201 protein-coding genes, 3 rRNA genes, 14 pseudogenes and 2 riboswitches (2 of these 220 only partly in view) are annotated in these 230,686 nt (G+C 70.3%); of the genes and pseudogenes, 123 read left to right on the forward strand and 95 right to left on the reverse strand.

Going from position 1 to position 230,686, the window contains the following annotated elements; translation table 11 throughout:
* The 8 genes from OG293_RS30500 to OG293_RS30535 form a co-directional block, all read left to right on the forward strand.
* On the forward strand, window positions 1-74 hold the end of the coding sequence (locus OG293_RS30500; RefSeq protein ID WP_406001986.1) for a quinone-dependent dihydroorotate dehydrogenase. The gene continues 1,030 nt to the left of window position 1, outside the view; the window shows 74 of its 1,104 coding nt (coding positions 1,031-1,104); its start codon lies off the left edge, out of view; it ends in the stop codon at window positions 72-74.
* A gap of 1 nt (window position 75) precedes the next feature.
* Window positions 76-918, forward strand: coding sequence for an orotidine-5'-phosphate decarboxylase (gene pyrF, locus OG293_RS30505; protein ID WP_406001987.1), 843 nt, complete (start codon window positions 76-78; stop codon window positions 916-918).
* A gap of 281 nt (window positions 919-1,199) precedes the next feature.
* Window positions 1,200-1,523, forward strand: a complete 324-nt coding sequence (locus OG293_RS30510) for an integration host factor (protein WP_003956414.1) — start codon at window positions 1,200-1,202, stop codon at window positions 1,521-1,523.
* 38 nt (window positions 1,524-1,561) lie between these two features.
* Entirely contained in the window at window positions 1,562-2,125 is a 564-nt protein-coding gene (gmk, locus tag OG293_RS30515) for a guanylate kinase (RefSeq protein WP_406001988.1), read from the forward strand.
* Window positions 2,126-2,167: 42 nt separating this feature from the next.
* Window positions 2,168-2,440, forward strand: coding sequence for a DNA-directed RNA polymerase subunit omega (gene rpoZ, locus OG293_RS30520; RefSeq protein WP_005319902.1), 273 nt, complete (start codon window positions 2,168-2,170; stop codon window positions 2,438-2,440).
* Between the two features lie 91 nt (window positions 2,441-2,531).
* On the forward strand, window positions 2,532-3,734 hold the full coding sequence (gene coaBC, locus OG293_RS30525) for a bifunctional phosphopantothenoylcysteine decarboxylase/phosphopantothenate--cysteine ligase CoaBC (RefSeq protein WP_406001989.1): 1,203 nt from the start codon (window positions 2,532-2,534) through the stop codon (window positions 3,732-3,734).
* Window positions 3,735-3,976: 242 nt separating this feature from the next.
* A complete protein-coding gene (gene metK, locus OG293_RS30530; protein ID WP_406001990.1) occupies window positions 3,977-5,185 on the forward strand; it encodes a methionine adenosyltransferase in 1,209 nt (402 codons plus the stop codon).
* A gap of 122 nt (window positions 5,186-5,307) precedes the next feature.
* Window positions 5,308-7,452 (forward strand): primosomal protein N', encoded by a 2,145-nt coding sequence (locus OG293_RS30535; RefSeq protein ID WP_406001991.1) that lies wholly within the window; start codon window positions 5,308-5,310, stop codon window positions 7,450-7,452.
* A gap of 185 nt (window positions 7,453-7,637) precedes the next feature.
* On the opposite strand, the gene OG293_RS30540 is transcribed toward OG293_RS30535, so the two are convergent.
* Window positions 7,638-8,174, reverse strand: a complete 537-nt coding sequence (locus tag OG293_RS30540; protein ID WP_406001992.1) for a hypothetical protein — start codon at window positions 8,172-8,174, stop codon at window positions 7,638-7,640.
* 249 nt (window positions 8,175-8,423) lie between these two features.
* Here OG293_RS30540 and fmt point away from each other — a divergent pair, with 249 nt between their 5' ends.
* Together fmt and OG293_RS30550 are read left to right on the forward strand one after the other, a co-directional pair.
* Window positions 8,424-9,368 carry a methionyl-tRNA formyltransferase gene (gene fmt, locus OG293_RS30545; RefSeq protein WP_406001993.1) on the forward strand — a complete coding sequence of 315 codons (945 nt, stop codon included), beginning with the start codon at window positions 8,424-8,426 and terminating at the stop codon, window positions 9,366-9,368.
* Between the two features lie 32 nt (window positions 9,369-9,400).
* On the forward strand, window positions 9,401-10,834 hold the full coding sequence (locus OG293_RS30550) for an RsmB/NOP family class I SAM-dependent RNA methyltransferase (RefSeq protein WP_406001994.1): 1,434 nt from the start codon (window positions 9,401-9,403) through the stop codon (window positions 10,832-10,834).
* Window positions 10,835-10,873: 39 nt separating this feature from the next.
* Here the strand turns inward: OG293_RS30550 and OG293_RS30555 are convergent, their stop codons facing one another.
* A complete protein-coding gene (locus OG293_RS30555) occupies window positions 10,874-13,048 on the reverse strand; it encodes an MMPL family transporter (protein ID WP_406001995.1) in 2,175 nt (724 codons plus the stop codon).
* A 135-nt stretch (window positions 13,049-13,183) separates the two neighbouring features.
* Between OG293_RS30555 and rpe the strand changes: the two genes are divergently transcribed.
* The 4 genes from rpe to OG293_RS30575 all read left to right on the forward strand — a co-directional run bounded on the left by rpe (window position 13,184) and on the right by OG293_RS30575 (window position 17,906).
* The gene (gene rpe, locus OG293_RS30560) at window positions 13,184-13,870 is read left to right on the forward strand and encodes a ribulose-phosphate 3-epimerase (RefSeq protein ID WP_406001996.1); all 687 of its coding nucleotides are present in this window, start codon (window positions 13,184-13,186) and stop codon (window positions 13,868-13,870) included.
* Between the two features lie 75 nt (window positions 13,871-13,945).
* On the forward strand, window positions 13,946-14,980 hold the full coding sequence (locus tag OG293_RS30565) for a sugar-binding transcriptional regulator (RefSeq protein WP_406001997.1): 1,035 nt from the start codon (window positions 13,946-13,948) through the stop codon (window positions 14,978-14,980).
* Window positions 14,981-15,381: 401 nt separating this feature from the next.
* On the forward strand, window positions 15,382-16,845 hold the full coding sequence (locus tag OG293_RS30570) for a GuaB1 family IMP dehydrogenase-related protein (RefSeq protein WP_406003762.1): 1,464 nt from the start codon (window positions 15,382-15,384) through the stop codon (window positions 16,843-16,845).
* Between the two features lie 185 nt (window positions 16,846-17,030).
* On the forward strand, window positions 17,031-17,906 hold the full coding sequence (locus OG293_RS30575) for an RNA polymerase sigma factor SigF (protein ID WP_406001998.1): 876 nt from the start codon (window positions 17,031-17,033) through the stop codon (window positions 17,904-17,906).
* 176 nt (window positions 17,907-18,082) lie between these two features.
* Here OG293_RS30575 and OG293_RS30580 read toward each other — a convergent pair whose 3' ends face one another.
* Together OG293_RS30580 and OG293_RS30585 are read right to left on the reverse strand one after the other, a co-directional pair.
* Window positions 18,083-18,487, reverse strand: a complete 405-nt coding sequence (locus OG293_RS30580; RefSeq protein WP_406001999.1) for an ATP-binding protein — start codon at window positions 18,485-18,487, stop codon at window positions 18,083-18,085.
* 34 nt (window positions 18,488-18,521) lie between these two features.
* Window positions 18,522-19,532, reverse strand: coding sequence for a GDSL-type esterase/lipase family protein (locus tag OG293_RS30585; protein WP_406002000.1), 1,011 nt, complete (start codon window positions 19,530-19,532; stop codon window positions 18,522-18,524).
* 173 nt (window positions 19,533-19,705) lie between these two features.
* On the opposite strand from OG293_RS30585, the gene OG293_RS30590 reads away from it, so the two are divergent.
* The 7 genes and pseudogenes from OG293_RS30590 (at window position 19,706) to OG293_RS30620 (ending at window position 26,635) form a co-directional block, all read left to right on the forward strand.
* A complete protein-coding gene (locus OG293_RS30590) occupies window positions 19,706-22,063 on the forward strand; it encodes a nitrate- and nitrite sensing domain-containing protein (RefSeq protein WP_406002001.1) in 2,358 nt (785 codons plus the stop codon).
* Window positions 22,056-22,478, forward strand: coding sequence for a roadblock/LC7 domain-containing protein (locus OG293_RS30595; RefSeq protein ID WP_406002002.1), 423 nt, complete (start codon window positions 22,056-22,058; stop codon window positions 22,476-22,478). Before OG293_RS30590 ends, OG293_RS30595 begins: the two co-directional genes overlap by 8 nt.
* Window positions 22,479-22,481: 3 nt before the next feature.
* Window positions 22,482-22,850: a DUF742 domain-containing protein gene (locus OG293_RS30600; protein ID WP_406002003.1), complete on the forward strand. Its 369-nt coding sequence runs from the start codon at window positions 22,482-22,484 to the stop codon at window positions 22,848-22,850.
* A 126-nt stretch (window positions 22,851-22,976) separates the two neighbouring features.
* A pseudogene (locus tag OG293_RS30605) lies at window positions 22,977-23,186 on the forward strand (amino acid permease C-terminal domain-containing protein); the annotation flags it as partial.
* 10 nt (window positions 23,187-23,196) lie between these two features.
* The gene (locus OG293_RS30610; protein WP_406002004.1) at window positions 23,197-23,652 is read left to right on the forward strand and encodes an Lrp/AsnC family transcriptional regulator; all 456 of its coding nucleotides are present in this window, start codon (window positions 23,197-23,199) and stop codon (window positions 23,650-23,652) included.
* A 401-nt stretch (window positions 23,653-24,053) separates the two neighbouring features.
* Window positions 24,054-24,845 (forward strand): carbon-nitrogen hydrolase family protein, encoded by a 792-nt coding sequence (locus OG293_RS30615; protein ID WP_406002005.1) that lies wholly within the window; start codon window positions 24,054-24,056, stop codon window positions 24,843-24,845.
* Between the two features lie 80 nt (window positions 24,846-24,925).
* On the forward strand, window positions 24,926-26,635 hold the full coding sequence (locus tag OG293_RS30620) for a flavin monoamine oxidase family protein (protein WP_406002006.1): 1,710 nt from the start codon (window positions 24,926-24,928) through the stop codon (window positions 26,633-26,635).
* A gap of 151 nt (window positions 26,636-26,786) precedes the next feature.
* Here the strand turns inward: OG293_RS30620 and OG293_RS30625 are convergent, their stop codons facing one another.
* Window positions 26,787-27,491: a DUF5995 family protein gene (locus OG293_RS30625; RefSeq protein ID WP_406002007.1), complete on the reverse strand. Its 705-nt coding sequence runs from the start codon at window positions 27,489-27,491 to the stop codon at window positions 26,787-26,789.
* A gap of 121 nt (window positions 27,492-27,612) precedes the next feature.
* The gene (locus OG293_RS30630; RefSeq protein WP_406003865.1) at window positions 27,613-28,101 is read right to left on the reverse strand and encodes a hypothetical protein; all 489 of its coding nucleotides are present in this window, start codon (window positions 28,099-28,101) and stop codon (window positions 27,613-27,615) included.
* Between OG293_RS30630 and OG293_RS30635 the strand changes: the two genes are divergently transcribed.
* The gene (locus OG293_RS30635; RefSeq protein WP_406003763.1) at window positions 27,983-28,765 is read left to right on the forward strand and encodes a glycoside hydrolase family 6 protein; all 783 of its coding nucleotides are present in this window, start codon (window positions 27,983-27,985) and stop codon (window positions 28,763-28,765) included. The two genes, OG293_RS30630 and OG293_RS30635, sit on opposite strands and share 119 nt — an antisense overlap.
* A gap of 162 nt (window positions 28,766-28,927) precedes the next feature.
* Here OG293_RS30635 and OG293_RS30640 read toward each other — a convergent pair whose 3' ends face one another.
* Window positions 28,928-30,163, reverse strand: a complete 1,236-nt coding sequence (locus tag OG293_RS30640) for an MFS transporter (protein WP_406002008.1) — start codon at window positions 30,161-30,163, stop codon at window positions 28,928-28,930.
* An 89-nt stretch (window positions 30,164-30,252) separates the two neighbouring features.
* Between OG293_RS30640 and OG293_RS30645 the strand changes: the two genes are divergently transcribed.
* Window positions 30,253-31,422, forward strand: coding sequence for an ROK family transcriptional regulator (locus OG293_RS30645; RefSeq protein ID WP_406002009.1), 1,170 nt, complete (start codon window positions 30,253-30,255; stop codon window positions 31,420-31,422).
* A gap of 216 nt (window positions 31,423-31,638) precedes the next feature.
* On the opposite strand, the gene OG293_RS30650 is transcribed toward OG293_RS30645, so the two are convergent.
* A complete protein-coding gene (locus OG293_RS30650) occupies window positions 31,639-32,385 on the reverse strand; it encodes an SDR family oxidoreductase (RefSeq protein ID WP_406002010.1) in 747 nt (248 codons plus the stop codon).
* A gap of 374 nt (window positions 32,386-32,759) precedes the next feature.
* Window positions 32,760-32,890, forward strand: a riboswitch (FMN riboswitch).
* 152 nt (window positions 32,891-33,042) lie between these two features.
* Between OG293_RS30650 and ribD the strand changes: the two genes are divergently transcribed.
* The 10 genes from ribD (at window position 33,043) to OG293_RS30700 (ending at window position 41,584) form a co-directional block, all read left to right on the forward strand.
* Window positions 33,043-34,116 carry a bifunctional diaminohydroxyphosphoribosylaminopyrimidine deaminase/5-amino-6-(5-phosphoribosylamino)uracil reductase RibD gene (gene ribD / locus OG293_RS30655; protein ID WP_406002011.1) on the forward strand — a complete coding sequence of 358 codons (1,074 nt, stop codon included), beginning with the start codon at window positions 33,043-33,045 and terminating at the stop codon, window positions 34,114-34,116.
* Window positions 34,117-34,725: a riboflavin synthase gene (locus OG293_RS30660; RefSeq protein ID WP_406002012.1), complete on the forward strand. Its 609-nt coding sequence runs from the start codon at window positions 34,117-34,119 to the stop codon at window positions 34,723-34,725.
* Between the two features lie 5 nt (window positions 34,726-34,730).
* Window positions 34,731-35,375, forward strand: coding sequence for a nicotinamide riboside transporter PnuC (locus OG293_RS30665; protein WP_406003764.1), 645 nt, complete (start codon window positions 34,731-34,733; stop codon window positions 35,373-35,375).
* Window positions 35,372-36,709, forward strand: coding sequence for a bifunctional 3,4-dihydroxy-2-butanone-4-phosphate synthase/GTP cyclohydrolase II (locus OG293_RS30670; RefSeq protein ID WP_406002013.1), 1,338 nt, complete (start codon window positions 35,372-35,374; stop codon window positions 36,707-36,709). The genes OG293_RS30665 and OG293_RS30670 overlap by 4 nt, the downstream gene beginning before the upstream one ends.
* Before the next feature lie 24 nt (window positions 36,710-36,733).
* Complete coding sequence (gene ribH / locus OG293_RS30675; protein WP_406002014.1) at window positions 36,734-37,219, forward strand: 6,7-dimethyl-8-ribityllumazine synthase; 486 nt, start codon at window positions 36,734-36,736, stop codon at window positions 37,217-37,219.
* A 34-nt stretch (window positions 37,220-37,253) separates the two neighbouring features.
* The gene (locus tag OG293_RS30680; protein ID WP_142215995.1) at window positions 37,254-37,526 is read left to right on the forward strand and encodes a phosphoribosyl-ATP diphosphatase; all 273 of its coding nucleotides are present in this window, start codon (window positions 37,254-37,256) and stop codon (window positions 37,524-37,526) included.
* Between the two features lie 45 nt (window positions 37,527-37,571).
* Window positions 37,572-38,420: an ATP phosphoribosyltransferase gene (gene hisG, locus OG293_RS30685; protein WP_406002015.1), complete on the forward strand. Its 849-nt coding sequence runs from the start codon at window positions 37,572-37,574 to the stop codon at window positions 38,418-38,420.
* A gap of 3 nt (window positions 38,421-38,423) precedes the next feature.
* A complete protein-coding gene (locus tag OG293_RS30690; RefSeq protein WP_406002016.1) occupies window positions 38,424-38,897 on the forward strand; it encodes a PH domain-containing protein in 474 nt (157 codons plus the stop codon).
* Window positions 38,898-39,164: 267 nt separating this feature from the next.
* Window positions 39,165-40,505, forward strand: a complete 1,341-nt coding sequence (locus OG293_RS30695; RefSeq protein ID WP_406002017.1) for a hemolysin family protein — start codon at window positions 39,165-39,167, stop codon at window positions 40,503-40,505.
* Window positions 40,502-41,584, forward strand: coding sequence for a hemolysin family protein (locus OG293_RS30700; RefSeq protein WP_406002018.1), 1,083 nt, complete (start codon window positions 40,502-40,504; stop codon window positions 41,582-41,584). The genes OG293_RS30695 and OG293_RS30700 overlap by 4 nt, the downstream gene beginning before the upstream one ends.
* A gap of 14 nt (window positions 41,585-41,598) precedes the next feature.
* Here the strand turns inward: OG293_RS30700 and OG293_RS30705 are convergent, their stop codons facing one another.
* Together OG293_RS30705 and OG293_RS30710 are read right to left on the reverse strand one after the other, a co-directional pair.
* Window positions 41,599-43,494 (reverse strand): AAA family ATPase, encoded by a 1,896-nt coding sequence (locus tag OG293_RS30705; RefSeq protein WP_406002019.1) that lies wholly within the window; start codon window positions 43,492-43,494, stop codon window positions 41,599-41,601.
* A gap of 387 nt (window positions 43,495-43,881) precedes the next feature.
* On the reverse strand, window positions 43,882-44,520 hold the full coding sequence (locus OG293_RS30710) for a uridine kinase (protein WP_406002020.1): 639 nt from the start codon (window positions 44,518-44,520) through the stop codon (window positions 43,882-43,884).
* 152 nt (window positions 44,521-44,672) lie between these two features.
* Here OG293_RS30710 and OG293_RS30715 point away from each other — a divergent pair, with 152 nt between their 5' ends.
* Both OG293_RS30715 and OG293_RS30720 read left to right on the forward strand, forming a co-directional pair.
* The gene (locus OG293_RS30715) at window positions 44,673-46,049 is read left to right on the forward strand and encodes a peptidase C39 family protein (protein ID WP_406002021.1); all 1,377 of its coding nucleotides are present in this window, start codon (window positions 44,673-44,675) and stop codon (window positions 46,047-46,049) included.
* A gap of 159 nt (window positions 46,050-46,208) precedes the next feature.
* Window positions 46,209-46,940 carry a TetR family transcriptional regulator gene (locus tag OG293_RS30720; protein ID WP_406002022.1) on the forward strand — a complete coding sequence of 244 codons (732 nt, stop codon included), beginning with the start codon at window positions 46,209-46,211 and terminating at the stop codon, window positions 46,938-46,940.
* 63 nt (window positions 46,941-47,003) lie between these two features.
* Here OG293_RS30720 and OG293_RS30725 read toward each other — a convergent pair whose 3' ends face one another.
* Window positions 47,004-48,269 carry a glycoside hydrolase family 18 protein gene (locus tag OG293_RS30725; RefSeq protein ID WP_406002023.1) on the reverse strand — a complete coding sequence of 422 codons (1,266 nt, stop codon included), beginning with the start codon at window positions 48,267-48,269 and terminating at the stop codon, window positions 47,004-47,006.
* A 343-nt stretch (window positions 48,270-48,612) separates the two neighbouring features.
* Between OG293_RS30725 and OG293_RS30730 the strand changes: the two genes are divergently transcribed.
* Entirely contained in the window at window positions 48,613-49,785 is a 1,173-nt protein-coding gene (locus OG293_RS30730) for an acyl-CoA dehydrogenase family protein (RefSeq protein ID WP_406002024.1), read from the forward strand.
* A 424-nt stretch (window positions 49,786-50,209) separates the two neighbouring features.
* Window positions 50,210-50,366, forward strand: a pseudogene (locus OG293_RS30735) (phosphotransferase family protein); the annotation flags it as partial.
* Between the two features lie 8 nt (window positions 50,367-50,374).
* Here OG293_RS30735 and OG293_RS30740 read toward each other — a convergent pair.
* A complete protein-coding gene (locus OG293_RS30740) occupies window positions 50,375-50,782 on the reverse strand; it encodes a hypothetical protein (protein ID WP_406002025.1) in 408 nt (135 codons plus the stop codon).
* Window positions 50,783-50,986: 204 nt separating this feature from the next.
* Here OG293_RS30740 and OG293_RS30745 point away from each other — a divergent pair, with 204 nt between their 5' ends.
* The 4 genes from OG293_RS30745 to fxsA all read left to right on the forward strand — a co-directional run bounded on the left by OG293_RS30745 (window position 50,987) and on the right by fxsA (window position 55,104).
* Window positions 50,987-51,427, forward strand: a complete 441-nt coding sequence (locus tag OG293_RS30745; RefSeq protein WP_406002026.1) for an Lrp/AsnC family transcriptional regulator — start codon at window positions 50,987-50,989, stop codon at window positions 51,425-51,427.
* Between the two features lie 9 nt (window positions 51,428-51,436).
* Entirely contained in the window at window positions 51,437-53,077 is a 1,641-nt protein-coding gene (locus tag OG293_RS30750) for an amidohydrolase (RefSeq protein ID WP_406002027.1), read from the forward strand.
* Between the two features lie 550 nt (window positions 53,078-53,627).
* Complete coding sequence (locus OG293_RS30755) at window positions 53,628-54,419, forward strand: polyprenol monophosphomannose synthase (protein ID WP_406002028.1); 792 nt, start codon at window positions 53,628-53,630, stop codon at window positions 54,417-54,419.
* A 94-nt stretch (window positions 54,420-54,513) separates the two neighbouring features.
* Window positions 54,514-55,104 (forward strand): FxsA family membrane protein, encoded by a 591-nt coding sequence (gene fxsA, locus OG293_RS30760; RefSeq protein WP_406002029.1) that lies wholly within the window; start codon window positions 54,514-54,516, stop codon window positions 55,102-55,104.
* 195 nt (window positions 55,105-55,299) lie between these two features.
* On the opposite strand, the gene OG293_RS30765 is transcribed toward fxsA, so the two are convergent.
* The 4 genes from OG293_RS30765 to OG293_RS30780 all read right to left on the reverse strand — a co-directional run bounded on the left by OG293_RS30765 (window position 55,300) and on the right by OG293_RS30780 (window position 58,782).
* Window positions 55,300-55,674, reverse strand: a complete 375-nt coding sequence (locus OG293_RS30765) for an RNA polymerase-binding protein RbpA (RefSeq protein ID WP_003959706.1) — start codon at window positions 55,672-55,674, stop codon at window positions 55,300-55,302.
* A gap of 265 nt (window positions 55,675-55,939) precedes the next feature.
* Window positions 55,940-57,286: an MFS transporter gene (locus OG293_RS30770; RefSeq protein ID WP_406002030.1), complete on the reverse strand. Its 1,347-nt coding sequence runs from the start codon at window positions 57,284-57,286 to the stop codon at window positions 55,940-55,942.
* A 42-nt stretch (window positions 57,287-57,328) separates the two neighbouring features.
* The gene (locus OG293_RS30775; protein ID WP_406002031.1) at window positions 57,329-58,093 is read right to left on the reverse strand and encodes a glycerophosphodiester phosphodiesterase; all 765 of its coding nucleotides are present in this window, start codon (window positions 58,091-58,093) and stop codon (window positions 57,329-57,331) included.
* Window positions 58,090-58,782: a YitT family protein gene (locus OG293_RS30780; protein WP_406002032.1), complete on the reverse strand. Its 693-nt coding sequence runs from the start codon at window positions 58,780-58,782 to the stop codon at window positions 58,090-58,092. The genes OG293_RS30775 and OG293_RS30780 overlap by 4 nt, the downstream gene beginning before the upstream one ends.
* 64 nt (window positions 58,783-58,846) lie before the next feature.
* On the opposite strand from OG293_RS30780, the gene OG293_RS30785 reads away from it, so the two are divergent.
* Window positions 58,847-60,343: a PLP-dependent aminotransferase family protein gene (locus OG293_RS30785; protein WP_406002033.1), complete on the forward strand. Its 1,497-nt coding sequence runs from the start codon at window positions 58,847-58,849 to the stop codon at window positions 60,341-60,343.
* 66 nt (window positions 60,344-60,409) lie between these two features.
* Here OG293_RS30785 and OG293_RS30790 read toward each other — a convergent pair whose 3' ends face one another.
* Both OG293_RS30790 and OG293_RS30795 read right to left on the reverse strand, forming a co-directional pair.
* Window positions 60,410-61,972, reverse strand: coding sequence for a hypothetical protein (locus OG293_RS30790; RefSeq protein ID WP_406002034.1), 1,563 nt, complete (start codon window positions 61,970-61,972; stop codon window positions 60,410-60,412).
* A 46-nt stretch (window positions 61,973-62,018) separates the two neighbouring features.
* Window positions 62,019-62,213: a hypothetical protein gene (locus OG293_RS30795; RefSeq protein ID WP_406002035.1), complete on the reverse strand. Its 195-nt coding sequence runs from the start codon at window positions 62,211-62,213 to the stop codon at window positions 62,019-62,021.
* 299 nt (window positions 62,214-62,512) lie between these two features.
* On the opposite strand from OG293_RS30795, the gene OG293_RS30800 reads away from it, so the two are divergent.
* From OG293_RS30800 to OG293_RS30825, 6 genes are all read left to right on the forward strand, one after another.
* On the forward strand, window positions 62,513-62,905 hold the full coding sequence (locus OG293_RS30800; protein WP_406002036.1) for an ankyrin repeat domain-containing protein: 393 nt from the start codon (window positions 62,513-62,515) through the stop codon (window positions 62,903-62,905).
* A 245-nt stretch (window positions 62,906-63,150) separates the two neighbouring features.
* Window positions 63,151-64,569: a HEAT repeat domain-containing protein gene (locus OG293_RS30805; protein WP_406002037.1), complete on the forward strand. Its 1,419-nt coding sequence runs from the start codon at window positions 63,151-63,153 to the stop codon at window positions 64,567-64,569.
* Between the two features lie 105 nt (window positions 64,570-64,674).
* Entirely contained in the window at window positions 64,675-65,799 is a 1,125-nt protein-coding gene (locus OG293_RS30810; RefSeq protein WP_406002038.1) for a glycosyltransferase family 4 protein, read from the forward strand.
* Window positions 65,796-66,956 carry a glycosyltransferase gene (locus OG293_RS30815; RefSeq protein ID WP_406002039.1) on the forward strand — a complete coding sequence of 387 codons (1,161 nt, stop codon included), beginning with the start codon at window positions 65,796-65,798 and terminating at the stop codon, window positions 66,954-66,956. The genes OG293_RS30810 and OG293_RS30815 overlap by 4 nt, the downstream gene beginning before the upstream one ends.
* Window positions 66,953-67,945, forward strand: a complete 993-nt coding sequence (locus OG293_RS30820) for an SGNH/GDSL hydrolase family protein (protein WP_406002040.1) — start codon at window positions 66,953-66,955, stop codon at window positions 67,943-67,945. The genes OG293_RS30815 and OG293_RS30820 overlap by 4 nt, the downstream gene beginning before the upstream one ends.
* Window positions 67,942-71,592, forward strand: coding sequence for a hydantoinase B/oxoprolinase family protein (locus tag OG293_RS30825; RefSeq protein WP_406002041.1), 3,651 nt, complete (start codon window positions 67,942-67,944; stop codon window positions 71,590-71,592). The genes OG293_RS30820 and OG293_RS30825 overlap by 4 nt, the downstream gene beginning before the upstream one ends.
* A 7-nt stretch (window positions 71,593-71,599) precedes the next feature.
* Here OG293_RS30825 and OG293_RS30830 read toward each other — a convergent pair whose 3' ends face one another.
* The 5 genes from OG293_RS30830 to OG293_RS30850 all read right to left on the reverse strand — a co-directional run bounded on the left by OG293_RS30830 (window position 71,600) and on the right by OG293_RS30850 (window position 76,223).
* Window positions 71,600-72,478, reverse strand: a complete 879-nt coding sequence (locus tag OG293_RS30830; RefSeq protein WP_406002042.1) for a biotin-dependent carboxyltransferase family protein — start codon at window positions 72,476-72,478, stop codon at window positions 71,600-71,602.
* Entirely contained in the window at window positions 72,475-73,092 is a 618-nt protein-coding gene (pxpB, locus tag OG293_RS30835) for a 5-oxoprolinase subunit PxpB (protein WP_406002043.1), read from the reverse strand. Before pxpB ends, OG293_RS30830 begins: the two co-directional genes overlap by 4 nt.
* Complete coding sequence (locus OG293_RS30840; RefSeq protein WP_406002044.1) at window positions 73,089-73,853, reverse strand: LamB/YcsF family protein; 765 nt, start codon at window positions 73,851-73,853, stop codon at window positions 73,089-73,091. Before OG293_RS30840 ends, pxpB begins: the two co-directional genes overlap by 4 nt.
* A 22-nt stretch (window positions 73,854-73,875) precedes the next feature.
* Window positions 73,876-74,679: a putative hydro-lyase gene (locus tag OG293_RS30845; protein WP_406003765.1), complete on the reverse strand. Its 804-nt coding sequence runs from the start codon at window positions 74,677-74,679 to the stop codon at window positions 73,876-73,878.
* A gap of 266 nt (window positions 74,680-74,945) precedes the next feature.
* Window positions 74,946-76,223, reverse strand: coding sequence for an MFS transporter (locus OG293_RS30850; RefSeq protein ID WP_406002045.1), 1,278 nt, complete (start codon window positions 76,221-76,223; stop codon window positions 74,946-74,948).
* Window positions 76,224-76,382: 159 nt separating this feature from the next.
* On the opposite strand from OG293_RS30850, the gene OG293_RS30855 reads away from it, so the two are divergent.
* The 4 genes from OG293_RS30855 to OG293_RS30870 all read left to right on the forward strand — a co-directional run bounded on the left by OG293_RS30855 (window position 76,383) and on the right by OG293_RS30870 (window position 84,803).
* The gene (locus tag OG293_RS30855; RefSeq protein WP_406002046.1) at window positions 76,383-77,099 is read left to right on the forward strand and encodes a GntR family transcriptional regulator; all 717 of its coding nucleotides are present in this window, start codon (window positions 76,383-76,385) and stop codon (window positions 77,097-77,099) included.
* Between the two features lie 110 nt (window positions 77,100-77,209).
* Window positions 77,210-78,745: a hypothetical protein gene (locus OG293_RS30860; RefSeq protein WP_406002047.1), complete on the forward strand. Its 1,536-nt coding sequence runs from the start codon at window positions 77,210-77,212 to the stop codon at window positions 78,743-78,745.
* 178 nt (window positions 78,746-78,923) lie between these two features.
* Entirely contained in the window at window positions 78,924-79,832 is a 909-nt protein-coding gene (locus OG293_RS30865; protein WP_406002048.1) for a hypothetical protein, read from the forward strand.
* A 33-nt stretch (window positions 79,833-79,865) separates the two neighbouring features.
* Window positions 79,866-84,803, forward strand: coding sequence for a hypothetical protein (locus tag OG293_RS30870; protein ID WP_406002049.1), 4,938 nt, complete (start codon window positions 79,866-79,868; stop codon window positions 84,801-84,803).
* Window positions 84,804-85,013: 210 nt separating this feature from the next.
* Here the strand turns inward: OG293_RS30870 and OG293_RS30875 are convergent, their stop codons facing one another.
* On the reverse strand, window positions 85,014-85,457 hold the full coding sequence (locus OG293_RS30875) for a hypothetical protein (RefSeq protein WP_406002050.1): 444 nt from the start codon (window positions 85,455-85,457) through the stop codon (window positions 85,014-85,016).
* A gap of 429 nt (window positions 85,458-85,886) precedes the next feature.
* On the opposite strand from OG293_RS30875, the gene OG293_RS30880 reads away from it, so the two are divergent.
* Genes OG293_RS30880 through OG293_RS30895 form a run of 4 tightly spaced genes read left to right on the forward strand, consistent with a single transcriptional unit; the run spans window position 85,887 to window position 90,113 of the window.
* Window positions 85,887-88,661: a nitrate- and nitrite sensing domain-containing protein gene (locus OG293_RS30880; protein WP_406002051.1), complete on the forward strand. Its 2,775-nt coding sequence runs from the start codon at window positions 85,887-85,889 to the stop codon at window positions 88,659-88,661.
* Window positions 88,658-89,113 (forward strand): roadblock/LC7 domain-containing protein, encoded by a 456-nt coding sequence (locus OG293_RS30885; protein ID WP_406002052.1) that lies wholly within the window; start codon window positions 88,658-88,660, stop codon window positions 89,111-89,113. The genes OG293_RS30880 and OG293_RS30885 overlap by 4 nt, the downstream gene beginning before the upstream one ends.
* 9 nt (window positions 89,114-89,122) lie before the next feature.
* Complete coding sequence (locus OG293_RS30890) at window positions 89,123-89,527, forward strand: DUF742 domain-containing protein (protein WP_406002053.1); 405 nt, start codon at window positions 89,123-89,125, stop codon at window positions 89,525-89,527.
* Window positions 89,508-90,113, forward strand: a complete 606-nt coding sequence (locus OG293_RS30895; protein ID WP_406002054.1) for a GTP-binding protein — start codon at window positions 89,508-89,510, stop codon at window positions 90,111-90,113. Before OG293_RS30890 ends, OG293_RS30895 begins: the two co-directional genes overlap by 20 nt.
* A gap of 87 nt (window positions 90,114-90,200) precedes the next feature.
* On the opposite strand, the gene glpK is transcribed toward OG293_RS30895, so the two are convergent.
* The 5 genes from glpK to OG293_RS30920 form a co-directional block, all read right to left on the reverse strand.
* A complete protein-coding gene (gene glpK / locus OG293_RS30900; protein ID WP_406002055.1) occupies window positions 90,201-91,715 on the reverse strand; it encodes a glycerol kinase GlpK in 1,515 nt (504 codons plus the stop codon).
* A gap of 31 nt (window positions 91,716-91,746) precedes the next feature.
* The gene (locus tag OG293_RS30905) at window positions 91,747-92,508 is read right to left on the reverse strand and encodes an MIP/aquaporin family protein (protein WP_406002056.1); all 762 of its coding nucleotides are present in this window, start codon (window positions 92,506-92,508) and stop codon (window positions 91,747-91,749) included.
* Window positions 92,509-92,784: 276 nt separating this feature from the next.
* Window positions 92,785-93,975 (reverse strand): lipid-transfer protein, encoded by a 1,191-nt coding sequence (locus OG293_RS30910; RefSeq protein ID WP_406002057.1) that lies wholly within the window; start codon window positions 93,973-93,975, stop codon window positions 92,785-92,787.
* On the reverse strand, window positions 93,972-94,403 hold the full coding sequence (locus tag OG293_RS30915) for a Zn-ribbon domain-containing OB-fold protein (RefSeq protein ID WP_406003766.1): 432 nt from the start codon (window positions 94,401-94,403) through the stop codon (window positions 93,972-93,974). The genes OG293_RS30910 and OG293_RS30915 overlap by 4 nt, the downstream gene beginning before the upstream one ends.
* Before the next feature lie 174 nt (window positions 94,404-94,577).
* Window positions 94,578-95,387 (reverse strand): M15 family metallopeptidase, encoded by an 810-nt coding sequence (locus tag OG293_RS30920; RefSeq protein WP_406002058.1) that lies wholly within the window; start codon window positions 95,385-95,387, stop codon window positions 94,578-94,580.
* A gap of 60 nt (window positions 95,388-95,447) precedes the next feature.
* Between OG293_RS30920 and OG293_RS30925 the strand changes: the two genes are divergently transcribed.
* Entirely contained in the window at window positions 95,448-95,951 is a 504-nt protein-coding gene (locus OG293_RS30925; RefSeq protein ID WP_406002059.1) for an NUDIX domain-containing protein, read from the forward strand.
* A gap of 138 nt (window positions 95,952-96,089) precedes the next feature.
* Here the strand turns inward: OG293_RS30925 and OG293_RS30930 are convergent, their stop codons facing one another.
* Window positions 96,090-98,453, reverse strand: coding sequence for a glycoside hydrolase family 31 protein (locus OG293_RS30930; RefSeq protein ID WP_406002060.1), 2,364 nt, complete (start codon window positions 98,451-98,453; stop codon window positions 96,090-96,092).
* A gap of 219 nt (window positions 98,454-98,672) precedes the next feature.
* On the opposite strand from OG293_RS30930, the gene OG293_RS30935 reads away from it, so the two are divergent.
* Entirely contained in the window at window positions 98,673-100,652 is a 1,980-nt protein-coding gene (locus OG293_RS30935) for an acetoacetate--CoA ligase (protein WP_406002061.1), read from the forward strand.
* On the opposite strand, the gene OG293_RS30940 is transcribed toward OG293_RS30935, so the two are convergent.
* Window positions 100,641-100,868, reverse strand: a complete 228-nt coding sequence (locus OG293_RS30940) for a hypothetical protein (RefSeq protein ID WP_406002062.1) — start codon at window positions 100,866-100,868, stop codon at window positions 100,641-100,643. The genes OG293_RS30935 and OG293_RS30940 overlap by 12 nt on opposite strands.
* Window positions 100,869-101,236: 368 nt before the next feature.
* Between OG293_RS30940 and OG293_RS30945 the strand changes: the two genes are divergently transcribed.
* Complete coding sequence (locus OG293_RS30945; protein ID WP_406002063.1) at window positions 101,237-102,181, forward strand: hypothetical protein; 945 nt, start codon at window positions 101,237-101,239, stop codon at window positions 102,179-102,181.
* An 83-nt stretch (window positions 102,182-102,264) separates the two neighbouring features.
* Here the strand turns inward: OG293_RS30945 and ptsP are convergent, their stop codons facing one another.
* Window positions 102,265-103,935 carry a phosphoenolpyruvate--protein phosphotransferase gene (gene ptsP, locus OG293_RS30950; RefSeq protein ID WP_406002064.1) on the reverse strand — a complete coding sequence of 557 codons (1,671 nt, stop codon included), beginning with the start codon at window positions 103,933-103,935 and terminating at the stop codon, window positions 102,265-102,267.
* 77 nt (window positions 103,936-104,012) lie between these two features.
* A complete protein-coding gene (locus tag OG293_RS30955) occupies window positions 104,013-104,462 on the reverse strand; it encodes a PTS glucose transporter subunit IIA (protein ID WP_406002065.1) in 450 nt (149 codons plus the stop codon).
* 578 nt (window positions 104,463-105,040) lie between these two features.
* Between OG293_RS30955 and OG293_RS30960 the strand changes: the two genes are divergently transcribed.
* The 13 genes from OG293_RS30960 to OG293_RS31020 all read left to right on the forward strand — a co-directional run bounded on the left by OG293_RS30960 (window position 105,041) and on the right by OG293_RS31020 (window position 120,725).
* A 16S ribosomal RNA gene (locus OG293_RS30960) occupies window positions 105,041-106,566 on the forward strand.
* A gap of 301 nt (window positions 106,567-106,867) precedes the next feature.
* Window positions 106,868-109,992 (forward strand): 23S ribosomal RNA (locus tag OG293_RS30965).
* Window positions 109,993-110,078: 86 nt separating this feature from the next.
* Window positions 110,079-110,195, forward strand: a 5S ribosomal RNA gene (gene rrf / locus OG293_RS30970).
* Together the 16S, 23S and 5S rRNA genes form the textbook arrangement of a ribosomal RNA operon.
* Before the next feature lie 155 nt (window positions 110,196-110,350).
* Window positions 110,351-110,959 (forward strand): CDP-alcohol phosphatidyltransferase family protein, encoded by a 609-nt coding sequence (locus OG293_RS30975; RefSeq protein WP_406002066.1) that lies wholly within the window; start codon window positions 110,351-110,353, stop codon window positions 110,957-110,959.
* 112 nt (window positions 110,960-111,071) lie between these two features.
* On the forward strand, window positions 111,072-113,567 hold the full coding sequence (locus tag OG293_RS30980; RefSeq protein WP_406002067.1) for a sugar phosphate nucleotidyltransferase: 2,496 nt from the start codon (window positions 111,072-111,074) through the stop codon (window positions 113,565-113,567).
* 97 nt (window positions 113,568-113,664) lie between these two features.
* The gene (locus tag OG293_RS30985) at window positions 113,665-114,594 is read left to right on the forward strand and encodes a DUF881 domain-containing protein (RefSeq protein ID WP_406002068.1); all 930 of its coding nucleotides are present in this window, start codon (window positions 113,665-113,667) and stop codon (window positions 114,592-114,594) included.
* Window positions 114,591-114,923 (forward strand): small basic family protein, encoded by a 333-nt coding sequence (locus OG293_RS30990; protein ID WP_003970459.1) that lies wholly within the window; start codon window positions 114,591-114,593, stop codon window positions 114,921-114,923. Before OG293_RS30985 ends, OG293_RS30990 begins: the two co-directional genes overlap by 4 nt.
* 5 nt (window positions 114,924-114,928) lie before the next feature.
* Window positions 114,929-115,978: a DUF881 domain-containing protein gene (locus OG293_RS30995; RefSeq protein WP_406002069.1), complete on the forward strand. Its 1,050-nt coding sequence runs from the start codon at window positions 114,929-114,931 to the stop codon at window positions 115,976-115,978.
* 148 nt (window positions 115,979-116,126) lie between these two features.
* Entirely contained in the window at window positions 116,127-117,008 is an 882-nt protein-coding gene (locus OG293_RS31000; RefSeq protein ID WP_406003767.1) for an FHA domain-containing protein, read from the forward strand.
* A gap of 42 nt (window positions 117,009-117,050) precedes the next feature.
* Complete coding sequence (locus tag OG293_RS31005) at window positions 117,051-117,797, forward strand: MerR family transcriptional regulator (protein WP_406002070.1); 747 nt, start codon at window positions 117,051-117,053, stop codon at window positions 117,795-117,797.
* Between the two features lie 53 nt (window positions 117,798-117,850).
* Window positions 117,851-118,324, forward strand: a complete 474-nt coding sequence (locus OG293_RS31010; RefSeq protein WP_005475662.1) for a bifunctional nuclease family protein — start codon at window positions 117,851-117,853, stop codon at window positions 118,322-118,324.
* Window positions 118,325-118,509: 185 nt separating this feature from the next.
* Entirely contained in the window at window positions 118,510-119,106 is a 597-nt protein-coding gene (locus OG293_RS31015; RefSeq protein ID WP_406002071.1) for a MerR family transcriptional regulator, read from the forward strand.
* Window positions 119,107-119,195: 89 nt separating this feature from the next.
* Window positions 119,196-120,725: a DNA polymerase IV gene (locus tag OG293_RS31020; protein ID WP_406002072.1), complete on the forward strand. Its 1,530-nt coding sequence runs from the start codon at window positions 119,196-119,198 to the stop codon at window positions 120,723-120,725.
* On the opposite strand, the gene OG293_RS31025 is transcribed toward OG293_RS31020, so the two are convergent.
* Entirely contained in the window at window positions 120,638-121,030 is a 393-nt protein-coding gene (locus OG293_RS31025; protein ID WP_406003768.1) for a PRC-barrel domain-containing protein, read from the reverse strand. The two genes, OG293_RS31020 and OG293_RS31025, sit on opposite strands and share 88 nt — an antisense overlap.
* Before the next feature lie 160 nt (window positions 121,031-121,190).
* A riboswitch (glycine riboswitch) is annotated at window positions 121,191-121,288 on the forward strand.
* Window positions 121,289-121,467: 179 nt separating this feature from the next.
* Between OG293_RS31025 and gcvP the strand changes: the two genes are divergently transcribed.
* Entirely contained in the window at window positions 121,468-124,353 is a 2,886-nt protein-coding gene (gene gcvP, locus OG293_RS31030; RefSeq protein ID WP_406002073.1) for an aminomethyl-transferring glycine dehydrogenase, read from the forward strand.
* A 96-nt stretch (window positions 124,354-124,449) separates the two neighbouring features.
* On the opposite strand, the gene OG293_RS31035 is transcribed toward gcvP, so the two are convergent.
* Together OG293_RS31035 and OG293_RS31040 are read right to left on the reverse strand one after the other, a co-directional pair.
* Window positions 124,450-124,647: a DUF5999 family protein gene (locus tag OG293_RS31035; protein WP_406002074.1), complete on the reverse strand. Its 198-nt coding sequence runs from the start codon at window positions 124,645-124,647 to the stop codon at window positions 124,450-124,452.
* A gap of 327 nt (window positions 124,648-124,974) precedes the next feature.
* On the reverse strand, window positions 124,975-125,562 hold the full coding sequence (locus tag OG293_RS31040; protein WP_406002075.1) for a hypothetical protein: 588 nt from the start codon (window positions 125,560-125,562) through the stop codon (window positions 124,975-124,977).
* A gap of 484 nt (window positions 125,563-126,046) precedes the next feature.
* Here OG293_RS31040 and OG293_RS31045 point away from each other — a divergent pair, with 484 nt between their 5' ends.
* Window positions 126,047-127,561 (forward strand): glutamate-cysteine ligase family protein, encoded by a 1,515-nt coding sequence (locus OG293_RS31045; RefSeq protein WP_406002076.1) that lies wholly within the window; start codon window positions 126,047-126,049, stop codon window positions 127,559-127,561.
* Window positions 127,562-127,917: 356 nt separating this feature from the next.
* Complete coding sequence (locus tag OG293_RS31050) at window positions 127,918-128,718, forward strand: CPBP family intramembrane glutamic endopeptidase (protein WP_406002077.1); 801 nt, start codon at window positions 127,918-127,920, stop codon at window positions 128,716-128,718.
* 62 nt (window positions 128,719-128,780) lie between these two features.
* On the opposite strand, the gene OG293_RS31055 is transcribed toward OG293_RS31050, so the two are convergent.
* Entirely contained in the window at window positions 128,781-129,602 is an 822-nt protein-coding gene (locus tag OG293_RS31055; protein ID WP_406002078.1) for a PhzF family phenazine biosynthesis protein, read from the reverse strand.
* Between the two features lie 138 nt (window positions 129,603-129,740).
* On the opposite strand from OG293_RS31055, the gene OG293_RS31060 reads away from it, so the two are divergent.
* Complete coding sequence (locus OG293_RS31060) at window positions 129,741-130,349, forward strand: PadR family transcriptional regulator (RefSeq protein ID WP_406002079.1); 609 nt, start codon at window positions 129,741-129,743, stop codon at window positions 130,347-130,349.
* Between the two features lie 86 nt (window positions 130,350-130,435).
* On the opposite strand, the gene OG293_RS31065 is transcribed toward OG293_RS31060, so the two are convergent.
* Complete coding sequence (locus OG293_RS31065; RefSeq protein ID WP_406002080.1) at window positions 130,436-130,864, reverse strand: SRPBCC family protein; 429 nt, start codon at window positions 130,862-130,864, stop codon at window positions 130,436-130,438.
* 468 nt (window positions 130,865-131,332) lie between these two features.
* Between OG293_RS31065 and OG293_RS31070 the strand changes: the two genes are divergently transcribed.
* From OG293_RS31070 to OG293_RS31080, 3 genes and pseudogenes are all read left to right on the forward strand, one after another.
* Complete coding sequence (locus OG293_RS31070) at window positions 131,333-131,857, forward strand: Clp protease N-terminal domain-containing protein (RefSeq protein WP_406002081.1); 525 nt, start codon at window positions 131,333-131,335, stop codon at window positions 131,855-131,857.
* Between the two features lie 120 nt (window positions 131,858-131,977).
* A complete protein-coding gene (locus OG293_RS31075; protein ID WP_406002082.1) occupies window positions 131,978-133,015 on the forward strand; it encodes an EamA family transporter in 1,038 nt (345 codons plus the stop codon).
* 107 nt (window positions 133,016-133,122) lie between these two features.
* Window positions 133,123-133,578, forward strand: a pseudogene (locus tag OG293_RS31080) (EamA family transporter); the annotation flags it as partial.
* Between the two features lie 173 nt (window positions 133,579-133,751).
* Here OG293_RS31080 and OG293_RS31085 read toward each other — a convergent pair.
* Window positions 133,752-134,423 (reverse strand): pyridoxamine 5'-phosphate oxidase family protein, encoded by a 672-nt coding sequence (locus OG293_RS31085; protein ID WP_406002083.1) that lies wholly within the window; start codon window positions 134,421-134,423, stop codon window positions 133,752-133,754.
* A 23-nt stretch (window positions 134,424-134,446) separates the two neighbouring features.
* Here OG293_RS31085 and OG293_RS31090 point away from each other — a divergent pair, with 23 nt between their 5' ends.
* On the forward strand, window positions 134,447-135,778 hold the full coding sequence (locus OG293_RS31090) for an aminotransferase class I/II-fold pyridoxal phosphate-dependent enzyme (protein WP_406002084.1): 1,332 nt from the start codon (window positions 134,447-134,449) through the stop codon (window positions 135,776-135,778).
* Here the strand turns inward: OG293_RS31090 and OG293_RS31095 are convergent.
* Window positions 135,769-136,752 carry a DMT family transporter gene (locus OG293_RS31095; protein WP_406002085.1) on the reverse strand — a complete coding sequence of 328 codons (984 nt, stop codon included), beginning with the start codon at window positions 136,750-136,752 and terminating at the stop codon, window positions 135,769-135,771. The two genes, OG293_RS31090 and OG293_RS31095, sit on opposite strands and share 10 nt — an antisense overlap.
* 74 nt (window positions 136,753-136,826) lie before the next feature.
* On the opposite strand from OG293_RS31095, the gene OG293_RS31100 reads away from it, so the two are divergent.
* Window positions 136,827-137,747, forward strand: coding sequence for a LysR family transcriptional regulator (locus OG293_RS31100; RefSeq protein WP_406002086.1), 921 nt, complete (start codon window positions 136,827-136,829; stop codon window positions 137,745-137,747).
* Here the strand turns inward: OG293_RS31100 and OG293_RS31105 are convergent.
* Complete coding sequence (locus tag OG293_RS31105) at window positions 137,736-138,203, reverse strand: pyridoxamine 5'-phosphate oxidase family protein (RefSeq protein ID WP_406002087.1); 468 nt, start codon at window positions 138,201-138,203, stop codon at window positions 137,736-137,738. The two genes, OG293_RS31100 and OG293_RS31105, sit on opposite strands and share 12 nt — an antisense overlap.
* A gap of 107 nt (window positions 138,204-138,310) precedes the next feature.
* On the opposite strand from OG293_RS31105, the gene OG293_RS31110 reads away from it, so the two are divergent.
* Window positions 138,311-138,979 (forward strand): cysteine hydrolase, encoded by a 669-nt coding sequence (locus OG293_RS31110; protein ID WP_406002088.1) that lies wholly within the window; start codon window positions 138,311-138,313, stop codon window positions 138,977-138,979.
* Here OG293_RS31110 and OG293_RS31115 read toward each other — a convergent pair.
* Window positions 138,966-139,430 (reverse strand): Rieske (2Fe-2S) protein, encoded by a 465-nt coding sequence (locus tag OG293_RS31115; RefSeq protein ID WP_406002089.1) that lies wholly within the window; start codon window positions 139,428-139,430, stop codon window positions 138,966-138,968. The genes OG293_RS31110 and OG293_RS31115 overlap by 14 nt on opposite strands.
* Window positions 139,431-139,586: 156 nt before the next feature.
* Between OG293_RS31115 and OG293_RS31120 the strand changes: the two genes are divergently transcribed.
* From OG293_RS31120 to OG293_RS31150, 7 genes are all read left to right on the forward strand, one after another.
* Entirely contained in the window at window positions 139,587-140,438 is an 852-nt protein-coding gene (locus OG293_RS31120; RefSeq protein ID WP_406002090.1) for a HipA family kinase, read from the forward strand.
* Entirely contained in the window at window positions 140,435-140,818 is a 384-nt protein-coding gene (locus OG293_RS31125) for a DUF3037 domain-containing protein (RefSeq protein ID WP_406002091.1), read from the forward strand. Before OG293_RS31120 ends, OG293_RS31125 begins: the two co-directional genes overlap by 4 nt.
* A 153-nt stretch (window positions 140,819-140,971) precedes the next feature.
* Window positions 140,972-141,733, forward strand: coding sequence for a 3-oxoacyl-ACP reductase FabG (gene fabG / locus OG293_RS31130; protein WP_406002092.1), 762 nt, complete (start codon window positions 140,972-140,974; stop codon window positions 141,731-141,733).
* 17 nt (window positions 141,734-141,750) lie between these two features.
* Window positions 141,751-142,512 carry an SDR family oxidoreductase gene (locus tag OG293_RS31135; protein ID WP_406002093.1) on the forward strand — a complete coding sequence of 254 codons (762 nt, stop codon included), beginning with the start codon at window positions 141,751-141,753 and terminating at the stop codon, window positions 142,510-142,512.
* A 115-nt stretch (window positions 142,513-142,627) separates the two neighbouring features.
* The gene (locus OG293_RS31140) at window positions 142,628-144,208 is read left to right on the forward strand and encodes an ABC transporter substrate-binding protein (RefSeq protein WP_406002094.1); all 1,581 of its coding nucleotides are present in this window, start codon (window positions 142,628-142,630) and stop codon (window positions 144,206-144,208) included.
* Window positions 144,209-144,292: 84 nt separating this feature from the next.
* Window positions 144,293-144,976, forward strand: a complete 684-nt coding sequence (locus OG293_RS31145) for a uracil-DNA glycosylase (RefSeq protein ID WP_406002095.1) — start codon at window positions 144,293-144,295, stop codon at window positions 144,974-144,976.
* A 135-nt stretch (window positions 144,977-145,111) separates the two neighbouring features.
* Window positions 145,112-145,585 carry a hypothetical protein gene (locus OG293_RS31150; RefSeq protein ID WP_406003769.1) on the forward strand — a complete coding sequence of 158 codons (474 nt, stop codon included), beginning with the start codon at window positions 145,112-145,114 and terminating at the stop codon, window positions 145,583-145,585.
* Window positions 145,586-145,611: 26 nt separating this feature from the next.
* Here OG293_RS31150 and OG293_RS31155 read toward each other — a convergent pair whose 3' ends face one another.
* Window positions 145,612-146,034, reverse strand: coding sequence for a hypothetical protein (locus OG293_RS31155; protein WP_406002096.1), 423 nt, complete (start codon window positions 146,032-146,034; stop codon window positions 145,612-145,614).
* 288 nt (window positions 146,035-146,322) lie between these two features.
* Entirely contained in the window at window positions 146,323-146,847 is a 525-nt protein-coding gene (locus OG293_RS31160; RefSeq protein WP_406002097.1) for a DinB family protein, read from the reverse strand.
* Between the two features lie 300 nt (window positions 146,848-147,147).
* Here OG293_RS31160 and OG293_RS31165 point away from each other — a divergent pair, with 300 nt between their 5' ends.
* A complete protein-coding gene (locus OG293_RS31165; protein WP_406002098.1) occupies window positions 147,148-148,053 on the forward strand; it encodes a Gfo/Idh/MocA family protein in 906 nt (301 codons plus the stop codon).
* Here OG293_RS31165 and lnt read toward each other — a convergent pair.
* The 4 genes and pseudogenes from lnt to OG293_RS31185 all read right to left on the reverse strand — a co-directional run.
* Window positions 147,977-149,593: an apolipoprotein N-acyltransferase gene (gene lnt / locus OG293_RS31170; RefSeq protein ID WP_406002099.1), complete on the reverse strand. Its 1,617-nt coding sequence runs from the start codon at window positions 149,591-149,593 to the stop codon at window positions 147,977-147,979. The two genes, OG293_RS31165 and lnt, sit on opposite strands and share 77 nt — an antisense overlap.
* Before the next feature lie 106 nt (window positions 149,594-149,699).
* Entirely contained in the window at window positions 149,700-150,140 is a 441-nt protein-coding gene (locus tag OG293_RS31175) for a nuclear transport factor 2 family protein (protein WP_406002100.1), read from the reverse strand.
* A 62-nt stretch (window positions 150,141-150,202) separates the two neighbouring features.
* Window positions 150,203-150,424 carry an aldo/keto reductase gene (locus OG293_RS31180; RefSeq protein WP_406003770.1) on the reverse strand — a complete coding sequence of 74 codons (222 nt, stop codon included), beginning with the start codon at window positions 150,422-150,424 and terminating at the stop codon, window positions 150,203-150,205.
* A 32-nt stretch (window positions 150,425-150,456) separates the two neighbouring features.
* Window positions 150,457-150,715 (reverse strand): annotated as a pseudogene (locus OG293_RS31185) (aldo/keto reductase); the annotation flags it as partial.
* A gap of 114 nt (window positions 150,716-150,829) precedes the next feature.
* Here OG293_RS31185 and OG293_RS31190 point away from each other — a divergent pair.
* Window positions 150,830-151,453 carry a flavin reductase family protein gene (locus tag OG293_RS31190; RefSeq protein WP_406003771.1) on the forward strand — a complete coding sequence of 208 codons (624 nt, stop codon included), beginning with the start codon at window positions 150,830-150,832 and terminating at the stop codon, window positions 151,451-151,453.
* Between the two features lie 54 nt (window positions 151,454-151,507).
* Here OG293_RS31190 and OG293_RS31195 read toward each other — a convergent pair whose 3' ends face one another.
* From OG293_RS31195 to OG293_RS31215, 5 genes are all read right to left on the reverse strand, one after another.
* Window positions 151,508-152,665: a methyltransferase gene (locus tag OG293_RS31195; protein WP_406002101.1), complete on the reverse strand. Its 1,158-nt coding sequence runs from the start codon at window positions 152,663-152,665 to the stop codon at window positions 151,508-151,510.
* A 62-nt stretch (window positions 152,666-152,727) separates the two neighbouring features.
* A complete protein-coding gene (locus OG293_RS31200; RefSeq protein WP_406002102.1) occupies window positions 152,728-152,901 on the reverse strand; it encodes a hypothetical protein in 174 nt (57 codons plus the stop codon).
* Between the two features lie 53 nt (window positions 152,902-152,954).
* On the reverse strand, window positions 152,955-153,830 hold the full coding sequence (locus OG293_RS31205; RefSeq protein WP_406002103.1) for an undecaprenyl-diphosphate phosphatase: 876 nt from the start codon (window positions 153,828-153,830) through the stop codon (window positions 152,955-152,957).
* 273 nt (window positions 153,831-154,103) lie between these two features.
* The gene (locus OG293_RS31210; RefSeq protein WP_406003772.1) at window positions 154,104-155,996 is read right to left on the reverse strand and encodes an ABC transporter ATP-binding protein; all 1,893 of its coding nucleotides are present in this window, start codon (window positions 155,994-155,996) and stop codon (window positions 154,104-154,106) included.
* Between the two features lie 447 nt (window positions 155,997-156,443).
* Complete coding sequence (locus tag OG293_RS31215) at window positions 156,444-157,148, reverse strand: TVP38/TMEM64 family protein (protein WP_406002104.1); 705 nt, start codon at window positions 157,146-157,148, stop codon at window positions 156,444-156,446.
* 49 nt (window positions 157,149-157,197) lie between these two features.
* On the opposite strand from OG293_RS31215, the pseudogene OG293_RS31220 reads away from it, so the two are divergent.
* Window positions 157,198-157,839: pseudogene (locus tag OG293_RS31220) on the forward strand (DNA alkylation repair protein); the annotation flags it as partial.
* Between the two features lie 33 nt (window positions 157,840-157,872).
* On the opposite strand, the gene OG293_RS31225 reads toward OG293_RS31220, so the two are convergent.
* On the reverse strand, window positions 157,873-159,024 hold the full coding sequence (locus OG293_RS31225) for an ISAs1 family transposase (RefSeq protein ID WP_331752099.1): 1,152 nt from the start codon (window positions 159,022-159,024) through the stop codon (window positions 157,873-157,875).
* Window positions 159,025-159,140: 116 nt separating this feature from the next.
* On the opposite strand from OG293_RS31225, the pseudogene OG293_RS31230 reads away from it, so the two are divergent.
* Together OG293_RS31230 and OG293_RS31235 are read left to right on the forward strand one after the other, a co-directional pair.
* Window positions 159,141-159,254: pseudogene (locus tag OG293_RS31230) on the forward strand (DNA alkylation repair protein); the annotation flags it as partial.
* A gap of 279 nt (window positions 159,255-159,533) precedes the next feature.
* Window positions 159,534-159,728 (forward strand): annotated as a pseudogene (locus OG293_RS31235) (GTP-binding protein); the annotation flags it as partial.
* Window positions 159,729-160,279: 551 nt separating this feature from the next.
* Here the strand turns inward: OG293_RS31235 and OG293_RS31240 are convergent.
* The 6 genes and pseudogenes from OG293_RS31240 to OG293_RS31265 all read right to left on the reverse strand — a co-directional run.
* Window positions 160,280-160,735 (reverse strand): NUDIX domain-containing protein, encoded by a 456-nt coding sequence (locus OG293_RS31240; RefSeq protein WP_406002105.1) that lies wholly within the window; start codon window positions 160,733-160,735, stop codon window positions 160,280-160,282.
* A gap of 809 nt (window positions 160,736-161,544) precedes the next feature.
* On the reverse strand, window positions 161,545-162,717 hold the full coding sequence (locus OG293_RS31245; RefSeq protein WP_406002106.1) for a helix-turn-helix domain-containing protein: 1,173 nt from the start codon (window positions 162,715-162,717) through the stop codon (window positions 161,545-161,547).
* 163 nt (window positions 162,718-162,880) lie between these two features.
* Window positions 162,881-164,458, reverse strand: coding sequence for an IS1182 family transposase (locus OG293_RS31250; RefSeq protein WP_406003773.1), 1,578 nt, complete (start codon window positions 164,456-164,458; stop codon window positions 162,881-162,883).
* An 88-nt stretch (window positions 164,459-164,546) separates the two neighbouring features.
* Window positions 164,547-164,837: pseudogene (locus OG293_RS31255) on the reverse strand (IS5/IS1182 family transposase); the annotation flags it as partial.
* A gap of 54 nt (window positions 164,838-164,891) precedes the next feature.
* Window positions 164,892-165,869 carry a transposase family protein gene (locus OG293_RS31260; RefSeq protein WP_331752170.1) on the reverse strand — a complete coding sequence of 326 codons (978 nt, stop codon included), beginning with the start codon at window positions 165,867-165,869 and terminating at the stop codon, window positions 164,892-164,894.
* 47 nt (window positions 165,870-165,916) lie between these two features.
* Window positions 165,917-166,590, reverse strand: a pseudogene (locus OG293_RS31265) (IS5 family transposase); the annotation flags it as partial.
* Window positions 166,591-166,839: 249 nt separating this feature from the next.
* Here OG293_RS31265 and OG293_RS31270 point away from each other — a divergent pair.
* Entirely contained in the window at window positions 166,840-167,871 is a 1,032-nt protein-coding gene (locus OG293_RS31270) for an FUSC family protein (RefSeq protein ID WP_406002107.1), read from the forward strand.
* A 431-nt stretch (window positions 167,872-168,302) separates the two neighbouring features.
* Here the strand turns inward: OG293_RS31270 and OG293_RS31275 are convergent, their stop codons facing one another.
* Both OG293_RS31275 and OG293_RS31280 read right to left on the reverse strand, forming a co-directional pair.
* Window positions 168,303-168,887 carry a recombinase family protein gene (locus OG293_RS31275; RefSeq protein ID WP_406002108.1) on the reverse strand — a complete coding sequence of 195 codons (585 nt, stop codon included), beginning with the start codon at window positions 168,885-168,887 and terminating at the stop codon, window positions 168,303-168,305.
* Between the two features lie 302 nt (window positions 168,888-169,189).
* Window positions 169,190-170,149, reverse strand: a complete 960-nt coding sequence (locus OG293_RS31280) for a hypothetical protein (protein ID WP_406002109.1) — start codon at window positions 170,147-170,149, stop codon at window positions 169,190-169,192.
* 111 nt (window positions 170,150-170,260) lie between these two features.
* On the opposite strand from OG293_RS31280, the gene OG293_RS31285 reads away from it, so the two are divergent.
* On the forward strand, window positions 170,261-171,718 hold the full coding sequence (locus OG293_RS31285; protein ID WP_331752271.1) for an IS4 family transposase: 1,458 nt from the start codon (window positions 170,261-170,263) through the stop codon (window positions 171,716-171,718).
* A 79-nt stretch (window positions 171,719-171,797) separates the two neighbouring features.
* Window positions 171,798-173,173: pseudogene (locus OG293_RS31290) on the forward strand (IS1380 family transposase).
* Window positions 173,174-173,647: 474 nt separating this feature from the next.
* Here the strand turns inward: OG293_RS31290 and OG293_RS31295 are convergent.
* Window positions 173,648-175,144 (reverse strand): recombinase family protein, encoded by a 1,497-nt coding sequence (locus OG293_RS31295; protein ID WP_406002110.1) that lies wholly within the window; start codon window positions 175,142-175,144, stop codon window positions 173,648-173,650.
* A 59-nt stretch (window positions 175,145-175,203) separates the two neighbouring features.
* Between OG293_RS31295 and OG293_RS31300 the strand changes: the two are divergent.
* Both OG293_RS31300 and OG293_RS31305 read left to right on the forward strand, forming a co-directional pair.
* A pseudogene (locus OG293_RS31300) lies at window positions 175,204-176,127 on the forward strand (elongation factor Tu); the annotation flags it as partial.
* A gap of 91 nt (window positions 176,128-176,218) precedes the next feature.
* Window positions 176,219-177,064 carry a spermidine synthase gene (locus OG293_RS31305; RefSeq protein WP_406002111.1) on the forward strand — a complete coding sequence of 282 codons (846 nt, stop codon included), beginning with the start codon at window positions 176,219-176,221 and terminating at the stop codon, window positions 177,062-177,064.
* On the opposite strand, the gene OG293_RS31310 is transcribed toward OG293_RS31305, so the two are convergent.
* Both OG293_RS31310 and OG293_RS31315 read right to left on the reverse strand, forming a co-directional pair.
* Window positions 177,026-178,324, reverse strand: a complete 1,299-nt coding sequence (locus tag OG293_RS31310; RefSeq protein WP_406002112.1) for an MFS transporter — start codon at window positions 178,322-178,324, stop codon at window positions 177,026-177,028. The two genes, OG293_RS31305 and OG293_RS31310, sit on opposite strands and share 39 nt — an antisense overlap.
* A gap of 139 nt (window positions 178,325-178,463) precedes the next feature.
* Complete coding sequence (locus OG293_RS31315) at window positions 178,464-179,489, reverse strand: hypothetical protein (RefSeq protein ID WP_406002113.1); 1,026 nt, start codon at window positions 179,487-179,489, stop codon at window positions 178,464-178,466.
* 109 nt (window positions 179,490-179,598) lie between these two features.
* Between OG293_RS31315 and OG293_RS31320 the strand changes: the two genes are divergently transcribed.
* The 3 genes from OG293_RS31320 (at window position 179,599) to OG293_RS31330 (ending at window position 181,475) form a co-directional block, all read left to right on the forward strand.
* Entirely contained in the window at window positions 179,599-180,036 is a 438-nt protein-coding gene (locus OG293_RS31320; RefSeq protein WP_406003774.1) for a DUF4442 domain-containing protein, read from the forward strand.
* Between the two features lie 163 nt (window positions 180,037-180,199).
* A complete protein-coding gene (locus tag OG293_RS31325) occupies window positions 180,200-180,856 on the forward strand; it encodes a DedA family protein (protein WP_406002114.1) in 657 nt (218 codons plus the stop codon).
* An 85-nt stretch (window positions 180,857-180,941) separates the two neighbouring features.
* Complete coding sequence (locus OG293_RS31330; RefSeq protein WP_406002115.1) at window positions 180,942-181,475, forward strand: gamma carbonic anhydrase family protein; 534 nt, start codon at window positions 180,942-180,944, stop codon at window positions 181,473-181,475.
* 49 nt (window positions 181,476-181,524) lie between these two features.
* On the opposite strand, the gene OG293_RS31335 is transcribed toward OG293_RS31330, so the two are convergent.
* Entirely contained in the window at window positions 181,525-182,019 is a 495-nt protein-coding gene (locus OG293_RS31335; RefSeq protein WP_406002116.1) for an ATP-binding protein, read from the reverse strand.
* Window positions 182,020-182,127: 108 nt separating this feature from the next.
* On the opposite strand from OG293_RS31335, the gene OG293_RS31340 reads away from it, so the two are divergent.
* Window positions 182,128-184,962 carry a LuxR C-terminal-related transcriptional regulator gene (locus tag OG293_RS31340; RefSeq protein WP_406002117.1) on the forward strand — a complete coding sequence of 945 codons (2,835 nt, stop codon included), beginning with the start codon at window positions 182,128-182,130 and terminating at the stop codon, window positions 184,960-184,962.
* A 462-nt stretch (window positions 184,963-185,424) separates the two neighbouring features.
* The gene (locus OG293_RS31345) at window positions 185,425-186,186 is read left to right on the forward strand and encodes an acyltransferase (protein WP_406002118.1); all 762 of its coding nucleotides are present in this window, start codon (window positions 185,425-185,427) and stop codon (window positions 186,184-186,186) included.
* Window positions 186,187-186,274: 88 nt separating this feature from the next.
* On the opposite strand, the gene OG293_RS31350 is transcribed toward OG293_RS31345, so the two are convergent.
* Window positions 186,275-187,141: an EamA family transporter gene (locus OG293_RS31350; RefSeq protein ID WP_406002119.1), complete on the reverse strand. Its 867-nt coding sequence runs from the start codon at window positions 187,139-187,141 to the stop codon at window positions 186,275-186,277.
* 93 nt (window positions 187,142-187,234) lie between these two features.
* Between OG293_RS31350 and OG293_RS31355 the strand changes: the two genes are divergently transcribed.
* Window positions 187,235-187,807, forward strand: coding sequence for a helix-turn-helix domain-containing protein (locus OG293_RS31355; RefSeq protein ID WP_406002120.1), 573 nt, complete (start codon window positions 187,235-187,237; stop codon window positions 187,805-187,807).
* Window positions 187,808-187,848: 41 nt separating this feature from the next.
* Window positions 187,849-188,403 carry a YbaK/EbsC family protein gene (locus tag OG293_RS31360; RefSeq protein WP_406002121.1) on the forward strand — a complete coding sequence of 185 codons (555 nt, stop codon included), beginning with the start codon at window positions 187,849-187,851 and terminating at the stop codon, window positions 188,401-188,403.
* 54 nt (window positions 188,404-188,457) lie between these two features.
* Here OG293_RS31360 and OG293_RS31365 read toward each other — a convergent pair whose 3' ends face one another.
* Window positions 188,458-188,865 (reverse strand): CoA-binding protein, encoded by a 408-nt coding sequence (locus OG293_RS31365; RefSeq protein ID WP_406002122.1) that lies wholly within the window; start codon window positions 188,863-188,865, stop codon window positions 188,458-188,460.
* 62 nt (window positions 188,866-188,927) lie between these two features.
* Between OG293_RS31365 and OG293_RS31370 the strand changes: the two genes are divergently transcribed.
* Genes OG293_RS31370 through OG293_RS31380 form a run of 3 tightly spaced genes read left to right on the forward strand, consistent with a single transcriptional unit; the run spans window position 188,928 to window position 193,966 of the window.
* On the forward strand, window positions 188,928-189,554 hold the full coding sequence (locus OG293_RS31370; protein ID WP_406002123.1) for a YigZ family protein: 627 nt from the start codon (window positions 188,928-188,930) through the stop codon (window positions 189,552-189,554).
* A gap of 42 nt (window positions 189,555-189,596) precedes the next feature.
* On the forward strand, window positions 189,597-190,763 hold the full coding sequence (locus tag OG293_RS31375) for an exonuclease SbcCD subunit D (protein WP_406002124.1): 1,167 nt from the start codon (window positions 189,597-189,599) through the stop codon (window positions 190,761-190,763).
* Window positions 190,760-193,966 (forward strand): AAA family ATPase, encoded by a 3,207-nt coding sequence (locus OG293_RS31380; protein WP_406002125.1) that lies wholly within the window; start codon window positions 190,760-190,762, stop codon window positions 193,964-193,966. The genes OG293_RS31375 and OG293_RS31380 overlap by 4 nt, the downstream gene beginning before the upstream one ends.
* On the opposite strand, the gene OG293_RS31385 is transcribed toward OG293_RS31380, so the two are convergent.
* Window positions 193,956-194,198 carry an Lrp/AsnC family transcriptional regulator gene (locus OG293_RS31385; RefSeq protein WP_406002126.1) on the reverse strand — a complete coding sequence of 81 codons (243 nt, stop codon included), beginning with the start codon at window positions 194,196-194,198 and terminating at the stop codon, window positions 193,956-193,958. The genes OG293_RS31380 and OG293_RS31385 overlap by 11 nt on opposite strands.
* A 94-nt stretch (window positions 194,199-194,292) precedes the next feature.
* Between OG293_RS31385 and OG293_RS31390 the strand changes: the two genes are divergently transcribed.
* On the forward strand, window positions 194,293-194,775 hold the full coding sequence (locus OG293_RS31390) for a rhodanese-like domain-containing protein (protein ID WP_406002127.1): 483 nt from the start codon (window positions 194,293-194,295) through the stop codon (window positions 194,773-194,775).
* A gap of 179 nt (window positions 194,776-194,954) precedes the next feature.
* Here the strand turns inward: OG293_RS31390 and OG293_RS31395 are convergent, their stop codons facing one another.
* Entirely contained in the window at window positions 194,955-196,637 is a 1,683-nt protein-coding gene (locus OG293_RS31395) for a DUF885 domain-containing protein (protein ID WP_406002128.1), read from the reverse strand.
* A gap of 59 nt (window positions 196,638-196,696) precedes the next feature.
* Complete coding sequence (locus OG293_RS31400; protein WP_406002129.1) at window positions 196,697-197,179, reverse strand: Lrp/AsnC family transcriptional regulator; 483 nt, start codon at window positions 197,177-197,179, stop codon at window positions 196,697-196,699.
* A 60-nt stretch (window positions 197,180-197,239) separates the two neighbouring features.
* Between OG293_RS31400 and OG293_RS31405 the strand changes: the two genes are divergently transcribed.
* Window positions 197,240-198,442, forward strand: a complete 1,203-nt coding sequence (locus OG293_RS31405; RefSeq protein WP_406002130.1) for a trans-sulfuration enzyme family protein — start codon at window positions 197,240-197,242, stop codon at window positions 198,440-198,442.
* Here OG293_RS31405 and OG293_RS31410 read toward each other — a convergent pair.
* The 7 genes from OG293_RS31410 to OG293_RS31440 form a co-directional block, all read right to left on the reverse strand.
* The gene (locus OG293_RS31410; RefSeq protein WP_406002131.1) at window positions 198,375-199,793 is read right to left on the reverse strand and encodes a GNAT family N-acetyltransferase; all 1,419 of its coding nucleotides are present in this window, start codon (window positions 199,791-199,793) and stop codon (window positions 198,375-198,377) included. The genes OG293_RS31405 and OG293_RS31410 overlap by 68 nt on opposite strands.
* A gap of 76 nt (window positions 199,794-199,869) precedes the next feature.
* Window positions 199,870-202,590: a DUF6493 family protein gene (locus tag OG293_RS31415; protein ID WP_406002132.1), complete on the reverse strand. Its 2,721-nt coding sequence runs from the start codon at window positions 202,588-202,590 to the stop codon at window positions 199,870-199,872.
* Window positions 202,587-204,035: an SWIM zinc finger family protein gene (locus tag OG293_RS31420; protein ID WP_406002133.1), complete on the reverse strand. Its 1,449-nt coding sequence runs from the start codon at window positions 204,033-204,035 to the stop codon at window positions 202,587-202,589. The genes OG293_RS31415 and OG293_RS31420 overlap by 4 nt, the downstream gene beginning before the upstream one ends.
* Before the next feature lie 126 nt (window positions 204,036-204,161).
* Window positions 204,162-205,739 (reverse strand): alkaline phosphatase D family protein, encoded by a 1,578-nt coding sequence (locus OG293_RS31425; protein ID WP_406002134.1) that lies wholly within the window; start codon window positions 205,737-205,739, stop codon window positions 204,162-204,164.
* A 182-nt stretch (window positions 205,740-205,921) separates the two neighbouring features.
* Entirely contained in the window at window positions 205,922-206,158 is a 237-nt protein-coding gene (locus tag OG293_RS31430) for a hypothetical protein (protein ID WP_406002135.1), read from the reverse strand.
* 40 nt (window positions 206,159-206,198) lie between these two features.
* Window positions 206,199-206,891 carry a transglycosylase SLT domain-containing protein gene (locus tag OG293_RS31435; RefSeq protein WP_406002136.1) on the reverse strand — a complete coding sequence of 231 codons (693 nt, stop codon included), beginning with the start codon at window positions 206,889-206,891 and terminating at the stop codon, window positions 206,199-206,201.
* Between the two features lie 387 nt (window positions 206,892-207,278).
* Complete coding sequence (locus tag OG293_RS31440; protein ID WP_406002137.1) at window positions 207,279-208,109, reverse strand: alpha/beta fold hydrolase; 831 nt, start codon at window positions 208,107-208,109, stop codon at window positions 207,279-207,281.
* Between the two features lie 172 nt (window positions 208,110-208,281).
* Between OG293_RS31440 and OG293_RS31445 the strand changes: the two genes are divergently transcribed.
* The gene (locus tag OG293_RS31445) at window positions 208,282-209,166 is read left to right on the forward strand and encodes an RNA polymerase sigma-70 factor (RefSeq protein ID WP_406002138.1); all 885 of its coding nucleotides are present in this window, start codon (window positions 208,282-208,284) and stop codon (window positions 209,164-209,166) included.
* 248 nt (window positions 209,167-209,414) lie between these two features.
* Window positions 209,415-210,182 (forward strand): GntR family transcriptional regulator, encoded by a 768-nt coding sequence (locus OG293_RS31450; protein WP_406002139.1) that lies wholly within the window; start codon window positions 209,415-209,417, stop codon window positions 210,180-210,182.
* Window positions 210,183-210,232: 50 nt separating this feature from the next.
* Here the strand turns inward: OG293_RS31450 and OG293_RS31455 are convergent, their stop codons facing one another.
* Entirely contained in the window at window positions 210,233-211,390 is a 1,158-nt protein-coding gene (locus tag OG293_RS31455; protein ID WP_406002140.1) for an ROK family transcriptional regulator, read from the reverse strand.
* 152 nt (window positions 211,391-211,542) lie between these two features.
* Between OG293_RS31455 and OG293_RS31460 the strand changes: the two genes are divergently transcribed.
* On the forward strand, window positions 211,543-211,968 hold the full coding sequence (locus OG293_RS31460; protein ID WP_406002141.1) for a hypothetical protein: 426 nt from the start codon (window positions 211,543-211,545) through the stop codon (window positions 211,966-211,968).
* Between the two features lie 53 nt (window positions 211,969-212,021).
* Here the strand turns inward: OG293_RS31460 and mug are convergent, their stop codons facing one another.
* The 5 genes from mug to OG293_RS31485 form a co-directional block, all read right to left on the reverse strand.
* Window positions 212,022-212,564: a G/U mismatch-specific DNA glycosylase gene (gene mug / locus OG293_RS31465; protein WP_406003775.1), complete on the reverse strand. Its 543-nt coding sequence runs from the start codon at window positions 212,562-212,564 to the stop codon at window positions 212,022-212,024.
* Window positions 212,561-213,994 carry an adenylosuccinate lyase gene (gene purB / locus OG293_RS31470; protein WP_406002142.1) on the reverse strand — a complete coding sequence of 478 codons (1,434 nt, stop codon included), beginning with the start codon at window positions 213,992-213,994 and terminating at the stop codon, window positions 212,561-212,563. The genes mug and purB overlap by 4 nt, the downstream gene beginning before the upstream one ends.
* Window positions 213,995-214,191: 197 nt before the next feature.
* Window positions 214,192-214,632, reverse strand: coding sequence for a tyrosine-type recombinase/integrase (locus OG293_RS31475; protein ID WP_406002143.1), 441 nt, complete (start codon window positions 214,630-214,632; stop codon window positions 214,192-214,194).
* A gap of 44 nt (window positions 214,633-214,676) precedes the next feature.
* Complete coding sequence (locus OG293_RS31480) at window positions 214,677-215,357, reverse strand: hypothetical protein (RefSeq protein ID WP_406002144.1); 681 nt, start codon at window positions 215,355-215,357, stop codon at window positions 214,677-214,679.
* Between the two features lie 238 nt (window positions 215,358-215,595).
* Window positions 215,596-215,739, reverse strand: a complete 144-nt coding sequence (locus OG293_RS31485; protein ID WP_406002145.1) for a hypothetical protein — start codon at window positions 215,737-215,739, stop codon at window positions 215,596-215,598.
* 643 nt (window positions 215,740-216,382) lie between these two features.
* Here OG293_RS31485 and OG293_RS31490 point away from each other — a divergent pair.
* Window positions 216,383-216,646, forward strand: a complete 264-nt coding sequence (locus OG293_RS31490; RefSeq protein WP_406002146.1) for a hypothetical protein — start codon at window positions 216,383-216,385, stop codon at window positions 216,644-216,646.
* A 123-nt stretch (window positions 216,647-216,769) separates the two neighbouring features.
* Here OG293_RS31490 and ssb read toward each other — a convergent pair.
* Window positions 216,770-217,006, reverse strand: a pseudogene (gene ssb, locus OG293_RS31495) (single-stranded DNA-binding protein); the annotation flags it as partial.
* Window positions 216,973-218,016, reverse strand: coding sequence for a peptidoglycan-binding protein (locus OG293_RS31500; RefSeq protein ID WP_406002147.1), 1,044 nt, complete (start codon window positions 218,014-218,016; stop codon window positions 216,973-216,975). The gene OG293_RS31500 and the pseudogene ssb, both read right to left, overlap by 34 nt.
* A gap of 59 nt (window positions 218,017-218,075) precedes the next feature.
* On the opposite strand from OG293_RS31500, the gene OG293_RS31505 reads away from it, so the two are divergent.
* Together OG293_RS31505 and OG293_RS31510 are read left to right on the forward strand one after the other, a co-directional pair.
* Window positions 218,076-218,366: a hypothetical protein gene (locus tag OG293_RS31505; RefSeq protein ID WP_406002148.1), complete on the forward strand. Its 291-nt coding sequence runs from the start codon at window positions 218,076-218,078 to the stop codon at window positions 218,364-218,366.
* A gap of 236 nt (window positions 218,367-218,602) precedes the next feature.
* On the forward strand, window positions 218,603-218,779 hold the full coding sequence (locus OG293_RS31510) for a hypothetical protein (protein ID WP_406002149.1): 177 nt from the start codon (window positions 218,603-218,605) through the stop codon (window positions 218,777-218,779).
* Here the strand turns inward: OG293_RS31510 and OG293_RS31515 are convergent.
* The 3 genes from OG293_RS31515 to OG293_RS31525 form a co-directional block, all read right to left on the reverse strand.
* Entirely contained in the window at window positions 218,763-219,032 is a 270-nt protein-coding gene (locus OG293_RS31515) for a hypothetical protein (RefSeq protein WP_406002150.1), read from the reverse strand. The two genes, OG293_RS31510 and OG293_RS31515, sit on opposite strands and share 17 nt — an antisense overlap.
* Before the next feature lie 228 nt (window positions 219,033-219,260).
* Window positions 219,261-220,319, reverse strand: coding sequence for a hypothetical protein (locus OG293_RS31520; RefSeq protein WP_406002151.1), 1,059 nt, complete (start codon window positions 220,317-220,319; stop codon window positions 219,261-219,263).
* A gap of 92 nt (window positions 220,320-220,411) precedes the next feature.
* A complete protein-coding gene (locus OG293_RS31525) occupies window positions 220,412-221,236 on the reverse strand; it encodes a hypothetical protein (RefSeq protein ID WP_406002152.1) in 825 nt (274 codons plus the stop codon).
* Window positions 221,237-221,778: 542 nt separating this feature from the next.
* Here OG293_RS31525 and OG293_RS31530 point away from each other — a divergent pair.
* Window positions 221,779-222,360, forward strand: a complete 582-nt coding sequence (locus OG293_RS31530) for a hypothetical protein (RefSeq protein ID WP_406002153.1) — start codon at window positions 221,779-221,781, stop codon at window positions 222,358-222,360.
* On the opposite strand, the gene OG293_RS31535 is transcribed toward OG293_RS31530, so the two are convergent.
* Together OG293_RS31535 and OG293_RS31540 are read right to left on the reverse strand one after the other, a co-directional pair.
* Window positions 222,252-222,644, reverse strand: coding sequence for a nuclear transport factor 2 family protein (locus OG293_RS31535; protein ID WP_406002154.1), 393 nt, complete (start codon window positions 222,642-222,644; stop codon window positions 222,252-222,254). The two genes, OG293_RS31530 and OG293_RS31535, sit on opposite strands and share 109 nt — an antisense overlap.
* Window positions 222,645-222,730: 86 nt before the next feature.
* Complete coding sequence (locus tag OG293_RS31540) at window positions 222,731-223,951, reverse strand: alpha/beta hydrolase family protein (RefSeq protein WP_406002155.1); 1,221 nt, start codon at window positions 223,949-223,951, stop codon at window positions 222,731-222,733.
* Between the two features lie 91 nt (window positions 223,952-224,042).
* On the opposite strand from OG293_RS31540, the gene OG293_RS31545 reads away from it, so the two are divergent.
* Window positions 224,043-224,636 (forward strand): TetR/AcrR family transcriptional regulator, encoded by a 594-nt coding sequence (locus OG293_RS31545; protein ID WP_406002156.1) that lies wholly within the window; start codon window positions 224,043-224,045, stop codon window positions 224,634-224,636.
* Window positions 224,637-224,960: 324 nt separating this feature from the next.
* On the opposite strand, the gene OG293_RS31550 is transcribed toward OG293_RS31545, so the two are convergent.
* Window positions 224,961-225,464: an NTF2-like N-terminal transpeptidase domain-containing protein gene (locus OG293_RS31550; protein WP_406002157.1), complete on the reverse strand. Its 504-nt coding sequence runs from the start codon at window positions 225,462-225,464 to the stop codon at window positions 224,961-224,963.
* Window positions 225,465-225,754: 290 nt separating this feature from the next.
* Here OG293_RS31550 and OG293_RS31555 point away from each other — a divergent pair, with 290 nt between their 5' ends.
* The 3 genes from OG293_RS31555 to OG293_RS31565 all read left to right on the forward strand — a co-directional run bounded on the left by OG293_RS31555 (window position 225,755) and on the right by OG293_RS31565 (window position 228,290).
* Window positions 225,755-226,675, forward strand: a complete 921-nt coding sequence (locus OG293_RS31555; RefSeq protein WP_406002158.1) for a LysR family transcriptional regulator — start codon at window positions 225,755-225,757, stop codon at window positions 226,673-226,675.
* A 182-nt stretch (window positions 226,676-226,857) separates the two neighbouring features.
* Window positions 226,858-227,346: an ATP-binding protein gene (locus OG293_RS31560; protein ID WP_406002159.1), complete on the forward strand. Its 489-nt coding sequence runs from the start codon at window positions 226,858-226,860 to the stop codon at window positions 227,344-227,346.
* Window positions 227,229-228,290: an ROK family protein gene (locus tag OG293_RS31565; protein ID WP_406002160.1), complete on the forward strand. Its 1,062-nt coding sequence runs from the start codon at window positions 227,229-227,231 to the stop codon at window positions 228,288-228,290. The genes OG293_RS31560 and OG293_RS31565 overlap by 118 nt, the downstream gene beginning before the upstream one ends.
* Window positions 228,291-228,451: 161 nt before the next feature.
* Here the strand turns inward: OG293_RS31565 and OG293_RS31570 are convergent.
* From OG293_RS31570 to OG293_RS31580, 3 genes and pseudogenes are all read right to left on the reverse strand, one after another.
* A pseudogene (locus OG293_RS31570) lies at window positions 228,452-228,706 on the reverse strand (aldehyde dehydrogenase family protein); the annotation flags it as partial.
* A 45-nt stretch (window positions 228,707-228,751) separates the two neighbouring features.
* Window positions 228,752-229,185 (reverse strand): annotated as a pseudogene (locus tag OG293_RS31575) (aldehyde dehydrogenase family protein); the annotation flags it as partial.
* Entirely contained in the window at window positions 229,103-229,552 is a 450-nt protein-coding gene (locus tag OG293_RS31580; RefSeq protein ID WP_406002161.1) for an aldehyde dehydrogenase family protein, read from the reverse strand. The gene OG293_RS31580 and the pseudogene OG293_RS31575, both read right to left, overlap by 83 nt.
* Window positions 229,553-230,055: 503 nt before the next feature.
* On the opposite strand from OG293_RS31580, the gene phnA reads away from it, so the two are divergent.
* Window positions 230,056-230,686, forward strand: the beginning of a protein-coding gene (gene phnA, locus OG293_RS31585) for a phosphonoacetate hydrolase (protein WP_406002162.1). The gene runs 713 nt beyond the window's last position; only the first 631 of its 1,344 coding nucleotides appear in the window; its start codon is at window positions 230,056-230,058; the stop codon falls past the right edge of the window.

Consider the following 230,686-nt stretch of genomic DNA (forward strand, 5'->3'; position numbering starts at 1 on the left):
TCGCGGCCCGGCTCTCCGCCTCCCCCTACGCGACTCTCGCCGAAGCCGTCGGCGCCGACACCCGAAAGGCCTGAAGTGACTCTCGCACCCTTCGGCGCACGCCTGCGCCACGCCATGGACACCCGAGGCCCGCTCTGCGTGGGCATCGACCCGCACGCCTCCCTGCTGACCGCCTGGGGCCTGAACGACGACATCGCGGGTCTGGAACGCTTCACGCGCACGGTGGTGGAGTCCCTGGCCGATCAGGTCGCGGTCTTCAAGCCGCAGAGCGCCTTCTTCGAGCGGTTCGGCTCCCGCGGCATCGCCGTCCTGGAGCAGGCCGTCGCCGACCTGCGGGAGGCGGGCGGCCTGGTCGTCATGGACGCCAAGCGCGGCGACATCGGATCGACGATGACCGCGTACGCCGAGACCTTCCTGCGCAAGGACTCGCCGTTGTTCTCGGACGCGCTGACGGTCTCGCCGTACCTCGGATACGGCTCGCTCGGGCCGGCCGTCGAGATGGCGCGGGAGAGCGGCGCGGGGCTGTTCGTGCTCGCGCTGACCTCCAACCCCGAGGGCGCCGAGGTCCAGCGTGCGGTGCGGGAGGACGGCCGCAGCGTCGCCGCGACGATGCTCGGGCATCTCGCCGAGGAGAACGCGGGCGAGAAGCCCATGGGGTCCTTCGGAGCGGTCGTGGGCGCCACCCTCGGCGATCTCTCGTCGTTCGACCTGGACATCAACGGCCCGCTGCTCGCGCCCGGCATCGGAGCGCAGGGCGCGACCCCGGCGGACCTTCCGGGCGTCTTCGGCCGAGCCGTACGCAATGTCGTGCCGAACGTCAGCCGGGGTGTGCTCAAGCACGGTCCGGACGCGTCGGCCCTGCGGGACGCGGCGGCACGTTTCGCGGACGACGTGCGATCGGCGGTCTCGGGGGTCTGATCCCCGGGCTGAACCTCTGGTCAGTGGGTTCTTGAAAAACGGATGCACCGACCACCTTCACAGATTCTCGGCCGAAATCTTGGTTGATATGTCGCAAATGTCCTGGTCGGCCGATGCTGACCAGGACTTTTCCGCCGTTCTCGCTGACTGGAGCGGCCTCTGCCGCTAGTCTCCGTCGAAGAGTGAACGTGCACTGCGATGCCCGTTGCTCGCCTGGTGTGGGGCGACCAGCTTCCTCACCGGTCCGTATCCGACAGTTCGACATCCGAGGTGACGTAGGCGTGGCTCTTCCGCCCCTTACCCCTGAACAGCGCGCAGCCGCGCTCGAAAAGGCCGCCGCGGCTCGCCGGGAGCGGGCCGAGGTCAAGAATCGACTCAAGCACTCCGGCGCCTCGCTCCATGAGGTCATCAAGCAGGGTCAGGAGAACGACGTCATCGGCAAGATGAAGGTCTCCGCTCTCCTTGAGTCCCTGCCGGGCGTGGGCAAGGTCCGCGCCAAGCAGATCATGGAGCGGCTCGGCATCTCCGAGAGCCGTCGTGTGCGCGGCCTCGGCTCCAACCAGATCGCCTCTCTTGAGCGCGAGTTCGGCGGCGGCCCCGCCTGACGTTCTCGGGCACTCCCGGGAACCTGGATAATCGCTGCATGGCAGCAGAGGTACGTCCGCGGCTGACCGTGCTCTCCGGCCCTTCCGGGGTCGGCAAGAGCACGGTCGTCGCCCATATGCGCAAGGTCCACCCCGAGGTATGGCTCTCGGTGTCGGCCACCACACGAAAGCCGCGCCCCGGCGAGCGTCACGGCGTTCAGTATTTCTTCGTCAGCGACGATGAGTTCGACAAGCTGATCGCCAACGGCGAGCTGCTGGAATGGGCCGAGTTCGCGGGCAATCGCTACGGCACGCCGCGGCGTGCGGTGCTCGACCGCCTGGAGGCGGGTGAGCCCGTCCTGCTGGAGATCGACCTCCAGGGCGCCCGGCAGGTCAAGGAATCCATGCCGGATTCGCAGCTGGTCTTCCTGGCGCCGCCGAGCTGGGACGAGCTGGTGCGTCGACTGACCGGCCGGGGCACCGAGTCGGCCGAGGTGATCGAGCGCCGTCTGACGGTCGCCAAGGTGGAGCTGGCCGCGGAGTCGGAGTTCGACACCACCCTGGTCAACACCTCCGTCGAGGACGTGGCGCGTGAGCTGCTAGCCTTGATGGCAGTTGTTTGATCTATGTCCGATCATTTTGCAAGTTCTTCGGAAGGCTAGAGAGTGTCCTCTTCCATCACTGCGCCCGAGGGCATCATCAACCCGCCGATCGACGAGCTGCTCGAGGCCACCGACTCGAAGTACAGCCTCGTGATCTACGCGGCCAAGCGCGCGCGGCAGATCAACGCGTACTACTCGCAGCTCGGCGAGGGTCTGCTTGAGTACGTCGGTCCGCTGGTGGACACCCACGTCCACGAGAAGCCGCTCTCGATCGCCCTGCGTGAGATCAACGCGGGTCTGCTGACCTCGGAGGCCATTGAGGGCCCGGCTCAGTAGCGTTTTCGTATCTCACCACAGGCCCGGCGGCGCGACCGCCGGGCCTGTGGTGTGTCATGGAGTCGTACGTTTCCGAGTCCGGGGAGAGACGGTGGACAAGCCCAAGGTCGTGCTGGGGGTCAGCGGAGGCATCGCCGCGTACAAGGCGTGCGAGCTGCTGCGGAGGCTGACGGAGTCCGGTCACGACGTACGGGTGGTGCCGACGGAGTCGGCGCTGCACTTCGTCGGGGCGGCGACCTGGTCGGCGCTCTCCGGCCACCCCGTGTCGACCGAGGTCTGGTCCGGCGTGCACGAGGTTCCGCACGTAAGGATCGGGCAGAACGCCGATCTTGTCGTCGTCGCCCCCGCCACCGCCGACATGCTCGCCAAGGCCGCCCACGGCCTCGCCGACGACCTCCTCACCAATACGCTGCTGACGGCCCGCTGTCCCGTGGTCTTCGCGCCCGCCATGCACACCGAGATGTGGGAGCACCCCGCCACCCAGGAGAACGTGGCCACGCTGCGCCGCAGAGGGGCGCTCGTCGTCGAGCCCGCGGTCGGCCGGCTCACCGGGGTGGACACCGGCAAGGGGCGGCTGCCCGAGCCTGCCGAGATCTTCGAGGTCTGCCGCCGGGTGCTCGCCCGGGGCGTGGCCGCGCCGGACCTCGTCGGCCGTCATGTGGTCGTGAGCGCCGGCGGCACACGGGAGCCGCTGGACCCCGTGCGTTACCTGGGGAACCGTTCCTCCGGGAAGCAGGGATACGCCCTGGCCCGCACCGCCGCTGCCCGTGGCGCCCGGGTGACACTGGTCGAGGCCAACACCGGCATCCCGGACCCGGCGGGTGTCGACGTCGTCCATGTGGGCACGGCCGTCCAGCTGCGTGAGGCCGTCCTCAAGGCCGCGGCGGACGCCGACGCCGTGGTGATGGCCGCGGCCGTGGCGGACTTCCGCCCCGCCTCGTACGCCGCCGGCAAGATCAAGAAGAAGGACGGACAGGAGCCCGCGCCCGTCGAGCTGGTGCGTAATCCGGACATCCTTGCCGAGATTTCAGCCGAACGGGCCCGTGCGGGCCAGGTGATCGTCGGCTTCGCCGCCGAGACGGACGACGTCCTCGCCAACGGCCGCGAAAAGCTCCGCCGCAAGGGCTGTGACCTGCTGGTCGTCAATGAGGTGGGGGAGCGCATGACCTTCGGCTCCGAGGAGAACGAGGCCGTGGTCCTGGCGGCCGACGGCGGCGAGACGCCCGTACCGTACGGGCCCAAGGAGTCTCTTGCGGACACTGTGTGGGATCTGGTCGCGCCACGGCTGGGATGAATTCTTGGTTTCGCCCCAGCAGGCGGATGAAAACGTGTGAAATCCGGCATATCGACCCAGCGTGGGGGTCTATCGTTCTACAGTCCGACGCCGGAACGCAGGTCACACGGCTCCCACGGTGCGAGACGGGTGGACCGGTGGCGGAGGGCGACAGATAAACTGGTCATGGAACGTCGCGGGGCGCAGCCCCCGGCCGGTCCGCCAATGATCAGCCAGCAGCCGCTGCAACCCCAGGGAGCATTGTGTCCCGTCGTCTGTTCACCTCGGAGTCCGTGACCGAGGGTCACCCCGACAAGATCGCTGACCAGATCAGCGACACGATTCTCGACGCCCTTCTGCGGGAGGACCCGACGTCCCGGGTCGCCGTGGAGACCTTGATCACCACTGGTCTGGTGCACGTCGCCGGAGAGGTGACCACCAAGGCGTACGCAGACATCGCCACGCTCGTGCGCAACAAGATCCTCGAGATCGGCTACGACTCCTCGAAGAAGGGCTTCGACGGCGCGTCCTGCGGCGTCTCGGTCTCCATCGGCGCCCAGTCGCCGGACATCGCGCAGGGTGTCGACACGGCGTACGAGAAGCGTGTCGAGGGCGACGAGGACGAGCTCGACAAGCAGGGTGCGGGCGACCAGGGCCTGATGTTCGGCTACGCCTGTGACGAGACCCCCGAGCTGATGCCGCTGCCGATCCACCTGGCGCACCGGCTCTCCCGCCGTCTCTCCGAGGTCCGCAAGAACGGGACCATCCCCTACCTGCGCCCCGACGGCAAGACCCAGGTCACCATCGAGTACGACGGCGACAAGGCCGTGCGCCTGGACACCGTGGTCGTCTCCTCGCAGCACGCGTCCGACATCGACCTGGACTCGCTGCTCGCGCCCGACATCCGTGAGTTCGTCGTCGAGCATGTGCTCAAGCAGCTGATCGACGACGGCATCAAGCTCGACACGGACGGCTACCGCCTGCTGGTCAACCCGACCGGACGTTTCGAGATCGGTGGCCCGATGGGCGACGCCGGCCTCACCGGGCGCAAGATCATCATTGACACGTACGGCGGCATGGCCCGCCACGGCGGCGGCGCCTTCTCGGGCAAGGACCCGTCCAAGGTGGACCGTTCGGCCGCCTACGCGATGCGCTGGGTCGCCAAGAACGTCGTCGCCGCCGGACTCGCCGCTCGCTGCGAGGTCCAGGTCGCGTACGCGATCGGCAAGGCGGAGCCGGTCGGTCTCTTCATCGAGACCTTCGGCACCGCCACGGTGGACGTCGACAGGATCGAGCAGGCCATCGCGGAGGTCTTCGACCTCCGACCGGCCGCGATCATCCGCGACCTCGACCTGCTGCGCCCGATCTACGCTCAGACCGCGGCGTACGGCCACTTCGGCCGTGAGCTGTCCGACTTCACATGGGAGCGCACGGACCGTGTCGAGTCCCTGCGCAAGGCCGTCGGCCTGTAGTTCCCCGGTTCCTGCGGCTCTCTCCGAGGCCCGGCATCCCGCACGGGGATGCCGGGCCTCGGCTTTGGCCCGGCCGTATCGGGCGTGCCGCGGTGTCAGTGGCATCTGGTAGGAATTTGGCTGTGAGCAGCGAGAACGAGAACGCCGAGCCTGCGGCGCCCGAGCCGCCGGAGCAGCTCGCGCTCATCCGGGAGACCGTGCGCCGGGCCAAGGTGCCGCGGGCCAAGCCGCGGACCTGGCGTGGGGCCGCGCTCGCCAAGGAGCTGCCCGTGGCGCGGGTGCTGGTCAACAAGGGCGTGCTCCATCTCGACCAGTACTTCGACTACGCCGTGCCCGAGGAGCTGGATGCGGACGCGCAGCCCGGTGTCCGGGTGCGGGTGCGGTTCGGGGCCGGTGCGCACCGCGTGCGGGAGGGGCGTCGCGAGGGTGGTGGGCTGATCGACGGGTTCCTCGTCGAGAGGCGCGCAGAGACCGACTACGGCGGAGCGCTCGCCGCGCTCGCCTCCGTCGTCTCTCCGGAACCGGTGCTCAGCCCGGAGACCCTCGCGTTGGCGCGCGCGGTCGCCGATCGGTATGCGGGGAGCCTCGCGGACGTGCTGCAGCTCGCCGTCCCGCCGAGGAACGGACGGGCCGAGGCGAAGCCGTCGCCCGAGCCGCTGCCGTCGCCCCCCGCGCCGGAGGCGGGAAGCTGGGCGAGGTACGGCCGAGGGGCGGCGTTCCTGGAGGCGCTCGCCGGGGGCGGGGCGCCGAGGGCCGTGTGGACGGCTCTGCCGGGGCCCGGGTGGCCGGACGAGCTGGCACGGGCCGTCGCGGCGACGCTCGGCTCCGGGCGGGGCGCGCTCGTCGTCGTGCCCGACGGGCGGCGCGCGGCACGGGTCGACGCCGCGCTCACCGCTCTGCTGGGGGACGGGCGCCATGCCCTGCTCACCGCCGACTCCGGGCCCGAGAAGCGCTACCGCGAGTGGCTCGCCGTGCGGCGGGGATCGGTCCGGGCGGTCGTCGGGACGAGAGCCGCCATGTTCGCGCCCGTGCGGGAGCTGGGGCTGGTCGCCCTCTGGGACGACGGCGACTCCAGCCACAGCGATGAGAACGCACCGTTCCCGCATGTCCGCGAGGTGCTGGAACTGCGGGCCGCGCATGAGAGGTGCGGCTTTCTGCTGGGCAGTACGAGCTGCACCGTCGAGGCCGCCCAGCTCGTCGAGAGCGGCTGGGCCCTGCCGCTGATCGCCGATCGTGACCAGGTGCGCAGGGCCGCACCCCTGGTGCGGACCGTCGGGGACGGGGAGCTGGCCAGGGACGAGGCCGCGCGCGCGGCGCGTCTGCCGAGTCTGGCCTGGCAGACCGTCCGGGAGGGTCTGAAGAGCGGGCCGGTCCTGGTCCAGGTGCCCCGGCGCGGCTATGTGCCAAGGCTCGCCTGCGAACATTGCCGTACGCCCGCCCGGTGCCGCCACTGCGCCGGCCCGCTCCAGGCACCGGACGAGCGGGATCTGCGGTGTGCCTGGTGCGGGCGCGGTGCGCCGGACTGGCACTGCGCCGAGTGCGGGAGCACACGACTGCGCGCCAGGGTCGTCGGTGCCCGCCGCACGGCCGAGGAGCTGGGCCGGGCCTTCCCCGCCGTCCCGGTGCGCACATCGGGCCGGGACCATGTGCTGGACACGGTTCCCGCGCGGCCCGCGGTGGTGGTGAGCACGCCGGGCGCCGAGCCCGTCGCCGACGGCGGATACGCCGCGGCGCTGCTGCTCGACGGCTGGGCGATGCTGGGACGGCCGGATCTGCGGGCCGGTGAGGACGCGCTGCGCCGCTGGACGGACGCGGCGGCGCTGGTGCGCGGCCAGAGCGAGGGCGGCACAGTGGTGATCGTCGCCGAGCCCACCCTGCGTCCTGTGCAGGCGCTGGTCCGCTGGGACCCGGTCGGGCACGCACAGCGCGAGCTCGCCGAGCGGGCGGAGCTCGGCTTCCCGCCCGTGTCGCGGATGGCGTCGGTGACCGGGCGGGCGGAGGCGATAGCCGCGTTCGTGGCCGGTGCCGGACTGCCGCCGGACGTCGAGGTGCTGGGCCCTGTCCCGCTGCCGGTCACGGACCCGGGCAGGCCCCGCAGGCCGGGTGACCCTCCGGTGGGCGAGTCCTGGGAGCGGGTGCTGCTGCGAGTGCCGCCGGGCAGCGGGGCGGCACTCGCAGCCGCGCTGAAGTCCGCGCAGGCGGCCCGGACGGCACGTGGGAACACCGATCAGGTGCGGATCAGGGTCGACCCGCTGGACATCGGCTGAGTCCCGCGGTCGTCCGGCAGGGCGGCCTGCGTACACACGACGCCGGGCGCAGACGCCCGGACACGGACGTCCGGCCATTGGGCGTCCGGCCATTGGACGTCCGGACGCTGGACGTCCGTGCGCGAGACGTCCGTGCACATGGCGACTGCCCCCGCCCGCGAGGGGCAGGGGCAGCCGTGGGAAGGTCAGCCGTTGCGCGGGCCGGGGAAGGCGCTTGGGCGGGCCTCCTCGCGGAGGGAGTGGCTGGTGGCCGTCGGCTGCGGCGGCATCGTCCGGGCGGCGGGGACCGCCGGCAGGCTCGGGCCCACCGACAGGGTGCGGGTCGTCGCCGTCTCCGCACTGTGGTCCACCTCGGCGGCGCCCGCCTGCTGAGCGGCCCTGCGCGCGCCGTAACGGCGGTGCACCGCCTGCTTGGTGACCCCGAGGGCCGATCCGACCGCGTCCCACGAGAAGCCCAGCGAACGGTCGAAGTCCACCGCCGCGGTCACCAGTGTCTCGACGCTGTCCCGCAGCTCCTGCGCGAGACGGACGGTCGGGGCGGGTGCCCTGCCGTAGACGACGAAGCCCGTGGACGGGCCGGAGCGGCGCGGTCGGTAGACATTGCCCAGCTGGGCGGTGAGCGTGCGCAATGCGTCCACCTGCCGGCGGACCCGCTCGATATCCCGCACCAACAGGTGCAGACTTGCCCGGGCTTGGGCGTCGTGGGTTGCGTGGTCGGCCATTGACAAGCCTCTCGAACCGGCGTTGAAAAGGGGTCGGGCCGCATCCGGGGCGGCCCGCTTCGGTCAATCTCTCTTGACCAACGCTCCAGCCGGTGATGTGGTCACGCTGCGGGGGCGTATGCGCATATGCGCGGGGCGCACAGTGCTCCGTACGCCCCCTGCCGCCCCGCCCCATAGACTGGTGTGCTGCTCGCACCGCACGTACCAGCAGCTATCAGCCGTACCAGCCTGAGAGGCAGTCAGCCACCGATGAAGCTCGTCTTCGCAGGCACCCCCGAGGTCGCCGTACCGTCCCTGGACGCCCTGATCGCCTCCGGCCGGCACGAAGTGGCCGCCGTCGTCACCCGGCCCGACGCTCCGGCCGGCCGCGGACGGCACCTCGTGGCCAGCCCGGTCGCCCAGCGCGCCGAGGAAGCCGGTATCGAGGTGCTGAAGCCGGCCAGACCCCGGGACGAGGCGTTCCTGGAGCGGCTGCGCGAGATCGCCCCGGACTGCTGCCCCGTCGTCGCCTACGGCGCGCTGCTCCCCAAGGCCGCCCTCGACATTCCGGCGCGCGGCTGGGTCAATCTGCACTTCTCGCTGCTGCCCGCCTGGCGGGGCGCGGCCCCCGTCCAGCACGCGATCCTCGCCGGGGACGACATGACGGGCGCGGCGACCTTCCTGATCGAGGAGGGCCTCGACTCCGGTCCCCTGTACGGCGTGATCACCGAGCATGTACGGTCCACCGACACCAGCGGCGACCTCCTCACCCGGCTCGCCTTCGCGGGTGCCGGGCTGCTCTCCGCCACCATGGACGGAATCGAGGACGGCACCCTCGGCGCCGTGCCGCAGCCCGCCGATGGCATCTCGCTCGCGCCGAAGATCCGCGTCGAGGACGCGCATGTGGACTTCCGGACACCGGCGCTGCGCGTCGACCGCGTCGTCCGCGGCTGTACCCCCGCCCCCGGCGCCTGGACGCTCTTTCGCGGAGAGCGCCTCAAGCTGATCCAGGCGGCGCTGGTGCCGGACCGCACGGAACTCGCGCCCGGTGAGCTCTCGGCGGGCAAGAACACCGTCCACGTGGGCACCGGATCGCACGCCGTCGAACTCCTCTGGGTCCAGCCTCAGGGCAAGAAGCCGATGCGGGCGGCGGACTGGGCGCGCGGGGTGCGGATCGCCCCGGGCGAGCACGTGGGCACCGCGGACGTAGGCTGAGTGCGTTCGACCCAGACGATCGCGGAGCACCTTTGAACGAGCAGGCACGTCGCCGTCCCCCCAAGCCGTACCGCCGCCCCAAGAAGGATCCGGTGCGGATTCTCGCCTTCGAGGCGCTGCGGGCCGTCGACGAGAGGGACGCGTACGCCAATCTCGTGCTGCCGCCCCTGCTGAAGAAGGCACGCGAGAAGGACGACTTCGACGCGCGGGACGCGGCGCTCGCCACCGAGCTGGTGTACGGCACGCTGCGCCGCCAGGGCACCTACGACGCGATCATCTCGGCGTGCATCGACCGGCCGCTGCGCGAGGTCGATCCGCCGGTGCTCGATGTGCTCGCCCTCGGTGCCCACCAGTTGCTCGGGACGCGGATCCCCACGCACGCGGCGGTCTCGGCGAGCGTGGAACTGGCGCGGGTGGTGCTCGGCGACGGGCGGGCGAGGTTCGTCAACGCCGTGCTGCGCAAGATCTCGCAGGACGATCTGGACGCATGGCTGGCGCGGGTCGCTCCGGCGTACGACGAGGACGCCGAGGACCATCTCGCCGTGGTGCACTCGCATCCGCGGTGGGTCGTCTCCGCGCTGTGGGACGCGCTGGGCGGTGGCCGCGCCGGGATCGAGGACCTGCTGGAGGCCGACAACGAGCGGCCCGAGGTGACCCTCGTCGCCCGTCCGGGCCGCTCGACGGCCGCGGAACTGCTCGACGTGCTGGGCGAGGAGTCCGTACTGCCGGGCCGTTGGTCCCCGTATGCCGTGCGCCTCGCCGAGGGAGGAGAACCCGGCGCCATCGACGCTGTGCGCGAAGGCAGGGCCGGCGTCCAGGACGAGGGCAGCCAGCTCGTCGCCATCGCCCTCGCCAATGCCCCGCTGGACGGCGCCGACGAGCGCTGGCTCGACGGCTGCGCCGGTCCCGGTGGCAAGGCCGCGCTGCTGGCCGCGCTCGCCGCGCAGCGGGGCGCTTCGCTGCTGGCCTCAGAGAAGCAGCCGCACCGCGCCCGGCTGGTCGAGCGGGCGCTCGCCGGCAACCCGGGGCCGTACCAGGTCATCGCCGCGGACGGCACCCGCCCTCCCTGGCGTCCCGGCTCCTTCGACCGGGTCCTTGTCGATGTGCCGTGCTCGGGTCTCGGCGCGCTGCGCCGGCGCCCGGAGGCACGCTGGCGCCGCCGCCCCGAGGACCTGGAGGGTTTTGCGCCGCTCCAACGCGGCCTGCTGCGAGAGGCGTTGAACGCGGTACGGGTCGGGGGCGTGGTCGGGTACGCGACGTGCTCGCCGCATCTGGCGGAGACCCGCGTGGTCGTCGACGACGTGCTGAGGGGCCGTGGGGGCCCGGCGGCCGAGGCGGAACTGCTGGACGCCAGGCCGCTGATGCCGGGTGTCCCGGCGCTGGGCGACGGTCCCGACGTACAGCTGTGGCCGCATCTGCACGGCACGGACGCGATGTACCTCGCGCTGCTGCGCCGGACGGCCTGACGCGCTGTACCGGGTGCGGGCCGCGTACCCGGTGGGGGCTCAGTCCGGGGCCGGCGGTGTCTTTGCCGCGGGCACCGGCTCCCGGCCCTTCGGCGGCCCGTCCTCGCGGGCCAGCCGGTGGGGCCACCACACCATGGGCCCCACGTCCAGGAACAGCGCCGTGACCAGCACGGACCGCACGATGAAGGTGTCGATCAGCACTCCCAGCGCCACGGCGAAGCCGATCTCGGAGAAGGCGACCATGGGCAGCGTGCCCAGCGCGGCGAACGTGCCCGCGAGGACCAGGCCCGCCGAGGTGATGACCGCACCCGTGGCGGCGAGGCCGGTCAGCACGCCCGCTCTGGTGCCCTGGCGGCCCGCCTCCTCGCGGATCCGGGTGGACAGGAAGATGTTGTAGTCGATGCCCAGGGCCACCAGGAACACGAAGACGAAGAGCGGGAAGTCCGTCGTCTCGCCCGCGTAGTCGAAGATGTACCGGAACGCGAGCGCACTGAGCCCCAGCGCGGCGGCGAAGGAGAGCACGACCGTCGCGATCAGCAGCAGAGGGGCGACCACAGCGCGCAGCAGCACCGACAGCACCAGCAGCACCACCACAAGGACCAACGGAATGATCAGATAGTTGTCGTGCGTGGTGGCGTCCTCGGCGTCCAGCACAGCGGCAGTGCCGCCGCCGACCTGCGCGTCGGCGTCCGGGACCGCGTGAACCGCGTCCCGTACCCGCTCGACCGTCGCCTTGGCGGCCGCGCTGTCCGCGGGATCTGTCATCGTCGCCTCGAACAGCACCCGCCCGTCGTTGATCGGTTTGGTGCCGGGCGGAATGCCGATCGTCGGCGGGACCACACCGGGGGTCGTGGCGACGGCCAGCCCGACCTGACGGGCCTGTGGCGCGTTGCTGATGATCACCAGCGGGTCACCGCTGCCGGCCGCGAAGTACTTCGCCTGGACCTCCTGCCCGACGATCGAGTCGGGCTTGCCGGTGAAGGAGTCGGCGTTGCTGATGCCCTCGGCCCGCAGCTGGGTGAGGCCGAGCGAGAAGGCGGCGAGCACCAGGGCGGTGATGGCCCAGGTCGCCCGCGGCCGGTGGGAGATCCGGGTTCCCGTTCGGGCCCAGAAACCGCGCACATTCGGCTCCTCCGAGCCGAGGTGCGGAATCGTGGGCCAGAAGATCCAGCGGCCGAAGATCACCAGGAGGGCCGGGAACAGCGTGATCATGGCAACCAGGGCGACCGCGACGCCGATCGCGGCGACCGGGCCGAGCCCGCTGGTGGAGTTCATCTCCGCGGCCAGCAGCACCAGCATGCCCAGCACCACCGTGGCGCCACTGGCCAGGACGGCGGGGCCCGCGCGGTGCATCGCCAGCGCCATGGCCTCGTGCCGGTCATCGTGACGGCGCAGCTCCTCGCGGTAGCGGGCGACGAGCAGCAGGGCATAGTCCGTCCCCGCGCCGAACACCAGGACGGTCAAAATGCCCGCGCTCTGGCCATTGACGGTCAGATCGGCATGTGTGGCCAGGAGATAGATCAGTGCCTGGGCTGCGGCGAGCGCGGCGACCACCGCGATCACGGGGACGAGCAGCAGCGTCGGACTGCGGAAGGTGATCAGCAGCATCACGACGACGACGCCCAGTGCCGCGAACAGCAGCGTGGAGTCGATGCCCTCGAACGCCTCGGAGAAGTCGGCGGCCGTTCCACCGGGGCCGGTGATGTGGACGGCGAGGCCCTGGCCGCCCTGCCCTGTGATGTCCCGGATGGAGTCGACGGCGGGAGCGATCCGATCCCAGCCCTGCTCGTCCATCGTGATCGGTACGAAGACCTGGGCGGCCCGGGGGTCGGCCTGCCGGTCGTAGACGGGGCCGCGGACCTCGTCGCCGCGCACGCCGTGGTCCCGCAGCTGCTTGATCTCGACGGCGTCCGCGGCGATGCGCAGCCGGTCGGCCGGGGTCAGGCCGCTCTCGCGCGCGTACACGACGACCGCCGGGATGACCTCGGGCCTGAACTCCTTCGACTCCTGGAGCACTTGGGTCGACTCGGCGCTGCCCGGCAGCCAGGACGCGGCGTCGTTGTCCTGCGCGTCGCCGAGTTTCTGGGCCAGGGGGGCGGCCACCAGGAGCACGGCAACCCAGAGAACCAGAACGACCCACTTGCTGCGGCGACCGCAGACCAGATGGGCCACGCCTTTCTTGGGCCGTACTTGTCCCTTGTGCGCGTCCGCCATGACGCCCCCAATTGCCCCTTGTCGTGGGCCGAATCGCCAGGATTGCGCGAACTGTGCGTATCCGGAGAGCCTCTGGTCCGTACCGGGAGCCGAACTGGTGAGGGGAAGAGGCCCGGAACATGGCAGGCTTGGCCCATGGCCGTTCAGATCAATCCCAGTATCCTCTCCGCCGACTTCTCTCGCCTGGCGGAGGAGGCGAAGGCAGTCGACGGTGCAGACTGGCTGCACGTCGATGTCATGGACAACCACTTCGTGCCCAACCTGACCCTGGGCGTGCCGATCGTGGAATCCCTCAGCCGTGCGACGGACACTCCGCTGGACTGCCATCTGATGATCGAGGACCCCGATCGGTGGGCCCCGCAGTACGTTGAAGCGGGCGCGGGATCCGTCACGTTCCACGTCGAGGCCGCCGCCGCCCCCGTACGCCTCGCCCGCGAGATCAGGGCCAAGGGCGCCCGTGCCGCCATGGCGCTGAAGCCCGCCACCCCCATCGAGCCGTACGAGGACCTGCTTCCCGAGCTCGACATGCTGCTGATCATGACCGTGGAGCCCGGCTTCGGGGGCCAGGCCTTCCTCGACATCATGCTGCCCAAGATCCGGCGCACTCGTGAGCTGATCTCCAAGCACGGCCTCCAGCTCTGGCTCCAGGTCGACGGCGGTGTCTCGGACGCCACGATCGAGCGGTGCGCGGAGGCCGGAGCCGATGTGTTCGTCGCCGGCTCCGCGGTCTACGGGGCGAAAGACCCGGCTCAGGCGGTGAGTGCGCTGCGGGCCAGGGCGGCCGGGACGACCGCCACGGCGGCCTGGGCGTGCAACCACTGAGCCACAAGCAAGTGAACTCGGCCCATCAGGGCTGATCAAGATCCGTCGGATCTGACAGGATGACGGATCCGGAGTGTGAACAGCAGTGAGGAGATCGCGGTGTCGACGGGCCGGTCAGCCATGCGGATGGGACCCGCGGAGCTGGTGCAGGCGGCGGCCATGGCCCGCCGCTTCTATCTCGAGGGCAAATCCAAGATCCAGATCGCTGAGGAGTTCGGCGTCAGCCGCTTCAAGGTCGCCCGGGTCCTGGAGACCGCTCTCGAACGTGATCTTGTGAGGATCGAGATCCGCGTACCCGCGGAGCTGGACGCGGAGCGCTCCGACGCGCTCCGCGCCCGTTACGGACTGCGCCACGCGGTCGTCGTCGAGTCCCCGGCCGAGGCCGCGGACGAGTCGCCCGACCCGGAGAACCTCGGCGAAGTGGCCGCCGATCTGCTCGGCGAACTGGTGAACGAAGGCGATGTGCTCGGGCTGGCCTGGGGCCGGTCCACGATCCATATGGCCGCCGCGCTCGACCGGCTTCCGCCGTGCACGGTCGTGCAGCTCACGGGTGTGTACGACGCCGGGACCGCCGAACGCGGCTCGGTCGAGGCCGTACGGCGCGCCGCCCAGGTCTCCGGCGGCGAGGCCCATCCCATCTACGCTCCGATGCTGCTGCCCGACCCGGCCACCGCCGCGGCTCTGCGCAGCCAGACCGGGATCGCGCGCGCCTTCGAGTACTTCGACAAGGTCACCGTGGCGGCCGTCTCCATCGGATCCTGGGAGCCGGGCATTTCGACCGTGCACGACATGCTCACGGACGAGGAGCGCGCGCACTACGCCTCGCTCGGTGTCGCGGCCGAGATGTCCGCGCACCTCTTCGACGCCGAGGGCCGCAGGGTGGGCCGCGACCTGGGCGAGCGGTGCATCACGGTCGAGGCGGACCGGCTGCGCCGTATCCCCGAGGTGGTCGCGATCGCGGGCGGCCAGCGCAAGGCGGATGCGATCGGGGCCGTCCTGCGCTCCGGTCTCGTCACCAGCCTGGTGACGGACACGGCCGCGGCGGACCAACTGCTGACGGCGGCCCCGGGACCGAGACCGGCGCTGGACCGGGCGGATCCGGACGACTGACCTCACGGGACCGGTCGCGGGCGCCCGCACCGGGTGAGGACGGGTGCGGAGCACGCGGTGGTCCTGGGGGAGCCCGCGGTGGTCCTGGGTGCGGGCGTGGGCGGTCCTGGGCGACCGGCCCGGCGTACGGTGCCGAAGGCGCCCGCAGGTGGCAGGGAGAGGCGCCGGACACCGGGTCCCCGGGCCTTCGTCGGCTCACCGGGCGTTCCGGGGCGCCAGGCGGTCCCGGGTACCCGCGTCCACCCCCGCGTTCGGGGGTTCTGGTCCACCCCCGCGTTTGGAGGATCTGCTCGACGCCACGTGCACGAGCTGGAGTTTCCTCCCGGCCCTTCCTTCGCACGGGCATGGGAGAATGAAGTACGTGCGATTTCCCCGGCTGACATGACCGGGGGCCAACTCCGATCGACTGGGATGTTCAGCACGTGCGTTTCCTCAATGACCTGAAGCCGCCGTACGACCTGACGTACGACGACGTATTCATGGTGCCGAGCCGCTCGGCCGTCGGTTCCCGCCAGGGCGTGGACCTTTCGGCGCCGGACGGCACCGGCACCACCATCCCGCTGGTCGCCGCGAACATGACCGCCATCGCCGGCCGTCGCATGGCCGAGACGCTCGCCCGCCGGGGCGGCCTCGTCGTCATCCCCCAGGACATCCCGATCGCGGTCGTCAAAGACGTCATCAGCTGGGTCAAGACGCGCCATCTCGTCCTGGACACGCCCATCGTGCTGGCCCCCGGCCAGACCGTCGCCGACGCGCTGTCCCTGCTGCCCAAGCGGGCGCACGACGCCGGCGTCGTCGTCGACGCCGACCAGCGGCCGGTCGGTGTCGTCACCGACGCGGACCTGTCGGGCGTCGACCGCTTCACCCAGCTGTCCGAGGTCATGTCCAGGGACCTGTTGCTCCTCGACGCGGACATAGACCCGCGCGACGCCTTCAACACGCTCGACCACGCCAACCGCCGCTATGCCCCTGCCGTGGACAAGGACGGCCGGCTCGTCGGCATCCTCACCCGCAAGGGCGCACTGCGCGCGACCCTCTACACCCCGGCCGTCGACGCCGACGGCAAGCTGCGTGTCGCCGCGGCCGTGGGCATCAACGGCGATGTGGCCGGCAAGGCCAAGCAGTTGCTGGACGCCGGCGCGGACACCATCGTCGTGGACACCGCCCACGGTCACCAGGAGTCGATGATCGCCGCGATCAAGGCGGTCCGCGGACTCGACCCGCAGGTGCCGATCGTCGCGGGCAACATCGTCGCCGCCGAGGGCGTCCGCGATCTCATCGAGGCCGGCGCGGACATCATCAAGGTCGGTGTGGGCCCCGGCGCCATGTGCACCACCCGCATGATGACCGGCGTGGGCCGCCCGCAGTTCTCGGCGGTGCTGGAGTGCGCCGCCGAGGCGAAGAAGTACGGCAAGCACGTCTGGGCCGACGGCGGTGTGCGCCACCCGCGCGACGTCGCCATGGCCCTTGCCGCCGGTGCGTCGAACGTCATGATCGGTTCGTGGTTCGCCGGGACCTACGAGTCCCCGGGCGACCTCCAGCAGGCCGCCGACGGCCGCCTGTACAAGGAGTCGTTCGGCATGGCGTCCGCGCGCGCCGTCCGGAACCGTACGAGCGAGGAGTCTGCGTACGACCGGGCCCGCAAGTCGCTGTTCGAGGAAGGCATCTCCACCTCGCGCATGTTTCTCGACCCGACCCGTCCGGGGGTCGAGGACCTGATCGACTCGATCATCGCGGGCGTCCGTTCCTCCTGCACCTATGCCGGTGCCGGTTCGCTGGAGGAGTTCGCCGAGCGGGCCATCGTGGGCATCCAGAGCGCCGCCGGTTACGCCGAGGGCAAGCCGCTGCACGCCAGTTGGAGCTAAAGGCTGTCCTTCGGACCAGCCCTCGGATCTCACCGCACCCGCGTCCGGCCACCGAGAGACGGTGGCCGGACGCGGTGTTTCCGAATCCCCGGCTCCGAATTCCTCAACTTCCGGAATTGGCATGCATGGGTGGCCAGAACCCGGGTATACGCGCCCTGCACTGACCACGAGCAGGGGAGGACTAAGTGTCCACGGCGAGCACGGTCGCGACCGAACTCACGCAGCCTGGAACACACCGCCCGAGCATGGCGGAGCTGGATCTTCCGGAAGTGCGGAACCCAGGGGAGGTGGCGCCCAGGGACGCACGCGAGATCTCGAAGCTCTTCTTCGTACGGCTGGCCTCTCTGGAGGAGGGTACGCACGAGCACCAGTACGTGCGGAACACCCTCATAGAACTGAACCTCGCCCTCGTCCGGTACGCGGCCGGCCGATTCCGCAACCGGGCCGAGCAGATGGAGGACATCGTCCAGGTCGGCACCATCGGCCTGATCAAGGCGATCGACCGGTTCGAGCTGAGCCGCGAGGTGGAGTTCGCGACGTTCGCCGTTCCGTACATCGTCGGCGAGATCAAGCGCTTCTTCCGCGACACCAGCTGGGCCGTCCATGTGCCGCGCCGACTGCAGGAGTTGAGGATCGACCTGGCCAAGGCGACCGACGAACTCTCGCAGAAACTGGACCGCGCCCCGAACACGGCCCAGCTCGCCGAACACCTCGGGCTCGACGAGGAAGAGGTCATCGAGGGCGTGGTGGCGAGCAACGGCTATACGGCCGGCTCCATCGACATGCCGGTCGACGACGCCTCCGACCACGCACCCGCGCCGCTGTCGGACCGGCTGGGCGCGCCCGACGCCGATCTTGAGATCGCGGAGAACGTCCAGGCTCTCAAACCCCTCATCGATGAACTGGACGACCGGGACAGGGACATTCTGCGGATGCGCTTCGGCCAGGAGATGACCCAGTCGGAGATCGGCGTGGAACTGGGCGTCTCCCAGATGCATGTCTCCCGGCTGCTGACGCGCATCACCAAGCGGCTGCGGGCGGGACTGCTCGTCGTGGAGTGATCTGCCCGACCTGTCGGCCCTGGGTCGTGACCGACCCGCCAAGCTCCCCCACGGGAGAAGCGGCGTCCCGGCTCCGGGACGCCGCTTCTCCGGTGGGGGAGCTTGGCGCATGGGCGATGCGGACGGGTGCCTGCCCGGCGCGGTGCCTCGGTGGGCGGACCGGCGGGCGGTCGTGATCAGGCCGAGGGCGTGGCGGGCGCGGGCCCCGGACGCAGCCAGGTCGCCTGGACCCTTTTGCCGTACGGCAGTGGGCGGACCTCCACCTGCCCCGCCAGGTTCAGCACCATGTGCCAGCCGAAACCGCCACCGCCGCCGAAGTCCGGCTCGCGGGGTACGGGAGGCTGCGGGCTGGAGTCGTCCATCTCGACCACCAGCCTGTCCAGGCCGACGGTCACATGCAGCCGCCACCAGCCCGTGGTGTGCCGGATCGCGTTGGCGACCAGCTCGGAGACGACCAGCAGCACCGCGTCCGGGTCGGCCCAGGGACAGTGCTGCGACAGAAGGTCCGCGGTGGCCCGGCGGCACCCCGCGCCGTCTTCTTGCGGCGACCGGTCGATCACCACGTGAGGCTGAGCGTTCATCTCCCGTTCGCCTACCCCACGCGTCGCAGTTCTATCAGCCGGTCCGACGAAGTCTCGTACGGATCGCCTCGGCGACCGCGGCTCCGATCGCCGCATGGCCCTCGTCGTCGGGGTGCACACCGTCCGCCAGGTGTTCCGGGCCGATCAGATCGCGTCCGGGTAGCAGCGCGAGCCGCGGGTCACCGGGCGTCTCCCGGTCACCGTCGACGCGGTCGCGTACGGCCCGTTCCATCGCGGAGCGCAGCTCGGCGAGTGTCGCGCCGAGCCTGTTGGGGCTCTCTTCGGCCGCGGGGCACAGTACGGGTGAGACCAGCAGCAGGGGGGTGTCCGGGTGCCCCTGGCGTACGACCGCGAGGAACGCCCGTGTCGTTTCGTACAGCAGCGTGGCCGAACAGGGAACGCCGGTCCAGCAGTTGGTGCCGAAGGCGAGCGTGATCACATCGGCGGGAAGGACTGCCAGCTGTTCCGCTGTCGCAAGTTCGCCGTGGGCCGAGCCCGCATAGCCGAGGTTGACGGCGTTCAGGCCGAGGGCCCGGCCCGCGACGGCGGGCCAGGAGTGCGCGGGGCGGGTGGACCACCAGCCCTCGGTGATGGAGTCGCCGTGAACGAGCCAGCGAGGCCGGTGGGGTGCGGGCCCGATGGAGCCGCCGACGCCCCGCAGAGCGAGGATCTCGGGGGACCGGGCCTCTGGCGGGTGGATCGTGAAGGGGCCGCCGCAGGAAGCCGGGAGCGGGACGGTCACCCGGGCCTCGGCGGCCGGCTCCGTGATCGTCTCGGAGACGAAGCCGTCGGGCCCCCAGAGCGCGAAGCGGTGCGCCACGTCCCTGAGGGCGTCGGAGGGGCCCGGAAAGACCGCGCGGTAGCGGATCTCGACGGCCCTTGCGCCCTCGGAGGTGAATTCCAGCCGGACGCCGATCGGCAGCGCGGCGCGCTCGGTGATGTCCCACGGCAGTCTGCCCAGGTCGGCAGGGTCGGCGCGCACCGGGCGCCCCTTGTCGAGCCAGGCCACGCCGCGCAGAAAGGGGCTGGGATCGAGCCAGTTCACCGTCGACCTCCATGGGCTGGGAACGGTTACCTCCGGGAACGTTGCGTTGTCCGTGCCACGTCGCGTAGCTTGACTGCCCCTACCGGAGGGTAACCACCGCTGATCCGATGTCCTATTGCTCTGGGGAGACCATGCGCCGGCGACTTCGCCGCCCCACGATCCGCGGACGGATCGTGACTCTGACGGTCATACCCGTCATCGCGCTGATGGCACTCTGGACTTTCGCCATGGTGTCCGTCACCGGTGACCTGCGGGCCCTGATCCGTGTCCAGGGCGTGTACGAGAGCTTCGGCACACCGGTCGACACCGCCGTCGGTCAGATCCAGATCGAACGGCGCGTCTCCGCCGAATATCTGGGCACCCGGCAGCAGGACAGCGCGGACGCCGTGGCCGCCCTCACCCGGCAGCAGCGCTCGACCGACCGGGCCGTGCGCGCCATGCGGGACGCCATCGGCGACCGTGAGCGGCGCGAGGATCTGTCCGACCGGCAGCGGCAGTCCCTCGACGCGATGAGCAGCGCCGTCGACGGTCTGGAGGAGCTGCGGGCGAAGGTGATGACCCGGGCCGTCTCGTGGGACGGAGCCGTCGAGGCGTACACCGCCATGGTGGAACCGACCTTCGACGTACAGTCCACACTCACGGCACTGCAGGCGGGTCAGCTGGCCCGGGAGGGCCAGGTCGTCATCGAACTGGTGCGGGTGCGGGAGTTCGTCTCCCGTGAGGACGCCCTCGTGGCCGGGGCACGCGCCGCGGGCAGGCTCAGCGACCGGCAGTACGACACGCTCACCGCCACCATCGAGGACCGGCGGGTCTTCCACCGTACGTATGTCCCCGACCTCCCCGACGACTCGCGGCAGCTGTTCACGGACTTCGAGCGGAGGGAGGAGTACCGCGCGCTGACCGCCGGCGAGGACGCACTGCTGCGCGCGGGCGCCAACCGCGCGGGCCGGGCCATGGCCGCCGACTCCTGGCGGACCACGACGGACCGCGCGGTCAAGCGCTACATGCTGCTGTGCACCGACGCGGCGCTCAACACCGCGGACCGGGGCAGGGCCTTCGCCTACCGCGAGATGGTCAAAGCGGCCGTGGTCGGCGGGCTGGGACTGATCGCCGTCGCCCTGTCGATCTGGTTCTCCGTGGTCAGTGGACGGCGTATCGCGCGCCGCCTCGAAGAACTGCGCGACGCCGCCGATGTGCTGGCCACCCGTCAGCTGCCCGAGGTGATGGAACGGCTCGGAGCCGGCGAAGAGGTGGACGCCGCCCGGGCCGCCCCGCCCCTGGACTTCGGTGACGAGGACGAGGAGCTCGACGAGATCGGCCAGGTCGGCCAGGCGCTCAACTCGGCGCGCCTGGCGGCCGTCGAGGCGGCCGTCAAGCAGGCGACCCTGCGCCGGGGGGTCTTCGCGGTCCTGCTCAACATCGCCCGCCGCAACCAGTCGCTGGTCCACCGTCAGTCGAAGCTGGTCGACACCCTGGAAAGGCGCACCAGTGATCCGGACACGCTGGAGGATCTCTTCCGGATCGACCATCTGACGACCCGGATGCGACGCCACGCGGAAGGCCTGATCATCCTGTCGGGCGCCACGCCGGGCCGGCGCTGGCGGCGGCCCGTGCCGGTGGCGGACATCGTCTCCGCGGCCGTCGGCGAGATCGAGGACTACACCCGGGTCGTGGTACCGCCGATGCCCGCGGTCGGCATCAGAGCCGACGCGGTGGCGGACGTGGTGCATCTGATCGCCGAACTCGTCGAGAACGCCACCACGTTCTCGCCGCCGCACACCCAGGTCACCATGCGTACCGGCGACGCCCGCAACGGCTTCGTCCTGGAGATCGACGACCGCGGTCTCGGCATGGACGACGGAGAGCTGAAGCAGGCGCACCGCATGCTCGCGCGGCCCGGGGACTTCGACCCGGCGCAGGACGACCGCCTCGGTCTCTATGTCGTCGGACGGCTCGCCGAGCGGCACGGGATCGGGGTGACCCTCACCCCGTCGCCGTACGGCGGCACGACGGCCGTGGTGCTGCTGCCGCGCGCCGTCCTCGCCCCCGTCGAGCCGGCCGAGCACCCGGTCGCCCCCGGCGCCCGTCGGACCGGCGAGGTGCGGCTCGCACATGAGGCGAGGCCCGCGGCCGTGCGCGCCGTGCCCGCCCCCCGCGCCCTTGAGGCCGTGCCCGCGGTCCACGACCGCGCCCCGGACGAGCCCGCCACGGAGGACCCCGCCCCGAAGCCGCCGGACGAGGCTCCGGCCCCCGAGCCGCCGGAGGAGGCGTCCGCCCCGGACGGCCCGGCCCTCCGTGCGCTGCCCACCCGGGTGCGCCAGGCGTCGCTCGCACCTCCCCTGCGCGAAAAACCGGCCGCCTCCGCCGAGAGCCCCGGGCGAGAGGTGTCCCCGGAGGAGATGCGCTCGATCTTCGGAGCTTTCCAGGCCGGTCTCGACCGCGGTCGCAAGGGCGATACGGTCGGCCCCGCGTCGCCGGGCGCCGCACCGCGCCCCCGCACCACAGACGAAGGGACGGACCACGATGGCTGACGAAGGCACCGATGACCAGTCGGATCTCGGCTGGCTGCTGGACGATCTGCTGGCCAGGACCGACCACGTCCGGCAGGCCGTGCTGCTGACGGCCGACGGTCTGGTCAGCAGCGCCTCCCGGGGCATGGTCAGGAGGGACATCGAGCACCTCTCCGCCGTGTGCGCGGGCTTCCACAGCCTCGCCAAGGAGGCGGGGAGCCGCTTCGAGGCCGGCAGTGTGCGCCAGACGATGGTCATGCTCGACAACGCCTTCCTCTTCATCACCCCGGCCGGCGACGGCAGCAGGCTCGCGGTGCTCTCCGACATCGAGACCGACGTCGGACAGCTCGCCCACGAAATGGCGCTCCTGGTCAGGCGGGTGGGCCGGCATATGGCCGTCCCCACCCGCACCGCCCCCGAGGCCACCGACTCCTGATCCGTGAGCGACCACTGGTACGAGGACGAGACCGGGCCCCTGGTGCGGCCGTACACGGTCACCCAGGGCCGGACCCGTCCCGCCTCCGAACACGGCATCGAGCTGATGTCGCAGGTCACGGCCGTCGACCCGGACGGAACCGAGCCGCCGCTCGATCATGCCCGCAGCTCGCTCCTCGAACTGGTGCGGCGCGAGCCGCGCCCCGTCGCCGAGGTCGCAGCCGACGCCGATCTGCCCCTGACCGTCGTCCGCGTGCTGCTCACCGACCTCGTCGAGGCCGGTCTCGTCCGCATCTCCGCGCCGGTCACCCACGAGGGTCTCGACGACCCCGAGCTGCTGCGCGACATCGTCGACCGCCTCAGGGAGCTGTGAGGCTTCCGTTCACCACGGCGCAATGTTTCCCCGTGGCTCACTTCTGCGCGCAATGATCGGCCGCTGATGCGCAACAACCCTGCATTACGGTGCGTGAGCAGGGGCTCATAGGCTCAGGCCCCGTACCTGAGGTACACCCGGCCCGACATGCCGCGCACCTTCCGCGTTGCGCTCTTCCCGGCGACCCCGATCCTGGGCCTCCTGTTCTGCCTCTCCATGATGGTCAGCCTTCCGGGCGTCACCTGGGCGGTCTTCGGAGGCTGGATGATCGTCGGCCTCGTGTTCTACTTCGGATACGGCATGCGCCGCTCCCGACTGGCCACGGCAGAGAAGTGATCCACCCGCAGTGCGACTGAACGATCTCGACGAACGCATCGTCCACGCCCTCGCCGAGGACGCCCGCCGCTCCTACGCGGACATCGGCTCCGAGGTCGGCCTCTCGGCGCCCGCCGTCAAGCGGCGGGTCGACCGGCTGCGCGCCGAAGGCGCCATCACCGGGTTCACCGTGCGGGTGGACCCGGCGGCCCTCGGCTGGGAGACCGAGGGCTTCATCGAGATCTACTGCAGCCGCAATACCTCGCCCGCGGCCATCGAACGGGCTCTGAAGCGGTACCCGGAGGTCGCGTCCGCCTCCACCGTCACCGGTGAGGCGGACGCGATCATCCAGGTGTTCGCCGCCGACATGCGCCACTTCGAACGGGTGCTGGAGCGGATCGCGGGCGAGCCGTTCGTGGAGCGCACCAAATCGGTGCTGGTGCTCTCCCCGCTGCTGCGCCGCTTCTCGTCGGGCGCGCCCACATAGCTGCGCGCGCCCACGCGGAACCGTCCCTGGCCCCTGGAACCCGAGGCGTCAGCGCTTCGGGTTCCAGGGCACGACCGCGAAGTCGCCCGTCCGCGCCCTGACCCTCTCGAAGGAAGCCGAGCCGACGCACCGGGGCAGGTCCGGGGCGGGGAGGCGCCCTGCCGTCTGCGACCGCGGCAGCAGGTGCGTTCGCCCGAACAGCGACGCGGACCCCCGCCGCGGGCTCCGTGAACCTTCTGCTGTACTGGGACACGCCCACGCGCAATGAATCGCCGTGACCACCGCTCATTGCGCAATGGATCGACCATCGGCGCGCAACGGTCACGCCTTGTCCGGGCCGAAGTCCGGAACGTACCGTCTTAGTGTCTTCTTCGCCCCGCATCCACGCCCCGAGGTCGCCCATGTCCCCGCTGCGCACCGCCCTGCTCCAGAGCTCCGGCCGACCGGGCTCGGTCGCCGAGAACCTCAAGGAGCTCGACGATGCCGCCGGCCGTGCCGCAAAGGCCGGTGCCGGACTGCTGATCTGCCCCGAGATGTTCCTGACCGGGTACGCGATCGGTGACGAGATGCCTGTGCTGGCCGAGCCCGCTGACGGCCCGGGGGCGCGGTCCGTCGCGGAGATCGCGGAGCGCCACGGCATCGCGGTGATGTACGGCTACCCGGAGCGCGAGGGGGAGCTGATCTTCAACTCGGCCCGGTTGATCGCCCGGGACGGCAGCAGCCTCGCGAACTACCGCAAGACCCACCTCTTCGGCTGCTTCGAGCAGCGGTGGTTCACCCCGGGCGAGCAGCAGGTCGTCCAGGCCGAGCTCGACGGCGTCCGGGTCGGCATGCTGATCTGCTACGACGTGGAGTTCCCGGAGAACGTCAGGGCGCACGCGCTCGCCGGCACCGATCTGCTCCTCGTGCCGACGGCCCAGATGCACCCGTTCCAGTTCGTCGCCGAGTCCCTGGTCCCAGTGCGGGCATTCGAGAGCCAGATGTACATCGCGTACGTCAACAGGACCGGCCCTGAAGGGGAGTTCGAGTTCGTCGGCCTCAGCTGCCTGGCGAGCCCCGACGGTACGACCCGCGTCCGCGCCGGCCGCGGCCAGGAGCTCGTCATCGGCGAGGTGGACCTCGCCCTGCTGCACGCTTCGCGCGAGGCCAACCCGTATCTGCGTGACCGCCGCCCAGGCCTCTACACATCCTGACCGGCCCGTCCGCGCCCGACCGCTCCCCTCCCCCCTCCCCGCTCGCCGCACCACGCTTTCCCGCAAGGAGTCCGTACCCCATGACGTCCACGCTGCCCACCACCGCTGTCCAGCACTCCGACGAGCAGCCGCCGATCACCATGTTCGGTCCGGACTTTCCTTACGCCTACGACGACTTCCTGGCCCACCCGGCCGGCATCGGCCAGATACCGGCGACCGAGCACGGCACCGAGGTCGCGGTCATCGGCGGCGGCCTCTCCGGCATCGTCGCGGCCTACGAGCTGATGAAGATGGGCCTCAAGCCCGTCGTCTACGAGGCGGACCAGATCGGCGGGCGGCTGCGTACCGTCGGCTTCGACGGCTGCGACCCCGAGCTGAGCGCCGAGATGGGCGCGATGCGCTTCCCGCCCTCCTCCACCGCGCTCCAGCACTACATCGACCTCGTTGGCCTGACCACCGAGCCCTTCCCCAACCCCCTCGCGCCCACCACCCCCTCGACCGTCGTCGACCTCAAGGGCGAGTCGCACTACGCCGAGACCATCGACGACCTGCCGCAGGTCTACCGCGATGTGATGGACGCCTGGAACGCCTGTCTGGAGGAGGGCGCCGACTTCTCCGACATGAACCGCGCCATGCGGGAGCGCGATGTGCCGCGCATCCGCGAGATCTGGGCCGAGCTGGTCGAGAAGCTCGACAACCAGACGTTCTACGGCTTCCTCTGCGAGTCCGAGGCCTTCAAGTCCTTCCGGCACCGCGAGATCTTCGGCCAGGTCGGCTTCGGCACGGGCGGCTGGGACACCGACTTCCCCAACTCCATCCTGGAGATCCTGCGCGTCGTCTACTCCGAGGCCGACGACCACCACCGCGGCATCGTCGAGGGCAGCCAGCAGCTGCCGCTGCGGCTCTGGGACCGCGAGCCGGTCAAGATCGTGCACTGGGCGCCGGGCACCTCCTTGTCCTCCCTGCACGACGGCGAGCCCAAGCCGGCCGTGACCCGGCTGCACCGCACCGCGGGCAACCGGATCACCGTCACCGACGCCTCGGGCGACATCCGCACGTACAAGGCGGCCGTCTTCACCGCGCAGTCCTGGATGCTGCTCTCCAAGATCGCCTGCGACGACTCGCTCTTCCCGATCGACCACTGGACGGCGATGGAGCGCACCCACTACATGGAGTCGTCCAAGCTGTTCGTCCCGGTCGACCGGTCGTTCTGGCTGGACAAGGCCGTAGACGGCCAGGGCAACGCGACCGGCCGTGACGTCATGTCGATGACGCTCACCGACCGCATGACCCGCGGTACGTACCTGCTGGACAACGGACCCGACAAGCCGGCCGTCATCTGCCTGTCGTACACCTGGTGCGACGACAGCCTCAAGTGGCTGCCGCTGTCCGCGAACGAGCGGATGGAGGTCATGCTCAAGTCGCTCGGCGAGATCTACCCGAACGTCGACATCCGCAGCCACATCATCGGCAACCCGGTCACCGTGTCCTGGGAGAACGAGCCCTACTTCATGGGCGCGTTCAAGGCGAACCTGCCGGGTCACTACCGCTACCAGCGCCGTCTGTTCACGCACTTCATGCAGGACCGGCTGCCCGAGGACAAGCGGGGCATCTTCCTCGCCGGCGACGACATCTCCTGGACGGCGGGCTGGGCCGAGGGCGCCGTCACGACCGCGCTGAACGCGGTGTGGGGTGTGATGGCCCACCTCGGCGGTACGACCGACCCGGGCAACCCGGGCCCCGGCGACCTCTACGACGAGATCGCCCCGGTCGAGCTGCCGGAGGACTGACCCGTCGCCCTCTGTCCGACGAGGGCTGCGCCCATGCCTCCCGCCGACGCACGCAGGTCGGCGTACCGACCTGTCGTCCGGGGCCGGCCGCGATCCGGCCGTCCCCGGACGGCACTCAATTCCTGAACCGGCCTCGTGGCCGGGCCCGGCCTCAGCGCCAGGGTGTGAGCAGGCAGCGGCCGACCAGGCCGACGCCTGCGTCCAGCCGGTCGGTGAACTCCGCGGCCAGCTCCGGAAGATCCCTCAGCCGCCACAACAGCCGCGCCGCCGACCAGGCGCCCGCGCGGGCCCGCTCCAGGCTCCATGATCCCACCAGGTGGGTCAGCGGGTCGGCGACCTGCAACAGGTCGGGGCCGGGCATCAGATCCTCGCGGATGCGCTCCTCAAGCAGTTCGAGGATGTCGCCGACCCGCTCGAACTCACCCTCCACACCGGCCGGTTCGCGGCCGAGCGCATGGCAGGTGTCCACCACGGCGAGCGCCAGGTCGTGCCCGATATGCGCGTTGATCCCGGCCAGCGCGAACTGGAGGGGGCGTACGCCGGGATGGCGGCGGTACTGGAACAGCGGCCGCCAGCAGGCGGGCGGACGCACACCGTCGGCGGTCGCGCCCACCGTGGTGAGATAGCGCTCGGCGAAGAGCACGCTCAGGGTGGTGGCGGCCCGCGGGTCGGGGAAACCTCCGCCGTCGATGCGCCGCCCGATCTCCTCGGTGACCATGAGGTAGACCCGGTTGAACACCGCGAGGCCGTCCGTGGCCGGCCAGGCGGATCCGTACGCGGACATACGCGCCACCACCGAGTCGACCGCGGCCGGGCCGCCGCCGGACCGCACAGAGAAAAGTTCCATCTGCGCCATGAACGAAGGTTCCCAGCCATAGGCTCGTGGCCGTGGTGCCCGGCCGGGGCTTCCCCAGAACGGGGGAACGACGGCGCTGCCGGTGTCACCTGGAGGGGGAGAAAGTGTCAGGCGTCCGTACTCAGCTTCGTGCCGAGCGTGCTGCCGGACGGCGCGCCGCGCGCCGTCGGGCGATGGTGGTGGCCGCGTCGGCCGTGGTCGCGGCCGCGGCGGCGGCCGGTGTGGTGTCGCAGCTGTCGGCGCACGACGAGAAGAGGCGGGCGGCCCCTTCGGTCGCCAGGGCCACGGTCCCCGCACCGCTGCCCGCCGTACCGTCCGCGACGCCCACCCGCCCACGGCCCAGCGCCTCACCGAGCCCGGTGCCCGAGCCGTCCCCGTCCGTCGCGCCCAGACGCCCACGCTCCGCCGCCGCCCCTGCCGTCCTGTACAGGCACTCCGAGTCACAGGTGCTGGACTGGGTCCGCGCGCACCGCGGCGATCCGAGGCGGACCGTGATCGAATCACGGATCGCGGCACAGCCGAGCGCCGTCTGGTTCACCGAGTACGACCCCGGCGCGGTCAGAGGCAGGGTGCGGTCGGTGACGTCGGCTGCCGCGGCGGTGAACCGCACGGCCGTCCTGGTGGCCTACGCGATACCGGACCGGGACTGCGGGGGTGCGTCCGAGGGCGGCGCCCCGGACCTCGACGCGTACGACGGATGGGTCAGGGAGTTCGCCGCCGGCCTCGGCGACAAACCGGTCCTGGTGATCCTCGAACCCGACTCGATCGCCCAGATCGACTGCCTGTCCGCCGATCGGCGGTCCGCGCGCTTCGCGGCACTCGGGCGCGCAGCTCGGACGATGAAGGCGGCCAACCCCCGTGCCAGGGTCTACTTCGACGCGGGGCACTCGGGATGGCTGCCGGCGGCCGAGCAGGCCGCGGCGCTTCGCTCGGCCCAGGCGGGCACCAGCGGCGACGGCATCTTCACCAACGTCTCCAACTTCCACAGCACGGCCGACGAGGTGGCCTACGCACGCCGGGTGCTGGCGGCCCTCGGCGGCAGGCCGGGCCTCGGGGCGGTGATCGACACCAGCCGCAACGGCAACGGTGCGCCCCCGGCCGGGCAGTGGTGCGACCCCGCCGGGCGGGCGATCGGCCGCGCGCCGACCACCGTCACCGGCGAGGCGGGGATCGACGCCTATCTGTGGGTCAAGCTGCCCGGGGAGTCGGACGGCTGCAAGGGCGACGCCGGGTCCTTCACCCCCGACTACGCCTACGAGTTGGCGACGGGCTGACGGTACGCTCCGCGCACCCCTCGCCCTCCGGCCCCCCTCGTACGCCGAGACGCGCTCCTGGTCCCGGCCGCGCTGCTCGCCTCGGCGGGAGCGCCTGAATCCAGCAGTGGCTCCCACGTCTTGCCGCGGAACAGGTCGACTCGATCGCCGGCTGAGCGCTTCTCAGTCGCCGGAGCGGCTGACCTCCAGTCCCTCCGGCGACGGAGCCGCCGCGGGCAGGGAGGAGTCGTGCTGTGCCCGTCCCGCCGACCGCAGGACGCCCGCCCCGGCGACCAGTGCGCACGCCAGCGCGGTCACCAGCCCGAAGGAGACCACCAGGCTCGTCGCGTCGGCGACCGCGCCGATCGCCGACGGTGCGATCAGGCCGGAGGTGTACGTGATGGTCGCGACACCCGCGATGGCCTGGCTGGGGTTGGGCCCGCTGCGTCCGGCCGCCGCGAAGGCCAGCGGCACGACGACGGCCACCCCGAGTCCGATGAACGCGAAGCCGCCGAGCGCCACGGCCGGGTGCGGAGCGATCACCACCAGCAGTCCGCCCATGGTCGCCAGCACGCCGCCCACTCTGACCGTGCGCACGGGCCCGAACCGGTCCACGATCCGGTCGCCGGCCAGCCGGGCGATGGCCATGGTCAGCGCGAACGCGGTCGTGGAGGCTGCCGCGAGACCCGCCGAGGTGTCCATCTCGTCGCGCAGATAGACCGCCGACCAGTCCAGGCTCGCGCCCTCGGCGAACACCGCGCAGAAGCCGATCGCCCCGATGACCAGCGCGGACTTCGGTGGCAGCGCGAAGCGCGGGGGCGGCTCCTCGTCCGGAGCGCTGCGCAGATCCAGTACGCCCTGACAGGCGACCAGTCCGAACGCGGTGAGCGTCACGGCGGCCAGGGCGTGGTGCAGCCGGGCGTCGCTGCCCAGATGGGCGGCGAGCGTGCCGCCCGCCGAGCCGATCAGGGCACCCGCGCTCCACATGCCGTGGAGGCCGGACATGATCGAACGGTCGAGACGGTTCTCGATCTCGACGCCCAGGGCGTTCATCGCCACGTCGGACATCCCCGCCGACGCCCCGAACACGAAGAGTGCGGCGCAGAGCGTGAGCAGGTTCGGGGCGAAGGAGGGCAGGACCAGCGCGAGCGTCCACAGGGTGAGCAGCCCGCGCAGTGCGTTGCGCGCTCCGAAGCGATGACTGACCGCGCCGGCCAGGGGCATCGCGACGGATGCGCCGAGCGCGGGGAAGGCGAGCGCGAGGCCGAGCTGTCCCGCGCCGATCGAGGCGTGGTCCTGGATCCAGGGGATACGGGTGGCGAAACTGCCGGTCACAGCGCCGTGCACACAGAAGACGGCGGCCACGGAATACCGCGCCCGCTTCAACTGCCGCTGTCCGAAGACCACTTCGTCCGCCATGTGGATATCCCTCCCCGCCAATGTAGTGCGTAAACTATCAGGAACCCTGCCTGATAAATAGTGGAGGCGGGATCTGGAAGGATTCCGGCATGCCCGCATCCCCGAGCACCGCCCGGGCCATCAACGACCGGCTCGCCCTGCGGCTCCTGCAGCAGGAGGGCCCGTTGACGGCAGGGCAGTTGAAGACCATGACCGGACTCTCCCGCCCCACCGTCGCCGACCTGGTGGAGCGGCTCCAGGGCTCCGGCCTGATCCAGGTCGTCGGCGAGGCGGGCGCGGAGCGCCGGGGGCCCAATGCCCGGGTGTACGGGATCGTCGCCGACCGAGCGCATCTCGCCGCCCTCGACGTACGCACCCGGAGCGTCACCGTCGTCGTCGCCGACCTGCTCGGAGTCATCCTCGCCGAGGCCTCGCTGCCGATCGGCAGCGACACCGGCACCGAGCTCGTGGTCGAACAGGCGGTGGCGCTGCTGGAGGGTACCGCCAAGCAAGCCGGAGCGGCCGGGCTGCACAGCGTCGGCATCGGCGCGCCCGGCCTCATCGACCCGGCCACCGGCGAACTGCGCGACACCTCCGGCCTGCCCGCCTGGCACCGCAGCCTGGTCGCCGCGCTCCAGGAACGTCTTGCGGCGCGCGTGCTGGTCGAGAACGAGACCAATCTGGCGGCCGTCGCCGAACAGCGCCTCGGTGCGGCCCGTGACCGCGACACCTTCGTCCTCCTCTGGCTCGGGCACGGAGTCGGGGCCGCCCTCTTCCTCGACGGCAGGCTCCGCAGGGGTGCGTCGGGCGGCGCGGGCGAGATCGGCTTCCTGCCGGTACCGGGGACGGCCGGCATCCCGTCCGCCGTGGACTGCGAGAGAGGCTTCCACTCGCTCGCGGGCTCCGCCGCGATCTGTGTGCTCGCCGCCGGGTACGGCATCGAGGGGGCCCACGACCGGGAACCCGCGGCAGCGGGTCCTGTGCGGGCGGCCGTGGCGGCCGGGCGCGACGACTTTCTCGACGCCCTGGCCGAGCGCCTCGTCCTCGGTGTGGCCGCGGTCGCCTCCGTGCTCGACCCGGGCTGCGTGGTCCTCGGCGGCGAGGTCGGCCACGCGGGCGGTGCGGTCCTGGCGGCGAAGGTCGAGTCCCGGCTCGTCGGCCTGTGCCCGCTGCCGACGGAGGTACGCGCCGGCCGGCTCGGCGGCTCGGCGGTCCTGAGCGGCGCGCTGCTCACGGCACGCGAGGCGGCGCAGGACGACCTGTTCGCACCGGGTGCCTGACGGCGGACGCCGAGCCCGGCTGAGCCGGGAGCCCGGCGGCTGTGGAGAGCGGCCGAGTCGAGCCGGCCCGGCCGCGACGGTCTGCCGAGCCGAGCCGGGCGGGGTCGAGCCGCCGGGTCGAGCCGAGCCGGGCAGGGTCGGGTCGCGGCCGACCGCGTATCTCGGCGCCATCGGCCCCTCGGCCCGGCCCGCGCCCCGGCGTCCGCCGCGGCCCCCTCAGCCCAGCCGGTGGGCCAGGTACTCCTCGAACGTGATCTTCCCGACGGCCCGGTCGGGCGTGAGCTGTGCGCCGGCGAGGTAGCCCGCGTACGTCTTGCCGGCCAGCCGCACCGGCACCACGGGCCGACGGCGGCCGGTTGCGCGCAGATACGCGTGCGCCAGGTCCGGCAGCGGCCGGACCTGCGGGCCGCCCATGTCCTCGACCCGGCCCGCGGGCGCGCCCACGGCCAACTCGGCCAGCCGGTCGGCTACTTCGCCCGCGTCGACGGGCTGGAGGCGCACTCCCGACGGCAACGGCAGCACCGGAAGCCTCGCCGCCCCCGCCATCAGCCGGAAGACGAGGTCGTGGAACTGCGTCGTACGCAGCACGGTCCAGCCCGGACCCCGTTTTCCGGCTTCCTCGATCATCCGCTCGGCCTTGTGCTTCATCCGGTAGTAGCCGAGCGGCAGCCGGTCCACGCCGACGATGGAGATGTACAGGAGATGGGGCACCGAGGCCCCGCGTGCGGCCGAGAGCAGATGCGCTGCCGCTCTGTCGTCGCCGCCCCGGGGCGTGGAGGCGCAGTGGACGATCGCGTCCACCCCGTCGACCGCTGCCTCCAGGCCGGAGCCGTCGCGCAGGTCGACGGCGTACGGCCGCGCATGGCGGCTGAGGACCCGGACCGCGTGCCCGCGCTCGCGCAACCGCTCGCACACCAGGCTGCCCAGCGTTCCCGTACCACCCGTCACCAGGATCGAGGTCATGGCACCAGCGTGGCAGAGGCGCGTGACGAAGGCGTGTGGCAGCGGCGGCTGCCGGTCGGAGGGGAAGGGGAAGGCGCCATGGTCCGGGACTCGCGGCGCAAGCACGCAAGCGCATGCCCGCAAGCCCGCAAGGCTGAAAGCCCGCATGGCTGAAATGGTGAAAGGCCGAAGCCCGACGGCGGCAAGGGCCGGGCTCCGCCGCCGGGCGGTCGACACCCCACGATCCGCGGAGGTGTCGCAGAGGGTAATTGGACTAGACCAGTCAGGTCAAGAGATCCAGCCGCGCCGGCCGGAGGTGACCTTGTGAGCCAGCCCACAGCAATTCACTCGCGTGGCCCACTGGCGGGCGTGGCACACTGGGCCTGTATCAGCAGCAGCGCACTCCGGGGTCGGTGTAATTCCGAACCGGCGGTTATAGTCCGCGACCCGTCCGCATCCAGCGGCCGGTTGACCAGGTGAAATTCCTGGACCGACGGTGAAAGTCCGGATGGGAGGCAGTGCGCGGCGGGCGACCTTCACGGTTCGTCGGCCGTAGTGGCTGATCGCCGTTGTCCGGCGATCGGTGTGCTCGGTCCCGGCGTGTGTGCATCGTCGTTCCGTTTCTCTGTCGTCATCGACAGGCCCCGGAGTCCGTGCCCGAAGAGGCAGGAGGACCCGGTGGCCACCGCAGCCGACGTGGACGCCATGCGCCGAGCCATCGTGCTCGCCGCCCGCGGACTCGGCTCCACCAGCCCCAACCCGGTCGTCGGGTGCGTCATTCTCGACGCCTCCGGAGCGCCGGTCGGCTCCGGCTACCACCAGCGGGCCGGCGGCCCCCATGCCGAGGTCCACGCCCTGCGCGACGCGGGCGAGCGTGCCCGCGGAGGCACCGCGTACGTCACCCTCGAACCCTGCAACCACACCGGCCGCACCGGCCCCTGCGCCCAGGCCCTCGTCGAGGCCGGGATCAGCCGGGTCGTGTACGCGGTCGCCGACCCCGATCTCAAGGCGACCGGCGGCGGTGACACCCTGCGTGCCGCCGGCGTCCAGGTCGAGCAGGGCCTGCTCACGGACGAGGCCGAAGCGGGCAACATCGCCTGGCTCACCTCCGTACGCCTCGGCCGCCCCTACGTCCTGTGGAAGTACGCGGCGACCCTCGACGGCCGGATCGCCGCCCAGGACGGCACCAGCCGCTGGATCACGTCGCCCGAGTCCCGCGCCGACGTGCACCGCCTGCGCGCCGAGGCCGACGCCGTGATCGTCGGCTCCGGCACCGCCCGCGCCGACGACCCGCACCTCGCGGTACGCGGCATCGAGGGCGCGGTCCAGCCGCTGCGGGTCGTCGTCGACACCGAAGCCACCGCCGTGCCGGCCGGCGCCCGCGTCCTCGACGACGCCGCGCCCACGCTGATCGCGGTCGCCGAGGACGCCGAGACCCGACTCCCCGATGTCGTACGGCTTCCTCGCGCGGAGCACGGTCTGTCCGTACCGGCTCTGCTGGACGCCCTGCACGAGCGCGGCATCCGCTCCGTACTCCTCGAAGGCGGCCCCACCCTGGCGGGAGCCTTCGTCGCCCGGGGCGCCGTCGACAAGGTCGTCGGCTACCTCGCCCCCGTCCTTCTCGGCGCGGGCCCCGGCGCCCTCGCCGACGCCGGAATCTCCACGATCACCGAGGCGTTGCGCCTCGACGTGACCGAGGCCGTACGCATCGGTCCCGACCTTCGCATCACCGCCACGCCAAAGGAGCGTTGAGTGTTCACCGGAATCGTTGAAGAGCTGGGTGAGGTCACCGCCGTCGAGAATCTCGGCGACTCCTCCCGCTTCCGACTGCGCGGCCCCGTCGTGACCGAGGGCGCCAAGCACGGCGACTCCATCGCCGTCAACGGTGTGTGCCTGACGGTCGTGGACTTCGGCGACGGCGAGTTCACCGCCGATGTGATGGCCGAGACTCTGAACCGCTCCAGCCTCGGCGCGCTCGAAGCGGGCTCCCGCGTCAACCTGGAGCGCCCGATGGCCGTCGGCGACCGGCTCGGCGGTCACATCGTCCAGGGCCACGTGGACGGCAGCGGCACCATCCTCGAACGGAAGCCATCGGAGAACTGGGAGATCATCAAGATCTCCCTCCCCGCCGACCTGACCCGCTACGTCGTCGAGAAGGGCTCGATCACCGTCGACGGCGTCAGCCTCACGGTCGTCGACGCCGGGCCCGACTACTTCACCATCAGCCTCATCCCCACCACCCTCGCGCTGACCACGCTCGGCATCAAGCAGACCGGTGACCCGGTCAACCTTGAGGTCGACGTCATCGCCAAGTACGTCGAGCGGCTGCTCGGCACCGGCTCCGGGGAGTCCGCGAAGTGAGCGCCGTGTCCTGGTTGAACTCGGAGGCGTTCACCGCCTTCGACCAGCACATCAAGTGGTCCGACATGATCGGCAACACGATCGGGCTGGCCGCGCTCGCACTCGGCTGGCGGCGCTCCGTATGGACCTGGCCGGTGCAGTTCGTCTCCGGCCTCGTACTCTTCGTCGCCTTCGCCTCGTCCCATCTGACGGGCAGCGCGGGCAAGCAGGTCGTGGTCATGGTCGTCGCCGCGTGGGGCTGGTGGCAGTGGACCCGCGGCCGGCAGCAGGCCCAGGACGGCTCGATCGCCGTCCGTTTCGCGAGCCGGCGTGAGCGCGGAGTCCTCGTCGCCGCCGCGGCCGTCGGCACCGTCGCCGTCGCCGGGCTCTTCACCCTTCAGCCGTCCCTCTCCTGGGACCCGTGGCCCGACGCGTACATCTTCGTCGGCACGCTGATCGCCATGTACGCCCAGGCCCGCGGCCTGGTCGAGTTCTGGTTCGCCTGGCTGCTCGTCGACCTCGTCGGCGTTCCGCTCAACTTCGCCAACGGCTTCGCCTTCTCCGGCTTCGTCTATGTCCTTTACGGCGCGCTCGTCCTGTGGGGCATGCGCGACTGGTGGCTGCGCTCCCGTACGAGCGCCAAGCCCTCCCTGGAAGGAGCGGCAGCATGACCTCCCGCCCGTCACCCACCACCGTGCCCGAGGCGCCTCGCGTCACCCCCTCGACGCCCACGTGGTACTCCACCGACAACGTCGAGGACTTCGCACTCGACCCGGTCGAGCAGGCCATCCGCGACATCGCGGCCGGACGGCCCGTCGTGGTCGTCGACGACGAGGACCGCGAGAACGAGGGAGACCTCGTCATCGCCGCCGAGAAGGCCACCCCCGAGATCGTCGCCTTCATGATGAGCGAGTGCCGCGGCCTGATCTGCGCTCCCATGGAGAGCGAGGACCTGGAGCGGCTCGAACTGCCCCAGATGGTCGACCGCAACACGGAGTCCATGCAGACGGCCTTCACCGTGTCCGTCGACGCGGGCCCCGCGTTCGGCGTCACCACCGGCATCTCCGCGGCCGACCGCGCCACCACCCTGCGGCTGCTGGCCGGCGGCGAGGCCGAGGCCTGCGACTTCGTACGCCCCGGGCACGTCTTCCCGCTCCGGGCCAAGCCGGGCGGTGTGCTGGTGCGCAACGGCCACACCGAGGCCGCCGTCGATCTCGCCCGGCTCGCGGGCCTGCGGCCGGCCGGCGCGATCGTCGAGATCGCCGGCGAGGACGGGGTGATGCTGCGGCTGCCCGAGCTGATCCCGTTCGCCCGCAAGCACGGCCTGACGATCATCTCCATCGACGACCTGATCGCCTACCGCCGCACCTCCGAGCCGACCGTCGAGCGGGAGGCCGAGGTCAATCTGCCCACCTCCTTCGGGCAGTTCACCGCCTACGGCTACCGCTCCACCATCGACGGCATCGAGCATGTCGCCCTCGTCCACGGCGACATCGGCGACGGCGAGGACGTTCTCGTCCGCGTCCACTCCGAGTGCCTGACCGGCGACATCTTCCACTCGCTGCGCTGCGACTGCGGCCCCCAGCTCCAGGCGTCGATGGAGCACATCACCGAGACCGGGCGCGGTGTCGTGGTCTATCTGCGCGGCCACGAGGGCCGTGGGATCGGCCTGCTGTCCAAGCTTCGTGCGTACGAGCTCCAGGAGCGCGGGCGCGACACCCTCGACGCCAACCTCGAACTCGGACTGCCCGCCGACGCCCGCGACTACGCGGCCGGCGCCCAGATCCTGGAGGACCTCGGCGTACGCAGCCTGCGGCTGATGACCAACAACCCCGACAAGATCACCGCGCTCGTCCGGCACGGCCTCACGGTCCACGAGCGGGAGCCGATGCCCGTCCAGGCGGGGGAGCACAACCTCCGGTATCTGCGCACCAAGCGGGACCGGATGGGACACGACCTGCCCTGGCTCGACGCCTCCACGACGTCCGCCTGCGGCAACCAGTAAGCCAGTAAGCATCAAGGGAGAAACATGAGCGGCAAGGGTGCACCCGAACTGTCCGTACGCAACTGCGGCGACCTGCGGGTGGCGGTGATCGCGGCCCAGTGGCACGAGAAGGTCATGGACGGCCTCGTCGACGGTGCCCTGCGAGCCCTGCACGAGCTGGGCATCGACGAGCCGACACTGCTGCGTGTCCCCGGCAGCTTCGAGCTCCCGGTGGTCGCGAAGGTGCTGGCCGGCCGCGGCTACGACGCGATCGTCGCGCTCGGCGTCGTCATCCGCGGCGGCACCCCGCACTTCGAGTATGTGTGCCAGGGCGTGACCCAGGGACTCGTCCAGGTCTCCGTGGACACCGGCGTCCCGATCGGATTCGGGGTGCTGACCTGCGACACCGACGAGCAGGCGCTGGACCGGGCCGGTCTTGAGGGGTCCAACGAGGACAAGGGGCACGAGGCCGTCACGGCCGCGCTGGCCACCGCCACGACGCTGCGCAGCGTCAGCGAACCCTGGCGCTGAGTCGTCCGGGCGCACCCTCTACTCTGAGACCATCATGGCGAACAAAACCTTCGAAGAGCTCTTCGCCGAGCTGCAGCTCAAGGCGAAGAACGGCGACCCGGCCACCTCCCGCACCGCCGAACTGGTGGACAAGGGCGTGCATGCCATCGGCAAGAAGGTCGTCGAGGAGGCCGCCGAGGTGTGGATGGCCGCCGAGTACGAGGGCAAGGAAGCCGCCGCCGAGGAGATCTCGCAGCTGCTGTACCACGTCCAGGTGATGATGGTCGCCCGCGGGATCTCCCTCGACGACGTCTACGCCCACCTCTGAGCATCACCTCTTCCCCACATGTACGAGCAAAGGAAACCCGGTCTCATGCTGCGCATCGCCGTCCCCAACAAGGGTTCACTGTCCGGACCTGCGTCGGCGATGCTCCATGAGGCCGGCTACCAGCAGCGCAAGGAGTCCAAGGAGCTCGTTCTCGTCGACCCCGAGAACGAGGTCGAGTTCTTCTATCTGCGCCCCCGCGACATCGCGATCTACGTCAGCTCCGGCAAACTCGACATCGGCATCACCGGCCGCGATCTGCTGCTCGACTCCGGCGCCAGCGCCGAGGAGATCCTCCAGCTCGGCTTCGCCCGCTCCACGTTCCGCTACGCCACCAAGCCCGGCACGGCGGGGGGCGTCGCCGACTTCGGCGGAATGACGATCGCCACCTCGTACGAGGGCATCGTCGCCAAGCACCTCGCGGACAACGGCATCGACGCCTCCGTCGTCCACCTCGACGGCGCCGTCGAGACGGCCATAGAGCTCGGAGTGGCCCAGGTCATCGCCGATGTCGTGGAAACCGGCACCAGCCTGCGCAATGCCGGCCTGGAGGTCATCGGCGAGCCGATCATGAAGTCCGAGGCGGTCGTCATCCGGCGCACCGGTGCGAACGGTGACGACCCGAAGGTGCAGCAGTTCCTGCGCCGCCTCCAGGGCGTCCTGGTCGCCCGCAGCTACGTGATGATGGACTACGACTGCCGGGTCGAGCACCTGGAGCAGGCCGTCGCCCTCACCCCGGGTCTCGAATCACCGACCATCTCACCGCTCCACCACGAGGGCTGGGTCGCCGTCCGCTCGATGGTCGCTGCCAAGGAAGCACAGCGGATCATGGACGACCTGTACGACCTCGGGGCGCGCGCGATCCTCACCACGGCCATCCACGCCTGCAGGCTCTGAGGGATGCCCGCCACGATGCCCACCGACGCGCCTCAAGTCCCCGCGCTTCCGGTCACATTCAGGCCGACCCGCACCCGGGTCGTCCTGCTGACCGTGGGCGCGGCGATGTTCGCCGTGATCACCGCGGTCGCCCTGCTCCTCGAAAAGCTGAGCGCGGGGGAGCGGAGCAGCTTCGTCCTCACCGCGCTGATCTTCTTCGGCGTCCTGGCCCTGTTGAGCCGTCCCAAGGTGGTCGCCGACGAGGACGGCGTCACCGTCGTCAACCTCACCCGTACGCGCCGGCTGGCGTGGGCGGAGATCCTGAGGGTGAATCTGCGCCCCGGCGACCCCTGGGTCTTCCTCGACCTCAGCGACGGCACCAGCCTGCCCGTACTCGGCATCCAGCCCGGCATCGCCAGGCAGCACGCGATCCGCGACGCCCGCGCCCTGCGGAGCCTCGCCGAGAGCCGGGGCACCCGCCCGGACGAAGACCGGTAGACGAATCCGGACGAGCGGACCCGGCCCGGGACGGCCCGGACGCCGGGGCAGTGAGACGAGGGCCACGGCGACGCGAGCGGCGATGCCCCTGCCCCGAGTGCCGTCGGCTTGATTACTCTGGTGACGGCGGCGCCCCGTGCGCCCCGTCCCGCATCACCCCGGCCGCCATCGGCCCGCGGGACACCTGCGACCCGAGGAGTGACTCCCTCCAGCAATGGACGGATCGTCCGGTAGTACCTGCGCCGCCCCCTCCCAGGAGGCGGCGGCATGATCATCCCCCTGTTGCTGCTCGCCGCAGCCCTTCTCCTGATCCTCGCCAACGGCTTCTTCGTGGCGGCCGAGTTCGGCCTTGTCACCGTGGAGCGTGCCGACGCCGAACGCGCTGCGGCCGACGGCGACCGCCGCGCCCGCCGTGTCGTCACCGCACTGCGGGAGCTCTCCTTCCAGCTCTCGGGCACCCAGCTCGGCATCACCATCACCTCGCTCGTCGTCGGCATGCTCGCCGAACCGGCCCTCGCCCAGCTGCTCGACGGACCGCTGACCGCCACCGGACTGCCCGATGGGGCCGCCTCCGGCGTCGCGGTGGTCATCGGCATGCTGCTCGCCTCCGCCGTCCAGATGGTGATCGGTGAGCTCGTCCCCAAGAACTGGGCGGTCTCGCGGCCGTTGCAGGTAGCACGGTTCGTCGCCGGACCGCAGCACCTCTTCTCGACCGCCTTCCGCCCCGTGATCACCCTGCTCAACACCGTCGCCAACCGGCTGGTACGCCTGCTCGGCGTCGAACCGGCCGACGAGCTGGCGTCCGCCCGCACCCCGGGCGAGCTGGTCTCTCTCGCCCGCCGCTCGGCGCAGGCCGGAGCCCTGGAGCAGGACACCGCCGATCTGTTCGTACGGACCCTGTCCCTCGGGCACCTGACCGCACAGCATGTAATGACCCCGCGGGTGAAGATGAGCGCTCTGCAGAGCTACGCCACCGCGGCCGACGTCCTCAATCTCACCCGGGCGACCGGCCTGTCCCGCTTCCCCGTCTACCGGGAGCGCATCGACGAGATCGTCGGGATGGTCCACCTCAAGGACGCGCTCGCGGTGCCCGTGGACGAGCGGCTGCGCACGCCGGTGGACCGGGTGGCCGTACCGCCGCTGCTGGTGCCCGAGACGCTGCCCGTGCAGCAGCTCCTGGAGCGGTTGCGCAGCGAGCAGCCCATCGCGGTGGTGGTCGACGAGTACGGCGGAACCGCTGGGGTCGTCACCCTGGAGGACATCATCGAGGAGCTCGTCGGTGAGGTCCGCGACGAACACGACGCCGAGGCCGACGCCCGCCCCGAACTCGCCCCCGCGGCGGCCGAGGAGGGCAACCCCGCCTGGGAGGCCGACGGCAGCTGCCGGGTTCTGACCCTGCGGCGCATAGGCCTCGATGTGCCGGACGGCCCGTACGAGACCGTGGCCGGCCTGGTGGCCGATCTGCTGGGGCGCATCCCCGCCCCCGGGGACCGGGCCGAGCTGCCCGGCTGGCGGCTCTCCGTGCGCCAGGTGGACCGCTATCGCGCCGAGCGGGTGCGCCTGGTGCGTCTCACCGAGGTGCCGGCCGTGACGGAGGCCGCGCGATGAGCGTCCTCCAACTGCTGTTCGCGCTGCTGCTGGTCCTGGCGAACGGGTTCTTCGTCGGGGCCGAGTTCGCGCTCGTCTCCGTACGCCGCAGCCAGATCGAGCCGCGCGCGGCCGAGGGCTCGTCCCGGGCCCGGCAGGTGCTGCACGGACTGGAGAATCTGCCGCAGATGATGGCGGCCGCACAGTTCGGCATCACCGTCTGCTCGCTGACCCTCGGCGCGGTGGCCGAGCCGGTTGTGGCCCGGCTGCTGGAGCCCGTCTTCCACGCGGCCCGGGTGCCCGAGGGGCTCATCCATCCCCTGGGCTATGTCATCGCCCTGGCCGCGGTCGTCTTTCTGCATCTCGTCATCGGCGAGATGGTCCCGAAGAACCTGGCGATGGCAGCCCCCGAGAAGACCGCGCTCTGGCTGGGCCCCGGCCTGGTCGGCTTCGCCCGGCTGTGCCGGCCGGTCACGGTGGGACTCGGCGCCTGCGCCCGGCTGGTGCTGCGGGCCTTCCACGTCGAGCCGAAGGACGAGGTGGAGTCGGTCTTCACCAGCGAGCAGCTCAACCGGCTCGTCGAGGACTCCGGGCAGGCCGGTCTTCTGGAGCCGGCGGAGCAGGAGCGGCTGGAGGACGCGCTGGAGCTGGGCAGCCGCCCGGTGGCCGATGTGCTGATCCCGCGCTCCGCCCTGGTGACGGTCCCGCCGTCGGTGACTCCCCGCCAGATCGAGGAGCTGACCGTGCGCACCGGCTACTCCCGCTTCCCGGTCTGCGCGGACGGATCCGGGCCGTACATGGGGTATCTGCACGTCAAGGACGTCCTCGACCTGGAGGACGGCGTGCGGGCCGTGCCCCAGCACATCTGGCGCCCCATGGCGACCCTGCGGGCCGAGCTCCCGCTCGACGACGCTCTCGCCGTGATGCGCCGCGCGGCCACCCACCTGGCCCAGGTCGCGGACGCGTCCGGCCGGGTGCTGGGTCTGGTCGCGCTGGAGGACGTCCTGGAGATGCTGGTCGGCGAGGTGCGTGACCCGTCCCACCGGGTCACGGGTCCCCGGGCGCACCAGCCGTCCCTGGACACCGCCCTGGTGGGCTGAGCCCCCGGGCGCCCTCAGCCCAGCGGGGGATCCTGCGGGCCGCGGTCCACCGGACCGCGGCCCGACAGCACCTCGCCGTACGCCTGCATCAGATCGGGCAGCCGCAGCGTGGCGAGGTCCTCACGGGTCGGCGTGCCCGGATATCCGGAGAGCCGCAGATCGCGGTAGGCGCAGCTCTTCTCGTACAGCGTGCGCAGGAATCGGCCGTTGCCGAGTTCGTCGATCCAGCCCTGGTCCACCACATGGCCGCTGATGGAGCGCAGTTCCTCGCGGACCTCGTCGTCCCACACATCGCCGTTCTCGGCGGCGAGGACCTCGCCGATCGCGGTCAGTTCGAGCGGGCGGTACGAGGGGAAGTCGACCCGGGTGGTGAACCGGGAGGAGAGACCGGGGTTGGCCGCCAGCAACCGGTCCATGCCTTCCGGATAGCCGGCCAGGATGACCACCAGATGGTCGCGGTTGTCCTCGGCGCGCTTGAGCAGAACCTGAAGGGCCTCGTCGCCGTACGCGTCGCCCTTGCTGTAGCCGGAGTTGGAGAGGCTGTAGGCCTCGTCCACGAAGAGCACCCCGCCGAGCGCCGAGTCGATCAGCTCATTGGCCTTCACCGCGGTCTGTCCGAGGAACTCGCCGACCAGATCCGAACGCTGGGCCTCCACCAGATGGTCCCCGCCGAGCAGCCCGAGGGCGTAGAAGACCCGGCCCAGGATGCGGGCCACGGTGGTCTTGCCGGTACCGGAGGGACCGGAGAAAACAAAGTGACGCTTCGGCGGCTGGACGGGAAGTCCCTGACCGGCGCGCAGCCGGGCCATCTTCAGCTGCGCGGACAACGCCTTGACCTGGCGCTTGACCGGCTCCAGACCCACCATCCGCTCCAGCTCGGCCAGCGCCTCGTCGAGCAGCGCCGGATCGGTGGACCCCGCCGGGAAGGCCGGGGGCGAGGGCTGCGCGGGGACGACCGCCTTGTGTCGCGGACTCTCCGGCGGCACGCTCGGCACCGACCCCGGCAGCTGGGTCTGCGGATCGAGGCCGACGCGCGCCTCCGCCGCCGGGGAGCCGTCCCCGTCGGCCTGCGCGTCGACGGCCTCCTGCCCCACACCGGCCAGGGACACCGTCGCGAGCCCGGCAGGGTCGTCGTATCCGTCGATGCCGTCGTACTCGGCGATCGCCGCGAGCCGCGCGGAGGTGTCCATGAAGGCCGGGTCGATGCGGTGCACCGCGCGGTACAGCGGCAGGGCGGCGGCGCTGCGGCCGGTGCCCTCGTGTGCCCGCGCCAGCCAGTACCGCAGCTCCTTGCGCTGAGGCTGCTCGCTGCGGCAGCGCATCAGGGCCGCGGAGAGCATCGGCTCGGCCTGCCCGTACATCTCCAGACGCACCCGGGCCATGCCACCGAAGAGCCCGGCCTCGATGCCCAGCATCGGATCGCTCACCAGCGGCTCGGTGTGGCGTACGAGCTGTTCCCAGTCCTTGACCAGATAGGCCCGGCAGGCGTGCAGAAAGCGCACCTGAGGGTCGGCGTCCACCGGAGGGAGCCCGGCGAGCGCGCGGTCCAGCTCCGGCACATGGCGGCCGTCGAGCCAGTGCGAGGCGTGCGCGAGCAGGAGGTCGCGCGGGCTCTCCAGGACCGGCTGGACCCACCAGCCGAGCCAGTACCAGGAGTTGAGGGTGCGGCGGTGACGGGCCCGCTGCTCGCCGAAGCGCTCACGTGCGCGGTACATGCGCAGCAGCGCGTTGGTGGTGTCGACGCGCAGGGCGTGCAGCCCCAGCCAGCCGTCGGCCATCTCGGGATCGAGCCGCACGGCGGTGCGGAACTCCTCCTCGGCCTGCGGGTACGCGCCCATGGTGTAGGCGTCCACGCCGCGAACCCAGGCGAGGTCGGCCGGGGCCGGTGCGCCCTGCGTGCCGATGTCCATCAGGTCCCCCACAAGTGCACCTGTCCTGTGTTGTCCGGGGGAGGCTCCCCGGACCCCCGGCGCCGGGCGGGCGACCGTGGGCAACGCACTGAACCGCCATGCCGTGGACGGGAATTGACCCCACCGGGGTGCATCGTACCTGCGCATGGCGGCTGCGACGAAGGGCACAGAAGTGATCCGGTGGCGGTGACCCTGGGTAAGCGGAACGAGGGGTGCCGTGCCAAGGGGAGGGGAAGGGGCAGAACGAAGCCCCCGATCACGGGGGAACAACCGGGGGCTTCGCGTCTGCGGCGGCTTCGGAAAGCCGCACATTGAGAACGTAAGACCTGTCAGCCCCGTCGGTCAAGAAGAGTTGAGGCACTCTTGAGCGGGACTTCCGACTGCTCATTATGCCGGGGGAGAGTAGTCACCCTGCGTGATGGATTGGTTCGAACGCGCTGTCGCAGGAGGTCCCGGGAGCCACTTGTACCCCTCCCGAAACTCGCATACCAGGGCATCTGCGAACGGACGCGAGGGGTCCTCCGCGAAATGGCGAGCCTCCGCCACGATCCACCCGTCCCAGAAGGAAGAGAGTTCGCCTCCGTCCCGGCTCCGGCCCCGCTGCCAGGATTCTTCGGCGTTTATCTCCATCCACAGCAGCCCCGCCAGGTACGGGCGCAACTCCCGTCGCCCCGCTCCCACTCCCTCGATCAGTACGACCGGAGCGGCTGCCAGGGCGCGTGGAGACCCGAAGCGCCGCAGAATCCAGTCGTACGGGTCATAGTGTGCGGTTCTTCCGTGCGAGAGCGGCTCGATCACCTGGGACAGCATCCGGTCCGTCCACTCGAAGAGCTGCTCATGGGTGGCCAGGTCGTCGAGGTGGAGCACCGGCACACCGCCTCCCTCGCCGCCGATGGCCGAGGCCAGCCGGGCGGCGAAGGTGCTCTTGCCCGAGCCCGCGTGGCCGTCGACCGCGATCAGCCGCACCGGTCCGCAGGACGGCGGCAGCGCGGCAAGCGCCGCTGCCCGCCGATCGAGGTCGTCCATCCGGCCACCCTACGAGGCCCGAAGCCGCCGCCGCAGGTCACGCCAGTGGAAGAGACCAATATTGGTGGCGCGACGCGGCTCCGGAAGCTGGCAGAAGGGTGCTCCTGCCCGCAATAGTTGGGCCACTGTCGCGCACCTGACTTGGGGGCCCCATGGCCGGATCACCTTCGCGCAGAACTCTGCTGGGCGCCGCGATCGCGGCAGCGGCCGGCGCCGGCGCGCTGTCGGCCTCGGCCGTGGCGACGCCCACCGCCGTTCCGGCCACCGAGCCCGCGGGGCACGGACACGGCACGCCGTCGCCACCGGTGGACAACCACTTCTGGGTCTCGTACACGGACTGGCGCAGCGGTACCGCGGCCGGCACACAGGCGGTCGCCGGCCTTCGCCCCGCCCTCGTCATCGCCACCCCGGCGGGCCGCACCGAGTACACCGATCCGCACACCGGCAAGAAGGCCACCTGGGAGTACGCCACCTGGACCTCGCCGGCGCATGTCTCCCGGGTGCCCGCGACCGAGGTCATCGCTTCCTGGAACGCCGCCACCCCGTCCGGCACCTGGCTCCAGGTCGAGCTCCGCGGCACCTACTCCGACACGACCTCGACCCCCTGGTTCGTGATGGGCCGGTGGGCGGCCGGCGACGGGGACATCCGGCGCACCTCGCTCGACGACCAGGGCGACGGCAGGGCGAGCGTCTGGACCGACACGTTCGCGATCGACGACGCGGCGAGCGGGCTGCGGCTGAGCTCGTACCAGCTGCGGCTGACCCTCTACCGCTTGCCCGGAACGACTCTCACGCCCACCGTGTGGCGGCTCGGCGCGATGGCATCCGACGTCCCGGGCCGCTTCACCGTACCCGCGTCGAAGCCGGGTCTCGCGCGAGAGCTGGCCGTGCCGCGGTACTCGCAGAACACGCACGTGGGCCAGTACCCGGAGTACGACAACGGCGGAGAGGCCTGGTGCAGTCCGACCTCCTCGCAGATGGTCCTCGAGTACTGGGGCCGCAAGCCCACCGTGGCCGACCTGGCCTGGGTGAATCCGGCCTTCGCGGACCCCCAGGTCTGCCACGCCGCCCGGTACACCTTCGACCACCAGTACAGCGGCTGCGGAAACTGGCCCTTCAACGCGGCCTATGCGGCGACCTACCGGGACATGAACGCGGTCGTCACCCGGCTCTCCTCGCTCACCGACCTGGAGACGCTGATCCGCGCGGGCATCCCGGCCCTGACGTCACAGTCGTTCCTCAAGGAAGAGCTGAGCGGGGCGGGCTACGGCACCTCCGGCCATCTGATGACAGTGATCGGCTTCACGGCGGGCGGCGATGTGATCGCGAACGATCCGGCGTCACCCAGCAATGCCGCCGTACGCCGCGTCTACCGGCGCGCCGAGTGGGAGACGATCTGGCTCCGGACCAAGCGCCACAACGCGAGCGGGAAGGTGGTACCGGGCACGGGCGGTGTCTGCTACCTGTACTGGCCGGCGCACCCCACGGCCGCCCAGCGCCTCGCCCTCGCGGCCTTCGGCATCCATTGAGAGCCGGCCGGTGAGAGCCCCTCGTCGTGGTCCTCGCTCGTCACCCAGCTCGGACTGCGGCAGCGCCCGAAAGCCAGGGCGCCCGGCTGCCCGGAAGCCGGCGGGCAGAGGTCTGCCATACTGCGGAGATCCTGTGGCAGTTGGAGACTAGGGCTCGATTTGAACATTAGTCAACAGCGCGGCGCCACCGAACGATCGCAGGTGCGCCGCGGTGAACTCATCGCAACCGGACGGAAGTTGTTCGCCGACACGTCGTACGACGCACTGTCGATGGATGACATCGCCAAACATGCCGGAGTGGCCAAGGGCCTGATCTACTACTACTTCAAGAGCAAACGCGGCTACTACCTGGCGATCATCGAGGACTCGGTGGCCGACCTCGTCTCGCGCGCGGCCGGCGAGACCGAGCTGCCGCGCGCCGAGCGGGTGTACCGCACGATCGACGGCTATCTGCGCTACGCACAGCACCACCAGGCGGCCTTCCGCACGATCGTCACGGGGGGCGTCGGCTTCGACACCCAGGTGCAGTCCATACGTGACGCGGTGCGCGACGAGCTGATCGCCACCATCGCCGAAGGCGCGTACGGCAGGCGCGACATCCCCATGCTCGCCCGGCTCGCGCTGCTGGGCTGGCTCAGCAGCGTCGAAGGGATCACCCTCGACTGGCTGGGCCATCCCGAGCTGACCCGCGAGACGGTGTGCGCGCTGCTGATGAGGATGCTGCGGGGCACGCTGCACACGATCGCGGACTTCGAGCCCGGGTGCCCGGAGCCGCCCACGGAGCCGCTGCCCGCCGCGCTCACCGAGTCCCTGCCCGTCACGGACGGGGCCGAGCCGGAGGCGGCGGCGGATGGCGCGCCCTTCGCGGAGCCCGCGCCGGCCGAGGCATGACACGAGGGCGGGCAGCAGCCACGACTGCCCGCCCCCGGTCCCTGCTTCCCCTTGCCCCGCAGGTCAGTTGATGGCCTTGATCAGCTCCCCGTTCGTGGTGTCACCGCTGAGCTCCCAGAAGAAGGTGCCGCCCAGCCCCTGCTGGTTCTTGTAGGTCATCTTCCCGGCGATGGTGGAGGGGGTGTCATAGCTCCACCACTGGTTGCCGCAGTGGGCGTAGGCGGTCCCGGCGACGGTGCCGCCCGCCGGGCACCTGGACTTCAGTTCCTTGTAGTCGTCGATGCCCTGCTCGTACTTGCCCGGCGCCGGGCCGGTCGCCGTGCCCCCGGGCGCCTTCTGGGTCACACCGGTCCAGCCGCGTCCGTAGAAGCCGATACCCAGCAGCAGTTTCGACGAGGGGACGCCGAGACCCTTCAGCTTCTTGATCGCCGCGTCGGTGTTGAAGCCCTGCTGAGGGATGCCGGTGTAGGAGGTGAGCGGCGAGTGCGGGGCGGTGGGGCCCTGCGCCGCCCAGGCGCCGAAGAAGTCGTACGTCATCGGGTTGTACCAGTTGACGTACTGGGCCGCGCCCGCGTAGTTCGCCGCCTCGATCCTGCCGCCGGACGAGGCGTCCGCGGTGATCGCCGCCGTCACCAGGTTCGAGCCGCCGAACTTCGAACGCAGCGCGGACATCAGGTTCTTGAACGACTCCCGGCCGCTGGTGTCGCAGCTCAGGCCGCAGGCATTCGGGTACTCCCAGTCGATGTCGATGCCGTCGAAGACATCTGCCCAGCGGGGGTCCTCGACCAGGTTGTAGCAGGACTGGGCGAAGGCCGCCGGGTTGGCCGCTGCCTGGCCGAAGCCGCCGGACCAGGTCCAGCCGCCGAAGGACCACAGGACCTTCAGGCCAGGGTGGAGCTTCTTCAGCTTGCGCAGCTGGTTGAAGCTGCCGCGCAGCGGCTGGTCCCAGGTGTCGGCGACGCCGTCGACGCTCTGGGCGGCGGTGTAGGTCTTCTCGTAGTCGGCGAATGAGTCGCCGATCGCGCACTTGCCGCCGGTGACATTGCCGAAGGCGTAGTTGATGTGGGTCAGCTTGTTCGCGGACCCGGACGTCTGGATGTTCTTGACGTGGTAGTTGCGGTCGTAGACGCCCCATTCGGTGAAGTAGCCGATCACCTTGTTCCCCGCCTTGGGAGCCGCCGCGGCCCGGGCGGCGGGCTTGGTGTCCGGTGCGGACTCGCCCGCCGAGGCGAGATGGGCGCCGGTGAGCAGCGTGGCGCCGAGGGCGGCGGTACAGGCGGCGGCGATGAGCGCCCGGAAGCGGGCGCGGGGACGGTGTGGTGCGAGCATCAGGTCTCCTCGTGGGGGAGGGAGATCGAGTGGGGGATGTGCTGTGCAGTCAGCCGTCGGGCTTTTGGCATGAACGCGGCCATGCGGTGGAGGGAACAGTAGAAGGACTAGACCAGTTGGTCAATGGTTCGTACCAATTCGGCTGGACGCCCCTGCGCACGGAGGTGACGAGGCCGACCCGTGACGGAACTCCGCTGATCGGGCATACTCAACGCGCCACAGCCACCACCAAGCCGCTTTCGTGATCCGGAAGGGCAGCATCGGCCTGGCAGTAAGTCCGGCGGCGCGCCCACACCCTTTCGCGCGCGACGCCGCAGCGCCCGACAGGGAGGAGAGCGCCGCTATGACCGACCGCGCCCCGCAGACGGTGGAACGTCAACTGCCCACCGAGGAGTCCAGGGATCTCATCGCCCTGGTGCGCGACATCATCCAGCGGGAGATCGCTCCCAAGGCGGCCGAGGAGGAGGAAGCGGGACGCTTCCCGCGCGAGGTCTTCTCGCTGCTGTCCGAGTCCGGGCTTCTGGGCCTTCCGTACGACTCCTCATACGGTGGCGGAGACCAGCCGTACGAGGTCTACCTCCAGGTGCTCGAAGAGCTTGCGGCCGCCCGCCTCACCGTCGGGCTCGGTGTCAGCGTCCACTCCCTCGCCTGCCACGGCCTCGCCGGCTACGGCTCCAAGGAGCAGCAGGCCGAGCATCTGCCCGCCATGCTCGGGGGCGGCCTCCTCGGCGCGTACTGCCTGTCCGAGCCCGCCTCGGGCTCCGACGCCGCATCGCTGCGCACCAAGGCCGTGCGCGCCGGGGACAGCTGGGTGATCACCGGAACCAAGTCGTGGATCACGCACGGCGGAGTCGCCGACTTCTACACCGTGCTGGCCCGCAGCGGCGGCGAGGGCCCCCGCGGCATCACCGCTTTCCTTGTCCCGGGCGATGTGCGGGGGCTGAACCCCGCCGCCCCCGAGAAGAAGATGGGCATGAAGGGCTCGCCCACCGCCCAGCTCAATTTCGACGGCGTACGGGTGCCCGACACCCGCCGGATCGGCGAGGAGGGCCAGGGCTTCGCGATCGCACTCTCCGCTCTCGACTCGGGCCGGCTCGGCATCTCGGCCTGCGCCATCGGGCTCGCCCAGGCGGCCCTGGACGAGGCGGTCTCCTACGCGACCGGGCGGCAGCAGTTCGGTAGGCCCATCGCGGACTTCCAGGGGCTGCGCTTCATGCTCGCCGACATGGCCACCCGGATCGAGGCGGGCCGTGCGCTCTACCTCGCGGCGGCCCGGCTGCGGGACGCGGGACGGCCCTTCTCGAAGGAGGCCGCGATGGCGAAGCTGTTCTGCACGGACACGGCGATGAGCGTCACGACAGACGCGGTCCAGGTGCTCGGCGGCTACGGCTACACCGTTGACTTCCCCGTCGAGCGCTACATGCGTGAGGCCAAGGTGCTCCAGATCGTCGAGGGCACCAATCAGATCCAGCGCATGGTCATCGCCCGTCACCTGGCCGGGCCTGAGACGCGCTGAATCGCCGGCCGAAGGCCGCAGGCGCCGCGAGTCCGCCCCACTCGGGGTCGCGTCGCCCCGGCGGTGTTCGTCCGCGGCGCGCCCAGGCTCCGGTGCGGGTGGCCCACCGGGCGGCGACCGCCTGACCACGGCAGCCCGGACCCGGCCTCCGGGTCCGGCCGGCCGTCACCGCAGTCCCGGTGCCCGGGTCCGACGGGCCGGTCACCACGCTCCCGGGCGCGCGGCTCCCGGAGGCGGCCCGTACTTCGCGGGCCCGCCCGCGAATCCGCCCGCCGGGGCCGACCGCCAACGCCTCCCGCCCCACCGCCACCACGACCCGGGCGCCCTGGTCGCACGGGTACCACCACTGCCTCCGGCCTCCCGCAAGGCTTCTGACGTACTGTCAATTCCCTCTGTCAATTCCCTTGTCCGCTCGGGAGGTTCGGACTTCCACACGCTCTGCGCGGCCCTGCGGCACGCGATCGGCATGTTGCGCGTCGCCTACCGGCAGGTGTGTTCCGGTGAGGTCGAGGTCCCGGCCGAGCAGGGACAGTCTGATCCTGCACCACGGCACTCTCGCCGCCATGGTGCAGGGAAGCTACCGGGGTGATCAGGCGGCATGGCGCCGCATCTGCGGCACCTGCACAGGTCGCGAGCCGGGACCGCCGACGTGCGAGAAGGGCTGCGTCCGCCAGTCGAGACCCTGGGGGAGCGTCAACAGCAGCGCTGTGTCCTGTTCCTGGACCTCAAGGGTCTCGTCGGCGGGGCGCGCCTGGGAGGCCGCCCGGCCGGTGCCCGAGCACACGGTGAGCCCGAACGGATTCCACGGCGTGGGGCACAGCGCATGCTCCGGCAGGACGTCCTCGTCCGCCAGCAGGGCGATCGGCTGTGCGCAGTCCGGGCAGATGACCCGGTACATCTCAAAGGTGTCGTACGCGTCGAACTCGTCCATCTCGGCCGGTTCGGCCGAATCGGCGGGCTCCGGTTCGGTACGTCCGCTGTTCTTGACACTCTGCATGGAGAATCTCCCCCTCGGGTGGGCCGACCAGGCACTTGCGGCCTCGACCTCAGCAAGCAATTCCCCACCGGCCCGGCGGGTAACCACTCGGTCACGAGGGACACTGCCACAAACCTGTGGCATTAGTCACATGCCCGCCGCAGGTGCCCCCGCACGCCGCAGCAGACTGTGCCGGAAGGGACCCGGGGCAATAGGTTGATCCGCATGGAGGAGCTGGATCGTCAGATCGTGGAGTTGCTCGTCAAGGATGGCCGGATGAGCTACACCGACCTGGGCAAGGCCACGGGCCTGTCCACGTCGGCGGTGCATCAGCGCGTCCGCCGCCTGGAGCAGCGTGGTGTCATCCGCGGCTACGCCGCCGTCGTCGATCCCGAGGCGGTCGGGCTGCCGATCACCGCGTTCATCTCGGTGAAACCCTTCGACCCCAGCGCACCCGACGACATCGCGGAACGCCTCGCCGACGTGCCCGAGATCGAGGCCTGTCACAGCGTGGCGGGCGACGAGAACTACATCCTCAAGGTGCGCGTCCCGACCCCGCTGGAGCTGGAGCATCTGCTCACCCGCATCCGTTCGCTGTCCGGCGTGTCGACCCGCACCACTGTCGTGCTGTCCACCCCGTACGAGGCACGCCCGCCGCGTATCTAGGCTGGTCCCATGACCGAGAGCACCGCCCCTCAGAGCGAACACCGCACCGTGCTGCTGCGCGGTGGAGAAGTCCACAGCCCCGCCGACCCCTTCGCCACGGCGATGGTCGTCGAACGAGGGCGTGTCGCCTGGGTGGGCTCCGAGGGCGCCGCCGACGCGTTCGCCTCCGGCGTCGACGAGGTGGTCGATCTGGAAGGGGCTCTCGTCACCCCCGCGTTCACCGACGCACACGTTCACACCACCGCGACCGGTCTGGCCCTCACCGGGCTCGACCTGTCCGGCGCGCGCACGCTGGCCGACGCCCTCGATCTCGTACGGCGGCACGGCGCCGCCCACCCGGGCGACAGGGTGCTCCTCGGGCACGGCTGGGACGCCACGCGCTGGCCGGAGCAGCGCCCGCCCTCCCGCGCCGAACTGGACGAGGCGGCAGGAGGCCGCCCCCTGTATCTGCCGCGGATCGACGTCCACTCGGCCGTGGTCACCACAGCCCTGCTCGACCTGGTCCCCGGGGTCACGGGCCTCGCCGGGTACCGCCCGGACGCGCCGCTGACGGCCGCCGCCCATCACGCCGTGCGGTCCGCGGCCAACGGTGCGATCACTCCCGGCCAGCGCGCCGCCGCGCAGCGCGCCGCACTCGCGCGGGCGGCGTCGCTGGGCATCGGCACCGTCCATGAATGCGCCGGCCCCGACATCTGCGACGAGGACGACTTCACGTCCCTGCTCGCGCTCGCCGACGCGGAAGCCGGCCCCAGGGTCCTCGGCTACTGGGCCGAACGGGTCGCGAACGCGAAGGACGCGCAGCGCATCCGTGAACTCGGCGCGATCGGCGCGGCCGGCGACCTCTTCGTCGACGGATCCCTCGGCTCGCACACCGCCTGCCTGCACTCCGACTACGCCGACGCCCCGCACACCGGCACCGCTCATCTCGACGAGGCCGAGATCGCCTCCCATGTCACCGCCTGTACCGAGGCGGGGCTGCAGGCCGGATTCCACGCCATCGGGGACGCCGCGCTCAGCGCCGTCACCAACGGCGTCCGGGCAGCCGCCGAGACGCTCGGCCTTGCCCGTGTCCGCGCCGCCCGCCACCGCGTCGAACACGCCGAGATGCTCACCCCCGAAACCATCGCGGCCTTCGCCGAGTTCGGTCTCACCGCCTCCGTCCAGCCCGCCTTCGACGCGGCCTGGGGCGGCGAGGACGGGATGTACGCGCAGCGCCTCGGCGTCGAGCGGGCCCGCACACTCAACCCGTACGCCGCCCTCCTGCGGGCCGGCGTGCCTCTCGCCTTCGGCTCCGACAGCCCGGTGACGCCGCTGGACCCGTGGGGCACGGTCCGGGCCGCGGCCTTCCACCGGACACCCGGGCACCGGGTCTCCGTCCGTGCGGCGTTCGCGGCCCATACACGCGGCGGCCGGCGGGCCGTCGGCCGCGACGACGCGGGGGTTCTGGTGCCCGGCGCGCCCGCGGACTACGCCCTGTGGCGCACCGAGGAACTCGTCGTCCAGGCCCCCGACGACCGGGTCGCCCGTTGGTCCACCGACCCCCGGTCGGGCACGCCCGGCCTGCCCGACCTCACCCCCGGCGCCGAACTCCCGGTCTGTCTGCGGACCGTGGTCTTCGGACAAACCATCTTCGAGCGGCCGAACGAGTGACGTGCGGACATTTCGTACCGCCGATCGAAGTTCCGAACGCTCCGCCGCGACCTGCGGATCTTCGGGCCTGACCTGGTCATTCGGGTAAAGCGCGCAGATCGCAGGACTGTTGACACGGAGCGCCCACCGGCCGGTAGGTTCGGCCGAGTCCACCACGGGACGTCCGACCGGCAACTTCCACGCAGTCGTCGAACGCCGCTGGGTCATGGGGCAGGGTGTCGCACCGGCGCACTGCCACTGGGAGCCAGGTTCAGCGCCCGCGCCTCGGGGGCGAGGGAAGGTTTCAGCCGGACGGCAGGTGTGACCCGGGTGGGGCCCGGCGTTCAGTAGACAACGGCTCTCGGTCGACCCGCAGCCAGCGGGTCCCAGGTCGGCCCGAAGGACGCCGGGCCCTGGTCCGCTTCGTGAGGCTGTCTGCCCGACCCCGCCGCGGACCTCTCACACCTTCTCCGCCAGGTCCGCGACACGACACCCCAGCTCCGTGCCGCCGCGGCCGGGCGCCCGGCGCTCGCTATGGTGGGGCTCCGTGCACGGACTCTAAGGGGCAGCAGTGAACGACGGTGGTGCGGTTCCTCACGGCGAAGACCGGGGGAGGCGGTACGGCCCGCTCGGCAGAGCCTTGGTGATCATTCCGACCTACAACGAGGCCGAGAACATCAAGCCGATCGTCGCCCGGGTGCGGGCCGCCGTGCCCGCGGTGGACATCCTCGTCGCCGACGACAACAGCCCCGACGGGACCGGCAAGATCGCCGACGAACTCGCCGCCCAGGACGAGCAGGTGCACGTGCTGCACCGCAAGGGCAAGGAGGGCCTCGGAGCCGCCTACCTGGCGGGCTTCGCCTGGGGCATCGAGCACGGCTACGGCGTGCTCGTCGAGATGGACGCCGACGGCTCCCACCAGCCGGAGGAGCTGCCCCGCCTGCTGACCGCCCTCAAGGGCGCGGACCTGGTTCTCGGCTCGCGCTGGGTCCCCGGCGGACGGGTGGTGAACTGGCCCAAGTCCCGGGAGTTCCTCTCCCGCGGCGGCAGTACCTACTCCCGTCTGCTTCTCGGCGTCCCGATCCGGGACGTGACCGGCGGTTTCCGGGCCTTCCGTGCCGAGACCCTCCAGGGCCTCGGGCTCACCGAGGTGGCCTCGCAGGGCTACTGCTTCCAGGTCGACCTGGCTCGCCGCGCCGTCGCCGCCGGATTCCATGTCGTCGAGGTACCGATCACCTTCGTCGAGCGGGAACTGGGCGACTCCAAGATGAGCCGGGACATCGTCGTCGAGGCGCTCTGGCGGGTCACTGCCTGGGGCGTCGGAGGCCGGGCGAATCGTCTCCTCGGTCGCAAGTCCCCCTGACACCTTCCGGCCCGGTCCGTCGCGCGGCGCCGGCGGCCGGTCCTCCTGATCACCCCTTCCTCCGCTCCGCCCGGTGCCCAGGCACACTGGGAGCATGACGACCGGCACACCGCTCCCGACGGCCCCCAAGCGCTCCCGCGCCCGCACCTTCGTCCCGCTCGGCATCGCCGCCTGGGTGGTCCTGGAGGTGTGGCTGCTGATCCTCGTCGCCTCGGCGGCGGGCGGGTTCACGGTCCTCGCCCTGCTCATCGGCGGCGCCGTCCTCGGCGCCGTCGTGATCAAGCGGGCCGGCGGGCGTGCCTTCCGCAATCTCACCGAGACGGTCCAGCGGCAGCAGTCGGGGCTGACTCCCGAGGCGAGCCCCGGCGCCGCCAACGGCGGCACGGGCAACGGCTTCCTGATGCTCGGCGGTCTGCTTCTGATGCTGCCCGGTCTGATCTCCGACGCGGCGGGGCTGCTGCTTCTGCTACCGCCTGTCCGCTCGATGCTCGGCCGGTACGCGGAGCGCTCGCTCGAACGCCGTATGCGCAGTGCCGCACCCGGCAGCCTGGGGGACGCCTTCCAGCAGGCGCGCATGCACCGTCCGGACGGGAAGGTCGTGCAGGGGGAGGTCATCCGGCAGGACGGGACGCCCGCGGGCGGCTACGAGGACGAGGGCGGCCCCAGGCCGCCGCTGACCCCCTGACCCCCTGACCCGCGGCCACGGAGCGGAGCCCGTGCCCCTGGCCCCCCGGCCCCGCGCGGATCCCGTGCCCCCGGACACCGCGGAGCTGCCTGGGCAGGCCCGCAGGATCGTCACGCAACGAGCCGCGGGCCGTCTCACATGACGTGAGACGGCCCGCGGCTCGTGTGTCGCTGTACGTGCGGTGGTGTTACGTGATCAGGCGGACTTCCGGCTGTCGCGCGGATGCACAGCGATGTTCATGGCGCCGGAACGCAGGACCGCCAGCCTCTCGGCCAGCACCTCCTCCAGTTCCTCGCGGGTGCGCCGCTCCATAAGCATGTCCCAGTGCGTTCGCGCCGGCTTGCCCTTCTTCTCCTCGGGGCCATCCCCGTCCACCAGGAGTGCCTGGGCGCCGCACGCCTTGCACTCCCACTCCGGCGGAATTTCCGCCTCTACCGAGAACGGCATCTCAAAACGATGTCCGTTCTGGCATGCGTACTCCACCGCCTGGCGCGGGGCCAGATCGATGCCGCGGTCCGTCTCGTAGCTGGTAACCACGAGGCGCGTACCGCGGAGAGCTCGCTCACTCATGAATCGTGCCTCCCGGGCTTGTCGCCCACAGGACATGTGTCGCTGTCGTCGTCATCCGGTCAACGTCCGGTCGGCGGTAAAGATTCCCGTTCCGGGTCATGCGTCGCCCGTCGTGCCGCTGCTTTTCCTGGGTTTGGGTACCCACCAGTGCCCGGTTTGTCACATCTGACAGGAAGTGTCACCCAGCGATTTCACTTCTTCAGCACGCAGTAACGGTCCGCCTGGCAGGCCAAAGGCGTACACTACCGGCCTTTCACTTCAACGTCTAAATCCGTTCCGGCACGGGGTTGCCCGCGGCGGCCACCGCTCGCCTGACCGGGACCCGCGCGAGCAGGACGAATCCGAGCGCGAAGAAGACCACCAAAGAGATGATCGCATCCCGATAACTGCCGGTCAGCTGGTATGCGAGCCCGAACACGAGCGGCCCCAGCCAGCTCAGTCCGCGGTCGCTCATCTCGTACGCGGAGAAGTACTCCGCCTCCTTGCCGTGTGGCACCAGATGTGAGAACAGCGACCTCGACAGGGCCTGGCTGCCGCCCAGAACCAGCCCGATCGCCCCGGCCAGCGCGAAGAACCAGACCGGAGCCCCGGCAGGCAGGAAGTAGCCCGCCGCCAGAATCAGCGTCCAGACCGCGAGCGACGCGAGAATCGTCCGCTTGGCCCCATGGGTTCTGGCCAGTCGGCCCATTCCCAGAGCGCCGACCACCGCGAGCACCTGTACCAGGAGCACCGCCGTGATCAGAGTCGTCTGATCGAGGCCCAGCTCCTCGGAGCCGTAGACCGACGCCTGCGAGATCACCGTCTGGACCCCGTCGTTGTAGATCAGGTAGGCCAGCAGGAACGACAGCGTCAGCGGGTGGCGGCGCATGTCCCGCAGCGTCGCCGTCAGCTGACGCCATCCGGATCCGACCGACCCCTCGCCGCTGGGGGCGACCTTTCGGTCCCGCAGCCGGCGCAGCGGCACCAGCGTGAACGCGCCCCACCACACGCCCGCCGAGGCCAGACAGATCCGTACAGCCGCCGATTCCGAGAGGCCGAACGACTCGTGGCCGGTGTACAGGACCAGATTGAGCACCAGCACCAGAGCGCCGGAGGTGTAGCCGAAGGCCCAGCCGCGGGACGAGACCGTGTCGCGTTCGTCCGGTTCGGCGATCTGCGGCAGATAGGCGTTGTACAGGACCATCGACACCGACAGTGAGGCGTTCGCGACGATCAGCAGGAACACGCCCAGCAGGTAGCGATCACCGTCGAGGAAGAACATTCCCGCCGTCGCGGCGGCCCCGGTATACGCGGCGGCGGCGAGCAGGGGCTTCTTGCGCCCGGTGCGGTCCGCGGCCGCGCCGGCCAGCGGCATCACCAGGACGGCGACCACCACCGATATCGACACGGCGTACGCGAAGACAGAGCCCGCCCGCACCGGTATGCCCAGCGGGTGCACATAGCCCTCGGCGTCCGCGGCGGCCTTCGCCACCGCGGTGAGATAGGGCCCGAGGAAGACTGTCAGCACGCTGGTGGAGTAGACGGAGCAGGCGAAGTCGTAGAAATACCAGCCATGCTGCTCGCGTCTGCGCTCGTTCGTCCCGGTCGTCCGGTCCGCGGTGTCGGCCGTCACTCCGCGCCCCCTCGCTCGTCCCGTTGTGCAGACGCGCGGGGTTCAGACCCAGACTCCCCGGTCGGTCAGTACCGTGCGCAACGTCTCCAGATGATCGGTCATGATGCCATCCACTCCGAGATCCAGGAGCGCGGCCATCCGTTCCGCGTCGTTCACGGTCCAGACATGGACCTGCAGACCCCTCGCGTGGGCCGCCTGAACAAAGCGGCGGTCCACCACCCGGATGCCGCTCTGCGACTCGGGAACCTGCGCGCACACCGCCCCCGCCCGGAGCGCCGCGGGGATGCCGAACGAGCGCAGCCGCAGGCTCAGCACGCCCCGCACACCGTAGGACGTCGCGAGCCGCGGACCCGCCAGGCGCATCGCTCTGGCCACCCGCCCCTCCGAGAACGAGCCGACGCACACCCGCTCCCACGCACCGGCGCGGCGGATCAGATCGATGAGCGGGACGAGTGCGGACTCCGCCTTGAGGTCGACGTTCCAACGGGCCTCGGGGAACTCCTCCAGCAACTCCTCGAACAGGGCCAGCGGCTCCTTGCCGCCGACTCTGGCCTGCTGGATCTCGCTCCAGGGCAGCGCGGCGATCTTGCCGTTGGCGTCCGTCACCCGGTCCAGCGTCGTGTCGTGGAAGGCGACGAGGCGGCCGTCCGCGCTCGTGTGGACGTCGGTCTCGAAGTAGCGGTAGCCGAGGCCGGCGGCTCGCCGGAAGGCCGCCGCGGTGTTCTCGATCCCCTCGGCAGCGCCGCCGCGGTGGGCGAAGGCGAGTGTGAAGGGATGGTCCAGGTAAGGGTGGAGTACACGGGTCACCGCCGCAGTATCGCCTGCCCGGGTGTCCCCGTGGCGACAACCGTGCTGCCGCCGCCCTCATCCGAGATGGCGAAGACCCGCAGGAAGAGCTGCGCCAGCGGACCGATCGCCAGGGCGTACGCCACCGTGCCGACGCCCACCGAGCCGCCGAGGACGAAGCCGGTGGCCACCACCGCCACCTCGATGGCCGTACGGACCAGCCGGATCGAGCGGCCCGTCAGCCGGTGCAGCCCCGTCATCAGACCGTCACGCGGGCCGGGGCCGAAGCGCGCCGCGATGTAGAGACCGGTCGCCACGCCGTTGAGGACGATGCCCCCGGCCAGCACCACCGTCTGCACCCCGAGCCCGTGCGCGTCGGGCACCACGGCCAGCGTGCCGTCCATCGCGATGCCGATCACGAAGACATTGGAGACCGTGCCGAGCCCCGGCCGCTGCCGGAGCGGGATCCAGAGGAGGAGTACCACCGCGCCGACGATGATGGAGACCACACCGATCGTCAGCCCCGTCCGCTCGGCCAGGCCCTGATGAAGCACCCCCCACGGTTCGAGCCCCAGCCCCCCGCGCACCAGGAGCGCCGAGCTCACTCCGTACAGCGCCAGACCGGCGTACAGCTGGAGCAGTCTGCGGGTGAGATGAGTGGACACGGCGGTCACTTGACGCCCCCCTCTGGAGGTTGTGGACTGGCGCATGACACTCTGTGGCTACGGAACAGACATCAACCATGGCCAATTCAAGGAAGGTGGACTGACTTCCATGACGCAGTGGACCTCTGCGGTGGGGGCGGCTCAGCTCGCCCGGCAGCTCACCTCCCAGCAGCCCCGCCCCGCCGGGCCCGGCAATCGCAAGCCGCCCGCCTACCGCGCGCTGGCCGACGGCATCCGGCTGCTCGTCCTCGAAGGCCGTGTCCCCGTCGCCGCGCGGCTGCCCGCCGAGCGGGAGCTCGCGCTCTCCCTCTCCGTCAGCCGCACCACGGTCGCCGCGGCCTACGAGGCGCTGCGCGCCGAAGGCTTCCTGGAGTCCCGCAGGGGCGCGGGCAGCTGGACCGCCGTGCCCGCGGGGAACCCGCTGCCGGCCCGCGGCCTCGAACCCCTGCCGCCCGAGTCGCTCGGCTCCATGATCGACCTCGGCTGTGCGGCCCTGCCCGCGCCCGAGCCCTGGCTCACCCGGGGTGTACAGGGCGCACTGGAAGAGCTGCCGCCGTACGCCCACACCCACGGCGACTACCCCGCGGGCCTGCCCGCCCTGCGCCAGATGCTCGCCGACCGCTACACCGAGCGCGGCATCCCCACCATGCCCGAGCAGATCATGGTGACCACCGGCGCGATGGGCGCGATCGACGCCATCTGTCATCTCTTCGCCGGCCGCGGCGAGCGCATCGCCGTCGAGTCGCCTTCGTACGCCAACATCCTTCAGCTGATGCGCGAGGCGGGCGCACGCCTCGTCCCCGTGGCGATGGCCGAGGGGCTGACCGGCTGGGATCTGCCGCGCTGGCGGCAGGTGCTGCGCGACGCGGCGCCCCGGCTCGCCTATGTGGTGGCCGACTTCCACAACCCGACGGGCGCGCTGGCCGACGAGGACCAGCGCCGGCGCCTCGTCGACGCGGCACGCTCGGCGGGCACGGTCCTCGTCGTCGACGAGACCATGACCGAGCTCCACCTGGACGACGTCGACATGCCACGGCCCGTCTGCGCCTTCGACCCGGCGGGCAGCAACGTGCTGACCGTCGGCTCGGCCAGCAAGGCCTTCTGGGCCGGAATGCGCATCGGGTGGGTGCGGGCGGCGCCGGACGTGATCCGCTCACTGGTCGCGGCCCGCGCGTACGCCGACCTGGGAACACCCGTGCTGGAACAGCTCGCCGTCAACTGGCTCATGCGGACCGGGGGCTGGGAGGAGGCCGTTGCCATCCGGCGGGCCCAGGCGCGGGAGAACCGTGACGCACTGGTCGGCGCACTGCGCAGGGAGCTGCCCGACTGGGAGTTCGACGTGCCGAGCGGCGGGCTGACCCTCTGGGTGCGCACCGGCGGACTCTCCGGTTCCCGGCTCGCCGAGGTCGGCGAACGGGTGGGTGTGCGCGTGCCGTCCGGACCCCGCTTCGGCGTCGATGGAGCCTTCGAGGGCTATGTGCGGCTGCCGTTCACCGTCGGCGGTCCGGTCGCCGACGAGGCGGCGGCCCGGCTGGCCGCGGCGGCGCGGCTCGTGGCGACGGGCGCGACCACCGGCACGGAAGCCCCGAGGACGTTCGTCGCCTGACGCCTGGGCGCTGCGCGCCTGTGTGCGGGACGCCTGTGCCGGGCGCATGGGACGGTGCGCCCGGCGTCAGCTCTCGGCCGCCACGGGATCGGGCACGGCTTCCTTCGGTGCGTGCTCGGCCGCTTCCTGCGGCTCCGGCAGCAGGTCCAGTACGGCCTTGCGGTGCGCCTCGCTCGTCGCCTCGTCGTACGGGTCCGGGGTCGCCGGCACCTGAAGCCTGAGCACCGGGCCCGTCCCGAGCCGGGCGTAGCCGCGGCCCGGCGGGACGTCGGGCGTCGGCGTGGTGTGCGGGGCGAGACCGAGCACGGACTCGACCTGCTCGAACGTGGCCGGCCCGAGTACCACGCGGGCGCGGGTGTGCGTCCGTACGCTCTCGCTGAGCGCGTCGAGGCTGTCGAACTGCTCCGCCACGACCACCGTGACCTGTGCCGCCCTGCCGTGACGCAGGGGCACCTGGAGCAGTTGCTGCGGGTCGGTGTGCCCGTCCGCGGCGGCCAGGTGGCCGAAGATGCTCGGCCGGTCCAGGAGGAGCCAGAGCGGTCGCCTGGTGTCGTCGGGGACGGGATGGCCGGCCTGCCGGGCGCGGTTCGCCGCGAGCAGCCGCCGCTCGGTCTCGTGCGCCGCCCACTCCAGGCTCGCCAGTGCGCCGGCCAGCCCGCTCTCGACGGCCAGGACGCCCGCGCGCCCCGTCAGACAGGCGTACTCCCCGGTTCCGCTGCCCTCCACGATCACTACGTCTCCGTGCTGCAGGGCCTGGAGAGCGATCGATCGCAGGAATGTCGTGGTGCCGCAGCCGGGTTCGCCGACGGCCAGCAGATGCGGCTCGGTGGAGCGCGGTCCCGTCCGCCAGACGACCGGCGGCGCGTCCCGGGTCTCCTCGCCCTGGGCCACCGGCACGGTGCGCTGCACCGCGTCGGGATCCGTGAAGCCCAGCACGGTCTCGCCGGGGGCGGTGACAAAGCGCTGGGCGGCGATGGAGGTGGGAAGGGCGGGCAGCACGCTCATCACGAGCCGGTTGCCCTCCTCGTCCCAGGTGAAGAGATACTCGCGGCCACGCCCGGACTTGGCGTGCAGCAGATGCTCGATCCGGGACCGGGACTCGGCCTCGCCGTCGGTGAAGTACGCCGGGTAGGCGACCTGCAGCCGGGTGATCCGGCCGTTGGCGTCGAACTCGTAGTCGCTGAACGTCTTGCTCCAGTCGCCGCCGTGGGCGAAGAGCGGAGCCGGGTCCTCGGCGACGGAGAAGTACGGCACGAGTGCCTCGTAGAGAGCCTGGAGCCGCCCGGTCTCCGCCTCGTCCGGGCCGGTCTTCGCGGGCGTGCGGACCCGGCCCTTCCAGGCGGCCGCGGCCATCACCGTGATCAGGGCGGCCAGCGGCCCGTACGGGATGAGCGCGACCACCAGGAGGCAGGCCGCCGCCAGGAACAGTGTGGCTCCACGCCGTTCCTTGGGAGTGGCGGCCCACTTGAGCCGGGCCACGGCGGCCAGCTGCCGCAGGCCACGTGTGATGGTGATCAGCGGATGGAGGACGTCCGTGGCGCTGTCGGCGGCCGTGCGCGCGATCTCGCGGCTCCGGGCGATCTGCGCGCTGCCGCTGCTGAGAATGCGGGGGAGTGGTCGCCGGGCCACATCGGTCTCCTGAAGGTGCGGAAGGTGCTGGGTGGGGCCTGGGGCGTCAGAATTTGATCCCGCCCAGGAGGCTGGCGAGGCTCGCGCTGCCCGCCTTGATGCTGGGGGCGATGGCCGTGCCCGAGATGAAGAAGCCGAAGAGCGAGCAGGTGATCGCGTGGGACGCCTTGAGGCCGTCCTTCCTGCAGAAGAGGAAGACGATGATCGCGAGCAGCACCACGCCTGAGATGGAGAGGATCATGAGGGGTTCTCCTGGTTGAGGGGACAGTCACCATGAGTACTTCCATGCTCACAGGAAGTATGTATGTGATAAAAGGTGCAAATGGGTGAAAATCTTGGGTTTTCACTGCACCGGAGCACGTTCTGCCGCCCGCCAGGGGGCACACTGCGCGGTTGCACGTCACAGTGCCTCCCTCGCGGTCATCCATTGCCGCGGAGGGGCCGCGTCATGTCGGTGCGCGGGCAGTACCCTGTCGATTCACTCGTACGGCGGCTGTTGCCGTGCGCCCCAGGTCAACACAGTGAAAGGCGGTCCCTCCGATGAGCGAAGCCCCGGATCCCGAGGTGATCGAACTCGCCACCAGGGTCTTCGACCTGGCGCGTCAGGGGGAGACCGAGGCGCTCGCCGCTTACCTCGACGCCGGTGTCCCGGCGAACCTCACCAACGACCGCGGCGACACTCTCGTCATGCTCGCCGCCTACCACGGGCACGCCCCGGCCGTGGAGGCGCTCCTCGCCCGCGGCGCCCAGCCGGACCGCGCCAACGACCGCGGCCAGACCCCGCTCGCCGGCGCCGTGTTCAAGGGCGAGGACGCCGTGATCCGTGTACTCCTCGCCGGCGGTGCCGACCCGAAAGCGGGCACGCCGTCGGCCGTGGATACCGCGCAGATGTTTGGGAAGACGGACGTCCTGGAGCTGTTCGGCGGCCATTGAGCGGCTGCCGAGAGGCTGTTGGGAGGGACGCCGTAAATGTGGTCGCGGTGGCGAAATGGGTGGGTCATCATGACGTCGGGCCCTACCCCGGACTTCATCCGGGAGTTCCCCGGGGGCCACCGACGAGAGGCAGAGGAAGATGGTCTACAGCAAGCGGAAGACGACGGGCGGCCCTACATGTTGCTGCGCGGCCTAGGCATCTCCACTCCCCGGTTGCGTCGACAGCTTGATGTGAGGCTTTTCCCATGTTCGATCCAGTCATAGCGCCGAGCGGCACGCTCCTCGGCCTGCTGCAGAGGGGCCGCGGCGACGGCACGCTGCACGCGCTCGCGGCGCCGCGCGCCGAAGCGCTCGCCGCGCTCAACCACTGCGTACTGAACGACCCCCGCCACGACTGGCAGGCCGAGAACCGCTCGCTGTACTACGCGCGCCTCTACCTGGACCTCCACGGCAGTCTGCAGGAGATCGAGCGGCACCTCTGCGATACCGACGACCACCTCGACACCGACGAGGCCAGGACCGGCCTCGCGCTCGCGGTGCTCGGGCATCTCGCCTCCTACGGGCGGGGCGACGCCCTGTCCCTGCTGAGGCGCTACGCCACCAACGGTGCCAACTGGGCCTGGGCCCTCGACGAGCTCGCCCTGCGCGACAACGACTCGGGTCTGCGCGCCCTCGCCCCCGCCGTCCTCGCCCGGTTTCCGGCGACCCCGGAAGGCAACGCCGAACTGGCCACCACCATCCGCGACGCCTTCGAACCACGGCCCTGGCGGCTGTGGGCCGAGGACGGGCGCGAGGCGATCGGCGCGCGGGTGCGCGCCGCCCAGGAAGCCGGCTCCTTCGACCGCTGGCAGCGCCAGCTACGGCCCACCGGGCCCCGCCCCGGATGGAGCGTCCAGGCCGTCTTCGACTGGGCCGACCAGGCGGTGGAGCGCGGCAGCGCCCTCCACGTGCCGGCCGCCCGGTGCCTGTCGGCCGTAGCGGGCCCCGAGGACCGGCCCGCCATCGTCGAGGCCGCACGCCAGGGCTCCGAAGGAGCCCGCTGCGCGGCGCTGCACTACCTCGCCGAGTCATGCGACCCCGTTGTGCTCGACCTGATCGAGGCCGCCGTGTCGGGCGGCTCCCGTACGGTCGCCGACGCCGCCGTCGCCGCTTTCGAGCGGATGTGCGGCGACGAGGCCGTCGACCGGGCACGCGGCTGGGTCCACCGGCCCGACGCGCTCGGAGCGTCGGCGGCGGGCGTGCTCGCCTGCCGCGGCTCGGCCAAGGACGCCACACTGGTCCTCGGCGCGCTGCGTGAGGCGGTCCGCGCCGACGGACCCGACGCCCCCCTGCTGTGGACACTCGTCGACGGTGCCGGACGGCTGGGAATCGGCTGCGCCGCACCAGTGCTGCGCCATGTGTACCGGGAGACCGCCTCCTCGCAGCTGCGCGGGCGCGCGGCCCGCGCGCTCGCCGCCACCGACTCCTCCTTCCGCACCGGATTCGCCGTCGAATGCCTGTGGGACTGCGAGGAGACCACCCGGGAAGTGGCCGCGCTCCACGCCGAGACCGGTGACGTCCGCGTCGCCGAGCGACTGCGCCGGCTGGCCGCTGACCCGGCCGAGGAGGCCGAGGTGCAAACCGCCGTTCGCAGCAGAATCGGCCCGGATATGCCCGCGATATGACATTCGGGGCGCGGGAGGCCCGCGGCCACAAACGCTCATGGGACGTTTCCCGGGCGGACAGATCCACGTTGTCGCAGCCACTCCGGGCCCGACGACAACACGGGTATGCGAGTCGTCATCGTCACCGAATCCTTTCCGCCAGACGTCAATGGTGTGGCGCACTGCGCCCTGCAGACCGCCCGGCACCTCGCCGCGCGCGGTCATGACCCGCTCGTCATAGCCCCGGCAGTCGCCGGGGCCGACGACTCCGACCGAACCGCACCCTGCCCCGTGGTGCGCGTCCCCTCCCTGCCCCTGCCCGGATATCCCCAAGTACGGGTCGCCCTCCCCAGCCGCCGCGTCGCGGCGGCCATCGCCGCCCACCGGGCCGACCTCGTCCACCTGGCCAGCCCGTTCGTACTCGGCGTGCGCGGCATGGCAGCCGCGGCTCGGCTCGGTCTGCCCGCGGTCGCCGTCTACCAGACCGACCTCGCCGGCTATGCCCGCACCTATGTGGGCGCGGGCGAGGGTGCCGCGTGGCGGCGCATCCGTACGGTCCACAGCGCGGCGGACCGTACGCTGGCGCCCTCCAGCGCCGCCCTGCGCGATCTGGAGGAGCACGGGGTCGAGCGGGTACGGCTGTGGCCGCGCGGCGTGGACACCGCCCGTTTTCGGCCGGAGCTGCGCGACGGGACACTGCGCCGCGAGCTTGCCCCGAACGGCGAGCTGATCGTCGGCTACGTGGGTCGGCTCGCCCCCGAGAAGCACGTGGAGCTGCTCGCCGGGGCCTGCGCGCTGCCCGGTGTACGTGTCGTGGTCGTCGGCGACGGGCCGAGCGAGCCCACCCTGCGCACCGCGCTGCCCGGTGCCGTCTTCCTCGGCCGCAGGACCGGCGACGACCTCGCCCGGATCTTCGCCTCCCTGGACGTCTTCGCCCACACCGGCCCGTACGAGACCTTCTGTCAGACCGTGCAGGAGGCCATGGCCAGCGGTGTGCCGGTCGTCGCTCCCGCGGCGGGCGGCCCCCTCGACCTGGTCGACCAGGGGCGCACCGGTCTGCTCGTCGAGCCGCACGCGGTGGACGCGGTGACCACCGCCGTCGCCACACTGGCGGCCGATCCGCGGCTTCGGGACGCCTACGGACGCGCCGGACGGGCGGCCGTCGAAGGCAGGACCTGGGCCGTCATCGGGGATCTGCTCCTCGACCACTACGCCGAGGTACTCGGCGCGCGTACGGCGGTGGCCGCGTGAGTGCGCTGCGGATCGTACGGCTGGCGAATTTCGTCACCCCCGCCTCCGGCGGGCTGCGCACCGCCCTGCGCGAACTGGGCAAGGGCTATGCGGCAGCGGGACACGAGCCCGTGCTCATCGTGCCGGGAGAGGTGGAGAGCGACGAGCTCACCCCCCAGGGCCGCGTGATCACCCTTCCGGGACCCGAGCTGCCCGGCACCGGCGGCTACCGCGTCCTGGCCGCCCGGCGCCGGCTGCGCGACGTCCTGGAGATCGTCGAACCCGACCGGCTGGAGGTCTCCGACCGCACCACCCTGCGGTGGACCGGTGAGTGGGCACGACGCCACCGCATCCCCTCGGTGATGGTCTCGCACGAGACGGCGGACGGGGTGCTCAAGACCTGGGGGCTCTCGGAGGGCATCGCGGCCCGCGCCGCCGACCGGCTCAACCGCCGGACGGCATGGGCGTACTCGCGCATCGTGTGCACCACGGAGTGGGCGGAGCGGGAATTCGTACGCATCGGGGCGCGCAACGTCGTACGCGCGCCGCTCGGTGTCGATCTGCGCCGCTGTCGGCCGGGCCGTCGCAGCACGGTCCTGCGTGCCAAGTACGCCGCCGGGGCCGACGTCCTGCTGCTGCTCTGCTCCCGGCTGTCGGTCGAGAAGCGTCCCGGCATGGCCCTGGACGCGCTCGCCGAGCTGCGGGCACGCGGTGTACGGGCCTCGCTGGTGGTCGCGGGCGAGGGACCGCTGCGGGCCGCGCTGGCACGCCGGGCCCGCACGGAGAACCTGCCCGCCGTCTTCCTCGGCTACGTCGGCGACCGTGACGCGGTGGCCGACCTCCAGGCAGCAGCGGACATCTGCCTGGCGCCGGGCCCCGCCGAGACCTTCGGCCTCTCGGCCCTGGAGGCCCTGGCCTGCGGCACGCCGGTCGTCGCAAGCGCCTCGTCGGCACTGCCGGAGGTCGTGGGTGACGCCGGAGCGGCAGCCGTCGACACCCCGCGGGACTTCGCCGACGCCGTCGAGAAGCTGCTCGCCCGGCCGGAGACGGAACGCCGCGAGGCGGCGCGCGCACGGGCGGAACTCTTCGACTGGCAGCGGTCGGTGGACGCGTTCCTGGCGGCGCACGAGGCACCGGCCGTGCGGGAGCGGATACCGGGAGAAGGGGTGGCCGCGTGACGGCCGACCCGGGGACCGCGTTGGTGGACGAGCAGGCCGACCGGGGCAGCCGGCCGCCGCGAGCGGCGATATACAAGGCCGGGGCACGCTCCCGGCCCCGCACCGGGCCCGAACCCGCCGCCGGTGCGCCCGCGCGCCCCTTCCGCTTCGCCGCTCTCGGCGACTCCCTCACCGAGGGGGTCGGCGACCGCACCGGCGACGGATGGCGCGGCTGGGCCACCCTGCTCGCCGCAGCGATCGGCGGCGAGACGCCCGCCGAGTTCCGCAAGCTCGCCGTCAGCGGCGCCCTGACCCAGGATGTCGCCGAACTCCAGACCCCCGAAGCGCTGGAGTTCGAACCCGACATCGCGTCCGTACTCGTCGGCGTCAACGACACCCTCCGCTGCACCTTCGACATCGAGGACCTCACCCGGCAGCTCGACTCCGTCTGCGCCCGGCTGTCCGCCCGGGGCACGGTCCTGCTGACCGCCTGTCTGCCCGACCCCGGCACCATGCTCGGACTGCCCCTCCCGCTGGCCCGTCCCCTCGCCCGGCGCCAGCGGGCCGTCAACACGGTCGTCCACGCCCTGTCCGACCGCTTCGGCGCCGTACATCTGCATGCCGCCGAGGGCCCCTGGGTCGCCGACCGGCAGATGTGGAGTGCCGACCGGCTGCATCCGGGCGAGCGCGGCCACCGGATGATCGCGCACCGGTTCCACGAGCTGCTGGCCGAGCGGGGACTGGCACGCGGAAGCGCGCCCGCCCTCGCCCTCGAGCAGCCCGCGCCGACGCGCACCGCGTCCTTGCTGTGGCTCGCCACCGCAGGCACCGGATGGGTGGCGCGGCGCTGCACCGATCTGCTCCCTCAGCTGCTGAGGCTGGCCGGCGCGGAGGTACGGCACTGGGCGCGCGGCACCAGCGAACGCCTGGACCGGAGCGCCGAACACGCGCTCTTCGCGGCGCTCGCCGCCGTGTCACTGGACGTTCCCCTTGCCAGAATGGGGGAATGAGCGGGCGCTGGGAATTCTGGATCGACCGTGGCGGCACCTTCACCGACATCGTGGGAAGACGTCCCGACGGACGGCTCGTGACCCGGAAACTGCTCTCGCACCATGCAGAGCGGAACCAGGACGCGGCCGTCGCAGGGATTCGGCTCCTCCTCGGTGTCGGTCCCGACGACCCGGTCCCCGCCGACCGCGTCGACAGTGTGAAGATGGGCACCACCGTCGCCACCAACGCCCTGCTCGAACGGCGCGGCGAGCCGACCGTGCTCGTGATCACCGAAGGCTTCCGGGACGCGCTGCGCATCGCGTACCAGAACCGGCCCCGGCTCTTCGACCGCCGGATCGTGCTGCCCGAGGCGGTGTACGAGCGCGTCATCGAGGTCCCCGAACGTGTCGACGCGCACGGCGACATCGTGCGGCCGCTGGATCTGGCCGCCGTCAAGGAGCAGTTGGAGGCCGCCCGCGCCGACGGCTTCCGCAGCGCCGCCGTCGTGCTGATGCACGGATACCGCCACCCGGACCACGAACGCCGCATCGCCGAAGCGGCCCGCGCGCTCGGATTCACCCAGGTCAGCTGCTCCCACGAGGTCAGCCCGCTGATCAAGCTGGTGCCGCGCGGCGACACCACCGTCGTCGACGCCTATCTCTCGCCGATCCTGCGCCGGTACGTGGACGAGGTGGCGGCCGAACTGGGCGGCATCCGACTGATGTTCATGCAGTCCAACGGAGGGCTGCGCGAGGCCGCCCACTTCCGCGGCAAGGACGCGGTGCTCTCCGGGCCGGCCGGAGGCGTCGTCGGCATGGCACGCACCGCCGAACAGGCCGGATTCGGCCGGGTGATCGGTTTCGACATGGGCGGTACGTCCACCGATGTGTCGCACTACGCGGGAGAGTTCGAGCGCGAGCTCGGCACCCAGGTCGCCGGGGTGCGGATGCGCGCGCCGATGATGAACATCCACACCGTCGCGGCCGGCGGCGGCTCGGTCCTCCACTTCGACGGCCGCCGCTACCGGGTGGGCCCCGACTCCGCGGGCGCCGTCCCCGGCCCCGCCTGCTACCGCCAGGGCGGCCCGCTCACCGTCACCGACGCCAATGTGATGCTCGGCCGCATCCAGCCCGGCCACTTCCCCGCCGTCTTCGGACCCGAGGGCGATCAGCCCCTGGACGCCGACACCGTGCGCGAGCGCTTCGCCGCGCTCGCCGACGAGGTCCGCAAGGAGAGCGGCACCCCGCGCAGCCCCGAGGAGGTCGCGGCCGGATTCCTGGAGATCGCCGTCCTCAACATGGCCAACGCGGTCAAGAAGATCTCCGTACAGCGCGGACACGACATCACCCGCTACGCCCTCACCTCCTTCGGCGGCGCGGGGGGTCAGCACGCCTGCGCGGTCGCCGACGCGCTGGGCGTCAACACCGTGATCGTGCCGCCGCTGGCGGGAGTCCTGTCCGCGTACGGCATCGGCCTCGCCGACGCGACCGCCATGCGCGAGCAGTCCGTCGAGGCGGAGCTGGACGACGAAGCGCTCACCCACGTCCGGGCACTCTGTGACGAGCTCGCCGAGCGCACCCGCGCCGAATTGCGGGACGACAACGTCCCCGACGCGGCGATCACCGCGCACGCGCGCGTGCTCCTGCGTTACGCGGGCACGGACGCCGGCCTCGCGGTGAAGCTGGACACGGCCACCGCCATGAAGGAGGCATTCGAAACGACTCACAAGGCCCGGTACGCCTTCACCATGGACAAGCCGCTCGTGGTCGAGGCCGTGTCCGTCGAGGCGGTGGGGACGGCGGGGGAGCACGGCACATACGTCGGCGAGGAGACCGAGGAGATCCAGGGGGCACCGGAGACCGGGGGGACCGGGGGGACCGAACAGCGCGGGGACGGCAGGGAGTTCGCCCCGCGGGCCCGGGTACGGATGTTCGTGGACGGAGAGCGGCGGGAAACACCGCTGTACCGGCGCGCGGATCTGCCCCCCGGCGACACGGTGGACGGGCCCGCGATCATCGCCGAGGCCGATGCCACCACCGTCGTCGACCCCGGCTGGCGCGCCGCGGCCGACGAGCGCGGACACCTGCTGCTGACGCGCGTACGGCCCCGTCCCGGCCGGGCGGCGGTGGGCACCGACGTCGATCCGGTCCTGCTGGAGGTGTTCAACAACCTCTTCATGGCCATCGCCGAGCAGATGGGCGTGCGCCTGGAGAACACTGCCCACTCGGTCAACATCAAGGAGCGGCTCGACTTCTCCTGCGCCCTCTTCGACGCGCACGGCAACCTGATCGCCAACGCCCCCCACATCCCCGTCCATCTCGGCTCCATGGGCGAGTCGATCAAGGAGGTTCTGCGGCGGAACGAGAAGACGATGCGGCCCGGCGATGTGTACGCGATCAACGACCCGTACCACGGTGGGACGCATCTGCCCGATGTGACGGTCGTGACGCCCGTGTTCGACGGGGACGAGCTGCGCTTCCTGGTCGCCTCGCGCGGCCACCACGCCGAGATCGGCGGTATCACCCCCGGCTCGATGCCCGCCTTCAGCCGCACCGTGGACGAGGAGGGTGTGCTCTTCGACAACTGGCTGCTCGTACGCGACGGGCGGCTGCGTGAGGCCGAGACCCGGGACCTGCTGACCGGCGCCCGCCATCCGTCCCGCTCGCCCGACACCAACATCGCCGACCTCCGTGCCCAGATCGCCGCGAACGAGAAGGGGATCTCCGAACTGCGCCGCATGGTCGACGAGTTCGGTCTCGCCGTCGTCCAGGCCTATATGCGGCACGTACGGGACAACGCCGAGGAGTCGGTGCGCAGAATCGTCGCCGGGCTCAGCGACGGCTCCTGCCGGTACGAGACCGACGGCGGGGCGGTCATCCAGGTGGCCCTGAGCGTGGACCGCGACGCGCGCAGCGCCGTCATCGACTTCACCGGCACCTCACCGCAGCAGCCAGGGAACTTCAACGCGCCCAAGTCCGTGGTCATGGCAGCGGTCCTGTACGTCTTCCGGACACTGGTCGCCGACGACATCCCCCTCAACAGCGGCTGCCTGGAGCCGCTGGAGGTACGGGTGCCGGACGGATCGATGCTCGCACCCGTCCACCCGGCGGCGACCGTCGCGGGAAATGTGGAGACCTCCCAGGCCGTGACCGGGGCGCTCTACGCGGCTCTCGGCGTCCAGGCCGAAGGTTCCGGCACGATGAACAATCTGACCTTCGGCAACGACCGTGTGCAGTACTACGAGACCGTGGCCAGCGGCTCCGGAGCGGGCGACGGCTTCGACGGCGCGGACGCCGTGCAGACGCATATGACCAACTCCCGCCTGACCGACCCGGAAGTGCTCGAGTGGCGCTATCCGGTGCGGGTGGACGCCTTCGCGGTCCGCGAGGACAGTTCGGGGCGCGGACGCTGGAACGGCGGCAGGGGAGTCGTCCGCAGAATCCGCTTCCTTGAGCCCATGACGGTGGCGCTGCTCACCGGGCATCGCCGGGTCCCGCCGTACGGCATGGCCGGCGGGCTGCCGGGCGCGCTCGGCAGCAATCTCGTCGAACGGGCCGACGGCAGCGTCACCCCCCTGCGCGGCGTCGACTCCGTCGACGTCGGCCCCGGGGACGTGCTCGTGATGAGCACACCCGGCGGAGGGGGCTACGGACATCCGGCCCTCTAGGGATGCCCTAGCCGCCGATACGTCCGCGGACAGGGACGAAGCGGATGGGTGTGCCGGGCACCGCCTGCGCCGCCGCGGGGAGGTCCCGCTCGTCGGCGACCGCCACGACCGGATAGCCGCCGGTGGTCGGATGGTCGGCGAGAAACACCACGGGACAGCCGTCCGGCGGCACCTGGACCGCTCCCAGCACCATGCCCTCGCTCGGCAGTTCGCCCGTCGATGAACGCTCCAGCGGCGGGCCTTCGGACCGCAGACCGATGCGATTGCTCGCCGACGACACCCGGTAGGCGCCCCGCGTCAGCGTGCGCAGCGCCGCGTCCGTGAACCAGTCGGCACGCGGCCCGTACCGTACCCGTAGCACCAGCTCGCGGGGTGGGGCGGGATGCGGCGCGGCATCCACGCGCGCGTGGGCGGGGGGTGTGGGGCCGAGCGGCAGCACGGCGCCGTCCGCCAGCGGCGCCGGGCCGAGGCCCGACAGCAGATCCGTGGACCGGCTGCCCAGCACCGGTTCGACGGCGACACCACCGCCGAACGCGACATAGCTGCGCACCCCGAAGGCCGCGGACCCGATGTCCAGCAGAGCCCCGGCGGGCACCCGCACCGCCGCCCCCCAGGCAGCGGGCCGCCCGTCCACGGTCACCGGGCAGGGCGCGCCGCCGGTCGCCACCGTCACCGCGCATCGCGGCCGTACGGCACAGCCGTTGAGCGTCGTCTCCAGAACCGCCGCCTGCGGGGGGTTGCCGACCAGCCGGTTGACCAGCCGCGCGGCCGGCGGATCGAGTGCGCCGGAGCGCGGCACCCCGAGATGGGCGTGCCCAGGCCGCCCCAGGTCCTGCACGGTGGTCAACGCCCCGGCCCGTACGACGGCGAAGGCCCGGTCGGTCATCGGCACTCCGGAACGAAGCGCACCCGTGCCCCCGGAGAGAGCAGCGCGGCGGGCTCCCGGGCCGGGTCCCACAGGACCCTCCCGGTCGTCCCGATGAGCTGCCATCCCCCGGGCGAGGAACGCGGATACACCCCGGTGTACGGCCCGGCCAGCGCCAGCGCCCCGGCCGGGACCGAGGTGCGCGGTGTGGCCCGTCGCGGCACCGCGTACTGCTGCGGAAGCCCGGTCAGATAGCCGAAGCCGGGCGCGAATCCGCAGAAGGCGACCCGGAATTCGGCCGCCGAATGGATCCGGCCGACCTCCTCCTCGCTCACCTGCCACAGGGCGGCGACATCCGGCAGATCGGGCCCGTCGTAGCGCACCGGCACCTCGATGACGTCCTCCACGCGCGCGTGGAGCGGCGGAATCTCCCATCCGGTCAGCTCGTCGGCGAACCGGCCGGGCTCCTCCACTCCGTCGAGCAGCACCGTCCGGGCGGCCGGCACGATCTCCCGGATCGCGGGCAGCGTGCCCGAGGCACGCCTGCGCAGCAGTTCGGCATGGAGCGCACCGGCTTCCTCCCCGTCCGCCAACTCGACGAGGAGCGCCCGGTCGCCGACCGGAAGGACCCTCATACGAAGGCCTCCACACGGACCCCGGCGGCCTCCAACCGCGCTCGTACCCGGCGGGCGAGCGTGACCGCCCCCGGGGTGTCGCCATGGAGACAGAGGGATCGTGCACGCACCGGTACCGACCGCCCGCAGCGTGAGGTGATCACCCCGAACCGCGCCATGCTGACGGACCGCTCCACGACCTGGGAGGCATCGGCGAGCACCGCGCCCTCCTGCCCGCGCGGCACGAGCGTGCCCTCCGCGGTGTAGGCACGGTCCGCGAACGCCTCGGTGATCACGGGGAGTCCGGCCTTCTCGGCCAAGGTGTGCAGCTTCGAACCCGGCAGTCCCAGCAGGGGCAGCCGCTCGCCGGACAGCAGCACGCCCTCGACGACGGCCGCCGCCTGCTCCTCGTCGTGGACGACCCGGTTGTAGAGCGCGCCGTGTGGTTTGACGTACGAGACACGTGACCCGGCCGCGCGGGCGAAAACCTCCAGCGCGCCGATCTGGTAGGCGGTCTCGGCGGCCAGTTCGTCCGGCGGGACGTCCATGGAACGCCGTCCGAAGCCGGCCAGGTCGCGGTACGAGACCTGGGCGCCGATCCGTACCGAGCGCTCCGCGGCGAGGGCGCAGACCCGCCGCATGGTGGACGCGTCCCCGGCGTGGAAGCCGCAGGCCACATTGGCGCTCGTGACGACCGACAGCAGTTGCTCGTCGTCGGTCAGCCGCCAGTGGCCGAAGCCTTCGCCGAGGTCGGCGTTGAGATCGATGGACGCCCAGGTCATGTGCCCTCACTCTTTCACTTCGTCAGGCCACGCGGTACTGCTCGTCGCGGGCGTCCGTGATGAACATCCGACCCGGCGCATGGGTGAGGGCGAACGGCGGCCGGGACGCCGTCACCGCCGCCTGCGGGGTGACTCCGCAGGCCCAGAACACGGGGATGTCGCCCGGCTCGGCGTCCACCGGATCGCCGAAGTCGGGGCGGCTGAGGTCCTCGATGCCGAGCCCGGCCGGGTCTCCGATGTGCACCGGATCCCCGTGCACAGCGGGCATCAGGGCGCTCTGACGGATCGCCGTGTCGAGATGCCCGGGCGGCACGGGGCGCATTGACACCACCATCGGCCCGTGCAGCCGTCCCGCGGGACGGCAGAGCCGGTCGGTCACGTACATCGGTACATTGCGGCCCTGATCGATGTGGCGCATCGGGACGCCGGCCCCGGACAGCACCCACTCGAAGGTGAAGCTGCAGCCGATCAGGAACGACACCAGATCGTCCCGCCAGTGGCCCAGGACGTCCGTCGGCTCGTCGACGAGTTCGCCGTGCTCCCACACCCGGTAGAGGGGGAGATCGGTCCGCAGATCGGCGTCCGGGGCGAGCGGCGTCGACCAGGAACCGGCATCGGTGACGTCGAGCACGGGGCACGGCTTGGGGTTGCGCTGGCAGAACAGCAGCATGTCGTAGGCCCAGTCCGCGGGGACCGAGATCAGGTTCGCCTGGGTGCGGCCGGGGGCCAGCCCCGCGGTCGGGACGCTGAGCCCGGACCGGAACCGCTCGCGGGCCCCGGCCGCGGTCAGCCTCCGGGCCGCGGCCAGGCCCTCGGCGGGGGCCAGGTTCTTGGCCGTGGTCAGGTCCAGCGCCGTGCTCCCGCCCCGGCCCGTGGTCAGGTCCAGCGCCGTGCTCCCGCCCCGGCCCGTGGTCAGGTCCAGCGCCGTGCTCCCGCCCCGGCCCGTGGTCAGGTCCAGCGCCGTGCTCCCGCCCCGGCCCGTGGTCAGGTCCAGCGCCGTGCTCCCGCCCCGGCCCGTGGTCAGGTCCAGCGCCGTGCTCCCGCCCCGGCCCGTGGTCAGGTCCAGCGCCGCGCTCACGCCCCGGCCCGTGGTCACGTCAGCACCTTGCCGCGCGTCTCGGGCAGCCCGAGCAGCGCCAGCACGGCCAGTCCGTAACCGAAGGCGCCGAGGACGAGCGCGCCGCCCACACCCCAGCTGTCGGAAAGGAAACCGACCAGCGTGGGCAGGAACGCGCCCACGCCGCGGCCGCAGTTGTAGGTGAAGCCCTGCCCTGTGCCGCGGACGGCCGCCGGATACAGCTCGCTCAGGAAGGACCCGAAGCCGCTGAAGATCGCGGACATGCAGAAGCCGAGGGGGAAGCCCAGGACGAGCAGGAGTCCGTTCGCCCCGGACGGGATGTTCGTGTACGCGAGGATCCCGATGGCCGACAGCACGGCGAAGAGCGCGATGTTCTTCTTCCGCCCGATCCGGTCGGTGAGGTATCCGCCGGTGAGGTAGCCGATGAACGAGCCGGAAATCAGGAAGGTGAGATATGCGCCGGTGCCGACGACGGTCAGCCCCCGCTCCGTCTTGAGATAGGTCGGCACCCACGTGGCGAGTGTGTAGTAGCCGCCCTGGACGCCGGTGGACAGCAGCGTCGCGAAGAGCGTGGTGCGCAGCAGGTCCTTCCTGAAGATCGCGAGGAAGGAGCCGCGTTCGGTGCTCTCACTGCGTTGGGCGGCGGCCTCGGGCGCGTCGCTGACATGGCGCCGTACGTAGATCACCAGCAGGGCGGGCAGCGCGCCCGTCCAGAACATCACGCGCCAGGCGGTGTCCGCGTCGAGGAACTGGAAGACCAGGGTGTAGACGATGACGGCGAGCGCCCAGCCCGCCGCCCACGCGCTCTGGACGGCGCCGAGGGTCCGGCCGCGGTGCTTGGCGCTCGCGTACTCCGCGACAAGGATCGCGCCGACGGCCCACTCGCCGCCGAAGCCGAGGCCCTGCAGGGCCCGGAAGACCAGCAGCGTCTCGTAGTTGGGGGCGAAGCCGCAGAGCACGGTGAACACCGCATAGGTGATCACCGTGAGCATCAGGGCCTTGACCCGGCCCACCCGGTCGGCGAGAACGCCGGCCAGCGCGCCGCCCACCGCCGACACGACCAGGGTGACAGTAGTGAGAAGTCCCGTTTGTCCGTTGTCGAGACCGAAGTAGGCGGCGATCGCCACCATGCTCAGCGGCAGCGTGAAGTAGTCGTAGGAGTCCAGGGCGTACCCGCCGAATGCGCCGCCGAAGGCGCGGCGACCGCGCGGGCCCAGCGCCTTCAGCCAGGCGAACGCGCCGGTGTCCTCGGGGATTTCACCCTGTTTCGACTGTGTCCGGGTCGTGCTCATCTGCACCTCGCAGAGGGGGAGGAGGGTGCTGCCGGAACTTGCGGTGACGCCAAGGTAGGGGATTGTTGAACGATCCGACAAGAGTCCTGTCGGGTCGTTCTTGCTTCTACGATGGAGTTCGCACGTCGGCGCCGGTGGCCGACGGGGGAGAGAGGCATTGTGGGGACGACGGAGCCCGGGACCGGCGGACTGGCGGACGACCGCCCGCTGTTGGGCCGCACCAGCACGGCGGAGAGGGTCGCCGACATCCTGCGCACCCGCATCGCCGAGGGCTATTTTCCGCCGGGCGAACGCCTGTCGGAGGACAGCATCGGCAAGGCGCTCGGTGTCTCGCGCAACACCCTTCGGGAGGCGTTCCGGCTGCTCACCCACGAGCGGCTGCTCGTCCACGAGCTCAACCGGGGCGTGTTCGTCCGGATGCTCGCCGTCCAGGACGTCGTGGACATCTACCGCACCCGGCTGCTCGTCGAATGCGCCGTCGTCCACGGTCTCGGCGACCCTCCGTACGCCCTCGACCAGCTCGAAGCGGCCGTCGCGGGCGGCGAGCGGGCGGAGCGCGTGAAGGACTGGAAGGGTGTGTCCACCGCCAACATCCACTTCCACCGCGAACTCGTGGCCCTCGCAGGCAGCGCCCGCACCGACGAGCTGATGCGCAGTGTGCTGGCCGAGCTGCGGCTCGCCTTCCATGTGGTGGACGACCCGCGCCGCCTCCACCAGCCCTATCTCGTACGCAACCGGGCCATCCTCGAGGCGCTGCGGGCAGGCGACCGGACCGGCGCCGAGCGGCTGCTCGCCGAGTACCTCGACGACTCGCGCACCCGGATGGTGCAGACATACGCGCATCTCGTCGCGGACGAGGACGCGGACGGCGCGTAGCGGAGCTCCAGGGGGAGAAGGGCGCCGGGCGGCTCGGGACGGAGCGTAGCCGGACGGTCGCTTCTGCGCCGTTTCGACCGTTGTCGGTGCGAGGACCTAATCTGTGCACCGTGACTTCGCCTGTCCCGACTGCCTCGACGGAATTCGTTCCGCCCCAGCTCAGCGCGGGGCCGCGGCCCGCGCAGGGCCCGGCCGCCGACGAAGGGCTGGCGCGGCGCCTGCGCGCGCTCGCATGCACCGCCCCGCTGCACGACCTCGACACCCGCAAGGCGAATCTCGCCGGCGAGTACACGGTGTACGCGATGGCCGAGGTCGCCCTCGCGGCCATCGACCTGGTCACCCTCAACATGGACTTCGACACCGGCGCCGACCACGACCAGATAGTGGCGCGGCTCCTCCCGCGGGTCGCCGCCCAGGCTCCGCGGCGACCGGCCGCCGAGCACGAGCGCGTCGCCCGCTGGGTGCTGGAGAACCTGATCAACGTCGGCAGCGTGGACCGCGGATTCCGCGCGGTCTACGGCACCTTCGGGCCCGACGGCGTCTACACCCGGCGCGACTACGACTTCAAACTCATCGAGGAAGTCCCGGGATACGGCGGCACGGTTTATCTCCGCACCACCGACGAAGCGGTCAACGTCCTGGTCGGCGCGCTGGACACGGACGTCACCAGCGCCCAGATCGCGGCCGAGGTGAAGCTGGAGGTCCTGATCAGCCGGGGCCGGCTCGCCGACGCCCAGCTCGCCGCAGAGCAGGCCAGGTACCGGACCGTTCAGTACGCCGAGACGCTGCGCAGGACCCTGGAGGCGACCCGCCGCAATGTCCGGGCCGTCGACTGGCTGAACGCCGTCCCGGACATGATCGCCGAGGCGCTCGACCATGTCGCCGACCGCTACCGCCACGAGAACGCGATCCTGACGAACATCCGCAAGGCACGCGACGAGGCCGAGGACCCGGAGCACAAGCGGCGCGCCGCCGAGCTCGTGGACATCGTCAAGGACTGCATCCGCCGCCACACCCAGCTCCAGTCCCGGCTGCTCGAAGCGGGCCCGCTCTTCCGCGCCGAACAGGACCGCCAGGCCTTCGCCCGCCCGACCGCGCGCACCGGACTCGATCTGTACGGACAGATGGTGGCTCCCCTGCTGCCACTCCCCGTGGAGGCGGCGATCCGCGTCACCGACGCGTTCTTCGCCCGCGGGACCGGGCTGCGCACGCCCTCGTCCGTGCGGGTCGGCGATCTCGTCGACATACTGCTCACCCCGCCCGTGGAGCGCGAGCACCTGGGCGCGGAGATGCCCGAACCTGATCTGATCGCCACGCCCGACGACAGCCGCTTCAGCGAGGAGCAACTGGCGAGTGCGATGGAACTGCTCGACCTGGAGCACGACGCGCCGCGCCGCCTCTCCGGCCTGCTCGCCGAGGCCCGCCGCCGCGATCCCGAACTGCCCTACCTCGTCGCCCTGCTGGCCATCCACGCCGCGAGCCCCCCGGTGGGCACCGCCTACCGGCAGGGCGAGGAACGGCTGCTGTTCGCCGTCGACGACGGCACCGAACTGGACGACCCCGAATTCGGCGGCGCGGACCTGATCGTGGGCACGGCCCTGCTGGACGCGGCGGGCATGGCGGCGGACCGCACGGAGGCGGCGTGAGTACGGGAACCGGGGCGCTGACCGGGCCCGTCCGGGGATCGAGGACCCGCCCGAAGGGCGTCCGGGGGTCCGGCGCGCAGCCCCGACCGGGGAACGGACGGTACAGCGAACGGATCCGCCGCACGCGCTCCCACTCCCGCCCCACCCGCATTCGCCTCGTCCATCCGCAGGAGCACCCGTGACCGAGTACCCCCTCGCCCCGCCCACCCGGCGCGAAGCGGACACCCATGAGGCCGCCGCACCACCCACCCCGGCCACGGGTCACACCGTCACGCCCGCCGACGCCGCCGACGCCGCACGGCTCGTCTCGTTCGGCCTTCAGCCCAAGCTGCTCCCCGCACGCGACGCCGAATACGCCGAACTGCTCCGGCGCTACCGCGAAGACGCCCCCTTCGCCCGGCTCGCCGACGCCATCGCCACCGGCCTCGGTCTCGTCGTCCTCGAAGTCTCGCCCCGCGCCGGCATGGCCGTTGCCGCCGGTGAGGACTCCGTCTTCGCCGTCCGCATGGGGGACTACGCCCGCCGCGCGTCCGCCGACTCGGCGGACCGTTTCCTGCACGGCCTGGCCCATCTCGCGGTCGCCGCCATGGCGTTCCCCCGCCCCGAGGACCTGGCCGACGACGGGTACATCGGCCGCCTCACGGTCAACGGCGTCGACGCGTTCGTGCGCCAGGCGTGTCGCCGCCTGGAGGAGCGCGCCGACGAGCAGGGCCAGAACACCGACCCCGCCACCGACGCCCCCGGCCTGGAGGCCGCCTGGCGGATCTACGCCCGGCGCAGCGCCACCGGCGCCACCAAGGACGCACGCCGCCTCGCCGGATCCACCACCGGCATCGTCGGCAAGGCCGTCGCCTTCCTCACCGACTCCGGCTTCCTGCAGCGCACCGGCGACGACGCGGGAGGCGCGTACCGCACCACCGCCCGCTACCAGCTCCAGGTCCGCGACATGGCCGGCAGCGCGGCCATGGCCGAACTGCTCGAACTGGGCGTCGTACCGGTCAGCGACGGCAGCGCAAGCCTCGTGCCGCCGTCCGACGCGGACGACCTGGAGCTGGCCGCCGACGCCGGCCTGCCCTTCCACGCCTGATCCTCCAACTGACACCGACGAGAGTCCGCCGCCATGTACGAGCTGTCCCGGGTACGCCTCTACTCCATCGGGCCCGCCGGTGCGCGCTATGCCGACACCGTGCTGGACCTGCGGGGAGTCGGCGAACCGGTGCCCCACCCCGCCCCCACCCAGGCGGAGTTCTTCGAAGATGAGCCGGTCGGCCCGCCCCGCCGCCCCGCCCCGGCGGGCGTGCTCTTCCTGGAGAACGGCGGCGGCAAGTCCGTCCTCCTCAAGCTGATCTTCTCGGTGATGCTGCCCGGACACCGCAACACCCTCGGCGGCGCCAGTTCCGGCGTGCTGCGCAAGTTCCTCCTCGCCGACGACTGCGGACACGTCGCCCTGGAGTGGCAGCACACGCTCACCGGCGAGCTGGTGGTCGTCGGCAAGGTCAGCGAGTGGCGCGGGCGGCAGGTCTCCAACGATCCGCGGAAGTTCGCCGAAGCCTGGTACTCCTTCCGGCCCGGCCCGGGGCTCAGCCTCGACTCGCTGCCGGTCGCCGAATCCACCGCCGTCCGCCCGCAGGTGGAGGGCGCGTCCGGCGCGCAGGGCCGCCGCCGCACGATGAAGGGCTTCCGTGACGCCATCACCGAGGCGGGCAAGGCATATCCGCACCTCGACGTGTACTGGGAGGAGATCCACGACCGCTGGAACGAGCACCTCGGCGACGTCGGGCTCGACCCCGAACTGTTCCGCTACCAGCGTGAGATGAACGCCGACGAAGGCGAGGCGGCCGGGCTCTTCGCGGTCAAGAAGGACTCCGACTTCACCGATCTGCTGCTGCGCGCCGTCACCGACACCCGCGACACGGACGGGCTCGCCGACCTCGTCAGCAGCTTCGGCAACAAACTGGGCCGCCGGGCCGAACTGACCGCGGAGCGCGACTTCACGGCCGGTTCGGTCGATCTGCTGGGCCGCATCGTGGACGCGGCCGGGACCCGGACCCGGGCCCGGGACATCCACGCGGGCGCCGAGCGGCGTACGCGTACCCTCGCCCGCCGGCTCTCCGCACGCGCGGCGCAGGAGCGGGGCCGTACGGCCGAGTTCGCCGAGCAGGTCACCGCCGCTGCCCATACGGTCACCGAGGCCGAACAGGCCCGCAGCCGCACATCGCTGATCGCGGCCGAACTGGCCTACCGGAACGCCTCCTTGGCGCTCACAGCCGCCGAGAAGGGGGCCGCCGCCCAGCGGCGCGAGCTCACCGACGCGCGCACCCTGCACGCCGCATGGCAGGCGGCGGAGGCCGTCCTGCGGCACCGCGCCGCCGGGGACCGCTCCGCACGCGTGGCCGCGGCGATCCGCGAGGCCGAGCGCGACGCAGCCCCGGCGCTCGCCGCCCGCGCCACGGCCGCCGCCGATCTCGTCCGTGCGCTGCACTCGGCCGCAGAGGAGGGCGAGCGGCTGGCCAACGAGCACGAGGAGCGGTCCGGGGCCCTCCAGGAGGCCGGGGAAGCGGCCCATCGCGACGCGACGGCAGCCGCCACGGAAGCACAGCGTGCCCGCAGTGAGATCGGCCATCTCCGGCAGCGGCTGAACGAGGTCGAGCAGGAGACGGCCGAGGCGGTACGGGCCGGATGGCTCGACGACAGCGCCCCCGACGCCGACCCGGCGCGCGCCGCGCTGGCCGCCAGCGACGCCGAGAAGACGGCGGTCGCGGCCTGGGACGCGGCACGCGAGGCAGGCCGCACGACGGCCGACCGTGCCCGTGACGCGGCTGCGGCGGAGTCCCGCGCGGAACTGTCCGCCGCACGGGCCTCGGACGCTGCCGAGGCCGCGGAGAACGCCTACGAGGCGGAGCGCCGTGCGGCGGACTCCATCGCGCGGGACGATCGCCTGGCGGACCTGCTGAGCCTGCCGAAGACCGTGCGTGCGGCGGTGCCGTCGCCGCGGAGCGGAGCGGCTGACGGGCCCCGGGAAGCCAGTTGGCCGTCGGGCGGAGCAACGGTCGAGGGCGGCTTCGGCACGCCGGACGACCGGAGCCGGGCGCACGCCACGGGCGCGGGCGAAAGCGTGGACGCGGGCGACAGCGTGGACGCGGGCCACGGTCCGGCCGGCGGACAGGAGGCTGCGGGACTCGGCTCGGCCGTCCCCTTCGGCGGGCGCGCCGGAGCCGCCTCCGCACCCCTGCGTACGGCCGAAGGCCCCCTCACCGCAGACGAGCTCGACCGGTACGCCGACGAACTGCGCGAGTTGCTCGACCAGTACGTCGCCTCCGCCGAGCGGCAGCTGTTCGATCTGCGCACCGCCGCAGCCGACGACGCCCGCATCCTCGGCGCACTCGGCGACGGCGGACTGCTGCCTCCCGGCCCCGACGTCCTCGCGACCGTCGAACACCTCGGCGAGCACGGCATCCCCGCCCTTCCCGGCTGGCGCTACCTCGCCCAGGCCGTCGACCCGGCCGACCACGCCGCCGTCCTGGCCGCCCGGCCCGAACTCGTCGACGGCGTAGTGATCACCGACCCGGCCTCGCACGCCCGTGCCCGCGAAGTCCTCGCCGGTGCCGCGCTCCTGCCCCGCTCCGCCGTGGCGGTCGGCACATCCGCCGCGCTGCTCGCGCCGGTGCCCGGACCGGGCACCGGAGGCGAGGAAGGGGATGTGTTCCTCGTACCGCCGAACCCGGCCATGCACGACGAGCACGCCGCCGACGAGGAGCGGCAGGCACTGCGCGCACGGGCGACCGAGCGGGACGAGGAGATCCGTTCGCTCGCCGCCCGGCTCGCCGGGGACCGTTCGCTCGCCGCCCGCCTCGGTTCGTGGCGCGCGGACTGCCCGCCCGGCATGCTCGCCGAGCTCGCCCAGGGCTCCCGGTCCGCGCGCGAGGCCGCCGAGGAGGCGCAGGAGGCACTCGCCGAAGCCCGTACCGCCCGCGCGGAAGCCGACGAGGCCGCCGCCGACGCGGCCCGCGTCCGTGACGAGCGCCAGGAGGCGGCACAGCGCGCCCGTCGTGCCGCCGACGCCCTCGCGGGCCTTGCCTTCCGGCTCCGCGAGCGCGCGGGCTGGCAGGTGAAGCTGCGCGAACTGGCCGACGACGCCGCCGAGTCCGAGGCACGGGCCACGACGTGCCTGGAGCGGGCGAAGGCCGCCGACGAGGACCGCCGTGCCGCACAGCGCGCCGGGGACGACGCCCGTCGTACCGCCCGCGCGCTCCGTGCCGAGCGTGCCGAGATCGCCGGCGCACCCGAAACCCTGGCCGAGGGCGACGGGAACGGGGAGCCGAACGCCCAGCGTTCCTCGCTGCCCGCCCTGCGCGAGGCCTACCGCGCCGCCTCCCAGCTGTACGAGAAGGTGGGCGTCGGCGCGGACCTCCGTGCCGAGCAGGCCCGCGCGGAGAGCGACGAGAGCGCCGCCCTCGCCGAGCTGGACCGGCTCACCAACAAGGTGCGCACCCGTGCAGCGCAGCTTCTCGAAGGCACCGACGGAGCCGACGGTCCCTCCCGCCAGGCGGCGGCGGCCCGCGCCGAGTCCCTCGTGCAGATGCTGGAGTCGCGTGCGTCGGAGGCGAGCGAGAAGCTGGGCCGGCTCCGTGGCGAGGCCGAGCGGCTGGCTCCGGCCGACGGCGAGGCGCACACCGCACTTCCCGCCGAACTGGTCCCGGCCGACGCCGAGCAGGCCCAGGCCCTGCTCCGTACCGCCACCGCCGAACTGGCCGCCCGTACGGACGCGCTGGAGACGGCCCGCGCCGCGCACAGCGGTCTGCTCCAGGGGCACCGGGCAGCCGAGGACGCGGCAGGAGGCTTCGACGAGACGGCCGCCCTCCTGCGCGACCTGCTGAGGGAGCACCACGACGAGGACGTGCCGCAAGCCCCCGAGCCGTACCCCGGCACCCTGGAGGAGGCCCGGCACTCCGCCGCGGAGGCCCGCCGCTCACTGCGCGGCTGTGCCACCGACCTGTCCGCCGCCGAGGCGTCCGTGCGGGAAGCGAGCGACATTCTCGTACGGCACGCCAACTCCACCCGGTACGAGCAGGTGCGCACCCCCGCCCGCCAGCAGATCCGGGAGCTGCCGGCCGCCTCGTTGCCCGAGCACGCGGCGAAGTGGGCCGAGGCGTTCGCGCCCCGGCTGCGCGTACTGACGGACGAGCTCGCCCAGTTGGAGCGCAACCGCGACACCATCGTCGACCGGCTGCGCGGCCTCGTGGAGTCCGCCCTCACCACGCTCCGCTCCGCGCAGCGGCTCTCCCGCCTCCCCGAGGGGCTCGGCGAGTGGTCCGGGCAGGAATTCCTGCGGATCCGCTTCGAGGAGCCGGACCAGGCGACGCTCGCCGAGCGGCTCGGCGAGGTCATCGACGAGGCCACCCGGGCCGCCGTGAAGAAGAACTCCGCCGCGGCTTACGGAGAGGGGCGGCGGGACGGAATGTCCCTCCTGCTACGGGCTGTTCAAGCGGCCCTGGAGCCGAAAGGCGTCGCCGTCGAGATCCTCAAGCCGGACGCCGTGCTGCGCGCCGAGCGGGTGTCGGTCGGGCAGATGGGCGACGTCTTCTCCGGCGGTCAGCTGCTGACGGCGGCCATCGCCCTGTACTGCACGATGGCCGCGCTCCGCAGCAACGACCGCGGCAGGGACAAGCACCGGCACGCCGGCACGCTGTTTCTCGACAACCCGATCGGCCGGGCCAACGCGACGTATCTGCTGGAGCTCCAGCGCGCCGTCTCCGACGCGCTGGGCGTCCAGCTGCTGTACACGACAGGGCTGTTCGACACGACGGCGCTCGCCGAGTTCCCGCTGGTGATCCGGTTGCGCAATGACGCGGATCTGCGCGCGGGGCTGAAGTACATCAGCGTCGAGGAGCATCTGCGGCCCGGTCTGCCGCAGCAGGATCCCTCGGGCGAGACCGTCCACGGCGAGATCACCGCGACGCGGATGTTCAAGCGGACCCTGCTCCCGCCGGGGTCGGAGCCGCAGCCGCTCCCGGCGGAGCCTCAGCCGGGGCCACGGCCGACGGACCGGACCGCCTGAGCGGCGGTACCTGCGCCCCCACTCGAACGACGGCCCGGCCTACACCGGGCCCTCGTTCGCACGGGCGAGCGCCTGGTGCCGGGGCGGGCCCTTCGGCCACTCGGTCCGGGCTCCGTGCCAGGGCGGGCCTTCGGCACGCGGCGGACCGGATCGGGGCCAGGCCGGTCCTGGGCCGTCACGGCCCGACTTCCCGGCCCGCCCCGTGTCCGCTCACGCCTGAGAAAGCCGCCCCGCCCCCTCCCGTCGCCGTATTCGCGCGCTCTGGCGGGCCGCCGCGCGGGCCGTGCGGCGTGCCCAGCGGCGCTCACGGCGCAGGGCGCGCGCCGTGCTGCTCGGTATCGACACCACGCCGTGACGCTGGTTCCACACCTGCCGGGTCACCCAGACGTCCAGCACCGCCCAGGTCGCCACCACGGTGCTTCCCACACTGCTGAGCACCATCGGAAACGCCAGCCACGACCCGGCCAGCGTGCAGAGAAAGGCGATCATCGCCTGAATCAGCGTCAGCGACGCGATGATCACCGCGCGCACGGCCGCCGTGCGGACCGGATCGGCCATGCGTCGCCGCACCGCAGGCTCCTCCACCCAGAGCTGCCGCGGTTCATCCGCGTGATCCGCCGCCTGCACCGCACCGCGACGCTCGTCCGTGTCCATGGACCTGTCACTCCCCACCTCTGTCCGTCTTCAGGGTGGGTGCCCGGATGCCGCCGCTCTACTCCGGTCGCCGCAACGCGTGCGGACCGGTCTCGGCCGAGACGCGTCGCATGTGGTCAGTGCGCTCTCGCCGGACGAACCCCCGTGCCCCCGTACATACAGACGAATGAGCGGGCCCGATGATTCCCGCGAAGCGAAGAATTCCAGCCATCTCGGGCGGTCCGAAAAATGACGTGCCGCCAGGTGTGCTCCGACACACCCGGGAATGCCATCTCCCCGAATACCAGGACATCCCGTGATCAACACGTCTGGCCTCGGCTGAAAATCGTCCGGACGTGCCTTCGAGTTGTCAGTGTGACAGTAGTAGGCTCACGCGCGTTTGTTGACGGAACACCTCCCGCACCGGGCGGGGATGAGCAGGGGGAGGCCATGCGCTTTCGCGGGACGTCCATCCGCCGGAAGATCGTGGCGTTGCTGCTCGTGCCCCTCTTCTCCCTGACCGCCCTCTGGGGCTTTGCCACCGTACTGACCGGTCAGGAAGCCAATGAACTCCTCAAGGTCAGCTCGGTCGTCGAGCAGATCGGCGATCCGGTCGCGGACGCCCTCGGCGTCGTTCAGAAGGAACGCCGCCAGACGCTCATCTACCTGGCCGACCGGCGGGCTTCCGACGCACTGCCCTCTCTGCGCAGCCGGCGCGAGGCCACCGACAAGGCGGTCGCCGAGATCCGGGCCAGCATGGGCAGGACCGGAGTCAGCGACGATCTGCGCGCCGACTCCGCCCGCAAGCTGCGGTCGCTGATCGAGGGGCTCGACGGCCTGAGCGCCCTGCGCCGTTCGGTCGAGGCGGGCACTCTCTCGCGCGACCAGGCCCAGGAGTTCTACAACCGCATCATCGACCCCGGCTTCGGCTTCCTCACGACGCTTCACGGCCTCGACGACGTCGAGATGGAACGGCAGGGCCGCGCCCTCGTCGGACTCGCCCGAGCCATGGAGATGCTCTCCCGCGAGGACGCCCTGATCGCCTCCTCGCTGACCACCGGCAAAATCACCGCCGACGAGGTCCGCGCGCTTTCCGATTTCGTCGCCAACCGCAAGCTGTACTACGAGTCCAATCTCGAAGTCCTGCCCGCCAAGGAACGCGAGATCTATCAGCAGTACTGGCGCAGTCCGCAGACCGCGCCGCTGCGCGCCCTTGAGGAACGTCTGATCGAGGCGGGCCCCGACACAAAGACGAGTGCCTCCGAAGCGGCACGCTGGATGTCGGCCGCAACACCTGTCCTCGAAGACCTGACCCGTGAGGCCAAGGAATCGGGCAACCGCTACGAGGACCGGGTCGAGCCCGCCGCGTACAGCGTCTTCGTCAAGGCGGGCGTCGCCGGCGTCCTCGGCTTCCTCGCCCTCCTCGTCTCGGTGATCGTCTCCGTACGCATCGGCCGTGACCTCGTCCGCGATCTCTCCCGGCTCCGCAAGGAGGCCCATGAGGTCTCCGGCGTACGCCTGCCGAGCGTGATGCGCAGGCTCGCCGCCGGTGAGCATGTCGACGTCGAGACCGAGGCGCCGCGCCTTGAGTACGACAAGGACGAGATCGGTCAGGCGGGCCAGGCGCTCAACACCCTCCAGCGGGCCGCTGTCGAGGCGGCCGTCCGGCAGGCCGACATGCGCCGCGGAGTCTCCGAGGTCTTCGTCAACCTCGCCCGCCGCAACCAGGTCCTGCTGCACCGCCAGCTCACGCTCCTGGACACCATGGAGCGCCGCACCGAGGACACCGAGGAGCTCGCGGACCTCTTCCGCCTGGACCACCTCACGACCCGCATGCGCCGGCATGCCGAGGGCCTGGTGATCCTCTCCGGAGCCGCCCCTTCCCGTCAGTGGCGCAAGCCGATCCAGCTCATGGATGTCGTGCGGGCCGCGGTCGCCGAGGTCGAGGACTACGAGCGCATCGAGGTGCGCCGACTGCCCAGGATCGGGGTCGGCGGACCCGCCGTCGCCGACCTCACCCACCTCATCGCCGAACTCCTGGAGAACGCCACGGTGTTCTCGCCCCCGCACACCGGCGTCCAGGTGCACGGTGAGCGGGTCGCCAACGGCTTCACCCTCGAAATCCACGACCGCGGCCTCGGTATGGCCCCCGAGTTGCTGCTCGACGCCAACCTGCGGCTCGCCGAGACCCCCGAGTTCGAACTGTCGGACACCGACCGGCTCGGCCTTTTCGTCGTCAGCAGGCTCGCCCAGCGCCAGAACGTCCGGGTCTCGCTCCAGCCCTCGCCGTACGGCGGCACCACCGCCGTCGTCTTCATCCCCGCGGCCCTGCTCACCGAAGCCCCCGAGACCCAGGGCACCGGCTTCCGGCTCGACCGCAAGAGCGAGAGCGCGGCCGGCCGGCGCGGCAGCGACGGAAGGCTTTCGGCGCTCGCCAAGGTTCCGACCCACCTCGGTGGCCCGGCAGCGCTCGACGGCCCCGTCGAACTGGAGGCCCCCGTCGGCGCCCTGGGCTTCGACGACCGGCTTGTCCGCGGCGCGGTGGACGCCGCATCCGATCTCGAGGACACGGAGAGCGAGCGCGGCGGGATCTTCCGCGCCCGCGCCCGTGAGCGCCGCCGTCCCACGCCGGACGAGCAGCATCAGCAGGCACTCGACCAGACGTCCGAACGGAATTCGGGCCCGGTGCCACTGCCCCGCCGCAGGCCGCCGACCCTGGTCACGGACCACGGCCGCCGGGTGGACGAGCAGGGTCGTACACACCCCGCTCCGGCCCCCGACCCCGGCCGTTCCACCGCGGCGCCCGGTCCGGCATTCGCCGAGCCCGCGCTCGCGCCCGCGCCGGAGCCCCGCCAGGCTCCGGAGCCGGGTCCCGAACCCGGACCCGCCCCCGAGCCGGCGACACCGGGTCCCGCGCCGGTTCCCGGCCGGCAGTCGCCCGCCGGCCCGGCACCCGCCCCGGTCGACGGACTGCCCCGCCGTGTGCGCCAGGCGAGCCTCGCGCACCAGCTCAGGGACTCGGCCGCGGCCGACCGGCAGCCGCACCCGGCCTCGGGAGGGGACGTCGAGCGCGACGCGGAACAAGTACGCAGCCGTATGGCCTCCATGCAACGAGGCTGGCAGCGCGGCCGCCGCCAGAACGCCGAAGAGGCCGAGGCCACCGACCAGGCCACCGGCCCCGGCGAGACAGCACCACGAACGAGATTTGAGGGGGACGGTCGATGACCGCACCGCACGCCGCAGCAACCAACGCCATGGGAGGCACGCAGGCCGCCAGGACCGGCGGCGAGCTCAACTGGCTTCTCGACGAACTGGTCGACCGGGTCCGCAGCATCCAGAAGGCACTCGTGCTCTCCGGCGACGGCCTGGCCACCGGCACCTCCAGGGAGCTCACCCGCGAGGACAGCGAGCATCTCGCCGCCGTCGCCTCCGGGTTCCACAGCCTCGCCAAGGGCGTCGGCCGCCACTTCGAGGCCGGCCGGGTCCGTCAGACCGTCGTGGAACTCGACGAGGCGTTCCTCTTCGTCACGGCGGCGGGCGACGGCAGCTGTCTGGCCGTCCTCGCCGACGCGGACTCCGACGTCGGCCAGGTGGCATATGAGATGACGCTCATGGTCAAGCGGGTCGGAGTGCACCTGGCCACCGCTCCCCGGACCGGTCAGACCGCCGGAGGATGAGTGGCCGGCATGAGTGACTCGGCTCAGTATGCTCGCAGTCCGCACCACTTCTTCGACGCGGACGCGGGCCCCGTGGTCCGTCCGTACGCCATGACCCGCGGCCGGACCAGCACCGCGACCCGTCACCGGCTCGATCTGATCGCCCTGGTCGTGCCCGAGGCCGCGGCCGACGATCCGGGCCGTGACCAGTCGCTGTCGCCGGAGCATGTCGAGATCGTCGAGCGCTGTGGCGATGTGCCCCAGTCGATCGCCGAACTCGCGGCCACCCTGGACCTTCCCGTGGGTGTGGTCCGCGTCCTGGTCGGCGATCTCCTTGAGGACGCCCTGGTGCATGTAACCCGTCCCGTTCCGCCGGCCGAGCTGCCGGACGTGAGCATTCTCCGCGAGGTGATCAATGGTCTTCGGGCGCTCTAGCCGCCGAAAGCCGCCCATCGAACCCGTGACGCTGAAACTTCTGGTCGCGGGCGGATTCGGCGTCGGCAAGACAACGCTGGTGGGCGCGGTCAGCGAGATCAGACCGCTCCGTACCGAGGAGACGCTGAGCGAGGCGGGTCGGCCCGTCGACGATCTCGAGGGCGTGGAGAGCAAGAAGACCACCACGGTCGCGATGGACTTCGGGCGCATCACGCTCCGCGAAGACCTGGTGCTCTACATCTTCGGCACCCCCGGCCAGGACCGTTTCTGGTTCCTCTGGGACGAGCTCGCACAGGGCGCGCTCGGCGCGGTCGTCCTCGCCGACACCCGTCGCCTGGAGGACTCCTTTGCGGCCATCGACTACTTCGAACGGCGCGGGATCCCCTTCACCGTCGCGGTCAACTGCTTCGAAGGGGCGGGCCGTTTCCCCGGCGAAACCGTGCGGGCGGCGCTCGATCTCGACGCCGAAGTGCCCGTGCTGATGTGCGACGCGCGGGAGAGGGAGTCCGTCAAGGAGGTGCTGGTCGCGGTGGTCGAGCACGCCCTGACCCGCGCCGACCGGCAGCGCGAGCACGCCACGACCTGACGGTGCCGAACCAACACGGCCCGTACCCCCACCGACAGGGGTACGGGCCGTGAGCCGTGCGGGGCCGTCCCGAGCGCCGGGTGTGGCTCAGGACCGGCCGCCGTCCTCCTCCCAGCCGAAGCTCCGCTCGACCGCCTTGCGCCAGTTGTCGTACTCGCGCTCGCGGATCTCCGCCTCCATGCGCGGCGACCACTCCACATCGCGCTGCCAGTGTGTCTTCAGCTCGTCGAGGTCCGACCAGACGCCGGTCGCGAGCCCGGCGGCGTACGCCGCTCCCAGACACGTCGTCTCGGAGACCTTCGGGCGGATCACCGGCACCCCCAGCACATCCGCCTGATGCTGCATCAGCAGGTTGTTGGCGGTCATGCCGCCGTCGACCTTGAGCGTGGTGATCTGCACCCCGGAGTCCTGGTACATCGCGTCGACGACCTCCCGCGTCTGCCAGCTCGTAGCCTCCAGCACCGCCCGGGCCAGATGCGCCTTGGTGACGTAGCGCGTCAGACCTGTCACGACACCGCGGGCGTCGGAGCGCCAGTACGGGGCGAACAGGCCGGAGAACGCGGGCACGATGTACGCCCCGCCGTTGTCGTCCACGCTCGCCGCCAGCGTTTCGATCTCGTCCGCGCTGCGGATGATGCCGAGCTGGTCGCGGAACCACTGCACCAGCGCACCGGTGATGGCGATCGAACCCTCCAGGCAGTACACCGGATTCTCGTCGCCGATCTTGTAGCCGAGGGTGGTGATCAGACCGCTCTTGGAGGGCACGGGCCGGTTGCCGGTGTTCAGCAGCAGGAAACTGCCGGTGCCGTACGTGTTCTTGGCCGTGCCCGTGTCGTAGCAGGCCTGCCCGAAGACGGCCGCCTGCTGATCGCCCAGCGCGGATGCCACCGGCACCCCCGCGAGCTGGCCGACGGCCGTCCCGTACACCTCGGACGACGACCTGATCTCCGGGAGCATCACCTGCGGCACGTTCATCGCCGACAGGATCGTGGGGTCCCATTCGAGGGTCCCCAGATTCATCAGCATGGTGCGCGACGCGTTGGTCACATCAGTGGCGTGGACCCCGCCCTCCGTGCCGCCGGTGAGATTCCAGATCAGCCAGGAGTCGATGGTCCCGAAGGCGATTTCTCCGCGCTCGGCCCGGCTGCGCAGCCCGGGCACGTGGTCGAGCAGCCAGGCGCACTTGGGCCCGGAGAAGTAGCTGGCGAGCGGCAGCCCGGTCGCGTCGCGGAAGCGGTCCTGCCCGTCCGTGCCGCCCAGTTCGTTGCAGAGAGCTGAGGTACGGGTGTCCTGCCAGACGATCGCGTTGTGCACGGGTTTGCCGGTCGCCCGGTCCCACAGCACCGTGGTCTCCCGCTGGTTGGTGATGCCGAGGGCGCTGAGCTGGTCGGCGCGCAGCCCCGCCTTGGCGATCGCCCCCGCCACCACCGCCTGCACCTTGGACCAGATCTCGGTGGCGTCGTGCTCCACCCAGCCCGGCTTGGGGAAGATCTGACGGTGTTCACGCTGGTCGACGGCGACGATCGCGCCGTCCTGGTTGAAGATGATGCAGCGGCTGGACGTGGTGCCCTGGTCGATTGCGGCGACGAACCTGTCCGTCATGACATCCCCTTGTCGATGAGGCCAAAAGGGCCTAGAAGGCTGCGTTGAAGATGAGGCCGGCCAGCAGCCCGCCGATGACGGGCCCGGCCACCGGCACCCAGGCGTAACCCCAGTCGGAGGTGCCCTTGTTGGGGATCGGAAGCAGCGCGTGGGTGATGCGCGGTCCGAGGTCGCGGGCAGGGTTGACGGCGTAACCGGTCGGCCCGCCGAGCGAGAGACCGATGCCGACGACCAGCAGTGAGACCAGGAGGATGGAAATGCCGGATCCGTAGATCCCGGCGTCCTGCCCGGGTATCTGGCCGATGCCTATGCCGTCGTTCTTGCCGAAGGCGAGAATCGGCAGGACCAGGCCGACGGTCGCGATGGTCTCCGTCATCAGGTTGGCGACGGGACTGCGGATCTCCGGTGCTGTGGAGAAGATCCCGAGCGTGGGCTGCGCGTTCCTCTCGTCGGCATTGGCCCGGAACTGCGCGAAGTAGACGAGGTAGGCGAGTACGGCCCCGAGGACGGCGCCGACCATCTGCGCCACGATGTAGAGCGGGACCTTGCTCCACTCGCCGGTGTCGACGGCGACGCCGAGCGTCACGGCCGGGTTGAGATGCCCGCCGGACAGGGGCGCGGAGGTGTACGCACCGGCCAGCACCCCGAAGCCCCAGCCGAAGGCGATCACGACCCAGCCCGCGGAGCGGGCTTTGGAGTGATGGAGCGTGACTGCGGCGCAGACGCCCGCGCCGAAGAGGATGAGGATCGCGGTGCCGATGACCTCACCGACAAATATGTCTCCGTTGCTCATGGTGGCTCCTAGGCCCTCGCCCGGGGCCCCGGCCCCGGTCCTGCGTGCAGGGTGCGTGCTCCATGGCGTGCGTGGCTGCGGCGGGAGGCAGGGGATTCCCGTACTCTGCCCGGCGTCCGTGACGCGCATGCCGAAGTGCGGCGATGCCGACGATGAGGCAGTGTTCACCGGCCATGATGGGTCGTCAAGGCCATTGACAGCATGCGCAGTTCAGGGCCGGTGCGTTGACACGCCACCCCGGAACGTAAGGCAGCGGGAGGCCGCCTTCCGGTCGGCTCAGCGGACGGCGACGACCGCCGAACCATGGCCGAACAGTCCCTGGTTCGCGGTGATTCCGGTGCGGGCGCCGGTCACCTGGCGCTCTTTGGCGGTACCGCGCAGCTGCCAGGTCAGCTCGCAGACCTGGGCAATGGCCTGAGCGGGTACGGCCTCGCCGAAGGAGGCGAGACCGCCGCTGGTGTTCACGGGGATGCGCCCGCCGAGCGCGGTGGCTCCCTCACGCACCAGCTTGGCGCCCTCGCCGGCCACGCACAGGCCGATGTCCTCGTACCATTCGAGCTCCAGGGCGGTGGACAGGTCGTAGACCTCGGCGAGGGAGAGGTCCTCGGGTCCGATGCCCGCCTCCTCGTACGCGGCCAGCGCGATGGACTTCCGGAAGGTGTGCGGGAAGGGGTCCACGGCCGCCGCCGAGTCGGTGGCGATGTCCGGGAGGTCGAGTACGGTCCTCGGATACGTGGGGGTGACGGTGGATACGGCCCGGATCCGGACCGGGTGGGCGGCTCCGTGCCGGCGCGCGAAATCCAGACTCGCGAGCACCAGTGCCGCCGCGCCGTCGGAGGTCGCGCAGATGTCGAGCAGCCGCAGCGGATCGGCGACCACCGGGGAGGCGGCGACCTCCTCGGCCGAGACGGCGGACCGGTAGCGGGCGTGGGGATTCAGCGCGCCGGCAGCCGCGTTCTTCACCTTGACCAGGGCGAAGTCCTCGGGAGAGTCGCCGTGCAGGGCCATGCGGCGCCGGGCGTAGAGTCCGAAATAGGCGGGGTTGGTGGCGCCGAGCAGCCGGAAGCGCACCCAGTCCGGGTCGTCGGGCCGCTCGCCCCCGGCGGGCGCGAAGAAGCCTTTCGGCGCCGCGTCCGCGCCCACCACGAGCACCACGTCGGCCATGCCCGCGAGGATCTGGGAGCGCGCGGTGTTGATCGCCTGCGCGCCGGAGGCGCAGGCGGCGTAGACGCTGGTCACGCGCGCTCCCTGCCAGCCCAGGGCCTGGGCGAACGTCGCCCCCGCCACATAGCCGGGGTAGCCGCAGCGCATGGTGTCCGCGCCGACGACCGACTGCACCTGGCGCCAGCCGATCCCGGCGTCGGCGAGCGCGGCCCGGGCGGCCACGGTCCCGTACTGGACGAAACTGCGCCCCCACTTGCCCCAGGGATGCATCCCCGCCCCGAGGATCGCCACCTCGCCGGTCATGACGCCACTCGCACGGGCCGCCAGTGCCAGGTCGTCCAGAGTGTCTCCGGGGTCTCGTCGAGCACGCCGGGCACCACCTCGACCTCCATTCCGACCGCGAGATCACCGACCGACACACCCGGCACGGCCTGGCCGAGTACGACCATCCGCTCTGCTTCGAGCTCGACGGCGACGAGCGTGTACGGCTCCCACTCGGTGTCCGGGTCGGAGACATAGGGCGCCGGCGGGCGGTAGCGCCCGTCCGTGTACGACCACACCCGGCCGCGCTTCGACAGCGGCACCTCCGCCAGCTCACCTCCGGCGCACGCCGGGTTGCGGCAGAAGGTGTCCTCGCGGGGGAAGAAGACGGCCGAGCAGGCCGAGCAGCGGGTTCCGAGCAGCCGGAAGTCCTCCTCGCCGGTGTCCTGTGTGAACCAGCCGGTCACCACGGGCGTACGCGTCACGGTGCCTCCCAGCAATCTGACGGAACGTCAGAAGTGTGCCACGGGTCAGCTCTCCCGGCGACCCGCCCGGGAGATGAACCGGAAAGCGCCCTGCTGCGTCCGAGTCGGAGAAAGGACGGCCGGAGCCCACGGGGGTGGTCCCGGGCGTCCTTTCCCGCCTCAGTGCCCGGCGACCGAACGCAGGGCGACGGGGAAATCGAAGTAGGTGTCCGGGAAGGGCTCCGGCCTGTAGGTGAAGTGCCACCACTCCTCGGGCAGGTTCACGAAGTCCTCGCCGCTCAACGTGCCGTTCAGAAGCTGCCGGTTGGCGCGCTGTTCACCCTGGATTCTGGGGTCGACGGTGTGGGACAGCGTGTCGAAGCAGTCGAATCCGGTCCCCATGTCGACGGAATTGTCCGGGAAACGCTGGGACTTGGGTGCGAAGCAGGGGGCGAGAGGCTCACCCGGCACATGCGGCCTGGTGGGAAGCGCCGGCAGCTTCACGACGGTGAGATCGACCGTGCTCCCGCGGCTGTGCCCGGACTTCTCCGCGATATAACCGTCGGCGAACAACCTCGACTTGTCGACCTGTGGATAGAACTCCCGCTTCATGGCCTCGTCCGCGAGATCCTTCGCCCATCGGACGAAGTGGTCCACGGCCCGCTGGGGCCGATAGCAGTCGTACACCTTCAGGGAATAGCCCTGCCGCAGCAGTTTCCGCTGCGCCCGGCGAAGAGCCTGCGCGGCGGGCCGGGTGACGATGCACAGCGGCTGGCGATAGCCGTCGACGGGCTCGCCCACGAAATTGTGCCCGGTCGGGTAGCGCATCTCCTCGATGATCGTCGGGTCAACGGTACGCAGCGCCACGAACTCCTTCGGGGCCTTCGGCTCGGGTCCGGCCTGCACGGGAGAGGCCGTCAGGACGATGACGGCGCAGAGGGCGGCGGCCGTCGCTGCGAGTGAGCGCACAGCGGGAGCAAGTCCGGTCATGCGCACACCGTCTATCAGTTCCGGGCCCCGCGGGAAAGGGCGATCGGATACAGTCCGCGCGTGTCCAAGGACTCCCACTGCGCCAACTGCGGAGCGCCGTACGCCTCCGTCACGGACTGGCCCCGCACCTGCCCCGCCTGCGCGGAGACGGCCTACCGCAACCCCCTGCCCGTCGCCGTCGCGCTGCTGCCGACGCGCGACGCCGAAGGCACCGGTCTCGTCGTCATCACCCGCACGATCGACCCGGGGTGCGGCTCTATCGCGCTGCCGGGCGGCTACATCGACTTCGGTGAGGACTGGCAGCAGGCGGTCGTAAGGGAGTTGGCGGAGGAAACCGGCATCGAGGCCTCCCGCGCCGACGTCCGGCTGGCCGACGCCATGAGCTCCCCGGACGGCCACCTGCTCCTCTTCGGCCTGCTGCCGCAACGCCGGGCGCCGGACCTCCCGCCATCCGTTCCGACGGACGAGACGACAGGCTGGCATGTGCTGCACGCCCCCACGGACCTGGCGTTTCCGCTGCAGACCAAGGCGGTACGACGGTGGTTCGAGGGCGGGTACGCGTAAGGGCCACTGGGCGTGCCGCAAGGTCTCGCCTGGTTCGCCCCGTGGCCCTTCGGACACGGGAGGTGCGCCCACCACCGGAGCCCGCTCACCGATCGGGCCTGATCCGGCCTGATCGGGCCCTGATCCAAAAGTAGGGCGCTACGCTCCGGACCCCCTCACCCGCACCCTCCACCGCGGCCGCGTCGACCCCTCCTCCGCGACCTGCTTCACCACCACCCGGCCGTCCACCAGCCGCGACGTATAGCGCTCCACCTCCGCGGTCTCCCAGCCGTCCCCCACGTCCGGGACCACCAGGCCACCGCCCGTTCGCCCCTCCGCCGGCGCCCAGACCTCAAGCTCCATCTCGCCGTCGGCGCCCCGCACCGGGATCACCGCGCCGCCCCGCGCCAGCACCGGGACCCGCGACAGCGGCGCGTCGACGAGCACTTGCCCCGGCCCTTCGTACGCCTCGCCCGTCGCGGTGTCGTACCAGCGTCCCCGGGGCAGCCGTACCGCCCGCCGGTCCGTCCCCCGCTGCAGCACCGGCGCCACCAGCAGCGCGTCCCCCAGCAGAAAAGCGTCCTCGCAGTCGCGCAGTACCCGGTCCTCCGGGCAGCCCCACCACAGCGGACGCGCGTACGGCGCCCCGGTCAGGTGTGCCAGGTGAGCAAGCGTGACGAAGTAGGGCCGCAGCCGTTCCCGTTCGGTGAGCGCCGCCCGCGCATGGGCGAGGACCGCGGGGCCGAACTCCCACGGCTCCCTGCGCCCGGCGTCGATCGCCGCGTGTGTACGGAAGAGCGGCAGATGCGCCCCCAGTTGGAACCAGCGCAGATACAGCTCGGGCGACGGGCTGCCGTCGAAGCCGCCGACGTCGGGGCCGGAGTAGGGGACCCCGCACAGCCCGAGCCCCAGCGCCAGTGAGAGCGAGGCGCGCAGCCCGGGCCAGCCGGTGGACACGTCGCCGGACCAGGTGCCCCCGTAGCGCTGCATGCCCGCCCAGCCGGAACGGGAGAAGAGGAAGGGCCGCTCCTCGGGCCGCAGCCGCCGCAGACCTTCGTACCCGGCGCGCGCCATCGCGAGGCCGTACACATTGTGGGCCGCCCGGTGATCGCCGCCCTGCCCGCCCTGCCCGTCCAGGGCGTGCCGGGCCGAGCGGGGGAGTGTCATGTCGCCGAAGGGTGTGAAGGACACCGGTTCGTTCATGTCGTGCCAGACCCCGGAGAAGCCCTGCGTCAGCCGCTCGGCGTAGAGCTCTCCCCACCAGCGGCGCGCCCGCGGGTCGGTGAAGTCCGGATAGACGCAGTCGCCTGGCCAGACGACGCCCCGGACCTCCTGCCCCGCCGCGTCCTTCACGAAGGCATCCACCGTCCGCCCGCCGTCGTACACCGGATTCCCCGGCTCCGCCTTCACCGCCGGATCGACGATGGAGACCAGCCGCATCCCGTCCTCCCGCAGGTCCTTCGCCAGTCGCGGCAGATCCGGGAACCGCTCGCGGTCGACGGTGAAAACCTGATGCGCGTCGTAGTGGTCGATGTCGAGATGGACGGCCGACAGCGGCAGATCCCGCTCCCGGTATCCCGCCACGATCCGCCGCACTTCGCGCTCACTGCCGAAGCCCCACCGGGCGTGCTGCGGGCCGAGCGCCCAGGACGGCGGTACGGCGGGGGCGCCCGTCAGCTGTGTCCAGCCGGCCAGCACACGCGCGGGGGTGCCCACGACCACCCAGCAGCGCAGCGGTCCGCCGTCCATCCGCACCTCGCTGGTGCCGGGCCGGTCGTGGCCCGAGCCCGCACCCTCCTCGCCCTCCCGCAGGGTGACGCGGCCGTCCCAGGTGTTGTCGTGGAAAGCGAGATGGGTGCCGGCGTCGGAGACCACCAGCTGGACGGGCATGGTGATGTAGAGCGGGTCGTCGTCGGGACCGAAGCTGCCGCGGGGGTCGGTGTTCCAGAGCCGGTAGGTGCCGTTTGGCAGCCGCGGTCCGGACGACCGGCCGCCGAGCCCGAAGAAGCGCGCGTCCGCGGGGACTTCGGTGCGCTGGACCCACCGCGCCTGGCCGCCACACACCGGTTCCCACCAGCGAGGGGGCAGATCCCGGCGCAGAACCACCCCGCCGGGGGTACGGATCTCGACGGCTCCGTGCCGTGACACCTCCACCGTCACCCGCTCCGACACCACACGCCAGCCGCCGTCCTTGTCGGGCTCCAGCTCGGCCCGCGGGTCGGCGTCGGGAGGGTCACCGGCGAGCGCGTACGAGGGACCGGGCTCGGCGCCGTCCCAGCCCCAGAAGACGGCGCCGCCCGACGCCACTCGGATACGCAGCCGAGAACGGGCAAAGCGGATGATTCCTCCGCCGGGCAGGGGCTCGGCCCCGGCCACGGGCCCCGGCACCCTGGCTCGCTCGGCCCCTCTCGCGGGAAGCTCCCGTGCGTCGGTGCGCCGTTGCCGCCAGGCCGAGCGTGCCACGCGCAGCCCCTGCACCGTTCCGAAGATCCTCACCGAGCGCACCAGATCACGACCGTCCATGCAGCTCAGCCTGCCATCCGGGCGAGGGCGCGCGGGGTTTGTTCAGCTTCCGTTCACCCGTGGTGGGAGCACCTATTCTCTTGCCCGACCATGGGTGGGGAGCCCTGGTGCGAAAGAGGATCACATGGCATCGTCCGTGTCAGCCGCCTCACGCGCACACCCCGCTCGTGGTGCGACGCACGCCGACCACGCGTAGAGCCACCCGGGAGCCGACCCATCATGACCTCAGCAGCGCACCCTGCCCCTCTCTGGCAGCCGGACGCCGACCGCATCGCCGTCGCCCGGATCACCCGGTTCCAGACCTGGGCCGCCGAGCGGCACGGTGCCCCGGCCGAGGGCGGATACGCGGCGCTGCACCGCTGGTCCGTGAACGAGCTCGAAACGTTCTGGCAGGCGGTCGCCGAGTGGTTCGACATCCGCTTCTCCAGCCCGTACGAGCGAGTCCTCGCCGATCCGGGCATGCCCGGTGCCCGGTGGTTCCCCGGCGCCACACTGAACTACGCGGAGCACGCGCTGCGCTCCGCCGAGGGCCGCCCCCAGGATCCGGCGCTCCTCCATGTGGACGAAGCACATGAGCAGACTCCGATCAGCTGGGCCGAACTCCGCCGCCAGGTGGGCGCGCTCGCCGCGGAACTGCGGGCCCTCGGCGTGCGCCCCGGCGACCGGGTCAGTGGCTATCTGCCCAACATCCCGCAGGCGGTCACCGCCCTGCTCGCGACCGCGGCGGTCGGCGGTGTGTGGACCTCCTGCGCCCCCGACTTCGGTGCGCGCAGCGTCCTCGACCGCTTCCAGCAGGTCGAGCCCGTGGTCCTGTTCACCGTCGACGGCTACCGCTACGGCGGCAAGGAACACGACCGCACCGGGACCGTCGCCGAGCTACGCGGTGAACTCCCCACCCTGCGCGCGGTGATCCACATTCCGCTGCTCGGTACCGCGGCTCCTCAGGGGGCGCTCGACTGGTCCACGGTCACCTCCGGCGACGCGGAGCCCGTCTTCGAGCAGGTCCCCTTCGACCACCCGCTGTGGGTCCTGTACTCCTCCGGTACGACGGGTCTGCCCAAGGCCATCGTCCAGTCGCAGGGCGGCATCCTGCTGGAGCACTTCAAGCAGATCGGACTGCACTGCGACCTCGGCCCCGAGGACCGCTTCTTCTGGTACACCTCGACCGGCTGGATGATGTGGAACTTCCTCGTCTCCGGCCTGCTCACCGGCACGACGGTCGTCCTGTACGACGGCAGCCCCGGCTATCCCGACACCGGCGCCCAGTGGCGTATCGCCGAACGCACCGGGGCAACCCTCTTCGGCACCTCGGCGGCGTATGTGATGGCCTGCCGCAAGGCCGGTGTCCACCCCTCCCGCGATCACGATCTGTCCCGTATCGCGTGTGTCGCCACCACCGGCTCCCCGCTGCCGCCCGACGGTTTCCGCTGGCTGCACGACGAGGTCGCCGAGGACCTGTGGATCGCCTCGGTCAGTGGTGGTACGGACGTCTGCAGCTGTTTCGCGGGTGCCGTTCCGACCCTGCCCGTCCACATCGGCGAGCTTCAGGCCGCCTGCCTCGGCACCGATCTCCAGTCCTGGGACCCGCACGGCAAGCCGCTCATCGGCGAGGTCGGCGAGCTGGTCGTGACCAACCCCATGCCATCCATGCCGGTCAGGTTCTGGAACGACCCCGACGGCAGCCGCTACCGCGACAGCTACTTCGAGATGTTCCCCGGCGTCTGGCGGCACGGCGACTGGATCACCATCACCGACCGCGGCTCCGTGGTCATCCATGGCCGCTCGGACTCCACCCTCAACCGCCAGGGTGTCCGTATGGGTTCCGCCGATATCTATGAAGCCGTCGAGCGCCTGCCCGAGATCAAGGAATCGCTGGTCATCGGCTTGGAGGAGCCGAACGGCGGGTACTGGATGCCCTTGTTCGTCCACCTCGTCGAGGGTGCCGTACTCGATGAGGGGCTGCGCACGCGCATCAAGCAGACGATCCGCGAACAGCTCTCGCCGCGCCATGTCCCGGACGAGGTGATCGAGGTCCCCGGCATCCCCCACACCCTCACCGGCAAGCGCATCGAGGTCCCGGTGAAGCGCCTCCTCCAGGGCACCGCCCTGGCCAAGGCGGTCAATCCGGGCTCGGTCGACAACCTCGACCTGCTCCGCTTCTACGAGGACCTGGCGCGCACCCGCTCGTCACCTCACTGACGGGCGGGCCCTCGCCCGCTTGGTGACGGTTCGTACGTGTTCCCAGCGTGGGAACCCGCCCGAGGCCAGGGAGTTGAGTTCCGTACCCACGATGTCCGAGGCGTGATCGTTCTCGATCACCAGCACGTCTGACGCCTGACGCAGGACGTCCAGGAGCGCCTCGCGCCGCCCGGCCGTGAAGCGGCCCCGTACGGATTCTGCGCCCGCGGGCTGCACACGACGGCCCGCGCGTCCGCCCGAAGTGCCGCCGCAAGGGCGTCCGGACGCATGCCCTCGTCGTCGACCGCCACGGGGATGAACCACGATCTCCTGGGAACTCTCTGTGGCCTCGCTCCCGACGACGCACAGGGCGCCTACCTGGGAGTGCACGGAGTCGCCGCATAGGCCCAGCGCAGGGCCGGTCCGCTCGTCGTCACCGGGATCATCGCGGCAGGCCCGGCGGGCTGGGCCCTGCGCGGCGCCGGACTGGTCGCCACCTGCTTCGCCCAGCACGGCCTTTGTGCGAAAAGCGCTGCCGGAAGACCCGTTGTCAGTGCCGTCGATTACGGTGAGTCACCAGTGATCAACTGCTCTCAGGGGGAGAAATGGCGAACACCAGGCAGCCGAAGCAGGCCAAGCGAACCAGGCCGTCCAAGAGGCAGCGGTCCAAAGACAGGAGCGCAACCCTGCGGCGCACGCTGCACCGCGAAGTACCCAGCACCGTAGGCGTCCTGGCCGACGCACAGGACTTCGCCGAAATGCGCCGGTACCGCACCTTCACCTTCGACGACCACGCAGGATATCTCCGGCACGTCGAAGCCCTGCTCAAACACCTCTCCACCCGCCAACTCCACATCAGCGTCGCTCTCTTCGACCCCGACGACTTCGCGGAGTACTGCACCGAGACGGGCCTCGACCCCGACACGGCCGCCGGCCGCAGCTGCTACACCGCCGCCGTCGCCGGCCGCGGCGCCGGCCTCGCCTACACCGGACAGCCCCTCGACCAGCTGCTGCCCCAGCTCATCAACACCGCCGTCCGCCAGGCGACCTGGGAGTACGCCACCCTGCTCCTCGCCGACGCCGGTGGCTGCGCCGACTGCGGCCAGGACATCGGCCGCGCCGCTTTCGACCGAGCCTCCCGCACCCTGATGCGGCTGCTCGAAGCGGCAGGGCCCGGCAGGCACCATCTGGTCTGCAGCATCCCCGCCCCCGACGAACAGCTCCTTGCCGTCCTCCACGCCGAAGGCGCCCCCGAAGCGCCCGTCGACGTGGACGCGTCCGAGGGCGCGGAATTCGTCACCGTCCTCGCCACCGGCATTGCTCTCGAAACACCCGGGGGCGTCGTTCTCCGTACGAGCACGGCGGACGCGCCGGACCGGCTCCACGGGTGGAGACTCCAGCGGGGCCGGCTCCTCCCGCTCACCGCCGGCGAGGTCTTCAGCGCCTACTGCACCGACGCCGCCACCGGCGATCCGATCTCGCCGGAGCCCGGCGTCGAGTACTGCGCGGGCTTCGACATCACCACCGACGATCCCGACCACTGTCACTGAACGCCGATGTCACTGAACGCCGATGGGGCTTCCCGCCGCCCTGGCAGGAAGCCCCATCGGTCACCACTGACCCGGCGCCCCGACTACTCGCCGGAGAGCACCGCCTGCGCGGCGACCCGCGCCTCCTCGGCGGTGTCCGCGGCCCGTGCCGCGGCGGCAGCCCGCTCGCACTGGGCGAGCGTGTACTTCGCCAGCGTCGCCCGGACGTAAGGAAGGGACGCCGCACCCATCGACAGCGAGGTCACACCAAGACCCGTGAGGACACACGCGAGCAGCGGATCGGAGGCAGCCTCACCGCACACACCACAGCTCTTGCCCTCGGCCTTCGCGGCCTCGGCCGACAGCGCCACAAGATCCAGCAAGGCCGGCTGCCACGGATCCTGCAGGCGCGACACCGCACCGACCTGACGGTCGGCGGCAAAGGTGTACTGCGCGAGGTCATTGGTGCCCAGCGACAGGAACGCCACCTCCTGCAGGATCGAGCGCGCCCGCAGCGCGGCGGACGGGATCTCCACCATCGCGCCGAACTTGGCCCGCAGCCCCGCCTCGCGGCACGCGTCCGCGAATGCCTTCGCGTCCGTACGGTCGGCCACCATCGGCGCCATGACCTCGAGGTAGACCGGCAGCCCCGCCGCGGCCTTGGACAGCGCCGTCAACTGTGTACGCAACACATCCGGGTGATCCAGAAGGCTACGCAGCCCCCGCACACCCAGCGCCGGGTTCGGCTCGTCGGCCGGAGTCAGGAAGTCGAGCGGCTTGTCCGCACCGGCGTCCAGCACCCGTACGACCACCCGTCCCTCCGGAAACGCCTCCAGCACCTTGCGGTACGCCTCGACCTGCTTCTCCTCCGACGGCGCCTCCTTGCTGTCGTCCAGGAAGAGGAACTCCGTACGGAACAGACCGACACCCTCGGCACCGGCCTCGACCGCGGCCTGCACATCGGCGGGCCCGCCGACATTGGCCAGCAGCGGCACCTTGTGCCCGTCGGACGTGGCACCGGGCCCGCTGGAAGCGGCGAGTGCGGCCCGGCGCTCCGCCGCGGCCCTCTCCAGCTCACTCCGCTTCGCGGCGCTCGGCTCGACGAAGATCTCGCCGGTGCTGCCGTCGACCGCCACGAGCGTGCCCTCGGCCAGCTCCCTGGCACCCGGCAGGGCCACCACCGCGGGCACCCCGAGGGCCCGCGCGAGAATGGCACTGTGGCTGGTCGGCCCGCCCTCCTCGGTGACGAATCCGAGCACCAGCGCCGGGTCGAGCAGGGCCGTGTCCGCAGGCGCGAGGTCCCGCGCGATCAGTACATACGGCTCGTCGCTGTCCGGCACACCGGGCATCGGCACGCCCAGCAGCCGCGCCACGATCCGGTTCCGCACGTCGTCCAGGTCGGCAACGCGACCGGCAAGGTACTCCCCGGCGCCCGCCAATAGCGCTCTGAACGCGGCGAACGCGTCGTACACCCCGCGCTCGGCCGTGCTCCCGACAGCGATGCGCCGCTCCACATCTGCCATGAGCTCCGGGTCCTGCGCCATCATGGCCTGCGCCTCAAGAACGGCCTGTGCCTCTCCACCGGCCAGATTGCCCCTGGCAATCAGATCGGCGGCCACAGCTTCCACGGCCTTGCGGGCGCGCCCCTGTTCGCGCTTCGCGTCCTGCGGCGGAATCTGCTTGGCCGGCGGCTCCAGAACCGCCGTGCCCATGTGCCGGACCTCGCCGATGGCCACACCGTGGCTCACGCCGACGCCTCGCAGCGTTGTCTCCATTGCAACCCGTCTCCGATCGAGCGGCGGTCCGCACCGCCGCGGTGGATGTCCCACTCGCCGCCACTGCGGCGTGAGCGCTACTGCCAGCCGAAGAGCGCGTCGCCGGCCTTCACGTCGCCGTTCTCCCGGACGTCGGAGAGGGAGTCGGCTGTGGCCTCGAGTGCCACCACCGGGCAGATCGGGGACTTGCCCGCAGCCTCGACGGCCGCCGGGTCCCAGCGGACCACTGCCTGCCCGCGCTGAACCGTGTCGCCCTTGCTGACGAGCAGCTCGAAGCCGCTGCCATTGAGCTGAACAGTGTCGATGCCGAGGTGGGTGAGGACACCGTGCCCCTGGTCGTCGACGACGACGTAGGCGTGCGGATGGAGGGAGACGACGATGCCGTCAACCGGGGCGAGGGCCTCCGAAGGCTCACGCACGGGGTCGATCGCGGTACCGGGGCCGACCATCGCACCGGAGAAGACCGGGTCCGGCACAGCTGCGAGTCCGATGGCGCGTCCGGCAAGAGGGGACGTCACTGTGGTCATGGAGCCTCCCAGGGGCGGAGATTCGAAGCGCGTCGTCACTGCCTGTCCTGGACGACGCGCTGTTCAGAAGGGTAAATCACGAGAAGTCCTAGTTCCGCCCGGTAGTTGCCAGTTGGCGGACCTAGAGGTGCACCGGAACCGATTTGCCGTCGCGTCCCGGCGGGCTGTAGGGTCGCACCCCTGCCCGACCCCAACACGACGTCGCGTCGGGGGTCAGCAGCACCTATCAAGGCGAGATACTAACTGGTCTAAACCTCTGCTGCCCGCAGGGCGGTGGTCAGGAGGACCGGAAAAGCCTGATAGTCTTTGGAAACACCGAAGGGAAGCGCCCGGAGGACCCCATGAAAAAGGGCCTGAAGGAAGCGTCCGTTCCTTGAGAACTCAACAGCGTGCCAAAAGTCAACGCCAGATATGTTGATACCCCGTCTCTGCTTCGGCAGGGCGTGGTTCCTTTGAAAGTCCTATCTTGGCCCTTTGGGCGGGTAGGCAATTGACACAGCGAGGACGCTGTGAACAGTCGGTCTTATTCCGACCGGCTGTTCCGCTCTTGTGGTGTTCATCCCGATTACGGGAAAACATTCATGGAGAGTTTGATCCTGGCTCAGGACGAACGCTGGCGGCGTGCTTAACACATGCAAGTCGAACGATGAAGCCCTTCGGGGTGGATTAGTGGCGAACGGGTGAGTAACACGTGGGCAATCTGCCCTTCACTCTGGGACAAGCCCTGGAAACGGGGTCTAATACCGGATACCACTCTTCCTCGCATGGGGAGGGGTTGAAAGCTCCGGCGGTGAAGGATGAGCCCGCGGCCTATCAGCTTGTTGGTGGGGTGATGGCCTACCAAGGCGACGACGGGTAGCCGGCCTGAGAGGGCGACCGGCCACACTGGGACTGAGACACGGCCCAGACTCCTACGGGAGGCAGCAGTGGGGAATATTGCACAATGGGCGAAAGCCTGATGCAGCGACGCCGCGTGAGGGATGACGGCCTTCGGGTTGTAAACCTCTTTCAGCAGGGAAGAAGCGAAAGTGACGGTACCTGCAGAAGAAGCGCCGGCTAACTACGTGCCAGCAGCCGCGGTAATACGTAGGGCGCAAGCGTTGTCCGGAATTATTGGGCGTAAAGAGCTCGTAGGCGGCTTGTCACGTCGGATGTGAAAGCCCGGGGCTTAACCCCGGGTCTGCATTCGATACGGGCTAGCTAGAGTGTGGTAGGGGAGATCGGAATTCCTGGTGTAGCGGTGAAATGCGCAGATATCAGGAGGAACACCGGTGGCGAAGGCGGATCTCTGGGCCATTACTGACGCTGAGGAGCGAAAGCGTGGGGAGCGAACAGGATTAGATACCCTGGTAGTCCACGCCGTAAACGTTGGGAACTAGGTGTTGGCGACATTCCACGTCGTCGGTGCCGCAGCTAACGCATTAAGTTCCCCGCCTGGGGAGTACGGCCGCAAGGCTAAAACTCAAAGGAATTGACGGGGGCCCGCACAAGCAGCGGAGCATGTGGCTTAATTCGACGCAACGCGAAGAACCTTACCAAGGCTTGACATATACCGGAAAGCATCAGAGATGGTGCCCCCCTTGTGGTCGGTATACAGGTGGTGCATGGCTGTCGTCAGCTCGTGTCGTGAGATGTTGGGTTAAGTCCCGCAACGAGCGCAACCCTTGTTCTGTGTTGCCAGCATGCCCTTCGGGGTGATGGGGACTCACAGGAGACTGCCGGGGTCAACTCGGAGGAAGGTGGGGACGACGTCAAGTCATCATGCCCCTTATGTCTTGGGCTGCACACGTGCTACAATGGCCGGTACAAAGAGCTGCGATGCCGTGAGGCGGAGCGAATCTCAAAAAGCCGGTCTCAGTTCGGATTGGGGTCTGCAACTCGACCCCATGAAGTCGGAGTTGCTAGTAATCGCAGATCAGCATTGCTGCGGTGAATACGTTCCCGGGCCTTGTACACACCGCCCGTCACGTCACGAAAGTCGGTAACACCCGAAGCCGGTGGCCCAACCCCTTGTGGGAGGGAGCTGTCGAAGGTGGGACTGGCGATTGGGACGAAGTCGTAACAAGGTAGCCGTACCGGAAGGTGCGGCTGGATCACCTCCTTTCTAAGGAGCACTTCTTACCAGGCCTGGCCTGGTCAGAGGCCAGTTCATCGGCGAATGTCCGGTGCTGGTTGCTCATGGGTGGAACGTTGACTATTCGGCACGGTTGGTTGGGATCACTAGTACTGCTTCGGCGTGGAACGTGTGTCTTCGACTGGTCGTGCCGGGCGCGCTGTTGGGTGTCTGAGGGTGCGAGCGTGAGCTCGTCCTTCGGGATGCCGGTCCCAGTGAACTCGCCTGATGGGGTGGGGTGATGGGTGACTGGTCGTTGTTTGAGAACTGCACAGTGGACGCGAGCATCTGTGGCCAAGTTTTTAAGGGCGCACGGTGGATGCCTTGGCACCAGGAACCGATGAAGGACGTGGGAGGCCACGATAGTCCCCGGGGAGCCGTCAACCAGGCTTTGATCCGGGGGTTTCCGAATGGGGAAACCCGGCAGTCGTCATGGGCTGTCACCCGCTGCTGAACACATAGGCAGTGTGGAGGGAACGAGGGGAAGTGAAACATCTCAGTACCCTCAGGAAGAGAAAACAACCGTGATTCCGGGAGTAGTGGCGAGCGAAACCGGATGAGGCCAAACCGTATGCGTGTGATACCCGGCAGGGGTTGCGCATGCGGGGTTGTGGGATCTCTTTTTCACGGTCTGCCGGCTGTGAGACGAGTCAGAAACCGTTGATGTAGGCGAAGGACATGCGAAAGGTCCGGCGTAGAGGGTAAGACCCCCGTAGCTGAAACATCAACGGCTCGTTTAAGAGACACCCAAGTAGCACGGGGCCCGAGAAATCCCGTGTGAATCTGGCGGGACCACCCGTTAAGCCTAAATATTCCCTGGTGACCGATAGCGGATAGTACCGTGAGGGAATGGTGAAAAGTACCGCGGGAGCGGAGTGAAATAGTACCTGAAACCGTGTGCCTACAAGCCGTGGGAGCGTCGGACATCAAGCTTGCTTGGTGTCTCGTGACTGCGTGCCTTTTGAAGAATGAGCCTGCGAGTTTGCGGTGTGTTGCGAGGTTAACCCGTGTGGGGAAGCCGTAGCGAAAGCGAGTCCGAATAGGGCGATTCAGTAGCGCGCTCAAGACCCGAAGCGGAGTGATCTAGCCATGGGCAGGTTGAAGCGGAGGTAAGACTTCGTGGAGGACCGAACCCACCAGGGTTGAAAACCTGGGGGATGACCTGTGGTTAGGGGTGAAAGGCCAATCAAACTCCGTGATAGCTGGTTCTCCCCGAAATGCATTTAGGTGCAGCGTCGTGTGTTTCTTGCCGGAGGTAGAGCACTGGATAGGCGATGGGCCCTACCGGGTTACTGACCTTAGCCAAACTCCGAATGCCGGTAAGTGAGAGCGCGGCAGTGAGACTGTGGGGGATAAGCTCCATGGTCGAGAGGGAAACAGCCCAGAGCATCGACTAAGGCCCCTAAGCGTACGCTAAGTGGGAAAGGATGTGGAGTCGCAGAGACAACCAGGAGGTTGGCTTAGAAGCAGCCACCCTTGAAAGAGTGCGTAATAGCTCACTGGTCAAGTGATTCCGCGCCGACAATGTAGCGGGGCTCAAGCGTACCGCCGAAGTCGTGTCATTCACGCATATATCCCCAACGGGAGTGTGGATGGGTAGGGGAGCGTCGTGTGCCGGGTGAAGCCGCGCCGGAAGGCAGTGGTGGACGGTTCACGAGTGAGAATGCAGGCATGAGTAGCGATACACACGTGAGAAACGTGTGCGCCGATTGACTAAGGGTTCCTGGGTCAAGCTGATCTGCCCAGGGTAAGTCGGGACCTAAGGCGAGGCCGACAGGCGTAGTCGATGGACAACCGGTTGATATTCCGGTACCCGCTTTGAAACGCCCAGTATCGAGCCCATTAATGCTAAGGCCGTGAAGCCGCCCTGATCTCTTCGGAGTTGAGGGGAGTGGTGGAGCCGCCGGCCCAAGGTGGTAGTAGGTAAGCGATGGGGTGACGCAGGAAGGTAGTCCAGCCCGGGCGGTGGTTGTCCCGGGGTAAGGGTGTAGGCCGTGTGATAGGCAAATCCGTCACACATGAGGCTGAGACCTGATGCCGAGCCGATTGTGGTGAAGTGGATGATCCTATGCTGTCGAGAAAAGCCTCTAGCGAGTTTCATGGCGGCCCGTACCCTAAACCGACTCAGGTGGTCAGGTAGAGAATACCGAGGCGTTCGGGTGAACTATGGTTAAGGAACTCGGCAAAATGCCCCCGTAACTTCGGGAGAAGGGGGGCCATCACTGGTGAGAGCACTTGCTGCTTGAGCTGGGGGTGGCCGCAGAGACCAGCGAGAAGCGACTGTTTACTAAAAACACAGGTCCGTGCGAAGCCGTAAGGCGATGTATACGGACTGACGCCTGCCCGGTGCTGGAACGTTAAGGGGACCGGTTAGTCACATTTCGGTGTGGCGAAGCTGAGAACTTAAGCGCCAGTAAACGGCGGTGGTAACTATAACCATCCTAAGGTAGCGAAATTCCTTGTCGGGTAAGTTCCGACCTGCACGAATGGCGTAACGACTTCTCGACTGTCTCAACCATAGGCCCGGTGAAATTGCACTACGAGTAAAGATGCTCGTTTCGCGCAGCAGGACGGAAAGACCCCGGGACCTTTACTACAGTTTGATATTGGTGTTCGGTTCGGCTTGTGTAGGATAGGTGGGAGACTGTGAAGCGGCCACGCCAGTGGTTGTGGAGTCGTCGTTGAAATACCACTCTGGTCGTGCTGGATGTCTAACCTGGGTCCGTGATCCGGATCAGGGACAGTGTCTGATGGGTAGTTTAACTGGGGCGGTTGCCTCCCAAAGGGTAACGGAGGCGCCCAAAGGTTCCCTCAGCCTGGTTGGCAATCAGGTGTTGAGTGTAAGTGCACAAGGGAGCTTGACTGTGAGACCGACGGGTCGAGCAGGGACGAAAGTCGGGACTAGTGATCCGGCGGTGGCTTGTGGAAGCGCCGTCGCTCAACGGATAAAAGGTACCCCGGGGATAACAGGCTGATCTTCCCCAAGAGTCCATATCGACGGGATGGTTTGGCACCTCGATGTCGGCTCGTCGCATCCTGGGGCTGGAGTCGGTCCCAAGGGTTGGGCTGTTCGCCCATTAAAGCGGTACGCGAGCTGGGTTTAGAACGTCGTGAGACAGTTCGGTCCCTATCCGCTGTGCGCGTAGGAGTCTTGAGAAGGGCTGTCCCTAGTACGAGAGGACCGGGACGGACGAACCTCTGGTGTGCCAGTTGTCCTGCCAAGGGCATGGCTGGTTGGCTACGTTCGGAAAGGATAACCGCTGAAAGCATCTAAGCGGGAAGCCTGCTTCGAGATGAGGACTCCCACCCCCTTTGAGGGGTTAAGGCTCCCAGTAGACGACTGGGTTGATAGGCCAGATGTGGAAGCCCCGCAAGGGGTGGAGCTGACTGGTACTAATAGGCCGAGGGCTTGTCCTCAGTTGCTCGCGTCCACTGTGTTGGTTCTGAAACAACGAACTGTCGAGTCCCCATGGCCGGGACTCCGGTGAACAGTTTCATAGTGTTTCGGTGGTCATTGCGTTAGGGAAACGCCCGGTTACATTCCGAACCCGGAAGCTAAGCCTTTCAGCGCCGATGGTACTGCAGGGGGGACCCTGTGGGAGAGTAGGACGCCGCCGAACAATCATTGTGGGAAAGCCCCGCACCTTCTGGTGCGGGGCTTTTCTGCGTTCAGGACCGGCCTGTCCGGCCCCGTACACCCCTGTGCACAGTGCAGTCATGGCTGAGGGTAGGGTCAGGAGGCATCGTCGGCACGTTCCACACAGGAGGCCCCCGGGTGGAGGTCCAGGAGACCCGCGTTCAGACGGACCGGGTACTCACCATCCCCAACATCCTCAGCATGGCGCGTCTTCTCGGAGTGCCGCTCTTCCTGTGGCTGATTCTCCGCCCTGAGTTCGGGGGACCCAACAGCGACGTCTGGGCATTGCTGGTGCTGATGCTGAGCGGTGTCAGCGACTATCTCGACGGCAAGCTCGCCCGGCGCTGGAACCAGATCAGCAACCTGGGGCGGCTTCTCGACCCCGCTGCCGACCGTCTGTACATCCTCTCCACCCTTGTAGGGCTGACCTGGCGCGAGATTCTGCCCATCTGGCTCACGGCCGCCCTATTGGCGCGGGAACTGATGCTGCTGGTGATGGTGGGAATCCTCCGCAGGCACGGCTATCCGCCGCCCCAGGTGAACTTCCTGGGCAAGGCAGCAACCTTCAACCTCATGTATGCCTTCCCCTTGCTGCTGCTCAGTGACGGAAGGGGGTGGCTTGCGTCACTGGCTGCTATTTTCGGATGGGCGTTCGCAGGATGGGGTACAACTCTCTATTGGTGGGCAGGGATCCTCTATGTGGTCCAGGTCCGCCGACTCGTCAAGGCGGACGCAGTGGCCGATTGACCTCGTCGATGCCGTGCCGTGCAGAGTCGCCGGCCGCGCATGATGCCAGAGGGCCTCTTTGGGCGGGTGAAGTCGGCTAGACCGTCGTCTCTTCAAGGAGGACGCTTCCGACATGAAGGCCGTCGTGATGGCCGGTGGCGAAGGAACACGACTTCGCCCTATGACCTCGAGCATGCCCAAGCCGCTCCTGCCAGTGGCCAACAGGCCGATCATGGAGCACGTGCTGCGCCTGCTCAAGCGGCATGGGCTCAACGAAACCGTTGTAACCGTGCAGTTTCTCGCCTCACTCGTCAAGAACTACTTCGGTGACGGTGAAGAGCTGGGCATGGAGCTCACCTATGCCAATGAGGAAAAGCCTCTCGGCACTGCGGGGAGCGTGAAGAACGCCGAGGAAGCGCTGAAGGACGATGCGTTTCTCGTCATCTCCGGCGACGCGCTGACCGACTTCGACCTCAGCGATCTCATCGCGTTCCACAAGGAGAAGGGCGCACTGGTCACGGTGTGCCTCACCCGCGTGCCGAACCCTCTGGAATTCGGCATCACCATCGTGGACGAAGAAGGAAAGGTCGAGCGCTTCCTGGAGAAGCCGACCTGGGGCCAGGTCTTCTCCGACACGGTGAATACGGGCATCTATGTCATGGAACCCGAGGTGTTCGACTACGTCGAGGCCGATGTCCCCGTGGACTGGTCCGGCGATGTGTTCCCGCAGCTCATGAAGGAGGGCAAGCCGATCTACGGCTATGTCGCCGAGGGCTACTGGGAGGACGTGGGCACCCACGAGAGCTACGTGAAGGCCCAGGCCGACGTCCTGGAGGGCAAGGTCGACGTCGAACTCGACGGTTTCGAGATCTCGCCCGGTGTGTGGGTGGCGGAAGGCGCCGAGGTGCATCCCGACGCCGTGCTCCGTGGCCCGCTCTACATCGGTGACTACGCCAAGATCGAAGCCGATGTGGAACTCCGCGAACACACGGTCGTCGGATCCAACGTGGTCGTGAAGAGCGGCGCCTTTCTCCACAAGACCGTTGTCCACGACAACGTGTACATCGGCGAGCACTGCAACCTGCGCGGCTGCGTGATCGGCAAGAACACCGACATCATGAGGGCCGCCCGGATCGAGGACGGCGCGGTCATCGGTGACGAGTGCCTGGTCGGCGAAGAATCGATTGTCCAGGGCAACGTCCGGGTCTACCCCTTCAAGACCATCGAGGCCGGCGCCTTCGTCAACACCTCGGTCATCTGGGAGTCGCGGGGGCAGGCGCACCTGTTCGGCGCCAGGGGCGTGTCCGGCATCCTCAATGTGGAGATCACTCCGGAGCTGGCGGTACGGCTTGCGGGAGCGTATGCCACGACCCTCAAGAAGGGCGCGACGGTCACCACGGCGCGCGACCACTCCAGGGGCGCCCGTGCGCTCAAGCGGGCGGTGATCTCCGCTCTCCAGGCCAGTGCCATCGACGTACGGGACCTGGAGAACGTTCCCCTGCCCGTGGCGCGCCAGCAGACAGCCCGCGGCAGTGCCGGCGGCATCATGATCCGTACGTCCCCCGGTGTGCCCGACTCCGTGGACATCATGTTCTTCGATGAACGCGGAGCGGACCTCTCGCAGGGCGGGCAGCGGAAGCTGGACCGCGTGTACGCGCGCCAGGAGTACCGGCGGGCGTTCCCGGGCGAGATCGGGGATCTTCACTTCCCGTCCAGCGTGTTCGATTCGTACACCGGATCCCTGCTGCGCAATGTCGACACCTCCGGGATCGCCGAGTCCGGGCTCAAGGTCGTCATCGACGCGTCCAACGGCAGCGCGGGTCTCGTTCTGCCGAGCCTGTTGGGACGGCTCGGTGTCGACGCGCTCACCATCAACCCCGGGCTCGACGAGTCGCGGCCCACGGAGTCGGCCGACACCCGCCGGTCCGGTCTCGTGCGGCTCGGCGAGATCGTGGCCTCCGCGCGGGCGGCGTTCGGCGTGCGTTTCGATCCCGTGGGCGAGCGGCTGTCGCTGGTCGACGAACGTGGTCGGATCATCGAGGACGACCGGGCGCTTCTCGTGCTGCTCGACCTTGTGGCCGCGGAGCGGCGCAGCGGGCGGGTGGCCCTGCCCGTGACGACCACCCGTATTGCCGAGCAGGTGGCGGCGTACCACGGCACGCAGGTGGAGTGGACGACGACATCGCCTGACGACCTGACCCGTGTGGGGCGTGAGGACACCACGATCTTCGGTGGCGACGGCCGGGGCGGCTTCATCATTCCCGAGTTCAGCAGCGTCTTCGACGGCTCGGCGGCCTTCGTACGGCTGCTCGGGCTGGTGGCCCGTACGCAGCTCACCCTCAGCCAGATCGACGCCCGGATCCCGCGGGCACATGTGCTGCGGCGCGATCTGGCGACGCCGTGGGCGGTCAAGGGACTCGTGATGCGGAAGGTGGTCGAGGCAGCCGCCGACCGGCATGTCGACACGACTGACGGTGTCCGGGTCGTCGAGCCCGACGGGCGCTGGGTGATGGTCCTTCCCGACCCCGCGGAGGCCGTCACTCATTTGTGGGCCGAGGGACCGGACGACTCTTCGGCCCAGGCCCTGCTCGACGAGTGGTCCGCCGTCGTGGACAGCGCAGGTCACTGAGGTGTGACCGGTGTGCCGGAAGTTGTCGACGGACGGCTTCCGGCACACCGGTGGGGCCATTCGGCGGTAGCAGCTGCGACGTGCGACGATGTGCGGCATGTCGCAGCAGCCCCCCGTTCGGAGCACCGGCGCTCCACCCGCACGTCCCGATGCGTCCATGTCGCTGCTGACCAATGTGATGGAGCACAGTCTCGATGAGGGATACGCGGAGGCTTTCGCCCGCCGGGATGCCGAGGGAGGGGGACTGCCCCGGACGCTGAGGGCCAAGCTCGGCCTTGCGCTGGGACTTGTCCTGGCCGCCCTGGTCGTCACCGTGGGAGCCGCTCAGGCGCGGATATCCGCACCGGTGGTGGCGAAAGAGCGCGAGGAGCTCATCGACCGTATCGACGCGGAGACCAAGGACGCCGACGCCCTGGAGCGCAGCGTCGACAAGCTCCGGGACGAGGTGGGCGATCGTCAGCGGAAGGCTCTCAAGACGCAGGGCGGCGATCAGGGGGAACTGGTCGCACTGCTCTCCGGCGCCACCGAGGTGGAGGGGCCGGGCGTGAAGCTCGTCGTCGACGATGCGAAGAACACCGATCAGGGTGGCGGGGGGCCGAGGGAGAGCAGCGGCTTCAACGACACGGGCCGGGTGCGCGACCGCGACATGCAGCGGATCGTCAACGGGCTGTGGGAGTCGGGCGCCGAGGCCGTAGCCATCAACGGACAGCGGCTGACCGCCCTGTCGGCGATCAGGGCGGCCGGCGACGCCATACTGGTCGACAACAAGCCGCTGGTGCCGCCGTACACGGTTCTCGCGGTGGGGGACGGGAAAAAGCTGAGCACCGCGTTCCAGGACAGTGCCGACGGGCAATATCTCCACGCTTTGCAGGAGAACTTCGGCATCCGTTCCAGCATCTCCGCCGAGGAGAAGGTGCGCCTGCCGGCGGCGCCGAGCTTGATCGTACGAACAGCAGAGCCGAAGACCGCCGACGCCGGGAAGGGCAACGGGCAGGACACGGCTGACACAGGGAAGGGCACATCGTGATCGCCGTACTGGGCCTCGTCGTCGGAGTCGTGGTCGGACTGTTGGTCCGACCCGAAGTGCCGGCGGTGGTCGAGCCCTATCTGCCGATCGCCGTCGTCGCGGCTCTCGACGCGGTCTTCGGTGGCCTGCGGGCCATGCTCGACGGAATCTTCGTCGACAAGGTCTTCGTGGTCTCCTTCCTGTCGAACGTGGTGGTCGCCGCGCTGATCGTGTTCCTGGGCGACAAATTGGGCGTCGGCGCCCAGCTGTCCACGGGTGTGGTGGTCGTCCTCGGCATCCGGATCTTCTCCAACGCGGCCGCGATCCGTCGGCACGTCTTCCGGGCGTGAGGCGAATGAACAACGAAGACAAGCCCCAGGGTGAGGAGCCGGAAGCCGTGACGCCGGCGGCGGACGACAGCAAGCCCGAGGGCGAACAGAAGCCCGCGCGCGAGGAGACGGCGGCCCGTCCCGGGGCGGAGCACGACGGTCCCCGCCAGCCCGGCCCTGCGCGGTCCGGACCCTCGCAGCCTGGTGGACCCCGTCCTCCTGGCCGTGAGGAGCCCGCGTCCGGTCAGCCCGAATCGGGTCGGCCCGAATCGGGTCAGCCCGAGCCAGGTCGGCCCGAGCCAGGTCGGCCCGAGCCAGGTCAGTCCGAATTCGGTCGGGTTCCGCCCGAGAAGCAGCAGACCGGTCGGCAGCGGCTCGTCGCCGTACTGTGGCCGCTGAGGTTCAGCCGCGCCCAACTCATCGTCGCCCTGCTGCTGTTCGTCCTCGGTCTGGGGCTCGCCATCCAGGTCCGTTCGAACAGTGACAGCAGCGCGCTGCGCGGTGCCCGTCAGGAGGACCTGGTCCGGATCCTCGACGAGCTGGACAACCGCACACAGCGACTTGAGGACGAGAAGCAGCGTCTGGAGGACCAGCGCGCCGAGCTGGAGAACAGCTCGGACCTGGCTGAGGAAGCGCGGAAGCAGACCCTGCAGAAGGAGCAGCAGCTGGGCATCCTCGCGGGCACGGTCGCCGCGCAGGGCCCGGGTATCACGCTCACCATCGACGACCCGTCGGGCACGGTGGAGTCGGACATGCTGCTCGACGCCATCCAGGAGCTGCGCGCCGCGGGGGCCGAGGCGATCCAGGTCAACGATGTGCGGGTGGTCGCCGACACGTACTTCACCGGCACCGGCTCCGACATCAAGGTCGACGGCAAGCCTGTCTCCGCGCCGTACACCTTCAAGGTCATCGGCAAGCCGCAGGATCTGGAGCCCGCCCTGAACATCCCGGGCGGTGTGGTGCAGACGCTTGAGAAGGAGCAGGCCACGGCGACGGTGGCGCGCTCGCAGAGGATCGTCGTGGACGCCTTGCGACCCGCGAAGCTGCCTGACTACGCTCGGTCGTCGGCGCAGTGAGGCGGGGGCGCATGAGGCCTGTTGGACCAGGGCATGAGGTTGCGGGGGGTCGGCACAGAACAAGCGTGCCGCGTGGTGGAAACTGTCTGGTGGTCACGGACGTTGTGAGAATGTCCGGGTCGGCAGGTGTGATCATTGAGGGTTCGTCCTGCCCCACGGGCGGGTCTATTTCGGTCAAGGGGAATCGCCCGTGAAGTTGTTTGGGAAGTTGTTCGGCAAGAGCGCACGCGAGGACGGCGGGAACGCCAGGCATCGCGTGCCGCGCCATGGCCAGAGTGAGGAGCAGGGCGGCGAGCGTCCGCTCTTCCGGGACGAGGTCGCTGGTCCGGGCGGTGACAATTCGGGTGATGGGGGCGCGTCGTCGGTTGACCCTGCCGGTTCCGGCCGCATAGGTTTCGGGGAACCATCAACCTCAAGTACGGGTGGAGGGTTTGCCCCGGACCCGTATGCGACCAATCCCCACGCGGGTCAGCCGCGGCAGGAGGATCCGTCCATGTCGGCCTTGGTTTGTACGAGGTGCGGGCACCGCAATGCCGAGGCCAGCCGCTTCTGCTCCAACTGTGGCGCGCCGCTTCGGGGCGGGGCTCCCGCCGAGCGCGCGTCGGAGACGACCTCGACGATCTCCATCTCCGGCATCGAGGCGTATGACGCGGAGGTGACGGGGCAGACGCAGCTTCCGTCGCTCTCTCCCGAGGCCCAGGCCGCTGTCGACGCGCTGCCCCTCGGCTCCGCCCTGCTGGTGGTGCGCCGCGGTCCGAACTCCGGGAGCCGCTTCCTGCTGGACGGCGAGCTGACCACGGCCGGCCGTCACCCGCAGAGCGACATCTTCCTCGACGACGTGACCGTCTCGCGGCGTCATGTGGAGTTCCGCAGGGGGCCCGACGGCGGCTTCACCGTCTCGGACGTCGGCAGCCTGAATGGCACGTACGTCAACCGCGAGCGGATCGACTCCGTCGTCCTGGCCAATGGCGACGAGGTTCAGATCGGCAAGTACCGGCTGGTCTTCTACGCGAGCCAGCGGGGCGTGTAACCCTCCCCCAGACTCCGTCCGGGGGGACCCCCAGGAAGGCACATGCTGCGAACACCGACTGGCGGTGCCGGCCACGGCACCGCCACCGCGGGCGAGAGGCTGATGAGCATCGGGACGGTGCTCAGCCAGCTGAGGGACGAATTTCCCGAAGTGACCATCTCCAAGATCCGTTTTCTGGAGGCCGAAGGGCTGGTCGAGCCGAGGCGTACGCCGTCGGGGTACCGCAAGTTCAGCCCCGGGGACGTGGAGCGGCTGGCTCAGGTGCTGCGGATGCAGAGGGACCACTATCTTCCGCTGAAGGTCATCCGGGAGCATCTCGACGCCCAGGCGCGCGGGGAACAGGCGCAGCTGCCCGCGCAGGGCGTGCAGCGGGAGCTGTGCCAGTGGACGACGGGCGACTTCGACGCGGAGCGGCCCACGGCGGCCCGGGTGGGGCGCCCGGAGCTGCTGGCGGCCGCCGAGGTGAGTGAGGCGGAGCTCGACGAGTGGGAGTCGTACGGCCTGCTGGCGCGAGACGGAAACGGCGGCTACGACGCCGAATCGGTGACTGTCGCCAGACTCGTCGCGGATCTGGGGAAATTCGGACTCGAGCCCCGTCATCTGCGGGCGATGAAGGCGGCGGCCGACCGGGAGGCCGGGCTGGTCGAGCAGGTGGTGGCACCCTTGCGGCGGCACCGTAATCCGCAGACCAGGGCGCATGCCGAGGCGACCACGAAAGAGCTCGCCGCCCTGTCCGTGCGGCTGCATGCGGCCCTGGTGCAGACCGCGCTCGGGGTCCGGCTCCACTGATCTTGGGGGAGCCCGACTACCCAAACCGGTCGGGCACGTCCTAGGGTTGCTGTGTGAACGAGCTCGACGTTGTGGGTGTCCGGGTCGAAATGCCCTCGAACCAACCGATCGTGCTCCTACGTGAAGTGGGAGGCGACCGGTACCTCCCCATCTGGATCGGTCCCGGGGAAGCCACCGCCATCGCCTTTGCCCAGCAGGGCATGGCTCCGGCGAGGCCGCTGACGCACGACCTCTTCAAGGACGTGCTGGAGGCGGTCGGCCAGGAGCTGACCGAGGTGCGCATCACTGACCTGCGCGAAGGGGTTTTCTACGCGGAGCTGGTCTTTGCCAGCGGCGTCGAGGTGAGTGCGAGACCGTCCGACGCCATAGCGCTGGCCCTGCGGACCGGCACACCGATCTTCGGCAGTGACGGGGTCCTCGATGACGCGGGAATCGCCATCCCGGACGAGCAGGAGGACGAGGTGGAGAAGTTCCGCGAGTTCCTCGATCAGATCTCGCCCGAGGATTTCGGCACCAACAGTCAGTGACGACGCCAACAGTCTGTGACCGTCCGACGGGCGGCGTCGGCGCATTCGGCAACCCTTTCCCCGAATGGGGGCACGGGAAACCACTCTCAGGGTGATTATCACTCGGCGTGCCGAGTGTGGCGATCGTTGACGCACCCCGGGTGACTGCCTACCGTCGAGATGGCAGGTCAAGGACGGAGGTCGGCGTGAGAAGCAGCGGCGACGGTACGGCTGGGGGTGCCCCCGGAAGCAGTCTCGGGGAGAGCGGGCCGTATCCGCTTCACGGAGACGTAGCCGACCCCTCGAAGGAAGCGATCGGCTACCGCGGGCCCACAGCCTGCGCGGCGGCTGGGATCACCTACCGACAGCTCGACTACTGGGCCCGCACAGGTCTGGTGGAGCCCAGCGTGCGGCCGGCGTACGGATCGGGCACACAGCGGCTCTACAGCTTCCGTGACGTGGTCGTTCTCAAGATCGTCAAGCGGTTCCTCGACACCGGCGTGGCCCTGCAGAACATCCGCACGGCCGTGCAGCATCTGCGGGCCCGTGGCTTCACCGACCTCGAACGCATGACGCTGATGAGCGACGGCGCGACCGTCTACGAGTGCTCCTCGCCCGACGAGGTCGTCGATCTGCTCCAGGGCGGCCAGGGAATCTTCGGGATCGCCGTCGGCGTGGTCTGGCGGGATGTCGAGGCGGCGCTGTCGCAGCTTCACGGCGAGCGCGTCGACACCGGCGAGACGCTGATCGGCAACAATCCGGCGGACGAACTGGCCAGACGAAGGCGCGACAGGGCCGTTTGAGCGCTGAGCGCGTCCTGTTCGCCGGGCCCGTGGATCGGTGCCCAGCCGGTTCGGCGCCATTGTCAGTGGTGTAGGGCAGCATCGGAGATGTGAGATCCGCGCCGACGATTCTGCATCTGGACATGGATGCCTTCTTCGCCGCCGCCGAGCAGGCGGCGAAGCCGAGTCTGCGCGGAAAGCCGGTGGTCGTCGGCGGGCTCGGCCCGCGCGGTGTCGTCGCGACCGCCTCGTACGAAGCTCGGCAGTTCGGCGTCCACTCCGCCATGCCGATGGCGCAGGCCAGACGGCTCGCACCGAACGCCGCCTATGTCGTGCCGCGCTTCTTGCTCTATCGCACGGTCAGCGAGCAGGTGATGGAGCTCCTGGGGACGCTCTCTCCATTGGTCGAGCCACTGAGCCTGGACGAAGCGTTCGTGGATCTGGAAGCCGGTGGAGTAGCCGACGACTCCGCCTCCGCGCGGGCGGCCGGGGAGCGGCTGCGCGCCGACATCCGCGCTGTCACGGGACTCACGGGTTCCGTTGGGCTCGCCGGATCCAAGATGCTCGCGAAAATCGCCTCCGAACAGGCGAAACCCGATGGTCTTGTGCTCATAGAGCCCGGCACGGAGCGGGAGCTGCTCGGGCCGATGCCGGTGCGCACGCTGCCCGGGGTCGGCCCGGCGACCGGTGAGCATCTGCGCCGCGCGGGCATGACGACGGTGGCCGAGCTGGCGGAGGCGGGCGAGGACGAGCTTGTCCGGCTGCTGGGCAAGGCGCACGGGACCTCGCTGTTCCGGATGGCGATGGGGTACGACAACCGGCCGGTCGTTGCCGAACGGGACACGAAATCGGTGTCGGTCGAGGACACCTTCGATGTGGATCTGCACGACCGGGTGCGGGTGCGGATCGAGGTGGAGCGGCTGTCCGACCGGTGTGTGCAGCGGCTGCGCGCCGCCGGACACTCCGGACGGACCATCGTGCTCAAGGTGCGGCGGTACGACTTCTCGACTCTGACACGCTCGGAGACGCTGCGGGGACCGACCGACGATCCCGCGGTGGTGCGGGAGGCCGCGGGGCGGCTCCTGGAGGCCGTGGACACCACGGGCGGGGTGCGGCTGCTGGGGGTGGGTGTCACCGGACTGGCGGACTACACCCAGGAGGATCTCTTCGCTCAGGCCGCCGCCGATGAGCAGGCAGGGTCCGTCCTGGGCCGGGCGGACGGGCCGGAGGCGCCACATGCCTCTGAGGGAGCGGGGACGGACAGCGCCGAATCCGTGGCCCCCGCCGAGCGGCACTGGGCGGCGGGGACGGACGTACGGCACGCGGAGTACGGACCGGGGTGGGTGCAGGGCAGCGGCGTCGGGCGGGTGACCGTGCGGTTCGAAGAGCCGGGTTCGCCGCCGGGGCGCGTGCGCACCTTCCGGGTGGACGATCCGGATCTTGAGCCCTCGGAACCGCTGTCGCTGGTGCCGCGGCTCACCGATGAGCAGGAACGGGTCCGCAAGGCCGACCCTGGCGGGTCGACCGCCGCGGGTCGGTCCTCGGGCCCGGGTCAGTCCTCCTGGCCGGAGACGTGGCCGAAGGACGTGTCTCCCGACGGCGCCGGGGTCTCGGGCGGCACGGAGAGATCGAGGCCGTAGTGGTGGTAGAGCTGGAGTTCCTGCTCGGGCGAGAGATGACGGCCGACACCGAAGTCCGGGGCGTCCTTGATCAGCGAGCGTTCGTAAGGGACGTGCAGGGTGTCGTTGACGACCTTGCTGGGCTCCAGCGGGACAAACGCATCCCTGCTGAACAGCCCGGTGCGCACGGCGGCCCACTCGGGCGCACCCGTGGCATCGTCGAGATATACCTCGTCCACAGTCCCGATCTTGGTGCCGTTGCGGTCGAACGCCTTGCGGCCGATCAGGCTGCGCGGATCGATGTCGGTCTGCACGGTCCCTCCAATTGGTCGCAACTGCTAGGTAAATACTACAAAAGTGCACATTGGGGGTGTCGGCCACTTGAGCGATCACGCCGGCAGGCACCCGAGCGTGCGGTGACCGACGGCCGGGCGATCACTTGAGCGATTAGCGAGGGGCCACGCTGGTACTCTGGCAAACGGCTGCTGACCCCGTGCGGGAGAGTCCACCGGTGACCAACCGGCTGGCGCCGAAGGAGCAAATCCTCCCCGGAATCTCTCAGGCCCCTGTACCGCACGGACGAGGTCACTCTGGAAAGCAGGGCGGGTGTCGGACGGCATCCGCTCTCACCGACGGTGAAAGCCGGCGTGCCGCTGTGGCGTGCCGGTGAAGCTCTCAGGTTGAGATGACAGAGGGGGAGGCCGTCCGGGCATCCGCGCCGCGGTGCCCCTCGCCGGTCGTGTCGGACCAGGAGGCCTCCTAAATGACCGCCAACCGCATTCCGCTCTCCCAGCTGGAGCAGGGCATCCCCTTCGAGCAGCGCCACATCGGGCCCGACGCCGAGGCCCAGGCCAAGATGCTGGCGCAGGTGGGGTACGGCTCGCTCGACGAGCTGACCGCCGCCGCGGTCCCCGATGTGATCAAGAGCGCGGAGGCCCTGAACCTTCCGGGCGCCCGCACGGAGGCCGAGGTACTCGCCGAGCTGCGCACCCTGGCCGACCGCAACCAGGTGCTCGCGCCGATGATCGGTCTCGGCTACTACGGCACCTTCACGCCCCCGGTCATCCTGCGCAATGTCATGGAGAACCCGGCCTGGTACACCGCGTACACGCCCTACCAGCCCGAGATCTCCCAGGGCCGCCTGGAGGCGCTGCTCAACTTCCAGACGATGGTCGCCGACCTGACCGGTCTGCCCACCTCGGGCGCTTCGCTGCTCGACGAGAGCACGGCCGCGGCCGAGGCCATGTCGCTCGCCCGCCGGGTCGGCAAGGTCAAGGAAGGCGTTTTCCTGGTCGACGCGGACGTCCTGCCGCAGACCCTCGCGGTGATCGGGACCCGCGCCGAGCCGACCGGTGTCCAGATCGTCACTGCCGACCTGAGCAAGGGCATCCCCGCCGAGATCGCCGAGCGCGGTGTCTTCGGCGTGCTGCTCCAGTACCCCGGCGCCTCCGGCGCCGTCCGTGACATCAAGCCGGTCATCGAGCAGGCGCACGGGCTGGGCGCGATCGTCACCGTCGCCGCCGATCTGCTGGCGCTGACGCTGCTCACCTCGCCCGGCGAGCTGGGCGCGGACATCGCGGTCGGCACCACGCAGCGCTTCGGCGTCCCCATGGGCTTCGGCGGCCCGCACGCCGGCTATATGGCCGTCCGCGACAAGTTCGCGCGCAGCCTGCCCGGCCGCCTGGTCGGGGTCTCCGTGGACGCCGACGGAAACAAGGCGTACCGGCTTGCGCTGCAGACCCGTGAGCAGCACATCCGCCGTGAGAAGGCCACCAGCAACATCTGCACCGCCCAGGTGCTGCTCGCCGTGATGGCGGGAATGTACGCGGTGTACCACGGCCCCGAGGGTCTGCGGTCGATCGCGCAGCGCACCCACCGCTACGCAGGCATCCTCGCCGAGGGCCTGCGGGCCGGTGGCGTGGAGGTCGTGCACGGCTCGTACTTCGACACGCTGACCGCGCGGGTGCCGGGCAAGGCCGCCGAGATCGTCGCCGCGGCCCGCGAGGGCGGGGTCAACCTCCACCTCGTCGACGCCGACACCGTCTTTGTCTCCTGCGACGAGACCACCGCCCGCGCGCAGCTGGCCGCCGTGTGGGCCGCCTTCGGCGTCGAGGCCGACATCGAGGCCCTGGACGCAGTGACCACGGAGGCCCTGCCCGCGGCCCTGCTGCGGACCGACGACTACCTCACGCACCCCGTGTTCCACCAGCACCGCTCCGAGACGGCGATGCTGCGCTACCTGCGCAAGCTGGCCGACCGGGACTACGCGCTGGACCGCGGCATGATCCCGCTCGGCTCCTGCACGATGAAGCTGAACGCGACCACCGAGATGGAGCCGGTCACCTGGCCGGAGTTCGGCCAGATCCACCCCTTCGCCCCGGTCGAGCAGGCCGGCGGCTACCTCACGCTCATCCGTGAGCTGGAGGAGCGTCTCGCCGAGGTCACCGGTTACGACGCGGTGTCCATCCAGCCGAACGCCGGCTCCCAGGGCGAGCTCGCGGGCCTCCTGGCCGTACGCGCCTACCACCGCGCCAACGGCGACACCCAGCGCACCGTCTGTCTCATCCCCTCCTCCGCGCACGGCACCAACGCGGCCAGCGCCGTCATGGCCGGCATGAAGGTCGTCGTGGTCAAGACCGCCGACGACGGCGAGGTGGACATCGAGGACCTGCGGGCCAAGATCGAGCAGTACCGCGACGAGCTCTCGGTCCTGATGATCACCTATCCGTCGACCCACGGTGTGTTCGAGGAGCACGTCGCCGACATCTGCGCCCAGGTCCACGAGGCCGGCGGCCAGGTGTACGTCGACGGTGCCAACCTCAACGCGCTGGTGGGGCTCGCCAAGCCGGGCAAGTTCGGCGGCGACGTCTCGCACCTCAACCTGCACAAGACCTTCTGCATCCCGCACGGCGGCGGTGGCCCCGGCGTCGGTCCGGTGGGCGTCCGGGCGCACCTCGCCCCGTACCTCCCCAACCATCCCCTCCAGCCCACCGCGGGCCCGGAGACCGGTGTGGGGCCGATCTCGGCCGCGCCATGGGGCTCGGCGGGCATCCTGCCGATCTCCTGGGCGTATGTCCGCCTCATGGGCGGCGAGGGCCTCAAGCGCGCGACGCAGGTCGCCGTGCTCGCGGCGAACTACATCGCCAAGCGCCTGGAGCCGCACTACCCGGTGCTCTACACCGGCCCGGCGGGCCTGGTCGCCCACGAGTGCATCGTCGATCTGCGACCGCTGTCGAAGTCGACGGGCGTCAGCGTCGACGACATCGCCAAGCGTCTGATCGACTACGGCTTCCACGCGCCGACCATGTCGTTCCCGGTGGCCGGCACGCTGATGATCGAACCCACGGAGAGCGAGGACCTCAAGGAGATCGACCGCTTCTGCGACACCATGATCGCGATCCGCGGAGAGATCGAGAAGGTCGCGTCGGGCGAGTGGCCCGAGCAGGACAACCCGCTGAGCAACGCCCCGCACACCGCGGCGGCGCTGGGCGGTGAGTGGGAGCACGCCTACAGCCGCGAGGAGGCCGTCTTCCCGGCCGGGGTGAGCGCCGCCGACAAGTACTGGCCGCCGGTGCGCCGGATCGACGGTGCGTTCGGTGACCGCAATCTCGTCTGCTCCTGCCCGCCGATGGACGAGTACGACCACTGACGGGCGGCGGTCGAACGGCCGCGGACCTGTGTCGGGGCCGGTGCGGAGATTTCGTCTCCGGGCCGGCCCCTCGTCGTACGTCGTACGGATAAGCCCCTAGGCGGCCGTCATCACCTCGCGCGGCCGGTGCGGCGCGATGATCTGCCCGTCGGGCAGCAGCTCGCCGGTGTCCTCGAAGAGCAGGACGCCGTTGCACAGCAGGCTCCAGCCCTGCTCCGGGTGGTGCGCCATGAGGCGCGCCGCCTCCCGGTCGGCTGAGTCGGACGTCGGGCAGGCTGGCTGGTGCTGGCACATGGGTGGGTTCTTTCGCTGCGTCGGTGAGACTGTCCTGCGGCTCGATGAGGTGTTCATGGCCGCCCCCCGTATCTGTCGGTTCCGGTCCCCAGTGTTGCCCCACGGGCGTCAATCCGCAGGGATTTCGCGGCAGCTCTTCTTACTGGTTAATGACGCATCACCCAGGCGGACGGTTCAGTTCAACTCCACCGTCCCTTCGGGTGGTTCGTGGGGGCCGGTATGGGCTAGTCCGCTTGGGACGGAAGTGCGCCCCGCGACGGAGTGGTCACGGGGCGCGAGGGGTGCTCGGGCAGGGCGATTACCAGTGCGGCCGTCAGGCCGTGCCGGTCATGCGGGGGAGCCGAGCAGGGGAGCCGGCGTGAGCCGCAGGGTCATCACCGGCAGAAGATCGGCGACCCGGTGGGGGCGGTGCGCCGCGATGCCCGGCGGGGCCGGTGCCAGGGGCACCAGGACATCCGTCGGGCGGGGAGTGCCGGTCCCGGCGTCGGCGTCCGTGTCGCCGTGCAGCCAGAGGGTGAGCATGTACAGCTCGGGGACGGAGAGCAGCCGCGGCTGGAAGGGGGTCCTCATCGACTCGGCCTGGCGCAGCGCACGTTCGGTGGAGCTCAGATAGGGGCCTTCGAAGAAATGGGAGAAGGTCCAGCCGTCCGGGGTGAGCATCGTCTCCGCGGCGGCCACGGCGCGTTCGCCGCTGCGGATCAGAAAGCGCCAGCCCGTGAGGCGGGTGTAGGGAGCGCTTCCGCTCGGGACGATCTGATCCAGTACATGGACGGGAAGCGGCAGTTCGGGGCTCAGAGGTCCCTGGACGGACCTGAGAGCCGGTGTGGGGGCCTCGCGGACGGCTGTAGGGGAGCCGAGTGCCGCGAGGACGCAGCGGAGGGCAGGCGCGGGAGCCGGGGGGACATGCAGCGGCATGATGGGTCGCCTCTCACTTCGGAGACACGTTGATGCAAGGGCAGGTGCGGACGGCACTGTCAGCGTGCGGGGCCAGAGGCGGGCTGGAAAGGCCACCGGGCGCCAACTCTCTGCCTCGTTCGCGGAGTTTATACGACACGTGTTCTCACAGTGTTTCCGCTAGCGGGCGCAGGCATTTCAGGCAAGGCTGAATCGCGTCTTTCCGCCGAGATGATACGTGCCGATTTATCGTGAAGGCGAGGCTCCGGCCTGGGTTTATGTCTCCGACGCGGTAGGCTGAAACGCGCCGGTGTTTTCCACCAGGCATCGGGCATTGGTAACTGCGTACTGCAACATGCCGAATGAATGTGCCGCTCGGCTGTTTCGTCCACCCTACCGGCAGTCGACCGGCCCCGGGGCGTTATAGATCAGCGAGTCTGGGCATTATCGTCCGTGACACGAGCGCCCGGTGCTCCGTGGTGCCCACTCGAGGAGGGACGCTTCGATGGGGGAGAAGGTCGTGGCAGGCGGGTTGCACCTGTCCGATCGGCAGAGATACCGGAGGAAGTTGCAGCAGTGCCTCGCGGGACTGGGGAGGCTGCTGGCCGAGAAGAGGTTCGACCGGCCCAAGAATCTGATGGGACTGGAGATCGAGCTGAATCTCGCAGGCGCCGACGGGCTTCCACGGATGATGAATGCCGAAGTTCTCGAACGGATCGCCAGCCATGATTTCCAGACCGAACTCGGAATGTTCAACCTGGAAGTAAATATTGTTCCCCACCGATTGAGCGGGCGGGTTCTGGACCAGCTGTCCGAGGAGTTGCGGACCGGACTCGGATATGCGCACAGGAAAGCCGAAGAACTCGGCGCCGGGATCGTGATGATCGGAATTCTTCCGACGCTCGCCCAGCACGACCTGGTCTCCGCCAATCTCTCGGCCGGCGACCGGTACACCCTGCTCAACGACCAGATCGTCGCGGCACGCGGCGAGGACTTCGCGCTCGACATCGACGGGGTGGAGAGCCTGACGTGCACGTCGGCGTCGATCGCCCCCGAAGCCGCCTGCACCTCGGTGCAGTTGCATCTCCAGGTGACTCCCGCCCGGTTCGCGGACGTGTGGAACGCGGCTCAGGCCGTGGCCGCCGTGCAGGTGGCCGTCGGCGCGAACTCCCCCTTCCTGTTCGGCAGGGAGCTGTGGCGGGAGTCGCGGCCCCCGCTGTTCCAGCAGGCCACCGACACCCGCCCGCCCGAGCTCCAGGCCCAGGGAGTCCGGCCGCGTACCTGGTTCGGAGAGCGGTGGGTCACCTCGGCGTACGACCTCTTCGAGGAGAATCTGCGCTACTTCCCCGCCCTGCTGCCCATCTGTGACGAGGAGGAGGACCCGCTGAGGGTGCTCGACGACGGCGGAGTGCCGAAGCTCCACGAGCTCGTCCTGCACAACGGCACGGTCTACCGCTGGAACCGCCCTGTCTACGGAGTCGTCGACGGCGTTCCCCATCTGCGCGTCGAGAACCGAGTGCTGCCCGCGGGCCCCACGGTCACCGACGTGATCGCCAATGCGGCCTTCTACTACGGGCTGGTCCGCGCGCTCGCCGAAGAGGCCAGGCCGGTGTGGAGCAGGCTGCCCTTCACCGCGGCGGCGGAGAACTTCGACACCGCATGCCGCCACGGCATCGACGCCGAGCTCCAGTGGCCCCGCCCCGGACGGGGCGGCGGCATCACCCGGGTGCCGGTCGTGAAGCTCGTGCGGGACGAACTGCTGCCGCTCGCCGCGGCGGGACTCGATGCGTGGAACGTCGAGCCGGCCGACCGCGACTTCTATCTCGGCGTCATCGAGGAGCGGTGCAAGCGAAGGGTCAACGGTGCCTCCTGGCAGGCCGACACGTACCACCGCGCGCTGGAGGCCGGTCTGGAGCGGGATGCGGCGCTCGCGGCGACGACCCGCCGCTACTGCGAGCTGATGCACCGGGGTGAGCCCGTGCACACCTGGCCCGTCGGCTTCCCCGCGCCTCGGCCCTGAGCCGCGGCCGGTCCCTGCCGCCCCACCGCCATGAACGCATTGAGGACCACACCCCGGATCTCGGCGGGCCGCTGACCTGGACACCGGCTTCCCACCCCTCCCCGATCTCGTCGAGCCCGTCTCCTGTGGCCGGCCCGGGGCCGGACCTGCCTCCGTCCGCCGGCCCGTCGTCGGGCATGCTGTGACATCCCATGCGGTGGTGCCCTCCTTGAACGACCGGGCGAGGAGAAGGGGCGGACGTCAGCCGGCTGACGTCCGCCCCAACGGCCTGTCGCACGCGATCTTCGTACCTGTATTCGAGACCCTGGCGGGGCGAGGATGGGCATGGCGGTCGGATGACGTAACTGGAGGCAGGCGTGCAGGCGGAGGCGGGACGCGTGGCTGATTCTCTTCCTCAAGAGGTCATGTCGCGCAAGATCTTGCGGTCGGAGACGCTGCTCGTACTTGCGCTCTCACTCGGTGCGAGCGGACTGTCGGCGCTGATCAGCTTTGTCGGATCGCTAACGAAACCGGGTGGTCTGAAGGAGCAGGCGGCGACGCTGAACGGGTCGTACGCCCCCGGACGGCCGTGGCTCGATCTCGCCTGGCAGCTCTTCGGAATCACGACCGCGCTGGTGCCCGTCCTGCTCGTCGCGCATCTGCTGACGCGTGAAGGGGTCGGGGTGCGGGCGATCGGATTCGACCGCACCAGGCCCTGGAGCGACCTGGGGCGGGGGGCGCTCGTCGCCGCGTGCATCGGCAGCGCCGGGCTCGGGTTCTATCTGGTGACACGCGCCCTGGGGTTCAACCTCACCGTGGTGCCGGAGGCGCTGCCCGCCGTGTGGTGGAAGTACCCCGTACTGATCCTCTCGGCGATCCAGAACTCCGTGGTGGAGGAAGTGATCGTCGTCGGATACCTGCTGCGCAGGCTGGGGCAGCTGGGCTGGTCACCGATGGCCGCCCTGGTGGCGAGCTCGGTGCTGCGCGGCTCGTACCACCTCTACCAGGGCATCGGCGGCTTTGTCGGCAACATGGTGATGGGCGTGGTGTTCGTGCTGCTCTACCGGCGCTGGGGACGAGTCGGTCCACTCGTGGCCGCGCATGCGCTGCTCGACATCGTGGCGTTCGTCGGTTACGGACTGCTGGCCGGCAAGGTGGGGTGGCTGCCCACGCTGTGAGGGGCGGGAGGAAGGGGCGTACGACAGCTGCCGTACGCCCCTTCGGCGTGCACGGGGGCTGATCAGGGAGCGGACAGCAACTCGCCGTCGATGACGGTGACTGCCCGGCCCCTGAGAAGGGTGCGCTCGCCGTGCAGCGAGGTGCGGACCACTCCGCTGCGCACAGAGGCCTGCAGTCCGGTCAGCTCGGTGCGCCCGAGCCGCCCCGACCAGAACGGGGCGAGAGCGGTGTGGGCACTGCCGGTCACCGGGTCCTCGTCGATGCCGACGTTGGGGAAGAAGCAGCGGGAGACGAAGTCGTAGCCGCCGGAGGGATCCTCGGCGGCGGCCGTGGCGATGATGCCCCGCTCCGAGTGCGCGGCCAGGGCGCCGATGTCCGGCGCCAGCGAGCGGACGGTCTTCTCGTCGGCGAGTTCGACGAGCAGATCGCCGATGTGCCGGCCGGTGTCGTGCGCCGAGCGCACCTTCGCCCCGAGCGCCTCGTCGAGGCCTTCGGGAACCTCGACCGGCACCAGCGGGGCGGTGGGGAAGTCGAGGGTGATCGCGCCGCTCTCGTCGGCTGTGGCGGTGAGGATGCCGCAGCGCGCAGCGAAGCGGACCGTGCCGGTCGCGGCACCGGTGGTGTGCAGCACATGGGCGGTGGCGAGGGTGGCGTGGCCGCACATGTCGACCTCGGTCGCCGGGGTGAACCAGCGCAGCGCCCAGTCGGCGTCGCCGCCTGCGGGGAGCGGGTGGGCGAAGGCGGTCTCCGCGTGGTTCACCTCCTTGGCCACGTTCTGGAGCCAGGGATCGCCGGGGAAGCCGCCGGAGTCCAGCAGCAGGACTCCGGCGGGGTTGCCGCTGAAGGGACGGTCGGTGAACGCGTCGACGATTCGAATCCGCATGCCGTGACCGTAGAGGCTCGAGGAAGTCGCAGGCCAAGGCCAATTCGGGGTTGCTGGACCGGTGGAGTGTTGTCATCCGACACATTCCGATATATCGTTGACCCATCGCGACAGATCAACGATGGAAGGAGCGTAGCGATGCGTTCACATGGACAGGGACATGAGCACGGTCATGGGCATGGGCACTGCGGGCCCGGCCATCAGGGTCGGGGCGACTTCGAAGGGCGCCGCTCGGCATTCGGTTCGTTCGGACCGCCGTTCGGGGGGCCTTTCGGAGGCGGGCGCGGCCGAGGCGGTGGTCGGGGCAGGGCGCGGCGCGGAGATGTGCGTGCCTCGATCCTTGCGCTGCTCAAGGAAAGGCCGATGCACGGTTACGAGATGATCCAGGAGATCGGCGAGCGCAGCGGCGGGGCCTGGAAGCCCAGTCCTGGCTCGGTCTACCCGACACTCCAGATGCTCGAGGACGAGGGCCTGATCACCAACGAGACCGCGGGCGGCAAGAAGCTGTTCACGCTCACCGAGGCCGGGCGCACCGAGGCCGAATCGGGGCCGGACGCCCCATGGGAAGAGGCCGGGCGCGGAGTCGACTGGGACACGGTCAACGAGATCCGTCAGGCCGGGTTCGGTCTGATGGAGGCGTTCGGCCAGGTCTGGAAGACCGGCAGTACCGAGCAGCGGCAGAAGGCTGTCGCGGTCATCAACGATGCCCGGAAGAGGCTCTATCTGATCCTCGCCGATGAGGACTGACCCGCGGCGCGAAACGGCCCCTCGAATCCGCCGGCGGATTCGAGGGGCCGTTTCGCATGCCGCTCGCAGGGAGTCCGTGCGGGATGTCAGGTGACGAGCCCGCCCAGCTTGCGCAGCGATTCGTTCAGTGCGGCGGTCGCCGAGTCCTTGAGCTTGCCCGCCATCAGCGAGACGGCGGCGCCCGTGAACTCTCCGTCAATGCGGACCTTCGTGCCGTCGCCGTCGGGAGTGAGGGTGTAGCGGTTGCCGACGTTGACGCCCATCGGCCCCTTGCCCCGGATGCCCAGTACCCGGCCGGCCTCGAATGCGTCCACGGTCCAGGCCACTTCGGCGGGGAAGCCCATGAGCTTCATGTTCTCGTCGTAGGTGGCCCCCAGTTCCAGCGTCTCGGGTCCGCCCTTCGGGAAGCTGGTGTGGGTGGCGTTCCACTGGCCGTAGCTGGTGAAGTCCGTCAGCTGGGCCCAGACCTTCTCGGTCGATGCCTCGATCCGGGCTTCGGCACTGACTTCGGCCATACGACCACCCCTCCATGTCGGGTTTCGGTGTCGCGGAACGTAGTCCTGACCGCCGGAACATTCAATACTGATGAACAGTCAGATGTGCTCGACGGCTGGATCCGCCAGATCCGCGCGGAATGGGGCCAGTCGGAGGCGCGGGGTGAGACCCCTCGTCGTGGGCAGTGGGAGGCCGCCCGGAACTGGTCGGCGGGAAGCGCGCAAGCCGGCGTGGACCCGGTGGACGTACTGCCGCCCGTCGAGCGCGAGCGGCTCGACCATCCAGATCGTGCCCGAGGGCACGCGGGCCCATCGGCCGCGGTTTGCCCGGCGGGCGCATGGCAAGGCGGCGCGCGCCGATTGGGGAGACATGTTGCGATCTCATCCGTAAGGAGGAGAAACCGGCCGGGCATGCGCAACCTCTGCGGGATGCGCGAATGGCCCCCCACGTGGATGCCCGGACCTCGGGATACTGATGAGGTGGGAGATGTGCACAGTCCCACCCCGCGGGCGCCTCGGCGGCCCGCCGCCACGCGTACGGAGCTCGATGCCCGGCTCAGCGTCGAGCTGGCCGCGGCGGTCGCGGCGGCGCGGCGAAGAGCGCTGCGCGACGGCGACCGTCAGGTCGACACCGCGCATCTGCTGCACTCCCTGATCGAGTCGGACCCTCGGGTGCGGGCCGCACTCGGCGACGAGGCGCAGGTCGCCAGGGCGCTCGGCTATCTCGTGCAGCGCAGCATCGGGTACGGACTGCGCTGGCAGGGGTCGGTGGAGGACTCGGGTGCGATTCCCGTCGTGCGCGGGCCGGAAACGGACGCGGCTGGATGGTCCCCTTCGGCGGTCGCCGCGATGGACGGCGCGATGGAGCGGGCCGACCTGCGAGGTGAGGCGCGGGCCGGCGGTATCGATCTGCTCGACGCACTCGCATCGGATCCCGGGTGCCGGGCGGTGGAGGTCCTGCGGCGCGCGGGGGTGGACGTGGCCCTGCCGGGCAGGCGGACATCGGCTGAGTAGTCGTCCCGGTCCGTGGCCGCGGGGCGGGCGGAGGTGCGGAGGACAGTGCGCCGGGGCGCGCGGTGACTCGACATGTGTATCGGGGATGACGGTCCTGACTTGCGCTGTCATGATGTGCCGATGCAGGCGTCTCAGGGAAAGAACGCCGGCCTGGGACTCGCCCTGGGCTCGGCGATCGCATTCGGTGGATCAGGTGTCGCGGCCAAGCCGCTGATCGAAGCGGGGCTCGACCCGTTGCATGTGGTGTGGCTGCGGGTGGCCGGGTCCGCGCTCATCATGCTTCCGGTGGCGTGGCGCAACCGGGACCTGGTGCTGCGCCGGCCCGCGCTGCTCGTCGGTTTCGGACTGCTCGCCGTCGCGGGCGTACAGGCCTGCTACTTCGCCGCCATCTCCCGGATCCCGGTCGGCGTCGCACTGCTCATCGAATACCTCGCACCCGCGCTGGTGCTCGGATGGGTGCGCTTTGTGCAGCGGCGGCCGGTGACCCGGGCCGCGGCGGTCGGCGTGGTCCTCGCCGCCGCCGGTCTCGCCTGCGTCGTGGAGGTGTGGACCGGACTGAGTTTCGACGCGGTCGGGCTGCTGCTCGCGCTCGGCGCCGCGTGCTGCCAGGTCGGCTACTTCGTCCTCGCCGACCACGGCGGCGACGGCGAGGACGCGCCGGATCCGCTCGGTGTCATCGCCTACGGGCTCATCGTCGGCGCGGCCGTGCTGACGATGGTGGCGCGGCCGTGGCGGATGGACTTCTCCGTTCTGGGCGCGAGCGCCGACATGGGCGGTACATCGATGCCGGCCGGCCTGCTCCTGGCCTGGATCGTGCTGATCGCCACCGTGCTCGCCTATGTCACCGGCGTGGTCTCGGTCCGCAGGCTCTCGCCGCAGGTGGCCGGTGTGGTGGCGTGCCTGGAGGCCGTCATCGCGACCGTGCTCGCGTGGGTGCTTCTTGAGGAGCATCTGTCGGCGCCCCAGATCGTCGGCGGCGCGGTGGTGCTCGTCGGAGCGTTCATCGCGCAGTCCCAGGCGCCGAAGGCACCGTCGGGGCCGCTGGCGAGCGGTGGGCCGGTGGCCGGCGACGGACCGGGGGTGACGTCCGCGCAGGCGCAGGCGCAGGGGCTGGGGGCCGGGGCGGGGGCGGGCGCCGCTGCTGTCGGCCCCGGCTGAGCCCGGCGCCGAGCCCGCCGCTGTGGACGGGGAGTTGGCGACGCGGGCAGCCCCGTAAAGTGCCGATCATGCATTTGACCGTGCTTCCGCCGCCTGCCGCCTAGCGCGGTGAGGGCGGGACCGTGCGGCCGGCCGGCGTCGCGCTCGCGCTGCTGTCCGCCGCCGGGTACGCGGCGATCACCCTGCTGACGCGCCGGCTCGGCCGGGACGGGGGCGGCGGCGACGCCCTGTCCACGACGGCGTGGGCCTTCGCGATCGGGGCGGTGGGGCTGCCGCCGATGGCTCTGGCGGAGGGCCTGGTGCCGCACACCGTGGAACCGGTGCGGGTGATCTGGCTGCTGGCGTACGTGGCTGCGGTGCCGACGGCGCTCGCGTACGCGCTCTCCTTCGTGGGAGCCGCGGTGGTCCGGGCCGCAACGGTCTCGGTGATCATGCTGCTCGAACCGGTGAGCGCGGCGGTCATCGCGGTCACCGTGCTCGACGAGCGGCTGACGGCCGCGACGGTGGCGGGGACGCTGCTGTTGCTGGCCGCGGTCGGCGGACTGGCCGTGGCGGAGACCCGGACCGGGCCGGGGGAGGCCGAGACCCACGCCGGGACCGGGGTGGCGAAGAGGCCGGTCGGGGCCGCGAGGGAACAGCGGTCGGGGCGGGGCCGTGTGGGAGGAGATGACCTGGGAGGGGCCGAGGGGTAGGGCATGACCTGGGGGCCCGCCCGCGTACCCCCTGCGCCGGCGCTTCAGTGCTGAGCCGCCAGATACCCCGGCAGCTCGATCGACTCGTCCAGGTCCGCCGCCGGGATCGGCGTGCCCCGGTGGGAGGTCACGGGGATCACTCCTGTCCAGTACGGAAGCGACAGGTCCTCCGGGTCGTCGTTCGGGCCGCCCGAGCGGAGCTTGGCCGAGACCTCGCTCAGGTCCAGTCGCAGGACGGCCGTGGCTGCCAGCTCCTTCGCGTTCGCCGGGCGGGAGTTGGCGGAGCGGCCGGGGACCACATGGTCCACCAGCGCGTCGAGGGCCGTGCGCTTCTCGGTGGCGTCGGTGACCTGGTGGGCCGTGCCGTGCACGACGACCGACCGGTAGTTGATCGAGTGGTGGAAGGCGGAGCGGGCCAGGACCAGGCCGTCGACGTGGGTGACCGTCAGACAGACGTCGAGGCCGGGGTCCGCCTCGCCCGCCATGCGCAGGGGGCGGGAGCCGGTGGAGCCGTGGACGTACAGATGGTCGTCGACGCGGGCGAAGAGGGTCGGCAGGACCACCGGCGCGCCGTCGCGCACAAAGCCGAGGTGGCACACGTATGCGGCGTCGAGTATGGAGTGGACCTGCTCGCGGTCGTACCTCGCGCGCTCCTTCGCGCGCGTCGGGACGGTGCGATCGGTGGCCTCGTAGGCGTCCGGCATTGCGTACTCCATTGCACTAGTGCATAATCACGTTTGTGCTAGGAGAGTATCGGATCGTGGGGCGACGCGCATCGGAGATTGCCGCCAGCGTCGAGTACGCGGTAGGCACCGGAGAGCTGGAGCCGGGGCAACTGCTCCCGCCCATGAGGGAGTTGGCGACGGAGCTCGGGGTGAACCCGAACACCGTCGCGTCCGCGTACCGGACCCTGCGCGAGCGCGGGGTGATCGAGACCGCCGGGCGCAAGGGCAGCCGGGTGCGACCCCGGCCGGCCAGCACGGCCCGGGGGTCCATCCGGATCGACGCCCCGGCCGGCGTTCGCGACCTGGGCAAGGGCAATCCGGATCCTTCCCTGCTGCCTCCGCTGCACGACGCGCTCGCCGCCGCGGCCCGGCGCAATGAGCAGGAGCCCGGCCTGTACGGACAGACCCCCGTCGACGCGGACTTCGCCCGCCTGGCCCGCGCGGCCCTGGACGCTGACGGGGTGCCCGACGGGCCCGTCGCCGTCACGTCCGGATCCCTGGACGCCATCGAGCGTGTCCTCGCCGCGCATCTCAAGCCCGGAGACGCGGTCGCCGTGGAGGATCCGGGCTGGGGGAGTCTGCTGGATCTCGTGCCCGCGCTCGGCCTGAAGCCCGTGCCCGTGGGGCTCGACGACGACGGACCGCTGCCGGGCGAGGTGGAGAAGGCGCTCGCCGCCGGGGCAAGGGCGCTCGTCGTCACCGACCGGGCGCAGAATCCCACCGGGGCCGTGGTGAGCCGGGCACGCGCCCACGCACTGCGTGCCGTCCTCGCCACGTACCCCCGGACCCTCCTCATCGAGGACGACCACGGCCACGCCATTGTCGACCAGCTCCTGCACCCGCTCGCCGGCGTGACCGCCAATTGGGCCCTCGTGCGCTCCACGGCCAAGGCGTACGGTCCCGATCTGCGCGTCGCCGTCCTGACCGGGGACGCCCTTACCGTCGACCGGGTGATGGGTCGGCAGCGGCTCGGACCCGGCTGGGTGAGCCGGCTGCTGCAGCGTGCGGTCGTCCAGCTGTGGACCTCCGGCGCGGTCGACTCCACGGCGGTCGCCCGTTCCTACGGCCGTCGGCGTGACGCCCTCGTCCAGGCGCTGGAGGAGCGCGGTATCGAGGCCCACGGCCGGAGCGGGATGAATGTGTGGGTGCCCGTACCCGACGAGACCGGCGCCGTGGCGAGACTGCTGCATGCCGGGTATGCCGTCGCGCCGGGAGCCCGCTTCCGGATGTCCGCGCCGCCCGCTGTCCGGCTCACCGTCTCGGACCTGTCGATGGCCGACATCGGGCCGGTCGCCGACGCGGTCGCGGCGGCGGCCGGCCCGGCGCCCGCACGCAGCTACGGCTGAGCGGTGGCGGCCGGCTTCGGCCGGGCATCGGCCCGCGGCCTGGGCCTGCTCTGGGTCAGGGCCGCGCCCGCCAGCACGATCAGCGCGCCCACCGGGGTGTTCCAGCCGAGCTGTTCGCCCAGGACCGCGACGCCCGCGGCCGTGGCGATGACCGGGATGAAGTACGTGACCATCTGCCCGGTCGTCGGGCCGACCTCCGCGACGAGGCCGTACTGCACGAGCAGGGCGAAGCCCGTCCCCAGCGCGCCGAGCGCGACCACCGCGAGCAGCGGCACCAGGGGGAAGGATGACGGCACAGTGGTGAACAGCGGGGTGACGACGGCGAGCTGGACCGTCGCGAGCAGCAGTTGTGCGCCCGTCAGCGAGAGATGAGAGTGGCTGCTGCCCGCCAGTGTGCGGCGCACATAGATCCAGCCGATCGGGTAGCTCAGCGAGGCGAGCAGCGCCATCGCCGTGCCGCTGACGTCGAGTCCGGAGAAGCCCTGCCAGGCGCCGAGCACGGTCAGCACACCGAGGAAGCCGATGCCGAGTCCGGCGACCCGGCGGCGGGTCGGCCGGTCCTCGGAGAGCGCCACCAGCGAAAGCGCCATGCCCCACAGCGGCGAGGTGGCGTTGCAGATGCCGGCCAGCGTCGAGGGGATCGTCAGCTCGGAGTAGGCGAAGAGCGAGAACGGCAGGGCGTTGAGGAGGAAGGCGGCGACGGTCAGGTGCATCCAGGTGCGGAGTCCGCGCGGCAGCCGGTCCCGCCGCACGGTCATCGCGACGGCCAGGACCGCCGTGCCGAAGAAGAGCCGGCCCAGCGTCACTTGAAAGGGGGCGTACGCGCCGGTGCCGACCTTGATGAGCAGGAAGCTGAAGCCCCACACCGTGGAGAGCACCGCGAACCGGATGCGCCAGTCGATGCGGGGTCGTGGGGAAACCGTGGGCGTGGGGACGCGTGGAGAGGAGGTCCGGGACGGGACGGCGGTGCTCATGACGTCCACGATCGCGGGTGAAACATCGTAGGACAAGCGAGAATCTATTGCGGCCTTCGCTTAGCATTGCTTACATGTTGAATCTGGAGCGCCTGCGGACCCTGGACGCACTCGCCCGCCACGGCTCGGTGAGCGGAGCCGCCGACGGACTGCATGTGACGACCTCGGCCGTCTCCCAGCAGATGGCGAAGCTGGAGCGGGAGGTGGGGCAGCAGCTGCTGGCGAAGAACGGACGCGGCGTGCGGCTCACCGACGCGGGCCGGCTGCTCGCCGACCACGCGGCACGCATCCTCTCCCAGGTCGAACTCGCCCAGTCCGACATCGAGGCCCAGCGGGGGCAGGTGGTCGGTGAGGTCAGGATCGGCGCGTTTCCCACGGCCGCCCGCGGGCTGTTCCCGGCCGCCGTGTCCGCGCTGCGCACCGGGCACCCCGATCTGCGCGTCCGGTCCAGTGAGCTGGAACCCGAGCTGGGCATCAGGGCGGTCATCAGGGGAGACCTGGACGTCGCGGTGGTGCTCGACTGGAGCAACAAGCGGCTGCCCGTGCCGGGCGGGCTCACCCAGGTCCATCTCCTCGACGACGCTCCCGATGTCGCCATGCCCGTGGACCACCCGCTCGCGGGCCGCTCCGAGGTGGATCTGGAGGAGTTCGCGGAAGACGAGTGGGTCTCCTGGCCGGAGGGTGAATTCTGCTACGAGTGGCTCGTGTTCACGCTGCGCTCGAAGGGCTTCGAACCGCGGATCGCCCATCTCGCGGGCGAGCACCACACGCAGCTTGCGCTGATCGCCGCCGGGCTGGGCGTCTGTGTCGCGCCCCGCCTCGGTCGCGGCCCGGTGCCGGAGGGTGTCGCGCTCGTGCCCGTACGGCAGCAGATGCGCCGCCATGTGTACGCGGTGTGGCGCTCGGACGCGGACCGTCGGCCCTCGATCAGGGCGGCGGTCGCGGCACTGCGCCGGGCGGCCGGATCGGAGGGCCCGGCCCTGTCAGAGGCCTGAGAGCTTCCGGAAGTCCCAGGAGGCGACCGCGTCGGGTGTCAGCCGCAGCCAGGCGTGCCTGCCGTCGTGCGGCATCTCGTCCAGCCCGAAGTTCTTCCGGGCGAACAGGGCCTCCACCGTGTCCAGCTCGGGGCACGGCTCGCCGGTGCGTGGTGCCTCGCCGACGAAGACGGCGCTGCCGGAGAGCTCGGCGCCGCGCAGTTCGCCGTACTCCTCGCCGTCGTCGATCACCACGGCGATCCGTGGGTCCGTGCGCAGCTCGGCCCAGCGGCGGCTGCGGGTGATGGAGTACAGCCACAGTGAGGTCCTGTCCCAGACGAACCACAGGGCACTGACGTGCGGGCGGCCGTCCGGGGAGACGGTGGCCACCCGGCAGGTCCGCTGCTCGGCCAGAAACGCGTCCAGTTCGCCGGGTGACATCATGATGCGACGGCCCCTGCGCTGTGTGACGGCCATGCGTGGCCCCCTCCTGGTAGCCCACCATGGATCTGACTGGGTGTCAGGGAATCATGGAGGCTCTTCCTTCATCGCGCAATGGCGGTTACTGTCGCGCGCCCGTCCCGATGCGTCCTGAACCCACAGGGGGAGCAGTGCCTTCCGTCGAACAGCTTGCGGAACAGCTCGACCCGGCGACCACCGTACTGCTCACCGTCGAGTGCCAGCAGGGTGTCGTCGGCCAGGACAGCGCCCTGCCCGAACTCGCCGCGCAGGCCAGGGCCTCCGGTGTGCTGCACCGGATCGCCCGACTGGTCGCCGCGGCCCATGAGAGCGGCGTGCAGGTCCTGCACGCGGTCGCCGAGCGGCGCCCGGACGGCCGGGGAGCCAATCACAACGCCCGGCTGTTCCACGCTGCTGCCAAGCTGCCCGTCCAGCAGCACACCGGCACGACGGCCGTCCGGATCGCACCGCCGATCGAGGTCGCCGACGAGGACCTCGTCGTCCGTCGGCTGCACGGCCTGTCGCCCCTCGCCGGCACGGACGTCGACGCGCTGCTGCGCAATCTCGGCTGCCGCACACTCGTCGTCACCGGAGTCTCGGCGAACGTCGCCATTCCCAACGCCGTCTTCGACGCGGTCAACCTCGGCTACACGGCGGTGGTGCCCCGGGACGCGATTGCGGGAGTGCCTGCCGACTACATCCCCGCGATGGTCCGCAACACTCTCGCTCTGGTCGCCACGATCACCTCCGCCGACGACGTGCTGTCCTGCTGGAAAGGGCCTAGGCGAGCTTGATCGATCCGCCGTCGACCGTGATCGATGCGGGAGCCAGCGGTGTGGTGGCCGGCCCCTTCTTCACACTGCCGTCGGAGGCGTCGAACTGGCTGCCGTGACAGGGGCAGTTGATCATGCCGTTGGCGATGTCCTTGACCGCGCAGCCCTGGTGGGTGCACTTGGACGAGAAGGCCTTGTACTCACCGGGCTTCGGCTGGGTGACGACCACATCGCCGATGACCTTGCCGCCGCCCTCGGGGATGTCCGCGACCTTGGCGATCTCCTTGCCTCCGCCTCCCCCTCCGCCCCCGGTTCCGGCGCCCGCTCCGCCGGTCGGCTTGTCGGACACCGACTGGCCCTTGTCGTCCGAGCTGCCGCACGCGGTCAGCGCGACGGCGAGACCGGCTCCGCCTGCCGCGGTGACGACCGTACGGCGTGTCATGTTCCGCGTCGGCCTCTGCGATCCGGTCATGCTGGCTCCTCTGCTTCCACGGTCCCTGGCCGGCCCGTTTGACCGGCCGGTTCTTGATGTTGTACGCGATCGTGGATCGGGGCGTTCATCTCCGTGCGGAATTCAAGGATTTCCTCAGAGAGCGGGTCATCTCAAAGCCCCCAGTACTGTGGGGCAATGCTTTCCGAAGTCACAGCGACCCGCTATGTCACGCCCTTGCGTGAAGGCGGCTCGCTCCCGGGCATCGTCGAGGCCGACGATCTCGGTACGTACGTCATGAAGTTCACCGGCGCCGGGCAGGGCCGCAAGACCCTGGTCGCCGAGGTCATCTGTGGCCGGCTCGGGCGCCGGCTCGGTCTGCGGGTGCCCGAGCTGGTCAACATTCAGCTCGACCCCGTCATCGGTCTCGGCGAGCCCGACCAGGAAGTGCAGGAGCTGCTGAAGGCAAGCGGCGGTCTGAACCTCGGAATGGATTTCCTGCCCGGGTCGCTCGGCTTCGATCCGTTGGCGTACGAAGTGGATGCGGCCGAGGCGGGCCGTGTCGTCTGGTTCGACGCGCTGATCAACAATGTCGACCGCTCCTGGCGCAACCCGAACATGCTGGTGTGGCACGGCGACCTGTGGCTCATCGACCACGGGGCCACCATGATCTGGCACCACAACTGGCCGGGCGCCGCCGCCTCCGCGGCCAAGCCCTACGACGCGTCCGATCACGCCCTCGCCCCCTTCGGCCCCGACATCGCGTCCGCCGCCTCGGAGCTCGCACCGCGGGTCACCGAGGAACTGCTGACCGACGTCGCCGCCGACGTGCCCGACGAGTGGCTGGTCGACGAGCCCGGGTTCGACTCCACGGACGCCCTGCGCCGCGCCTATGTGGAGGCGCTGCTGCCGCGGGCCGCGACGATCCATGAGCGGATCACACTGAGCGCACCGTCCAAGTCCCGGCCCTCGCAGGCGCCCGGCTGGCTGACCGGGCATGCGACCCCCTGGCCGCACCCGGCCAGGAGCACGAAGGGCGCGGCCGAGTGACCGAGCGCGATGTCTTCGAGTACGCGCTGCTGCGTGTGGTGCCGCGTGTCGAGCGCGGCGAGTGTTTCAACGCGGGCGTGGTGGTGTACTGCCGCGCCAAGTCCTTCGTGGCCGCTCGTACACACCTGGACGAGAACAGGCTCAAGGCGCTGGACCCGAACGCCGATGTGACGGGAGTACGCGCCGCCCTGCACGCGGTCGAGGGCGTCTGCCGGGGCGGCGAGGACGCGGGCCAGGCGTCCCGCGACGACGCGGGACGCCGCTTCCGCTGGCTGGTCGCACCCCGCTCGACCGTCGTCCAGCCCGGCCCGGTGCACACCGGTCTGACCTCAGATCCTGAGGCCGAGGTGGAGCGGCTGCTGACCCTCCTGGTGAGGTAGCCGGCCACCGAGTGGCGGGGCGCACCCGGTGCGGCGTTGACACCGAGTGCCAGTGCTTCTAGCGTCACCTCTGCTGAAGGTACTAAGCGGTCGCTCATCCGTGGGACGTGGGACGTACCGGGTGAGCCGCATCCAAGGGCGAGGAGAACCAGCATGTCCACCACCGAGCAGCGTGTCGCCGTTGTGACCGGGGCGGCGCGAGGCATTGGCGCCGCCACCGCGGTACGGCTGGCGGCCGAGGGCCGCGCCGTAGCCGTACTCGACCTCGACGAGGCGGCCTGCAAGGACACCGTCGAGAAGATCACCGCGGCCGGCGGGAAGGGCATCGCCGTGGGCTGCGACGTGTCCGACAGCGCCCAGGTGGAGGCCGCCGTCGCGCGCGTCGCCGCCGAGCTCGGCGCGCCGACCATCCTCGTCAACAACGCAGGCGTGCTCCGCGACAACCTGCTCTTCAAGATGAGCGAGTCCGACTGGGACACTGTGATGAACGTGCACCTCAAGGGCGCGTTCCTGATGGCCAAGGCCTGTCAGAAGCACATGGTCGACGCCGGCTTCGGCCGAATCGTCTCGCTCTCCTCCAGCTCGGCGCTCGGCAACCGCGGCCAGGCCAACTACTCCGCCGTCAAGGCGGGGCTCCAGGGCTTCACCAAGACCCTCGCCAAGGAGCTCGGCAAGTTCGGCATCACCGCCAACGCCGTCGCGCCCGGTTTCATCGTCACGGAGATGACGGCGCAGACCGCGGCCCGAGTCGGCATGGGCTTCGAGGAGTTCCAGGCCGCCGCCGCCACCCAGATCCCGGTTCAGCGCGTCGGCCACCCCGAGGACATCGCCAACGCCATCGCCTTCTTCACGGGTGACGCGGCCGGCTTCGTCTCCGGCCAGGTCATGTACGTGGCCGGCGGACCGCTGAACTGAATCGGGGGACGACGGACATGACCGCAGAGGTACAGGACAGCGGAAAGGTCGCGCTGGTCACCGGCGCGAGCCGCGGCATCGGATACGGCGTGGCCGAGGCGCTCGTCGCCCGCGGTGACCGGGTGTGCATCACCGGTCGCAACGAGGACTCCCTCAAGGAGGCCGTCGAGAAGCTCGGCGTCGACCGGGTGATCGCTGTCGCCGGCAAGGCGCACGACGAGGTCCACCAGGCGACGGCCGTCGAACGCACCATGGAGGCCTTCGGGCGCGTCGACTTCCTGGTGAACAACGCGGGCACGAACCCGGTCTACTCCCCGATGGCGGAGCTCGACCTCAATGTGGCGCGCAAGGTGTACGAGACCAATGTGATCTCGGCACTCGGGTTCGCCCAGCAGACGTGGCGGGCCTGGCAGAAGGAGAACGGCGGCGCGATCGTGAACATCGCGTCCGTCGCCGGCATCGCTCCGTCGCCCTTCATCGGTGCGTACGGCATGAGCAAGGCGGCCATGGTCAATCTGACCCTTCAGCTGGCGCACGAGTTCGCGCCGGGGGTCCGGGTCAACGCCATCGCGCCCGCGGTGGTCAAGACCAGATTTGCCCAGGCGCTGTACGAGGGCCGGGAGGCGGAAGCCGCCGCCGCCTATCCGCTGGGCAGACTCGGCGTGCCGGAGGACATCGGGGGCGCGGCCGCTTTCCTGACTTCCGGCCAATCGGACTGGATCACGGGGCAGACGCTCGTCGTCGACGGGGGTATCTTCCTCAATGCCGGGGTGCACTGAGCGGCCCTAGCGATTTGTTCCTGAATGAGTCAAGTGCCCTGCCGGGCGACACGGTTGTTCCGGCAGGGCGCTGCGGTATGGTCTGCCGTCCCATGGCTGAACGAGGAGCGTTCACGTGTTCTACCGGACCTGTCTGCAGGCCGCTGCAGCCCTGGCGTCCATGTCTCTGCTGGCCGGATGTGGTGTGTTCTCGGAGCGGACCGCCAATGACGAGCGGAAGATCTCGGTCGGTACGATGAGTGAGCCCACGACTCTCGACCCCGCCGCCGCTTACGACGGTTCATGGGAGTTGTTCCGAAATGTCTTCCAGACGTTGGTGAGTTTCCCGACCGGGAGCGCGACGCCTCAGCCCGACGCCGCGAAGTCCTGCCGGTTCGCGAACGCCGGGAACACGCTTTTCGAGTGCGAACTCCGTCCGGGGCTCAGCTTCTCGAACGGCGAGAAGCTGAACGCCGCGGCGGTCAAGCACTCCATCGACCGCATCCGGAAGATCGATGTGAAGAACGGTCCGAACGGACTGCTCGGCTCCCTCGCCAAGGTCGACACCGTCGGCGACCGTGTCGTCAAATTCAGCCTGAAGGCGCCGGACGCGACGTTCCCGTTCATCCTCGCCACCCCCGCCATGTCCATCGTGCCGCCCAAGCAGTATCCGGCGGACAAGCTCCGTGAGGACGGCGGACTGACCGGTTCGGGTCCCTATGTCCTGAGTTCGTTCAAGAAGGGCGACCGGTCGGAACTGGCGAAGAACTCCACGTACGTGGGGTTCGCCAGCATGAAGAACAACGCCGTCACGATCCGTTACTTCCAGGACTCCGACGTCATGACGGAGGCACTCAAGAAGAAGCAGATCGATGCCATCTACCGCGGTCTGACCGCGCCCGCGGTCATCGAGCTCCAGGAGAGGAGGCCGGAGGTCGAACACCTCCAGCTCGTCGAGACGGTCGGCGCCGACATCCGCTACCTGGTCTTCAACCCCAGGGACCCGATGACGAGCAAGCTCGCCGTACGCCGCGCCATAGCCCAGGTCGTCGACCGCGGAGCGCTCGTCGACAAGGTCTACAAGGGCACCGCGGAGCCGCTGTACTCGATGGTTCCCAAGGGCATCTCCAGCCACACCACGGAGTTCTTCGACAGGTACGGAGAGCCGAGTGTGGCCAAGGCGCGGCAGACCCTCAGGGGCGCCGGCATCACCAAGCCGGTGCCGCTGACCTTCTGGTACTCCTCGGACCGGTACGGCTCCGCCTCCACTCCCGAGTTCCGCGAGCTCAAGAGGCAGCTCGACGCCTCCGGCCTGTTCGAGATCACGGTGAAGGGCCTTCCCGAGAAGGACTTCCAGAAGGGCATCAAGTCCGGCCAGTACCCCGTCTTCGGCCGCGGCTGGTTCCCCGACTTCCCGGACCCGGACAACTTCATAGCGCCGTTCATGGGCACGAACAACGTGCTCAACACCCCGTACCTCAACCGCGAGATCAGCGACGATCTGCTGCCCGCCTCCCGGCGTGAGAGCAACCGCGGCGCGGTCAGCACGCAGTTCGAGCGGGCCCAGGAGATCCTCGGCAACGACGTGCCGCTGCTGCCGCTGTGGCAGGGCAAGCTCTATGTCGCCGCCAGCGAGGAGATCGGCGGCGGTGAGCGCGCCCTCGACCCGCAGACGGTCATGCAGATGTGGGAACTGTACCGGAAGGCCAGCTGGTAGCCGCACCCTCGGGCCGGCCGCCCCCGTTGTCAGTGGGCGCCGGTAGGTTCGTCGACAACTGACCACACAACGGAGGTTGTTGACGTGACCGACACCGACATGCTGCCCGAGTCCTGGCGCGGCGTCCTCGGCGATGAGCTCCAGAAGCCGTACTTCAAGGAGCTCACCGAGTTCGTCGAGGAGGAGCGGGCGAAGGGGCCGGTCTATCCGCCGCGCGAGGAGGTCTTCGCCGCGCTCGACGCGACTCCGTACGACCGGGTGAAGGTCCTCATCCTCGGCCAGGACCCGTACCACGGGGAGGGACAGGGGCACGGCCTCTGCTTCTCCGTGCGGCCGGGCGTCAAGACCCCTCCCTCCCTGCGGAACATCTACAAGGAGATGCAGACGGAGCTCGGCCACCCCGTTCCGGACAACGGCTATCTGATGCCCTGGGCCGAGCAGGGGGTCCTGCTGCTCAACGCGGTGCTGACGGTGCGGGCCGGCGAGGCCAACTCCCACAAGGGCAAGGGGTGGGAGAAGGTGACGGACGCCGTGATCAGCGCCGTGGCCTCGCGGCCCGACCCCGCGGTCTTCGTCCTGTGGGGCAACTACGCCCAGAAGAAGCTGCCTCTGATCGACGAGAGCCGGCATGTCGTGGTGAAGGGCGCCCACCCCTCGCCGCTGTCCGCGAAGAAGTTCTTCGGCTCCCGGCCGTTCACGCAGATCAACGAGGCGGTGGCGGCCCAGGGGCACGAGCCCGTCGACTGGCGGATCCCGGACCTCGGCTGAGCGTTCGCGCACCCGGCTGACAGGCTCGGGCCCCGCGCCCGAGCCTCGCCTGCATCGCCGGTGGCGGCGGCTAGCGTCGTGATCCGTGGATCGTCGGAAGTCGCCGCGATCGCCGCACGGATGTGGGAGGCCGCAGTGATGGAGCAGCAGGAGGCGTCGGAGGACGCCGTCATGACCCGGATCGGGCAAGCCGTCATGCTGCTGCACGGCGGGGACCGCGAGGAAGCGAGAAATCGTTTCGGCGCGCTCTGGTCGGAGATCGGCGAGGCCGGTGATCCGCTCCACCGCTGCACTCTGGCCCACTATATGGCCGATACCCAGGACGAACCCGGCGACGAGCTCATCTGGGACCTGCGGGCGCTGGCCGCGGTGGAGGGGCTGAGCGACGATCGGCTCGCCCGTCATGAGGCGGCGCTCGCCGTTCGCGCCTTCTACCCCTCGCTCCACCTCAATCTCGCCGCCGACTATGTGAAGCTTCAGCGCCCCGGGGCCGCGCGGATCCACCTCGACCGGGCGCGCGCGGCGACGGTTGCCCTGGGGGACGACGGATACGGAAACGGCGTCCGCGCCGCGATCGATCGGCTGGAGGGGCGGCTGCTCGGCGAGTGAGCTCAAGGCCCCTTTCCACTCCGGTTTCAATGTCGCCTTCCACGCCGGTAGGCCTCCCGGCAGATCCGGGCCTCGGGACTTCCGGGCCGCCAGCGGCCGTACTGCTCGGCCAGCGCGCAGACGTCCGGCGGGACGGCCGGGACCACCGGGACGGGCGGGAGCTGCCCTGTGGACGGCTCTCGGCCCCGTTCCGGCCTCACCGGCCGTGCCTTCGGTCTCTGCCGCCGTCCGTCGCCCGCTGCGGGCGTTGACGCGGGAGTGGTCTCATCGGCCGCGGTGGCGCCCAGGGCCTCACGAGCCGGACTCTGGACGATCCGCGGCTCCACGACCCCAGCCTGGCGACCGCTGGGCGCAGGAGGCGCGGGCGGCGGTTCGACGGCGACGCAGCCGCAGACGGCCCATGCGGTCATGCCCAGCAGGAGCTTCGCGGAGATTTTCGTTCGCTGCACCCGCGCAACTCTGGTGTGCTCGGGGGTTCGTTCACCGCCGTACCGGCCACAATGGCCCGCACGGGTGACCCCGGTCCGCGCCGCTGCCCGTCACCCGGTCGTGGCCTCCCCACCTCCCAAGACCTCAGGGCTGTCCCGCAATTCCCGCCGGGCGCCCGACGCCGGCTACGGCGCCTCGCCGCGTTGTCGGGCTCATCCGCATACGCCCAGGAGGAGCACGGCCCTCCGCCGTGCGATGCTCCGCATCTGACGCCGTGCGCCGACCCGCCGACGATGACGGGACAGCCCTTAGTCGCCCGTGGCTCCGTCGATCCGCTCGCGGACGAGGTCGGCGTGGCCGTTGTGGCGCGCGTATTCCTCGATCATGTGCGTGAGGATCCACCGCAGACTGAACGTCACCCCGCCGCCGTGCTCGCCCTTGCCGATGTCGTCCAGACCATGCGCCGCGGCCAGCTCACGGGCCCGGACGATCTCCGCCTGCCAGGCGGCGTACGCCTCGGCATAGGTGTCCTTCTCGGTGGGGTGGAAGTCCCCGTCCCCGTCCTCGTCCTCGTCGGAGTAGAGGTACCCGGCGTTCTCGCCGGCCAGCGTGTTGCGGAACCAGCCCCGCTCGACCTCCGTCATGTGCCGTACGAGTCCGAGCAGTGAGATCTCGGACGGCGGTACGGACCGCTCCCTCAGCTGCTCGTCGTCGAGGCCCGCGCACTTCAGCTCCAGGGTCCGGCGGTGATATTCCAGCCAGCCCTCCAGCATCTCCCGCTCGCTCGCGGTGCCGGACGGTTCGGTGCGCTCAGATGTTGTCATGGCGATCATCCTGAACGACGGATCTTGATGCCGCCAGGGTTTATCGGCCGAGCATGCCGCGCAGCCGCTCGGCGAAGCCGGAGCGCCGCTTCGCGCGCGTGGGGACGGCCGCGTGGTACGACCCGGCCGCACAGGAGAGAGCATCGGCCCTTCGCACCAGGCGACCAGGGACATTGCGCGTCGTCGTCGCTCCGGTCCCCTGAGGACGTTCGACGGCATCGCCGGCCGGCGTCCGGCGCAGCGCACGTATGCTGCCGGAGCACACGACTGACGGACAGCACAACAGGCACAGCGCCAAGGGAGGCCTCTGTGAAGGTCGGCTGCATCGGGCTCGGGGACATTGCGCGGAAGGCATATCTGCCCGTCCTCACCACCCTGCCGGGGGTCGAACTCCATCTGCAGACCCGCACCCCCGCCACGCTCTCGCGGATCGCCGACACCCATCACATCCCCGTCGCACAGCGCCACACCGACCTCGACTCGCTGCTCGCCCAGGGTCTCGATGCCGCTTTCGTGCATGCCCCGACCTCCGTGCACGCCGAGATCGTCACCCGCCTCCTGGAGGCGGGCGTCGCGACGTACGTCGACAAGCCGCTCGCCTACGACCTGGCCGACTCCCAGCGTCTGGTCGCCCTCGGCGACGCCCGCGGCACGAGCCTCGCGGTCGGTTTCAACCGCCGCCTCGCGCCCGGCTACGCCCAGTGCGTCGAGCACCCCCGCGAGCTGATCCTGATGCAGAAGAACCGTGTCGGACTCGCCGAGGACCCGCGCACCCTCGTACTCGACGACTTCATCCACGTCGTCGACACGCTCCGCTTCCTTGTCCCCGGACCGGTCGACCACACCGACGTGCGCGCCCGGATCGTCGGCGGTCTGATGCACCATGTCGTGCTCCAGCTGTCCGGCGACGGCTTCACCGCCATCGGGACGATGAACCGCATGAGCGGCTCCGCCGAGGAGATCCTCGAAGTGTCGGGCCAGGACACCAAGCGCGAGGTACGCAATCTCGCCGAGATCGTCGACCACAAGGGGCAGCCGAGCGTCCGGCGGCGCGGGGACTGGGTACCGGTCGCCCGCCAGCGCGGCATCGAGCAGTCGGTGCTCGGTTTCGTCGACGCGGTCCGCGCGGGGAAGTTCCTCAGCGCACAGGACGCACTGCGGACTCATGAGCTGTGCGAACAGGTGGTACTGCGAGCCCTGGAGCAGGCCGCCTGAACGAGCGCGCGCCACGGGCGGCACAGAGCGCGGCGAGGACGGCGAGCGCCGCGTACACCGGCCAGTCGCCGAACCTGACGTACAGGGTGGTGCCGCGGGCCAGCGGGACGTCGTAGACGGCGGAGGTGCTGCTGTCCGTGGACAGCAGGCCGCCGACCCGGGTCCCGCCCGCCCCGTACACCGCGCTGACGCCGGTGAGCGTGGCATGGACCATGGGCCGGCCGCTTTCGGCGGCCCGCAGCGCCGCCAGCGAGGCGTGCTGCTCGGGTGCCCAGCTCCCCTGGAACGACGAGGTCGACGACTGGGCGATCAGCAGTTGGGCACCGTCCCGGGTCAGCCGCCTGCTCATGTCGGGGAACGCGGACTCGAAGCAGACCAGCGGGCCGATCCGCAGACCGTCCGCCTTCTCGCCGGGCAGCGCCATCACCACCGGACGGCTGCCGCGCAGCCGGTCCTCGCCCGCCGCCTTGCCCACCGAGGTCGCCCAGCCCAGCAGCCCGCGGGCCGGTATGTACTCGCCGAAGGGGACCAGCCGCATCTTGTCGTAGCTGTCCCCGGTGGGACCCTGCGGTCCTACGAGGACCGAGCTCTTGTAGATCCCGGTCCGGCCCGACGGGTCCTCCCGCCGGGCGTCGACATTGACCAGCACCTCGGCGCCCAGGGAGCGCGAGAGCACCGCGAGCCGGGCCGCCAGGTCGGGGCGCTCGCGCAGATCGGCGCCGACGCTGCTCTCGCCCCAGACCACCAGGTCGATGTCCTGACCCGCCAGTTCGCGGGTGAGCTCCTCGCTGCGGGCGAAGCGGCGCTCGGCGCTGCCCATGCCGTCGACGACCCCCGGCTGCACGATGGCGATACGGGACCGGCCCGCCTGCTCGGGCTGCGGAAGCCAGATCCAGACGGCCGTCGTGGTCAGTACGCAGACGAGCCCGCCGCCCACCGCGGCCGTACGGGCGCGCGGCACGGCCACCAGCACGGTGACCGCGGTGTTCACCGTCAGCACCAGCAGGCTCACCAGCCACACACCACCCAGAGAGGCGAGTCGCAGTGCCGGCGCGACCTCCCACTGGCTCGCTCCGAGCAGCCCCCAGGGCCCGCCCAGGCCCTGCCAGGACCTGGCCAGCTCGATCATCAGCCAGCCCGAGGGCACCACCGCGAGCGACGCGGCGGCCCTGGCGGGCGACGGCGTCCCGGACAGCGACGACCACACCAGCCATCCCCAGGGCGCCCACATCAGTCCCAGCAGCGCTGCGAGAACCACGAGAAACACATGCAGGCTCGGTATCAGCCAGTGATGCATGGCGACCATGAAGCCGAGGCCCCCGAGCCAGCCCTCGACCGCCGCCCGGCGGCCCGTCGGCGCGGTCCGCACCAGCAGCATCCACGGGACCAGCGCGACGTACGCGAACCACCACAGCGACGGCTCGGGAAACGCGAGCGCCACAAGCGCGCCGGCCGCCACCGCGGCGACGGCACGTCCGCGCGGGTGTGCCGCGAGCTTCCGTGCCCGGACCCATGCGGTCCGGCCGACCGGAATCCGCATACCGCGCCTCCTCGTCCCGCCTCGTGGTGACCGCGTGCGGTGTCCCTACAGTGTGCGCGCGCGGAGCCCGCACCGACAGCGTGAGCATTCCCCCGCGGATTCCCGGTTAAGGGTTCCGCCGCCATTTCTCGTGGATCACCACGGTGTCCAGCCGCCAGCCCGCGTCCGTACGCGACAGGCTGAAGGTGTACCGGCCGCCGGAGACGAAGTCGTCCCCCGTCTCCAGCCTCATCGGGTTCACATAGTCGGCCTGCACCTCGGCGCGGTCGCCCGGATAGCCGCCCAGGTCCTGGATCTGCAGCCGCCGGTTGACGATGAGGTGCTGGCGTACGGGAAAGAGCCGCATCGTCTCGGCCATCCACTCGGCGACCTCGGCGGCCGGGCCCTCGATCCCTCCCGAGCTCCGGTAGTCCGCGCGCCCCTCGTGCGCGAACAGCGCCCGGTACGCTCCCCAGTCGGCATCGTCCACGGCCACCGCGTAACTGGTGACCAATTCGTCGATGGCCAGCCGGTCCATCACCGTCGCGAGATCCACGCGCTGCGTCATCGGGTCAGTTTCGGGCAGTGAGCGTCCCAGGCCAAGAGCTGCGCACGCCCGTCACCCGCTCTTCACCCGGACTTGGTCAGCAAACGGTCGATCTCCGCCAGTTCTGTGTCCGAGAAGGCGGGCGCTCGCAGTGCGCCGGGATTCTTCTCCAGCCGACGGACACCGCTCGCACCCACGAGCACGGAGGTCACGCGGCCGTCCCGCAGCAGCCGGGCGATCGCCGTCTGCGCGAGTGTCCGGCCTCGTTCCGGCGCCAGTACGTCCAGTGCGCGCAGCAGTTCCAGGCTCCCGGGCCAGCACGTCGCGCATCTCGTTTGCCCGCCTTCGTGGCGAGGAACAACTCGTCGCGGTACGGCCGGAAGTCGGCGCGATAGTGCACGCCGAAGTTCGCCTCCGCGGTCCCGAAGGGGGTGCCGTAGTTGTTCGCCAGGTCGATGTGCGTCACACCGAGGTCGAACGCCCGGCGCAGTACGGCCCGTTGGGCCTCCAGCGCACTCGTGCCGCCGAAGTTGTGCCACAGGCCGAGAGAGCTCCGGCAGCCGGACGCCGCTGTTCCCGCAGCGCCGGTAACGCATGCCGGCATACCGGTTCTCATCGGCGACATGACGCATCCGCACCGCTCCTTCCGCCGCCGCACTCCATGGCCCGGCAGACGGCTGACCTTGCGTGTCACCCGCCATACTGCCCCCATGCGCATCGACTACGACCCAGCCCAGTGCGACCGCGACACCTTCTACCGGCTGCTGACCGCCACCGTCGTCCCCAGGCCCATCGCCTGGGTCTCCACCACATCGGCCGAAGGAATCGACAACCTCGCGCCGCACTCCTTCTTCACGATCTCGTGCGTGTCACCGCCCGTCGTGCAGTTCACCTCGGTCGGCCGCAAGGACTCGCTGCGCAACATCGAGGACACCGGCGCCTTCGTGGTCAACTTCGCGCCCGAGCCGCTCTTCGAGCAGATCAACGCGACGGCCACCGACTTTCCGCGGGGCATCGGCGAGTTCGACGCGGTGGGCATCGCCCGTGAGGCCAGCGTGCGGGTGAAGCCGCCGCGAGTCGCCGCGTCACCGGTGGCCCTGGAGTGCGAACTGCACAGCACCGTCCGGCTCGGCGACTCGACGGTCGTCTTCGGCCGGGTCGTCCATGCCGCGATCAGCCAGGAAGTGATGACGGACGGGCACCCCGAGGTGACGAAGCTGGCGCCGCTCACCCGGCTCGGCAAGGACGAATGGGGCACGCTCGGCGGTGTACGGGAGATCTCCCGCATCCCGTACGCGCAGTGGCAGGACGGCGCGGACGGTCTCGGGCGCTGACATAGGGCCTTTCGCCGTCACGGCACCGCGCGAAAGGCCCGACCAGGGCCCGCGTCAGCGCTTGACGGCCCGCAGGACCACGAACTTCGGGTCGCTCGCGACGACTTCGCAGTTCCCGAAGAGCCGACGGAGCCGCACGTGGTAGCCGAGGTGCCGGTTGCCGACGACCCACAGCTCGCCCCCGGCCCGCAGCGCGCGGCGCGCCCCGCCGAACATCCGGCGGGCCGCCGTGTCGGTCGTCGCCCGGTGGGAGTGGAACGGCGGATTGTTCAGCACCAGGTCGACCGACTCGTCCGGAACATCGGACAGCCCGTCGCCCACCAGAAACTCCGCCTTCGCGTCGGAGGTGACGTTCTCCCGATAGGTGGCCTCGGCCGAGGCCACCGCTGAGAACGACTCGTCGATGAACATCACCGAGGCCTGAGGGTTCGCGAGCGCGGCGGCCGTGCCGACCACGCCGTTGCCGCAGCCGAGGTCGACCACGCGCTCCGGTCCGTGGCGCTCCGGCAGGCTGCGCAGAAAGAACCGGGTGCCGATGTCGAGGCGCTCGGCGCAGAAGATGCCCGCGTGGTTGGTGACGGTACGGCCGGCGAGTACGCCCACATCGGCGGGCAGCGTATAGCGCAGGGGCCAGGGGCTTGAGGCACGGGTCGGCTGCGAGGACGGCGTGCAGAAGATCAGCCGCGCCTTCTTCACCGCCAGCGAGGTCCTGGTCGGTCCGAGGATCCGTTCGAAGAGCTTCAACGTGGAGGTGTGGATCTCGCTGACCATCCCCGCCGCCACGACGACCGTGTCCGCGTGCACGCAGGGCGCGAGGCGGTGCAGCTGGTCCTCCAGCAGCGCCAGGCTCTTGGGTACCCGTACCAGCAGGACGTCGATGCGCTCCGGCGGCACGTCCCGGACCGAGAGCAGCTCCACCGCGTCCGCCTCGACCCCGTTGCGCGCCAGATTCGCCCGGGTCGCCTCCTGACCGAGGAAGGAGTCGGTGATCTGCACGGGCCGGTGCGCGGCGAGCGACGTGGTCAGCGCGCCCCACCGGTCGCCGACGACGACCACCGTGCCGTTCAGATCCGTGGCCGCCGCTCCGTCGATCCCCCCGAGCTGCCTCAGGAAGTACTCGTCGGCGGCATCCCAGGCGCGGAGCGTTTCGCGCGGGTCCTCGGGAAAGCGGGCGAGGTCGATGGCGCCCCATGACGTGGTCAAACGGTTCATTGTGCGCTCAGGCTAGCCGAGCGCGGGAGCGGGCCGGGGCTCCCCGGCCGCCGACAAGGGGCTCAGGCCACGTGCTCGACGTCCACGAGCGCGGCCGCGGCCCACTCCACCACCAGTGCCTCGTACTCCGGACGCCGGTCGTCGGGCAGCTCTCCGTCAGCCCACAGCTCACGGATCCGGGCATTGAGCTCGGCGGCGGACAACGAGGTTTCTGACTCGCTGGGCAAGGGGGACATGGAGACAGGCTAAGGCCTCGGTACGACAGCCGTCTGCCCCGCGACGGCGGGCGTCACCCGGCCGACTCACCCGCATGCGGGCTCAGCGCATCCGTCCCGACCAGGATGAACAGCAGAATTCCCAGCAGGATGCGGTAGATCACGAACGGCATGAAGCTCTTCGTAGTGATGAACTTCATGAACCATGCGATGACCGCGTAGCCCACGGCGAACGCGATGATCGTCGCGAAGATGGTCTGCGGCCACTCCACATGACCGCCCTCAGTCGCGTCCTTGAGCTCGAACACGCCGCTCGCCAGCACGGCCGGGATGGCGAGCAGGAAGGAGTAGCGGGCCGCCGCCTCACGCGTGTAGCCCATCAGCAGGCCGCCGCTGATGGTCGCTCCCGAGCGGGAGACGCCCGGGATCAGGGCCATCGCCTGGCACGCGCCGTAGATCAGACCGTCCCTGACACCCAGTTCCTTGAGCGACTTGCGCTCCTTGATGGCGCGGTGCTTGCCGCCCTTCTCGTCGCGGGCCGCCAGACGGTCGGCGATGCCGAGGACGATGCCCATCACGATCAGCGTCGTGGCGATGAGCCGCAGATCACGGAAGGGGCCCTCGATCTGGTCCTTGAACGTGACGCCCAGCACACCGATCGGGATCGAGCCAACGATGACGAGCCAGCCCATCTGGGCGTCGTGGTCGCTGCGCATCGCCTTGTTAGTGAGGGAGCGGCCCCAGGCGGAGACGATCCGGACGATGTCCTTGCGGAAGTAGATGAGGACGGCGGTCTCGGTGCCGATCTGGGTGATCGCGGTGAACGCGGCGCCCGGGTCGTTCCAGCCGGCGAACGCGGCGGTGAGCCGCAGATGCGCGCTGGAGGAGATCGGAAGGAACTCGGTCAGCCCCTGGACGAGCCCGAGGATGAATGATTCGAACCAAGACATCGAAAACTACGCCACCCAAGAAGTGATCACGGTCTGACGGCGCGTAGCGTCCTGATCATGCGCCAGTTGTCAGGCAGCGTAGCGTCCCCGGATGGCGGGGTCTGCCGCAGCCCCTGCCTGGCCCGGCAGGCATGCGTCGCCTCCCTGCCGGGCCCTGTCGGCAGGGAGGCCCGGAGCTGATCTAGCGCCCCGCCCGGCGGCTTCACGCCGAGATCCCCCGTCCGACGCCGGAGCGCCGCCCACGCCGTGAACCCGGCGGGGCGGCGGCCGGGCTCAACTCGCTCCCGCTCCCTTCTGGGTGGGCACGGCCGCGCCGTCGACGGCGTACTGCGCCGCCTGGATCCCGTACAGATCGCGGAACACCTTCGGGCCCTCGGACTCGTCGGACAGCAGGTCGGCGAAGCTTCCGCTCTCCACGACCCGTCCGCGCTCCAGGACATGGATCACATCGGCCGCCCTGACCGAGCCGAGCCGGTGCGTGATGAGAATGACGGTCTGCCCCGCGTCGGCGAGACGCCGGATCTGTTCGAACAGCTGCTGTTCCGCCTTCGCGTCCAGCGCCGATGTCGGTTCATCGACAATGAGGATCTGCCCGGCCCGGTAGTGCGCGCGGGCGAGACCGAGGCGCTGCCACTCGCCGCCGGAGAGCTGATGCCCGCCCTTGTACCCGCGGGCCAGGAGGGTCTGCCATCCGCGCGGCATCTCCTCGATCAGCTCGTCCGCGCCCGCGTACCGGGCCGCACATTCGAGCCGTTCCCGGCTCAGCGGCTCTTCGGGGCGTCCGATGCCGATGTTGACCTCGGCGGTGAAGGGCCAGCGGTAGAAGTCCTGGCCGACGACGGCGACGCGCGAGACGAGCTCCTGCCGGTCGGCCTCCGCGGCGTCGACACCGTCCCACAGAATGCGGCCCGAGTCGGGGCGGTACAGCCCGCACAACAGTTTGACCAGCGTGGTCTTTCCGCTGCCGTTCTCGCCGACCAGCGCAACGATCTTGCCGGTGGGGATGGTCAGACTCGCGCCGTCCAGCGCCCGCTTGTTGTCCTTGCCCTGGTAGGTGAAGACGACGTTCTCGAAGGTGATGCGGGCGGGTGCGGCGGGCAGCGGCAGCCCACCGACGGGGATGGCCCGCCCGGCGGCCTCCTCGCACAACCGGTGCAGGTCCCCGACGAACAGGCTCTCCTCGTGCATGGCGTTGATCTGCATCACCAGGCTCTCCAGGCTGCTGGACCCACTGCGGATGGCAAGAACGGCCGTGCCGCCGACCGAGAGCGCCATGGCCCCGGTCCACAGCAGCCCGCCGAGCGTGGCGTACGCGGCGGCCGTCGCGAGTCCCGTCCAGCCGGCGGCGAACAGTCCCGTACGGGCGGCCAGTCGCGCGAGCCTGCGCTGCTCCGCCTCCTGGGACTGGGACATGGCCCTGAAGTGGTGGAGCAGGAAGGGGCCGACGTTGTGGACACGGATCTCGGGGGCGGCCTCCGTGGAGATCAGCAGCCGGCTGATCAGCTGACCGGCCCGTGAATGCTGCACCCAGGCATGGAAGGAGACGTACCGCCGCCGCGCCACGGTCAGCGCGGCCCAGGCGCTGGGCAGGGTCATCGCCACAAGCAGCGGAAGCAGCACGGGATGCAGCACGGCGAGTACGCCCGCCGCGGCCACCAGCGACAGCATGGCGTTGATGACGTTGGTGCAGAACTTCACCATGCGACGGGCCGAACCCGCCCCGTAGGAGGCGCTGTCGAGGAGTTTGTGGAACTCCTCGTCCTCGACCGCCTCCAGCTCCACCCGGGCGGTGTGCGCCAGATACCGCTCGGTGGCCACCCGTTCGACCTTCGGCTCCAACTGCCCGGTGCCGGCGGTCGACCGGGCCCGCAGCACCGCGCCGGCGAGGGCCGTCGCACCGGCCACGGCCAGCGCGGGCGCGGCATCGGTGAGCCGCTCGGCGGTGCTGCCGCTTCCGAGGAGGTGGGCGAGGACCCGGTTGACGGCGATGAGACCGACCGCCTGGCTCACACCCCGGCCGATCTCGGCGAACGCGACCGTCCGCAGCGCCCCTTTGTCCGCCTCCCAGGCCAACTGGACGGTGGTGGCGACCAGATGGGGCAGCCGGGTCACCATGGACCGCAGATTCAACTCCAGGAAGGCCTCTTCGTGCTTGTTCCAGCCCATGTCGTAGCGCAGTGGGCCCCCGAAGAGCAGCTGCTCGGACTCGGACGGCAGGCCGACGCCGGAGTGCGGGCCGGTCTCGGAGGGCTCGGACGCGGAGTCCTGGCCGGTCTCGGAGGGCTGCCCGGCATGGGGGGTCTCGTGGGTACGGGGCTTGCGCTTGGCCATGGGCGCTCCTGTCACGGACGGGCGGACGCACCGTCGAACACAGGATGAACGCGCTGCGCGGCAGCGGCGACGGCGCGTCCTCCGGGTCGACGTGGATGCGGACTGATGGTCGGAAAACGCGCCCGATTGCCGCCCCGTCACGGGGAACGAGGGGCTAATTCTCGTACGGAAGTTCGGTGTGACGGTGACGGGTCAACGGCCGTAGGCCCTCAGAGCCGTAATGCTGCGTTCGAATCACCCGGAAGGGGCGAGCCACCCCTGAGGGGGATTGCCCCGCACCGCTCAGACGCCCCGCAGTCCGTGCCGCCTGCGCCATGCGAACACGGCCGCGCCCAGACCGGTCAGCACGATGAATCCCATGGCGACGAGGAACGCCGCAGACGTCGGTGAGCCCGCGCGGCTCCCGGCGACCACATACGCCGCAGTGTTCGGGATCGAGCCGAGACCAGTCGCCAGCAGAAAGGGCACACAGCCCATGCGGGAGACGGCGGCACAGTAGTTGGCCGCGGCGAACGGCACACCCGGGAAGAGCCGCAGCGCCAGCATCGAGCGGAATCCGTGCCTGCTCAGCTGGGAGTCCGCCGCCGTCAGCCAGCGTCCCCGCAGCAGCGGTCGCAGGGCGCCCTGCCCGAGCAGCCGTCCCAGCGCGAAGGAGATCCCCGCGCCCAGCACCGTACCGGCGAGTGCGGAGACGAGACCGGCCTGTGAGCCGAAGAGCGCGCCCGCCGCCAGATTCAGCAGCGGTCGCGGAACGAGGGCCGCGGTGCACGCCCCGTACGCGACCGCGAACGTCACCACGGCCGCCGTCCCGCTCAGCTCCGGCGGCCAGCCCGCCGACAGCAGCCGCTGCGGCTCGTAGACCAGTACCGTCACAGCCGCCGCGGCCAGCATCGCCACCAGCAGCGACAACCGTGACCAGGGCGAGAACAGCACCCGGGTGCAGCGCACGGCGAGGCCCGAAGTCGGCCTGGGGACGGGGTCGAACATCCGGGGAGACTAACCGACAAAGCGATGTGATCGCCGTAATGTGAGCGTCATGCCCCCGGCCAGGACCCCCGCGGTCCCGCACAGCGATCTCGCCGACACCGTCATGGCGCGGCTCACGACCGCCTATCCCAGCGGCGCGGACGCGGACCGGGCCGCGGGGATGGCGGCCTATATGAAGGGCATCGCGCCCTTCATCGGGCTCTACGCGACCACCCGCCGTCAGCTGTCCCGGAACGTCCTCGACGGCACGCGCCGCCCCGACGAGGCCGACTGCACGGCGATCGCCCTGCGCTGCTGGGAACGGCCCGAGCGGGAGTACCGCTACTTCGCCGCCGACTATCTGCGCCGGCACGTGAGGCGCTGCTCGTCCGGGTTTCTGCCCGTCGTGCGCCACCTCGTGGTCACCGACTCCTGGTGGGACACCGTGGACGCACTCGCCGCGCACGTCGTCGGCCCGCTCGTGAGCGCCGATCCGCGGCTGAAGTCCCGGATGGACACCTGGATCGGGGACGACGATCCGTGGGTCGCGCGCACCGCGCTCCTCCACCAGCTCCGCTACAAGCACGCGACCGACACACAGCGGCTCTTCGCCTACTGCCTGCGACGGGCCGACCACCCCGACTTCTTCATCCGCAAGGCCATCGGCTGGTGCCTTCGTGAGTACGCCAAGACCGATCCGGACGCAGGGCGATTGCAAAGTCCTTTGATCGGGCGTCGGTGCAGGTCAGTTGAGGCCGAGGAGGGCCAGCGGCCGCTCGTAGGGGCGGAGGGCTGTGGTGCGGAGTCCGGCGGCGATGTTGGTGTGGCCGGCGTCGCGGAGTTGGTTGATGGCGAAGCTGCGGAGGGTGGCCATGTTCTCCGGGCTGTGCCCGGTGCGGATCTTGGAGGCGTCCTCGCGGAAGGCGGTGTCCCTGACGAAGTGGAGCCTGTTTTCGATCACCCAGTGTGCTCTCAAGATCGTTGCGATCCGTTCGGGGGATGCCTGACGGCTGGTCAGGTCAGTGATCACGTAGACGGTCTCGCGGCTCTGCTTGCCGGTCCTGGTGTCGGTGCGGTGGCGGACGACCCTGGCGACCTGGGCGGCGTGGGGGAAGTCGACGCCGAGGTAGGTGACGGTCAGGGCCTGCACGACCCGGGTCTCTTTGCGGCCGTGGCCGGTGGTGCGGTCGTAGAACTTCGCCGTCGCCTCCTGCCAGGGCAGGGTCCGCAGTTGCTCGTAGAGGTTCTTCTGGTTCCGCTTCACGGTGAAGGCGTAGTGCGCCTTCTTGACGTCGACGAGGAAGCGGGCGTGTTCGCGCTGGGTGTGCAGGGCATCGCCGGTCACGGTGACGCCTTGCAGGTCATAGGGGTCCAGGAGAGCGGCGAAGCACGTGATCTCGTTCGTCTTCTCGGGGACCCTGAGCTGGGTGACGGTCATCCCGGTGCCGGTCATCGCGGCGAGCAGGTGCGCGGCCGGGGTGGCGCCGAGGCGCGAGCCGCGGGCGCTCTTGCCGTCGATCGCGAGGGTGGCGGTGCCGGCCGGGTCGTGGCCGAGGAGGTCGGCCAGGCCGCCGGGGCAGGTGTCCTTGATGACCCGGCGGACCGTCGCGCCGCTGGGCGGGATACGCACGGCCAGGGCGGTCGCGGTGCGGGCACCGAGCCTGGCCAGGACGTCCTGCGGGGCCTCGGCCGCCCACTCGCTGATCGCCACGAAACTCCTCGCGCCGGTCACCACGGCGGAGCAGGCGATCAGCAGTACTGCCACGAAGGGGTGACGCTTCCCCCGCCGGCACCGCGGATCGGCCAGTGCCCGCAGCCGTGTCGCCAGCGGGCCGATCGCACGGTGCTGACGGGTGGGCGACTTGACCAGACAGACGGTGGCAGACTGACGGCACATCGAAGCTCCGTTGTGGGACGGCGACTTGGGAAGGTCACCTCCACAACGGAGCTTCGTTGCGTCCGGTCGCGCACCCGACCAGCATCGTCATACCGCCGTGACCTGCACATCCGAGAGATCACCACGACTTTGCAATCGCCCTGGATCCGGACGCCGTCCGCGACTTCGTCACGGCCAACCGCGACCGGCTTTCCCCGCTGTCCGTCCGCGAAGCGTCCAAGCACCTGTGATCCGCTGAACTTCCGTACGCGGAAAACCATTCGACGCGGACCCGGCCGTGGGCGATCATCGTCGACATGTTCCGGTACGCCTTCCTCGCAGCGCGGTCCGCAGTCGCGGACGCGCCGAAGGCTGCCGCATTCCCCGCAGCAGCCGATCCCGCCGCTGCCGCAGCGCCCCTCGACGGCGCCCGAAGCTGACTCTTCCCGGATCGTCCGGCGGACCCCGCAGGGGGAGGGTCGGCAAGGCCCAGGGGTCCCGTCACGCTTCGATCTCCGAGGAAGAAAGCCATGCCCAAGACGGCATACGTGCGCACCAAGCCGCACCTCAACATCGGCACCATGGGCCATGTCGACCACGGCAAGACCACTCTGACCGCCGCCATCACCAAGGTCCTCAGCGAGCGCGGGACCGGCACCTTCGTGCCGTTCGACCGCATCGACCGTGCCCCCGAGGAGGCGCTGCGCGGGATCACCATCAACATGGTGGCTTCCGCGCTGGTCGGCAGCCGAGTAGGACTGTCCGCTTGTGCGGCGGTAGTTGATTCCGTACTGAGTGCGGACGGGCACGCCTGCCACTTCCACGTACCGCCGACGCGACCCGTAGTGAAGGCAGTCATGGGCGTACGCACGCAGTAGATCGAGATGGGCCAGCGCGGGGCGCTCGGGATTCCGCCGTTCCATGGGCCCGTACATCGTGATGACTGCCACCATTTGAAGGTGTCGATATCCCTGGTCCGGGTGGTGGAATCCGCCGAAGGCACCGGTACGCGTGGATTCGCAGCCGACCAACACGCGCTCAAGCGGCAACATCTTCGTCAGCCCGTACCCGGCGTACCGGCGGGTGGCGATTTCGACGCCAGCACGGAAAGGCGTGGTGTCGATGCCGTCGGCCTCCCACCCGCTGAGCGTTTCCGAGAGGGGCCGGAAAACGTGGGCGGGGTGCTTTCCGGTGAGCGATGACACGTCGGCGCGGGTGGCTGCCAGTGCCGCCATTGCCTTAGCGCCGGTTACGGACTCGTTCGGGGCGAGTTCCGTTAAGACGGGGTGTCCGACTTGATGAGTTGGACATGGGACTCTTGCATCCCCTCCGGGAGCGCATCCGGGCTGAACCATTTCGCCTCCAGGATCTCGAAGCCGTCGAGCTTGAGAGTTCCACCCACGTGAAGAGCTTCGTACGCGATTTCCACGCGGAGCTTGTAGCCGCTGGTCACCTGTACCAGCCGCCCCGGAACGACTTCAAGGCCGGTTTCTTCCCGAACCTCGCGAACAATGGTCTTCGGGAATTCCTCGCTCTTGATTGCGTAGCCGGTCGGAAGTCCCCATGGTCGGTCGGCGGGCCACATGCGGTGCTTGAGGAGAAGAACTTGCCCTTCTTCGTTCCGCACCACGCCCGTCACGCCAATCATGAATTTGGCGTGAGCGAACCACAGGACGCGCCATTGCAGAGGGCCGCGAATGAGTTTCCACATTCGGGCAATGATTCGCTTCATACGCACCCTTTCTATAGGGCAAGCGCATCCAACGCTTGCGATGCTGACTCAACCTATGCCGTGGGGTGCGGGTCACGCCCAGGCTTCTACGGACCCGCCCCCGCCGGGATTTCGAATCGAGTACGGGGGAGCCTCGAATTCGGCTACGCCCGGCAGAGGCGGGGGATCAGGGGCGGGACACCGCTACGCCGATCACGAATCCGCACGATCCCGCGATGGTCGCGAGGAACAGCGGACCTGCGAAGGCGAACACGCGGTCACGTAATCGGCGCGCGACGCTCATGCGCTGCGCCAACGGGGGATGCAGTTCGGGCACTCCTCGGGGTGGAACGGCGACGGGGGATGCGTCAGGCCGGGGAGGTAGACGACTCCCGAGACCACGTCCAGCGCCCCGCCGTACTGTGTCCACCAACCGGCCGGAGAGCCCGCGTACGGCCCGTCGGGGTCGTCTATGAGGCCTGACTAGCTCAGAGTCCGGGAGGGGCCGCGTAGGGCGCTCCCGTCGCTTCGCGGGGGCCGTGGTCATCGGTGGTCCGCTGAGAGGTGCCGAGCCATACGGACGTGGCAGTCAGTCACACGGCTGCCGTCGCCGTTCGCCTGCGCCCGGTCGCGCTCTACGGCGATGTTGTCGCAGTGCGAGCATCCCGGTACCGGTTTGGGCTCCTTGGGGTCTACGGGCTTCTTTTGCGTCGTCTGCGTGTGGTCCATCGTCGTCCCCTCGCGTGGATCGATGACGACCACAATGGGACGGCGCATCAGTCGCTGTCTGTGGCACTTTGACTACCCGACAGCGCAAAGTGCCACAGCGACTACAGGGGCAGGCCCACCACGTCGGCCATGGTTCGCATCTCCCCCGTCAGAGTCCGCCGCCCCCGCATCACCCGCCCGAGGATGTCTCGGGCGTACCGCTGATTCGGCAGCCACTCAGGACTACCGGCGTGGATCTGCTCCAACTTGCCGAATGCTTCGCCGTAGTTGCCTGTCTTGGCGTAAGCGTCGGCTACGTCGAGCAGGTGCCGGTTTCGGTTGTTGGACGTGGGCTTGAGGCTGAACACCGGGACACGCTCAGCGATGCGTAGCACCATGTCAGGCCGATCGATCACCCCAGCGTTCTCTGCGGCTTTGAGCTTGACCGTGGTCGGGCCGAACGTCCGCAGAAAGTCGTTCTCTGGGGCGTGCTCCCGCCCAAGTGCGACGGCCGCAGCGGTGGCGAGCCTCAGCGCGTCTTCGGCCTCTCCGGGCTGCGAGTTGCGCACGGCCGCAGCAGACACCCGCAGCAGCATCCAGCCCCACGACGACAGCTCAGCGGGGGTCGCACGGGACATGCGCGGTTCGATCTCGTCTGACCACTTCACCGCCAGGTCATACGCCTTGCTCAACTGCCCTTGCCGCAGCAGCAGCCAGCACAGCGTGTTGACCGTGGCGGCACCCTCCATGCGGTCCGCCGCGTCGTCTAGGGCGCGCTCCAAGGCGGTCTCAGCGGCTCGGAATTGCCGGGTCTGCACCATGAGCCACCCGGCGAGCTGCAAGAGCCGTACGCGGACGCTTCGCCCCTCGGGCCCCAGCGCTTCGGCGTCCCGCAGCAACGGGGGCAACATCACCGACAAGGCCGTGAAGTGGTCTCCAGAGAAGAGCGGTTCCGTCTCGCGTAGCGCTGCCCGAACGCCCCCCACGGTCGGCGGCTCATCGTCCAGGCCGGTAACGACGGCCGGCGGCAGTTCCAGGGCGCTCCTGACGGCCTTCCACCGGTCCACGGTCCCAGCGTCAGGGTCTTCCTCGTTGGGGCCCCCAGCAAGCTGCATGGTGGGCACCCTGAGTGTCCGTGCCAACTTGCGTAGTGTCTCAAGCCTTGCGGTCTCCCTCTCGCCTTGTTCGAGCTTGCGGATGGTTGAGAGGGACACCCCCGACGCATCGGCCAACTCACGCTGAGACAGTCCGCGACGCTTGCGGACTTCCTTCACCCTCTGCCCAGCAGTCCTCATGCATCGAGCGTACGACGCAAGGGTGCCGCCTGGACGGGATACGCCGCCGCTCCGTCCACGCGGGTTCTGGCCTCTCTTGCGCTCAGCGCTTGGACGACTGCTAGAAGGCCGATGAAGATCTTGTTGAGAGGCTGTCCGGTCGTAGGCTGGGCGGTCCTTTGGTCTATGCGGTGGCCGGGTTGATCGTCCAGGTGTTGCCTGTGCGGGTGAGTCCGAGGTTGATCAGTCGGCGGAGGTTGAGGGCGGCTGCTCGGGTGTGGAGCCAGGCGTCGTTGGCGATGGTGCCGCGGTAGCGGAGTTTGCGGTTGCCGTGTTGGACGAGCCAGGCGACGGCGCGTTCGACCGGTGGTCTCCAGCGGCGGTAGTCGGCTTGCCAGTCGGGGTCGGAGGCGGCCTGGCGGCGGGCGGCTGCGAGCAGGTCGTGGTGCGGGCGGATGGTCAGGATGCGGCCGGCCTTGGCCTTGGTGCACCGCTCGCGCAGGGGACATCCAGTGCATAGGTTCCCGAAGGCCGCCTTGCGCTGGTTGTGCTGTCCGCCGGGGTGCGACAGGGCGACGGTGTGTCCAGCGGGGCAGGTCACCGTGGCGGCGGCGGTGTCGATGGCAAAGTCGTCCAGAGTGAAGCCGCCGGGGACGGCCGCCCGTAGCGGAGCGGGTTTGAGGAATAGCCGGTGCCCTGCCTCTGCAAGGGTCTGGCGGGCCTCGCCGGTGGAGTAGGCGGTGTCACCGAAGGCGTCCACCGGGGTGTCCTCGTCGGTGAGGAGCTCAAGACCCACAGCGGCCTCGTGGTGCTCGGGCCCGGCGCCGGGCCGCAGGGCGACGGCGGTGTATAACCCGGTCTCGGGCTCGATGGCCAGGTGGGCCTTGTATCCGTCCTGCTGGTGGGTGCGGGTCTTGTGGATGTGCCGGGCCTCGGGGTCGACGGTGGAGACCATCCGGCCTGGGGCAGTGCCCCGGGTGATGCGCCAGCGCCCGTCGCGGCCGTCGGAGTCCTCGGCAGGTTCGACGTCTTGCCCGGCGACCAGGGCCAGGATGCCCACCGCGTTCGCGGCTTTCTCGCCCAGCTCCTGCTCGGGCAGGTGCCCGAGCAGCCTGAGCGCGTCACCGACCAGGGCGTCGACGAGGGCGGCGCGGGCCTGCTCGTCATTCCAGGCGATCCTTGGTTTGCCCGGGTCGCTGTAGTCATGCGCGGTGCACTGCACGGCTGCCACCCGGTCAGCTCCCGGGACCTCCCGGATTACCGCGCGGACGGCGGCGATGATCTGGGTGACGGTGTCCTGTGTGGCGACCGCGTCGTCCAGAACGGTGGAGTCCAGCGCCCGCCGGTGCTTGCCCTTGAGGACCCCGGTGGCCTGCACTACCTCGCGCACGGCCTCAAAGACCCGGTTCGGGCGGGCGGAACGGCCCAGGCGGCGGAAGTAGGCCAGCAGCGACGGGTCGAACGCCATATCGTGCAGGCCCAGCCCGCACGCAGCCTTCCATCGCAGGTCACACCGTAGTTCCTGGACCGTCTCGAAGTCCGACAACCCATGCAGGGCCTGCAACGTGATCGCCGCGGCCAGGATCTGCGGCGGCATGCTGGGCCGCCCGTTCGCCGACGGGTACATGTCCGCGAACGTCTCCGCCGGGAACAGCGCACCACGATGCTCGGCCAGGAATGCGAACACACTCCCGGCCGGGATCAACTCCCGGCAGGTCTCCCACACATCCGGCCCGACCATCTCCCCGGCCCATTCCCCCATCACCACGAAACGAGTCTGGCCCCGCCGCTCACGCGGCGGGGCCAGAACCCCAAGATCTTCATGAGTCTTCTAGGCCATGTCTCCCCGATCATGAGCGGAGCCAGATGATGATGGCTGCGAAGGTGACGGTGCCAAGGAAGACGTAACCGCGTTTGTCATAGCGGGTAGCCACGGCGCGGAAGCCTTTGAGCTTGTTGATCGCCCGCTCGACGACGTTGCGTTTCTTGTATCGCTCCTTGTCGAAGCCGGGAGGGCGGCCTCCGCGCGAGCCGAGCTTGACGCGGTTTGCTGCCTGGTCGGCCTTCTCCGGGATCACATGCCGGATGCCCCGTTTCCGCAGGTAGGCCCGCGTTCGCCGGTTGCTGTACGCCTTACGGCCTCGGGGGAAATTGAGATCTGGGTGTGCTGGCCTGGCGGTTCGGCTGGGGGGTGATCAGCAGGCAGCGTCGCGGACGAGGACGAGCTCGGTGCTCGCCTGTCGGCGGGTGGCCCGCTGGGCGGATCGGTCGGAGACGAGGCCGGCGATCGCGAGGTGGGTCTCGGCGTAGGTGTCGCGCCGTCCGGTGAACCGGCGCAGGGGCGCCCACTGGCGGAGCTCGGCGTTGGTGTGCTCGACGCAGATCCGGGCCGAGGACTGGCGGCGCCTGGCCTCCTGCCAGGCGTACTTGTCGCCGTCGCACGCCTCGTCCGCGGGCTTCTTCGGCGGTGCGCTGACCTGGTCGGGGAACTCCTTGGCCAGCCCCTGGTACCCGGAGTCGACCCGGGCCTTGACCATGGGACGGGTCCGGAACTGCTCGGCGATGCCCTCGGTGCGTAGGGCGGTCTGATCGTGCATGCGGCCCGGCCGGACCGCGCCGGACAGCAGCATGCGGCCCTGGCCGTCGCTGAACGTGGTGGTCTTGATGGTGTTCTGCCTGCGCTTGCCGGAGACGAACGCCCGGCGGCCCGGGCGTCCCGCCTGAGGGCGGCGGACCTGGGTCTCGGCCCCGTCCATCCGCAGCTCGACGCCCTCGGCCTCGGCATAGGCGAAGACGTCCTCCAGGGTCTTCAGCCGCAGTCCCGCCCGGTCGGGTACGGCGAACCCGCGGGCCGCGAGGAGCGGACGGACCTCACGGATGGCCTCGGAGACGGTGGAGCGGTCCACGGCGAAGAGTTCGGCGAGGACCGCGTGCGGCAACTGGTGGCGCAGATGGACCAGGGTGACCAGCAACCGTTCGAAGAAGACCAGCTTCGGCTTGCGCCCAGCCCCTTCCGCCCGCCGGCGCGGGCCACCCCGTGCCGCACGCAACGCGGACTGGCGGGCCGCTTCCCACGGCCTGGCGAGTTCGGCGAACAACTCGCCGAAATGTGCGCGGGAGACACCGGACAGGGCAGGATGGGAACAGACCGCACGGGCCCAGGTCAGCTTCACAACTCACCCAACCCGTGCGGTCCTTCTCATGTCACGGCCCGACCGGGGCGATCACTATTTCCCCCAAGGCCGTTATCGGCGCTCACGCTGTCGGGTCGGGTGCGCGGGCGCCCGGTGCCGATCCTGTGGACGCGGATCTTGTCCATGACCGGCTCGAACTGGGTGCAGTCAGCCCGCTGCCCGGGTGTGACCAGCAGGGACAGCGGGCGGCACCTGCCGTCGGCACTCAGGTGGACCTTGGTGGTGAACCCGCCGCGGGAGCGGCCCAGGGCCTCGCCTGCCGCACCACCTCCGCCAGGTGGCCGGCCAGGCCCGTCCACGCCGGATCGATCTGGTGTTCCGCCACTGCCGCCCCCTTTGAGGACGCCGGCGGAGGGGCTGTGCGGGCCCCGGCTGCGTGCTGGTGGGCGCGCATCACCGTGGAATCGACCGAGATGGCCCAGTCGATGGTGCTCTTGGCGTCCGCGACGGCCTGGACCTGCTGGAGAAGTCGTTCCCAGGTTCCGTCGGCCGACCACTGCAGGTGTCTCTTATGGACGGTCTTCCACAGGCCGAACCGCTCGGGAAGGTCACGCCACTGCACGCCGGTCCGCACCCGGTGCAGGACCCCGTTGATCACCTGCCGGTGGTCCCGCCATCTGCCACAACGTCTGTTACTTACCGGCAGGAGCGGCTCCAGCCGCTTCCACTCACCGTCGGTCAGATCCCCACGACCAGTCATATCAAGCTAACGAGTCACATGATCGGAGAGGCGTGGCTCGGGGCAGGGCACGTGGCACCCGAAACGATAGATGCTGTGCAGACAAGGAGTCCCTGATGAACGATCTGCGACCGCGCCGACCGCGACCTGCCAGCACCCGGATGCATCAGTGGCGTTCGCCGGCCTGGGACGCCCTGTTGCGTAGGGTGACCGCAGAGCCGGGCAGGCGAGTGAACCGGCCCCGGCCCCGGACGCGAGAAGGGTCGTGCGGTGGGCGAGGCTGAGCAAGGGGACGTTGCGAACGGCGGTAAGCCGGACGTGGCAGCGGGCCCGGTCAAGCAGTCGGGCGCCCGCAGGTGGCTGCACATTCTCGGCGCTGTCGTGGTGGCGATCGTGCTGCCGGTCGCGGTGGCCGGGATCGTTGCCGGGCAACTGGGTGCCCGGGCTGTGTTCCTCGGACTGCTCCTCGGCGTTGTCGGGGCGAAGCTGGGCGGAACCCGTCGCATGCTGTACCTCGCCCCCGCGGCGGGGGTCGCGGTCGGCCTGGGCGCGTTCACCGCCTATGGCTGGTGGTGGGTGGCGCTCCTCGCGGTGACCGGTGCCGTCGTGGGGGCGGGGATCGGCTTCGGCTGGTTCCCGCCGCTGCTGATGCTCGCCTTCGCTGCCACGTTCGCGGCACCGACGCCGTCCGGCACCGACGCGCTGATCTCCGGCATCATGGCCGCCCTCGGTGTGGGCTACGGCATCGTGATCGCCCACCGCTTCGGCACCGCCCCCGTCGTCGAAGGCGACCGCCTGCCCGCCGGGGTGGCCGCCGTGGTGGCGCTCGTGTTCGGCGTCGCCCTCGGTGCCGGGGCCGCACTCGGCGTCGGGCTCGGGTGGACCGAACCGTACTGGGTGCCGGAGCCGATCATCATCCTCGCGCTGTACATCGTCATGGGAAAACGCGACCGGATCCGGGGCAAGGCCATCGGCACCGCAGTCGGTATCGCCGCCGCCCTGCCCGTGGCGATCCTCGCCCCGTCCGTCTGGGTCACCTCGGCTATCGCCACCGCCGCGTTCATCGCCGCTCTCACTCAGGCCGACAAGTACTGGCTGATGTACGGCCTCTACACCTTTGCCCTCGTCCTCGCACTTGCCTCCCCCGGCCAGGTCGCCGTCGAGGCCGAGCACCGGGGCTTCGAGATCCTCGCCGGCGTCGCCATCCTCGTCATCGGCCTCGCCGTCGTCCACGCCATCGGCAACCGCCTCCTACGGCAAAGCCCACAACCCGAACTCACAACCGGCAATCACAGCATCTGACGGCCAGCCACACCTCGCTCACTCCTCCCAGGCAGCGGTCACTTTCGCCGCCATCATGGTCCGCTCATGATCGGGGAGACATGGCCTAGACCCGTACAGGGAGGAAGCTGCTATACGCCTTGCGGTCCCCAAGGACCCGCTTTCGGGGCACTCCCCACCCCTTAACTAGGTCGTTCTCACCCCGCCATTTTGATGTTTCCCCAGGTCAGCGACAAATGTGGGCGGGGGAACGGCGTCACACCGAGGGTGCGCGCGCGGAGCTTGAGCCGGGATCGCCAGCTCAGGTATCCGGTGAACTTCCGCAACGCCCTGCCCCTGGTGCGGTGAAACGGTGATTGGAACCCACTTTTCGTTTTCCCTATAGGTTTCTTATGGGATACCGAAAACAAGGTACGAACCACCGTTTCACCGCACGTTTCCCGCTGAGGGGGTCAGTCGGTCTCGTTCAGCGCCCGATACAGCGTCGCGCGGGACACGCCAACCGCCTTGGCAATGGCCGTGACGCTCTCACCCTTGGCGCGGCGCGCCCTGGCCGCAGCGAGCTTGTCAGCGTCCATCACAGCCGGACGGCCACCCGTACGCCCCTGAGCCCTAGCAGCGTCCAGACCCGCCCGTGTCCGCTCAACGATCATGTCTCGCTCCAGCTCGGCGAAGGCGACCATCATCGTGAAGAAGAACTTGCCCTCACCCTTGGGCGAGTAGCTACCAGCCAGCGTCCCAGTCAGGATGCGCAGGCTGATCCCTCGGGCGTGCAAGTCCTCAGCGATGGTCAGGACGTCTTTGGTGGAGCGCCCCAACCGGTCGAGCTTCCACACGCACAGCGTGTCCCCCTCGCGCATGTAGTCGAGAGCGGCTGTCAGGCCCGCGCGGTCGGCGTTCTTGCCCGATGCCTTGTCCTCGAAGACCCGAGAGCACCCGGCGTCGCTCAGCGCGTCCGCCTGGAGCTGCGCATCCTGCGCGTTGGTGCTGACTCGCTTGTAGCCGATCAGGGTTCCGGTGCTCGCGTTCGTCGTCATGCAGGAATCGTCTCAGAACTCGTCTCAGAACGCCAGGGGCTTCAGGCACGTTTTGAGACGGGTTTTGAACGCCAATGCAGCCCCCGGGGGAGCATCAGCGGCGTGTCTCACAAACCATCGTTTGATAGACGCCCCGCCAACCGTCACGCACAGCAACCCCCGCGCAATCAGCGCCAGTTGCGACACGACACGTCCGCCTCGCAGGTGCTCGCTCCTCCGCGAAAACGCCCGGTTGATCCCTGCGAGAGTTTTCTCTCCCAGACGCGCATGCCAGGAAGAGGCAGGGGGCACCTCCCTGGGGGTCACTCCGACAGCGCGACGCCCCGCCAACCCTCGTACCCCGACAGCTTCCGGCGCGCACCGAACCGCACATCCATCGCAGCGAACAGCGCGCGCTTACCCGTGACCGTGCCCAGCGAGCGAGCCAGAACAGGCTCCGCCGTCGCGAACGCCTCCCACACCGCAGAGGTACGCACGTGCGTGCCATACGGCGCAGCGCCCAAGTTCCGCACCCACGATGCCGGATCATTCAGCGGCGCGCGGAAGGCCTCGAACTGCGAAGCCAGGGACAGTAGTTGAGTTGCCCGCGCGTCGGATGCCGACTCGATCTCTGACGCCACACTCCGCAGATCCCGCACAAGGGAGGGCGCAGCGTGGACCGGTGCGGGGATGGCTGCAAGATCCCGGGCCAATCCCTCCGCCACGTCCGTATGCCACTGCTTGTCATCAGGGTCGATCGCATGGAAGGCGGCGAAACGCGCATCCCGCATGTGTCGCTGAACTTCCTCGCGGCGCTCCCCGTCCGATCCCGCAGCGTCCAACCCTGCCACCACGGCGCGCAGCCACTCGCCCATGCCGCGCCGGATCAGCGGCCAGTCCCGCCACTCACCGCCCGGCGTCGTCCACTGCGCCCCCGACCACACGAACGGCACCGGAACGCCCGCCCTGTCGGCGTAACCGGCCGCCGCTTCCAGCGCACTGCGTGCCGACGCATCGGCTATGTACTTACTCACCCAAAACCCCTTGACTAACCTCGCGCTTTCATGAAGCGGGCTGTCCGACGGGTGGCCAGGTAAGCGAAAAGCGCCTCTGAGCTGCAATGCCGGTGATTTAGTGCATCGGTGCAGGTGGAGCGCATACTGATGGCGGTTTTGGGTGAGCAGGTCCTGGGTTGCATGGGGAGATCCACCACGATCTGATGATGCGCCAGATGATCTCGGGACATGGCAACGGGGCTCCCGGTAGGACAGAAGATCGACCAAGATCCGACTGTCTGCAAGGGAGCCCCGTTGGGCGCTCAGTCTGTCATCGCATCTGCCTCAATCGTCATGTCGACGCCCCGGCCGGTGTCCGCTGGAAGTCCCCGAAGGCGGTTGGAACCGCAGTTCGGCGACCGGATCCGGCTCGGCGTACTCACTGAGGAGATCACCCCCGAAGTGGTCGACGAGGTACTGGAGTTGACTGGAAGGGCTGAGCGCCGCCGAAGGCTTCTGCCGGCCCGCGCGGTGGTCTACTTCGTCCTGGCCCTGTGCCTGTTCAGCAGCTCCGACAGCACTGGGCCGCCGGGGTACCGGGTGGTCCTGCGGACCCTGACCGAGAGACTGCGGCACCTGCCGGGCGGCCTCGTCCAGCGCCTGCCCACCAGTTCGGCCCTCACCAGAGCCCGCCAGCGCTTGGGAGACAAGCCGTTCCAGGCGCTCTTCGAACGCCGGTGCGGCGCCCAGGCGACACCCACGACCCCGGGAGCGTTCGCCTTCGGCCTGCGGCTCGTTGCCTGGGACGGCACCGCGCTGGACGTGCCGGACACCACCGAGAACGCTGCCGCGTTCGGATTCACCGGCCGTGACGGCACCAACAAGAGCGGAAACCCGCAGGTCAGACTGATGGCTCTGATCGAGTGCGGCACCCACGCCATCATCGACGCGGCCTTCGACTCGATCGCCAGATTCAGCGAGCACAAGCTCGCCCGCTGCCTGCTCGCCTCCCTGCGGCCCGGCATGCTGCTGCTGGCCGACCGCAATTTCGCCGGCCATGAACTGTGGGGCCTGGTCGAGGCGACCGGCTGCCACCTCGCCTGGCGGATCAAGAAGAACCTCGTCCTGCCGCCACTGTGGGTTCTGCCCGACGGCTCGTACGTGTCCGTCATGCCCACCCCCGCCGAGGGCCAGCGCCTGGGCAACGCCCGCTTCCACGGCCGCACCCCGACAGGGCTGCCCCAAGGACACCTCGTCCGCATCATCGACTACACCGTCACCGTCCGACCCCAGGACGGGCCGCCCCACGTGGAGAAGTTCCGCCTGGCGACCAGCCTGCTCGACCACCGGCAGGCGCCCGCACGGCAGTTGGCCCAGCTCTACCACCAGCGCTGGGAGATCGAGAACGGCTTCGCCGAACTCAAAAACCGGCTGCGAGGCGCCGGCTTCATCCTGCGCTCCAAGACTCCCGAGCTCATCTGTCAGGAGATCTACGCGCTTCTCACCGTCTACCAGGCACTATGCGCGCTCAAAGTCCACGCAGCCGAACAGGGCGAGGTCGATCCCGACCGGATCTCCTTCACCACGACGGTGCAACTCGCCCGGCTCACGACCGCCGGACAGACCGCAGCGAACCCGCAGGTCCTGTGCGCCGCCCGACGCGAAGTAGTCCAGGAACTCCTCAACGACCTCCTGCCCTCACGCCGCGACCGCCGCTGCCAACGACTGAAGAAACCACCGAGGAACACCTTCGAAGCCAAACGCCGGGACGAGCCCCGCCCTCCCAGCCACGTCAGCTACTCACTCAAAGTCACAGGGAACCCAGGACACCAATCCTCACCTGCAAAAACACCCTAAATCACCGGCATTGCTCTGACCAGCAAGAATGAGGATTGTCGAGGTCCTTGTTCCTGCCACCGTCGGAGGCACTTCCCAGGTGAAGAAGCGTATCGGGTCCTATCCCCGCGTCCGCATTGAGGGCGGCGGTCATGCGGTGGTGTCCCAGGCTGGGGCCGTGCTGCTGGTCGAGACCGCCCGCAAGGCCGGGCTGGACCAGTCGATATCGACGGCGCTGACGCCGTGGCGACGTCCGCGGGCGGTGCACGATCCAGGGAAGATCCTCCTGGACGTGGCCCTCGCGGTCGCGCTGGGCGGGGACTGCCTCGCGGATGTCGGGATGCTGCGGGCCGAGCCGGCCGTGTTCGGGCCGGTGGCCTCCGACCCGACGGTCTCCCGCCTGATCGACACCCTCGCCGCGGCTGGGCCGAAGGCCCTTCACGCGATAAGGGCCGCGCGGGCCCAGGCCCGCGAACACGTCTGGAACCTGGCCAGGAACACGGCCCCGGATGCCTCAGGGCAGGTGATCGTGGACCTGGACGGGGTCCTCGTGCTGGCGCACTCCGAGAAGCAGGACGCCACCGCGACCTGGAAGAAAACCTTCGGACACCATCCGCTGATGGGATTCGTCGATCACGGAAGCGGCGGGAGCGGGGAGCCGGTGGCCGGCCTGCTCAGGCCGGGCAACGCCGGCAGCAACACCGCCGCCGACCACATCGAAGTGGCCCAACTCGCCCTGGCTCAACTGCCGAAGAAGTACCGGCGCGGACGCCAGACGCTGATTCGTACCGACTCCGGAGGCGGAACACATGAGTTCACAGCCTGGCTCGCCCAGCGCGGCCGGTGGCTGTCGTACTCGGTCGGCATGACCATCACCGACGCCATCCACCAGGCCGTCCTCAAGGTCCCGCCCACCGCGTGGACGGTGGCCATCGAGCCGGGCGGCGAGATCCGCGACGGCGCCTGGGTCGCCGAACTTACCGGCGATGCCCTGGGGGCTGGCCGAAGGGAATGCGGCTGATCGTCCGCAAGGAACGGCCGCACCCCGGCGCCCAGTTGCGCTTCACCGACGCCGACGGACTACGCCTCACCGCGTTCGCCACCAACACCACCGGCACGCCGATCGCGCAGCTGGAGCTGCGGCACCGCCAGCGGGCCCGCGCCGAGGACCGTATCCGTGCCGCCCGCGCCACCGGCCTGCGCAACCTGCCTCTGCACGACACCGCGCAGAACCAGATCTGGCTGGAGATCGTCCAGATCGCTCTCGATCTCCTCGCGTGGATGCCCATGCTCGCTTTGACCGGCAAAACCCGCAGGTGGGAGCCCCGCCGCCTCCGGCTCCGCCTCTTCTCCGCCGCCGCCCAGATCGTCACGACCGCCCGCCGCCGGCACCTGAGATTCGCGCGCCACTGGCCCTGGACCGACGTGATCACCGACGCCCTGGCACGGCTCGAAGCTCTCCCCAACCCCGGCTGACCAGCACTTTCCCGTCCCTGCAAGCAGCACCATCCCGACCGGAGCCGTGGAACCCGGCGCCCACCCGACGCGACAGCCGGGCCATCAGCCTGGCCACCACCAGCCCGAACAACCGAAACGGCCCGCCGAAGAAACCGACGGACCGTCACGAAAGATCCAGGCTAAAGACATTGAAAACAGTTCACCCCCGCTGTCTTGCCAACCACTGACCAACCAAGTGACCAAAGGTGACCCGACAACCACCCAAGAGGTGATCCCAGAGACTAACAAACCACCAGGTCAAACGCCGTTTAGGTGAAGAGAGAGGAATGAAAAACAGCACTCTTAGAAGAGAACCCGGACACGGGTCCAACATCGTCATCCACCACCGTGCCACCACCTCAAGCCCCAAGCTCCACACGCCCCCAGAAACGCCGAACGGCCCGCCACCAGGATTTCCCAGCGACGGGCCGCGAACGGCGCTCAGCGGAGCGGCTAGACCCCCTCTCCCTCGTCGGACGGCGTCGCCCACTCGATGGCGCAGCGCGCATCCCCGTCGAAGGGAGCGCCCCGGCGAACAGCTTGCGTGACCGTGATCCTGTCGACTGCGACTCTCAAGAGGTCCCGCCGTATCGGGGTGTCGGCGACTTCCCATGCTTCCAGCAACAGCGTGTTGTCATCGAACATCGTGAGGTCAACGCGATGGCCAGAGAATGCCGTTGCTCGCTGCTGCGCATCCCTCAGAGTGACCTCCGCCTCAGCTACCAATCGGGGGAAGTGCTTACCCATGGCACCCTTATACAAACCCTTGGCGCGGTCGTTGGCGAGTTGTTCAATTGCCGCCTCGGCCGCTTTTACAGCCGCCACAGCCTCTCGCGCATCTTCGGTCTCCTTCGGTGCCGTGAGAGCCGCCCACCTCTCAGCAACGGCAATCATCAGAGGGTCACCCATCTCGGCATAGACCACCTGAGCGAACCAGCGACTGAACACGTACTGCTCTATTCGCTCACGCATGGCAGATGCAGGAGCAGGACACGGCTTACCCATCGCGTGGCCGTTGCATACGTATGACCGGCCCATGGTGGGCATTTTCGAGCCGCAGCCATCGCAGCGCAGAAGGTCAGTCAGAAGGTGCGATGCGCGCCCAACCCGCGCACCAAGCTTTCCCCGCTGGTGCCCCGCCTGCACTCGCCTAGCACGTTCCACGATCTGCGTCGGTGCCGGTCCAACGCCCTTGGCGAACACGGAAACCCGCTGACCTGTGGTGTCCCGATAGGCAACAGGCCACGTGTACTCACGAGAAAGGGCGACTACCTGCCATCCCTCGTAGACAGGGTTCGCGACGATACGGCGCACAGTGGAAGCCCCCCACGCTCCGCCCTTGGGTGACGGAACGACGTCTGCCGTAAGGCCACGTGCAACGGCGCGGGCCGACTTGCCGTCTCCGACCTCTTCCAGAATCCGGAGCACAACCGACCATTCCTTGGCATGGTGCAGTTTCCCCGACTTGTCTTTGCGGAGTCCGTACGGAGCAGCGGACAGCCAAATACCCCTGCGTCGTTGACCATCCTTAGTGTCACGCACCCTGTACGAAAGGAAGTCTGAAGACGACTTAGCTCGCTCGGCATCCATGATGATGCGCTCACGGTCACGGGGTTCAGCACTATCTAGCCGCTCATAGTCGAAGATCAGGCGAGTACCGGAGTCCAGCAATCCGGCAACGACACCAGCACCCTTCCGACTGAAGCGATCCACGGCGTAGCACCAGAGCGCCGGAACCTCCTTGCGCTTAAGCGCCGCCAGAGCACGCTCGAACTCCGGACGCTTCGCATCGGTCCACGCGCTCAGGTTGTCCTTCCAGACCTTCCGCACCCTGTACCCGTGCTGCGCAGCCCATGCCCGTCCACGGTCTTCCTGTGTCTGGAAGGTCAGCGCCTCTACCCCCTCCCGCACGATCTTGCTCTTACGTAAGTACAGGTCTATCTCTTCCACGTTCCCACCCTGTGATCTGCGGAAATGATCCCGTCCGGCAACTATGACAGGGTAAACCGGCCATGTACGTCAAGAATATGGTCACCGGAGCCGCGCAGCTCGACGGGGCGATCCTTGTCGTCTCCGCGCTCGACGGGGTCATGCCACAGACGGCCGAGCATGTCCTGCTCGCCCGCCAAGTGGGCGTCGACCACATCGTGGTCGCCCTGAACAAGGCGGACGCGGGCGACGACGAGCTCACCGACCTGGTGGAGCTGGAGGTCCGCGAGCTGCTCACCTCCCACGGGTACGGCGGCGACGCCGCGCCGGTCGTGCGGGTCTCCGGGCTCAAGGCGCTGGAGGGCGACCCGCGCTGGACGGCGGCCGTCGAGGCGCTGCTCGACGCGGTCGACACCTATGTGCCGATGCCCGTCAGGTACACGGACGCGCCGTTCCTGCTGTCGGTGGAGAACGTCCTCACCATCACCGGCCGCGGCACCGTCGTCACCGGGGCGATCGAGCGGGGCACCGTCCGCGTCGGCGACCGGGTGGAGGTGCTCGGCGCGGACACCGGTCCGCAGAGCAGCACGGTCACAGGCCTGGAGACCTTCGGCAAGCCGATGGAGTGCGCGGAGGCCGGGGACAACGTCGCGCTGCTGCTGCGGGGGATGCCGCGGGACGCCGTGCGCCGCGGCCACGTCGTGGCGGCGCCCGGCAGTACGGTGCCGAGCCGGCGCTTCACGGCGCAGGTGTACGTGCTCTCGGGCCGCGAGGGGGGCCGAACCACCGCGGTCTCCACCGGCTACCGGCCGCAGTTCTACATCCGCACCGCGGACGTCGTCGGCGACATCGACCTCGGTGAGGCGGCCGTCGCACGGCCCGGGGACACGGTCACCATGACCGTGGAGCTGGGCCGCGACATCCCGCTGGAGCCCGGGCTCGGCTTCGCGATCCGTGAGGGCGGTCGCACGGTCGGAGCCGGGACGGTGACCGAACTGGTGTGATCCCCGGCCCGCCTCCCGCTCCGGCGGGAGGCGGGCCGGAGCCGTCGCCGTGCACGGGGAGGCCTCGCCGCGATGCGGGCACAATGAGACGGTGAACGAGCAGATACCGGTCATCCGTGACGTCGACGGCGGCACCGCCAAGCTGATGCCCGACATCGACCGGGAGCGGGCCTGGCTGCTGACGGTGGACGGGGCACCCCAGTCGTATGTGGACCTGGACGCGCCCACGCACATGGAGTTCGAGTACACGCGGCGCCTCGCGCATGTCGTCGACTGCGCCGCGGACGAGGGAGTCCCGCTCGATCTGCTGCATCTGGGAGGCGGGGCGCTGACACTGCCGCGCTACGCGGCCGTGACCCGGCCCGGCTCGCGGCAGGACGTCGTGGAGGCGGACCGCGGACTGCTCGCGCTGGTGGCCGAGCGGCTGCCGCTGCCCGCCGGATCGGGTATCGAGGTGCATGGCGCCGACGCCCGTGCCTGGGTCGAGGCGGCCCCCGAGGACTCGGCGGACGTACTGATCGCCGATGTCTTCGGCGGCTCACGGGTGCCCGCCCATCTCACCTCCGTCGAGTACGCGCAGGCGGCGGAGCGTGTCCTGCGGCCCGGCGGTGTCTACGCGGCCAATCTCGCGGACGGCGCGCCGTTCGCCTTTCTGCGCTCTCAACTGGCCACGTTCGCTGCGGTGTTCCAGGAGATCGCGCTGATCGCCGAGCCCTCGGTCCTGCGCGGCAGGCGCTTCGGCAACACTCTGCTGCTCGCTTCCGGCAAGCCCATCGACACGGCGGCCCTGGCACGTCGCACCGCGTCTGACGCCTTCCCGGCTCGGGTGGAGCACGGACCGCCGCTGACCCGGCTCATCGGAACGGCCGCACCGGTGGCCGACGCGGACGCGGTGCCCTCACCCGAGCCGCCCGACGGGGCTTTCAGCATCGGCTGAGGTGGCAGGCGCACCGGCCACCTGCTTCGTCCTCAGGGTCAGATTCCGTACGTCCGGGACGAACAGCACGGCGGCTGTGACCAGCACGACCAGCGCGGCGCATCCCCACAGGGACTCGCGCCGCCCGAACAGGCTCTCCGCGGGGCCGGCCAGTGCGGTGGCCAGCGGCAGCATCGCCACCGAGCCGAACCAGTCGTACGCGCAGACGCGGGAGAGCATGTCCTGGGGGATCTCCTGGTGCAGCGCCGTCATCCAGGCGACGCCGAAGACCTCGATCGCCACCCCGCTGAGCAGCATCACGGCCGCGAGGCCGGTCACGGGCAGCGGTACGGCGAGTGCGGCCGACGGCGCGGCCAGCGGGAAGACGCAGAGCGTTCCGGCGAGCAGCAGCCGCCGGGGCTTCCAGCGCATCATCAGCAGGGCCCCGCCGAGCGTGCCCACGCCGAACGCGGCCAGGGCCATGCCCCAGGGGCCGGCGCCGCCCAGCTCGTCCCTGGCCACCAGCGGCCCGTAGACGGACTCGGCCGCGCCGACGACGGCGACGACCACCGAGAACTGGGCGACGATGGCCCAGAGCCACGGCCGGCTGCTGACCTCCTTCCAGCCGTCGCGCAAATCGGCCAGCAGTCCACCGCCGCCTTCCCGGGCGGGGACCCGGCCGACGTCCAGGAAGGCGCGGAACGCACCCGCGACGGCGAACGCCGCGGCATCCACGGCAAGGACCCAGCCGGGGCCGACCGCTGCGATGAGCGCGCCGCCGAGCGCGGCTCCGCCGATGGCCGCCCCGTGCATCGCCATCCGGAAGAGCGCGAAGGCCCGGCTCGCCTGCTCGCCGCCGACAGTGGAGATCAGCATGCCCTCGGCGGCCGGGTTGAAGAACGCCTGTCCGGTACCGCAGAGCGCGGTCAGCAACATCATCTGCCACAGCCGCGGGTCGCCCGCCAGGACCAGGACGGCGAAGGCCGCCTGGGACACACAGTTGAGCGCGTTGGCGGCGACCATGACCCGGTGCCGCGGCATCCGGTCGGCGACCGCGCCACCGATCAGCAGAAAGAGAACGAGGGGGAGCGTCCTGGCGGCCGCGACGAGGCCCACGTCGCCGCCGTCCCCGCCGGACTGCAGAACCGCGAACGCCGCCGCGATCAGCGCACCGTGGCTGCCCAGGTTGGTGACGATCGCGGCGGCGGTCAGCAGGACGTAGTTGCGGCCCGCCCATTCGGGGCGGCGCGCACGGCGGGAAGTGGCGGTGGGGGAGGTCACCACGGGACTATCCCCGCTGCCGGGCCGATTGCCAAACCAATAGTCCGGTGGCCGGCCCGCGCGTCACCCGGCCGACCTCTTAAACCGTCGGCCGACCTCTTGGACCGTCAGGCGGGCTCTTGGTCCGTCTGCCGGGCCCTCAGTCCGTCGGCGTGCCCGCCAGGCGCACGGTGCCGAGGATCTGCTGGATGGTTGCGTCCGTGACCTCGCCCGGGACACCCGTGTTGGCGTACAGCACCCAGGTCTTGAAGTCACCCTGCGGGTTCTTGAACGTGAAGGCGACCGACTTGCCGTCAGTCTCGCACTTGTTCGACTTCTTCACGCCGAGCGCGGTGGCGGTCGCGACGCTGCCGCTGAGACCCGACTTGGTGGTGTACGGCTTGGCCTTGGTGATCTTGACGGTGCCCTTGGGCTCGGTCTGGGCGTAACCCGCCCACACCCAGTTGCCGGCCTCGTTGTAGGCGGCGGTCGCGGAGTCCTTCGCGCCCTTGCCGCCCTTGGTGCCGGTCGTGCTCAGGCCCGAGTCCTCCGGCTTGCCGTCCTTGTTGGAGTCGAAGGAGCACCACTTGCTCTTGTAGTGGGCCGGGGCCGACATGGCGATGACGGGAGAGCCGTCGCCCTTCTTCTCGTCCTCGAAGCCGGTGCTCACGCCCGCGCCCGCGACCTCCCAGGTGGGCGGGACGTCGAACGCCGTGCCGTGCTTCGGGTTGGTGACGACCTTCCAGCCCGCGATGGTGGGCTTGGCGTCCTCGCCGCCGCGCGGGTTCTCGGTCGGCGAAGCGGGCGTGTCGCTGGGCTTGTCCGTCGAGGGCGTCTTGGACGTCGTGACCTTGCCGCCCTCGTCGCCGGTGCCGCCCTTGTCGTCGTCCTTCAGCACGATGAAGCCGGTGACGGCCGCGGCGACGACGACGGCCGTGGCCGCGACGATCGCTACGATCGTCGTCTTCTTCTTGTTGTCCTGCGGCGGCTGGGGCGCGCCGGGCGGCTGCCCCGGCACGGCGTACTGCGGCACCGTCGGCTGCTGGTACGGGTTGGGCTGCTGATATCCCGGCTGCTGGTACCCAGGCTGCTGATAGGGATTCGGCTGGTGGTATCCCGGCTGCTGGTACGGGTTCTGGTCCTGCGGGTTCTGCTCGCCCCCGGGCGGCTGCTGTCCTGGCCACATGGCGAGTAACCATAGAGGTGCGGTGTCACGCGTGCCACGTCCGCCCCCGCACGGGCATGGCCAAGAGTCCTACCGGTGGGTAACATTGCCCTCCATGAGCGCTGATCAGATGACAGTCGGCGAGATGCTCGCCGCGACCGTTCCCATGGCCAGGACCCTCAATCTGGAGTTCCTTCAGACCACGTCAGAGCGTGCCGTCGTCCGTATGCCGGACCAGTCCGACTACCACAACCACGTCGGCGGCCCGCACGCCGGTGCCATGTTCACGCTGGCCGAGACCGCGAGCGGCGCCATCGTCATCGCAGCCTTCGGCGACCAGATGAACCGGGCCGTGCCGCTCGCTGTCAAGGCGGAAATCGGCTACAAGAAGCTGGCGATGGGCGTCGTCACCGCGACCGCCACCCTCGGACGCCCGGTCAAGGAGGTCGTCGCCGAGCTCGACGCCGGTGGGCGTCCCGAGTTCCCGGTCGAGATCGCCATCCAGCGCGAGGACGGCGCGGTGACCGGGGAGATGACCATCGTCTGGACTCTGCGCCCCAACGCCTGAGCGCCACCACCACCCGGAACCGCTGGTTCCTCCCTCTGCTCGCGCGGGGTGCTCCGCTCTTGGCAGTCGCGGTGACAACGTCACCGGGTAGGCTGCCCGGCAAGCGCCGGCGAGGCGCACGCCGGGCAGTCGTTGCGCGGCGAGACTTCGGGAGGAACCGGCGTTGCACGTCCAGGAGTGGCTCGAGACCGTTCCCGCGGTCAGCATCTACCTCCTGGTGGGGGTGGTCATCGGGCTGGAGAGCCTCGGTATTCCGCTGCCGGGTGAGATCGTCCTCGTCAGCTCGGCGCTGCTCGCCTCTCAGCACGGCGAGATCAACCCGTACGTCCTCGGGGCCTGCGCGTCCGCGGGCGCGATCATCGGCGACTCGATCGGCTATGCCATCGGACGCAAGGGCGGAAGGCCGCTGCTGGCCTGGCTCGGTGGAAAGTTCCCCAAGCACTTCGGTGAGCCACAGATCGCCCTGGCCGAGCGGTCCTTCGAGAAGTGGGGCATGTGGGCCGTCTTCTTCGGACGGTTCGTCGCCCTGCTGCGCATCTTCGCCGGGCCGCTCGCGGGCGTCCTGCGCATGCCGTACTGGAAGTTCCTCATCGCCAACGTCCTCGGCGGAATCCTCTGGGCGGGCGGCACGACCGCCGTCATCTACTCCGTCGGCGTCGTCGCCGAAGCCTGGCTCAAGCGCTTCTCGTGGCTGGGGCTCGTGGTCGCCGTGCTGATCGGGCTCACCTCCCTGCTGGTGCTCAAGAACCGCGCCAAGAAGGCGGCTGCGCAGGCGCAGAGCCCGGCGGCCGAGCCTGACGCCGTGCCCGCGGCCGACTGAGCCACACGGCCCGGCGCACATCCGGCACGTGAACGACCGGACATCCGGCGGTGGCGGATCCGGCGGGGAAACCAAGGAGAAGGCGATGGCACACCAGGCACTGATCGCGGCGGTGGGCGGCAAGCAGCCGAGCATCGCGCCCGGCGCCTTCACCGCGCCCACCTCCGTGGTGATCGGTGAGGTCACGATGGCTCCGGGTGCCAGCGTCTGGTACCACACGGTGCTGCGCGCCGACTGCGGCCCCATCGTCCTCGGCGCCGACACCAACATCCAGGACAACTGCACGGTCCATGTCGACCCCGGCTTCCCGGTCACCGTCGGCGAGCGGGTCTCGGTCGGTCACAACGCCGTACTGCACGGCTGCACGGTCGAGGACGACGTCCTGATCGGCATGGGGGCCACGGTCCTCAACGGCGCCCACATCGGCGCCGGTTCACTGATCGCGGCGCAAGCGCTCGTCCCCCAGGGGATGCGGGTCCCGCCCGGCTCACTTGTCGCGGGCGTGCCCGCCAAGGTCAAGCGCGAGCTGACCGAAGAGGAGCGCGAGGGCATCAAGCTCAACGCGTCGATGTATCTGATGCTCGCCAAGGGGCACGGCGAAGCCACCGAGATCGGCTGACCGTTCGCCGGCCTTGTGGCCGTAGGACGTCATACCGCCGCGGCGGTCCTCATCGCGGCTGAGGCCCGGGTTGCCGGGGAGCGGCGACGCGGGCGGACATGACGATCTCGGCCGCCACCACGCTGCCCGCCTCCAGCCGGCGTGTGGTGGTTCGCGTCGCGAACGACTCGACGAGCCGCAGGCCGTGCCCGCAGTCGGCGTGGGCGTCCAGCGGCTCCTGCCGTCGTACCTGGCGGTGCACCCAACTCCCGCCGTCCCTCACCTCGGTGATCAGGGTGTTCCCGCGGACCTTGATGGCCACCGCGACCCACGTACTGCCGCTGTGCAGCACCACATTGCTGACGAGTTCGGTGACGATCACCGAGAGCGCCTCGTGGAAGTCGTCGTGCAGTCGCCATCGATGAGCCACGGCCCGCGCGAAATGTCTCAGCGTGCGCGCGGCATCCGGCGTCGCCGACATCGCACACTGGGCCAGACCCGAAATTCCGCCGTGCGGCATGAGGCTCGCGGGCGGACGTTGGGAGGACTCCTCTGATGCGATCACGGTCAGCTCCTTTTGCCCGGGTGGACGCCCGGGAGCAGCTCTACGCTCATGGCAACGCATCATCGGCGCAATTGGGGAGACTGAAGTACGGATACCTAAAGAAATGAAATGACCGGAAATGTCGAGGAGAGTGAGCTGGTGAGCACGCTCAGTGACGACGCCTGGGAACGCTGGCTGAAGCAGTCGCTGGACCGTCCCGCCCGGCAGCCTGCGCTGCTGCTGGTCGAGGGGCCCGCCGGGACCGGCAAAAGCAGACTGGTCGACCGGCTGCTCGCCGCCTCGGAGGGCGGCCCCCGCCCACGCATCGTGCTGACCTTCGTCTCCTGCGGCAGCTCCCTGGCGTATCACCCCGGCGCACGCCCCGGGACGGCCGGCGACCGGGGCGCCAACCCCGAAGCGACCCCGCTGTCCTCACGTGTCCATCCGGACGCTGCCGCCCTGGCCGAGGAACTGACGCCCCTCCTGGAATCCGACGGCCCCGTCCTGCTGATCGCCGAGGACGTCCATCGGGCCGACCCCGCCTCCCGGGAGTTGCTGCGCCGGGTCCTGGAACGGCCGCCCGCCGGACTCGCGACAGTGCTCGCCTACCGGCCGGAGGAACTGACCGAGCCGGGCCTCGTCCTCGGCCGAGCCGTCGCCTACCCGGCACGCCTCTCCCTCCTGCGGATACGCCTCGAACCGCTGGACGCCCAGCAGGTGCGCACGATGGTCGAGGAGCGGCTGGGCGCCGAAAGCTGCCCGCCCGAGCTGATCGCCCGCATCCACGAGCGCTCCGCCGGTGTTCCGCAGGTCGTCGTCGACCTGGTGCGCCAGCTGGAGGACGTATGCGGGCCCCGGGAGCGCTACGGCGCACGGGACGTGGACGCCACAGGGACCCCCGTGCGCCTGGCCGAGCTGGTCCTCGGGCGGCTGGCGGCGCTGCCCCCGGAGCAGCGGGCCGTCGCCGGCGCGGCGGCGGTCCTCGACGAGCCGAGCAGCGCCGAGGATCTGTACGCGGTGGCCGCGCTGCCCGCCGAAACCGGGCGCTCCGCGCTGGTGGCCGCGCTGCGGGCAGCGGTACTCCAGGAGACCGGCAGTGGCCTGTACGGGTTTCCGTCCCCGCTCGCCGGAACAGCCGTCTACCAGGAGCTTCCCGGGCCCCTGCGTCAGGATCTGCACCGCCGGGCGGCGACCGTCCTCGCCCACCGCAGGCCGGTGCCCTGGGCCCGGCTCGCGACGCACCGCCGGCGCGGCGGCCGGCTGCGCGGCTGGCTGAAAGCGGTCGAACGGGCCGCAGAGCAGTGTGCCGAGGCCGGTGATCACCAGACGGCGATGGACCTGCTGGAGCAGGCCCTGTCCCACCCCGCCGTGCCGCGCGAGGTCCGCGCCCGCCTCGCGCCGCTGCTGGCCCACAGCGCGGTCCTCGGGCTGCACACCGACCAGACCGTGCAGGTGCTGCGCCAGATCCTCGACGAGCAGTCCCTGCCCCCGGCCGTACGCGGCCAGATCCGGCTCGACCTGGGACTGGTCCTGTACAACCAGGCAGGCATGGGCCTCCAGGGCTGGGTGGAGCTGGAACAGGCGGTCGACGAGCTGGCCGAACGTCCCGCTCTCGCCGCACGCGCCATGTCGGCGCTCGCGATGCCCGTCATGTCCGCCGTCCCGCTGGAGCGGAATCTGCACTGGCTGGAGAAGGTCCAGAAGATGGCGGCCCGCAGTGACGACCCCGAGGTGCGCACGGCGGTCGCCGCCAGCTGCATCGCCGTACAGCTGGAGATCGGGGACCCCACAGCGTGGGAGGTGCTCGACCGGCTGCGCGAGGAGACCGTTCACCCCGAGCGGCTTCCCCATGTGGCACGCGGTGTGGTCAACGCCGCCGACGCCTCCTTGTGGCTGGGCCATCTCCGGCGCGTCGGTGACCTGCTGGAGGAAGGACTGGACTTGGCGGCCCGCAGCGGGGCGTCCTACGTCGAACAGGACGGACGCGGCAGCGTCCTGCTGCTGGACTGGATCACCGGACGGTGGAACGGCCTGGCCGGCCGGGCGCGGGCCTTCGTCGCCGAGTCCGGTGTGATGCCGGGACCGGCGGCCGACGCACGCATCGTGCTCGGCATGCTCGCCCTGGCCCAGGGCGAATGGCAGCAGATGGCGGCCTGGTTGTCCGGGGAGGGACGCCCCCTGCCGGTCGGCTCACCGCTGCCGCATGTCGCCGCCGCGGCCGGCGCGCTGGTCCGCACCGCGCTCGCCCGCGGCGATGCCGACACAGCCGCCGCGGAGGCCGCCGACGCCTGGGACCGGCTGCGCGACAAGGGCGTCTGGGTGTGGGCGGCCGAACTGGCGCCCTGGGCCGTCGAGGCGACCGCCCGCGCGGGCCGCAGGAAGGCGGCCGAGGAGATGGCCGCCGAGTTCGAGGGGGGACTCAAGGGCAATCCCGCGCCCTCGGCGGTCGCGGCACTGCACTGGTGCCGCGGTGTGCTGCTGGAGACCGCGGGCGAGCCTGCGCCGGCTGCTTCCCACTTCCGCGACGCGGCTGCGGTGTACGCCGAGATGCCCCGCCCGTACGCGGCCGTTCTCGCCACCGAGCTGGCCGCCCGGTGCGTGCTGGAGGCGGGAGAGGACCCCGAGGCCGAGGCGTCCGCCATAGAGGAGCTCGCATCCTGTGTCCAGCGGCTGACCGACCTGGGAGCGGGCTGGGACGCCGCCCGGGTCCGGGCGACGCTCCGCTCCCACCAGCCCGGGGCGGAGCAGCGCCCGCGCGGGCGCCCGAGCTACGGCGACCAGCTCTCCCCTCGCGAGCAGGAGGTTGTCGACCTGGCCTCCGCCGGGCTCACCAACCGGGAGATCGCCGCCACCCTGCATCTGTCGCCGCGCACCGTCGAGCAACACGTCTCCCGGGCCCGCCGGAAGCTCGAATCGCAGTCACGTCAGCAACTCAACCGTGCACGGGGCACACGGGCCACATGAATTTCTTACGTATCCGTAGATCGACTCTACGGACAGGCGGGGGCGGGAAGGCGGCATAGCTTCCCCTCACCGAAAGCGGAACGCACCATTGCCCGGAGCTCTCGCGGCAACAGAGTGCCCGCTTCGGCGCTGTGTTCGGGGTGCCGGATTACAGGGCGGGCGCGTGCCGCATCCCCACCGCTGGTGGCCGCCTCCGCCGAGGGGGTCCGGCCCCGAACACGGTCCTGCGGAGGGGGAAGGATTCGGCCAGGACGCCGTCCGTGTCAGCTGATGGATGATCAGTACCCTTGACGGCGACGCGGCGTTGATGCCGTGTGCTGGGACGGATGAGCAGTGCAGCCGCGGCCGATCACCCACGGGAGGGGCCGGTTCCAGCCATCCCGTGACAGGGGATCCGCGGTGGGGTGAACGTCACAGCCGAGCACGCACGTCCGCCCAGGTCGGGCCGATTACCGTGGGCGGGTGCCGAAAAACCGAAACACGTTCTCGTCGCTCGCCGCCTGGCGTCGGCGTGTCCTCGCGCGCGCCGTGCACGGCGGCTGGCGCTGGGTGCAGGAGGCGGGTGCCGTCACCGCCGAGCACCCAGGACGGTTGCGCTTCCGCTGCATCGGCTCCGGCACGCGGCTCGCCTTCCCGCAGGGCACGGTTTTCGGCGAGGCCTGGATCGAGCTCGGCGACCACTGCGTCATCGGGGAGCAGGTCACCCTGACGGCGGGGATGATGCCCGGTCTGGACCTCGGCGTCGACACCGTGCTGAGGCTGGGCGACGGTGTGGTTCTCGGCCGCGGCAGCCATGTCATCGCCGATACGCAGGTGACCATCGGTTCGGACACCTACTGCGGCCCGTACGTCTACATCACCTCGACCAATCACAGTTACGACGACCCGCACGAGCCGGTGGGCCGGCAGTGGCCGCGGACCGAGCCCGTGGAGATCGGGCGCGGTTGCTGGCTGGGCACCGGGGCGGTGATCCTTCCCGGCGCACGCCTCGGCCGCAATGTGGTGGTCGCCGCGGGTGCCGTCGTACGCGGCGAGGTCCCCGACCACTCGGTGGTCGCCGGTGCTCCCGCGCGCGTGGTCCGTAGCTGGGATCCCGTCCGCGGCTGGCAGCCCCCGCTGCGCACTCCCGCTCCCGTGCCGATCCCGGAGGGGGTCACCCCCGAGCAGCTGCTCGCGCTCGCCGGTCTCGAAGAGAGCCTTGAGGAAAGCCTCGAAGAGAGCTGAGGCAGTGTCGAAGCGGGCCCTGAAGAGGGCTGAGGAAGCGTAGAAGCGTGCCCTGAAGAGGGCTGAGGGGTCTGACGATCGCCGTGGCTCAGCCGGTGGCCAGCAGTACGGTTCCCACCAGCGCAAGTCCCGCGCCCGCCGCCTGGATCACCCTCAGCCGCTCCTTGAGTACGACGAGCGCGGCGAGCACGGTCACCACCGGGTAGAGGTTGGCCAGCACTGCGGCGACGGTGACGGGGCCGATCTGTGCGGCGACGGAGTAGGTGCCGTTGGCCGCGACATCGGCGAGGCCGACGAAGGCGAGCGCCGGGAGCGCGGACAGGACGACCCGGGCGCCGCCGTCCTCGGGCAGGACCCGCCCGCCGCGCTTCACCGAGCCGTACAGCGCCGCGCCGCCGACCGCGACATTGGTGACGCGCTGGACGAAGAGGGCGAGGAAGAGCCCGGTGATCGTGGTCGACGCCTCGGAGATCAGCGCCATCACCGCGCCGAAGCCGAAGGCGGCGAGCAGCGTCAGCAGGATCGCCTGACGCCGCACCGGCGCTCCGCGCAGCTCGGGGCCGCCCGCGAGGACGATTCCGGCGACGGCGACCGCGATACCGGCGAACTGCAGCAGTCCCGGCCGCTCGCCGATGACCAGGCCGACACCGACCGGCACCGCGACGCCCAGTGATCCGAGCGGGGAGACCACGCCCATCGGGCCGAGGGCGAGCGCCTTGTAGAAGGAGAGCATTGCCACCGGGCCGACCGCGCCCGCCGCCGCGGCGTACCAGAGCTGCGGTCCGGCTTCGTGCCATGCGCCGGTGGCCAGCACGATCGTGCCGAGCACCAGCACCGCGATCGACTGCGAGACGACCACCACGGTGAGGGCCGGTGTGCGCCGCGTCAGCAGGCCGCCGCCGAAGTCGGCCAGGCCCCAGAGCAGGCTGGTGGCCAGGGCGAACAGTGCGGTCATGTCGAGCCTCGCAGTACAGTGCGGTGAACGCTTGGGTGCACCACACCGTAGTGCAGTATATTGAACTCTGTCATTGAGAATATTGGACGGAACGTGTCGGACCTCGACCAGCTGACGCAGTCGCTCGCCCGCAACCTCAAGCACTGGCGAGGTGAGCGCGGGCTCACCCTCGACACGCTCGCCGCCCGCTCCGGAGTGAGCCGGGGCATGATCATCCAGATCGAGCAGGCGCGCACGAATCCGAGCGTCGGCACCACGGTGAAGCTCGCCGACGCCCTCGGCGTCAGCATCACCACGCTCCTCGACTACGAGCAGGGCCCGCAGGTCCGCCTCGTACCCCCGGAGCAGACCGTCCGGCTGTGGTCCACGTCGACAGGGAGCTCAGCCAGGCTGCTCGTCGGCGCCGAACGCCGCGGGCCTCTCGAAATGTGGGCCTGGAAGCTGATGCCCGGCGACCGCAGCGAGTCCGACCCGCACCCGGAAGGGACCGTCGAGCTCCTCCATGTGAGTGCGGGCGAGCTCACCCTCGTCGTCGACGGCGAGGCCTACCCCGTGGCGGCGGGTACGTCCGCCACCTTCGAGGCGAACGTGTCGCACGCCTACCGCAACGACGGCGAGGACACAGTGGAGATGACCATGGCCGTCGCCGTCCCGCCCGTACGCTGAGACACGATCGCGCACCGCGGAGCCGCTGTTAGCGTGAGGCCATGCGCGCTCCCATCGGACACTTCGACGAAGCCCGGCCCGCCGCCGACTGCCTCGACGAGCTCACCCGGCCGGTCGCCGATGCCGTGCGCGCCTGGCAGGGAACCGTCCCGGCAGGGCAGTTGATCTATGTCGACACCGACCCGGCGATCGCCGACACCGCCGTCTTCGTCGAGCACCACGGGCAGGAACTGCTCGACAACTCGGCGAACTGCGTGGTCGTGGCCGGCAGGCGTGGCGGAGAGTCGACGCTCGCCGCCTGCGTGGTCCTCTCCAGAATGCGCGTCGATGTCAACGGCGTCGTCCGCAGGCAACTGGGCGCCCGCAAGGCGTCGTTCGCGTCCATGGACACGGCGACCGGCGAGAGCGCGATGGAGTACGGCGGCATCACCCCCATCGGGCTGCCCGCCGACTGGCCCCTGCTGGTGGACTCCGCCGTCGTCGAAACGGAGTGGGTCCTCATCGGAAGCGGTCGTCGGCGCGGCAAGCTGATCGTGCCCGGCAAGGCCTTCGTGGGGCTGCCCGGTGCGGTGGTCGTGGACGGCCTCGGCGTCTAGGCCGGTCCGGGCGATCTTGCCGGGCTCACAGTTTCGGCTGTGCAGTCCGCCCGTTCAGCCGAGCCGCGGAATCTCGATCGCCGGACAGCGGTCCATCACCATGTCGAGGCCGGCTTCGCGGGTGCGCTCGTACGCCTCCTCGTCGATCACACCCAGCTGGAACCAGACCGCCTTCGCGCCGATCGCCGCGGCCTCGTCCGCGATCTGTCCCGCCAGATCGGAATTGACGAAGACATCGACCACGTCGACCTCGAAGGGAATGTCGGCGAGGGTGGCATAGCCCTGCTCGCCGTGGACCGTCTCCGCCTTCGGATGCACCGGCACGATGCGCTTGCCGTAGCGCTGGAGCACATCGGCCACACCGTGCGCGGCCCGCGACTCGTTGCCGGACAGGCCGACCACCGCCCATGTGTCGCCGGTCGCGGTCAGGATCCTGCGGATCGTCTCTGCGTCTGCGTACATGCACCGGACAACCGGAGTCCGGTGCGGAGCATTCCCCTCCGCGCGGCGCATAGGGTGGCGTGATGCAGGAGCAGTACCGGACGGTCGCCCGCGAGGGCGTGCACGAGACCGAGATCAGCAGATCGCGCTTCATCTGCGCGCTCGCGCCCGCCGCGACCGAACAGGAGGCGCAGGCCTTCGTCGCACGCATCCGCAAGGAGCACCCGACCGCCACACACAACTGCTTCGCGTATGTCGTCGGTGCCGACGCGGCCGTACAGAAGGCGAGCGACGACGGCGAACCCGGCGGCACCGCGGGCGTGCCCATGCTGCAGATGCTGATGCGGCGCGAAGTCCGTTATGTCGTGGCCGTCGTCACCCGGTACTACGGCGGAGTGAAACTCGGCGCGGGCGGACTCATCAGGGCGTACGGGGGAGCGGTCGGCGAAGCCCTGGACGCTCTGGGCACCCTCACCCGGCAGCGCTTCCGGCTGGCCACCGTCACCGTCGACCACCAGCGGGCGGGCAAGCTGGAGAACGACCTGCGCGCGACCGGACGCGATGTGCGCGAGGTGCGCTACGCGGAGGCTGTCACGATCGAGATCGGTCTCCCGGAGGCCGATGTGGAGGCGTTCCGGGCCTGGCTCGCCGACGCCACGGCGGGGACTGCGGGACTGGAGTTGGGCGGTGAGGCGTATGGGGACGCCTGAAGCCGCCCGGGATGTCCGACCCCACCGATACGCTCGGGGATCATGAGATTCCTGCATACGTCGGACTGGCACCTGGGGCGGTCGTTCCACCGGGTGAGCATGCTCGACGCCCAGGCCGCGTTCCTCGACCACCTGGTGACGACGGTGCGCGAGCGCGACGTGGACGCGGTGCTGGTCGCAGGTGATGTGTACGACCGCGCGGTGCCGCCGCTCGCGGCCGTGGAACTCTTCGACCGGGCCCTGCACCGGCTCGCCGCCGCAGGAGTACCGACCGTGATGATCTCCGGCAACCACGACTCGGCGCGCAGACTGGGCGTCGGAGCAGGGCTGATCGACCGCGCCGGGATATATCTGCGCACCGACCCCGCCGCGTGCGGCACCCCCGTACTGCTGAGCGACGCCCACGGCGAGGTGGCGTGCTACGGCCTGCCCTATCTCGAACCGGCCTTGGTGAAGGACGAGTTCAGGACTCAGAAGGCGGGCCACGAGTCCGTCATCGGCGCGGCCATGGCGCGTGTCCGGGCAGACCTCGCGGACAGGGGGCCGACGACCCGGTCGGTCGTCCTCGCCCATGCCTTTGTCGCGGGCGGCGAGGAGAGCGACAGCGAGCGCGACATCACCGTGGGAGGTGTGTCCGCCGTCCCCGCCGGAGTCTTCCACGGCGTCGACTATGTCGCGCTCGGCCATCTGCACGGCTGCCAGACCATCTCCGAGCGCGTGCGCTACAGCGGATCCCCGCTCGCGTACTCCTTCTCGGAGACCCATCACCGCAAGACCATGTGGCTCGTCGACCTCGATGGGCAGGGTGCGATCACCGCCGAGCGCGTCGACTGCCCCGCGCCCCGCGCGCTGGCCCGGCTGCGCGGAGCACTGCAGGACCTGCTCGACGATCCGGCTCTCCGCACGCACGAGGAGTCGTTCGTCGAGGCCACGCTCACCGACCCCGTCCGCCCGGCCGAGCCGATGGTCCGGCTCGTCGAGCGCTTCCCGCACACCCTGAGCCTGGTCTTCGACCCCGACCGCGCCGACGCCGACCCCCTCGCCTCGTACGCCCAGCGGCTGAAGGGCCGGACCGACCAGCAGATCGCCGAGGACTTCGTGGCCCACGTGCGCGGCGGCAGCGGACCCGACGATCTCGAACGGACCGTGCTGCGCGGCGCGTTCGAGGACGTACGGGTGGACGACGGCGTGCGCGAGGTGGCCAGGTGAGACTGCACAGGCTCAGCGTCACCGCCTTCGGCCCCTTCGGTGCCCGGCAGGACATCGACTTCGACGCCCTCTCCTCCGGCGGGATCTTTCTTCTCCACGGACCGACCGGCGCGGGCAAGTCGTCCGTCCTCGACGCCGTCTGCTTCGCGCTGTACGCGGCGGTACCGGGCGCACGGCAGAGCGCCGGGACGTCGCTGCGCAGCGACCATGCCGTGGCCGGCACCTTCACCGAGGTCTCTCTCGAACTGACCGTCGGGGGACGGAGGCTGGAGATCACCCGCCGTCCCGCACAGCTGCGCCCCAAGAAGAGGAAGAGCGGGGGCCTCACCACGGAGAAGGCTCAGAGCCAGCTGCGGGAGTACGACGCCGTGGCGGGCGCCTGGACGTCGCTGAGCCGCTCCCATCAGGAGATCGGTGAGGAGATCGCCCAGCTCCTGGGAATGAGCCGGGAGCAGTTCTGCCAGGTCGTACTGCTGCCCCAGGGCGACTTCGCGCGCTTTCTGCGTGCCGACGCGGAAGCGCGCGGCAAGCTGCTGGGGCGGCTGTTCGACACCCGCCGCTTCGCCGCGGTCGAGGACCGCCTCGCCGAGCGGCGGCGCGCGGCCGAGCAGCAGGTGCGGACCGGGGACGAGCGCCTGCTCGCGCTCGCGCACCGGATGGAACAGGCCGCGGGAGCGGTGGCCGGTGACTGGCCACCGCCCCGGCAACAGCCGGGGGATCCGGGACTGGCCACGGCCGTCCTGGAGTGGGCGGCCGTAGCCCGCTCGGGCGCTCGCGAGGCACTCGACATCGCCGACTGCGCGGTGTCCGCGGCGGAGAGCCGGCAGGCCGCGGCCCGCCGGGCCCTCGACACACAGCGCGAACTGGCCGGGCTCCAGGACCGGTACGAGGACGCGCGCCGGCGGGCAGCGGCACTGGAGGCGCGACGGCCCGAGCGGGAGCAGCTCTCCACCAGGCTCGAACGGGCCCGCAAGGCGGAGCGCGTGGAGCCCGCGCTGCGGCTGCGCGAGGACGCCGAGCGGGAACACCGCACTGCGCACGCCGACCGCGAACGGGTCCGGTCCGGGCTGCCGCCCGAACTCGTCGAGGCCGGAGCGGAGCAACTGGCCGCGCTGGAACGGACTCTGCGCCAGGATCTCGGCCGCCTCGAAGCCGCCCGCCGTGCCGAGCGGCGCAGCGATGAGATCAGCCACGAGCGCCATGAGCTGGAACGCCAGGCCCGGGCCGACGACGACATCCTGCACGAGGCGGCGGGCTGGCTGGCCGGCTGGGAGGGGGTCCGCAGGGGCCACCAGGAACGGATCGTCGCCGCCCAGGAGGCGGCCACCCGCGCCGAGCACCTGGCCGGACAGCTCGACCCCGCCCGCCGGAGGCTGCGCGCCGCCCGCGAACGGGACGACCTGGCGGCCCGCACAGAGCGGGCGAGGGAGCGGCTGGGCTCGGCCCGCGAGGGGGCGAGCGCCGCACGCGAGAGCTGGCTCGACCTGAAGGAGCGCCGACTGCGCGGCATCGCGGCGGAGCTGGCCACAGGGCTGGTGTCCGGCGAGCCCTGTGCCGTCTGCGGCTCGGCGGACCATCCCGCACCGGCTCGCGCAGGCGCGGGCCATGTGGACCGGGCCGCGGAAGACGCGGCGTACCAGGAGTACACCCGGGGGGACGAGGCGAAGGCGGAGGCCGAGCGGGAACTGGCGGTGGCACGGGAGGCGTTCGCCTCGGCCCGCGACAGGGCACGGCTCGTGCCGGGAGGCCCTGCTCCGGCGGCGGAGCCCGGCGACGCCGAGGGGCGCGAGAGCGGGAGCGGACCCGCCGAGGAGATGGATACGGAGCGTTCCGACGGCAGGACCGGTGCGACCGGACACAGGGACAGGGGCGCCAACTCGGATCCGGCGGTCGGCGCCACCCGGCACCACGCCTCGGCACCGGGCCCCGATCCCGATGTCGCCGAACTGCAGGCCCTCGTCCGGGAGCTGGAGAGCGACCATGCCCGGGCACACACCCTCGCCTCCGGCATGCATGCCGCGCGCGAAGCCCTCGAACAGGCCGAGCGTGAGCACAACGACCGGCTCGCCGCACAGCGGCAGACGGAGCGAAGGACCGCCGCCCGGACGTCGCAGCGGGAAGCCATCGACCGCGAACAGGCCGCGCTGGAGGACGAATTGGCCCGCGCCCGAGGTGGTGCGGGTACGGTCGCCGAGCACGCCGCCCTCCTGGAGCGCCGGATCCGGCTGCTCACCGACGCCGCCGAGGCCGTGCGGATGTACGACGTCACCGCGCAGCGCCTGAAGGAGGCCGACGACCGGCTCGCCGACGCCGCCTTCCGCGCGGGGTTCGACACTCCGCGGGCCGCGGCGGCCGCACTGCTCGGCGGACCTGACCAGCGCGACCTCCAGCACCGTATCGATGCCTGGCAGACCGAGGCCGCCGCGGTCGCCGACCGGCTTGCCGAGGAGGACTCCCGCAGCGCTTCGCGGGAGAATCCGGCCGACGTGGATAAGGCCCGCGCCGCCCACGACCGCGCCGACCGAGCCCTGCGTGACGCCGCGTCCCGTCTCGCCGCCGCACGTGAGCGGTGCGTCGAGCTGGCGAAGCTGTCAGGCCGGGCGGTCACGGAGGTGCTGGGGCTGGGCCCGCTGCGCGAGCGGTACGACCGGGTGGCCCGGCTGGCCGGGCTCACCGCCGGCACCTCCGCCGACAACGAACGCAGGATGCGCCTTGAGTCGTATGTGCTCGCCGCCCGTCTCGAACAGGTCGCCGCCGCCGCCACCGTACGACTGCTGCGGATGTCCTCCGGCCGCTACACCCTGGTCCACTCCGACGCCAAGGAGGGCGGCAAGCGCTCCGGCCTCGGTCTGCGTGTCGTGGACGCCTGGACCGGAAGCGAACGCGACACCGCCACACTCTCCGGCGGCGAGACCTTCTTCGCCTCGCTCGCCCTGGCGCTCGGCCTCGCCGACGTGGTCACCGACGAGGCGGGGGGCGTGCCGCTGGACACCCTCTTCATCGACGAGGGCTTCGGAAGTCTGGACGAGCAGACCCTGGACGAGGTGCTCGACGTGCTCGACTCGCTGCGCGAACGGGACCGCAGCGTGGGCATCGTCAGCCATGTCGCCGATCTGCGCCGCCGTATCCCCGCGCAGCTGGAGGTCGTCAAGGACCGGCACGGCTCGGTGGTGCGGCTGTGCGGGACGGCGGTCAGCGGCTGATCGCGCGCCGCGGCAGCGGTGAGGAGTAGACGACGCTGGTGGTGACCGAGCCCAGGGCCCCGACCTTGCCCGATACCTCGACCCCGGCCTCCTCCAGCCGCCGCACCCGTTCGGTGACGGCGCTCGCGGACATCGAGACGGCCCGCGCCAGCTCGGCGAACGTGGCACGGCCCTCGCTCTGGAGGGCCTGCAGTATGCGCCAGTCGGTGGCGTCCGGTGAATATCCGGTCATGACCGAGAGACAACAGGGGAATCCCCGGCCGATCAAGACAAGTCCCGCGGTTTCTCACTGTATGGAAACGATCACCGATCGTAGATTTTGAGTCATGACAACGACGCAGCTCACTCCGAACCCGGTCCTGCGCGTCGCGCCGGCGCCTCCCGCCGCTGCCGCCGCCTACTTCCGGGCCAGCCTGGTCTTTCACGCCGATGTCTCCGATGTGGCCGCCTCGCTCGCGGCCGGCGGTGACCCCGGATTCGTCGTCCTGGACTCCCGTTCCACCGAGTCGTGGGACCAGGGGCACATACCGGGGGCGATCCATCTGCCGACCGCCCTGATCGCCGAGCAGGCCGGGCACCTGCTCGACACGTCGGTGCCCGTCGTCACCTACTGCTGGGGCCCGGGCTGCAACGGCGCGACCCGTGCCGCTCTCGCTCTCGCCGAACTCGGCTACCAGGTCAAGGAGATGCTCGGCGGCTTCGAGTACTGGGTTCGTGAGGGCTTCGCGTTCGAGACCTGGGAGGGCGGCTCGAAGCGGGACGCCGACCCGCTTGCCGCGCCCGTCCTCGCGGACAACTGCGGCTGCTGATCCACCGGTCCGCCGACCACCGGTCCGCCGGGTCAGCCCGGTCCGCCGACCACCGGTCCACCGGTCAACTGACGACGGACTACCGACGGACGGGGCGCGGCCGAGTGACAGCGTGACGAGGGGAGGGCACGGCCGACGGGGCCGGAATCAGCTCGCGGACGTTCCCCCCGCGCCGCCCGTCAGAGCTTGGACAGCTCGTCGACGAGATCGTCCAGGCCGAGCGAACCCTGTGAAAGCGCCGCCATGTGCCAGGCCTTCGCGTCGAACGCGTCACCGTGCGCCTTGCGCGCGTTCTCCCGGCCCAGCAGCCAGGCGCGCTCGCCCAGCTTGTAACCGATGGCCTGCGCCGGCATCGACAGATACCGCGTCAGCTCGCTCTCCACGAAGTCAGCGGGCCGCCCGCTGTGGTTGCCGAAGAACTCCTGCGCCAGCTCCGGAGTCCACCGCTCGCCCGGGTGGAAGGGAGAGTCCGCGGGGATCTCCAGTTCCAGATGCATGCCGATGTCGACGATGACCCGGCACGCGCGCATCATCTGGGCGTCCAGATAACCGAGCCTGCGCTCCGGATCGGGCAGAAAGCCCAGTTCGTCCATGAGGCGCTCCGCATACAGAGCCCAGCCCTCGGCGTTGGCGCTGACTCCGCCGATCGTGGCCTGGTAGCGGGAGAGCCGGTCCGCGATGTGCACCCACTGCGCGATCTGCAGATGGTGGCCCGGAACGCCCTCGTGGTACCAGGTCGAGACGAGGTCGTACACCGGGAAGCGGGTGGCGCCCATGGTCGGCAGCCAGGTACACCCGGGACGGCTGAAGTCCTCCGAGGGGCCGGTGTAGTACGGCGCCGCCGCGCCCCCGGGAGGAGCGATCCGGGACTCGACGACCCGTACCCGCTCGGCGAGTTCGAAGTGCGTGCCGTCCAGCGCCTCGATCGCCTCGTCCATCAGCTTCTGGAGCCAGACCCGCACCTCCTCGACACCCTCGATGTGCTCGCCGTGCTCGTCGAGGTGGGCCAGCGCCTCCCAAGGCCCCGCGCCCGGAAGGATCTTGTCGGCCTCGACCTTCATCTCGGCCAGCAGCCGGTCGTACTCGGACCAGCCGTAGGCATACGCCTCGTCGAGGTCGAGGTCGGTGCCGTTGAAGAACCGCGACCAGCGGGCGTACCGCTCGCGGCCGACCGTGTCGGGAGCGTCGGCGACGGCCGGCGCGTACACATCGCGCATCCAGTCGCGCAGTTCGGCCAGGGCAGTGGTGGCCGCACGGGCCGCGGAGTCGAGTTCCGCGCGGAGCGTGAGGGGGCCGTCCGCGACGAACTCGTCGAACCAGCTGCGGCCTGTGCCGAGCCACTCCGTCATTTGGCTGATATTCGTTTCTGTGGCACGCGGACCGCCCAGGAGCTTGCGCTCCAGTCCGAGGTCCAGAGAGGCCCGGTAACCCTCGAGCGCGCGCGGCACCGCACGTAGCCGCTGCGCGACGGCCGCCCAGTCCTCATCCGTCTCGGTGGGGGTCACGGTGAACACCTCGCGCACCGTATGCACCGGTGAGCGCATGTTGCTCACCGTACGGAGCCCTTCATCGGCCTCGTGAACAGCGAGTTCGGCCGACAGACGCTCTCGCAACAACCGGCCGCAGCGCCGTTCCGTGTCGCTCTCGGCCCCGGGTAGTTTCTCGGCGGCGTCCAGCCGCGCGAGCGTCTCCCGGGCGAGTTCGGCAAAGGCCTCCTGACCTGCAGGGGAGTAGTCGGGGAGAAGCCCCGAGCTCTCCTTGATGCCGAGATAGGTGCCGATCGTCGGATCGAGCTCGATGAGTGCGTCGACGTAGGCGTCGGCGACCTGGCGGGGCAGCGCGCTGCTGAGGGTGACTGGCATGCGCACATCCTCATACGAGTGGGGCCCCCGCGTCACCATCATCGGTTCCCAGCGGCCTGTCAGGCACCTGTCGAAGGAGGGAGCAACGGACCGCAGTCCCACTGCTGGAATATCAGTCGCGTCTCGACACGGGCGACTTCGCGCCGGGAGGTGAATTGGTCCACCACGAGGCGCTGCAGATCGGCCGTGTCCGCGACGGCCACATGCACCAGGTAGTCGTCGGGTCCGGTGAGATGGAACAGTGCCCGTGACTCCGGCAGGGCACGGATCCGTTCGACGAACGGCCCGATCAGTTCCCGCCGGTGCGGACGCACCTGGACCGAGAGCAGTGCTTCCAGGCCGCGCCCCAGCCGGGCCGGGTCGAGGGCCAGCCGGTGTCCGAGGATCACACCGGAGCGGCGCAGCCTCGCGACCCGGTCGAGACACGTCGATGGAGCGACTCCGACCTCCGCCGCAAGATCGCGGTAGGTGGTCCGGGCGTCGTTCTGGAGAAGACGGAGAATCTCAAGATCCACCGGGTCGAGAGCGACGGTTTCAGCCATTGGCCGAATTTAGCACGGGCCATCGCCAACAGTTTCCGTCAGGTGTTCACAGTGCCGGGCATGGAGAATGCAGCCTTCGCCGCCCGCCTGCCCCGGGCGCTTGCCACCGAAGCAGTGCACGCCGGACGCGAGGATCTCGCGCAGCTCGGTCTGCACGCCCCGCCACTGGACTTCTCGACCACCTACCCCTCGTACGACGCCGCGGGCGAAGCCGCGCGGATCGACGAGTTCGCCACCACAGGGGCCCGGCTGGAGGGACCGCCGGTCTACGCCCGGCTGGACAACCCGACCACGGCCCGCTTCGAGACGGCGCTGGCAGCGCTGGAGGGAACCGAGAGTGCGGTCGCGTTCGCCAGTGGGATGGCAGCGCTCACCGCCGTACTGCTGGTGCGGGCCAGCATGGGACTGCGCCACGTGGTCGCCGTCCGGCCGCTGTACGGATGCAGTGATCATCTGCTCAACGCCGGCCTCCTGGGGACCGAGGTGACCTGGACCGACCCGGCCGGCATCGCGGAGGCGATCCGTCCCGACACCGGTCTGGTGATGGTGGAGACCCCGGCCAATCCGACCCTGGCGGAGGTGGACCTGCGGGCCGTGAGACACGCCTGCGGTGCCGTGCCGCTGCTCGTCGACAACACCTTCGCCACCCCCGTGCTCCAGCGTCCCGTGGAGCACGGGGCGCGGATCGTGCTGCACAGCGCCACCAAGTACCTGGGCGGGCACGGCGACGTGATGGGCGGCGTCGTGGCCTGCGACGAGGAGATCGCCCGCGGGCTGCGCCAGGTGCGCTTCGCCACCGGCGGCGTGCTCCACCCGCTGGCCGGCTATCTGCTGCTGCGCGGACTGTCCACGCTGCCCGTACGGGTCCGGGCGGCCTCCACCGCCGCCGCCGACCTGGCCTGCCGGCTGTCCGCCGATCCGCGCGTCGCCCGGGTCCACTACCCGAAGGTGGGCGGTGCGATGGTCTCCTTCGAGGTGTACGGCGACCCGCACCAGGTGATCGCGGGCGTACGCCTGATCACTCCGGCCGTCAGCCTCGGCAGCGTCGACACCCTGATCCAGCACCCGGCCTCCATCAGCCACCGCATCGTGGCCGAGGGAGACCGGCGCTCGGCGGGCGTCAGCGACCGGCTGCTGCGGCTGTCGGTCGGTCTCGAGGACGTCGAGGATCTCTGGCGCGACCTGGCCGAGGCGCTCAGCGCTCAGCCTGTTCGAACCGTGGACGCTCCTCGTGCGCTGCGCACCCCTCCAGTCGGGCGGTGACCACCAGCGTGCCCTCCTCGATCTGGTAGTCGAGCGGCAGACCCAGCCCGCGCATGGCGGCGACCATGCCGGTGTTGGAGGACTGGGTGACGGCGTACACGCTCGCGCAGCCTGCGTCGACCGCCAGCGCGACCAAACGTCCGAGCAGCTCGGAACCGATGCCGCGGCGCTGCCAGTCGTCCTCGACGAGCAGCGCCACCTCGGTCTCGTCTCCGTCCCACAGAAGGTGGCCGAGGGCGACGAGCCGGCCCGAAGCCGTCTGTACGGCGAGCGTGCGGCCGAAGCGCGGGCTGAGCAGATGGGTGAGATAGCGGTCCGCGTCGCCGACCGGGCCGTGGTAGCGCAGGCTGAGGGTACGGTCCGAGCAGCGCTCGTGCATGGCCTTGGCCGCTGCGACATCGCTCTGGTCGGCGCGGCGGACGGTGATCTCGTTGCCCTCGGGAAGTGTGAGGACGTCCTCGCTGCGCGGGACGCGCGGGCCGAGGCGGGCATCCAGCTCGACCAGTGCGCGGGCGCGGGCGAACTCCGTGGGCGTGAAGGGGAGGTAGGGCCGCTCGATGGTGATCGCGCCGCCGTTGGGGTCACGCAGTCGCATCACGGTCTCCTCCAGCACGCCCTCCTCGGGCGGTGTCTGGCCCGCGGGGCGGCCGCTGAGGGTGACGGCGGGCAGTGAGTGGATCGTGCAGCGGCCGAGCAACTGCCTCAGGGCAAGAGGGAGTTCGGCCGCGTCCAGCGCGGTACGGGTGGCGAGGCCGAGCACCCGGGTCGGGGTGTCGACGAGATCGTGTGCGTCGGCGCGCTCGATCCAGGTGCTGCTGCCGCCGGCCGCCGCGACCTCCCGGGTCAGCTGCTGCGCCTGGAGGGATGCCGGTGCCCGCAGCAGGAACTCGTCCACGGTGCCCTCCGCCAGCGGGTGCGTCTGGAGGGTGAGGATGTCGACCTCGTACCGGGCGAGGGCGGTGCAGAGCGCGGCCAGGCTGCCGGGGGCGTCGCGCACGGTCGTGCGCATACGCCACAGGGAGGTCTCGCGCAGCTCGTTCCCCTCGTCCGCGAGCCCGGCCGGCACGGCCCCGTGCCGCGGGTCGCCCGGACGCGCCCCGCCGACGGTGTCCGGAGCGACCGTCGGAGGGGCATGACTGTGGCGGTGTGCCCACCATGTGTGGAAGGCGGCCGTGGCGACCAGCGCCACGGCGGAGGCGATGAGCAGGAACGGGCCGTCCGGTCCGTGTCCGATCATGTTCGCGATGGCGTCGGCGACCGCAACCGCGGTGAACATGGCCGCCAGTTCAACGAGATCCCGGCGCCAGTGGTGTGGACGGCGGGCGGTCTTCACGGAAGTCACATCTGTCATGGCAACACTGTGAACGAATGGTGTTGCGTGATCACGAACGCTTTGTGACTGATGGGTTAAGCTCGTATCTAGGCGATTATAGGCTGTTTTCTGCCGTTTCTGGCGGGGCGTGTTCGGTTCCGTGACTCAACGCGGTCATCAGCCGGGAGGCCTGCAGCACGAGCTGCGAAGACCCTCGGCGCCCGGCGACCTCCGCCAGCCCGGCTATCGTGCCGGCGCTCCCCGAAACCTCGGTCGCCGCCCCGCAGTGCTCCGCGCACTCGGCCGCCACGCCCAGTATCTCTCCCAGCCCGCGCGGCCTGGCGCCCGTGGCCAGCAGGCCCGGCAGAGCGCCGGACAGCACGGACCAGGTCGTGGCGTACGCACCGGTCGCCGCGGCCGTACGCGCCGAGTCGGCGAGCCGGTTGAGCTTCACCGTGCCCTGGCCGACGGACTCGGCAAGATCGCGTCCGAGGAGCCCTCCGTCCAGATGCCCACGGGCGGCCAGTACCAGGAGGGCGTCCACCGCGGCCAGCCGGTCCTCCTGACGACGGGCCCCGAGTCCCAGGGCCACGGCCCGATGCAGAAAGGGTCCGGCCGGCTCGTGCGGGCCGCCCATCTCGGCCAGCGCCGGAAGGGTCTCGGTGGCCCCGGGGAGATGCTCCTGGGCGCAGGCCGTCACCGCGGGCAGCAGCCATCCCGCGACGATCTCCCGGTCGTGCGGAAGCATGGGCGACCAGTACGCCTGCCCGCCCGACCAGTGGTGGCAACTGCGGGCACCGCTGTGCTGAGAACGTCCGAGCCAGTGGAAGCAGCGGGGGAACTCCCGCTGAATCGCCAGCCGTTCCCTGGTTTCGCGCAGCTTGCGCCGGGTGACGGCGGCGGGCCGCTGCACCGGCCCCGGTACGGAAGCCTCGACCACGTCGGGATCGGGCACGGCGGCCGAGTCCAGCGCAGGAAGGGCCGGACCGTTCCCGCTCAGCCATGCGGCGAGGCGATCGCCCTCCGTCGTTCCCAACTCCCGTGCGGCCTCCGCTGCTGCGCCGGCTCCGCCCCGCGGAACGCGCAGCAGCGCCAGCGCGAAGTCCACCGGCCCCGCCGGGACGTCGAGCCGCCGGTACTCCCGCAACCGCTCGACCAACTCGCCCGGCTCCAGCGCGCCCGTGCGCCACGTGGGGGTGGCCAGCAGAAACGGCAGGGGCCTTGCGCGCACGAAGTAGGCGGCCTCCCACAGCCTCGCGCGGTCGATCCCGTCGAGCCCAGCGTGGGGGCAGGTGTCCGGCACGAACGCGCGCACCCTCGCGCTGTGCAGGGCCTTGACCGACACCCGCTCCAGCAGGGCCGCGGCCAGTACCTCCACACCGTGCGGATGCCCGGAGAACCGGGTGTCGCGGTCCCAGCGGGCGGAAGTGTCCAGCCACCAGCGGTCGACCAGCGCCGCGCGCAGCGCCTCGGCCAGGACCTCGGGCTCCCGGTGCGTCCACCGCACAAGGCCGTCCAGCGTCCGCTCGTACAGGCTCAGGTCGCCACCCGCCCGCAGCAGGACCAACAGGTCCTCGACGAGTTCGGGAACGGATCTCGCGGCGGGCGCGAGCGGGCTCGGCTCGGACGCGGGCGGCAGGATCTCGTCGTAACTCTGCGGGTCCTGCCCGCCGTCCATGGTGCCGAAGACCGCGACGGCCGCAGACCGGTGCGCAGGGCTCAACATGTCCGCGGACAGAGACAGTTCCTCTCGCAGGACATCGTCCTGCGCCTGGAGGTGCCGGGCGACCAGCTTCAGCGCCCGCTCCTGCACACCCACGTCGGGATGGCCGAATGCCTCTGCCACCACCGGCAGCAGGGTGTGGGCCGCGTCCTTGTCCCGCCGCAATGCCCGGCCCAGCAGAACCAGTTGAGCGTGCACCAGCTTCTTCTCGGCGCGGAAGAGAACGGCACCCGACATCTGCGCCAGGACGGTCGCGGGCAGCTCGCCGCCCTCGGCGATCCGCCCCAGCACGCTCTGCGCGTGCGCGGCCACGGTCGACGTCCCGTCGGACGCCATACCCACCCAGTCGGCGACCCTGGCGCGCTCCTCGGTGGGGGACAGGGCGAGGCGACGGAGCAGGACGAGGAAGAACCGCAGCTCACCGGGCCGGCCACCGCGCAGCAGCCGGGAGACGCAGGCATCCACCAGGGCGGCACGGTCGAGCACTCCCTCGTCGGCGAGGGAGCTGAGGGCCGACGGCCAATGGTCCGGGTTGTCGGGGTCGTCGTACCAGTTGAGCTGCCGGGCGGGCTGAGGTGTCTCGAACAGCCGGGGCACCAGAATCCGCACCGCCGGGTCCGCGCGCAGCGTGGCGAGCAGCCCTCCCCCCGGCTGGTGGGCGGCCTCGGCCCAGCCGTACACATAGCCGTCCGTCGTGGGCACCGGGCACTTCGCCAGCCGCACCAGCTCATGGATCAGCCGGTAGTCGTCCTGCGGGGTCGAGTTCCGTCCCGCGAGCCGGTGGGCGACATCGGCGAGCCACTGCGGCTCCCTGCCCGAGAGGACATCGAGAATCAGCGGGTACGGAAGGTCCCGCCAGTCGCGCAGATCACGAGCGCCGATCCAGGACGCCGCGGCGGCTGCGCCCGTATGACAGCCGGCGCCCGCCACGACCAGCGCGGCCCGGATCCGTCCGCGCTCCTGCCAGCGGTCCCAGTCCCAGCGGCGCACTTCGGCGCGGACGTCCTTCAACTCGGCGAGCAACACCTTGCGTTCGGCGGGGGCCAGTGGCTTGAGCAGGCCGGGGACATCGCCGGACCGACCGGCGCGCACGGCTTCGAGCAACTCCTTCATCGCGTCCCTCCCGCGGCGGTGGTGGCGGTGGCGGTGGCGGTGATGGCCGTGGAGGGCGTGCCGTCGGTGGCCGGGCGGCCGCTCCCGGTGGGGGCACCGCGCCTGGCCATGCGCACGGCCAGGGCATGTTTGCACGGGCCGCGCCGCCCCTGGTAGTCCGACCACCACTGACAGGTACAGCTGAGCACCCCGGCCGACTCGCGCACCTGATACCGCCGCTCGCCCGAGGCGACAGACGCCAGATGCCCGGTGTGCTCGACCGCCCCGGCCGAGACCAGCGCGCGGGCAGCGACCAGACGGGGGTTGTGCCGCTCGGCGCGGTCCGCGTCGTACGGCAGCTCCCGGTGGAAATACGCCGCGTCCGCGATGTCGTATCCCACCCGGCCGGCGGTCCCCAGCCGCGTCAGCGCGGCCCGCACCCGCTCCACGGACAGGCCGGACTGTGCGGCCAGATCAGCCGGGTCGATCGTCGGCTCCCAGGCCAGCAGTACGGAGATCAACTCGGCGTCCTGAGCCGCCTCTTCGGTGGCCAGCGCCTCCAGCACCCCGCCCTCGCCCGAGAACCCCCGCGCTGCCTCCGGCGAGAGGGTGAGGGTGAGCCTCATGCCCGGCAGCACCACCTCCCAGGCGCTCGCCGCCGGCGCGCCGTCGGTCGCCGGTCCGTACACCCGCAGCGCCGTCGCCTGCCGCAGCACACGTTGCAGCGCGGCCAGCCGCTGGGGACCCGGCAGGCACACGGCCCCCGCCACCGGCCGGGTCGTCGGCCGCAGTGTCCTGCCTGCCGGTACCACCCACATCGCGCCGCGGGAGGCCGTGCCACCCGACCCGCGCGGCAGCGAGCGCAGAAAACGCACCGCCTCGGAGGCGGACAGCTCGGCCCGGAGGTCGAAGCCCGCGCTGGCCACCTGCGCCTCGGCGAACCCCCGCAGCCAGCGGTCCGGCAGCGGAACCTTCTTCTCCACCACCGCGCCTTCGAGTGTGGTGACCGCCAGCTCCTGAGGCCCGACGCGCAGATGCAGCGGGTCGTCGCCGGCCATCCGCGAAAGTGCCTCGCGCAGCGGGTTGTTGACGTCGATATTGGTCGTGCCACGGCCGGTCTCCTGGCCGTCGAGGCCCTCGGGGAGCACATCGAGCCGTGCGTACACACCGCAGCAGCCGGAGAACGACTCGAACCGCAGCCGGTCGCCGTTGCCCGTCACCACCGGGTCGAGCAACGACCGGCGACCGGGGTCGAAATAGCGGGCGGCAGCCACGTCCGCGACGGCGAGCAACCCGCGGGCCGCCGTCTGGGGAGAGGTGAGGAACCCGGCGAAGAACGTGGGACGGTCCTGGGCGCCGTCGGGTGTGAGGCCGCCCGAGGTCTCCAGGCCGAGGAGCCGTCCGCCCTCTGCGGATTCGAGGGCGGACGGACGGGCATAGGCGAGCGCCTGCACTGATCGCGTCATGGAAATGACGTTAGGGCCCACCACTGACAATCAGCCGGGGGCACGGACCGGACGGCACCTCACGGTGTCCGACGGCCGTGCGCCCGGCACCAGTTGGTCAGGGGCACACGGAACGGGTCGCCGTGGTCACTGCCCCACGTGACCCGGCTGAAGCACCTTGCTGAACAGGACGGTTCCGCCCTCGGCGCGCAGACGGACCGTCAGCTCGCCACTCCCGCCGTCGATGTCGACCTCGCCGAAGTACTGCGGGGACTCCATCGGCGAGACATTCGCCCGCTCCGGCGCGCGCACGAACACACGCTCGGGACCGAAGGTCGCATCGAGGGCGTTGGCCGGGAATCCGCCGGCCGCCAGCGGGCCGGAGACGAACTCCCAGAACGGCGCGAAGTCCTTGAAGGCCGCCCGCTCCGGGGCGTAGTGCTGCGCCGAGGTGTAGTGCACATCGGCCGTGAGCCAGAGCGTGCCCGTGATGCGGCGGTGCTTGATGTACCTCAGCAACTCCGCGATCTGGAGCTCACGCCCGAGCGGCGTGCCCGGGTCGCCCTGTGCCACCGCCTCGAAGTTCGCCGCGCCGTCCGCCACGACCAGGCCCAGCGGCATGTCGGACGCGATCACCTTCCACACGGCACGCGAACGCGCCAGCTCACGCTTCAGCCAGGCCAGCTGCTCGGCGCCGAGGATGCCCTGGGTGTCGTCGGCCTGCCGTCCGGGAGAGTTGGCGTTGCGGAAGGAGCGCATGTCGAGGACGAACACGTCGAGCAGCGGGCCGTGGTGCACCACGCGGTGCACCCGGCCCTCGCGCTCGCCCGCGGGGAGCGTCGAGATCGGGAAGTACTCGCTGAAGGCGCGCCGCGCACGCTCCGCGAGCACGTCCACCCTCTTCTCGGTGTAGCGCACATCGTCCAGGATCTGGCCCGGGTACCAGTTGTTGCGCACCTCGTGGTCGTCCCACTGCACGATCGTCGGCACCTGTGCGTTGAAACGCCGGACGTTCTCGTCGAGCAGGTTGTAGCGGAAGTTGCCGCGGAAGTCGGTCAGCGTCTGGGCGACCCGGGACTTCTCCTCGGTGGTGATGTTGCGCCAGATCCGTCCGTCGGGCAGGGTCACGCTCGGCTCGATCACGCCGTCCGAGTAGACCGTGTCACCACTGCACAGGAAGAAGTCCGGGTCGAGCCGCCGCATTTCCTCGTACGCGCGGTAGCCGCCGATGTCCGGGTTGATGCCCCAGCCCTGGCCCGCGATGTCGCCCGACCACAGAAAGCGCACGCCGTCGCGGCGCTTCGCGGGTGCGGTACGGAACGTCCCGTGGACCGGCTCACCGGTGCGCCGAGGGTCGTCGGGGTCGGCAAGGGTGACCCGGTAGTGCACCTGCTCGCCGGCGGGCAGACCGCGCAGCGTCGTGGTACCGGTGAAGTCCGTGCCGGGCCCGATCAGCGGGCCGTGGCAGCGGTGCGCGTTGCGGAAGGACTCCGTCGCGGAGGTCTCCACGATCATCCGGGCGGGACGGTCCGAGCGCACCCACACCAGTCCGGAGGAGGCGGTGACGGAACCGGACTGCACGCCCCAGGGGGCGCGCGGGCGTCCGGACAGGGCGAGTGCGGGGGCGGACCCGAGCGCCGGCAGGGCGAGCGCCGCCGACGCGGCGAGCGTGCCGCGCAGTACGGAGCGTCTGTCGGGAGAGGGGAACCGCGGGGTGTGCGACATCGCTGAGCCTCCAGGGGCAGGTCGGGCGGGTGTTCCGAGCCATGCCTAGTGCCCGGCCGCGGCCGGCACACGAACCCCACGTGAACAGAACGACGCGCATGAGTGAGGCGGACCCTTTGGGAGGCCGACCTCCCGTTCGGTCGGGCGGCCCCCAAGAGCATCTCCACCTCGGTGCGCCCCCGTCAGACGCCACCCGCCAACAGACGCACACCGCGCACGATCTCGGCCGACGTCGGACGGGCATGGCCGGGCACCAGCCGTACGCCGGTGTCCTCGCAGGCCGCCACCTCGTAGTCGGTCAATGGCCGCACCACGACACCGGCGGTGTCCGCGCGCCGCGGAAAGCGCTCCTGCGGACCGTACCGCCCGGGCAGCCCCGCGATGATGTGCAGCCGGGCCGTCGGGAGCAACGGCTGCACCCTCAACTGCTACCGCAGACCCACCAACTGAGATGACTTCTCAGTACGAGTGGTGGACCTGCCAGTACGACCAGGCCTCGCAGGGGCTGCCGTACTTCACGTTCATGTAGTTGAGGCCCCACTTGATCTGCGTGGCCGGGTTGGTCCGCCAGTCGGCGCCCGCACTCGACATCTTGGAGCCGGGGTATGCCTGGACGAGACCGTAGGCACCGGAAGGGTTCTCCGCCTGATAGTTCCAGGTGGACTCGTGGTCCACGATGTTGCTGAAGCACTGGAACTGGCCCGCGCCCACGATCTGACGCGCCATCGCCTGGATCTGCGCGATGGTGTAGGAGCTCTGCGCCGTGAAGCTGGAGGCGTCGCGTGTGGCGGAGCGGCTGGCCCTCTCCTGGTCCGCCTTGCGCTGCTTGGCTTCCTCTTCGGCCTTCCGCGCGGCCTTCTGCTTGGCGTCCGCGTCCGCGGCGGCCTGCCTACGGGCCGCCTCCTCGGCGACCTTCTTGGCGCCCGCGTCGGCGGCGGTGGCCTGTGCGTCGGCCTGCTGCGTCAAGGACGCGGTCTGCAGGGCCTGCTGACCCGCCGGGATGTCAGCGAGCAGCGTCGTGTCGCTTGCCGTCGCCTCGACATCGCTTCCGGGCTGGCCGGTGCTGCTTGAGGCAACACCGGCAACGGCGCCTACAGCGGTGACCGCCGTGGCCGAAGCCACTGCGAATCCCCGGACCGAAATCCGGTTCACGCTCGCCTCCCAACTGCGGGGTAACGGGCGATACAGGGCGCGATTGCGGCGCCGAAACGGCCAGCGGTCCGACCGGCCGAACGGTCCAAGTACATGAGTTCCCCTCCCCATGTGAAGTCATCGCATCCTATACGCACGGGCACGGAGCCAGGTTGCATCGGCTCGGAGCCTGTATTTCTGCATCGCAGACGGTCGGATCGTCGGGGTGTGTCGACGGAAAGTGCCAGGCCATGATGGGTGAGAGCGCAGCGCTTCGGGATGATCCCCGTGGCCGCCGCGCTCACCGCGCCGCTCGTCGGCACGGGAGCGTTCGGCGCCGCCCAGGCGGCGGGCGGTGTGCTGGCCGGGGCCGGAGCGGCGCCCGGCTCGGGTGTGTTCGGCAGGCCGTCAGCGACTGCCGTCCAGGATGACGCGCGCCACCAGGGCGGGGTCGTCGTTCATCGGGACATGGCCGCAGCCGGGCAGCCGCACCAGCCGGGCGGCGGGGATGGCGTGCTTGGCCCGGACACCCTGACGCCGCAGCAGCAGCCGGTCCCGCGCTCCCCAGCCGATGGTGACCGGCACATCGGGCACATCGTCGGTGAACAGGATGCCGCGTCCGGCGGCGAGCGTCTGGTGGAAACCGGTGGCCTCCCGCAGGGCGAGTGTCTCGGCGACGGCCGCCTCGGGTGAACGCCGCCCCGGCCGGGCGTAGATGGTGCTGACGAGCGCCGCGCGCCCGGCGGCCGAGCGGGAGAGTCCCTTGATCAGCGGCAGCGGCATCGACTGCGCCGCACGCCGCATGGTCAGCAGCGTCCCGAAGGCGTAGCGCCGCTCGCCCTCGGACCAGAAACCGGCGGGCGACAGTGCGGTCACGGACCGTACGAGCTTCTCCCGGCCCAGCTCCAGGGCGAGCAGCCCTCCCAGGGAGTTCCCCGCCACATGGGGGCGATCGATCTCCAGTGCCTCGCAGAGCGAGCCCAGGATCGAGCCCACGGTGGTGAGGTCGTACGACACGCCCTCGGGCAGTGCCGGCGAGGCGCCGAAGCCGGGCAGGTCGATGGCGATGACCTCGCGCTCGGCGGCCAGGATGTCCATGACCGGCTCCCAGGCCTGCCAGTGGTGCCCGATGCCGTGCAGAAGAAGCAGCGGCTCGCCCCGGCCCTTGCGCTCATGGATGACGGACAGCGTCCGGCTGCCCCCGGGTGACTGGATGGAGAACGAGATCTTCGCGGCCATGCGTGCTGCTCCCTGGTGTCGCCCACGTGAAGACGTTTAGACGGCTTGTCAGTAACAATTACCGCTCAGTAGCTTCCAGTTCAAGAGGATAGGCGTTGCAGGTCGTTCGGTGTGTCGCGCGCCGCGGCCGCGCCGGTTGGACACCGGGCGCACGGTCGGTTGGGATGGAGAGGTGGCGACCGACACCCTGACCGACCTCTTCGAGGAACACCGGCCCGTGCTGACCGGGGTGGCCTACCGCATGCTCGGCCGGGTGGCCGACGCCGAGGACGTGGTCCAGGAGGCATGGCTGCGCTGGGCGGCCGAGGACCGCGGTGATGTCCGTGAGCCGCGCGGCTACCTCGTACGCATCACCACCCGGCTCGCCATCGACCGTCTTCGGCGCATCCGTGCCCGGCGCGAGGCGTACGTCGGTCCCTGGCTGCCCGAACCGCTCGCCACCGATTTCGCGCACACGGTTCCCGACACCGCGGAACGGACCGTTCTCGCCGAATCGGTCACGCTCGCCGTCCTTGTCGTCCTGGAGGCGCTCTCGCCCCTGGAGCGCGCGGTGTTCGTGCTGCGCGAGGCCTTCGGATTCCCGTACGCGGAGATCGCCGTCACCCTCGACCGCTCCGAGACGGCCGTGCGGCAGCTCGCGGGCCGGGCCCGCCGGCACGTCGAGGAGCGCAAACCCCGCTTCGACGTCGACCCCGCCGAGTGCCGCGACCTCACCGAGCGCTTCCTTGCCGCCGCGTCCGGCGGGGACCTGGACGCACTGCTGAGCCTGCTGGCGCCCGATGTGCGGCTGGTCGGCGACGGCGGGGGCAAGTCCAAGGCGCCGCTTCGGGTGATGGAGAGCGCGGACAAGGTCGGCCGCTTCCTCTTCGCTGTCGCGCGGCAGCCCGTCGAGGGCCTTCAGGTCCGCCTCACGGAACTCAACGGAGCGCCCGCGCTCCTGGTGCTCGCCGGGGGAAAGCCGGACAGCGTCGTCCAGTTGGAGGTGCTGGACGGTCGGATCCAGCGCGTCTACGTCATCCGCAACCCCGACAAGCTCGTCTCGCTGACCCTGTCCTAGGCCGTCCCGCCCCACGTCAGGCCCCGTGTCCAGATTCGGCCACGGGGTCTTTTGCCGTGCCCGCGGCACCAGGTACGAACGTCGTGTGAACGCTCTGCGAATCCGGTCGGCTCCGTTCCGTAACGGGCACAGGATTGGTCTTGACCAAGTAGTTGTACCGTCCTATGGTCGCAGAGTTAGTGCAGGAACCTTTAATAAACAAGGGCGCGGAATAGCCGCCGCTGACACGGCGATTGCGGAGGATCAGGGTGGGGACCACGCAGCTGGAATCGGTGCCGGAGCCTAAGTACTGGCACCTGAAGACCGTGATCAGTGAGGCGCTCGACTCCGACTTCGCGGTGGGGGAGATCCTGCCGAACGAGCGCGATCTCGCCGCTCGCTTCGGAGTCGCCCGCGCGACGCTCCGTCAGGCGCTCGAACAGCTGGAGCTGGAAGGCCGACTGCAGCGGCGACGCGGCGTCGGCACGACCGTCGCTCCGCCCCGCATGGGCGTCGACGTCTCCACCACCCAGCACGCCTGGCCCGCGGACAGCGGGCAGGGGGCCTGGGAGTCCCTCGACTGCTCGACGGCGGTGCCCCCGCTCGCGGTCACGCGGCTGCTCGAGACCGAAGCCGAGGAGGAAACCCACACCGTCCGCAGGCTGCGCGCCGGCCACGGGCAGCCCGTCGCCGCCGAGTTGTTGTACGTCCCGGTCTCCTCGGTGCCCGAACTGTCCTCGATCGACGCCTCGTCCGGTCCCGCACGCGCCCGCGCCGTCCTGCGCGAGCTGCAGCGCCTCGACCTCGAAGGCCAGGACCGCGCGGTCGAACTGGGCTCGGCCCGCGCCGACGACGCCAGGGAACTCGACCGGCTGCCGGGCGCGCCCGTGCTGGTCGTCACCACGCGCTACTTCTCCGCAGGCAGGACCGCGGCCGTCTCGATGGCCACCTACCGCGCCGACACCTGCCGGCTCACCTTCGGGGACTCCGGCGATCTGGAGATCAGCCACAACGGCCAGGAGCGCCGCGCCTCCTGAGTCCCGCGCCCTTCCCGCTCTTCGTACGGCCCGTCGCACCGAGCTCGCGCTCAGCGGCGGGCCGTCACCGTTCCCTCGACGGCGAACAACTGCTCCTCGACATGGTCGAGCGCGAGCCGCAGTGCGCCGGTCGCCACGGCCGCCTCGCCGAGCAGTGAAAGGGTCACGCGGGGCGGGCGGAGGCAGTAGCGGGAAAGCTCGTCGCGCAGCGGATCGAGGACGCCGTCGAGTCCCGCCGCCCAGCCACCGATGACCACCAGCTCCGGATCGAGGGCCAGCACCAGCGCCGCCACATCGTGCACCAGACGCTGGATGAACCGCTCGACCGCCGCCTGCGCCCGAAAGTCGCCCTGCCGGGCGAGCGCGAACACATCGGCCACCGCCTGCTCGTCCAGCGGATGCAACGGCTCGTCCGTCGTCGACAGCAGCTTCTCGGGCGTCACCTCGCGGCCCAGCAGATGCAGCGCCCCGATCTCGCCCGCCGCCCCGCCGAAACCGCGGTGCAGCCGTCCGCCGATCAGCGAGCCCGCACCGGGGCTGAGGCCGGCGAGGACGAACACGATGTCGTCGGACTCGGTCGCCGCACCCTTCCAGTGCTCGGCGACGGCGGCGGCATTGGCGTCGTTCTCGACCAGCACCGGGCAGCGGAACGACCGGCGCAGCCGCTCCCCGAGCGCGAGCCCGGTCCACCCCGGCAGGGCAGTACCCAGCCGTACGGTGCCGTCGGCCTCCACGATGCCGGGGGATCCGACCCCCACCGCGCGCAGGCTGCTGCGCGCGACGCCCGTGCGGCGCAGCACATCGGCGACGACCAGCCGTACCCGCTCAAGGCGCTCGTCCGCGGGGGCCGACTCCGAGACGTCCCGCGAGCCCGCGCCGATGATCCGGCCGTCGAGGCCCGAAAGCAGCGCGGCGATCCGGTGGGAGCCGATCTCGACCCCCAGGAGATGGCCGGCCTCGGCCCGGAACCTGAACCGCCGTGCCGGGCGCCCCTGTCGGCGTGCGCCGCCCTCCTCGGGGACGCTCTCGACGACGAGCCCGCTCTCGATGAGCCCCTCGATCACACCCTCGACGGTCGGCCGGGACAGACCGGTGATCCGCGTCAGATCCGTGAGCGTGGGGGATTCGGCGCCCCGCAGCGCATGGAGTACCACCGCGGAGTTGATCCGCCGCAGCAGAGACGGGTCTCCGCCGGTCAGCCGCCCCACCGTGTGTCCTCCCAGCTCGTGCGCGTGTCTGCCGGATGTTACTCGCTGGTGGGACGGGGCGCACGATTCCGGCCGGTCGCGGTCCGGCCACGAGCCGGCCCCCTTGCCTGACGGGCAGCCAATTGTCAGTGGCGGCGGGTTTACTGGAGGACATGACCACGGCACGGCACCTCGACACGATCGACTTGCTGCGCTCCCGGGAGTTCCCCGCGGAGCCCGGCCCGTCGGACGTCGGCTGGGAGGGCCCCGGCTTCCACATAGCGGAGCTCAACGGGCACTTCGGCTATGACGACGGCTGTGACGGGGACAGGACCGGGCCCGAGCAGCGGGAAGCGGAGCACGACGCGCTGCTGGACGCGCTGACCGAGCGTTGGGGCGAGCCGGACCACGTCAGTCTCGCCAGCACGGAGCTGCGCGCCTTGGACGAGGACGACGACGAGGAGGTGCCCGAGCCCTGGCGGCGGCTCAGTCTGCAGACAGGCCGGCTGTATCTGTGGCAGGAAGACGGACGCTGGATAGCTCTCGGCCTGACGCGGTCCCAGCTGCTGGCCGTGGTCACTGAGGTGGCCCCGCCCTGAGGACACACCGCACCGGCGGCTGTGGAGCGGGACCCGGGGACAGCTCCCCGGACTCAGCCCTCTTCCGTCGCCGCCGCGCGCAGCCGCCCGAACTCCTCGGCCATCGTCTTGGCCGTCCAGTGGGCGTTGAGCCCGCTCGGATTGGGCAGTGCCCAGATCCGCGTCGCGCCGATCGTGCGCTCCTGCCGCCCGATCCGCGCCCTCTTCTCGTCGAAGGCCGTGCGATAGGCGGTGATACCCACGACCGCCAGCCACCCGGGACGCAGCCGCTCCACCTTGGCCCTGAGCAGCCGCCCGCCCTCGTGGAACTCCTCGTCGCTCAACTCGTCGGCGCGCGCGGTCGCCCTCGCCACCACATTGGTGACGCCCAGCCCGAGCCCCAGCAGCTCCGCCTGCTCCGCGGGCATGAACCGCCGCGGGGTGAAGCCCGACAGATGGAGCACCGGCCAGAACCGGTTGCCGGGCCGGGCGAAGTGATGACCCGTCGCCGCCGTCATCAGGCCCGGGTTGATTCCGCAGAACAGCACGGACAGCCCGTCCGCGACCACATCAGGAACGACGCGGTCGCGGGCGGCCTGGAGCTCCTCGGGGGTCAGAGGATCGACCCCGGGGTGTAACCGGCGGCCTGCGGGTGCTGCTTGACGATCTCCTCGATCCGGGAGACCACCGCCGCGACCTGGTCGCCCGCCGCGCCCGTGAACGACAGCTTGTCGGCCATCAGCGCGTCCAACTGCGCCCGGTCCAGCGGGATCCGCTCGTCCGCGGCGAGCTTGTCGAGCAGTTCGTTGCGCTCGGCGCCCTGCTCACGCATCGCCAGGGCGGACGCGACGGCGTTCTCCTTGATGGCCTCGTGCGCGATTTCCCGGCCCACTCCGGCCCGTACGGCACCCATCAGCACCTTGGTCGTGGCGAGGAAGGGCAGGTACCGGTCCAGCTCGCGGGCGACGACCGCGGGGAACGCGCCGAACTCGTCGAGCACGGTGAGGAAGGTCTCCAGCAGACCGTCGAAGGCGAAGAACGCGTCCGGCAGCGCGACGCGGCGCACCACCGAGCACGAGACGTCACCCTCGTTCCACTGGTCGCCCGCGAGTTCGCCGGTCATCGACGCGTAGCCGCGCAGGATGACCATCAGGCCGTTGACGCGCTCGCAGGAGCGGGTGTTCATCTTGTGCGGCATGGCCGAGGAGCCGACCTGGCCGGGCTTGAAGCCCTCGGTGACCAGCTCGTGCCCGGCCATCAGCCGGATGGTCTTGGCGACGGAGGACGGCGCCCCGGCCAGCTGGACCAGCGCGGAGACGACGTCGTAGTCGAGGGAGCGCGGATATACCTGGCCGACGGAGGTGAAGGCGTGCGCGAAGCCCAGGTGCCCGGCGATGCGCTGCTCGAGGTCGGCCAGCTTCGAGGCGTCCCCGCCCAGCAGGTCGAGCATGTCCTGCGCGGTGCCGACCGGGCCCTTGATCCCGCGCAGCGGGTAGCGGCCGAGGAGGTCTTCGAGGCGTCCGTACGCCACCAGCAGTTCGTCGGCGGCGGTCGCGAAGCGCTTGCCCAGCGTCGTGGCCTGCGCGGCGACGTTGTGCGAGCGTCCGGCCATCACCAGCTCGGCGTACTCGCCCGAGAGCTTCCCGAGGCGTGCGAGCACCGCGACCGTGCGGTCCCGCATCAGCTCCAGCGAGAGCCGGATCTGGAGCTGCTCGACGTTCTCGGTGAGGTCGCGCGAGGTCATGCCCTTGTGGACCTGCTCGTGGCCGGCGAGCGCGTTGAACTCCTCGATGCGCGCCTTCACATCGTGGCGGGTGACCTTCTCGCGCTCGGCGATCGAGGCCAGGTCGACCTGGTCGAGCACCCGCTCGTAGTCGGCGAGGGCGGCCTCGGGCACCTCGATGCCGAGGTCCTTCTGGGCGCGCAGCACCGCGAGCCAGAGCTGACGCTCCAGCCTCACCTTCTGCTCGGGGGACCACAGGACGGCCAGCTCCGCGGAGGCGTAGCGGCCGGCCAGGACATTGGGGATGCGAGGCTTGACTGTCACGTGTAGGGATTCTACTGGCGGTATAGCTCGGCCGAGCAGTCGGGAGTGCCTCTGGCCAGCTAACCCAATGGTCAGACGTGCCTTCGCATGTCGGCGGCGCCTTCGCTAGACCCCGTTCCGTCCGGGCTGGAACCGGACCTAGCCGGACCGTAGGGAGGGGCTAGGGATCGTTCCGAGGCAGGGCAGATGTCTCCCCGTTACGCAGCCACTTGGGCTCGAACGGGCCGTGCAGTCAGACGGGTGACGTGGGCCCTGTGGTCCTCTACCTGTTCGTCGAGGAGGTGGTTGTACGTCCGTCGGATCTCTTTGACGCTGTCGCCAACCCACAGGGCGACCGTCTCGGGCGGAAGGCCGTTCTGGAGCATCTTCGAGATGTACGTGTGCCTCGTGTCGTGGAACGTCGGCAGGGTTCCGTCATCGTGCTTGATCCCGAGCTTCCGCAGTGTCGGCTTCCACGCCCTCTCGTTGAACGTGTCATTGTTCAGGAGATTGCCTTGAGGACTCCAGAAGAGTGCCCTCGCAGGGCCCCGCTGGCAGGTCTCGATTGTCCTGCCATGGGTCCATAGAATGGTCTCAGTAGGACGTGGCGGGTACTTGGCTTCGTGGTGGTCGATGGCTTCCAGCAGGTGATCGGGCATGGGAACGGACTTCGTGTTGATGCCCCCCTTGCGGCGACTTGTCTTCAGACGGTTGACGAGCATCGGCCTGTAGTCCGTCTCCTTGTTCGGAGTACCTGACGGTGCACCGTGAGCATCCCGTTCTTCCGGCCGATGACGTCCGTACATGTACCGAACGCCTCGCCTTGCCTTACGCCGCACCCGAAGCCGAGGAGCGGTATGACCGCGAACCTCTCGGGAAACTCGTCACAGAGGGCCCACGCCTCGTCATCGCTGAAGATGTACGGCTGTGTCTTCTCGATGTAGGGACCCTCGACCTCATAGCAGGGGTTAGCGTTGATCTTTCCGTTCTGGAGAGCATCCTTCGTGATCATCTTGAAGACCTTCCAGTGCAGCTCTGCTGTAGAGTTCGCGATCTTTTTGCTGTCCTCCATCTCTCGCACCCAGGCTTCGACCTGCGCCTTCCGGATGGACGCGAGGCGATGGCCGCCCCAGCGCGGACTGAGATGCACGCGGACGGCGATCTCGTACTGAGCCACGGACGTCATCTTCGCCCTACGTCGACTGAGCCACTTGTCCGCCCACTCTCTAAACAAGAGGTTGCGGTCCTCGGAGCGGTCCTCTGGGGCGGCCTCATCGGGGAGGATGCCTTCCTCGTAATAGCGTTCGAGGGCCTTCTCTGCCGTAGCCTTGCTTCTCCCCAGATAGAACTCTTGCCGTCTGCCCTCGCGGTTTGTCAGATGCACGTGCCAGGAGTGTGAACAGCCGTTCCGTCTCGGCTGGTTGCGATCAGGACAAGTGCAATCCTTGCGTGGCTGTGCGCGCCTGGCCATGGCGTCTTGCTCCGTTCTTCGGTTCGTCGCCGTGCTTGATCGTCTGTGGTGGAGGTGACTCTACGCATGGGGAGGGGGCGGAGGGAAAGCGGAAAGCTGGCCAGTAGCGAGCCCATAAAAGACATCTACTATTCGGGCGGAAGGCCTGCGTCTATGTTTCGACCTGTTCCTCGCGAGATTCGAGCCAGGATTCGAAGTGACGCTCTCGTACGCGGAGAATTCTGTCGCGGATGCGCACGACGGGGATTCCCCGGCTCTTGTAGTTGTCGAGGACGGTGCGTTTCGGTACCTCCATTCGCTCGGCGATCGTCTCGAAACTCCTCCGGCGGACCGTTCCGGCCGGATGCGTACTGGTCGGGCCCGTTGTGTTCAGCCCGGCACCGGTACGTAGGCGAACCCCTTGAGCATTGCCGAGCCGCTCCCGCCCCGCCTGGCTGCGCTCACCCTGGGAACGCTCGGGCTCGACGAGTCCGACGTGAACACGATCCTGTCCTCCCCGCAGGACGCACCGGTCGACGCGCCCGTGCTGATGGCAGCCCAGGCTGTACTTGGTGTCGGCTGGGGAACGCCCCTACCGGCGATCCAGACGCCGAGGACATCGTCGCGCTCGCCGCGGGGCTGGAGATTCCGCCCGCCGAGAGCAACGAAGGGGAATCGAGCGCGCACATCGGGGACGGCGCCAGCAGCGTGGTTGTGGTTCCGGCGCCCGCGGAGTCGACTGGCGGTACCTCGACGACGCCACCGGCCACGGACCCGAGCCCCACGCCGGACCCCAAGCCGTCCGAGGACGGACAGACGGAGAAGCCGGTTGATCCGCCCGAGCCGGAAACGCCCCCGCCCCCGCCCCCGACGCCGACGCCGACGCCGACTCCGGCCCCGGCCCCGGCCCCGGACCGAAGCCGGAGGAGCCGAAGCCCACCGAGCCGGAGACTCCGCCGGTGTTGCCCGTCCCGCCCCCGGTCGACCCGGCACCGCCGGTCACCAACCCCGTGCCGCCGATCGACACTGATCCGCCGGCACCGCCCCAGGAGCCGGACCCGGCCGAGACGCAGCCACCGACACACAACGGCGGAGCTGGGGAGGCGCCCGCTACCGGCGAGCAGATGCCGTCGGGCGACGGCGCCGACGTCGGCGGCGGCCAGGAGGACGGCGACGGGGAGCGGTTGGCCCTGCCGTACGCCTGGATCGCACCGGCTGCGTAAGACGACGCGCCGCGCAGGAGACACCCTGCGCGGCGCGTACTCGTTTCTGGCCGGTCAGAACGGGGGCTCGGTGGCACACTGGTCATCGGCAACGGGACGTGCTGCCCCGTTGGGGTTCGGGCGCTGTCCGCCGGTCTTCGCGACCTTGGCCGTTGCGTTCTTCAGGCTCACACCGACGTCCTCGACGTCGAGTTCGTACACGGTGCGCCGGACGCCTTCTCGGTCGTCGTAGGAACGCTGCTTGAGGCGGCCCTGCACGATGACGCGGGTGCCGCGGCTCAGCGACTCGGCGACATTCTCCGCAGCCCGCCGCCAGACCGCGCAGGTCAGGAACAGGCTCTCGCCGTCCTTCCACTCGTTGCGTCCGGGTCACTGCTCAGCTCCTTGCGGGAGCGCTGGAAGTCGGCGACGTTCTTGCGGTCCGCGTCCGACCACTTCGGGCCCGGCCCGGAGGTGTAGTGCCGGCCGAAGCCCTTCTTCACGAGCTGCGTCCCGAGCAGGGTGATGTGCGAGTTGTTCTTGCCCGGCCCGAAGTAGGAGGCGCCGGGGAAGGGCGGCATGGGCTTGGCGGTCACCTTGCCGGGCAGGGTGCCGAGGAGCCGCTTGAGCGAGTCCTCGCCGGGGACGCCGTCGGCGGCCTTGCCGCTGTACCCCAGGGACTTCTGGAAGTCGCGGTAGTTCTCGGTGTCGACGTCCGTCCAGGTCGGGCCGGGGCCGGAGGTGTAGTGGCGGCCGAAGCCGCGCTTGACCAGGGCCTCGCCGACCTGGGTGATGTGGGCGCCCTTGGCTCCGTACCCGTACTTCAGGCCGTTGATGATGACCTGGTAGCGGGCGATAGACGATCCTGCTCCGGCGCCGGTGGAGCCTCCGGGGTCCGGCGCGGGCTTGTAGTCCCCGGCCGGCATCCCGGCTTGGACCCACGCGTAGAGCTTGGTGCCGGGGCAGGCTGTGGCGAACCCGTCCTTGTGGCCGCGCTTGGCGAGGGCGCGGCCGGTCCGCTTGCACGCCTCCTCATACAGGGCGCGGCACGCTGCGAGTGCCTTCGCGCCGGGCTCCTGGCTGCCGCCGATGGCGATCTGGACGCCGATGCCTGTGACGTTGTGGTTCGGGCAGTGGGCGCCCTGGAGCGACCAGCCGCGGCCCTCGTACACGTTGCCCTGCTGGTCGACGACGAAGTTGTAGCCGACGCCCGCCCAGCCCTGCCCCATGTGCTCGGCTTCGATGGCGCGCATGATCGAGTAGCCGGTGCGGGTGATGGGGGTGCCGCCGTCGTAGTGGACGAAGAACTCTGTACGGCGGCCGAGGGAGATGGCGGCCGGCGTGCCGTTCCAGGGCTTCGCGCCCCAGTGGGTGCGGGAGATGATCTGCATGGGTGGTGCCCTCCGGTGACTGTGGTCAGGAGGGGCACCGTGCAGGGTGGCTGCGGTTAGTGTCGCGTGGTGCCCTGGGCAGGTGCGGATCAGCCGTCGATCACCTCGGCGTCGACGACGCTGCCGTCCTCCAGCTCCGGCGGGTCGGGGTACTGGACTGCGAACAGCGTGTGGTTCAGCCGCTCGGCGAGAGCACCGAGGTCTACTCGCTCCTCCTGGGCTGTGTCGCCGCTGTCCAGGCCGGTGACCTCGACGGCGATGGCAGCGTCCTTGCCGTAGTGATGGCGGTGCTGCCGTTCCAGATACCAGGCGTCCGCACGCCAAGTCCGGTGGCGTGCGGTCCTCGGTGACCTCCTCGACGATCTGGCCGGTCTCCGGATCGCGGAACTTCCGGGTGGTGACCTTGGTGACGATCCCGCCGTCGGCCACGCGCCTGATGTTGGCCATGGCGCGGGCAGCGGCCATCGCGCGGGCCGTGCGGACCTTCTCGAACAGCTCGACGTACGGGTCTTCATCCCGGTTCGGAGGCTGTCCGTCCTCCCGGGCTGTGACCTCGGCGCGGCCGCGGGCCATCCAGCGCCGGTAGGTGGCGCTCGAAATGCCGGCGGCCTCGGCGGCGAGTTCGATCGCGATGCCGGTGCGGGCGGCGACGATGATGCGGCCCTCGACCTCTTCGGTCAGCAGGCTGGGCCGCCCGACCTTGTTGACGCTGCGCGCTTTGCGACGGAGTGACATGGTGCGCTTCCTCATCGTCCGGGCGTGAACATGTGGCCGCAGGACGGGCAGTTGGCCAGGCGGGCGCGCCCTTCGTCGTCCGGGCTCAGACCACCGCCGCCCAGGCTCTCGTCTCCTTCGTCGGGCAGATGCAGTACGGGCGCCTGGCCCTCGTTGATGGCGCCGGGCAGCGTCTCGGGATCGACTTGGCGCAGCAGGTTTTCCAACTCGTCCTCGGGGATGGCGAGAGAGTCGAACAGCTCGGCGTCAGCCGTCACGATGTCTTCGACGTAGGCGGCCAATCGCGCTGGTCATCAAGGAAGTTCGCCATGGCCGCGGATGCTGCGGTCTGGGGAGGCTTAACGTCGCGCGCTGAAGTCCGCGGGTCAGTAGATGAAGCTGTCGGACCTCTTCAAGGTGAGGGTGCAGGTGCCGTCCGCGCTGATCTCGTCGGAGATGATGCGGTGCCACACGTCCACATCTCCGACCCACGGAACGTTGACCTGGACGCGGATGTCGTCGCCGAGCTGTCAGGACCCGAACCGGGCGTTGGGATGGTCAACGATCTGGATCGCGGGAATCTGGAGCACACCGGTGCGGCCGGAGAGTCTTTGAAGCTGCGGGCCCGCATCGCGGCCGCGGACGACAGCGTCTTGTCGGTGACCGTGTGCACGCGGCGCAGCCGGCCGGCCCTCGTACTTGTGGGCCTGAAAGCGGGCCATCTTCCGGCCCTCGCCCTTGTCGAGGGGGACGATCTCGTTCGCGTACTCATCGCCCATGCCCTCCGGCCGGGCGATGGCGGAGATGTTCTCGCCGTCTGCGAACCGCAGGTCGCTGCGCTTCCGGCCGAGCCGGGGCCTTCCGAGCACCATGCGGCTGTCGATCGTGTTGCCGCCCCCAGACCAGGCGTGCGTCTCGATCCAGTCGAAAGGGATGTCGCGGGCGAGCTGGTCGATGGTCTGCCCGCAATCAGGGTTGTTCCACCAGGCCAGTTCCCACGGATCGGATCCGTCTGCCGCACCGAGCTTCTCGCCCAGGTCGTGCTGGTCGAGGCGCAGGCTGATGTTGCCGTACGGCCTGCTCTGGATGTGTCCCCAGATGTTCCGTACAGCGTCGAACGCGTCGATGCGCGGCCCGCCGTAGGGCTTCGGCGGCCTCGGCACCTTCTTCTTCGGGTGGGAGAAGTCGATGTATCCGTCGTGGTTTTTGTCCTTGCCCGCGTACGGATCCTTCGGGGTGATCAGCGCGCCGGAAATCAGGTAAGCCTCGTACGGGATGCCGTGCGCGTAGCTGGAGAAGCCCTCGCACTGGATCGAAGCCTTCGGCCCGTCAAAGCTGGTTTTCGTGACGATGCCGCCCCACCGAAGGTGGCCCTCGATCTCCAAGAACAGCTTGGTGCCCCACTCCTCGATAATCGGCAGACCGTCCGGCCCCCGCAGGCGGGCGTACTCGGGCTCAATCGTCCCGCTCATCGACCCCGGCCCGGACAGATCCCTCTTGGGATTCGAGCTGAGCGCGAACGGGACCTCCCAATCGAGGATGACCTCCGGCAGCGCACGCACGGCGATGAACCGCCAGCCCTCCGCCATCAGAAGGTGTCCTCACGCGACGACTCGACGAACTCGACGTCTAGAACATGGTCGAGCCCGCGTCGGCGAGCAGCACCCCCGTGTAGGCGGGATTACCGCTGCCCTCCAGTACGGCGTCCTGCACGGTGCCGCGCACTCTCTGACGGAATGGAGACGGTGCCGCCGCCGATGAACGTGTGCCTTTGCGGCGTGCCCTCCCAGTCACAGTCAAAGTTCGTGAACAACGTCGTCAGGGAGCCGAGCCGGGCCCGCAGATAGCCGTACGAGTCCTTGGCGTTCTTCTGCGACAGTCCGGCCCAGTTGGCGATGATCGTTGCGCTCGTCGCCCACTCCGGAATCTCGATCGGCCACCGGCAGCCGTTGGGGAACTCCTCCCACCCCGGGTTCTTGATGTCGCCAACCGAGTCGCCCCCGGTCCGCAGGCCGTGCATGTAGCGCACGACCCGCCGGCGGCGCGGGTTCGCCATCTCCCGATGGTCCTTGATCATCGCCTGAGTGATCGAGGAGGTGTTCGCTGGAATGTCGATCCGGGCGAGGGTGATCGCCGAATCGGATGGACGGACCTGCCGAATGCTCTTGGTCGTGTTCGGCACACCGGAGATGGCCCTGCTGAAGACGTACGGCCCCACCTTGGGGTCGCTGGGGTTGGGCCAGGTCTCCCCGTAGCTGTACGGGTTCTCGATACGGGCGACGATCAGATCGCTTCGGGGTGAGGCCCCCGTATCCGGGATGGACACCTCGTCGGCGGTCGGCAGCCGGGCCGCGTACGCCTGATACGCAGCCCCGGCCCAACGGTTGAGGACCGCGCACGCGCCAGAGGCGATCTGTACGGCCGCGCCCGGCGTGCTGAGCGCCTTCACCTGCAAGTCGCCAGCGCCGATGATGCCCTCGGACCCGGCGAAAGCCGTGTACGCCAAGAGCCGGGCGACTTCCGAGCTGTGTTGCCTTCGGTGAACCAGGGCACGCTATCCCAGGGCATGAGTGTCTCCTCCGCTTATCAGCTGCAGTCAGCGGATGACTGTGATCTCGGAAGACCCTTTGCGTCGCGCCCTGCGGTTCCCCACCTACGGGCTACCGACGGAATGCGCTGACCTGCCGAAACGTGGCTTCCATCGTGTGGATCTCCCGTGCTGGGACGTGAGGGTTCCCGGTGAACTTCCTTCCGTTGGAGTCGCCGCAAGCCTCGCTGATTTGCAGGGAGGAACCCTCTACGCTGCTGACCATGCCTCAGATTGTGATCCTTCCCCATCCGACCTACTGCCCGGAAGGTGTGGTCATCGAGGCCCCCATGGGTCTAAGCCTCGATCCACCGACGTGTTTTTGGAAGTGATCTCCTGACCGGTTTCGAGCCGCTTTCGGGTCGGCGCTTGGGCATGGGCAGGTGGTAGCCGCTGGTCTGCCCAGCTTTTTCACGTTCGGTTCCGGTTGGCCCTGGCGGGCGCGATGGGCACAGGTGAGCGTGACGCGCTCTGCGACCTCCTCGCCCGATGGCTCACTGGTCGCGATCACCCCCGCCGCCCTCGCCCCACCGGAGACAGACGTGCCCGAGGACGAGCTCCGGCGCGCGCTCGACCTGGCCGAGGCGCTCACCACCGACGACCTGGGCGACCTGAACGACCACTACAAGGAAGCCGTCGAGGAGGTCATCACGGCGAAGATAGAAGATCGGCAGCTGTCCCCGATGGCGGCACCGGCGCCCAGGGAGCCGGTGCTCGTCGATCTCATGGCCGCGCTCAACGAGAGTGTCGCGGCCGCCCGGCAGTCACGCGGCGAGAGTGGCGAGCACGCGACCGTCCACGAAATGCTCCCGCCCAAGCGGACCGCGAAGAAGACCACCCCGGAACTCGTGCGCAGCCGGGGGCCTGGCGGGCTTGCTCGCCGGATGGTGCTGATCCGCTGCCGGGGCGTGTGCCGTCTTCGCGGCGTGGTCTCTCAGCGGGCGCTGCCGATGTTGCGGTCGGCGTCGGAGCCCTTGAGCATGAGGGTGGTTTCTTCGATGCGGGTGAAGCGGCCGTCGGGGGCGAGGTCGGCGAAGACGTAGACCTCCATGGTGACGGTGGTGCCGTCGGTCTTGGTGATGTGGCAGGTGTGCCGGTCGGCGTACTTGTTGCTGTCGTACAGCTCTTCGTGGACCTCGACCGTGCCGTCGGCGACGATGCCGCGCAGGTGGTTGATGTGGTCGAGGAACTCGGTGCGGTCGGCCCACTCGCCGTCCGTGCGCTGCCGGTAGTCGGGGGTGAAGTGGCGGTCGGCGGCTTCCTCCAGGGTGATGTCGTGGTTGAAGAGCAGGTCGTTGAGGGCGGCTTCGATACCGGTGCGGTTCATCTGGATTCCCTGGGAGTGTTGGGCGGTCCGGGAGGGCCGGTCGGGTGGGGCTGTGATCAGGGTTTGCCGGTGATGTCCGGCCCTCTTCAGGGGGTGGTGGTGAGGGTGTCGTCGAGCCAGTCGTAGATCCGGGCCAGGGACAGGCGCATGGCGCCGGGGTGGCAGTGGGCGCCGGCGCCTTCCTCGGCGGTGAACACCATGAGGGTCTTGGGGCAGGTCAGGTGGTTGTAGAGCTGCTCGGGCTGGCCCTTGAAGAACTCGTCCTCGGCGGCGTCGCAGACGAGGGTGGGGCACTGGATCTGTTCGGCGATGCCGTCTTGGAGGGTGTAGTCGAGGTAGGAGGCGCTGAAGGCCCGGGGGGTGTCCACGCCCATGACGTACATGCCGTGGTTGATCGCCCAGCGGGCGGTGGCGTCCTGGGCCAGGATCTGCTCGAAGCGGGCGTCGAGTTCGGGGGCGGAGTCCGTGCGCAGGAGCCGTTCGGCCTCGTCGCGGTCACCGGGAATGTTGCGGACGGATATCTGGCCGAGGTCGTAGACACCGTCGACAGCTATCAGTGCGGCCAGGCGGTGTTCGAAGGCCGCCGCCCTGGGGGCGAGCACGCCACCCATGCTGGAACCGAGCAGCGCGATACGGCTGTTGTCGACATCGGGGAGGGCTTCGGCGAAGTCGACGACGGGGGTGATGACGTTCTCCCAGTCGGGGCGGAAGACCAGCCCCTCGCGGTGACGCGGTCCGGGCTGTCCGGGGCCGTCGAAGGTCAGCACGGTGTAGCCGCGCTCCACGGCCGCCAGCGCGCCGCTGAAGTGGAGTTCCTCGGCGCTGCCGTCGAAGCCGCTGTGCATGACCAGGGTCGGCCGGGGTGTGCCGGTGGTGCCGGCCCGGTAGAGGTAGCCGGGCAGCGTGGTGTCCTCGTACGGGATGCGGACCGGTTCGATGCGCGGGGTGTAGAGCGCCGCCGCTGCCTGGAAGCAGGCCACGCTCCGGTCGTAGGCGTGGTCGTGGCGCGGGTCGCAGGGATGACCGTGCAGGAAGAACTCGGCCGACCGGTAGTAGTTCGAGGCCCGCAGGAACCCGTCCCGGGCGCTGACCGTGTGACCGGCGTCCAGGGCCTTCTGAGCCTCGTCGGCCACCCGGTCGGCCGTCGCGAGCCACTCCTCGTGCCAGCTGTTGTAGTCCCCCTCGACGATGCTCTCGCTCGTGGAGACGACCTCGCCGAAATCGGCGCCGCCGTAGGCGATGTGGCTCATCGAGCGCAGGGTCTCGTACCAGAACTGGGGGTTGTTGGGGAACAGCAACTGCTTCATCACACCCTCCTTAAGCACAGATTTGTGCGTACGACGGAACTGTAGACCCTGCGAGAACCGCGAAGCAAATCTTTGTGCTTACGATGGGAGGGTGACCCCGAAACAGCCGACTCCACGCATCCGTAAGAGCTCCGAGCAGGTCCGCTCGGCCGTCCATCAGGCGGTCATCGACTTGTTGTCCGACCCCGGGGGCGCGGACCTGACCATTCCCGCGATCGCGCAGCGCGCCGGGGTGAACCACACCAGCATCTACCGCCGCTGGGGCAGCCGTGAGGCGCTCCTGGCCGACGTGGTCGTCGCCCGGCTCGAACGCGACTGGCCGCTGGCGGACACCGGCACCCTGCGCGGCGACCTCATCGCATGGGCGGAAGCGGGGGTTGCGAGCATCCGTAAGCCCGAAGGCCGCCTCCTCGTGCGGGCCGTCGCCCTGTCGATGCCGGGCAGTGCCCAGGCGCAGGAGGAGCGCGCGCAACACTTCGAACGCCGGATCCACGCCATCGAACGCATCCGTGAGCGGGCCGCGGCCCGCGGCGAGAACCCCCCGCCCCTCGAACAGATCCTCGACCAGCTCATCGCACCGCTCTACCTACGAGCGATCTTCGGCATCGAACCACCGGCCACCGGCTACCCGGAACTCCTCGTGGACAGACTGCTCAGCGACGCGGGCAGGTCGGAAACGGCCTGAGCGAACGCACCTGAACTCCTGGCCCCCAGGCGCTCACGCCAGAGAGCCGCGTCGACGCCGTACGGCGGCGGTGGGCGGCCCAGCGGGCCGGGCAGCGGGCGCAGGTGAAGGCCGAGCGGCTGCACTTACGGGCACTGCACGACGCCGAGGAGCTGCCCGTCCCCGCGCGCGCCGTCTCTGACAGGACGTCGTCTCGGTGGGGCGCGGGTCTCTTACCTCCTCGCCCAGGGGCGCCCTTTGTCTGCGGTGGCAGGAGTGGGGGTGGCCGGGATGGGGCTGGCCACTCACCGGGCAGCTTTCCAGCCCCTTCCGGCCCACCCGCGCTCACACTGCCGCGCCGCTCCCCGCCTTACCACCGGCCTTTCTGCCGTACTTCTCCCGCAGGCCGTCCAGGACGGTGCCGAGCGAGGGGTACTTCGCCGTGGTGAGCTCCGCGCCGTTCCGGTCCAGTGCCCTGACCGGCGGGTCGGCCTCGCCAGTGACCAGCGTGTCGTCCTTTTTGAGGTCCGGGTGCACGACGGACGGCTGCCAGCCGACCAGCGGCTTGCCGTCCTCGGCCCGGACGACCGTGAGCTCGGAGTCGTGGGTGAGGGGCTTGCTCTTCCCCTTGTACGGGACCGTGGCGGAGACCCGGAACGTCACCTTCGGCCCGGACGCCTTGCCGCGGGTGAGTGTCACCTCGTCGATGTGGGCGTCCTTGCGGTACCCGGACAGCGCGGCCCGTGCCGCATCTGTCCGGTCCGTGAACGCCGCGGCCTTCGCCGCGTCGCCCCGCTGCCAGGCTGTGAGGAACCCGTCGGCCGTGGCCTGGATCTCCGCGGCCTTCACCGGGCCTGCTGTGAGTGTCTTCGCGGTGCCGTCGGCCGTGCTGTCCTCGCCCGCCGCGTCGTCGCAGTACCGGCACCCGTCGTGGGCGGAGCCTCAGCAACGCGCGGTGCGCGAGGATGGGGCAATGACTGACGACCCCGCTGCCCCTGATGCTTCCGGCATCGCCACGGTGACCGTGACAAACACCCGAAGTTCGCGCACCGCCATGCTGTGATCCCTGCGTCACTACTGGTGCCACGGAAGCCCATAAGCTAGGCCCACAGCACCGTCCGTAACACCGGAAGCGAGCCGTGACACTCGACCTGCACCGCTTGTGGATCTTCCTGCACGTCATTGAGGAGCAGGGATTCTCCGCCGCCGCGAACAAGCTCTACATGAGTCAGCCCTCGGTCTCGAATCAGATTCGGAAGCTGGAGGAGTCCCTCCGGATCACGCTGATCGACCGGTCGGGAGCCCGGATCAGGCCCACGGCGGAGGGCGAACTGCTCGCCGAGTACGCGCGTCGCGTCTTCCTGCTGGCCGACGAGGCGGTCTCCGCGGTGCAGCAGTTGAGCGGTCTGCAGACCGGCCGCCTGGTGGTGGGCGGTTCGACCACCCTGGGCACGTACCTGATCCCGGACCTTCTGGCCGTGTACCGCAGACGTCATCCTGGCATCGAGAGCCATGTCTTCGTCGGCAACATCGCGACCGTGACGCAGCAGCTGCTGAACGGCGAAGTGGCGGTGGCCATCGTGGCCGGTGTTCCCACCGAGCCACGTCTGGTGGGGGAGCCCGTCCTGGAGGACCGTATGGTTCTCATCGCCCCGCCCGGACATCCTCTCGGCGGCCGGGGTCCGGTCACGGGCGCGATGCTCTCCGGTGAACGGATCGTGTTCCGCGAGCAGGGTTCCCAGACGCGTGAAGTGCAGGAGCTGACCCTGGCCCGCTGGGGCGTCACCGATTCATCCCACACGGACGCCTGGGGCCCGGAGGTCCTCAAGCGGTGTGTGCGTGCCGGGCTCGGCATCGCCTTGGTCTCCGAGCACGCGGTCGAAGATGAGCTCCGGGCGGGTACGCTGGTCACGCTGCCGACCGAGCAGTCCGCGGAGCCCCGGGTCATCTCCTTGGTACGCCGGCGAGACCGCATCCTTTCTCCCGCTGAGCATGCCTTCATGGAACTCGTACGGGAACAGCACGGCTGGCCCCCCACAGACCCCCGCACCGGCGGCTGACCTGCGACAACGGCTTTACCCTTCGTCGCCGCTATAGGGCACATCACCCGATACCGTCTTGTGTCTTCCCCGCCGTGGCTCGGACCATCGAGTCACGGCGGCGCCTCTCCTGCCGCACGGCCCCAGGAACATGGCAATGCGCTTCGTGCGCACGCCGCGACCCGAGAGACGTGGGGACACCCATGAGGATCACCCTTCCGCCCGGACCACGACGCGGCGTGCCGCGGCACCGGCGCAGCGCCGGGGCGACGCCCCCACCCGAGCGGCATCGTCCCCGCATCATTCAAGGAGGTGCCCTCGCCCTGCCCGCCGAGTCCCGTTACGTGCACACCGCACGCCGCTTCGCCGACCAAGGCGCGACGACGTGGGGCTTGGACCAGGACTGCCGCGACACCCTCGTCCTGATCGTTGGAGAGCTTGCCGCCAATGCCGCCCAGCACGGAGGTGCCGCCATGTCGGTCAAGGTGTGGATCGCCGGGCCGGAACTCTGCGTCGAGGTGACCGACACCGGGCCCCTTCCGAAGGTCCCGGACATCAGGGATCCCGACGGAGAATGTGGCCGCGGACTGGGCATCGTGGATCGGCTGACCGACTGGTGCGCCATCGACCAGACACCCCTGATGCGGCGGGTCCGGGCGGGCTTCGGCATCAGAAGGTCAGCCCGCCAGTGATCGGGAACAGCTCCGCACCTGGCGGATGCGAATCAGTTGCCGGCCTCGACGTCGGAGCCGATCGCGTTCGCGCCGTCATCGCCACCCCTGACGGGCACGTCGTGCAAGCAGAGGAGTGGTACACGCGCCCGGAGCGTGGGCCGGACGCCGTCGTCGACACCGTGCTCGGCTGCGCGGCGGAGCTGGTCGCGAGCGCGAACCGCTCCGGGGCACGCGTATCGGCCGTCGGGGTCTGCGTCCAGGGCATCGTCGACGAGGGCTCCGGGGTGGTCGAGCACGGCACCGCACTGGGGTGGTCCCGCACACCGGTCCGCGCCTGGATGGAAGAACACATCGGCCTTCCCGTCGTCGTCACGCGTGACCTGCACGCCGCTGCTGTCGCCGAGAGCTGCGTCGGCGCGGGACGCCTGTGCGAAAGGTTCGCCCTCGTGTCGATCAGGTCCGGTGTCGAGGTGGCCGAACTGCGGGCCGGTACCGTCGTCCCCCGCGCGGGCGCTGGAGTGCCCGACCACCGGGCCGCCGAACAGGGGAGCGCGGAATGCACCTGCGGAAGCCACGGCTGCCCGGCCACTCTCGTCCCGCCCCGGGCGCTCCTTCGGCGGTATGCCGAGCTGTCCGGCGAGAGCGACATCAGAGCCTGGGACCTGCCGCTGCTCGCGGCCCGCGGCGACCGCTCGGCGGCCCGCGTGTGGCACGACGCCGTCGACGCCCTGGCGGAGGCTCTCGTACCCGTGGCCGCCCGCGTCGGCCGCCTGGCCATCGGTGGTGACGCGGCCCGCGCCGGGCGGGCCATCCTCCAGCCACTGGGATCGGCGCTCGCCGAGCGTCTTCCGCCCCGGACGCGACCCGAACTGGTCGTTACGGGACTGGGCCGTGGCGCAGCGGGTCTGGGAGCGGCGCTCCTGGCGCGGGAAGCGCAGATCGTGGGCGCATACGCCGAGTGACGCGCGTGCGGCGCCCCGTCGTCAGCAGGAGAGGGAGGCCGAGCGCCATTCGGTGTAGAAGTCCCAGACGTGCGGCCCGCGCTCTGCGAGACCGTACGATGACGCCTTCGTACCGACCCGCGACGGGTGTCCGTAAGCATCGAGACCCAGCCGGTTCACACTCAGCGTGGCCGCCTCGCAAGCGCTCGGAAGGCACGGGCCCGGGAGGTGGTGAACACCGGGGTTGATATGGCGTGCGGCACCCTGTTGGCGATGCGGACGGCGTCGTCGAACCCCTCCGCGTCGATCACACATGGCACGGGACCGACGATCTCCTCCTGAGCCGGCTCCGCGTCGGGGGCCACCCCGGCGAGGACGGTGGGCGCCACATGGAAGCCGTCGGGCCGGGCCGGGGTGAGACGGCCGCCGCAGCACCTTCGACATCGTCGTGCGCGCCTTCGCGACGGAGTCCAGGCAGACGCTCATGCGATCTCCGTCCACGACCGGGCCCGGCTTTGAGCGCGGGTCCATGCCCGGCCACACGCGCAGTGCGGACACCTGACGCACCAGCCGGGCGAGGAACTCCTCTTCACGCGGCAGTCGACGACGACACGGCCGGTGCACCGCTGCGCTGCCTGCCCAAACGCCCCCGTGAGCACTGCCGCGACGGCCTGGTCTAGGTCGGCGTCCTCCAGGACGACGACGGCGTTGCCGCCCCCCAGACCGAGCCGGGTGCGCAGCGGGCGGCGTGAGCCGGCGTGGTGGACGCCGGCGCCGACCGCAGGGGAGCCGGTGAAACCGACACCCGCGACCTGCTGGTGGCACCGAGGGCCTCACCAGCGGCGGCGTCCCCCTGCACGAGATTGAGCACGCCGTGCGGAAGTCCGGCCGTGTGGAGGAGCTCGACGAGGAGCGCCGATGTGAACGGCGCGAAGGGGCGAGGGCTTGAGGACCGCCGTGCACCCCAGCAGCAGGGCGGGGGCGATCGTCCAGACCGGGATCGCCAGGGGGTAGTGCCACGGGGTGATGAGGCCCACCACTCCGATAGACCGCCGGAAGGTGACCGCCCAGGTGCGGTCGCTCCCGGCAGGGAACGATGCCCCCGCGAGCCGTTGGCCCTCGCCCGCCACGCAGTCGGTTACCGCCACCGCCTGATGGACCTCCGCCCTGGCCTCCGTCAGCTGCCTGCCCTGCTCCCGTGCGATGACCCGGGTGAACCGCTCGCCCTGCTGCTCCAGGAGACGGGCCGCCCGGCCCGGCGTATCGTGCCCGGCTCGCGCCATACGCCCAGGGCTCCGGCAGCCTCGGCCACCGCCTGCTCGACGTCCACACCTGCGATTCGGGAAACAGACCGATCGTGTCGGAGCGGTCGGCAGGATTGACGTTCTCGCGCGTGAGTCCGCCCTCGGCCGGGGTCCAGCCGCCCACGTAATTGCGCAGGTGGCGGAGTGACGGCTCAACGTACTCGGCAGTCGCCATGATGTGGCCTCCAGGGGTCCTCCCGCGAGCCTCTCCGACCAGCCGTGGTCTGGACAACAGGAAGGGGGGTCCCGCTTCGTGAATCGCCGGTATACCTCCTCGTTATGGCGCCTGCCGCTTCCCACCGGGCGCAGCTCCGGGGCTGGTCAGGTCTGGCCCACCCGCAGGCAAGGCCGTCGGCGAGGAGCGGTCGGGTGCGGGCGGTGGGTCGAATAGCCCCCATAGCCGAAACAGGGGTTCCTCCTCCTCCGCCGCGCCCTCAATCTCGTCAAAGAAAAACCGGCCAGCAACGCAACGAGGAGCGCGCGTGACCGCACCGAAGTTCACAGTCAACGGCAGGACCTACACCAGGCCCTCCGCCCCTGTGGTGGTGATCTGCATAGACGGCAGTGAGCCCGACTACCACATCGAGGCAATGGCGGCCGGACGCATGCCCTGGCTGAGCAAGGTCCTCGCGAGCGGGGGCACCTCGTGGCCCGCCCACTGCGCCATGCCCGCTCTGACCAACCCCAACAACGTGTCCATCGCGACGGGCCGGCCCCCGAGCGTCCACGGCATCAGCGGCAACTACATCTTCGACACCGAGCTCGGCGAGGAGGTGCTGATGAACGACAAGCGCTTCCTGCGCGCGCCGACCGTCTTCGCCGCCGCCAACGAGGCCGGCCTCGACGTGGTGGTCGTGACCGCCAAGGACAAGCTGCGCCGACTGCTCGGAGCCGGTCTCGTCGAGGAGGGCCCCGCCCTCGACGGCTCCGGGGAGTTCGTCGCCCCGTCCCGGCGCGGCATCTGTTTCTCGGCGGAGAAGGCCGACCAGGCCACCGTCGAGGAGAACGGCATCGGTGACGTCCTGGAGCTGGTCGGCAAGCCGCTGCCGAGCGTCTACTCGGCCGGCCTGAGCGAGTTCGCCCTCGCTGCCGGCGTACGCATCCTCGAGACCC

This window comes from Streptomyces sp. NBC_00829 (assembly GCF_045161795.1).
Classification (GTDB): Bacteria; Actinomycetota; Actinomycetes; order Streptomycetales; family Streptomycetaceae; genus Streptomyces.

Coding starts and splice junctions, on each gene's coding strand:
- OG293_RS30650 (WP_406002010.1), bottom strand. CDS start 32,385: ATGACCTCGATCCTGGTGACGGGTGGTACGGGAACGCTGGGCAGCCTG.
- glpK (WP_406002055.1), bottom strand. CDS start 91,715: ATGACGGACAGGTTCGTCGCCGCAATCGACCAGGGCACCACGTCCAGC.
- OG293_RS30740 (WP_406002025.1), bottom strand. CDS start 50,782: ATGCAGAGTGTCAAGAACAGCGGACGTACCGAACCGGAGCCCGCCGAT.
- OG293_RS31560 (WP_406002159.1), top strand. CDS start 226,858: ATGAGGATCACCCTTCCGCCCGGACCACGACGCGGCGTGCCGCGGCAC.
- OG293_RS30875 (WP_406002050.1), bottom strand. CDS start 85,457: ATGGACACGGACGAGCGTCGCGGTGCGGTGCAGGCGGCGGATCACGCG.
- OG293_RS30695 (WP_406002017.1), top strand. CDS start 39,165: ATGATCATCCCCCTGTTGCTGCTCGCCGCAGCCCTTCTCCTGATCCTC.
- OG293_RS31095 (WP_406002085.1), bottom strand. CDS start 136,752: ATGAGCACCGCCGTCCCGTCCCGGACCTCCTCTCCACGCGTCCCCACG.
- OG293_RS30595 (WP_406002002.1), top strand. CDS start 22,056: ATGGCTGACGAAGGCACCGATGACCAGTCGGATCTCGGCTGGCTGCTG.
- OG293_RS30785 (WP_406002033.1), top strand. CDS start 58,847: ATGACGCAGTGGACCTCTGCGGTGGGGGCGGCTCAGCTCGCCCGGCAG.
- OG293_RS31105 (WP_406002087.1), bottom strand. CDS start 138,203: ATGGCCGTCACACAGCGCAGGGGCCGTCGCATCATGATGTCACCCGGC.
- OG293_RS31190 (WP_406003771.1), top strand. CDS start 150,830: ATGCGCATCGACTACGACCCAGCCCAGTGCGACCGCGACACCTTCTAC.
- OG293_RS31375 (WP_406002124.1), top strand. CDS start 189,597: ATGAGATTCCTGCATACGTCGGACTGGCACCTGGGGCGGTCGTTCCAC.
- OG293_RS30555 (WP_406001995.1), bottom strand. CDS start 13,048: ATGGCGGACGCGCACAAGGGACAAGTACGGCCCAAGAAAGGCGTGGCC.
- OG293_RS30840 (WP_406002044.1), bottom strand. CDS start 73,853: ATGACCTGGGCGTCCATCGATCTCAACGCCGACCTCGGCGAAGGCTTC.
- OG293_RS31385 (WP_406002126.1), bottom strand. CDS start 194,198: ATGACCGGATATTCACCGGACGCCACCGACTGGCGCATACTGCAGGCC.
- OG293_RS31195 (WP_406002101.1), bottom strand. CDS start 152,665: ATGAACCGTTTGACCACGTCATGGGGCGCCATCGACCTCGCCCGCTTT.
- OG293_RS31405 (WP_406002130.1), top strand. CDS start 197,240: ATGGAGAATGCAGCCTTCGCCGCCCGCCTGCCCCGGGCGCTTGCCACC.
- OG293_RS30910 (WP_406002057.1), bottom strand. CDS start 93,975: ATGACCGGCGAGGTGGCGATCCTCGGGGCGGGGATGCATCCCTGGGGC.
- OG293_RS30850 (WP_406002045.1), bottom strand. CDS start 76,223: ATGAGCACGACCCGGACACAGTCGAAACAGGGTGAAATCCCCGAGGAC.
- OG293_RS30905 (WP_406002056.1), bottom strand. CDS start 92,508: ATGAGCAACGGAGACATATTTGTCGGTGAGGTCATCGGCACCGCGATC.
- OG293_RS30830 (WP_406002042.1), bottom strand. CDS start 72,478: ATGACCGACCGGGCCTTCGCCGTCGTACGGGCCGGGGCGTTGACCACC.
- OG293_RS31060 (WP_406002079.1), top strand. CDS start 129,741: ATGCGTTCACATGGACAGGGACATGAGCACGGTCATGGGCATGGGCAC.
- OG293_RS30670 (WP_406002013.1), top strand. CDS start 35,372: ATGACCTCCCGCCCGTCACCCACCACCGTGCCCGAGGCGCCTCGCGTC.
- OG293_RS30580 (WP_406001999.1), bottom strand. CDS start 18,487: ATGAACGCTCAGCCTCACGTGGTGATCGACCGGTCGCCGCAAGAAGAC.
- OG293_RS31440 (WP_406002137.1), bottom strand. CDS start 208,109: ATGGCCGCGAAGATCTCGTTCTCCATCCAGTCACCCGGGGGCAGCCGG.
- OG293_RS31565 (WP_406002160.1), top strand. CDS start 227,229: ATGTGGCCGCGGACTGGGCATCGTGGATCGGCTGACCGACTGGTGCGC.
- OG293_RS31215 (WP_406002104.1), bottom strand. CDS start 157,148: ATGTTCGACCCCGTCCCCAGGCCGACTTCGGGCCTCGCCGTGCGCTGC.
- OG293_RS31360 (WP_406002121.1), top strand. CDS start 187,849: ATGCGCGCTCCCATCGGACACTTCGACGAAGCCCGGCCCGCCGCCGAC.
- fmt (WP_406001993.1), top strand. CDS start 8,424: ATGAAGCTCGTCTTCGCAGGCACCCCCGAGGTCGCCGTACCGTCCCTG.
- gmk (WP_406001988.1), top strand. CDS start 1,562: ATGGCAGCAGAGGTACGTCCGCGGCTGACCGTGCTCTCCGGCCCTTCC.
- OG293_RS31320 (WP_406003774.1), top strand. CDS start 179,599: ATGACAGTCGGCGAGATGCTCGCCGCGACCGTTCCCATGGCCAGGACC.
- OG293_RS31035 (WP_406002074.1), bottom strand. CDS start 124,647: ATGTGCCAGCACCAGCCAGCCTGCCCGACGTCCGACTCAGCCGACCGG.
- OG293_RS31005 (WP_406002070.1), top strand. CDS start 117,051: ATGCTGCGAACACCGACTGGCGGTGCCGGCCACGGCACCGCCACCGCG.
- OG293_RS31110 (WP_406002088.1), top strand. CDS start 138,311: ATGCGTCCTGAACCCACAGGGGGAGCAGTGCCTTCCGTCGAACAGCTT.
- OG293_RS30620 (WP_406002006.1), top strand. CDS start 24,926: ATGACGTCCACGCTGCCCACCACCGCTGTCCAGCACTCCGACGAGCAG.
- OG293_RS30825 (WP_406002041.1), top strand. CDS start 67,942: ATGAGCGGGCGCTGGGAATTCTGGATCGACCGTGGCGGCACCTTCACC.
- OG293_RS31065 (WP_406002080.1), bottom strand. CDS start 130,864: ATGGCCGAAGTCAGTGCCGAAGCCCGGATCGAGGCATCGACCGAGAAG.
- hisG (WP_406002015.1), top strand. CDS start 37,572: ATGCTGCGCATCGCCGTCCCCAACAAGGGTTCACTGTCCGGACCTGCG.
- OG293_RS31370 (WP_406002123.1), top strand. CDS start 188,928: ATGCAGGAGCAGTACCGGACGGTCGCCCGCGAGGGCGTGCACGAGACC.
- OG293_RS31115 (WP_406002089.1), bottom strand. CDS start 139,430: ATGACCGGATCGCAGAGGCCGACGCGGAACATGACACGCCGTACGGTC.
- OG293_RS31175 (WP_406002100.1), bottom strand. CDS start 150,140: ATGACGCAGCGCGTGGATCTCGCGACGGTGATGGACCGGCTGGCCATC.
- OG293_RS30615 (WP_406002005.1), top strand. CDS start 24,054: ATGTCCCCGCTGCGCACCGCCCTGCTCCAGAGCTCCGGCCGACCGGGC.
- OG293_RS31160 (WP_406002097.1), bottom strand. CDS start 146,847: ATGATCGCCATGACAACATCTGAGCGCACCGAACCGTCCGGCACCGCG.
- OG293_RS30930 (WP_406002060.1), bottom strand. CDS start 98,453: ATGGACGGTCGTGATCTGGTGCGCTCGGTGAGGATCTTCGGAACGGTG.
- OG293_RS30645 (WP_406002009.1), top strand. CDS start 30,253: ATGCCCGCATCCCCGAGCACCGCCCGGGCCATCAACGACCGGCTCGCC.
- OG293_RS30810 (WP_406002038.1), top strand. CDS start 64,675: ATGCGAGTCGTCATCGTCACCGAATCCTTTCCGCCAGACGTCAATGGT.
- lnt (WP_406002099.1), bottom strand. CDS start 149,593: ATGCGGATTCCGGTCGGCCGGACCGCATGGGTCCGGGCACGGAAGCTC.
- OG293_RS30705 (WP_406002019.1), bottom strand. CDS start 43,494: ATGGACATCGGCACGCAGGGCGCACCGGCCCCGGCCGACCTCGCCTGG.
- OG293_RS31135 (WP_406002093.1), top strand. CDS start 141,751: ATGACCGCAGAGGTACAGGACAGCGGAAAGGTCGCGCTGGTCACCGGC.
- OG293_RS31055 (WP_406002078.1), bottom strand. CDS start 129,602: ATGCGGATTCGAATCGTCGACGCGTTCACCGACCGTCCCTTCAGCGGC.
- OG293_RS30955 (WP_406002065.1), bottom strand. CDS start 104,462: ATGACCACAGTGACGTCCCCTCTTGCCGGACGCGCCATCGGACTCGCA.
- OG293_RS30750 (WP_406002027.1), top strand. CDS start 51,437: ATGACCGAGAGCACCGCCCCTCAGAGCGAACACCGCACCGTGCTGCTG.
- OG293_RS31365 (WP_406002122.1), bottom strand. CDS start 188,865: ATGTACGCAGACGCAGAGACGATCCGCAGGATCCTGACCGCGACCGGC.
- OG293_RS30765 (WP_003959706.1), bottom strand. CDS start 55,674: ATGAGTGAGCGAGCTCTCCGCGGTACGCGCCTCGTGGTTACCAGCTAC.
- OG293_RS31100 (WP_406002086.1), top strand. CDS start 136,827: ATGTTGAATCTGGAGCGCCTGCGGACCCTGGACGCACTCGCCCGCCAC.
- OG293_RS31415 (WP_406002132.1), bottom strand. CDS start 202,590: ATGAAGGAGTTGCTCGAAGCCGTGCGCGCCGGTCGGTCCGGCGATGTC.
- OG293_RS30985 (WP_406002068.1), top strand. CDS start 113,665: ATGTCGCAGCAGCCCCCCGTTCGGAGCACCGGCGCTCCACCCGCACGT.
- OG293_RS31205 (WP_406002103.1), bottom strand. CDS start 153,830: ATGTCTTGGTTCGAATCATTCATCCTCGGGCTCGTCCAGGGGCTGACC.
- OG293_RS31245 (WP_406002106.1), bottom strand. CDS start 162,717: ATGAGGACTGCTGGGCAGAGGGTGAAGGAAGTCCGCAAGCGTCGCGGA.
- OG293_RS31315 (WP_406002113.1), bottom strand. CDS start 179,489: ATGTGGCCAGGACAGCAGCCGCCCGGGGGCGAGCAGAACCCGCAGGAC.
- OG293_RS30700 (WP_406002018.1), top strand. CDS start 40,502: ATGAGCGTCCTCCAACTGCTGTTCGCGCTGCTGCTGGTCCTGGCGAAC.
- OG293_RS30870 (WP_406002049.1), top strand. CDS start 79,866: ATGTACGAGCTGTCCCGGGTACGCCTCTACTCCATCGGGCCCGCCGGT.
- OG293_RS31520 (WP_406002151.1), bottom strand. CDS start 220,319: ATGGCGGAGGGCTGGCGGTTCATCGCCGTGCGTGCGCTGCCGGAGGTC.
- OG293_RS30795 (WP_406002035.1), bottom strand. CDS start 62,213: ATGATCCTCTCCATCTCAGGCGTGGTGCTGCTCGCGATCATCGTCTTC.
- OG293_RS31410 (WP_406002131.1), bottom strand. CDS start 199,793: ATGACAGATGTGACTTCCGTGAAGACCGCCCGCCGTCCACACCACTGG.
- OG293_RS31425 (WP_406002134.1), bottom strand. CDS start 205,739: ATGTCGCACACCCCGCGGTTCCCCTCTCCCGACAGACGCTCCGTACTG.
- OG293_RS31580 (WP_406002161.1), bottom strand. CDS start 229,552: ATGGCGCGAGCCGGGCACGATACGCCGGGCCGGGCGGCCCGTCTCCTG.
- OG293_RS30715 (WP_406002021.1), top strand. CDS start 44,673: ATGGCCGGATCACCTTCGCGCAGAACTCTGCTGGGCGCCGCGATCGCG.
- OG293_RS31500 (WP_406002147.1), bottom strand. CDS start 218,016: ATGCAGATCATCTCCCGCACCCACTGGGGCGCGAAGCCCTGGAACGGC.
- OG293_RS30935 (WP_406002061.1), top strand. CDS start 98,673: ATGACCTCAGCAGCGCACCCTGCCCCTCTCTGGCAGCCGGACGCCGAC.
- OG293_RS30625 (WP_406002007.1), bottom strand. CDS start 27,491: ATGGCGCAGATGGAACTTTTCTCTGTGCGGTCCGGCGGCGGCCCGGCC.
- OG293_RS31475 (WP_406002143.1), bottom strand. CDS start 214,632: ATGCCCGATCACCTGCTGGAAGCCATCGACCACCACGAAGCCAAGTAC.
- pxpB (WP_406002043.1), bottom strand. CDS start 73,092: ATGAGGGTCCTTCCGGTCGGCGACCGGGCGCTCCTCGTCGAGTTGGCG.
- OG293_RS31225 (WP_331752099.1), bottom strand. CDS start 159,024: ATGTGCCGTCAGTCTGCCACCGTCTGTCTGGTCAAGTCGCCCACCCGT.
- fxsA (WP_406002029.1), top strand. CDS start 54,514: ATGACGACCGGCACACCGCTCCCGACGGCCCCCAAGCGCTCCCGCGCC.
- OG293_RS30730 (WP_406002024.1), top strand. CDS start 48,613: ATGACCGACCGCGCCCCGCAGACGGTGGAACGTCAACTGCCCACCGAG.
- OG293_RS31540 (WP_406002155.1), bottom strand. CDS start 223,951: ATGAAGCAGTTGCTGTTCCCCAACAACCCCCAGTTCTGGTACGAGACC.
- OG293_RS31250 (WP_406003773.1), bottom strand. CDS start 164,458: ATGGGGGAATGGGCCGGGGAGATGGTCGGGCCGGATGTGTGGGAGACC.
- OG293_RS30640 (WP_406002008.1), bottom strand. CDS start 30,163: ATGGCGGACGAAGTGGTCTTCGGACAGCGGCAGTTGAAGCGGGCGCGG.
- OG293_RS31275 (WP_406002108.1), bottom strand. CDS start 168,887: ATGACGACGAACGCGAGCACCGGAACCCTGATCGGCTACAAGCGAGTC.
- OG293_RS31120 (WP_406002090.1), top strand. CDS start 139,587: ATGCTTTCCGAAGTCACAGCGACCCGCTATGTCACGCCCTTGCGTGAA.
- OG293_RS30885 (WP_406002052.1), top strand. CDS start 88,658: ATGACCGCACCGCACGCCGCAGCAACCAACGCCATGGGAGGCACGCAG.
- OG293_RS30540 (WP_406001992.1), bottom strand. CDS start 8,174: ATGGCCGACCACGCAACCCACGACGCCCAAGCCCGGGCAAGTCTGCAC.
- OG293_RS30945 (WP_406002063.1), top strand. CDS start 101,237: ATGGCGAACACCAGGCAGCCGAAGCAGGCCAAGCGAACCAGGCCGTCC.
- OG293_RS30920 (WP_406002058.1), bottom strand. CDS start 95,387: ATGACCGGACTTGCTCCCGCTGTGCGCTCACTCGCAGCGACGGCCGCC.
- OG293_RS30780 (WP_406002032.1), bottom strand. CDS start 58,782: ATGCGCCAGTCCACAACCTCCAGAGGGGGGCGTCAAGTGACCGCCGTG.
- OG293_RS31340 (WP_406002117.1), top strand. CDS start 182,128: ATGACCGGAAATGTCGAGGAGAGTGAGCTGGTGAGCACGCTCAGTGAC.
- OG293_RS31330 (WP_406002115.1), top strand. CDS start 180,942: ATGGCACACCAGGCACTGATCGCGGCGGTGGGCGGCAAGCAGCCGAGC.
- OG293_RS30690 (WP_406002016.1), top strand. CDS start 38,424: ATGCCCGCCACGATGCCCACCGACGCGCCTCAAGTCCCCGCGCTTCCG.
- OG293_RS31210 (WP_406003772.1), bottom strand. CDS start 155,996: ATGGGCTGGAACAAGCACGAAGAGGCCTTCCTGGAGTTGAATCTGCGG.
- OG293_RS31535 (WP_406002154.1), bottom strand. CDS start 222,644: ATGAACCGCACCGGTATCGAAGCCGCCCTCAACGACCTGCTCTTCAAC.
- ptsP (WP_406002064.1), bottom strand. CDS start 103,935: ATGGAGACAACGCTGCGAGGCGTCGGCGTGAGCCACGGTGTGGCCATC.
- OG293_RS30890 (WP_406002053.1), top strand. CDS start 89,123: ATGAGTGACTCGGCTCAGTATGCTCGCAGTCCGCACCACTTCTTCGAC.
- OG293_RS31240 (WP_406002105.1), bottom strand. CDS start 160,735: ATGAAGCGAATCATTGCCCGAATGTGGAAACTCATTCGCGGCCCTCTG.
- OG293_RS30680 (WP_142215995.1), top strand. CDS start 37,254: ATGGCGAACAAAACCTTCGAAGAGCTCTTCGCCGAGCTGCAGCTCAAG.
- OG293_RS31460 (WP_406002141.1), top strand. CDS start 211,543: ATGACCACGGCACGGCACCTCGACACGATCGACTTGCTGCGCTCCCGG.
- OG293_RS30995 (WP_406002069.1), top strand. CDS start 114,929: ATGAACAACGAAGACAAGCCCCAGGGTGAGGAGCCGGAAGCCGTGACG.
- OG293_RS30805 (WP_406002037.1), top strand. CDS start 63,151: ATGTTCGATCCAGTCATAGCGCCGAGCGGCACGCTCCTCGGCCTGCTG.
- gcvP (WP_406002073.1), top strand. CDS start 121,468: ATGACCGCCAACCGCATTCCGCTCTCCCAGCTGGAGCAGGGCATCCCC.
- OG293_RS31350 (WP_406002119.1), bottom strand. CDS start 187,141: ATGACCGCACTGTTCGCCCTGGCCACCAGCCTGCTCTGGGGCCTGGCC.
- OG293_RS31075 (WP_406002082.1), top strand. CDS start 131,978: ATGCAGGCGTCTCAGGGAAAGAACGCCGGCCTGGGACTCGCCCTGGGC.
- OG293_RS31485 (WP_406002145.1), bottom strand. CDS start 215,739: ATGGAGGTACCGAAACGCACCGTCCTCGACAACTACAAGAGCCGGGGA.
- OG293_RS31420 (WP_406002133.1), bottom strand. CDS start 204,035: ATGACGCGATCAGTGCAGGCGCTCGCCTATGCCCGTCCGTCCGCCCTC.
- ribH (WP_406002014.1), top strand. CDS start 36,734: ATGAGCGGCAAGGGTGCACCCGAACTGTCCGTACGCAACTGCGGCGAC.
- OG293_RS31040 (WP_406002075.1), bottom strand. CDS start 125,562: ATGCCGCTGCATGTCCCCCCGGCTCCCGCGCCTGCCCTCCGCTGCGTC.
- OG293_RS31400 (WP_406002129.1), bottom strand. CDS start 197,179: ATGGCTGAAACCGTCGCTCTCGACCCGGTGGATCTTGAGATTCTCCGT.
- OG293_RS30895 (WP_406002054.1), top strand. CDS start 89,508: ATGGTCTTCGGGCGCTCTAGCCGCCGAAAGCCGCCCATCGAACCCGTG.
- OG293_RS30710 (WP_406002020.1), bottom strand. CDS start 44,520: ATGGACGACCTCGATCGGCGGGCAGCGGCGCTTGCCGCGCTGCCGCCG.
- OG293_RS31395 (WP_406002128.1), bottom strand. CDS start 196,637: ATGCCAGTCACCCTCAGCAGCGCGCTGCCCCGCCAGGTCGCCGACGCC.
- OG293_RS31085 (WP_406002083.1), bottom strand. CDS start 134,423: ATGGAGTACGCAATGCCGGACGCCTACGAGGCCACCGATCGCACCGTC.
- OG293_RS31200 (WP_406002102.1), bottom strand. CDS start 152,901: ATGTCCCCCTTGCCCAGCGAGTCAGAAACCTCGTTGTCCGCCGCCGAG.
- OG293_RS31390 (WP_406002127.1), top strand. CDS start 194,293: ATGACAACGACGCAGCTCACTCCGAACCCGGTCCTGCGCGTCGCGCCG.
- OG293_RS30725 (WP_406002023.1), bottom strand. CDS start 48,269: ATGCTCGCACCACACCGTCCCCGCGCCCGCTTCCGGGCGCTCATCGCC.
- fabG (WP_406002092.1), top strand. CDS start 140,972: ATGTCCACCACCGAGCAGCGTGTCGCCGTTGTGACCGGGGCGGCGCGA.
- OG293_RS30745 (WP_406002026.1), top strand. CDS start 50,987: ATGGAGGAGCTGGATCGTCAGATCGTGGAGTTGCTCGTCAAGGATGGC.
- OG293_RS30880 (WP_406002051.1), top strand. CDS start 85,887: ATGCGCTTTCGCGGGACGTCCATCCGCCGGAAGATCGTGGCGTTGCTG.
- rpe (WP_406001996.1), top strand. CDS start 13,184: ATGGCCGTTCAGATCAATCCCAGTATCCTCTCCGCCGACTTCTCTCGC.
- OG293_RS30980 (WP_406002067.1), top strand. CDS start 111,072: ATGAAGGCCGTCGTGATGGCCGGTGGCGAAGGAACACGACTTCGCCCT.
- OG293_RS30800 (WP_406002036.1), top strand. CDS start 62,513: ATGAGCGAAGCCCCGGATCCCGAGGTGATCGAACTCGCCACCAGGGTC.
- OG293_RS31045 (WP_406002076.1), top strand. CDS start 126,047: ATGGGGGAGAAGGTCGTGGCAGGCGGGTTGCACCTGTCCGATCGGCAG.